Origin of the sequence: Tenacibaculum xiamenense (genome assembly GCF_964513065.1) — a bacterium.
GTDB lineage: Bacteria > Bacteroidota > Bacteroidia > Flavobacteriales > Flavobacteriaceae > Polaribacter > Polaribacter xiamenense.
This window is the reverse complement of record NZ_CAZEQU010000033.1, coordinates 173,015-403,700: the sequence shown is the minus strand read 5'-3', so window position 1 is coordinate 403,700 and position 230,686 is coordinate 173,015. Positions and strand designations below refer to the sequence as shown.

At 31.3% G+C, this 230,686-nt stretch carries 182 protein-coding genes and 2 tRNA genes (1 of these 184 only partly in view); 58 read left to right on the top strand and 126 right to left on the bottom strand.

The window, feature by feature from the left end; translation table 11 throughout:
- Positions 1-185: 185 nt before the first annotated feature.
- The 3 genes from ACKTTV_RS12780 to ACKTTV_RS12770 form a co-directional block, all read right to left on the bottom strand.
- Entirely contained in the window at positions 186-749 is a 564-nt protein-coding gene (locus tag ACKTTV_RS12780) for a hypothetical protein (RefSeq protein ID WP_408031232.1), read from the bottom strand.
- 142 nt (positions 750-891) lie between these two features.
- A complete protein-coding gene (locus tag ACKTTV_RS12775; RefSeq protein ID WP_408031231.1) occupies positions 892-1,362 on the bottom strand; it encodes a DUF6985 domain-containing protein in 471 nt (156 codons plus the stop codon).
- Positions 1,363-1,514: 152 nt separating this feature from the next.
- The gene (locus tag ACKTTV_RS12770) at positions 1,515-2,009 is read right to left on the bottom strand and encodes a lipocalin family protein (RefSeq protein WP_408031230.1); all 495 of its coding nucleotides are present in this window, start codon (positions 2,007-2,009) and stop codon (positions 1,515-1,517) included.
- A 307-nt stretch (positions 2,010-2,316) separates the two neighbouring features.
- Here ACKTTV_RS12770 and ACKTTV_RS12765 point away from each other — a divergent pair, with 307 nt between their 5' ends.
- The 6 genes from ACKTTV_RS12765 to ACKTTV_RS12740 all read left to right on the top strand — a co-directional run bounded on the left by ACKTTV_RS12765 (position 2,317) and on the right by ACKTTV_RS12740 (position 10,967).
- Positions 2,317-3,549, top strand: coding sequence for an alginate export family protein (locus ACKTTV_RS12765; protein ID WP_408031229.1), 1,233 nt, complete (start codon positions 2,317-2,319; stop codon positions 3,547-3,549).
- Between the two features lie 15 nt (positions 3,550-3,564).
- Positions 3,565-4,287, top strand: coding sequence for an iron-sulfur cluster repair di-iron protein (gene ric, locus ACKTTV_RS12760; RefSeq protein ID WP_408031228.1), 723 nt, complete (start codon positions 3,565-3,567; stop codon positions 4,285-4,287).
- 16 nt (positions 4,288-4,303) lie between these two features.
- On the top strand, positions 4,304-4,906 hold the full coding sequence (gene nrfH, locus ACKTTV_RS12755) for a cytochrome c nitrite reductase small subunit (protein ID WP_408031227.1): 603 nt from the start codon (positions 4,304-4,306) through the stop codon (positions 4,904-4,906).
- Between the two features lie 108 nt (positions 4,907-5,014).
- Positions 5,015-6,511, top strand: coding sequence for an ammonia-forming cytochrome c nitrite reductase (gene nrfA, locus ACKTTV_RS12750; protein ID WP_408031226.1), 1,497 nt, complete (start codon positions 5,015-5,017; stop codon positions 6,509-6,511).
- 83 nt (positions 6,512-6,594) lie between these two features.
- A complete protein-coding gene (gene ccsA / locus ACKTTV_RS12745) occupies positions 6,595-9,744 on the top strand; it encodes a cytochrome c biogenesis protein (protein ID WP_408031225.1) in 3,150 nt (1,049 codons plus the stop codon).
- The gene (locus ACKTTV_RS12740) at positions 9,741-10,967 is read left to right on the top strand and encodes a hypothetical protein (RefSeq protein ID WP_408031224.1); all 1,227 of its coding nucleotides are present in this window, start codon (positions 9,741-9,743) and stop codon (positions 10,965-10,967) included. Before ccsA ends, ACKTTV_RS12740 begins: the two co-directional genes overlap by 4 nt.
- 80 nt (positions 10,968-11,047) lie before the next feature.
- Here ACKTTV_RS12740 and nadB read toward each other — a convergent pair whose 3' ends face one another.
- From nadB to ACKTTV_RS12725, 3 genes are all read right to left on the bottom strand, one after another.
- Positions 11,048-12,631 carry an L-aspartate oxidase gene (gene nadB / locus ACKTTV_RS12735; protein ID WP_408031223.1) on the bottom strand — a complete coding sequence of 528 codons (1,584 nt, stop codon included), beginning with the start codon at positions 12,629-12,631 and terminating at the stop codon, positions 11,048-11,050.
- A 2-nt stretch (positions 12,632-12,633) separates the two neighbouring features.
- Positions 12,634-13,563, bottom strand: coding sequence for a quinolinate synthase NadA (gene nadA / locus ACKTTV_RS12730; protein WP_408031222.1), 930 nt, complete (start codon positions 13,561-13,563; stop codon positions 12,634-12,636).
- 215 nt (positions 13,564-13,778) lie between these two features.
- On the bottom strand, positions 13,779-15,581 hold the full coding sequence (locus tag ACKTTV_RS12725; RefSeq protein ID WP_408031221.1) for a hypothetical protein: 1,803 nt from the start codon (positions 15,579-15,581) through the stop codon (positions 13,779-13,781).
- 500 nt (positions 15,582-16,081) lie between these two features.
- Here ACKTTV_RS12725 and ACKTTV_RS12720 point away from each other — a divergent pair, with 500 nt between their 5' ends.
- The 6 genes from ACKTTV_RS12720 to dsrP are packed head-to-tail and all read left to right on the top strand — an operon-like array spanning position 16,082 to position 22,337.
- Positions 16,082-16,321, top strand: a complete 240-nt coding sequence (locus ACKTTV_RS12720; RefSeq protein ID WP_408031220.1) for a hypothetical protein — start codon at positions 16,082-16,084, stop codon at positions 16,319-16,321.
- A gap of 2 nt (positions 16,322-16,323) precedes the next feature.
- Positions 16,324-18,651 (top strand): molybdopterin-dependent oxidoreductase, encoded by a 2,328-nt coding sequence (locus ACKTTV_RS12715; protein WP_408031219.1) that lies wholly within the window; start codon positions 16,324-16,326, stop codon positions 18,649-18,651.
- Between the two features lie 4 nt (positions 18,652-18,655).
- A complete protein-coding gene (locus ACKTTV_RS12710) occupies positions 18,656-19,345 on the top strand; it encodes a nitrate reductase cytochrome c-type subunit (RefSeq protein ID WP_408031218.1) in 690 nt (229 codons plus the stop codon).
- Positions 19,345-19,974 carry a NapC/NirT family cytochrome c gene (locus tag ACKTTV_RS12705; protein WP_408031217.1) on the top strand — a complete coding sequence of 210 codons (630 nt, stop codon included), beginning with the start codon at positions 19,345-19,347 and terminating at the stop codon, positions 19,972-19,974. The genes ACKTTV_RS12710 and ACKTTV_RS12705 overlap by 1 nt, the downstream gene beginning before the upstream one ends.
- Before the next feature lie 7 nt (positions 19,975-19,981).
- A complete protein-coding gene (locus ACKTTV_RS12700; RefSeq protein ID WP_408031216.1) occupies positions 19,982-21,109 on the top strand; it encodes a 4Fe-4S dicluster domain-containing protein in 1,128 nt (375 codons plus the stop codon).
- Positions 21,110-21,119: 10 nt separating this feature from the next.
- Positions 21,120-22,337: a sulfate reduction electron transfer complex DsrMKJOP subunit DsrP gene (gene dsrP / locus ACKTTV_RS12695; protein WP_408031215.1), complete on the top strand. Its 1,218-nt coding sequence runs from the start codon at positions 21,120-21,122 to the stop codon at positions 22,335-22,337.
- Between the two features lie 9 nt (positions 22,338-22,346).
- On the opposite strand, the gene ACKTTV_RS12690 is transcribed toward dsrP, so the two are convergent.
- Positions 22,347-23,063: a LytR/AlgR family response regulator transcription factor gene (locus ACKTTV_RS12690; protein ID WP_408031214.1), complete on the bottom strand. Its 717-nt coding sequence runs from the start codon at positions 23,061-23,063 to the stop codon at positions 22,347-22,349.
- Positions 23,056-24,009: a sensor histidine kinase gene (locus ACKTTV_RS12685; protein ID WP_408031213.1), complete on the bottom strand. Its 954-nt coding sequence runs from the start codon at positions 24,007-24,009 to the stop codon at positions 23,056-23,058. The genes ACKTTV_RS12690 and ACKTTV_RS12685 overlap by 8 nt, the downstream gene beginning before the upstream one ends.
- A gap of 416 nt (positions 24,010-24,425) precedes the next feature.
- On the opposite strand from ACKTTV_RS12685, the gene ACKTTV_RS12680 reads away from it, so the two are divergent.
- Entirely contained in the window at positions 24,426-25,307 is an 882-nt protein-coding gene (locus tag ACKTTV_RS12680) for an ABC transporter ATP-binding protein (protein ID WP_408031212.1), read from the top strand.
- A 16-nt stretch (positions 25,308-25,323) separates the two neighbouring features.
- Positions 25,324-28,878, top strand: coding sequence for a M1 family aminopeptidase (locus tag ACKTTV_RS12675; RefSeq protein ID WP_408031211.1), 3,555 nt, complete (start codon positions 25,324-25,326; stop codon positions 28,876-28,878).
- Between the two features lie 53 nt (positions 28,879-28,931).
- Here the strand turns inward: ACKTTV_RS12675 and ACKTTV_RS12670 are convergent, their stop codons facing one another.
- From ACKTTV_RS12670 to ACKTTV_RS12655, 4 genes are all read right to left on the bottom strand, one after another.
- Positions 28,932-30,257: a phophatidylserine decarboxylase associated domain-containing protein gene (locus ACKTTV_RS12670; RefSeq protein ID WP_408031210.1), complete on the bottom strand. Its 1,326-nt coding sequence runs from the start codon at positions 30,255-30,257 to the stop codon at positions 28,932-28,934.
- A 247-nt stretch (positions 30,258-30,504) separates the two neighbouring features.
- Positions 30,505-32,502, bottom strand: coding sequence for a urocanate hydratase (locus tag ACKTTV_RS12665; protein WP_408031209.1), 1,998 nt, complete (start codon positions 32,500-32,502; stop codon positions 30,505-30,507).
- Positions 32,503-32,504: 2 nt separating this feature from the next.
- Complete coding sequence (gene hutH, locus ACKTTV_RS12660) at positions 32,505-33,995, bottom strand: histidine ammonia-lyase (RefSeq protein ID WP_408031208.1); 1,491 nt, start codon at positions 33,993-33,995, stop codon at positions 32,505-32,507.
- Positions 33,996-34,027: 32 nt separating this feature from the next.
- Entirely contained in the window at positions 34,028-34,555 is a 528-nt protein-coding gene (locus tag ACKTTV_RS12655; RefSeq protein WP_408031207.1) for a GNAT family N-acetyltransferase, read from the bottom strand.
- 96 nt (positions 34,556-34,651) lie between these two features.
- Between ACKTTV_RS12655 and ACKTTV_RS12650 the strand changes: the two genes are divergently transcribed.
- Positions 34,652-35,539, top strand: coding sequence for a LysR substrate-binding domain-containing protein (locus ACKTTV_RS12650; RefSeq protein ID WP_408031206.1), 888 nt, complete (start codon positions 34,652-34,654; stop codon positions 35,537-35,539).
- A 122-nt stretch (positions 35,540-35,661) separates the two neighbouring features.
- On the opposite strand, the gene ACKTTV_RS12645 is transcribed toward ACKTTV_RS12650, so the two are convergent.
- From ACKTTV_RS12645 to ACKTTV_RS12625, 5 genes are all read right to left on the bottom strand, one after another.
- Positions 35,662-35,997, bottom strand: coding sequence for a hypothetical protein (locus ACKTTV_RS12645; RefSeq protein WP_408031205.1), 336 nt, complete (start codon positions 35,995-35,997; stop codon positions 35,662-35,664).
- A 159-nt stretch (positions 35,998-36,156) separates the two neighbouring features.
- Positions 36,157-36,582 carry a tellurite resistance TerB family protein gene (locus tag ACKTTV_RS12640; protein ID WP_408031204.1) on the bottom strand — a complete coding sequence of 142 codons (426 nt, stop codon included), beginning with the start codon at positions 36,580-36,582 and terminating at the stop codon, positions 36,157-36,159.
- Between the two features lie 22 nt (positions 36,583-36,604).
- The gene (locus ACKTTV_RS12635) at positions 36,605-37,015 is read right to left on the bottom strand and encodes a VOC family protein (protein WP_408031203.1); all 411 of its coding nucleotides are present in this window, start codon (positions 37,013-37,015) and stop codon (positions 36,605-36,607) included.
- 3 nt (positions 37,016-37,018) lie between these two features.
- On the bottom strand, positions 37,019-37,273 hold the full coding sequence (locus ACKTTV_RS12630; RefSeq protein ID WP_408031202.1) for a hypothetical protein: 255 nt from the start codon (positions 37,271-37,273) through the stop codon (positions 37,019-37,021).
- Positions 37,274-37,275: 2 nt separating this feature from the next.
- Positions 37,276-37,545 carry a hypothetical protein gene (locus tag ACKTTV_RS12625; protein WP_408031201.1) on the bottom strand — a complete coding sequence of 90 codons (270 nt, stop codon included), beginning with the start codon at positions 37,543-37,545 and terminating at the stop codon, positions 37,276-37,278.
- Positions 37,546-38,917: 1,372 nt separating this feature from the next.
- Between ACKTTV_RS12625 and ACKTTV_RS12620 the strand changes: the two genes are divergently transcribed.
- Together ACKTTV_RS12620 and ACKTTV_RS12615 are read left to right on the top strand one after the other, a co-directional pair.
- On the top strand, positions 38,918-40,342 hold the full coding sequence (locus ACKTTV_RS12620) for an ATP-grasp domain-containing protein (RefSeq protein ID WP_408031200.1): 1,425 nt from the start codon (positions 38,918-38,920) through the stop codon (positions 40,340-40,342).
- Positions 40,342-41,313, top strand: a complete 972-nt coding sequence (locus ACKTTV_RS12615; RefSeq protein WP_408031199.1) for a succinylglutamate desuccinylase/aspartoacylase family protein — start codon at positions 40,342-40,344, stop codon at positions 41,311-41,313. The genes ACKTTV_RS12620 and ACKTTV_RS12615 overlap by 1 nt, the downstream gene beginning before the upstream one ends.
- 641 nt (positions 41,314-41,954) lie before the next feature.
- On the opposite strand, the gene ACKTTV_RS12610 is transcribed toward ACKTTV_RS12615, so the two are convergent.
- The 8 genes from ACKTTV_RS12610 to ACKTTV_RS12575 all read right to left on the bottom strand — a co-directional run bounded on the left by ACKTTV_RS12610 (position 41,955) and on the right by ACKTTV_RS12575 (position 52,899).
- The gene (locus tag ACKTTV_RS12610; RefSeq protein WP_408031198.1) at positions 41,955-43,907 is read right to left on the bottom strand and encodes a thiamine pyrophosphate-dependent enzyme; all 1,953 of its coding nucleotides are present in this window, start codon (positions 43,905-43,907) and stop codon (positions 41,955-41,957) included.
- Positions 43,908-44,276: 369 nt separating this feature from the next.
- On the bottom strand, positions 44,277-46,580 hold the full coding sequence (locus ACKTTV_RS12605; RefSeq protein WP_408031197.1) for a type IA DNA topoisomerase: 2,304 nt from the start codon (positions 46,578-46,580) through the stop codon (positions 44,277-44,279).
- A 100-nt stretch (positions 46,581-46,680) separates the two neighbouring features.
- Positions 46,681-48,909, bottom strand: coding sequence for a M1 family metallopeptidase (locus tag ACKTTV_RS12600; protein ID WP_408031196.1), 2,229 nt, complete (start codon positions 48,907-48,909; stop codon positions 46,681-46,683).
- 70 nt (positions 48,910-48,979) lie between these two features.
- Positions 48,980-49,474 carry a DUF6702 family protein gene (locus ACKTTV_RS12595; protein ID WP_408031195.1) on the bottom strand — a complete coding sequence of 165 codons (495 nt, stop codon included), beginning with the start codon at positions 49,472-49,474 and terminating at the stop codon, positions 48,980-48,982.
- A gap of 125 nt (positions 49,475-49,599) precedes the next feature.
- Entirely contained in the window at positions 49,600-50,436 is an 837-nt protein-coding gene (locus ACKTTV_RS12590) for a carboxypeptidase-like regulatory domain-containing protein (protein ID WP_408031194.1), read from the bottom strand.
- Positions 50,423-51,226: a carboxypeptidase-like regulatory domain-containing protein gene (locus tag ACKTTV_RS12585; protein WP_408031193.1), complete on the bottom strand. Its 804-nt coding sequence runs from the start codon at positions 51,224-51,226 to the stop codon at positions 50,423-50,425. The genes ACKTTV_RS12590 and ACKTTV_RS12585 overlap by 14 nt, the downstream gene beginning before the upstream one ends.
- Positions 51,227-51,452: 226 nt before the next feature.
- The gene (locus tag ACKTTV_RS12580) at positions 51,453-52,037 is read right to left on the bottom strand and encodes a hypothetical protein (RefSeq protein WP_408031192.1); all 585 of its coding nucleotides are present in this window, start codon (positions 52,035-52,037) and stop codon (positions 51,453-51,455) included.
- Between the two features lie 61 nt (positions 52,038-52,098).
- Positions 52,099-52,899: a carboxypeptidase-like regulatory domain-containing protein gene (locus ACKTTV_RS12575; protein ID WP_408031191.1), complete on the bottom strand. Its 801-nt coding sequence runs from the start codon at positions 52,897-52,899 to the stop codon at positions 52,099-52,101.
- 248 nt (positions 52,900-53,147) lie between these two features.
- Here ACKTTV_RS12575 and pepE point away from each other — a divergent pair, with 248 nt between their 5' ends.
- The 5 genes from pepE (at position 53,148) to ACKTTV_RS12550 (ending at position 59,719) form a co-directional block, all read left to right on the top strand.
- Complete coding sequence (pepE, locus tag ACKTTV_RS12570; RefSeq protein ID WP_408031190.1) at positions 53,148-53,849, top strand: dipeptidase PepE; 702 nt, start codon at positions 53,148-53,150, stop codon at positions 53,847-53,849.
- Positions 53,850-54,025: 176 nt separating this feature from the next.
- Entirely contained in the window at positions 54,026-54,655 is a 630-nt protein-coding gene (locus tag ACKTTV_RS12565) for a TetR/AcrR family transcriptional regulator (RefSeq protein WP_408031189.1), read from the top strand.
- 14 nt (positions 54,656-54,669) lie between these two features.
- Positions 54,670-55,146 (top strand): Mpo1 family 2-hydroxy fatty acid dioxygenase, encoded by a 477-nt coding sequence (locus tag ACKTTV_RS12560; RefSeq protein WP_408031188.1) that lies wholly within the window; start codon positions 54,670-54,672, stop codon positions 55,144-55,146.
- Between the two features lie 61 nt (positions 55,147-55,207).
- Complete coding sequence (locus ACKTTV_RS12555; protein WP_408031187.1) at positions 55,208-58,012, top strand: membrane dipeptidase; 2,805 nt, start codon at positions 55,208-55,210, stop codon at positions 58,010-58,012.
- Positions 58,013-59,107: 1,095 nt separating this feature from the next.
- Positions 59,108-59,719 carry a JAB domain-containing protein gene (locus ACKTTV_RS12550; RefSeq protein ID WP_408031186.1) on the top strand — a complete coding sequence of 204 codons (612 nt, stop codon included), beginning with the start codon at positions 59,108-59,110 and terminating at the stop codon, positions 59,717-59,719.
- Between the two features lie 136 nt (positions 59,720-59,855).
- Here ACKTTV_RS12550 and ACKTTV_RS12545 read toward each other — a convergent pair whose 3' ends face one another.
- The 9 genes from ACKTTV_RS12545 to ACKTTV_RS12505 all read right to left on the bottom strand — a co-directional run bounded on the left by ACKTTV_RS12545 (position 59,856) and on the right by ACKTTV_RS12505 (position 71,184).
- Positions 59,856-61,667: a DUF2326 domain-containing protein gene (locus tag ACKTTV_RS12545; RefSeq protein WP_408031185.1), complete on the bottom strand. Its 1,812-nt coding sequence runs from the start codon at positions 61,665-61,667 to the stop codon at positions 59,856-59,858.
- Positions 61,654-61,875, bottom strand: a complete 222-nt coding sequence (locus tag ACKTTV_RS12540; protein WP_408031184.1) for an ABC-three component system middle component 6 — start codon at positions 61,873-61,875, stop codon at positions 61,654-61,656. Before ACKTTV_RS12540 ends, ACKTTV_RS12545 begins: the two co-directional genes overlap by 14 nt.
- A 17-nt stretch (positions 61,876-61,892) precedes the next feature.
- Positions 61,893-62,834, bottom strand: a complete 942-nt coding sequence (locus ACKTTV_RS12535; RefSeq protein WP_408031183.1) for an ABC-three component system protein — start codon at positions 62,832-62,834, stop codon at positions 61,893-61,895.
- Between the two features lie 57 nt (positions 62,835-62,891).
- Positions 62,892-63,455, bottom strand: coding sequence for a hypothetical protein (locus ACKTTV_RS12530; RefSeq protein ID WP_408031182.1), 564 nt, complete (start codon positions 63,453-63,455; stop codon positions 62,892-62,894).
- Between the two features lie 34 nt (positions 63,456-63,489).
- The gene (locus ACKTTV_RS12525) at positions 63,490-63,612 is read right to left on the bottom strand and encodes a hypothetical protein (RefSeq protein WP_408031181.1); all 123 of its coding nucleotides are present in this window, start codon (positions 63,610-63,612) and stop codon (positions 63,490-63,492) included.
- Positions 63,613-64,040: 428 nt separating this feature from the next.
- Positions 64,041-65,222, bottom strand: coding sequence for an MvaI/BcnI restriction endonuclease family protein (locus ACKTTV_RS12520; protein WP_408031180.1), 1,182 nt, complete (start codon positions 65,220-65,222; stop codon positions 64,041-64,043).
- The gene (locus tag ACKTTV_RS12515) at positions 65,219-67,432 is read right to left on the bottom strand and encodes a DNA cytosine methyltransferase (protein ID WP_408031179.1); all 2,214 of its coding nucleotides are present in this window, start codon (positions 67,430-67,432) and stop codon (positions 65,219-65,221) included. Before ACKTTV_RS12515 ends, ACKTTV_RS12520 begins: the two co-directional genes overlap by 4 nt.
- A 294-nt stretch (positions 67,433-67,726) precedes the next feature.
- Positions 67,727-70,942 (bottom strand): AsmA-like C-terminal region-containing protein, encoded by a 3,216-nt coding sequence (locus tag ACKTTV_RS12510; protein WP_408031178.1) that lies wholly within the window; start codon positions 70,940-70,942, stop codon positions 67,727-67,729.
- A gap of 62 nt (positions 70,943-71,004) precedes the next feature.
- Positions 71,005-71,184, bottom strand: coding sequence for a hypothetical protein (locus tag ACKTTV_RS12505; RefSeq protein WP_408031177.1), 180 nt, complete (start codon positions 71,182-71,184; stop codon positions 71,005-71,007).
- Positions 71,185-71,380: 196 nt separating this feature from the next.
- Between ACKTTV_RS12505 and ACKTTV_RS12500 the strand changes: the two genes are divergently transcribed.
- Complete coding sequence (locus ACKTTV_RS12500) at positions 71,381-72,559, top strand: tetratricopeptide repeat protein (protein WP_408031176.1); 1,179 nt, start codon at positions 71,381-71,383, stop codon at positions 72,557-72,559.
- 440 nt (positions 72,560-72,999) lie between these two features.
- On the opposite strand, the gene ACKTTV_RS12495 is transcribed toward ACKTTV_RS12500, so the two are convergent.
- The 7 genes from ACKTTV_RS12495 to ACKTTV_RS12465 all read right to left on the bottom strand — a co-directional run bounded on the left by ACKTTV_RS12495 (position 73,000) and on the right by ACKTTV_RS12465 (position 81,423).
- Positions 73,000-73,203, bottom strand: coding sequence for a hypothetical protein (locus ACKTTV_RS12495; protein WP_408031175.1), 204 nt, complete (start codon positions 73,201-73,203; stop codon positions 73,000-73,002).
- 181 nt (positions 73,204-73,384) lie between these two features.
- Positions 73,385-73,852: a hypothetical protein gene (locus tag ACKTTV_RS12490; protein WP_408031174.1), complete on the bottom strand. Its 468-nt coding sequence runs from the start codon at positions 73,850-73,852 to the stop codon at positions 73,385-73,387.
- A 235-nt stretch (positions 73,853-74,087) separates the two neighbouring features.
- Entirely contained in the window at positions 74,088-75,551 is a 1,464-nt protein-coding gene (locus ACKTTV_RS12485) for an AAA family ATPase (protein WP_408031173.1), read from the bottom strand.
- 68 nt (positions 75,552-75,619) lie between these two features.
- The gene (locus tag ACKTTV_RS12480; protein WP_408031172.1) at positions 75,620-76,753 is read right to left on the bottom strand and encodes a vWA domain-containing protein; all 1,134 of its coding nucleotides are present in this window, start codon (positions 76,751-76,753) and stop codon (positions 75,620-75,622) included.
- A 564-nt stretch (positions 76,754-77,317) separates the two neighbouring features.
- Positions 77,318-77,626, bottom strand: coding sequence for a hypothetical protein (locus ACKTTV_RS12475; protein ID WP_408031171.1), 309 nt, complete (start codon positions 77,624-77,626; stop codon positions 77,318-77,320).
- Between the two features lie 1,211 nt (positions 77,627-78,837).
- Positions 78,838-79,536, bottom strand: a complete 699-nt coding sequence (locus tag ACKTTV_RS12470) for a hypothetical protein (RefSeq protein ID WP_408031170.1) — start codon at positions 79,534-79,536, stop codon at positions 78,838-78,840.
- Positions 79,537-81,423 carry a hypothetical protein gene (locus ACKTTV_RS12465; RefSeq protein WP_408031169.1) on the bottom strand — a complete coding sequence of 629 codons (1,887 nt, stop codon included), beginning with the start codon at positions 81,421-81,423 and terminating at the stop codon, positions 79,537-79,539.
- Between the two features lie 698 nt (positions 81,424-82,121).
- Here ACKTTV_RS12465 and ACKTTV_RS12460 point away from each other — a divergent pair.
- Complete coding sequence (locus ACKTTV_RS12460; RefSeq protein ID WP_408031168.1) at positions 82,122-82,292, top strand: hypothetical protein; 171 nt, start codon at positions 82,122-82,124, stop codon at positions 82,290-82,292.
- 109 nt (positions 82,293-82,401) lie between these two features.
- Here the strand turns inward: ACKTTV_RS12460 and ACKTTV_RS12455 are convergent, their stop codons facing one another.
- The 3 genes from ACKTTV_RS12455 to ACKTTV_RS12445 all read right to left on the bottom strand — a co-directional run bounded on the left by ACKTTV_RS12455 (position 82,402) and on the right by ACKTTV_RS12445 (position 85,432).
- Positions 82,402-83,025 carry a hypothetical protein gene (locus tag ACKTTV_RS12455; protein ID WP_408031167.1) on the bottom strand — a complete coding sequence of 208 codons (624 nt, stop codon included), beginning with the start codon at positions 83,023-83,025 and terminating at the stop codon, positions 82,402-82,404.
- A gap of 202 nt (positions 83,026-83,227) precedes the next feature.
- Positions 83,228-84,196 carry an alpha/beta hydrolase family protein gene (locus tag ACKTTV_RS12450; RefSeq protein WP_408031166.1) on the bottom strand — a complete coding sequence of 323 codons (969 nt, stop codon included), beginning with the start codon at positions 84,194-84,196 and terminating at the stop codon, positions 83,228-83,230.
- A gap of 222 nt (positions 84,197-84,418) precedes the next feature.
- Positions 84,419-85,432, bottom strand: coding sequence for a leucine-rich repeat domain-containing protein (locus ACKTTV_RS12445; protein ID WP_408031165.1), 1,014 nt, complete (start codon positions 85,430-85,432; stop codon positions 84,419-84,421).
- A 273-nt stretch (positions 85,433-85,705) separates the two neighbouring features.
- On the opposite strand from ACKTTV_RS12445, the gene ACKTTV_RS12440 reads away from it, so the two are divergent.
- Complete coding sequence (locus ACKTTV_RS12440) at positions 85,706-85,891, top strand: hypothetical protein (protein WP_408031164.1); 186 nt, start codon at positions 85,706-85,708, stop codon at positions 85,889-85,891.
- 525 nt (positions 85,892-86,416) lie between these two features.
- Here the strand turns inward: ACKTTV_RS12440 and ACKTTV_RS12435 are convergent.
- The 7 genes from ACKTTV_RS12435 to ACKTTV_RS12405 form a co-directional block, all read right to left on the bottom strand.
- Positions 86,417-87,106 carry a hypothetical protein gene (locus ACKTTV_RS12435; protein ID WP_408031163.1) on the bottom strand — a complete coding sequence of 230 codons (690 nt, stop codon included), beginning with the start codon at positions 87,104-87,106 and terminating at the stop codon, positions 86,417-86,419.
- A 772-nt stretch (positions 87,107-87,878) separates the two neighbouring features.
- Positions 87,879-88,229 carry a tetratricopeptide repeat protein gene (locus ACKTTV_RS12430; protein ID WP_408031162.1) on the bottom strand — a complete coding sequence of 117 codons (351 nt, stop codon included), beginning with the start codon at positions 88,227-88,229 and terminating at the stop codon, positions 87,879-87,881.
- Between the two features lie 523 nt (positions 88,230-88,752).
- Positions 88,753-88,878: a hypothetical protein gene (locus tag ACKTTV_RS12425; RefSeq protein WP_408031161.1), complete on the bottom strand. Its 126-nt coding sequence runs from the start codon at positions 88,876-88,878 to the stop codon at positions 88,753-88,755.
- 580 nt (positions 88,879-89,458) lie between these two features.
- Complete coding sequence (locus tag ACKTTV_RS12420; protein WP_408031160.1) at positions 89,459-90,217, bottom strand: hypothetical protein; 759 nt, start codon at positions 90,215-90,217, stop codon at positions 89,459-89,461.
- A 222-nt stretch (positions 90,218-90,439) separates the two neighbouring features.
- Positions 90,440-91,744, bottom strand: a complete 1,305-nt coding sequence (locus tag ACKTTV_RS12415) for a T9SS type A sorting domain-containing protein (RefSeq protein ID WP_408031159.1) — start codon at positions 91,742-91,744, stop codon at positions 90,440-90,442.
- A 386-nt stretch (positions 91,745-92,130) separates the two neighbouring features.
- On the bottom strand, positions 92,131-93,459 hold the full coding sequence (locus tag ACKTTV_RS12410; RefSeq protein ID WP_408031158.1) for a hypothetical protein: 1,329 nt from the start codon (positions 93,457-93,459) through the stop codon (positions 92,131-92,133).
- Between the two features lie 99 nt (positions 93,460-93,558).
- A complete protein-coding gene (locus ACKTTV_RS12405; protein ID WP_408031157.1) occupies positions 93,559-93,774 on the bottom strand; it encodes a hypothetical protein in 216 nt (71 codons plus the stop codon).
- A 345-nt stretch (positions 93,775-94,119) separates the two neighbouring features.
- Between ACKTTV_RS12405 and ACKTTV_RS12400 the strand changes: the two genes are divergently transcribed.
- Positions 94,120-94,323: a hypothetical protein gene (locus ACKTTV_RS12400; protein ID WP_408031156.1), complete on the top strand. Its 204-nt coding sequence runs from the start codon at positions 94,120-94,122 to the stop codon at positions 94,321-94,323.
- A 154-nt stretch (positions 94,324-94,477) separates the two neighbouring features.
- On the opposite strand, the gene ACKTTV_RS12395 is transcribed toward ACKTTV_RS12400, so the two are convergent.
- The 7 genes from ACKTTV_RS12395 to ACKTTV_RS12365 all read right to left on the bottom strand — a co-directional run bounded on the left by ACKTTV_RS12395 (position 94,478) and on the right by ACKTTV_RS12365 (position 105,213).
- On the bottom strand, positions 94,478-95,077 hold the full coding sequence (locus ACKTTV_RS12395) for a DUF6642 family protein (RefSeq protein ID WP_408031155.1): 600 nt from the start codon (positions 95,075-95,077) through the stop codon (positions 94,478-94,480).
- Positions 95,078-95,265: 188 nt separating this feature from the next.
- Positions 95,266-97,431: a flavin monoamine oxidase family protein gene (locus tag ACKTTV_RS12390; RefSeq protein WP_408031154.1), complete on the bottom strand. Its 2,166-nt coding sequence runs from the start codon at positions 97,429-97,431 to the stop codon at positions 95,266-95,268.
- Positions 97,432-97,443: 12 nt separating this feature from the next.
- On the bottom strand, positions 97,444-99,174 hold the full coding sequence (locus ACKTTV_RS12385) for an alpha-keto acid decarboxylase family protein (protein ID WP_408031153.1): 1,731 nt from the start codon (positions 99,172-99,174) through the stop codon (positions 97,444-97,446).
- A 402-nt stretch (positions 99,175-99,576) separates the two neighbouring features.
- Positions 99,577-100,821, bottom strand: coding sequence for a peroxidase, FMP-type (locus tag ACKTTV_RS12380; RefSeq protein WP_408031152.1), 1,245 nt, complete (start codon positions 100,819-100,821; stop codon positions 99,577-99,579).
- Positions 100,822-101,659: 838 nt separating this feature from the next.
- Positions 101,660-103,333, bottom strand: a complete 1,674-nt coding sequence (locus tag ACKTTV_RS12375; protein ID WP_408031151.1) for a TPR end-of-group domain-containing protein — start codon at positions 103,331-103,333, stop codon at positions 101,660-101,662.
- A gap of 91 nt (positions 103,334-103,424) precedes the next feature.
- On the bottom strand, positions 103,425-104,477 hold the full coding sequence (locus ACKTTV_RS12370) for a response regulator transcription factor (RefSeq protein WP_408031150.1): 1,053 nt from the start codon (positions 104,475-104,477) through the stop codon (positions 103,425-103,427).
- Positions 104,478-104,799: 322 nt separating this feature from the next.
- Positions 104,800-105,213: an SMI1/KNR4 family protein gene (locus ACKTTV_RS12365; RefSeq protein WP_408031149.1), complete on the bottom strand. Its 414-nt coding sequence runs from the start codon at positions 105,211-105,213 to the stop codon at positions 104,800-104,802.
- A 342-nt stretch (positions 105,214-105,555) separates the two neighbouring features.
- Between ACKTTV_RS12365 and ACKTTV_RS12360 the strand changes: the two genes are divergently transcribed.
- The gene (locus ACKTTV_RS12360) at positions 105,556-106,680 is read left to right on the top strand and encodes an MBL fold metallo-hydrolase (RefSeq protein ID WP_408031148.1); all 1,125 of its coding nucleotides are present in this window, start codon (positions 105,556-105,558) and stop codon (positions 106,678-106,680) included.
- A 123-nt stretch (positions 106,681-106,803) separates the two neighbouring features.
- Positions 106,804-107,733: a helix-turn-helix domain-containing protein gene (locus ACKTTV_RS12355; protein ID WP_408031147.1), complete on the top strand. Its 930-nt coding sequence runs from the start codon at positions 106,804-106,806 to the stop codon at positions 107,731-107,733.
- A 130-nt stretch (positions 107,734-107,863) separates the two neighbouring features.
- On the opposite strand, the gene ACKTTV_RS12350 is transcribed toward ACKTTV_RS12355, so the two are convergent.
- Positions 107,864-110,248, bottom strand: a complete 2,385-nt coding sequence (locus tag ACKTTV_RS12350; RefSeq protein ID WP_408031146.1) for a TonB-dependent receptor — start codon at positions 110,246-110,248, stop codon at positions 107,864-107,866.
- A 253-nt stretch (positions 110,249-110,501) separates the two neighbouring features.
- On the opposite strand from ACKTTV_RS12350, the gene ACKTTV_RS12345 reads away from it, so the two are divergent.
- Positions 110,502-111,563, top strand: coding sequence for a sensor histidine kinase (locus tag ACKTTV_RS12345; RefSeq protein WP_408031145.1), 1,062 nt, complete (start codon positions 110,502-110,504; stop codon positions 111,561-111,563).
- A 12-nt stretch (positions 111,564-111,575) separates the two neighbouring features.
- Positions 111,576-112,328, top strand: a complete 753-nt coding sequence (locus tag ACKTTV_RS12340) for a LytR/AlgR family response regulator transcription factor (RefSeq protein WP_408031144.1) — start codon at positions 111,576-111,578, stop codon at positions 112,326-112,328.
- Between the two features lie 145 nt (positions 112,329-112,473).
- Here ACKTTV_RS12340 and ACKTTV_RS12335 read toward each other — a convergent pair whose 3' ends face one another.
- From ACKTTV_RS12335 to ACKTTV_RS12325, 3 genes are all read right to left on the bottom strand, one after another.
- The gene (locus tag ACKTTV_RS12335; RefSeq protein ID WP_408031143.1) at positions 112,474-112,608 is read right to left on the bottom strand and encodes a hypothetical protein; all 135 of its coding nucleotides are present in this window, start codon (positions 112,606-112,608) and stop codon (positions 112,474-112,476) included.
- Positions 112,609-112,814: 206 nt separating this feature from the next.
- Entirely contained in the window at positions 112,815-116,105 is a 3,291-nt protein-coding gene (locus tag ACKTTV_RS12330) for a M1 family aminopeptidase (protein WP_408031142.1), read from the bottom strand.
- A gap of 147 nt (positions 116,106-116,252) precedes the next feature.
- The gene (locus ACKTTV_RS12325; protein ID WP_408031141.1) at positions 116,253-117,119 is read right to left on the bottom strand and encodes an ABC transporter ATP-binding protein; all 867 of its coding nucleotides are present in this window, start codon (positions 117,117-117,119) and stop codon (positions 116,253-116,255) included.
- 446 nt (positions 117,120-117,565) lie between these two features.
- Between ACKTTV_RS12325 and ACKTTV_RS12320 the strand changes: the two genes are divergently transcribed.
- Both ACKTTV_RS12320 and ACKTTV_RS12315 read left to right on the top strand, forming a co-directional pair.
- Positions 117,566-118,117: a sensor histidine kinase gene (locus tag ACKTTV_RS12320; protein ID WP_408031140.1), complete on the top strand. Its 552-nt coding sequence runs from the start codon at positions 117,566-117,568 to the stop codon at positions 118,115-118,117.
- Complete coding sequence (locus tag ACKTTV_RS12315) at positions 118,114-118,806, top strand: LytR/AlgR family response regulator transcription factor (protein ID WP_408031139.1); 693 nt, start codon at positions 118,114-118,116, stop codon at positions 118,804-118,806. Before ACKTTV_RS12320 ends, ACKTTV_RS12315 begins: the two co-directional genes overlap by 4 nt.
- A 7-nt stretch (positions 118,807-118,813) precedes the next feature.
- Here the strand turns inward: ACKTTV_RS12315 and ACKTTV_RS12310 are convergent, their stop codons facing one another.
- The 4 genes from ACKTTV_RS12310 to ACKTTV_RS12295 form a co-directional block, all read right to left on the bottom strand.
- Positions 118,814-122,554, bottom strand: a complete 3,741-nt coding sequence (locus ACKTTV_RS12310; protein WP_408031138.1) for a glycosyl hydrolase — start codon at positions 122,552-122,554, stop codon at positions 118,814-118,816.
- 112 nt (positions 122,555-122,666) lie between these two features.
- Complete coding sequence (locus ACKTTV_RS12305; protein ID WP_408031137.1) at positions 122,667-123,566, bottom strand: TolB-like translocation protein; 900 nt, start codon at positions 123,564-123,566, stop codon at positions 122,667-122,669.
- A 15-nt stretch (positions 123,567-123,581) separates the two neighbouring features.
- Positions 123,582-124,478: a TolB-like translocation protein gene (locus tag ACKTTV_RS12300; protein WP_408031136.1), complete on the bottom strand. Its 897-nt coding sequence runs from the start codon at positions 124,476-124,478 to the stop codon at positions 123,582-123,584.
- A 77-nt stretch (positions 124,479-124,555) separates the two neighbouring features.
- Complete coding sequence (locus tag ACKTTV_RS12295) at positions 124,556-125,401, bottom strand: alpha/beta hydrolase (RefSeq protein ID WP_408031135.1); 846 nt, start codon at positions 125,399-125,401, stop codon at positions 124,556-124,558.
- Positions 125,402-125,611: 210 nt separating this feature from the next.
- Here ACKTTV_RS12295 and ACKTTV_RS12290 point away from each other — a divergent pair, with 210 nt between their 5' ends.
- The gene (locus ACKTTV_RS12290; protein ID WP_408031134.1) at positions 125,612-127,288 is read left to right on the top strand and encodes a histidine kinase; all 1,677 of its coding nucleotides are present in this window, start codon (positions 125,612-125,614) and stop codon (positions 127,286-127,288) included.
- Between the two features lie 4 nt (positions 127,289-127,292).
- Positions 127,293-127,991 (top strand): LytR/AlgR family response regulator transcription factor, encoded by a 699-nt coding sequence (locus ACKTTV_RS12285; RefSeq protein ID WP_408031133.1) that lies wholly within the window; start codon positions 127,293-127,295, stop codon positions 127,989-127,991.
- An 8-nt stretch (positions 127,992-127,999) separates the two neighbouring features.
- Here the strand turns inward: ACKTTV_RS12285 and ACKTTV_RS12280 are convergent, their stop codons facing one another.
- A complete protein-coding gene (locus tag ACKTTV_RS12280; protein WP_408031132.1) occupies positions 128,000-128,701 on the bottom strand; it encodes a LytR/AlgR family response regulator transcription factor in 702 nt (233 codons plus the stop codon).
- Position 128,702: 1 nt separating this feature from the next.
- Positions 128,703-129,677, bottom strand: a complete 975-nt coding sequence (locus ACKTTV_RS12275; RefSeq protein ID WP_408031131.1) for a sensor histidine kinase — start codon at positions 129,675-129,677, stop codon at positions 128,703-128,705.
- A 211-nt stretch (positions 129,678-129,888) separates the two neighbouring features.
- Here ACKTTV_RS12275 and ACKTTV_RS12270 point away from each other — a divergent pair, with 211 nt between their 5' ends.
- From ACKTTV_RS12270 to ACKTTV_RS12260, 3 genes are read left to right on the top strand one after another with little or no spacing between them, the layout of a single operon-like run.
- Complete coding sequence (locus ACKTTV_RS12270; RefSeq protein ID WP_408031130.1) at positions 129,889-131,235, top strand: serine hydrolase domain-containing protein; 1,347 nt, start codon at positions 129,889-129,891, stop codon at positions 131,233-131,235.
- 5 nt (positions 131,236-131,240) lie between these two features.
- Entirely contained in the window at positions 131,241-132,104 is an 864-nt protein-coding gene (locus tag ACKTTV_RS12265; protein WP_408031129.1) for an ABC transporter ATP-binding protein, read from the top strand.
- A gap of 12 nt (positions 132,105-132,116) precedes the next feature.
- On the top strand, positions 132,117-133,664 hold the full coding sequence (locus ACKTTV_RS12260; RefSeq protein ID WP_408031128.1) for an ABC transporter permease: 1,548 nt from the start codon (positions 132,117-132,119) through the stop codon (positions 133,662-133,664).
- Between the two features lie 41 nt (positions 133,665-133,705).
- Here ACKTTV_RS12260 and ACKTTV_RS12255 read toward each other — a convergent pair whose 3' ends face one another.
- The 9 genes from ACKTTV_RS12255 to ACKTTV_RS12215 form a co-directional block, all read right to left on the bottom strand.
- Positions 133,706-134,479: a LytR/AlgR family response regulator transcription factor gene (locus ACKTTV_RS12255; RefSeq protein WP_408031127.1), complete on the bottom strand. Its 774-nt coding sequence runs from the start codon at positions 134,477-134,479 to the stop codon at positions 133,706-133,708.
- Position 134,480: 1 nt separating this feature from the next.
- Positions 134,481-135,521 carry a sensor histidine kinase gene (locus ACKTTV_RS12250; protein WP_408031126.1) on the bottom strand — a complete coding sequence of 347 codons (1,041 nt, stop codon included), beginning with the start codon at positions 135,519-135,521 and terminating at the stop codon, positions 134,481-134,483.
- Between the two features lie 38 nt (positions 135,522-135,559).
- Positions 135,560-136,474 carry a DUF6268 family outer membrane beta-barrel protein gene (locus ACKTTV_RS12245; RefSeq protein WP_408031125.1) on the bottom strand — a complete coding sequence of 305 codons (915 nt, stop codon included), beginning with the start codon at positions 136,472-136,474 and terminating at the stop codon, positions 135,560-135,562.
- A 2-nt stretch (positions 136,475-136,476) separates the two neighbouring features.
- Positions 136,477-136,842: a DUF2147 domain-containing protein gene (locus ACKTTV_RS12240; RefSeq protein WP_408031124.1), complete on the bottom strand. Its 366-nt coding sequence runs from the start codon at positions 136,840-136,842 to the stop codon at positions 136,477-136,479.
- A gap of 115 nt (positions 136,843-136,957) precedes the next feature.
- On the bottom strand, positions 136,958-137,632 hold the full coding sequence (locus ACKTTV_RS12235) for an ABC transporter ATP-binding protein (protein WP_408031123.1): 675 nt from the start codon (positions 137,630-137,632) through the stop codon (positions 136,958-136,960).
- A 12-nt stretch (positions 137,633-137,644) separates the two neighbouring features.
- Positions 137,645-138,883 (bottom strand): ABC transporter permease, encoded by a 1,239-nt coding sequence (locus tag ACKTTV_RS12230; RefSeq protein WP_408031122.1) that lies wholly within the window; start codon positions 138,881-138,883, stop codon positions 137,645-137,647.
- Positions 138,884-138,886: 3 nt separating this feature from the next.
- Positions 138,887-139,984 carry an efflux RND transporter periplasmic adaptor subunit gene (locus ACKTTV_RS12225; RefSeq protein WP_408031121.1) on the bottom strand — a complete coding sequence of 366 codons (1,098 nt, stop codon included), beginning with the start codon at positions 139,982-139,984 and terminating at the stop codon, positions 138,887-138,889.
- Positions 139,985-139,996: 12 nt separating this feature from the next.
- Positions 139,997-141,340: a TolC family protein gene (locus ACKTTV_RS12220; protein WP_408031120.1), complete on the bottom strand. Its 1,344-nt coding sequence runs from the start codon at positions 141,338-141,340 to the stop codon at positions 139,997-139,999.
- Between the two features lie 190 nt (positions 141,341-141,530).
- Positions 141,531-143,813, bottom strand: coding sequence for a S9 family peptidase (locus ACKTTV_RS12215; RefSeq protein WP_408031119.1), 2,283 nt, complete (start codon positions 143,811-143,813; stop codon positions 141,531-141,533).
- Between the two features lie 293 nt (positions 143,814-144,106).
- Here ACKTTV_RS12215 and ACKTTV_RS12210 point away from each other — a divergent pair, with 293 nt between their 5' ends.
- The 3 genes from ACKTTV_RS12210 to ACKTTV_RS12200 all read left to right on the top strand — a co-directional run bounded on the left by ACKTTV_RS12210 (position 144,107) and on the right by ACKTTV_RS12200 (position 147,050).
- Entirely contained in the window at positions 144,107-145,141 is a 1,035-nt protein-coding gene (locus ACKTTV_RS12210; protein ID WP_408031118.1) for a helix-turn-helix domain-containing protein, read from the top strand.
- 130 nt (positions 145,142-145,271) lie between these two features.
- The gene (locus ACKTTV_RS12205) at positions 145,272-146,057 is read left to right on the top strand and encodes an SDR family NAD(P)-dependent oxidoreductase (RefSeq protein WP_408031117.1); all 786 of its coding nucleotides are present in this window, start codon (positions 145,272-145,274) and stop codon (positions 146,055-146,057) included.
- A 12-nt stretch (positions 146,058-146,069) separates the two neighbouring features.
- On the top strand, positions 146,070-147,050 hold the full coding sequence (locus ACKTTV_RS12200; RefSeq protein WP_408031116.1) for an NAD-dependent epimerase/dehydratase family protein: 981 nt from the start codon (positions 146,070-146,072) through the stop codon (positions 147,048-147,050).
- A gap of 80 nt (positions 147,051-147,130) precedes the next feature.
- On the opposite strand, the gene ACKTTV_RS12195 is transcribed toward ACKTTV_RS12200, so the two are convergent.
- The 18 genes from ACKTTV_RS12195 to ACKTTV_RS12110 all read right to left on the bottom strand — a co-directional run bounded on the left by ACKTTV_RS12195 (position 147,131) and on the right by ACKTTV_RS12110 (position 170,281).
- Positions 147,131-147,706, bottom strand: a complete 576-nt coding sequence (locus ACKTTV_RS12195) for an antibiotic biosynthesis monooxygenase (protein ID WP_408031115.1) — start codon at positions 147,704-147,706, stop codon at positions 147,131-147,133.
- Between the two features lie 58 nt (positions 147,707-147,764).
- Complete coding sequence (locus ACKTTV_RS12190; RefSeq protein WP_408031616.1) at positions 147,765-148,481, bottom strand: pirin family protein; 717 nt, start codon at positions 148,479-148,481, stop codon at positions 147,765-147,767.
- Between the two features lie 167 nt (positions 148,482-148,648).
- Positions 148,649-149,572, bottom strand: a complete 924-nt coding sequence (locus tag ACKTTV_RS12185; RefSeq protein WP_408031114.1) for a hypothetical protein — start codon at positions 149,570-149,572, stop codon at positions 148,649-148,651.
- A gap of 166 nt (positions 149,573-149,738) precedes the next feature.
- The gene (locus ACKTTV_RS12180) at positions 149,739-151,031 is read right to left on the bottom strand and encodes a hypothetical protein (protein ID WP_408031113.1); all 1,293 of its coding nucleotides are present in this window, start codon (positions 151,029-151,031) and stop codon (positions 149,739-149,741) included.
- 21 nt (positions 151,032-151,052) lie between these two features.
- Complete coding sequence (locus ACKTTV_RS12175) at positions 151,053-152,465, bottom strand: alginate export family protein (RefSeq protein ID WP_408031112.1); 1,413 nt, start codon at positions 152,463-152,465, stop codon at positions 151,053-151,055.
- Between the two features lie 53 nt (positions 152,466-152,518).
- Positions 152,519-152,968: a MarR family winged helix-turn-helix transcriptional regulator gene (locus ACKTTV_RS12170; protein ID WP_408031111.1), complete on the bottom strand. Its 450-nt coding sequence runs from the start codon at positions 152,966-152,968 to the stop codon at positions 152,519-152,521.
- A gap of 142 nt (positions 152,969-153,110) precedes the next feature.
- Positions 153,111-153,569 (bottom strand): cold-shock protein, encoded by a 459-nt coding sequence (locus ACKTTV_RS12165; RefSeq protein ID WP_408031110.1) that lies wholly within the window; start codon positions 153,567-153,569, stop codon positions 153,111-153,113.
- 123 nt (positions 153,570-153,692) lie between these two features.
- The gene (locus tag ACKTTV_RS12160; RefSeq protein WP_408031109.1) at positions 153,693-154,820 is read right to left on the bottom strand and encodes a methionine aminotransferase; all 1,128 of its coding nucleotides are present in this window, start codon (positions 154,818-154,820) and stop codon (positions 153,693-153,695) included.
- Between the two features lie 17 nt (positions 154,821-154,837).
- Entirely contained in the window at positions 154,838-157,045 is a 2,208-nt protein-coding gene (locus ACKTTV_RS12155) for a DUF5916 domain-containing protein (RefSeq protein WP_408031108.1), read from the bottom strand.
- A 226-nt stretch (positions 157,046-157,271) separates the two neighbouring features.
- Positions 157,272-160,496, bottom strand: a complete 3,225-nt coding sequence (locus ACKTTV_RS12150; RefSeq protein WP_408031107.1) for a WD40/YVTN/BNR-like repeat-containing protein — start codon at positions 160,494-160,496, stop codon at positions 157,272-157,274.
- Between the two features lie 80 nt (positions 160,497-160,576).
- A complete protein-coding gene (argE, locus tag ACKTTV_RS12145) occupies positions 160,577-161,740 on the bottom strand; it encodes an acetylornithine deacetylase (protein WP_408031106.1) in 1,164 nt (387 codons plus the stop codon).
- 2 nt (positions 161,741-161,742) lie between these two features.
- Positions 161,743-163,143 carry a YfcC family protein gene (locus tag ACKTTV_RS12140; protein WP_408031105.1) on the bottom strand — a complete coding sequence of 467 codons (1,401 nt, stop codon included), beginning with the start codon at positions 163,141-163,143 and terminating at the stop codon, positions 161,743-161,745.
- An 18-nt stretch (positions 163,144-163,161) separates the two neighbouring features.
- Positions 163,162-164,859, bottom strand: a complete 1,698-nt coding sequence (ggt, locus tag ACKTTV_RS12135; RefSeq protein WP_408031104.1) for a gamma-glutamyltransferase — start codon at positions 164,857-164,859, stop codon at positions 163,162-163,164.
- Between the two features lie 80 nt (positions 164,860-164,939).
- The gene (locus ACKTTV_RS12130; protein WP_408031103.1) at positions 164,940-165,356 is read right to left on the bottom strand and encodes a Fur family transcriptional regulator; all 417 of its coding nucleotides are present in this window, start codon (positions 165,354-165,356) and stop codon (positions 164,940-164,942) included.
- Positions 165,357-165,358: 2 nt separating this feature from the next.
- Positions 165,359-167,542: a TonB-dependent receptor gene (locus tag ACKTTV_RS12125; protein WP_408031102.1), complete on the bottom strand. Its 2,184-nt coding sequence runs from the start codon at positions 167,540-167,542 to the stop codon at positions 165,359-165,361.
- A gap of 128 nt (positions 167,543-167,670) precedes the next feature.
- On the bottom strand, positions 167,671-167,988 hold the full coding sequence (locus ACKTTV_RS12120) for a DUF6660 family protein (protein ID WP_408031101.1): 318 nt from the start codon (positions 167,986-167,988) through the stop codon (positions 167,671-167,673).
- Between the two features lie 79 nt (positions 167,989-168,067).
- Entirely contained in the window at positions 168,068-169,117 is a 1,050-nt protein-coding gene (locus ACKTTV_RS12115) for a helix-turn-helix domain-containing protein (protein ID WP_408031100.1), read from the bottom strand.
- Positions 169,118-169,186: 69 nt separating this feature from the next.
- Positions 169,187-170,281: a type 1 glutamine amidotransferase domain-containing protein gene (locus ACKTTV_RS12110; protein WP_408031099.1), complete on the bottom strand. Its 1,095-nt coding sequence runs from the start codon at positions 170,279-170,281 to the stop codon at positions 169,187-169,189.
- Between the two features lie 223 nt (positions 170,282-170,504).
- On the opposite strand from ACKTTV_RS12110, the gene ACKTTV_RS12105 reads away from it, so the two are divergent.
- Entirely contained in the window at positions 170,505-171,068 is a 564-nt protein-coding gene (locus ACKTTV_RS12105) for a hypothetical protein (protein WP_408031098.1), read from the top strand.
- Between the two features lie 60 nt (positions 171,069-171,128).
- Here the strand turns inward: ACKTTV_RS12105 and ACKTTV_RS12100 are convergent, their stop codons facing one another.
- From ACKTTV_RS12100 to ACKTTV_RS12050, 11 genes are all read right to left on the bottom strand, one after another.
- Positions 171,129-171,548 (bottom strand): hypothetical protein, encoded by a 420-nt coding sequence (locus ACKTTV_RS12100; RefSeq protein ID WP_408031097.1) that lies wholly within the window; start codon positions 171,546-171,548, stop codon positions 171,129-171,131.
- A 69-nt stretch (positions 171,549-171,617) separates the two neighbouring features.
- Positions 171,618-172,505, bottom strand: coding sequence for a glycoside hydrolase family 18 protein (locus ACKTTV_RS12095; RefSeq protein ID WP_408031096.1), 888 nt, complete (start codon positions 172,503-172,505; stop codon positions 171,618-171,620).
- A gap of 184 nt (positions 172,506-172,689) precedes the next feature.
- Positions 172,690-174,882, bottom strand: a complete 2,193-nt coding sequence (locus ACKTTV_RS12090; protein WP_408031095.1) for a YcaO-like family protein — start codon at positions 174,880-174,882, stop codon at positions 172,690-172,692.
- 16 nt (positions 174,883-174,898) lie between these two features.
- The gene (locus tag ACKTTV_RS12085) at positions 174,899-176,044 is read right to left on the bottom strand and encodes an amidohydrolase family protein (RefSeq protein WP_408031094.1); all 1,146 of its coding nucleotides are present in this window, start codon (positions 176,042-176,044) and stop codon (positions 174,899-174,901) included.
- A gap of 26 nt (positions 176,045-176,070) precedes the next feature.
- On the bottom strand, positions 176,071-176,850 hold the full coding sequence (locus ACKTTV_RS12080; protein ID WP_408031093.1) for a phytanoyl-CoA dioxygenase family protein: 780 nt from the start codon (positions 176,848-176,850) through the stop codon (positions 176,071-176,073).
- A gap of 25 nt (positions 176,851-176,875) precedes the next feature.
- Positions 176,876-178,036: a hypothetical protein gene (locus ACKTTV_RS12075; protein ID WP_408031092.1), complete on the bottom strand. Its 1,161-nt coding sequence runs from the start codon at positions 178,034-178,036 to the stop codon at positions 176,876-176,878.
- A 27-nt stretch (positions 178,037-178,063) separates the two neighbouring features.
- Positions 178,064-182,158: a TOMM system kinase/cyclase fusion protein gene (locus tag ACKTTV_RS12070; protein WP_408031091.1), complete on the bottom strand. Its 4,095-nt coding sequence runs from the start codon at positions 182,156-182,158 to the stop codon at positions 178,064-178,066.
- 53 nt (positions 182,159-182,211) lie between these two features.
- Positions 182,212-183,147, bottom strand: coding sequence for an FHA domain-containing protein (locus ACKTTV_RS12065; protein ID WP_408031090.1), 936 nt, complete (start codon positions 183,145-183,147; stop codon positions 182,212-182,214).
- 440 nt (positions 183,148-183,587) lie between these two features.
- Positions 183,588-183,815 carry a hypothetical protein gene (locus ACKTTV_RS12060; protein ID WP_408031089.1) on the bottom strand — a complete coding sequence of 76 codons (228 nt, stop codon included), beginning with the start codon at positions 183,813-183,815 and terminating at the stop codon, positions 183,588-183,590.
- Between the two features lie 150 nt (positions 183,816-183,965).
- Positions 183,966-185,180, bottom strand: coding sequence for a DNA polymerase IV (gene dinB, locus ACKTTV_RS12055; RefSeq protein ID WP_408031088.1), 1,215 nt, complete (start codon positions 185,178-185,180; stop codon positions 183,966-183,968).
- On the bottom strand, positions 185,177-188,170 hold the full coding sequence (locus ACKTTV_RS12050; protein ID WP_408031087.1) for a DNA polymerase III subunit alpha: 2,994 nt from the start codon (positions 188,168-188,170) through the stop codon (positions 185,177-185,179). Before ACKTTV_RS12050 ends, dinB begins: the two co-directional genes overlap by 4 nt.
- Positions 188,171-188,222: 52 nt before the next feature.
- Here ACKTTV_RS12050 and ACKTTV_RS12045 point away from each other — a divergent pair, with 52 nt between their 5' ends.
- From ACKTTV_RS12045 to ACKTTV_RS12035, 3 genes are all read left to right on the top strand, one after another.
- Positions 188,223-189,002, top strand: a complete 780-nt coding sequence (locus tag ACKTTV_RS12045; RefSeq protein ID WP_408031086.1) for an XRE family transcriptional regulator — start codon at positions 188,223-188,225, stop codon at positions 189,000-189,002.
- 134 nt (positions 189,003-189,136) lie between these two features.
- Positions 189,137-190,510: an exonuclease domain-containing protein gene (locus ACKTTV_RS12040; RefSeq protein WP_408031085.1), complete on the top strand. Its 1,374-nt coding sequence runs from the start codon at positions 189,137-189,139 to the stop codon at positions 190,508-190,510.
- An 88-nt stretch (positions 190,511-190,598) separates the two neighbouring features.
- Positions 190,599-191,501: an EamA family transporter gene (locus ACKTTV_RS12035; protein WP_408031084.1), complete on the top strand. Its 903-nt coding sequence runs from the start codon at positions 190,599-190,601 to the stop codon at positions 191,499-191,501.
- 556 nt (positions 191,502-192,057) lie between these two features.
- Here ACKTTV_RS12035 and ACKTTV_RS12030 read toward each other — a convergent pair.
- Positions 192,058-192,924: a peptidylprolyl isomerase gene (locus ACKTTV_RS12030; protein ID WP_408031083.1), complete on the bottom strand. Its 867-nt coding sequence runs from the start codon at positions 192,922-192,924 to the stop codon at positions 192,058-192,060.
- 79 nt (positions 192,925-193,003) lie between these two features.
- On the opposite strand from ACKTTV_RS12030, the gene ACKTTV_RS12025 reads away from it, so the two are divergent.
- The gene (locus ACKTTV_RS12025; protein ID WP_408031082.1) at positions 193,004-193,378 is read left to right on the top strand and encodes an RNA-binding S4 domain-containing protein; all 375 of its coding nucleotides are present in this window, start codon (positions 193,004-193,006) and stop codon (positions 193,376-193,378) included.
- A gap of 37 nt (positions 193,379-193,415) precedes the next feature.
- Positions 193,416-193,919 (top strand): phosphoribosyltransferase family protein, encoded by a 504-nt coding sequence (locus ACKTTV_RS12020; protein ID WP_408031081.1) that lies wholly within the window; start codon positions 193,416-193,418, stop codon positions 193,917-193,919.
- On the opposite strand, the gene ACKTTV_RS12015 is transcribed toward ACKTTV_RS12020, so the two are convergent.
- Entirely contained in the window at positions 193,916-194,431 is a 516-nt protein-coding gene (locus ACKTTV_RS12015; RefSeq protein WP_408031080.1) for a shikimate kinase, read from the bottom strand. The two genes, ACKTTV_RS12020 and ACKTTV_RS12015, sit on opposite strands and share 4 nt — an antisense overlap.
- A gap of 118 nt (positions 194,432-194,549) precedes the next feature.
- Here ACKTTV_RS12015 and ACKTTV_RS12010 point away from each other — a divergent pair.
- The 7 genes from ACKTTV_RS12010 (at position 194,550) to ACKTTV_RS11980 (ending at position 203,452) form a co-directional block, all read left to right on the top strand.
- Positions 194,550-194,622, top strand: a tRNA-Lys gene (locus tag ACKTTV_RS12010).
- Positions 194,623-194,661: 39 nt separating this feature from the next.
- Positions 194,662-194,746 (top strand) — tRNA-Leu (locus ACKTTV_RS12005).
- 527 nt (positions 194,747-195,273) lie between these two features.
- Positions 195,274-195,528, top strand: a complete 255-nt coding sequence (locus ACKTTV_RS12000) for a hypothetical protein (RefSeq protein WP_408031079.1) — start codon at positions 195,274-195,276, stop codon at positions 195,526-195,528.
- 146 nt (positions 195,529-195,674) lie between these two features.
- Positions 195,675-196,475 carry a carboxypeptidase-like regulatory domain-containing protein gene (locus ACKTTV_RS11995; RefSeq protein ID WP_408031078.1) on the top strand — a complete coding sequence of 267 codons (801 nt, stop codon included), beginning with the start codon at positions 195,675-195,677 and terminating at the stop codon, positions 196,473-196,475.
- Between the two features lie 57 nt (positions 196,476-196,532).
- Complete coding sequence (locus ACKTTV_RS11990) at positions 196,533-198,017, top strand: S41 family peptidase (RefSeq protein ID WP_408031077.1); 1,485 nt, start codon at positions 196,533-196,535, stop codon at positions 198,015-198,017.
- Between the two features lie 122 nt (positions 198,018-198,139).
- Positions 198,140-201,808, top strand: coding sequence for a phosphoribosylformylglycinamidine synthase (gene purL / locus ACKTTV_RS11985; protein ID WP_408031076.1), 3,669 nt, complete (start codon positions 198,140-198,142; stop codon positions 201,806-201,808).
- 222 nt (positions 201,809-202,030) lie between these two features.
- The gene (locus ACKTTV_RS11980) at positions 202,031-203,452 is read left to right on the top strand and encodes a cytochrome P450 (protein ID WP_408031075.1); all 1,422 of its coding nucleotides are present in this window, start codon (positions 202,031-202,033) and stop codon (positions 203,450-203,452) included.
- Between the two features lie 25 nt (positions 203,453-203,477).
- Here the strand turns inward: ACKTTV_RS11980 and ACKTTV_RS11975 are convergent, their stop codons facing one another.
- The 8 genes from ACKTTV_RS11975 to ACKTTV_RS11940 all read right to left on the bottom strand — a co-directional run bounded on the left by ACKTTV_RS11975 (position 203,478) and on the right by ACKTTV_RS11940 (position 214,266).
- Positions 203,478-204,665, bottom strand: a complete 1,188-nt coding sequence (locus ACKTTV_RS11975; RefSeq protein WP_408031074.1) for a hypothetical protein — start codon at positions 204,663-204,665, stop codon at positions 203,478-203,480.
- Positions 204,666-204,823: 158 nt separating this feature from the next.
- Positions 204,824-205,570, bottom strand: a complete 747-nt coding sequence (locus tag ACKTTV_RS11970) for a head GIN domain-containing protein (protein ID WP_408031073.1) — start codon at positions 205,568-205,570, stop codon at positions 204,824-204,826.
- Between the two features lie 70 nt (positions 205,571-205,640).
- On the bottom strand, positions 205,641-208,061 hold the full coding sequence (locus tag ACKTTV_RS11965; protein ID WP_408031072.1) for an ABC transporter permease: 2,421 nt from the start codon (positions 208,059-208,061) through the stop codon (positions 205,641-205,643).
- 2 nt (positions 208,062-208,063) lie between these two features.
- A complete protein-coding gene (locus tag ACKTTV_RS11960) occupies positions 208,064-210,481 on the bottom strand; it encodes an ABC transporter permease (RefSeq protein ID WP_408031071.1) in 2,418 nt (805 codons plus the stop codon).
- A gap of 45 nt (positions 210,482-210,526) precedes the next feature.
- Positions 210,527-211,228: an ABC transporter ATP-binding protein gene (locus tag ACKTTV_RS11955; protein ID WP_408031070.1), complete on the bottom strand. Its 702-nt coding sequence runs from the start codon at positions 211,226-211,228 to the stop codon at positions 210,527-210,529.
- 27 nt (positions 211,229-211,255) lie between these two features.
- Entirely contained in the window at positions 211,256-211,648 is a 393-nt protein-coding gene (locus tag ACKTTV_RS11950) for a hypothetical protein (RefSeq protein WP_408031069.1), read from the bottom strand.
- Complete coding sequence (locus ACKTTV_RS11945) at positions 211,645-213,000, bottom strand: hypothetical protein (RefSeq protein ID WP_408031068.1); 1,356 nt, start codon at positions 212,998-213,000, stop codon at positions 211,645-211,647. The genes ACKTTV_RS11950 and ACKTTV_RS11945 overlap by 4 nt, the downstream gene beginning before the upstream one ends.
- A gap of 18 nt (positions 213,001-213,018) precedes the next feature.
- Positions 213,019-214,266 (bottom strand): efflux RND transporter periplasmic adaptor subunit, encoded by a 1,248-nt coding sequence (locus ACKTTV_RS11940; RefSeq protein ID WP_408031067.1) that lies wholly within the window; start codon positions 214,264-214,266, stop codon positions 213,019-213,021.
- A gap of 160 nt (positions 214,267-214,426) precedes the next feature.
- Between ACKTTV_RS11940 and ACKTTV_RS11935 the strand changes: the two genes are divergently transcribed.
- The 3 genes from ACKTTV_RS11935 (at position 214,427) to ACKTTV_RS11925 (ending at position 218,154) form a co-directional block, all read left to right on the top strand.
- Positions 214,427-215,797 carry a sigma-54-dependent transcriptional regulator gene (locus tag ACKTTV_RS11935; RefSeq protein ID WP_408031066.1) on the top strand — a complete coding sequence of 457 codons (1,371 nt, stop codon included), beginning with the start codon at positions 214,427-214,429 and terminating at the stop codon, positions 215,795-215,797.
- A complete protein-coding gene (locus tag ACKTTV_RS11930; protein ID WP_408031065.1) occupies positions 215,797-217,113 on the top strand; it encodes a sensor histidine kinase in 1,317 nt (438 codons plus the stop codon). Before ACKTTV_RS11935 ends, ACKTTV_RS11930 begins: the two co-directional genes overlap by 1 nt.
- 576 nt (positions 217,114-217,689) lie before the next feature.
- Positions 217,690-218,154 carry a helix-turn-helix domain-containing protein gene (locus ACKTTV_RS11925; RefSeq protein WP_408031064.1) on the top strand — a complete coding sequence of 155 codons (465 nt, stop codon included), beginning with the start codon at positions 217,690-217,692 and terminating at the stop codon, positions 218,152-218,154.
- Positions 218,155-218,810: 656 nt separating this feature from the next.
- Here the strand turns inward: ACKTTV_RS11925 and ACKTTV_RS11920 are convergent.
- On the bottom strand, positions 218,811-219,002 hold the full coding sequence (locus tag ACKTTV_RS11920; RefSeq protein ID WP_408031063.1) for a hypothetical protein: 192 nt from the start codon (positions 219,000-219,002) through the stop codon (positions 218,811-218,813).
- Positions 219,003-219,341: 339 nt separating this feature from the next.
- On the opposite strand from ACKTTV_RS11920, the gene ACKTTV_RS11915 reads away from it, so the two are divergent.
- On the top strand, positions 219,342-220,529 hold the full coding sequence (locus tag ACKTTV_RS11915; protein WP_408031062.1) for a THUMP-like domain-containing protein: 1,188 nt from the start codon (positions 219,342-219,344) through the stop codon (positions 220,527-220,529).
- Positions 220,530-220,667: 138 nt separating this feature from the next.
- On the opposite strand, the gene acs is transcribed toward ACKTTV_RS11915, so the two are convergent.
- The 9 genes from acs to ACKTTV_RS11870 form a co-directional block, all read right to left on the bottom strand.
- Positions 220,668-222,575, bottom strand: a complete 1,908-nt coding sequence (gene acs / locus ACKTTV_RS11910) for an acetate--CoA ligase (protein WP_408031061.1) — start codon at positions 222,573-222,575, stop codon at positions 220,668-220,670.
- 35 nt (positions 222,576-222,610) lie between these two features.
- Positions 222,611-222,988: a response regulator transcription factor gene (locus tag ACKTTV_RS11905; protein ID WP_408031060.1), complete on the bottom strand. Its 378-nt coding sequence runs from the start codon at positions 222,986-222,988 to the stop codon at positions 222,611-222,613.
- On the bottom strand, positions 222,967-225,669 hold the full coding sequence (locus tag ACKTTV_RS11900) for a sodium:solute symporter family transporter (RefSeq protein WP_408031059.1): 2,703 nt from the start codon (positions 225,667-225,669) through the stop codon (positions 222,967-222,969). The genes ACKTTV_RS11905 and ACKTTV_RS11900 overlap by 22 nt, the downstream gene beginning before the upstream one ends.
- Positions 225,662-225,856 carry a hypothetical protein gene (locus ACKTTV_RS11895; RefSeq protein ID WP_408031058.1) on the bottom strand — a complete coding sequence of 65 codons (195 nt, stop codon included), beginning with the start codon at positions 225,854-225,856 and terminating at the stop codon, positions 225,662-225,664. The genes ACKTTV_RS11900 and ACKTTV_RS11895 overlap by 8 nt, the downstream gene beginning before the upstream one ends.
- A gap of 93 nt (positions 225,857-225,949) precedes the next feature.
- Positions 225,950-227,656, bottom strand: a complete 1,707-nt coding sequence (locus ACKTTV_RS11890; protein ID WP_408031057.1) for a sodium:solute symporter family protein — start codon at positions 227,654-227,656, stop codon at positions 225,950-225,952.
- Positions 227,657-227,677: 21 nt separating this feature from the next.
- The gene (locus tag ACKTTV_RS11885) at positions 227,678-227,941 is read right to left on the bottom strand and encodes a DUF4212 domain-containing protein (protein WP_408031056.1); all 264 of its coding nucleotides are present in this window, start codon (positions 227,939-227,941) and stop codon (positions 227,678-227,680) included.
- Between the two features lie 10 nt (positions 227,942-227,951).
- A complete protein-coding gene (locus ACKTTV_RS11880) occupies positions 227,952-229,163 on the bottom strand; it encodes a hypothetical protein (RefSeq protein WP_408031055.1) in 1,212 nt (403 codons plus the stop codon).
- A gap of 95 nt (positions 229,164-229,258) precedes the next feature.
- Entirely contained in the window at positions 229,259-229,672 is a 414-nt protein-coding gene (locus ACKTTV_RS11875; protein ID WP_408031054.1) for an IS1/IS1595 family N-terminal zinc-binding domain-containing protein, read from the bottom strand.
- A 124-nt stretch (positions 229,673-229,796) separates the two neighbouring features.
- Positions 229,797-230,471, bottom strand: a complete 675-nt coding sequence (locus ACKTTV_RS11870; protein WP_408031053.1) for a TrmH family RNA methyltransferase — start codon at positions 230,469-230,471, stop codon at positions 229,797-229,799.
- A 135-nt stretch (positions 230,472-230,606) separates the two neighbouring features.
- Between ACKTTV_RS11870 and ACKTTV_RS11865 the strand changes: the two genes are divergently transcribed.
- Positions 230,607-230,686, top strand: the beginning of a protein-coding gene (locus tag ACKTTV_RS11865; protein WP_408031052.1) for an SIR2 family NAD-dependent protein deacylase. The gene runs 613 nt beyond the window's last position; 80 of the gene's 693 nt are visible here — the first part of the coding sequence; the start codon lies at positions 230,607-230,609; the stop codon falls past the right edge of the window.

Here is a 230,686-nt window from a genome sequence, read left to right as displayed (position 1 = left end):
TAAGTGCGGAAATTATCAAAATTAAAATGATGTTTTTTCTAATTGCTACTAACGGTCTAGTATAACGGTCAGTTACGGGTTAATATGCGTTAATTTTCGGTTAAACATAGACGTTAGCAATTCCGAATGGATTCGGACGCAGTCGAATCCGCCGTAATTGTGGTTATACATTGTCGACAAAGGTTTTATTTAAATTCATTATGTGTTTTTAGTACATCAGATTTTTGATATTCACCAATTTTTAGGAAATAATTGCCATTCGGTTTTATTATTACGAAACCACCGTTTAGCCCATCATATCTGAAAAACAATTCCCTAATTATGTTATTTTCATCAACAATCCAGTTAATTTTATTTCCGTGATAATAATACAAGTCTTTAACTCTTTTATTTATAACCCAAAAGTGATTGGATTGACCAAATCTAATTAAATCATTTTCCATATTTCCGTAAAAGATGTCCCAAGGAACTTGATAGTTTTTTTTGTATACTATTGGGTCATTGTCGATGAAGTTTATGATAATTTTTTTATCAAAATCTATTTGCTTGCCAGAAATATTATTTAGGTGATTTTTCAGGGTTTTGTAATCCTCATTAACTAGGCTATCTATCAAGTGACTTTTTACTTTTATTTGTGAGCCATCAAGGTTTTCTATTACGTATAAATATGGTTCTTTCTCAATCAAATTATTAGAAGAAGAACACCCCATCATTAGTATAATTAAGAAAATTTGTGGTAAGTTTTTCATAATGTTTGCAATTGTTTGGTGTATGATTAGATGCGATTTTTTTTACCAAATGTAAATAAAAATTATTGATATTTCATTTCAGTACGTAGTTTCTTAAATAGAGTGGAATTAGCAATTAATTATACATTTTGTTAGCAATAGTTTATCTGTGGTGATAGTCCCAAGACTGCATTGTTATAAATTCATCTTTTAACATAACAAGACAAACACCATGTTCCTCATCCCAGTTACATTCACCTTTGAACATAATAAACGAGGAATCATTTTTATGGTTATCTGAAATTATTATATTCTCTATTGATATAGCTTTTTTTAAATCACAGGTATCTGTTATTTTAGGCAAAAACTCTATGTGTTTTTCAAATCTCTTTAAGTAAATGGAATTATATGAGTTTACTGCTCCAATGATTAAAGAATTAAATATCTTTTCTTCATTTTCTAAGAGAAATTTATAAGCATTTAATTGTTCTTTGCTGGGTTCATCTCCAAAACCAAAAAAATCAATACATATAAAGTCGTTTAACGGTCGATTGCCTTTTTTAAATTGATTGAGTGATTTTAAGGTTATCAATGAATAATATTGATCTTCTTCTTCTGAGTATTCTATTTCCATATTCTTTTTCTAATTATTGCTAACGTATCGTATAAGTATAGTAGCGGATTTATAAACACTAAATTTCGGTTAAACACAGACTTTTTTATACTTACTTACTTCTATTTTAGTTATTAAACCGCTATTATTTTTATACAATGTTACAATAGTTTTTAATCTTTTGAATATTCTTGGATTAATATTGACCCGAACAATAGATTACCTGCACCATCAATACCTCGAGTTTCTTTTCGGACAGTCAAAAGCTTATTATTATTTGATAAAATCATTTCGTCATATTTTTGACTTAAATCAACAACTCCAAGCTCAAAAATTGCTATACCAGATATTTGATAACCGTTTGTTGAACTATAAGACCAAATTCCATTGGAAATCGATTCAACTGAGTCGTAACAACCTCCGTTTTGGGCTTCATTAAATTTTGAGAAAGTATAATCTTGATTAGAAGAAAATGTCATAACATTTCTTTCTTCACATTCAGAAAGTGATTCTTCCGATATTAGGACTTCATCTAAATCGAGTTTTTTTACGGATTTAAGATTCCAATTTCCAATTATTGGGTCTTGATTTCCAGATTCGTCCTCTTTCGAGCAAGATAAAATAATAAGCCCAATTAAAAATCCAATCAATAAATTCAGTTTTTTCATAGCATTAAATTTGATTCAAATTATTTGTAACTAGTTATATCCTCGCAAATATAACAGTTATCCCTATATATTTTCCGGATAACCGCATAAAACGGTTTTGTTTATCCGTAAAATATTCCTTCCTACAATTATGTCAAAAACCTTTTTAGTTTGGGTATCGTAGAATTACCTTTTTTAAAATAAAATTGCCAATAAATTTTTTAGGAAAAATACATGAATTAACCTCTGTTTTCTTCGTTTATGATTTTTGTCATGATTTAAAATGTTCTTTGTTTCGAAATTTGTTTTGTAACATAAATTGAGCAAAATGAAGACAAACAAATACTTAGTTCTGATATTGATCATAACTTCTTCAATTTCTTTTTCACAATTAAAAATTGATGCAGAAATTCGACCAAGATCAGAATACCGACATGGTTTTAAAACACTTATTGCAGATAATGAAAATGCTGCCTTATTTGTATCTCAGAGAACCAGATTAAATACAAAATACTCTATTGACAAACTAAATTTTTATATAAGTCTTCAAGATGTAAGAGTTTGGGGAGACGTTCCACAATTAAACACTTCAGATGCAAATGGATTGGCTATACAACAAGCTTGGGCCGAAATACTTCTAGATTCAGAATTCTCTTTAAAACTTGGACGTCAAGAAGTGGATTATGATGACAGTAGAATCTTTGGAAATGTGGCATGGGCACAACAAGCTAGAAGTCATGACATGGCAATGTTAAAGTATAAAAAAGGGCAACTAAAGTTTGATGTTGGGTTGGCATTTAACCAATCTAAAGAAAGATTGACTGGAACGAATTTAGAAACACCTAATACTTATAAGGCTATGCAATATCTGTGGTTACATAACAATTGGGATAATTTTTCGGGAAGTTTTTTATTTCTTAATAATGGTCTTCAAGGGGCAAATGGAATCAATTATAGTCAAACTATTGGTACTCACCTTAAATCAAAGTTTAATAATTTGAACCTTACGGCTAATTTATATTATCAAATGGGAGAAGATGTTAGCAACAACGATCTTAGTGCTTATTTAATTGGATTGGAAGCGGCTTATAAAACATCTGATAGGTTTACGGTAGTATTCGGAGGCGAATTACAGAGTGGAAATGATTATAACAATACATCGGGCACAAATAATGCTTTTAATCCATTTTATGGAACTAACCATAAGTTTAATGGTTTAATGGATTACTTCTATGTAGGAAACCATATAAATAGCGTTGGTTTACTGGATGTATATCTTAAAGGAAGTTATCTCTTAAATAAAAAATCAAAATTAGTCGCAGCTCTTCACAATTTTTCTGCAGCGGCAGATCTTAATAATACAGTGTCTAAACAATTGGGAACGGAGCTTGATTTAGTTTATAGTTACAAGTTTTCTAACGAAATTGGTTTAAAGGCTGGGTATTCTCAAATGTTTGCTTCTGAGGGAATGAAAGTACTAAAGTCAAATCATGACGATAATATTAACAACTGGGGATGGGTAATGGTAACAATCAAACCTACATTATTCTCTAGCAAATAAAACGATATACACATTATGATTATTTCTAAAAGTAAAACGGTAGCAAATTATGTTACCGAAAACATAAAAACTGCCCACATTTTTAAAAAACACGGTATAGATTTTTGCTGTGGAGGAAACATTTCTCTTGAAAAGGCTTGTGAAAAAAATGAAATTAATTTTAAGACACTTTTAAAAGAGCTTTCATGTGTTGATGTGGTTAATGATGTTAATGAAGATTATGATAATTGGGATCTTGATTTTTTAATGACACACATAGAAAATAAGCACCATACCTATGTAAGAGATAGCTTACCCATATTATCTGAGTATGCAAATAAAGTGGCCAAAGTGCATGGAACACACTATCCTGAAGTTTTAAAAATAAATAAACTTTTTCATGAGGTGGCCAATGAACTTATAAGCCATTTACAAAAGGAAGAACAAATACTTTTTCCTTTTATAAAACAACTTGTAGTGGCTAAAAAGGAAGGACGTAAAAGAGTAACACCTCCTTTTGGAACAATTAATAATCCTATAAATATGATGGAGCATGAACATGATAATGCAGGTGATGTGTTTAAAACAATAGCCAAGTTGACAAACCGTTATTCACCTCCACCACATGCATGCAATACTTTTAGGGCTTTGTATTCAAAATTACAGGAGTTTGAACAAGATTTACATAAACATATTCATCTAGAAAATAACATTCTACATCCCAAAGCGATTGCATTAGAAAACGAGCTAAGAACTTAACTTAAACATACAAATCTTGAATTTAAAAAGAGAAATACTTCCCAGTAAAAGGTCGCGATGGAGAAGAGTGGCCATAATACTAATAGGGATAGTAACAGGATTGGGCTTTTTTATGGCGAAAGAAGCCTCCTTAGTTTCTTATATGTCTGATGATCCATTGGCTTGTGTAAACTGCCATGTCATGACTCCAATGTATAACAGTTGGATGCATAGTTCTCATAGAGAGCAAGCTTCTTGTAATGATTGCCATGTACCTCATAATAATGTATTGAATAAGTATTATTTCAAAGCGAAAGATGGACTGTTTCATGCATCTGTTTTTACGGCAAGGGCAGAACCTGAAGTAATGTTTATGAGAGAAGAATCGCAAGAAGTAGTACAAGATAACTGTATAAGATGCCATTTACAACATGTAACTCAAGTAAAATATGATGGATGGATAAAAGATCACAAAGAAAATAGAACAGAAAGAAAATGCTGGTCTTGCCATCAAGAATTACCACATGGTACTGTACATGGAATATCGACAATACGAAACAACATAGCCCCTATACCAACTGATAACGTAGAAACAGTAATTCCTGATTGGTTAAATAAACAAATACAAAACAAAAACTAACATAAATGAAACCAAAATGTTTAGAAGAATTATAAATGTATGACAAAGTAATTGTTTTAAACATCTATGGTTACATCTGATCATTTAAAGACAATAAAAAATATACAGATGAAAAACAAAGTATTATTTATAGTAACTGTAGTCGTAGTTTTTCTGTTAGGGCTACTGGCGTCAAGCATAGTTAACAGAAAAAACGAAGCTAAATATAAATATGTTCCTCAAGTAGAAATTAATGAAAATGAACCAAGAAATTCTGAATGGGGGAAAAACTTTCCAGCCGAATATCAATCTTTCCTGAAAACTGAAAAAGGTGATTTCGAATCTTTTCAAGGTGGAAATAAAATGCGTGACATGCTTGAAGAAGATACACGGTTAGTCATTTTATGGGCTGGTTATGGTTTTTCCAAAGATTATAACCAAGGTCGTGGGCACCAACATGCTGTTACGGACATACAAAACACATTAAGAACTGGAGGTCCCAAAGGTGAAGGTGATGGTCCGATGCCAGCAACATGTTGGACATGTAAAAGTCCTGACGTACCAAGAATGATGAATGAAGTAGGAATTGAAGAATTTTATAAAGGTAAATGGGCAGATGATGGGGCTGAAGTGGTTAATCCAATAGGTTGTGCCGATTGTCATGATTCCAAAACAATGAAGTTGACTATAACCAGACCAGCCTTGGTAGAAGCTTTTGAGGCAATGGGAAAGGATATAAATAAAGCCTCTCACCAAGAAATGAGATCTTTAGTTTGTGCCCAATGTCATGTCGAATACTATTTTGATAAAAATAAAAAAGGGAAGGAAGGTGTCCCTTATTTAACATTTCCTTGGAAGAATGGTATGTCTGTTGAAGCAATGGAAAAATACTACGATGACATGAATTTTAAAGATTGGACGCATAAATTAAGTAAGGCTCCTATGTTGAAGGCTCAGCACCCTGGTTATGAAACGTACCTAACTGGCGTGCATGCTGATAGGGGAGTGTCTTGTGCAGATTGTCACATGCCGTATAAAAGTGAAGGAGGACAAAAGTTTACCGATCACCACATTCAATCTCCAATGAATAATGTAGCCAATTCTTGCCAAGTATGCCACCGTGAAGAAGCTGATAAACTTAAAGCGAATGTCTATGAACGTCAGCAAAAATCGACAGAAAGCAGGTTAAAACTTGAAGATGCTTTAGTTAAAATGCATATTGAAGCGAAAAAATGTTGGGATTTAGGGGCTACCGAAGAACAAATGAAGGATATTTTAATGGACATTCGTCATGCACAATGGCGTTGGGATTATGCAGCAGCGGCTCATGGAGCCTCTTTTCACGCTCCTGTTGAAATAGGTCGTGTAATAAGTAGTGGCTTAGATAAAGCAACAGAGGGACGAATAAAATTGGCACGATTACTTGCTGATTTAGGATATAATAAAGAAGTGGAGATTCCGGATATATCAACCAAAGAGAAAGCTCAAAAATACATTGGTTTAGATATAGAAAAGCTACACAAAGAAAAGGAAGAGTTTAAAAAGAATCTCTTACCAAAATGGCTTGAGAAAGCTGAAAAAAGAGAGGCAACGTATGGGGTACAAAAGGCATCAATTAGCCAATAATTAATTCCATTAATAAATAAAAGATAATTTTTTAATACGGTAAGTAAACAGTTTAAAAAATTATCTTTTTTAAATACTTACATATGCAGAAACTGTATAAATTTTTTTCTTCTTCATCATTAGCTTTATTTCTACTACTAGTCTTTGCTGTTGCTATGGGAAGCGCTACTTTTATTGAAAATGACTATGGAACCGCTGTTGCTTGGAATAGTATATACGATTCTTGGTGGTTTGAAATTGTTATGTTGGGATTAGCTATTAGCTTTTTCTTACACATTTTTAAATACAATTTACTTGATAAAAAAAAGTGGGCAATTTTACTCTTTCATTTAGCTTTTATAATCATTTTAATTGGGGCTGCTGTAACTCGTTATAGCTCTTACAGTGGTATTATGCGAATTAGAGAAGGTGCAACTTCTAATATTATTATTTCGGATACCAAGTTACTATCAACCACTATAATAAAAGGAGAAGACAAAAAAAACATACAAAGAAAGTTGAGTTTTTCTCCATTAGAAAACAACGATTTTAAAATAAGTGATAGGTTTGATAATACTCCTTTTTCTGTTTCCTTTAAGGAATATATTGCTGACGCAATCCCTGAAGTAATTACTGATAGTATCCATGGAGAGCCTTTATTGAAAATGGTTGTTACTGCGGGTGAAGGCAGAAATACTATATATTTAAAGAAAGGTGAAATTGAGAAATTAGGAAAACACCAACATGAAATAGGGTTTGAAGCTAGTAAAAAGGGAATCATAAATATCTATGAAGAAAATGGAGTTCTTAAAATAAAAACTCCGCATTCCATTGATTTTTTTATAATGTCAAGTCAGCAAGCAGGAAAGGTAAAAAAGGACAGTTTACAAGAAATTACCTTCCGGACTTTGTATAGATCAGGCGATTTTTCATTTGTTCCTATGGATTATAATCCAAAAGGAAAATTTAAATTAACTAGTAGTACAAAAGAGAAAACAGATAATGATGAGTCTTTAGATGACGCTTTAGTTGTTAATGTTAAATATGGCGATGAAAATAAAGAGGTGAATTTACTATGTAGAGAAGGCTTTTTACCAATTAAGCACCAGGTCGATTTTATGAATGGAGTAAAAATAGTTTTATCCTATGGAGCTGGGGCAATTCAAACACCATTTAAAATAAAGTTGAATGATTTCCAATTAGAACGTTATCCTGGATCATCAAGTCCTTCGGCTTACGCAAGCGAGGTTACTGTTATAGATAAAGGGCAAAATTTTGATTATAGAATTTTTATGAATAATGTACTTGACTATAAAGGGTTTCGTTTTTTTCAAGCTAGTTATGATACAGATGAAAAAGGAACAGTACTTTCAGTAAACCATGATTTTTGGGGAACATGGATTACATATTTTGGGTATTTATTAATGGGAATAGGTATGTTTTTTACTTTTTTTGGAAAAAGATCTCGTTTTCAAACCATAAATAAAAAACTAAAAAAGTTAAAACGAAATCTCGTCGTTTTATTGGTTTTGGCATCGGTGCCATCTTTTGCTTCTATAAAAAAAGATAGTATTTCTGAGAAAATACAAATTAGCCAAATTGTAGCTTCACAAGTAATAAACAAACAACAGGCAGATGTTTTTGGAAGAATATTAGTTCAAGATTTGGATGGAAGGATTAAGCCCATTAACACTTTGGCTTCTGAATGTCTCCGAAAAATTTCCAGAAAAACCTATTTTAAATATCCTCTCAAGGAAAAGGTAATAAAGTTAAATGCTAATCAGGTATTTTTAGGAATGCATATGATGCCACAGTTATGGCAAAGAATCCCCATAATAAAGGTTAGCACAAATAAAACAGGAGATTTACTAAAATCAATACCAAAAGGAAAAAATGGATTGTATTCTTTTATTAGTTTTTTAGATAAGAATGGAAATTATGTGTTGTCATCTGAGGTTGAAAACGCAAATAAAAAGAAACCCTCTGAACGCAATGAGTTTGATAAAGAGGTATTAAAAATAGATGAAAGATTTAATATTTTATATAATTTATTTACAGGTAACTACCTGAAAATATTTCCAAATAAAAACGATACCAATAATACCTGGTTTAGCTATAACCATCACTTTAATGATTTTACAGAGGAGGATGGGCGCTTTTCTAAAACTATTTTATCGAGCTACTTTAAAGATTTAAGTAATAATAAATACGAAGAAGCTTATAAAAAATTAAACTACATTAAGAAATATCAAGAAGTATTAAGTGCTGATATAATTCCAACATCTGGTCGTTTAGAAGCTGAAATTTGGTATAACAAAGCCAATATTAACTTTTGGTTGTTTCAAGTGTTTTTTATTGTTGGAGCGCTGTTATTGGTACTATCAATTGTTAAAATGTTTTACAAGCAAAGTTGGATAGGTTTTGTTTGGAATATAGGTATTCTAATTACACTTGTTTCATTTCTACTGTTTACTTTTAATATTATTTTACGATGGTATATTGCCCAACATGCACCATGGAGCAATGGATATGAAATGCTAATTTTTGTAGCTTGGTGTTTATTGTTAAGCGGGTTATTAACTTTTAGAAAATCCGATTTTGCTCTTCCTTTGGCAACACTTTTTACTGGAGCCTTATTATTTGTTAGTTATCTAGATTGGTTAAATCCAGAAATTACAAATTTGATGCCTGTATTAAAGTCCTATTGGTTAAAAATTCATGTAGCAACAATTGTAAGTAGCTACGCGCCCTTAGCTTTATCTGCTGTTTTAGGTATTATGTCGTTGTTTTTAATGCTATTTAAAACGTCTGAAACCAATGAAATTATTAACGTAAAAATTAAAGAGTTAAGTTATATTAATGAGTTATCAATGACTGTAGGAGTATTTACTCTTTCAATTGGAACATTTTTAGGTGGTATATGGGCTAATGAAAGTTGGGGTCGCTATTGGGCCTGGGATCCAAAAGAAACTTGGGCCTTGATTAGTATTATTGTTTACGCTGTTGTTTTGCATTTACGATTTGTACCAAAACTAAATAATTTCCTTACCATTAATATTGCGAGCATGTTTGCATTTTGGACAATAATAATGACTTCTTTTGGAGTAAATTACTATTTATCAGGATTACATAGTTATGCATCAGGAGATCCAGTTCCTATACCTAATTTCGTATATATTGTTTTCTTTGGAATGGTTTTACTAACTATTTTAGTGATTTATAAGCGAAATTTCACAAAAAAGAAGCAATCATGATCCATGTTAAGGTACAAAGTAAAATAGCTCTTGTATATTTTCTTTTAATTGCCATTTTGGGAGTATTATTACGTTTCTCTTCAGTGCTATATGTGAATTTTAACTATCGCCATATTGTTCATGCACATTCCCATGTGGCTTTGTTAGGTTGGGGATACACAGGAATCATGTTATTAGTTTATCATTTACTCTTGAAAAATGAAGTAATAAAAAAGAAATATCAGTTGGTTTTTGGAATAACACAAATATCAATTATAGGAATGCTAGTTACTTTTCCTATTACTGGATATGCTCCATATTCTATTCTGTTTTCAACCTTGTTTATAATCGCTTCATATTTTTTTAGCTATTTGGTATTTAAATACACGCCTATAGCGTTGAAAAAAACATATTATTATAAATGTATCAGGATAGCCTTATGGTACATGATAATTTCTAGTATTGGTCCATGGGCGCTAGGAATTATCATGAATACCTTGGGGGCAACTTCAAGTTGGTATCGTAATGCAATATATTTTTATTTACATTTTCAATACAATGGATGGTTTATTTTAGGACTGTTTGGGATATTGTTTTACATATTTGAACGATTAAATATTCGAATATCATCAAAAGTTTTTGAGTTATTTTTTAACCTTTTTAATTTAGGTGTACTATTCTCATTTGCGATTTCTATCTTATGGATGAAATTACACATAGCGGTGAATATAATTGGAGGGCTAGGAGCTATTCTACAAATAGTAGCTTTTGGTTTTTTAATAAAAGAGGCGAAAAGAGCTATAAAAGTAAAAAAGGTTTCTTTCTCAAATATTTTTTATCTCTTGTTAAAAATTCTAATTATCACTTTCGTTATTAAGTTGTTATTACAATTTATAGGAGTATTTCCATATTTTTCCAAAATCATATCGTCTAATATCGATTTTGTCATAGGCTATTTACATTGGGTGTTTTTAGGTGTGGTGAGTTTGGCTTTGTTAGGTTTTTTTCAATTTTTCAATATGATTAAACTCAATAGGTTCAGTGTTTTATTATATCTGTTAGCATTTGTCATTACGGAAGGTTTGATTTTTTATAAAGGAATCACAGTGTGGAAAAATTTATATTTAATTACCAACTTCAATTATTACTTACTAATAGGAAGTAGTATTTTCTTAGTTGCATTGGCATATATTTTTGTTCTTCAGTATAAAAAACAAATCAGTTCGTTGATAGGTAATTATTGAATTTAACTTAGATAATGTAGTTGTCAGGAAAGATCCTTACTTATATTTTAATCCATTTTTTGATTAATTTTTGAGAATAATCAAACGCATCTATCTTTCTTTAAAGTTTTTTTTGTTTCATAATCACTATTAAAATACCCTCCTTTATTTTCCGTTCGTTTTAATGATTGATTAATAATTAAATAAGCAGTATTAATCATATTTCTTAATTCACAAAGTGATGTAGTTATCTTTGAAGTTTTGTATAGTTCTTCTACTTTATTGTAAATAATATTAAGTTCTTTTAGCCCTCTGTTTAGCTGATCATTACTTCTTACAATACCAGCATGACTACGCATTATTGTTTGTAGTTCTTTGGTGATGTTTTTTATTAAAACACGCTCTTCTGTATGATGAGCAGGATTGTAATTCAAAGAAGGAACATTTACAGTAGAGTGAAGGTTGTTGTTTTCAGATAAAAACATGAAGATGTTGTGGGCATATACTAAGGCTTCCAATAAAGAATTGGAAGCTAACCTGTTTGCACCATGTAATCCAGTTCTTGAAACTTCTCCGCAAGAAAACAAATTAGTTATACTTGTTCTTCCATGCATATCTACTACAACTCCACCACATAAATAATGGGCGGCAGGTACCACTGGAATCCAGTCTTTACTTACATTTATTTCCTCGCTTAGACATTTATTGTAAATGGAAGGAAACTTTTCTTTAAATACATCTATCGGTAAATGAGTGCAATCTAAAAAAACACAATCATCTCCAGTTTTTTTTAACTCTTTATGAATTGACTGTGAAACAATATCTCGTGAGGCTAATTCTGCTCTGTTATCATATGAAACCATGAAACGATTGCCTTTGCTATTTCTCAAATATGCACCAAAACCTCTAACAGCTTCTGAGATTAAAAAAGAAGACCCTTTTTTTGAATTTAATAGAACAGTAGGGTGGAATTGAATAAATTCCATATCCTTGATCTTGGCTTTGGCTCTATTAGCCATTGCTATACCATCACCAGTAGCAATTAACGGGTTTGTTGTATGTCCGTAAATAGTACCTATACCTCCAGAAGCCAAAATCGTATTTTGTGCTTTTATAGTAAGTATTTCATTTGTTTTTTGATTCAATACATAAGCTCCATAGCAGGTTAAATCAGTAACTTTAGTAGAATTCAAACATTTATTTGTTATTAAGTCTATTGCAAAATGATATGATAAAACAATTATGTTTTTTAATTGATTTACTCTTTGGAACAGTGCTCTTTCTATTTCATAACCTGTAATGTCTTTATGATGTAACACTCTATGTTCGGAATGTCCTCCTTCTTTTCCCAAAGAAAAAGAACCATTTTTGTTTGTATCGAAATTTGCCCCCCAATCTATTAACTCTTTAAGGCGTTTAGGACCTTCTCTAACGACCATTTTCACTATAAAAGCATCGCATAAACCATCTCCTGCAATCAAAGTGTCATTGACATGTTTGTCAAAAGAATCTGCCTTATTATTCAAAACAACGGCAATTCCTCCTTGAGCATATTTAGTATTTGTTTCATCGTCATTACTTTTGGTAATGATCGTAACAGTTCTACCAGGGAATTTTTCTGCAATTTTAACCGCAAATGTTAAACCAGCAATACCAGATCCAATAATTAAGTAATTTGTTGTCATCTTTATTTTGAAAGTTCGAGCATACGTTCAATCGGGATCAAAGCTTTATCTCTGACATCGTTAGAAACTTCAATTTGAGGCGATTCAATTTTTAAGCAGTCATATAATTTTTGTAAGGTATTAACTTTCATATAACCACATTCACTGCAGGCACAAGTATTATCTTCTTTAGCAGGAGCGGGTATTAATTCTGTATTGGGTACTTCTTGTTGCATTTTATGTAATATTCCTGCCTCGGTAGCTACAATAAACTTTTGATGAGCATGTTGCTTTACATAATTTATCATTCCTGCAGTAGAGCCTATATAAGTCGCGGTTTTCAAAATATGTTCTTCAGATTCTGGATGTGCAATAATTTTATAGTCAGGATATTCTTGGTGCAGTTTTAGAAGTTTTTCAATAGAAAATGCTTCATGAACAATACAACTACCATCCCATAACAGCATATCTCTACCTGTTTTAGCCATAATGTATTTACCTAAATTCCTATCAGGGGCAAAAATGATGGGTTTATCTTTAGGAATAGAGGAAATTATTTGTAAAGCATTTGATGAAGTACAAACGATATCAGTAAGTGCTTTAACTTCTGCACTACAATTTATATAAGTTACTACCACATGATCAGGATGCCCTTTAATGTATTCGGAAAAATCGTTAGCTGAACATGATTCAGCTAATGAACAACCAGCTTCCAAATCAGGTAGCACAACTGTTTTGCTAGGGTTTAAAATTTTGGCGGTTTCAGCCATAAAATGCACTCCGGCAAAAACAATGATATCAGCATTGGTTTCTGCTGCTTTTTGTGATAATCCAAGGCTATCACCAACATAATCAGCTACATCTTGTATTTCAGGAGCTTGGTAATAATGTGCTAATATAATAGCATTTTTTTTCTCTTTTAACTGTTGTATTTTATCTTTTAAGAAAGCCATAATCAATAATATATTGGCGAAACTATGAAGCCGAATTCTTCTACAATATGATATAAATCATAAACAGAGTTGATTTCGTCATTATCTAGAACCTGACGATTTAATTTAGAAACACAAAACTTACCTACTATCCAGAAATAAAGTCTTTGGAATCATTTACGGAAGAAATAAAAAGGATAAAAGATATATCGCTTATTATTGGAATTCTGACCGCATTAAACGGTCAGTTTTTTTATTTCCAAACTAAAAAGATTAATTAGATTTTTGCTTTTATTTAAGCTCGATAATATTGTTTCTATCTCTTCAAAACTGGTGGTTTTTGTCTTTTTAAATAATTGAATATAATAGATTACGCCCTCTTCAAGATTTTTTATAAAAGTGGTGAGATATTTTATTTTTTTAGGAGAAAGATTTTCTATACAATTTTCTAGTTCTTTTTTGAAAAAAGCAGTGTATATATCTAATTCCTTAATAAACATATTAGGACGGTTATTACTCGTCATTTTTGATGATTTTCCATAAATACCTCTTATGATTTCATCTAACCTCATTTTTTTTGAGAAATAGGCAATATTAGGTCCTGGACAAACGGAAACACCTGTTCCTTCAGTTCTGGTATCTAAATTATTTGCAAGCAGTGCAGTGGTACCTAAACCAACGCATGTACAAGCTTTATCAATGATTTTTTCATACTTAATTTGATATTCTTCTTTGGATAAATTCTCATTATCAAGCGCTTTTATTTTTAAATGCTGATATTGTCTTGAGGCCGTACAAATTCCTTTTTCTGTGAACTCTTTATTTAAGGCAACAAATTTTTTGGGACAAGAACTTCCTGGTCTACCTTTCGCAATTAGTTTATTCTTTTCTAAATCTTTTGTATTCCCCTTCAAACTATTAAACGGTACACCTAAAGGAGATATGTCGCTCAGATAAATATCTTCTTCTCGAGCTTTAATCAACTTATTACGTGTTTCTATATCAACTGTAGTTGCTTCAGGAACTAATAAAAAAGGAGATCCCCAACCTACGGAGTTGACACCATAATAGTCTATTAAAAATTGATGCTCTTCTGCTGTACCGACTCCTCCTTGAGCAGAAATTTTGAATTCCAAATCAGACTTAGGAACGACGCAATTTTTGTGTACTAGAGTTTGAAACAAAATACCTTGAATAGTTTGTTGTAGTTCTTTCCTTTTTGTTTTAAACTCTTCTAAAACAGGTCCCATTAAATAGCCATCAGTAGCAAAGGCATGACCACCACAGTTGAGTCCTGATTCTATTCGATACTCCGAAACCCAAATACCCTTTTTAGCTAAGAATTTCCCTTGAATTAAGGCAGATCGGTAATCACTAACTTTTAATATAATTTTCTTTTTGATTGTTCCATTTTCACATGGATAAAAATCTTTAAATTGTTCTAAGTATGCATATAGCCTTGGATTCATACCGGCCGAAAGTACTATAGACGAATTTATAGTACTATTAGCAAAACCTCTTAGAGCTGCATGGGCATCATTATACTCTATAGGTAGTTTTTCACCTTTTAAATAATTGTCTTTATCAACTTTTGTCATAATGTTTACATCGATGGCTCCCATGCTTAGGTTGTCTTTAAGCCATAACTTTATTTCGTCAAGTGATATGTTATTTCTTGTATAAGCCAAAAATTGTTGCTTTAAAGTAGAAACGTCGGGAAGTTCGTTGAAATATTCATGAATACTTTCCCTTGTTTTCATCAGAACCTCTTTAAATTCTTCAAACTTTCTTTCGGATAAAGTATTCATTAAGTTTAAATACGAGGTAATTCTATGCGCTCTAAAATCTTCTGCTTTTTCAGTGATTTCCTGATAGGGAATTTTGAATTTTAGGCAATACATCTTTCTCATTTTTTCCATCAAAATATCATCAACTAATGATATAACTGAATCTATACCAAATCTGGAAACTTTTAAAGGAGAATCTATAGTGAAACCAATTCCCATAACAGGAATGTGGAATGAATGTGCTTTAAGCATAATTTATTTTAATGAGTTATAAAAGCGCAATCTATTATTACTTTGATTTATGTTATATGATAAATATCATTTTAAAAATATGTACTGGAGAAAGCGGTCATATTTAAAACTAGTTACTCAAGTATAATGTACTTAAATTCACAAGCTGTTTGGTTTTCAAAGTTGCAATTCTATAGTTTAAAATATTAGATAATATTCTTTTTGTGTTGAGTCAGCGTTTTTTTAATGAATACGACTCTACTATTCATAATTTTTTGAGCTAAATAAAAGTCCAGTTAGTTTTCTTAACAAAAGAAGGAAATGGCAATGTTACTCATATTTATTCTTGTAAACTCTTTATTTATAATCAAACTAAACTAGCAGTCCTGCAAGTGTTAACGTGTTGTTTGTTAGGTTTTTATGTGGTTTTGAAAGGGAGTGCTTAGTCATTATGATAAATGTCATGTTTAAAACCTTAAATAATTGACAACTTTGTGATTAACGTAACAAAAACTATTCTTATGCCAATAAAAAGTTATCTGGCCCATCCCCATGAAGGGAAAAAGATGGAGCTATTAAAAACCATTTCTGAAATTAAAGAATGTGATGTCATTCCTGCTCAAAATAAGGATGTACTTATAGTTGTAACGGAAACGAATAGCAGGGTAGAAGAAGATGTTTTAAAGGAGCAATTAGAAACTATTCCTAGCTTAAAGTTACTGGCTATGGTTTCGGGGTTTAACTCACCTAAATCAAACTAAATATGTACACATCAACAACAAATAGAAGAGGATTTATTAAGAAAATGGCAATGTTGTCCGCAATGACAGCCGCAGCCACAATGTTCCCAGGTATTTTATTTGCCAGTGAACAAGAGAAAGGATTACCAAAAGGAGGTAGTTTAGATTGGAAAAAAGCTCCATGTAGATTTTGTGGTGTTGGATGCGGAGTTTTAGTTGGAATAGAAAAAGGTAAAGCGGTTGCTGTAAAAGGAGATCCTAAATCACCTGTAAACAAAGGATTATGTTGTGTTAAAGGATATCATTCTGTCATGGCAATGTATGGAAAAGACCGTTTAACCAAACCTCTTATAAAGAAAAATGGTAAGTATGTAGAAAGTTCAATGAAGGAAGCTTTAGATTTAATAGCTTCTAAAATGAAGGAAACAATTAATGAACATGGTAAAGATGCTGTTTCTATTTACGGTTCTGGACAATGGACAATTCCTGATGGATATGTAGCTTCGAAGCTATTTAAGGGCTGTATTGGAACAAACAATGTCGAAGCCAATGCTCGTTTGTGTATGGCAAGTGCCGTAACAGGATTTTTAACTTCTTTTGGGATAGATGAACCTATGGGATGTTATGAGGATATAGATTATGCCGATGTGTTTGTCCTTTGGGGAAACAACATGGCTGAAATGCATCCAGTACTGTTTTCTAGATTACTTGATCAACGTTTAAAAAGAGGGGTTAAAATTATTGACTTTGCTACCCGTACTACTCGTACTAGTATGGCTTCTGATAAGTCGATTTTGTTTTTGCCACAAACCGATTTAGCCGTTGCAAACGCCATTTGTTATGAGATTATTAAGAATGGTTGGGTAAACACTTCGTTTGTTGAAAAACATTGTAATTTCAAGAAAGGACTTACCAATATGGGGTACGGACTTGAAGATAAGTATAAATTCAAAGACAAACCAGAAGGAATTAGTTTTGCTGAGTTTAAAACATTTCTAGAAGATTATACTCCTGAAAAAGTAGAAAAAATATCAGGAGTTTCAGCAAAAGACATTAAATATATGGCTGCCTATTATGGCGATCCGAATAAAAAAGTGATGTCGCTCTGGTGTATGGGACCGAACCAACACAGTAGAGGTACTTGGATGAATAATTTAATTTATAATATTCATTTATTAACTGGAAAAATTTCAACACCTGGGAATAGTCCTTTTTCTTTAACAGGACAACCGTCTGCTTGTGGTACAGTTAGGGAAGTAGGAACCTTAACACATAAATTGCCTCATGGTGTTGTTATGAACAAAAAGCATAGAGAGTTTGCCGCCAAGATATGGGACGTACCTGTTGAGAATATTGACCCTAAACCATCGTATCATACCGTAGAAATGTTTAGAGCTTTGGATAGAGGTGATATTCGCTTTATGTGGATCCAAGTTACAAATCCAATGGTAACAATGCCTAAGCTAAAACGTTATCGAGATGGAGCTAAAAAGGAAGGACGCTTTATTGTTGTTTCAGATATATATCCTACACCAACAACTGATATTGCAGATGTGATACTGCCTTCAGCTATGTGGGTAGAACGTGAAGGTATGTATGGAAACTCTGAACGTAGAACACAGTATTTTGAACAAATGGTGGAACCACCAGGAGAGGCTATGAGTGATACCTGGCAATTAGTGGAAGTTGCGAAAAGATTGGGGTATGAGAAACAGTTTTATTACGAAGAAAACTCTCATATTGAAGAAATATACACGGAATATCGTAAGCATCATGATAATAAAAAGCACAATATGGCTCCATTAAATGTGCTAAAAGAAAATCCGGGTATGCAATGGCCATATGTTGAGGGGAAGCCTACCAAATGGCGATTTAATGCTAAATACGATCCAGCTTGTACTAATGGTGAAGAATTTCATTTTTACGGTAAACCTGATGGTAAAGCTGTAATATGGCAACGACCTTATGAACCCGCGGCAGAAGAACCAGACAATGAATACCCATATTGGTTGAATACTGGGCGTGTGGTTGAACATTGGCACACAGGTTCAATGACTCGAAGAATACCTGTATTGCACAGAGCAATGCCCAAGGCTTATGTAGAATTAAACCCTGTTGATGCAAAATGTATGCAAATTAAAACAGGAGACAAGGTGAAATTAACAACTAGAAGAGGACAGATTATTCTTCCTGCTTCTGTTAACGAGCGAGGTGTACCAGCACCTATGCAAGTTTTTGTCCCTTTCTTTGATGAGAACATGTTAATTAATGAGATTACGCTAGATTCATTTTGTCCAATATCCAAAGAGCCAGATTATAAGAAGTGCGCGGTTAAAGTAGAAAAAGCTTAATGTTATGAAAAAACGTTTAGGAATTATTTCGCTTTTTATCGTCGTATTTATTGCTTTTATTGCAATTTGGAACTATAGCTATTATCAAGGTAAGGAAGAGGCTTATATTCCTGTAAATAGCAATAAATCAACACCTAGCATACCTTCTGAATCGGGTGTTTTTGAAAGATCTGAATACGCTATAGATTATGCTAAAATGCCAATCGATGAAAATCATCAACGCAGTATTCAGAATTATTATGACAATAGAGCCTTTTATGGAGCTCCTCCAAGTATTCCACATGAGGTAAATAGTGACAGAAATATGGGGGATAATAGTTGTCTTAAATGTCATGAAAATGGAGGTTATGTTGAAAAATATAAAGCATATACTCCAGTAACGCCACATCCTGAAAAGATTAATTGTCGTCAGTGTCACGTACCTCAAAAAACACAAACATTATTCAAAGCTACAAACTTTGAAAGAGGAACAACCCCAATGGTTGGTGCCAATAATGCTTTAGATGGCAGTCCTCCCGTAATTCCACATGATTTACAATTAAGAGAAAACTGTTTAGCATGTCATGCAGGTCCAAGTGCACCTAAAGAAATACGAGTAACGCACCCCGAAAGAATTAATTGTCGTCAATGTCATGTACCAAATAACAAGGTGACTGTCGATGTAGGTGACTTCATTAGAAAAACTGTAAAATAATGAAAAACGATACTTACTTAATATTAGTTTATAGTCTGATTTTATGCAGTGTTTTTATGTTTTCTTCATGCAAGCACAAAGAAGATGAATATCATAGTATTACGGATAAAATAGAAGCAAAAAGTAAGAACTATAAAGAAATAACAACAAGTTCTACCAAATTTTTGGAAGGTATGGAGTTATTCGAGATAACAGAAAATGAAATTACCTTTTTAATTCCAGAAAGAAAAAACAACATCAAATCTTATAAATGTACCGAGTGTCATACGGAACCTTTAGCAAAAATGCAGTCTAAGGATATTAAAAAGGCGCATTGGAACATTAAATTGAATCATGCAGCAAAAAATACAATGAACTGTGTTACTTGCCATAATAGTGAGCATATGGATGATTTGAGAAGTATAACTGGGCATAAAATAGATTTTAATAGGAGTTATAAACTATGCAGTCAGTGCCATCAAAAACAATATAAAGATTGGACAGGTGGTGCGCATGGAAAACGCATTAAAAGTTGGGCTTCTCCAAGAGCTTCTATGACTTGTGTTAACTGTCATAATCCGCATTCTCCAGGATTTGAAACGAAATGGCCAGCAAGGTTTAATACTCAAAAAATTAAAGAACGTAAATAATTTAGGCATGAGCAATAACAACAAAAAATGGTTTTCTCTAAACCTAAATACTAAACAGAAAAGAACGGAAAGTCCTTGCAGTTGTGGTAAAACAAATAGTAATTGTAGTTCAACTTCAAAGGAAGAAAAGTTGAGTAACCAGACTTTTTTTGAAGGAGCCATTAAAGCTTCTATTGGAGAAGAGGTGCATAAAGACGGATTTGAACAGGTTTTTGATTTGAAAATGGACCGAAGGTCTGCTTTTAAAAAATTAACAGCAAGTCTTTTAATTGGGGCAGGAGCAGTTTCTTCATGCACAAGTGTCGTTTCTAGTGATGAGTCGAAAGAAAAAGCACAGATAGACTGGGAAGAGCAATTTAAAGGGAACTACAAGTTGATGAGTGATAAGGAAAAAGAGGCTACTGTAAAGAGGCTTGTGCGTTCTTATCAGCTTAGAACAGGAAAAACTATTAACATGTCTTCTAAGAATGCAGAAGAAGATGTTTTATTTGGGTATGCCTTTAATATTTCTAAGTGCCAAGGGTACATGGATTGTGTAAATGCCTGTGTTGAAGAAAATAATCAAGACAGAAATTCTCAGATGCAGTACATCCGTATTCATGAAATGAAGGACGGTAAAGGTTTTAATTTTAATGAGGCAGATGATAACTATTATCATGAAGTACCTGCAGAAGGGCATTTCTATATGGGAACGCAGTGTTTTCACTGTGATAATCCTCCTTGTACGGAGGTTTGCCCAGTACAAGCGACCTGGAGAGAAAAAGATGGATTAGTTGTAGTGGATTACGATTGGTGTGTAGGTTGTAGATATTGTATGGCAGCTTGTCCATATGATGGTCGTAGGTTTAACTGGAGTAAACCAGAAGTTCCTGAGGAAGAAATTAACAAGAATCAACATTACTTAGGAAACCGCCTTAGAAAGAAGGGCGTTATGGAAAAGTGCACTTTTTGTGTACAACGCTCAAGAGAAGGTAAAAATCCTGCCTGTGTTGAAGCTTGCCCAACTGGAGCGAGAATTTTTGGAAATCTTTTGGATCCGAATAGTTCGATAAGATGGGTTTTGGAAAATAAGAAAGTGTTTAGATTAAAAGAAGATTTGGGTACAGAACCAAAGTTCTGGTACTTCATGGACTAAAAAATATACAATGAAACAACTTAAAGTTTTTGGAAGTTTAGTAAAAGACAGTTTTGATATTATAACTAAAGGAACCTTCAAATATCATGTATGGATGGGGTTTTTAACGCTTATAATGTTAATAGGGATGTACTGTTATTCTATTCAATTGGAATATGGCTTAAGTGTAACAGGAATGACAGACAGAGTAAGTTGGGGATTATATATATCTAATTTCACATTTTTGGTAGGAGTAGCCGCCGCCGCTGTGATGTTAGTAATGCCAACTTATGTTTTAAAGGATATCGATTTTAAACAAGCAGTACTAATAGGAGAAGGTTTAGCTGTAGCGGCTCTTATAATGTGTTTGGCTTTTGTAATTGCTGATATGGGAGGACCTTCCGTGTTATGGCATATGATACCAGGTATTGGCGTGTTTAACTTCCCTAATTCAATGCTAACTTGGGATGTTATTGTTTTAAATGGATATTTATTTCTTAATATTTCAATTCCTTTTTACATTTTATTTAGACATTATCAAGGAAAAGAATCTAAAAAAAGTGTGTATGTACCAGGAGCAATATTGTCCGTTTTCTGGGCAGTGGGAATCCACTTAGTTACGGCTTTTTTATATCAAGGACTACAAGCTCGTCCTTTTTGGAATAATGCCTTGTTAGGACCTCGTTTTTTGGCTTCTGCCTTTGCCGCTGGACCGGCTTTAATTATTTTGGTTTTAGCTATTATAAGATCTTTCACAGCCTTTAAGGTTGAGGACAAGACAATTAAAAAAATAGCGATGGTGGTTACCGTGGCGGCTCAAATAAACATTATTATGCTTATATCTGAGTTGTTCAAGGAGTTTTATGCGCCAACTCATCATAGTGAAAGTGCCTATTACTTGTTTTTTGGTTTGCACGGAAAAAAAGCTCTATTACCATGGATTTGGACAGCCATTTCCTTGAATGTTTTGGCTACTTTAATATTAACATTCCATAAGCTACGCAACAATTTAAAGGTATTGTATTTTGCCTGTTTTATTTTGTTTATTGCTATATGGATAGAAAAAGGATTCGGTTTAATAGTCCCAGGTTTTATTCCAGGACCTTATGGCAAAATTGCTGAATATACGCCAACAGGTATTGAAATAGGAGTAACGTTAGGAATTTGGGCTCTTGGAGCACTTATTTTTACAATATTAGCTAGGGTAGCCATTGGAATTGAAACCAACCAATTGCGCTATCGTAAATAAACGATTATGTTAGTGAGATTTGTTTATAAGCTTACTAACATAATTTTTATAGGTTTGACCAATAGGTACTATATGGTTTTGAACTAACTTTATTCTGTTTCCTTCAATAGTCTTTATTTTATTTATTGAAATTATAAAAGACTTGTGTATTCTGATAAAAATATTTTCAGGAAGAATTTCATCAAAAGATGATATTTTTTCATGACATACAATCATCTCTTCCGAAACCATGTAAATTTTGCAATAGTTACCATAGGCCTCCACGAATAGAATATCATTTGGGTTAATTCGATGGTGTTTTTTATCTCCTTTGATAAAAAAGTAAGAGTTTTCATTACTTTCAACTGGTATATTTTGAGGTGTTTGGTGTTTTGGAATATCATCTGAAACTTTATTTACGGCCTTTATAAAACGTTCAAAACTAAACGGTTTTAACAAGTAATCAAGTACACTTAATTCAAAGCCTTCTAATGCAAATTCACTATACGCAGTTGTTACAATTATTTGTGGAGGGTTAGCCAGTGTTTTTAAAAGATCAAACCCTTTTAGTTTTGGCATGTTCAAATCTAAAAAAATCAAGTCAACATGATTACTCTTTAAATATTCCATTGCCTCTAGTGCATTATAGCAATTTGCTTTTAAAGAAAAATTTGAAAGTGTACCAGCAAACTCCTCAATAATTTCATGCGCTAATGGTTCGTCATCAACAATAATATAATTAATCATTCATGTAAATATTTAATTGTACCTCAAACTCTTTGTCAGATTTTTTAATATGCAACTCATGATTATCCGGATAGGTTAATGCAAGTCTACGTTTCAGATTTTTCAATCCAATACCAGAGTCTTGATTCTTAGTTTCTTCATCGAAATTGTTCTTTATAGAAAAGAAAACTCCTTTCAAATTACTTTCAAGTTTTATATGAATAAAAGCATTGCTGGTTAAACGTTCCATACCATGTTTAAAAGCATTTTCAACTAAAATAATAAAAAGTAAAGGTGCTATTAAGTTATTTTTGGTATTCTCTATATGAAATTGAATATCGTTATTGTTTCTATGTCGAATTTTATGAAGCTCAATATAGTTTTTTAAATAGTTAATTTCTCTTTCTATTGAAACGTTTTCCTTTTCCCCTTCATAAATAGTGTAGCGCATCATATCTGACAATTTCAAAATAACTTCAGGAGCTTTAGTCGAGTTCTTTATAGTAAGTGAGTATAAATTGTTAAGTGTATTAAAGAAGAAATGTGGGTTTATCTGTGTTTTTAACAAACTTAATTCTGCTTGTGATTTTTCTTGTCGTAAAGTTTTTATCAATTTCGATTGCTCATAAACCCATAGTAATACTAGTAAAGGGAGAGAACCTATTAGTATGGGAAGAATCCATTCATCCTTAATTATTAAATAGTTTTCGTATTGATCTGTTTGGAATCTATAGTAATAGAAAACTAGTAATATTATTGAATAAAACGTTATTAATATTTTTTTATACTTCTGAATAAATTTTGGAGCAAACAAGTTGAAAATAGCGAACCAAAATAGAAGCATTATGGTCATGGTTAGTGGATTATCTGGTATGTCAATCCAACGATCTATAACAAGTGCTATAAAAAGTAGTACAATTGAAATAATAATCTTAATTCCTATTTTCTTCCTGTCAATTTTTGTCATTTTTAGCAAATTGTTCAACAAAAAAGAAAGTCCTACCCACCAAAAAACGGTAATAACCAATACTTCAATAGGTTGATTGCTAGGAATGTTGAGTATTCCTATAATGTGCAAAATATAAAGAAGTAAAATTAGAATAGGCAAAACAATAATGAATGCCTTGTATTTCTGTAAATAGTTTAAGATCATAAGGCAAAAATACTCATGTTAATGCCGAAGAACAATTAATTTGATGAACATTACTTTTTTTGGGTCGTACTCTATGAAAATTGCGATAAACCTAATTGAACTTGAAATTAGTGTTGAGCATAGCAAAAAACTCTTAGGATATCAATTTAATTATTAAGTATTTAAAGCCGAGTTTACATTCGTGTAATAAATGAAATGACTTCACTGAATGATTAAATAATAAATATTACATGAATACCTTATTAATAAAAAAAATTACCAAACAGTACGCAAATGGTGTAAGTGCGTTAAATGATGTTTCTCTCGAACTTAAAAATGGTTTATTTGGGTTGTTAGGACCTAATGGTGCAGGAAAATCATCTTTAATGAGAACAATTGCCACTTTGCAAGAGCCGACTTCTGGAACTATATCTTTTAATGGAGAGGATTGTATAGAAAACCCACAAAAACTAAGAAGTCAGTTAGGATATTTACCACAAGAATTTGGGGTGTATCCTAAAGTTAACGCGGAGGATTTATTACATCATTTGGCGGTTTTAAAAGGAGTAGTTTCCAAAGGAGAAAGAAAAGAGCAGGTAAATGCTCTTTTGGAACAAACCAATTTATACGGACATCGAAAAAAATCGGTCAATACCTTTTCAGGAGGAATGCGTCAAAGATTTGGAATAGCTCAGGCATTACTAGGAGACCCAAAATTGATTATAGTTGATGAACCTACGGCAGGTTTAGATCCAGAAGAGCGCAACCGTTTCTTGAATCTACTTAGCGAGATTGGTGAGAATGTGATTATTATTCTCTCAACTCATATTGTGGAAGATGTTAGAGATTTATGCAACAATATGGCCATTTTAAATAAAGGGAAAATTGCTGTTCAAGGAAATCCAATAGAGTTGACAGATAACTTATTAGATAAAACCTGGATAAAAACCATAAAAAAGAGTGAAATAAAATCTTACAAACAGAACTATCATGTTTTATCTACAAGACTTTTGGCAGGTAAAACACAAATACAAATTTTATCAGAAGAGAATCCTTCTAATGGTTTCAATTCTTATAAGCCAGATTTAGAAAGTGTTTACTTTTCTTATTTGAATCCAATACTAAAATCATAATTCTTAAAACACAAAAATGAAATTATTTAACTTAATATTATTTGAAACCAAATTTCAGCTCAAACAAAGAGCTTTTATAGGTTTTAGTATTGTTTTTTTATACTTCGGTTATCTTATATCGAGCCAAGGGGCTATTGCTTCAAATTTAGATTTTAACTCGGTCTATGAGATAACTAGTAAGGTAGCCTTGTTAAGTTTAGGCGTAGTTTTCGCAATTATGTTTTTTTCTGTAAGTGGTTTGTTAAGAGAAAAACAACATAAAATGGAAGCACTTATTTACTCAAGTCCGATTTCCAAAAAAGATTTTTTTATAAGTAGGTTTATAGGGGTATTTATTCCTTCAGTTATTGTTTTTAGCATGAGCTTGTTGGGGTTGTTTTTAGGGTATACTCTTTCTGGGCTTACACCGGACCGACTTCAAAGTTTTCAATTAACCAAATATGTGCTCAGTTGGGGTGTTTATGTTTTGCCTAATGTGTTTATATGTACGTCTATAATTGCTTCTATTAGCATGTTAACCAAAAATAGTCTGGCAACCTATGTGAGTGCGATAGTAATCTATATCAGTTACTTTTTGTGTGCTATGTTTTTTAATTCTCCAATTATGGCAAATGCGGTGTCTCCATCACCAGAAAATATGATGGTTGCATCTTTGCTAGATCCATTTGGTATCTCTTCTTTTTACGAACAAACCTTATATTGGACTCCAGCGGATAAGAATTCAAAAATAATAGCCGTTTCTGGCTTACTCTTAGGTAATCGTTTATTATGGATAGCAATGGCTTTTGTATTTATGTACTTAACGTATTGTTTCTTTTCATTTAAAGAAGGGAATAGAAAAATTAAAAAACAAAAAGTACAAAAGGAGCATACAAACTCTACATCATATAAAAATATTAGACCTCAGTTAGGTTTTTATTCATCCTTGAAAAGCTTCGGTTCAGTTTTAAAGCTTGAATTGAGTTCTATTTTTAAAAGCACTCCTTTTCTGGTTATAATTTTATTATGGATTGTTGTTTTTACAATGGAAGTTTACACAAGAATATATGAAAGTGGTCCTTATAATGAAAGTTTATATCCAACGACAAGTATACTTCTTGAAATTGTAGAGATTCCGCTACAATTGCTAAGTCTGATATTGATAGTTTTTTTTAGTGGGGAAGTAATTTGGAGAGAAAACTCTGAAAAAATCAACCAGTTGGTCTATGTAACACCAACGTCGAATTATGTGTTTTTTATTGCTAAGTTTTTAGCAGTATTTTTATTGCCTCTTGTCTTATTGATGATAAGTATTGTTGGTTCTATAGTTTTTCAACTGATGTTTAGCTATGGTACTGTGGAAATAAATTTATACATGAACAGGTTTTACTTTGTTGTAAATAGTTTCTCATTTTACTTATTTCTAGCATTTTTCATTCACAGTATTGCCTCTAATAAATATTTAGGAATGGCTATTTTAACTATGTGTATCGTTATTTTTGCGACTCCTTTGTCTGGAATGATCGGATTAGAATTACCTATTTTTAAATTAGGAAGGTTACCGAAAGTGGCTTATAGCGATTTGTATGGGTACGGGGATAATTTAAAGATGTTTAATTATTATGCTTTAGTATGGGGTACTTTGGGCGGATTATTGGCTGTTCTTTCATTTAAACTATGGAAAAGAGGAGTAGAGTTTGGTTTCAATCAAAGTAAAATCCTCCTAAGAAAGAAATGGAGTAGTTGGCATAAGTTTACGGTTGGTCTTTTAAGTGTACTTTTAATAATATCGATTGGACTCGTATACTATAACACTCATATTGCTTCAACTTATATAGATTCGGCACAAGAACTTGATTTAAGGGAAAATTATGAACGTAAGTATAAAAAATATGATGTAAAAAGACAATTAATTCCAAGAGACTTAAAATTTGACGTACAAATATATCCTGATGAACGAAAGTACAGTATTTCCGCAGCCTATGTTCTTGAAAACAAAGGGGAGCAACCATTAAAGGAGTTACTTGTTTCTGAGATCATTCCTACCCATAGAATGAAAATTGAAGGCGCAACCTTAAGAATATATGATAGTATTCATAATGTTAGAATATTCGAATTTAAGAAAGAACTAAAGCAAGGTGAAAGAATTAAGTATAGTTATTCTCTCGAGTATGAAAACAAAGGGTTTGAAACCAACAGAAGTATTGTGAAAAATGGTTCTTTTATAAAAAGGGATAATTTTGATCCAATTTTAGGTTATAGTTCTGGTTATGAGATCCAAAATGCTCAAGAAAGAAAAGAAAGAGGGCTTCCCCTTATAAAGGCGAATCATAATAAAACGCATATACATTTAGAAAATGAACATTATGAAAAACTGGTCTTTGAAACAGTGGTTTCGACTCAGAGTAATCAAATAGCCATTGCTCCTGGAGACTTAATTAAGAAATGGAAAGAAGGAGGAAGGAATTACTATCATTACAAAGTATCAGAAAAATCAGCACCTTTTATTGCATTTATATCAGGAGATTACGAATTAAAGAAGGATGACTTCCAAGGAATTCAGATAGAAAACTATTATCACTCTAATCATTCATCAAATATTTCGGATATAGAGCATTTTACTAAAGAGACAATTGGATATTGTCAGGACAATTTTGGTGAGTTTCCTAGTAATCATGTGCGAATCGCGGAAATACCTAATCATTTTAGGTTCGGAGGAATCGCTTTTCCTGGCACGATAGTAATGGTTGAAGATAAATTATATTTAATAGATAGCCATTCAACCAATTTTAACGTTGTTGCTAAACGAACGATACATGAAATAGCTCATCAATATTGGGGACATACATTAACGCCTAAAAGTGTTGATGGAGGAGGGCTCATAACGGAAGGGTTTTGTAAATACACGGAGGCCGTTATTATGGAAAAGTTATTCGGAAAACAAATATTATGGCAATTGAACGAACAAGCAAATAATAGATACTTTTCGGGAAGATCTTATGCTGAGGTAGAAGAAGTGCCTATATATCTAGAAAACGGACAAGGACATTTAATTTACGGAAAGGCTTGTATGGCATTTACTGCTCTTAAAGAACTTATTGGTACAGATACCTTAAATAGAGCAATAAAAACATTGTTAAACACGCATAAGAATGATGTTGAGCCAAAGGTTACCTCACTAGATCTTCTTGAAGCATTATATGAAGTTAGCCCAAAAGAATACCATAAATTAATTGATGATTGGTTTAAACGTATTATTACATATGATTTGACCATTGAAAACGTAGAAACTGTAAAACTAAACTCAATTGAGTTTAAAACAAAGTTAACTGTTAAGGCCAAGAGGTTTGAACAACAAATAGGAGGTAAGATGCTAGAAATAGCAATTGATGAGCCTATTCTAATAGCATTGTTTAATGACCATCCGAGTATGGCAAGACCAGAGGATACTCTTTATTTGAAACATCATTTAATAAATAAATCGAGCCAAGAAATAACAATAATAACTAAGAAGAAACCTTCTTTTGTTGCAATTGACCCTTATGGAACTCGTGTAGAAGAACGAAGAGTAGATAATTTGAAACAACTATAGTATAAAAATAAAGCCTGCAGTTCGCAGGCTTTATTTATTTCTATTTAGCAAGGTTATTTAATGTTGGCAATAGCCACTTGAGCACCTACACGTATAAAAGGACCGTTATCAGAATTGTTATCTGGCAATGGATTTACTACAGTAAATTGCTTAATAGCCTTTGGTTGAAATACCAAACACATACTTGAACCACCATAGCTAAACCAACCTAATTCATCTCCTTTTTTAACATAGTCACCTGGTTTTATTTGAATTTCTACAGAAGAAATTTCAGTGATTCCAATAGGAATTACTGCCACTTTCCCAATAGCTGGGTTTTCATGTTCAATAATTACCAAGCCTCTTGTATTTACATTGGCTTCGTAACCTTGAGAGTAGGTTCCTGCCGTTGGATCGAAACCATGATCTCCTTGGTTTAGCAACTCACTAAACATATATCCTGGAATTACTTCAGCCTTTATAACTCTCCCTGAAATTGGAGCTCTCCATCTGTGGTAATCATTACCACTTAGAAATGATTGAAATACAGTTCCTCCAACAAAATCATCTACGAAGTTATTATCTAATAAATGTACTAAGGAATAAGGCTGGTTTTTGGCATAAATATCATCTTCACGTTTTACATTTTCGGCAATTCTGTATACTGTACCATCATTCGCAGAAACAATTACATGATCATTTCCAACACCATCAATAGGTCTACATACAGGAATAATTTGTCTATGGAAAAAGTCGTTAAAACTTTTGAATGTCCAATGAATAGGATCTTCTAGCTTCATTTCTTCGGTAACGAACTGATCTAAATTATTCTTTTTTACGGATTCAGGTGATAACCAACCACCACTTTTAGTGGTTACTACATTTAGAGAAGCTGATGAATCGAGATAAGCACACCATTCCTTTAAAATAAGAGAAAGAGCTTGATTGAAAGTTTCATTTCTAAATAAGAGCCATCCATTTGGAGTAGCCATCATGTATACGAAAAGACCAGACATTGGAAAGGCTGAATGACTTACATTTGGGAGAAACTCAGGTGCTCTAGTAATGATATAGTTTAATGTATTTAATAAATCTTCTATATTTTCAATGAAATAAGGAGCTGTAGGTTCAAAATGCTTATGAACTTCTAAGCCTTCCGCAATTGTTTTATTTACAAGCTCTCTTAATTCTTGATTTTTTTCTAACAATACTTGTAAAGCTCTAACAGAAGGTTCGTATTCTTCAACCTTATTTTCTTTCGCTAGTTGGACAATATCACTAAGCCATTTTCCAATTTGAGAAAGATCTTTATCAATATAACCAGAGATCACACCATACCGATGCTCAAAGTTGTTTGAAAAACGTTCACGAGCGGTTAATTCTTTTTTTAGGGTTTCCATGTTGGTCAGTTTTTAATTATTCAATACTTAAATATAAAAGCAAGAAATGAGAATCTTACTAAGTAAAATTGCTGAAAATGAACTAGGTAGTTTCCCTGTAACCACAAAACCAAACCCCTTAAGCAATACAATAAATTACTGTTAGTATATCATTAAATATTTTTTAAGTTATTTATTATGAAAAAAGTATCGATAGTAGTATCCAAAAAAAAGCCTGCAACTGCAGGCTTTTTAACATATATAAGAATTAGAATAAATCTTCTAATAATGAATCCTCAACTAAATTAGGAACAGTAACTTTTAGATTAGGAGTACGTTTCATTTCACGTTTAATTGCAAATAAGGCCTCTTTGTTTCTTGCCCAGCTTCTTCTAGCAATTCCGTTATTAACATCGTAAAACAGCATCTTTTTTAAGCGAGCATCGGCTTCAGGGCTTCCGTCTAATAACATACCGAAACCTCCGTTCATTACTTCACCCCAACCAACACCACCACCATTGTGGATTGATACCCAAGTAGCACCTCTAAAACTATCTCCAATAACGTTATGAATAGCCATATCAGCAGTGAACTTACTTCCGTCATAAATATTAGAAGTTTCTCTATATGGTGAGTCTGTTCCACTAACATCATGATGATCTCTTCCTAAAACCACAGGTCCAATTTTACCCTCGGCAATAGCATTGTTAAATGCTTCCGCAATTTTAGCACGTCCTTCAGCATCTGCATATAAAATACGCGCTTGAGATCCTACAACCATTTTGTTTTTCTTGGCATCTTTAATCCAAGTGATATTATCTTGCATTTGCAGTTGAATTTCCTCAGGAGAATTCTCCATAATTTCCTGTAAAACGGAAGCTGCAATTTCATCGGTAGCGTCTAAATCTTCTGGTTTTCCAGAGGTACATACCCAACGGAAAGGACCAAAACCATAATCAAAACACATTGGTCCTAGAATATCTTGGACATAAGAAGGGTATTTAAAATCAATACCGTTTTCAGCCATTACTTCAGCACCAGCTCTAGAACTTTCAAGTAAGAAAGCATTTCCATAATCGAAGAAATAAGTTCCTCTTTCTGTATGTTTATTGATGGCAGCTGCATGACGGCGTAAGGTTTTTTGAACTTCTTCCTTAAAAACTTCAGGTTCTTCACGAATTAATCTGTTTGATTCTTCGTAAGAAATATCAGCAGGGTAGTAGCCTCCAGTCCAAGGAATGTGTAAAGAAGTTTGATCAGAACCTACATGAATGAAGATTTCTTCTTCATAAAAACGTTCCCATATGTCTACTACGTTCCCAATAAAGGCAATTGATACAACTTCTTCTTTTGATTGAGCTTCACGAACACGTGAAACTAATTCGTCCATATTATCAATTAAAATATCAACCCAACCTTGCTCATGACGTTTCGTTGCTGCTTTTGGATTTACTTCCGCTGCAATGGTAATACAACTAGCTATATTCCCTGCTTTCGGTTGAGCTCCACTCATTCCTCCAAGACCAGCAGTTAAGAAGATTTTTCCTTTTGGAGTATCTCCTTTTTGCAATATTTTACGGAAAGCATTCATTACAGTAATGGTTGTTCCATGCACAATTCCTTGAGGGCCTATGTACATGTAAGAACCCGCTGTCATTTGTCCATACTGAGTAACACCTAGAGCATTAAACTTTTCCCAATCGTCAGGTGAAGAGTAATTCGGAATCATCATTCCATTGGTAACAATTACCCTTGGGGATTCTTTAGAAGAAGGAAATAAGCCCATTGGGTGGCCTGAATACATATGAAGTGTCTGCTCATCTGACATAGTAGCCAAATACTGCATTGTTAACAAGTATTGTGCCCAGTTTTGAAAAACAGCTCCATTACCTCCATATGTAATTAATTCTTCAGGATGTTGTGCAACTGCAGGATCCAAGTTATTTTGAATCATAAGCATAATTGAAGCCGCTTGTAATGATTCTGCTGGATATTCTTTAATATCTCTTGCATAAATATCATAGTTTGGCTTAAAACGATACATGTAAATCCTTCCAAAGTCATTCAGTTCCTGAGCAAATTCAGTAGCTAGCTCCTGATGCCATTCTGCAGGGAAATAGCGCAGAGCATTTCTTATAGCCAATTGCTTTTCTTCTTTTGACAAAATATCTTTTCTCTTTGGAGCTCTATTTATTCCTTCAGGATAAACTCTTTTTTCTGGTAATTCCGAAGGAATTCCTTGTAATATTAACTCTTTGAATGTCATAATTAGGCTACTTTAAATGCTTGTTCTTTTATTAATTTAATTAAGGCGTAGATATCATCTTTTAATACTCGATCATCTTCTAATTTAGCTACTTTATTACGGATAATTGCAAAGTTCTCTTCAATGATATCAGAAAAGGTGTTAGGTCTTCTAAATTCCATAGCTTGAGCCGCATACATAAACTCAATAGCGAATATCTTTTCTAAATTTCCTAATATTTGATTGAATTTTCTTCCTGAAATACTTCCCATTGAAACATGATCTTCTTGTCCCATCGATGTTGGAACACTGTCTGCAGAAGGAGGGAAGCACAACGATTTATTTTCAGTTACTAGAGCTGCCGTGGTGTATTGAGGAATCATAAATCCTGAATTTAAACCACCTGCATTGGTTAATAAACGAGGCAATCCATACTTTCCTTCTAAAAGTAAATAACACCTTCTGTCAGAAATGTTTCCTAACTCAGACGCGGCAATAGATGCATAATCTAAAGCCATTGCTAATGGTTGTCCATGGAAGTTTCCTCCAGAAATAGCTTCTGTTTCACTTAATACAATAGGATTATCTGTTACTGAATTCATTTCAATTTCAGCCAATTCTTTTAAATGGGCATAGGCATTTCTTGAAGCCCCATGAACTTGAGGCATACAGCGAATTGAATACGGGTCTTGAACACGCTCACATTCGAAATGTGCTTCTAAATTCTGAGAACCATTTAAGAGCATACTAATTCGCTCAGCTACCTTTAAATTGCCTTTAAATGGTCTTATGGTGTGTAATTCCTTTCTAAAAGGTGAGCTACTTCCTTGAAAACCTTCTAAAGACATGGTTCCAGCAACATCAGCCAAATCCAATAAATATTCCATTTTCTTAAGACCTGCTATTGCATGCGAAAGAATAAATTGGGTTCCATTGATTAATCCTAAACCTTCTTTAGCACTTAGTTCAATAGGAGCTAAATTATGCTGTGCAAGTACTTCTTTAGCAGGTTCGATATCATTTCCTATCCAAAATTCACCTTCACCGAATAATGGTAAAAACAAATGCGATAAAGGTGCTAAATCACCAGATGCACCAACAGATCCTTGTTCAGGAACAATAGGAGATAAATCATTTTCAATGAAGTAAATAATGCGTTCAACAACTTCCAAACGTACACCTGAAAATCCTTGAGATAGGGCATGTACTTTGGTAATCATCATTAACTTCGATAAAAATGGGTCAATAGGGTTACCAACACCAACGGCATGAGTAATTAATAAGTTTTTTTGAAGTAAACTGGTTTCTTCTGGTGAAATTTGAGTATCACATAAAGGGCCAAAACCTGTATTTATTCCATATACCGCTTTATCTGACGCAGCCATAGTTTCTACCTTGGCACGGCAAGTATTTATTTTGTTGATAGCTTCTTCTGTAAGCCCAGCTTTTAAGTTATTTTTTGCTATTGCTATAACTTTATCAACTGTTAATGTATCAATTCCGTATTTAAACATTCTTCGTAACGTTTTTATTATTTAGTTGTGTTTTATTCTCTTAATTTTAAGATCATTCGATCCATTCCTCTTAGTTCTTCTTTAAAACCGGGCTCATCAATGTGAGTTTTACTATGAAACTCAAAGCCTAACTTTTTATAAAAAGCAATAGCATCGTCATTTGATTCTACCACAGATAAGAAGAAATGTCTTTTACCTAATTCTTTTACCAAACCTATAAGCTCCTTCATGGCTTCTTTACCAATGCCTTTACCACTATATTCAGGTAACATGTATATTTTCTCAAGTTCACTAATGTCTTGATCACTTGCTATTGGTGAATCCTGAACGGTATTATTCAGTTTAATAAAACCTACGTTTGTTTTATTATGTTGAATAAAATAAAACAAATGTTCTAAACTTTCAATATCAGACTTCAATCCCATATAGTCTGCTTCCTTGGCTAAGTATTGTTCCATACCATTTTCAACCCAATGATTGGAAAATACTGAAGAATAAGCTTTAATATATATTTTTTGTAATTCTAAAATATCACTCGTTGTTATACTTTTTAATATCATATTAAAACCACTTTTTTATATAGTTACAGGAAGTTTTACAAATTTATTATTATTTTTGATAGACAACAATATTAATTAATACTTGAATTAATAACTATGAGTTATCAATTAGAGCTACGACATTTAAAGTATTTTCTGGCGGTTGCAGAGGAGTTACACTATAGAAGAGCAGCTGAAAAGCTATTTATTTCACAACCTGGTTTAAGTAAACAAATAAAGCAGTTGGAAGAAAAACTAGATGTTCAATTGTTTGAGAGGCACAATAGAAAAGTAGTTTTAACGAAAGCAGGGGAGTATTTGAAGGTTGAAATAACTAAAAATTTAAAAAACCTAGATAATATTTTAAATCATGCAAAGCTAATTAACACAGGGAAGGATGGTAATTTAAAATTTGGTTATGTAGGATCTGCAATGCAAGATATTATTCCAAATCTCTTAGTAAGACTTAATCAACAATATCCAAATATATCCTTTGGATTAAAGGAAATGGATAATAAAAGTCAAATCGAGAGTTTGTTATCTAATGAAATAGACATAGGTTTTGTAAGGGTAGAGAAGGTACCAAAGAGTATCGAGAGAAAAACGGTTTTAAAAGAATCGTTTTGTTTAGTACTTCCAAAGAGCCATGAAATTAATGCGTATAACTTTAAATCGTTGAAAGATTTTCAAACAGAACCTTTTATTTTGTTTGATGCCAAGTATAGCGTTTCTTATTATGAAAAAGTAATGGAGATATTTGAGCAATTCCGATTTACCCCCATTGTTTCTCATAATACCATTCACGCGGAGTCTATTTACAAACTTGTAGAAAATGGATTTGGTATTTCAATTGTACCTAAATCATTGACTAAAACAAACTATACGGGTATTCAATTCATTGAATTAAACAAAATTCCTCAACGTACTACCTTATCGGCTGTTTGGAGTAAAGAGAATAGAAACCCAGTTATACAGAATGCTATTAACTTGTTGCATTCATTTTAGTTGTAAGAAGGCCGTAACCATTATTTTCATAAACTGCAATTATTAAGGAGTATATGAACCGAACCTGTTTAAAGAAAAAAGGCCTCTTAAAAAAGAGACCTAGCATTACTTGAATTGAATATTTACTTAATTAGTTTTAAAGAATTTAAAACAGGAACTTCTGATTCATATTCATCATCAGAAATTATTATTGAATAGATGATTTCAAACTTTTTTCCAATAAATTTCTCATCATCTAAATCGTATTTAGACAATAATTCTTGAGAAATATCATCGAATGTAAGCTCTATTTCTTCATCGTCATCGTCCAAGTAACCAAAGGTATATCCCGAAAAATCAGTTCCCTTATATGTTGCTTCTAATTTAATAGGATCATTATCTAATGGAGCCTTCTCTTTGAAAGAAAGTCCCATAATTACCACTAGAATAAAAAAAGAGTTTAATAATAATGCTTTCATTTTATATTATTTTATGTTATTATTTCTTAAAATCTTGGAATTTTGCCACAACAAGTCCAAGAAACTTTTAGCATTAACTCAAATAAATAATCATGCTCGTGGGGTGATTTTTTTTTAATTTTTCATAAAACTAAGTTTAACAGTTAAGAATCAATTATATTACAAAATGTCAAGTATTTGAGAATATTCATCAACATCTATATTTACCTCAAATAATTTTATAGATTTCCAGATGATTACTTTTGCTACCTCTGGATTAAATCCTAATGCTATTGCATATTTCATCAATAATTTTGATTCTTGATCATCTATTTTATGATCTGAATATGTTATTTTAAAGAGATCTAATAGTCTTTCCAATCTGTCTTCAATATTATTTTGAGGTATAATTGGATATTTAGAAGGATTCTTTAATATAGTCTTGTACTCTTCAGTATTTATATCTAGTTTTTTTACAAACTTTTTTATGATACTTTCTTCATTAAAATTAATGTGTCCATCTGCTAAAGCAATGTTTACAATAGCTGAAAAATGAGCCATATTATTTCTATGGTAACTTGACTCATATAAGTCGACAATACTCATATTGATATTAGTTTTATTGACCTTAAATGAAAAGGTCATTATGTTCTTTAAATGTTTTAAACTCTATATAATAATCATTAGGATCTTTCACAAAAAATGAACTTTGTTCACCATGTTTATCTTCGAAAAAAGTTGTTTTTACGATAGTATCTTCTGACCACTTAATGACTTGATCATAAACGTAATCCCAATGATCATTTTCTAATATCACGCCAAAATGAAAAGAAGGGAGTCTCTCTTTTTCGAGTATATAAAAAGGGAATTGAAAATTATAATTATCAATTAAAACAAACGTTAACTGGTTTCCAAATAAGTTAATATCAACCCATTTATCTGTTTTCCTTCCTTTGTCGAAACCTAGCTCGTACGTGTAAAACTTTAAAGTATTATCTAAGTCTTTACATGGTAAAGACATATGGAATAAGGCATTCATTAGTTACATTAGTTTTAATTTGTTAATTCTAAAAACAACATCATTCGCTTCTTCAGAAAGTACTATTTCTAAATATTCTATATAAAATTTTCTATTAGAATAATCTCCTGATTTTAAGTTGTACAACTCTAAAATTGATGGGTTAACTTCTTCAAAGTCCAGAATTTCATCATTTTCTAACTCAAACGAATAATATCCGTTATCGTAAGTCAACATCTTTCCTGTTGATATTATCAGTTGTTCAAAATTATTATCCATAATCAATAATTTATTTGATTATCATCGTGGTTATCATAAAAATCGAAACCACTAATATCATCGTTAGGAATAAAATCATCATTTACTCTTTTGTTTATTTTAATTAAGTAAATGTTACCTTCTAAATGCACTTGCACGGCTTGTTGAGTTTCACCTTTAGCATTGGAAAAAGTAATAATGCTCTTATCATCAAAACCATACGGGTACATTTCTTTTAAAAGAGTTAAAACTTCGTTTGACAACTTTTCATAACTAACAATTGTTCTTTTCATGTGTTTACATTATTCTTGATTATTAAATAGGATAGAGTATATCAATCCTATTCAAAAAAATTACGATTGTATTTTTTTGCGTAAAAGCAATAAATTCATTGACCACAACTAGTAATTAGTATAGTGGCTTATAAATAACAATAAGAATTCAAAATAAGTTAGACTCGTAAAGCCAAACAATCTCCACTCTGCATATAAAAGTTAAGAGGTAAAGAATAAATTAAAAGTAATGGAGATACCTTAATTTTTTCGCTGTGTTTCCAAAACACAAAGTAACTTTTCATCTCCTGAAAAAGGTTACTAACGAAATAAGCAAAACATAACATTTGACTTATAAATAAGATATAGTAAATATATATTTTTTTTTGACATAAAAAACTTTTTCGAAAAAAGATATATAAAAAAATAAAAACCTAGCAGTCAAGATTTAGATTTGTTTAAAATTTCAATAGTATTATAAAGAATAAAAATATTTTGTTTGTTTGTTTTAAACTTTTAAAAGATTGTAAAAGCTAGTAATTTGTTTTACTTTTCAAGTTAAATCAAACTCTTTATATAATATCTTAATAGTGTCACCAATGTGCATTAGATGGTGAAAAAATAGAATTACACTGGCGGTTAAATTTGATAAAATAGACCATTGTGCAAAGATACCTACTCCTAAAATAGCCAATATAGAAGAGGCAAATAGTCCAACTTGTTTGAAGTCAATTCCACTTATTATTAAAATAGAAAATGCAGAAGTTAATATATATACCAAATATCTTTATACGATTTATATTGATTGAACTGTTCAATTGTATCGATTTTTGTTTATAGAAAACTGTTGTCGTTATAAACAACTACATCCATTTCAACCTCAGGTTGTTTCTGAGTTCCTACAAAAAACAGGAGTTTCAGGAATGGTGAATCCTCTTATATTTTAACTTTATTCGTATTAATCATATTTAAAACTCCTGTTTCATATTCACTAATTTCAGGAAGAATAAGTAATGAAATAGCAGTATTAATGGTTACTTTTTCATAATATTTTCATCAATCAATTTGGTGAAAAAGTTGTGTTTATAATTATAAATAATAATAGTTCTCTTTGAATCATTAATGTACTTCTTAATAATATTTGTTTCTGAATTGTCCCAATCTGGTTTTTTAAAGCTTATATCAATATCTTGTAAAAGTTCTAGCAGTTTTAATTTGTGAATATTTTGTTTGTTAATGATGATTTCTCAGCCAAATTTAAAACTTCAATACTGCTTGAAGTTAATGTGATAGACTTTTCTTAAAACAAAAAAATATAAAAGTTATTTTTTACGGTTTTTCAAATCGATTTTTAGCGTATTATTGGAAGGTTAAAACAATAATAAAAAAAATAATGTTAAAAGATACCGAAATCATTTTCCCAAATACTTTAGAGCCTGAAAATCATTGGTATGAAAAATCTTTAAATGCAACCATTCACCCCATGGTAAGTTACTTTTTAAATTTAAAAACGGAACGAATTATTAAACGTTATTGTCATTTAAATCCCAAAGTAAGTTCTAAAGACCTGGAGAGCATTTTGGCATATAAACCAGAACACTATCATTTATCAGGAGCAGATTTGCTTCATGTGACCACCGAAAAAGGAAATAGACAAATGGTAGTAATAGAAAATAATTCTTGCCCTTCTGGTCAAAAATCAATGCCTCTGTTAAATGAATATGAAGAATCAGGTGGGTATGGTAAATTCATGGAATTAACGATAAAACCGATTCTAAAGAAAAGAGGAAACGACGCTGTGGCAGTTATTTATGATAAAAACTACATGGAGGCATCTGGCTATGCGCATGCGATGGCTGACATGCTTAATAAAAAAGTATATTTGGTACCATACTACCATGATGATAAAAACGAACATGTAGATGTTAGTGGTGATTCAATACAACTAAAAATTGATGGTGAATGGTTGAAATTAGGATTGGTTTTTAGATATCTTACCCAAAAACCATGGAATAGACTTCCTATATATTCCAAAACAAAAATTGTAAACCCTACTATTGTATGTTTAGCAGGAGGAAGGAACAAAATGATTGCATCCAAAGCATATTCTTTTTATAATGCTGAATTAATGGAACAAAACCTTAAAATTTTAACTCCACATACAATTTGGGATGTTAACAAGAATGAAATTCCATTATGGGTTAGTAAACTAGGAGGTAAGGCAGTTGTTAAAAATCCTTATAGCAATGCAGGACAAGGAGTGTATACTATTGTAAACCAGGAAGAATTGGATAGTTTTATGCAATTAGACTTCGATTATGATAAGTTTATAGTTCAAAGCTTGGTAGGAAATTATAACTGGAGTTCAACTACCAATGAAGGAAAGTTTTATCATGTAGGAACCGTTCCTAATCAAAAAGGACAATCCTATGTCTTAGATTTTAGGATGATGATACATGCAACACCAAATGGTTATAGACCGCTGTCAATATATTCAAGACGTGCCAAAGCTCCTTTAAAAGATGAATTAGAAAATGGTAAATCTTCATGGGATATTTTAGGTACCAATTTATCTTTCAAAAAAGAAAATGGCGATTGGGGGTCTGATACAAATAGGTTGTTAGTGATGGAAAGAAAAGAGTTTAATAACTTGGGTATTGGATTGGATGATTTAATAGAAGCCTACATCCAAACTGTTTTAACATCGATAGCAATAGATAAAATGGCGATACGCTTGTTGAATAAAAAAGGAGGATTTAGGCGAAAACTTTTTAAATCTCTCAATGATGATGAATTATTAATTAAGGAAATATTATAATGCCGAAGTTTCAAAAAATTCCTATCATCAAAAGAATTAAGCTAGACTCTTTTGATAAATGCACTTTGTCCTATCGATGGTTGCATATTGTATCAAACGGTATTGGTCAACCAATTTACATACCTGTTATCATAGCCAAAGGAGCTAAAGAAGGTCCCGTGTTAGGGTTAACTGCGGTAGTTCATGGAAATGAGCTAAATGGGATGCCTGTAATTCAGAAAGTTTTTAATTCTATTAAGTTAGAAGAGTTGTCTGGAACCATTGTAGGTGTTCCAGTTGTTAATATACCGTCAATTCTCGTGAATGAACGCAGGTTTGTAGACGGTGAGGATTTAAACCGAATTATGCCAGGTAACAAAGATGGTAACAGAAGTGAGGTTTATGCCAACAGAATAGTTGATCGAATTTTGAAGAATTTCGACTATTTAATTGATCTTCATACTGCAAGCTTTGGTAGAATAAACTCCTACTATATAAGGGCAGATTTATCTTCTAAGGTGGCGAAACAATTAGCCCTGATTCAGAATCCTGAAATAATTTTAAATGCTCCGCCAAAAGATGGAACACTTAGAGGAGCTGCCGCGGACTTAGGAATAGATGCTATTACTGTCGAAGTAGGAGATCCTGACAAATTTCAAAAAGGAATGATTTATTCGGGTTTATCGGGAGTGTTTAATACACTGGCATTTTTGAAAATGTATGGCCATACTATAGATGAACCGGAAGAAGAAGTAGTTATTTGTAAGAAATCTTATTGGATTTATGCGCATACAGGTGGTATTCTTCAAGTTCATTGCCAATTAAAACAGTTGCTAAAACAAGGAGAGTTAATTGCAACCGTTAGAGATGTATTTGGTAGAGTTCTTAAAGAGTATTTTGCCCCAGAAGACGGGGTGGTTATAGGTAAGAGCACTAATCCTGTGGGACAAACAGGTAGTAGAATTATTCATTTAGGTATCGTAAAGGAATAGTAAATCTTAAGCCTTTTAATGTAATCGCATTGAAGGCTTTTGACTTATCAATAATTTGTTTACACTTTGATGTCGGATACTTTTCCTAATCTTTGATATTAGAATACAATGTAAGTTTTCACATTAGACTTATAACTCATTTATTTTCTAATTGAATTCACTTAATAGCATAGTTAAAATGACATTTTGACACATGTTTCAAATAGCACGGCATTTGTTTAATAAGTAATAGATATTTTTTATGGTTTAGCTTTTAAAAATTTTAGATTATGAAGAAAAATCCGACAAAAGTGAAGCTACTCGGAAAAGTCAAGTCAAATCAAATTACAAAATCAAATTTCCTTATCTCAAAGTTCCCGTCATAGTGAACGAATATATGTTCCGGAAAATGAAGGGAGAAACAGACGAATATCAATTTGTAAACATCTAACATTACTTTAATTGTTTGTATTATGGAAAGAAGTGATTGTTGTAGTGTTTGTGGTGAGCCACATGATGTAGGCAATTATTCATTAATTGCAGGTATCTGTATCAGTTGTTATTATTTAATAGCTTATTAAATCTAACAGTTTATTAAGTTGTTGAAGGGATGTCCATAATAGACATCCCTATTTCATTTCTTTATTGACGTAAGAATCGTGCTATATCAAATTAACATCCGCTATTATTTCTAATACGCTTGGTTTTGATTGATCATAAAGTTCTTTCATTGCTTGTTCCAAATCTTCCTGATGTTCAACACGCTTTCCCCAAGCACCACAGGATTCGGCAAATTCAGCGAAATTAGGATTTGATAAAGCAGTTTTCCATACTTCAAATTCGCCTGCACGTTGTTCTTTCGATATTTTTCCCAATTCATTATTATTGATAATGATGAGTTTTACAGGCATATTATAATTCACCAACGTGGTGATTTCAGCTAAATATTGACAAACACCACCATCTCCGGCAACGGCGATTACAGGTCTGGAGTTACCTACAGCAGCCCATGCGCCAATAGCAGCTGGAAGTGCAAATCCTATCGAGCCTAGATAACCAGACATTAGGAAATCTTGATTTTTAGGTTCAAAATAACGACCAAAAGAATAGGCGTTGTTCCCAACATCAACACACATTACGGCATTTTCAGGAGTCACCTTATTCATGGCTTCAAAAATAGCGATAGAACTAATCCCTTTATCTGAAGTTTCGGATAAACGTTTTGTTTTTTCTTCTTTCCATATTTTCCAGCGAGCTGCTATTTCATTTCGTGGATTAATAGCGCTAGTTTCTCCTTTAATTTCTTCTTGAAAAATTTCTAATGTTCTTGAAATTTCTCCCCAAACAGCTACTTCCACTTGATGGAATTTACTCAAGGCTAAAGGATCGAAATCCACTTGAATAATAGGTTTTTTAGGTGTAATTCCAGTATGATTTGAAAACGAAGCTCCAAATACTATGAGTAAATCACATTCATTCATAAACCAAGAAGCTATTGGTGTACCACTACGACCTAAAACACCACCTCCTAAGGGATGATCATCGGAAATAAGTCCTTTGCCTTTAAATGTTGTTAAAACAGCCGCATTTAGCCTCTCAGCGAATTTTACAACCTCTTTCTTATGATTACGAGCTCCATGTCCCATTATAATTACTGGACGTTTTGCTTTTTTTATAAGTTTAACAGCTTCATCAACAGCCTCTTTTGGTGGAGCAATGGTTAATGGTGTTATTCGATTCTTAGACGTTTTTGCTTTCGCACGTGAAGATGCTTTTAACTCTTGAATTTCATCGGGAAGTGTTAGGTGAGAGACATCTCTTTTTAAGATTGCATGTTTGATAGCGAGTGACATAAGTTCTGCATGACGACTATCTCTTTGAATACGTTGATTGAATTCGGCGACGGTATTGAACCCTTGAACCAAATCTACTTCTTGGAAGTTTCCTGTACCTACTACTTGGGTTTTAACCTGCCCCGTAATGGCTAAAATAGGTGCACGGTCAACCTTTGCATCCCAAAGCCCTGTGTACAAATTGGTAGCACCAGGTCCTGCAATTGAAAAACAAGCAGCGGGTTTTCCTGTCAATTTTCCGTAGGCAGAAGCAGCAAAAGCCGCAGCTCCTTCATGACGAATTCCATAAAAATTAAGATTCCCTTTTTCTTCTTGCCTTCTCATGGCATCTGCAAATCCGAGGTTTGAGTGACCAACCATTCCAAATACTTTCGTTACATCCCAATTAATCATGGTTTCCACCATAATATCCGAAACGGTAGTTTCATGCGGTTTTTCGGGTTCTAAACCAACAAAAATAGCGTCATTTTCTTCTTTAATAGGAAACGTATCGATACCATCGTCATAGCCTCCAGGTGGATGACCAGTGCAAGGATCAAAATCCCAGCCATGCCAAGGACAACGTAGTAATCCATTTTCTATAGAACCTTCTCCTAAAGGTCCTCCTTGGTGCGGGCATCTGTTATCTAAAGCGGAGAATTTACCTTTGTAATGCGTTAAACAGATTCCTTTATGAGCAGCAGTTACGGTTTTTACACGTCCTTCAGGAAGTTCTTTTTTATCATCAAGAACCTTGTGCCAAATAATGTTTTTGTCAGTCATGTTTTCAGTTATGGGTTGTTTTTAATCAATGAACTCATTTAGCCTTTTTCAATTTGCTAAAAAATGGTTGTTTTCAGCCCTGTTTTTGCTTTTTTTTCCTTCCGTAGCCCTGCTATGGAACTCGAAAAACCCTTCAGCAGAACTAAAAACCTTTAATTTTCACTTAAACTTAAAAAGTTTAAATGAGTTCAATGTTTAGGTAAGTACTACTATCATATTCAAAATATTTCATTGAATATAATAGTTACATTACTAGCAAGTTAATGAATTATATGCTAATTGAAAACTTCACTTTTTAAGGAAGTATAAATGACTTATTATGTTGTAGGTTTTGTTAATTAAGTAGCTTTATTGGAGTACTTATTCATTTTAGCTCGAGATGATTTGATACACCAATTCTTTAGTCAATGGCTTTCCATTTGCCATTTTTTTGATGTTTTCAAAAGTAAAAACAAAATCGCAACCATTTTTATAATTTGAACAACCATAAGCTGTTTTTCCTTTCAGTAAATCTCCTGTTTTACATTTAGGACATTTTGGAGTAGGGGAGTTTGTAGCTGCTGTTTTTTCCGTTTTTTGTTTAGGTTCTAATTTTAATTCGAAATTTTCATCGAATCGAAGTAGTGCCTCAATTTTACCTTGATCGGTTTTCCAGCCTTTTAAATTTGTGGTACAACCTTTATCTATAAGTCGTATTAACTGACTTTCGGATAGCTTTTTTCCCATAAATTCAAAGGGTAACATCAATTTACAGCCGTTACTGTATTCCGAACACCCATAGGCTTTTTTTCCTTTGAGTAACTTCCCTTTTTTGCATTTAGGGCATTCTTTCCCTACAACTGTTTTCTTTTTAGAAGCTGATTTGGTCTTTGTTGGAGCTGCACTTTGTTGTGATTCATAGGAAATACGTTGGTTTTTCTTACTCGAACGTACCTCATATACCAAAGTATCAACCATCTTCTTCATTTGTTTGATAAAAGTACTCGCATGGTATTCACCACGTTCTATTTCCTTTAATCGTTTTTCCCAGAGTCCTGTCAATTCAGCAGATTTCAATAATTCATTGTCAATAATATTGATCAAATCGATTCCTGTTTGGGTAGGAATAATTAACTTTTTCTGACGTTCTATATATTTTCTTTTAAACAAAGTTTCAATAATACTTGCACGTGTAGAAGGTCTACCAATACCGTTTTCCTTCATTAATTCGCGCATTTCATCATCTTCCACTTGTTTTCCCGCGGTTTCCATAGCCCTTAGTAAGCTCGCTTCGGTATAATTTCTTGGAGGTTTGGTTTCTTTTTGCAAAAAAGAAGGTTCATGTGGTCCTTTTTCTCCTTTTTCAAACGTTGGCAATACACCAGATTCAGATGACTTTTTCGAAGAATTCTCTGTTTCAAATACAACGCGCCATCCTTTTGTTAATACTTCTTTTCCAGTAGTTTTGAAGGAAACATCATCAGCTTTTCCGGTAACAGCAGTATTTGCAATATCGCTATCAGGGTAAAAAACAGCAATAAAGCGACGGACAATGATGTCGTAGACTTGCTGCTGATTATACTGTAATTTTATTTGCACACCTGTTGGGATAATGGCATGGTGATCTGTTACCTTTTTGTCATTAAAGACCTTGGTCGATTTTCTGATTTTTTTCCCTAAAAGAGGCTGTGTTAAACTTGCATAAGCTGTCAAGTTTTTTAATATACCAGGTACTTTCGGATAGATATCATTTGGAAGAAAAGTAGTATCAACCCTTGGATAGGTGACTACTTTCATCTCGTAAAGTTTCTGAACTAATTTTAAGGTCTCATCTGCAGAAAAGCCAAACTTGTTATTGCAATACACCTGTAACCCAGTTAAATCGAATAATTTAGGTGCGTATTCTTTTCCTTTTTTCTTGGTAACTGAAGTAATTTCAAACTCAGCTTCCTTAACTTTATTAGCAAAGGTTTCACCTTCCTCTTTTTTTAGAAAACGACCTTCTTCACAATTGAAAAGCGTTTCACGATAGGTCGTTTGTAATTCCCAATAGGGTTGAGGCTTAAAGTTTTTGATTTCATTGTATCGCTCAACCAACATTGCTAAGGTAGGTGTTTGAACTCTACCAATAGAAAGAACCTGTCGATCTCTTCCGAATTTTACGGTGTATAAACGTGTGGCATTTAACCCCAACAACCAATCTCCAATGGCTCTTGAATATCCAGCATAAAACAGGTTGTTGTATTGTTCTTCTTCTTTTAAGTTATTAAAACCTTCTTTGATGGCTTCTTCTGTAAGCGAAGAAATCCACAAACGTTGAACTCTACCTTTATAATTGGCTTGGTTAATTACCCAACGTTGAATGAGCTCTCCTTCTTGTCCGGCATCCCCGCAGTTTATAACAATTTCTGCTTTATCGAATAAGGATTTAATAATGTTGAATTGTTTTTTAATTCCACTATCATCTGAAACTTTTGTATTAAACCGTTCCGGAAGCATGGGTAAATTGTTTAAATCCCAGCTTTTCCAGTAAGGTTTGTAGTCTTTCGGCTCCAAAAGTGTACATAAATGCCCGAAGGTATAGGTAACAGCATACCCATTTCCTTCGAAATATCCATCATGTTTGGTATTGGCTCCTAAAATATTAGCTATTTCACGAGCAACACTAGGCTTTTCGGCAATACAAACTTTCATTCAATCCTGTTTAGAAAGTCGAAAGTACTATTTTTTGTGGTATTTATACAAACAAAAAACGTGGCATATGCCACGTTTTTTCAACAATTAATGTGTTTAATTATTGTTTTATCTTGTTTTTGAACTTGTTAAACTTGTTAGCTTCTTCTTTTGGCCAACTATTGTTTGAAGTATCAATATCTGCAGTTTCTAAGTCTGGATCAATAACAAAGCTCTTAATTTCTTTGTCTGAAGAGAATACTCTCATAACTTTATTTTCGTCCTTTCTCCAAATTTGAGCTGGGAAAGTTTCACGTTTTTTAGAACCATCAGCATACGTCATTTCAACAATAATAGGCATTACTAAACCTCCTGGCTTTTCAAACTCTACTTGATACATATACTTAGGCACTTTTTTTAAGTTAGCCTTTTTGTCGGCTGGTAAATTACTAACATACTCTTCAAGGTCTTTAGCGTTTGCATTTGACTTTTCAGTAGTTAAATAAATTAACTTACCTAAGTTCTTGAAATAAGCAGGGTATTGCTCTTGTAACTTTTTAGTTTTGTCATTAGGCTTATCTGTTAAGTATAAAGGCTTTACTTCTTTAATACCAATATCAGAGTAATCAGTAGTATAGAACCATCCTCTCCAGAACCAGTCTAAGTCCATTCCTGAAGCATCTTCCATTGTTCTGAAGAAGTCAGCAGGAGTAGGGTGTTTGAACATCCAACGTTTTGAATACGTTCTAAATGCATAATCGAATAGCTCAGGTCCCATAATTGTTTGACGTAACATATATAGTCCAGCAGCAGGCTTTGTGTATGCGTTAGGTCCAAAATTATGTACATAATCTCCCTGAGACATGATTGGAGATAAACGTTCTTGATCTAAACTCATGTAACGAACGATATCCTTAGGTAAGTTATTCGTATTGAAGTTAGGATCGTAGTCAAGTTCAGCTAAGATTTCAACAAAAGAATTTAATCCTTCGTCCATCCAAGTCCATTGACGCTCATCTGAATTTACTATCATAGGGAAGAAGTTATGTCCTACCTCATGTGTAATTACACCGATCATACCATTTTTTACACGGTCAGAATATGTTCCGTCAGGATTTGGTCTACCATAGTTAAAACAAATCATAGGATATTCCATTCCTTGTCTTTTAGCATGAACAGAAATTGCCTTTGAATAAGGATAATCAAAAGTCATTTTAGAATACTCTTCTAAAGTATTTGCTACAACTCTAGTAGAATGCTCTTCCCATAATGGGTTTCCTTCTTTTGGATATAAAGAAACGGCCATAACAGAACGTCCGTTAATATTTACAGCCATCGCATCCCATATGTACTTTCTTGATGAAGCAAAAGCGAAATCACGAACGCTATTGGCTTTAAAGTGCCATGTTTTTGTTTTAGTAGTTCTGTTTTTCTCATTTTTCTCAGCTTCTTCTTGAGTTACAATGAAAACAGGATTCTTATAAGATTTTCTTGCCTTTTCCCAACGTTTACGTTGTTCTTTAGTCAAAACATTCTTTTCATTTTGTAATTCACCAGTTGCATCAACAATATGATCAGCAGGAACTGTAAGTTTTACATCATAGTCACCAAATTCTAAGGCCCACTCACTACGTCCCCAGAATTGCATGTTTTGCCATCCTTCAACATTGTTATAAACAGCTAAACGAGGGAAAAACTGAGCTACTGTGTAGTTTTTATTTCCATCAGGGAATGATTCAAAACCAGAACGACCACCATCATTTACATAGTCAGGAATTAAGAAATTCCATTTAATTCTAAATTTAAATACATCTCCTGGAGCTAAAGGCTTTGGAAGATTAATGCGCATCATTGTACGATTAATAGTGTGAGGCAAATCTCTTCCATCGGCATATTTTACAGCTTCAATATTATAACCATATGGTTTTGGTTGAGCCATATTGTCTTTTACAAAATTATCTGGAGTAGAGAAAGGACTAGCTCCTTTTGAATCAGCCAAAGGGCTTTTTGAATCAGGTGCACGCATGTTTTGATCAAGCTGAACCCATAAATATTCTAAGTGATCTTTAGAATTATTGTGATAAGTAATAGATTCATCACCATATAATTTATTAGTTGACTCGTCAACACGGATGTCCATCACATAATCTACTTTTTGTTGAGTATATGCATGTCCAGGAGCTCCCGAAGCTGTACGTTGATCATTTGGAGTTGCTAAAACGTCTTTTAACTGACGAAATTTGTTTTGGTCAGTATGACCTTTCTGCGGTGCTTTTTTTTCTACTTCCTGAGCAAATAAGGAAGCCGAAGCTAAAAAGACCGAAAATAGAAGCGATACGTTTTTTCTCATTTCTGCGTTTAAAAATTTGATTTAATTGAGTTGAAAATTAATATTAATAATTAGTAAGATTATGGTTTTATTAAAATTTTAACAAACCTTTATCATTTGTTTTAGATAAAAAGAGACTTTTACGCTCTTTTTTTACTGTTGCTTTTATTAAATTTTGCTGTTCTGGAAAATATTTCACCAGCATATCATTTGTGACATGGATAGAGTGCACATTGTTTATGTTTTCTACTTCAAGATAAAAATACAAGATATCACCATCATATTCTTTACCTACAAACTTAAAGGTTTTTGATTCTTCATTAATCTTGATCTTGAGATGCTTATTTAAATAATCGTAAAACAACTTGTCTGCATTTTCTGCTTCAAACTTAGTTGCTAGATTTAGGTTGGCATTATACTCTCTGTTTACAGCAAGTTCAATATCATCAATAAAAACATTCATAATCATTTCAACGCTTTTATTCTTTTCGTTATGTTCTATTTCTGTTAAAGCTATGTAATACTTATGCAAAGAAGTATATGAGAAACATATAAATGATATGAGTATAATTATTACTTTTTTCACTGTTTAGTTTTTATAAAGAACCAATTTGATAAAGAGAATGGAATATGTTATTACGATAATAATGAAATACTTCAACTCAGTAGATACTAAACTCTAAAAAACCTCTTTATGCAATTTAGTTGCAATTAGCCCCCTAAAGTAGTATTTTTATTGTAATCTTCGGGTTTTAATTTTTTAAATTCAACAGATTTTGATTTAATGAATTCAATTACAGCAAATTCTCCTTTCTGAAATTCCATTTGGAATCCGTTGTCTTCTGTTAAAAAATGGATGAATTGGTATACATGATCTTTTTTTATCTTTAATTCATCGGTAATATAATGAGTATAATTTAGTTTTAATTTTTTGACGTGGGTTTCTAAGGTTTCAATATCTTTTAACTTTCTCAACTTTTTTATTCTTCCAGAAATCAGGTTTATCATATAATCTGGAGACATGACAAACCCCAAGCCCGTAAACATTACGGCTGAAGGCATCCCATTTGTAGCAGTGTAAAGCCTTCTTTCGGCAACTGTTAATTTAGGTAAGCCAGCATTAGGAAGGTCTAAGGTCTCAGCATCAATGTGTTTTTCATGTTTTACCAATTTACTATCAGAAACTAAGCTTCCAATAAGCTCGGTTTCTTTTATTTCGACTTCATCAAGGTCAATGGATTTCTTTTCTAAGAAGATCAGGTTTCTCTTTATTCCGAAGTGCTCTTTTTTTACTACCCAGGTCATACTTTTATAGCCAACAATTGAAATTGATAAGGTATCATTTTCCTTTGCTTTTATTTTAAATTCACCATTAATATTGGTAAATGTACCACCCTTGGTTTCCTTATTTATAATGTGAACATCAGGCAAAAAATCAAACTTATCCCTAATCTCAGCAAAAAAGAAAGACCTTTTTTCCTGAGAACTAATTTTTACTATAACTAATAATAAAAGGAGGGAAGTAAGTATTTTTTTATTTATGTTCATTAATAACTTCGATATACGATTTGCTTTCGTTTTGTAATATTTTAATTACCTCTAATTTTTCACCTTTTCTATAAAGCTTTTCAATACCTAAAGGATTACAATATTCTAAAAAGTGATAATATCTCTCTGGTGGAATACCTAATTCAAGAAAGAAAAATTTAGCTCCCAATTCCTTCATAAGCTTTGCAGGCATCCCTTTTTTAAAGGCAAGTTCTTTTCTAAGATCCCATAGTTTTTTTGAATTTCCAAAGGGTCTAGTAGCTGTAGGTCCAAGTCCTTGAAATAGAGTAGTTGGATCAGATTTTACTACTTCTGGACGTACAGTTTTATCAATATAATCCTCCGTATTTAAAACTCTAATATCAATCTCTGATAAATCCATAGTTTCCAATAAAGCCTTGTTTTTATAATCTACAGGAGTTTCTTTAAGGTCAGTACTAATTGTTCCAATTAGATTGTGTCTTCTTAGTTTTATTTCATCAAGGGTATAGGTCGTTTTTTCAATAACAAATACATTTCTTTGGAAACCAAGATTCTTTTTTTCAACAATCACAAACTTCGTTTCATACCCAACATATGAAAATCGCAATAGGTCATTGGGAGTAGCTGGTATTTCAAAGTTTCCTTCTTCATTTGAAAAAGTAGCTTTATTATTTGTTGTATTCACAATATGTACATCAGCTAGTGCTCCAAGGTGGTTCATTACCTTTCCTTTAATTAATTTTTGATTAATCTGAGAAAATCCGAGTAGTGAATAGAATAATACTATGTAGGTAAGTAAGTTTTTCATTCGAGTGTTTTTTAAGGAAAAATGGGGTATTGAATAAAAATCAATATTATTTTAATTGTTAATTTTTAAAGTTTCAAGATACGAAATACTTTCCTTACGCAAAACATTTTTATAGTGCCTATATGGCATAATTAAAGAAACTTCGAACGAAAAGATAATGTAATGGAAGCTTTCATCGTTCGAAATTTCGTAATCAAATTAAAATCAAATAGTAAAGGTTAATAATTTATTTTATTGACTTGTGATATAATTCGCTTTCCTTTTTTAAAAGTTCCAATAATTCAAGTGTTCTGTTGGCGTCATATAATTCAGCAACATTACTGTGCGAACAGAAGGTAATAAAGTGATAAAACTTATCCTTTGGAATATTCAATTCTTGAAAGAAGAAATGATTTCCGAATTTTTTTAATAAGCTATCAGCAAAAGCTGAACTTTGAGCGTCAGAACTTTTAACTTTTTTATTATTCCCTGAGGTTCTCCAAAGAACTAAACCTTCGTCATTTCCATTGGTGATATCAAAAATTGGTTCTGGAGTTATAGGTAAACCGTTGCAATCTAACCTTACATTAGGAACAAGTGCACTTGGTTTTATTAAATGCAACTCGTCTTGTGATTTAGGAAAATATAAAATGTTCCTATGAAATTTATCTATCTGTCCTTTTAAATCATTATTGAAGGTATTAGCCTTATAGTTCAAAGGAGTTTGTAGTGTTTTTTGAGCAATAATGGTGTTAGCACCAAGTATAAAAAGAACGAAAAATGGTAGTGTTTTTAGCATAGATTTTTGAGTTTTATCAAATATACCATCCATATTTATTAAATTTAGTTAAGCCTTGGTTAATGTTTGTTAAAGTTGAAAAACCTAGGGTGTTTTAATCCTCAATTTCCTTTAAGTAAATCAAACTTTCTTCTTTTAAAACCTCAATCAATTTAAAGATTTGCTTTGAGCGAAATAGTTGTTCAACATTTTTCAACTCACAGAAAGAAATAAAATGGTAGTATTTATCTTTTGGAATGTTTAATTCATTCACAAAGAAATGTATTCCTAATTCTTGTAATAACTCATCTGGAAAGTCTTGTTTTTGTTGCAATCGTTTTTTTCGTTTTCTTTCTTTTTCTAGTTTTCTGCCTCCAATTGATGGTGCGAAACCGGCTCCTTGAAATTGATTGGGTAAACCAACTACAGGAGGTTTAGATCGATCAATTTCATCAATGGTTACTGGCATTCTAGATATTTCGGACATCATACCTTTAATACCAGTTACTAACTTTTCAACTCGTTCTTCTTTATAGTTTGTTGGAGTTTGTTTGGTATCGGATTCTAAATCACCAGATAATTGATGTTTTTTTACAATAACTTCATCTAACATATTGGTTTTTGTTTCGAGTTGAACGGTTATTTTTAGTTCTTTTATAATCACTTTAGCAATTGTAATTATTTTAGTTTTATGCTGAACAGAGGAAATCTGAAGCTCATCACCCAAAGAAGCCCTAATAGAAAAAGAACCTTCATCATTACTAAACGTACCTTGTTTTGTTGTTAGGTTTATAATGTGAGCATTTATAACAGGTCCTTTTTCATCCGTTACCACTCCTTTAATGATCTTGTTTTGTCTTTGAGAATAAATAAGATGGGAGGAAAGGAAAAATAGAAAAAGTACTTTTTTATGCATAGTCAGATGATTTCGAATAGTTTACTTACTTCACAAAGTAATGACCAATCTTTCTTAAATATGTTTTAAGGGCTTTGTAAACTTTTGTTAAATCAGCATACTATGGAGTATATTTTTCAAATTTTAATTGAATTTATTGGTGAGTTTTTACAGAATACCTAGTTTTGATTCCTATTTAAACGAGGGGTAAGTGTTTGAAGTTTAAACGACTTTTTCCTTAAAAATTAGTATCATAAAAAACTAAACAAATGAAAAAACTAATTGTCGCAAGTACTTCTACGGTTCATGGAAGTGGATATTTAGAATATATATTACCAACACTAGAACAACATTTTAAGGGAATTAGTGAAATATTGTTCATCCCATTTGCGAGGCCAGGAGGTATTAGCTACGATGGTTATACAGAAAAAGCAAAAGAGGCTTTCGAAAAAATAGGTATTGCGGTGAAAGGAATTCACGAGTTCGATTCTGCAAAAGATGCAGTTAAACAAGCACAAGGAATTTTTACAGGAGGTGGGAACACGTTTGAATTGGTAAATCAGTTATACAAGCATGATATTGTAGAGGTATTAAAAGAAGTTTTACAGAGTGGAACTCCTTATTTAGGAACGAGTGCCGGAAGTAATATCTGTGGAGTAACCATGATGAATACTAATGATATGCCAATTGTATATCCACCAAGTTTCGATACTTTGGGAATGATTGCTTTTAATATCAATGCACATTATTTAGATCCTGATCCGAGTTCAACGCATATGGGAGAAACCCGTGAAACTAGAATAAAAGAGTACCATGTATTTAATGAAACTGCTGTTTTAGGTTTACGTGAAGGAAGTTGGTTAGAAGTTTCTGGTGAGTCTATTGTTTTGAAAGGGGAGTTAACAGCAAGATTATTTAAACCTTCAACTGAACCAATAGAATTAGAATCTAATACTGAAGTGAGTATCTAATAGCAAGAATAGATTACTTTAGAATATAACTTAAAAAATCACCTTAGAATCATTGTATTTTAGGGTGATTTTTCTTTGTAGATATGTTGTAATTACTTGATAATTTGGTTTTTATTTTAAAATTAGTATATTTATCCTAATAATTAGTACTATTATACTAATTTGTGTATTTTAAAATGAAACTTAAAACCAAAATATTACTGAAAGCAATTGAATTATTCAATTCAGAAGGCATTGCGAATGTTTCTCCTAATAAAATCGCCAAGGCTCTTAATATTAGTGCAGGAAATCTAACCTATCATTATAAAACGAAATTAGATTTACTTACAGCTATCTTTGAGCGTATGGTGGCTGAATCCAAAGATTACTTAGGTTTTGGTGAGCAACCAGCTTCATTAATGGAATTAAAACAGATTCTTTCAAATTTCAGGAAGCTACAGATCGATTATAATTTCATTTTTATTGATAATGTATTCATTACCAGAAAATATCCTAAGATAGGGGAGCTGTTTAAACAGTTAAGTTTGAGCAGATTTGAAAATGGAAGGAAGCTAATCGATGCACTTATTGAATCTAAACGTGTAATTCCTGAGAATAAATACACAAACTACAATAATTTGGTCCATGTAATTTGGTTCATTAATATTTACTGGTCTTCCCAAGATGAACTGCTTCAAAATCATCTGAACAATAAAACCACTACTATTTCAACAGAAATCATCTGGAATTTGATTTACCCTTATTTAACCCCACTTGGAAAAAAAGAATATGAAGAGATAAACGCGTATAAAACGAGTATTAAATAACTAAAATAAAAAAAATGAAATCAGTAGAACAATGGTTCGATGAATACGAAGTTAGTCATCAAACACCTTTTAATAAAACGATTCATTATATTTGTGTACCACTTATATTTATAAGTACTATAGGGCTGTTTTCTTCGATTCCTGTAGGCGATCTTTCAAGTATATTCCCTTCGTCCATTGTTCCTTATATGCATTTTGGAACTCTATTAATATTCTTATCACTGATCTTTTACAGTACATTATCATTGCCAATACTTGTTGGAATGTATGCCTTTTCAATGGTGGCGTTGTACCTAAACCATTTAATGGCTTCGTATATAAACATTCCTTTCTGGATTTTATCATTGATTATTTTCGTGATTGCCTGGATATTTCAATTTATTGGTCATAAACATGAAGGTAAAAAGCCTTCCTTGTTTAAAGACATCCAGTTTTTACTTATTGGACCAGCGTGGATATTAAATAAGCTTTATACTTTTTTTAAAAAGTAGGTTTACATCTTTTATTAGTGAAAAATCACTAATCGACAACATTAAATTAAATCAACTTACTATGAAACAATTGTTTACACTTTTGGTTCTGATTTTGTACACCTCTGTGTTATCTGCAGAAGTGAATGACCCAATTTATGGTTTGGCTAATACCTGTCAAAACATAAGTTTATTAAATGCTAAAGGAAACATTATTTCAACCAATACTTACTTTTTAAAACCTTCTGCCTTAGGAGAGTTTATGTTGTATAAAAATGGTTCTGTGCTTGTTGATGACAATGGGAGCGTACTATTGAAAAACATTAGCACCACATACCATGGACATGATTATTTGGTTTGGACCATAGTTCAATATGGAGATACCTATGTTTTTAGGAATAAGAGTACTGGGAAGTACATTCAAAAGAATATAAGTTGGTGGACATGGCTTCCTTGGGTGAGTAATTGGATTTCTACAACCAATGTAAGCTCCGCATCTAAATTTCGCATGTCGGCCGCTGAAAACTGTGAATCTTTTCCTGAAATATCGTTAAATGCCACCATAACAAGAGATTTAGCCGGAAAAAATGCAGATGGAACACTCTATGGAATGGCAAATCTTCATGATCATTTTTTATCAGATAGAGCCATGGGGAATTTATTATTCACAGGAGGAACACATTCACCTTATGGCGTGTATGATGCGTTCAATTGTTATGAAAGTCACGGAAGTCGAGGTCTTGATTTAACAAGTTTAGTAGCGATTGTTCATGATACTACTGTGGATACGGGAATCCACAACATATTAAACCCAAATTTTAATTTGTTTGGTTTTGCTGAATCTCATAATCCTTATTCATATCCTGGATTAGAAGCGTATCCTTCAGTAAAAGATATCGGACATCAAAAAGTATATTATCAATGGCTAAATAGGGCTAGGCTAGGAGGTCTACGATTAATAACCATGTTATCGCAGTCGTCAAAATCGATTGTTCGAATAGCAAATCATGGTTTAGTAAAGAACTTGCTACCATTTTTTAGCCCAGGAATGCAAATTACTCCTGTAATTACTGGAATGGAAGAGCATGAAATAGCCATGAGTAAATTATTGAGCTTAATTGACTATGTAGACGCGCAGGAGGGAGGCCCAGGAAAAGGATGGCTGAAAATAGCTTATTCTCCCGCTCAAGCAAGAAAGATTATTAGTGAAGGAAATTTAGCAGTAATAATAGGTATGGAACATCCTGATTTTTTGAATTGTACAGAAAATAGTACGCCTTGTACGAGGTCTTATATTGCTTCAGAACTTGACAGATTATATGCTCAAGGAGTTCGTGTGGTTTTTCCAACACATCATTATGATAATCAATTTTCAGGGAGTAGTTTATTTGCAGAATCTGTTGAATTATTGGCGATGTTGGATATAAATAGACCTATAGAATACCAAGTATCTGATGAGAATTTACCCTTTAGCACTGAATATATTCCTTCGATAAGAAATGGTAACGTATCCATTGTTTTAAAGGGATTATTAGCAATTTTCGGATACAATTTGTTTAATGGTTTTTCAGATATTCCCAAGGATGCCAATGGAGAATTGTTTCATGGTTATGAAAATGCTAGAGGATTGACGCAAACGGGTGAAATTTTGGTAGAAGAACTCTTAAAACGAGGAATGATGATTGATATGTCACATATGAGTCCACAAGCTGTTCGCGATGTTATCGCCATTACCGATGAATATGACTATCCGCCATTATTTACGCATTTTTCGATTGAAGAAGGTTCACATCATGAAGGTGATGCGGGCTATATTTATACAAGAGGAGGAATTGCTTCTCCACAAATTGATAGGAGTCAAGATGGAAGGGATTGTGCTTATACATCAACGAATTTAATTACGGTTTTTAATGACACAGGAGATGTTTCTGAACAACATAAGGGACTAAGATCGGCAAGTATGTCTACCGACTTCTTTGGAACACTTACAGGGCCAGGACCAAGACTGAACAATACGTTTAATCATTGTGAAAATTCAACTTCATTTGGAGGAACCATGGAGTATCCTTTCACGTCAAGAGACGGAAAAGTGGTTTTTGAGAAACAAACCTCTGGAAATCAGACGTACGATTATAATTATGACGGTATGGCACATATAGGTTTATTACCTGATTTAATTGAAGATATGAGAATTCAGTCTGATTCGGAAGGAGCCATTGCTGCTTTATTTAATGGAGCTGAAGAATATGTGCGATTTTGGGAGGAATGTGAAAGAGCAGCATCGAGAGTAGAGGACAGGAGAGCTATTGTTTCAAATCCTGAAAAACCAAGAGATTTACGCGAAAAAAAGGATGAAAATAGTATCAATGGATTACCGATAGAATTATTGGATAATTCGGTCGTTAGTGAGAACCTCGCGGCTTTACAGTCAAATACCCAAGCTGTAGAAAGTATCAAAGACTTGTTTAATATTGATATAACGAATCTAACTTCAGATGAGATTATCCATACTTTAATTGATGAATATCAGATAACAGCAGAACAAATTGAGTTAGCAAATGATATCAACGGTACCGATTTAAACTTGAATGCTATTTCGAATTCACAAGAAGACACTACAAACGAACCGATTTTCTCGAAGAATAGAATTAGTGTATATCCAACGTATGTGGAGAATAAAGTTAATGTAGAAAGCATTGAGGATGTTCGTGATATAACTGTAACAATTACAAATATTTCGGGAAAAGTGATTTTCACTCAGGAATATAAAACTTTGAAAGCCGAAACCATGCAAGGATTTCAAAAGTTTTCACCAGGAGTTTATATTATAAATTTTAAAGACAAAGCAGGAAACATAAATCAATCATTTAAAGTAATAAAGAAATAAAACACATATTGGTTTTTATTGCTGGGTAGATTGGATTGTTGGCAAGATATAAGGGGATAATTGCTGATGATTCAATTTACCTTTTTTAAATGAATTATAAATTCAATACAGAGGAGAACTTGTATTACAAAATATTCTATTTAACATAACATTAATTATAGTACAAATGTATTGTTTTAGTAAAATGGCGAATACTGTGTATTTAACATAATTGTAGATATAACTAACACGCTAGTGTTTTATATCGTCAACAATTATGTTACAGCCATTTTACGACACGTTAAGTTTATTCGTAAGCTATAATTCTATATTATGTGTAAATAGCCCAAAATATTTACGTTTCTAAAGATTATCCCGTACTTGGGTCATTTAACATTGGTTTGGTTTTCTGCTAAACAATAAACATTTTGTTTGTTTGTACTATAATTGGTCGCTATGTTAAATTGCCTCTTGCCAGAATCGCTCTGATTGTTTTATAAAATCAAATTGTTATCACAATTTATTTTATACACAATTTTCCAACGCTTACAGCCGCTAAAAGCTTACATTAAGTTCTTATCTGAGATTCGTGTATTTAAGAAAATATCCGTTACAATTTTTTTTAGGATGTTCTCGTTAAGGTTTCCGCAAGAGTATAAAATTTTCCTTTGCTTAAATCCATTCTTTAAAATTTCTATACCCTTGCTAACATGGTAACTAAAAATTAACTTTTTTTCATTCTTGCGCTATCTTTTGTCTTGAAACAAAAGAAACAAAAATTCAAGGCTTCATAAACCTTTGGAAACAATAACGGTTCATTCGCTATATTTTAGAAAGCATTGAACTCGTTAAAATAACTTTGAAGTTAAATATAAAATACTCAATATTAAGAATATGTATTGCTAACCCTCTAAAATATGTACGCTCATTTCACCTATTGTTTTGCCCAAAGTTTTCTGAGGTCGTTTTTTTAATACTAACTCCTATTTAACATAATATTTAAAAATTAAAACACTTCATATCATTAAGTCATTGTAAAACAAGAGTTTTAAACTCATCAATAATATTCATAATTTACAAATGCAATTATAATCTCGATGTTTGTATATTTACGTTATGAATGTAAGACTATCCAAAGAACAAAAAATACAAATACTCAACTCCACTGATGTTTACAAAATAATGCAACAAGTATTGCTACGAGAAAATAAAATTAGACGCAATCAGGAGCATTTTTGGGTAGTTGGTTTGGATAATGCTAACAAGATTTTATTCATAGAGCTTATCGGTTTAGGAGCTGTTAATCGAGTAAATGCAAATCCTCCCGATGTTTTTAGAATGGGAATTTATAAGTTGGCAATTAAAATGATACTTGTACATAACCATCCTAGCGGAAATATTGAACCTTCAGAAGCGGATAAAACGTTTACAGACAAACTTTTAAAAGTTGGTAAACTAATTAACATAGAAGTTGTTGACCATTTAATAATTTCAGAAGAAAAATACACTAGTTTGGCAGACAATGGTGTTATAACAAAATTGCAAAACTCTGGTGCGTTTGAAATTGTGGATAAGGAAAAGAAAGATTTGGAGGAATGGCGTATAAAAACAGAGAAAGAATATTCCGTTAAAATTGATATTGCTAAGAAAATGGTTGAAGATGGTATTGATTTTGATACAATTAAAAAATATACTGGCTTGACCAAGTGGGATATTAAAAAGCTATAATGGTTGAAGATGGTATTGATTTTGATACAATTAAAAAATATACTGGCTTGACCAAGTGGGATATTAAAAAGCTATAATGGTTAAAAATTAGCCACTACTACCCAGTTGTTTATGAGGTGTTTACAAGTATAAGGTATTAGAACTTAAAGCCAAATAGAGTTTCTCTGGCATCTCTATCACTCAAATTTAAAACGATTTCAGAATCATCAAATCTTATAGGTAAGTCTTCGTCATCAGATGGTAAGTCGTCTTTTATTATAGAGAAAATATATTGAATATCATATTCAGAAATCAATCGTCTAACTAAGGTTAAAAGTCTATGCTTAACCCCATTATCTTCATTTGCTAAAACATCGTCGTGATAAACAAATTTATAATATGAATTTGTTGAATAAGAAGTTAAAATGGCTAAGTCAAAACAAACGCAAAATAACTTTGTATATGTGTAACCATCTCCTTGCGCTGTATCTATTCTTCTTTCTCCACTTGAAAGAACTTTAGGAGGTAAAAAATCTACGTTATTATTATTATTTATATTCCAAGAGATATAAGCGTCTTCATTTAAGATAACTTTATAGTATTGTGAGAATTTAGTCCTTATTTCTTTATAGACTTCATTCTTGTCAGTATGCTGAAATTCAGAACTAATTGACTTTGTAAGTAGTTCTAATTTTTTTTCTATGTTGTCAATTTGCTCCTCTTTTTCAATCAATAAATTTATAGTCTTTAATTTTTCACGCAATTGTATTAATTGACTTTCAACTTTTACTAAATCTTTTTGATAGCTTTTGAACTTATTAAATGTATCCGTATTTTGTAAAACGGACAATAACTCTTCTTTCTGAAGATTTAAGCTCTTTAGTTCTTCTCTTATTTTATTTAAACTATCATTTTTTCTCTTTAATGTTTTTCTAAGTAGTTTATTTCTTTCTTCTGTAATTTCTTTGTTAAAGTTTAAAAGGTCTTCATAGTCTTTTTTCAATTGTTCTGGAAAGTATAAATTTACTTCATTGAAGACCTTATCAATTTTATGTAAATCAAAACTAAATTGATTTTTTATAGAATTTCTTAATTTATTTATATCAAACTCTAAATTATACGAGGCTGTATTTAGTTCACTAATTTTAAGTTCAAAATCTTCAACTCCTTCTTTGATTAAATTTTTATCTTGTTCATAAAAATTAAATTTGTCAATTTCTTTTGACATCTCAATAGAATTAGCTTCTTTTATTTGTAATTGTGCAACTATTTCATCTCTATCATTTATATTAATAGAAAATTCATTTTTTAACTTATTAATATATTTTTGAATTTCTTCTTTAGTCTTATCATTTTCATATTTTTCAAGAAGTAAATTACCATCGAAACCCAAAAAATCAAACATAAATGGTTTCCAAAATATATCCCTTCCTTTAAATTTAGTTAATCTATAAATATCTGCATAATCTCCTTGTCTTCTGATACTATAATTAATAGACTTTCTATAATCATAATTCTTATTTTTGAAAAAATCAAAATTTAAATATTCAGCTAACATAACTTTAGCTTTTTCTATTGAAACTGACTCTTCATCCCATTTCTTTGGAGGACTGAAATCCCTGGTCTCTTGACTATTCAAGCTAAAGGAAATTTTAGAATGATTAAGAACCTCTCTTTTAATTGTTAAAAACCTACCGCTATTTAATAAGATTTCTAAATAAAAGATATAAGAAGAAAACACATTTTCTCCTAATTCGTTCTTAGTAGTAAATAAAAAATGATTTTTAGGCGTTATTCCTTTTAATAACAATATATCAATTAATTCTGAAAGTAAAGTTTTTCCTAAATTATGAGCATTTTTATTTGCTGATACTTTAGTTTTTACATCAGCGTATACTACATTAAGACCACTATTAAATTTAATGTTCTTAAAAGTATCCTTATTCGTGTATAATTTATTTAACTTCATTTAAGATAAAAGAATCTTTATTTTTTTCATAGTTAATTTTATTCAATAGATATAAAAAGTTTAAAGCATATGGGAGTATTTCTTCAGAATCTTTTTCAAGGTTATTTTTTACTCCATCTAAAAGCTCATCATATCTAATTATGTTCCGTCTTTTGAAACTAGAAAGTATATATGCACTTACATTTATAAGTGATATATCTAAATTCATATGTTTATCGGGTTTTATCATTTTACTCCAATCGAACAAGTATAATACATATAATGCAAAAATATACTAACAAATCGTTTTTTACCTTTTAATTTTAAGCTTCCTTCTGTAGTTAATTTTCTAATAAAAACTAAAATCTCTTCAAAAGCACCAAAATCATCTCTTTTAACAGTAATGATTTGTTTTAATTCATCAACACAATCATAATAATTTTCTTTTATAGATTCATTTCTCGGATTTTGAAGAAAAGAGTCTATTTTATTGAAATGCTCCAAAGATTCATTAACTATTATGTCTTCAAAATATATTTGTCCTAATCTGTTCTTTTTATTCTTTTCACTTATATCAAGTTTAGAATAATCAAATTTAACTTTTTCGATTCCTTTATTTATATCATTTTCGATAGAAGGTAGCTGATCTTTAAATGCTAAAATTAAATCTTTTAATTCTTCTTCTGAAAAAGTAAATGGAAGTATAAATTTGTCTAGATTAAATTGCTTAACAATATCTTTATTTATATTTAAGTATGAATCATTTAATGTTTCTTTACCAATTATTTCGACATTGCACACTCCAGTTTCATCTATTATTTTTTTTCTGAGAGCGGAGCCAACAATTCCTGTATATTTCCTGTTTGTAAAAAGTAAATAATTGTCAATTTCGTTAGATGTCTTTAGCTTTTTTATTTTAGCAATCTCCTTATCAATAATTGTTTTAAAATCAGACTCTGAACAACTTGAGATAGGACTACTTGAATGTTTAGCTTGAATTATAAAATTTCCTTTCCAATTTTCAGAAGAAGATGGGAAATTATTTGCTGTTCCTGTAAACCTACCATCTCGACCACCATCTTTACCTTTTGCGAATGAAATTACTCCTGTACCAAGAATCACTTGACATATTGTATTGACTAATTTTTCAAAGTCGTCTTCGGAAAGTTCTTCTAATCTGTAATCCATAATTATTCAAAAATACATTTTATTATCTCATCAATGATATAAATAAATGATAAATTATTATTCTGGTAAAGCATTAATCTCGTTTTCAAATCTTTGTTTAAATTTCTCCCTGAAACGAAACATTTCTTCTTTTGAATTTTGAATTTTTTGAACATATTCATAGAATCTTTCCCTAGTTTCATCTAATAAGATATTTGGATTTATCATTGTATTTTTATCTCCAATTACTATTAGTTGATTTACACCATAAAAAAATTGCCCCATATTTTTAATTCTCCCTTCGTGAATTAAACCATTTCTATAGTCATCATTAATTATTTTGGTTATTGAGATAATTTCATTTTTACTTAATTTTTTAATGCTTTTTAGACCAGAACAAAATTTCTTAATTCTATCAGAGTTCCCTGTTCTAATAAAATAATCTCCAATAAAATCAATAGCCGTTAGAATTAATACACCTTTTGAAAAGGCTTCAAATTCATTATTTAATTTCTGCGCTGGCTTGAAATAAAACTCTTCAACTCTTTCAACAAATGCTTTTAATAAAATTTCTCCATTTTCTAAATCTAAATATGGCGTTTTATAGTTTGGAGAAAAATAAAGTATGTCTTCGACTCTCATAATTTATGTTTGTAACTTAGAATCTTTAAATTAATCAATAATTATATTTTCTTTGCAATGGATAACCAGAAGTTATAACAAAGTTTTTAAATAAACATCCCATTCCATACACATTCCCCCACTCTCCTATCGTCATTTCGGGTAATAAGTATTCCATTACATTTTAAAATAACTTTTGGGTTAAAAAAATTGGAGAAAATTGTCTATTGCTAACGCTTTTTTCCAAAGCAAAGTAACATAACGCAGTACATTATAGTGCAAAAGGGTTTGTAAGCTATAATTCTATATTATGTGTAAATAGCCCAGAATATTCACGTTTATAAAGATTATTCATTGCTTGGGTCATTTAACATTGGTCTGGTTTTCTGCTAAACAATAAACATTTCGTTCGTTTGTACTATAATTAGTGCGCTATTAGATACTTTAAAAATTGATACTCAATCAATACTTATTAAATAATATAAACCTTTGGAAACAATTACGGTTCATTCACCATATTTTAGACTCCAGAGCGTTAAGAAAATGTACACCGCACATTTTCTGGGTAAAAAAGCAAGTCTATTTAACATAATATTTAATGCTTCATTAACTTAATAAGTTATAAATACTACTTGGAGGAAACAATAAATCTAAACTATTTGGTTTAATTTTAAACAATGGTCCTTTTTCAACTACTTTTCCTTTTGAATTTCTTTTTATTAAATGGTCTAAAGTGATAACTCCCTGCTCTAATAATAAATCAAATTGAGATACCATTGGTTTCTTAGTATGTTCAACTTGTTTATACAGGAAATACTCTTTTCCATCTTCTTTAATGACATCTGCAGAAACCCAAAAAGTCTCTCTATGTTTTTCTAATAATCTCTGATGTAATTTTTCAAGAGTCCAAACTACAAAGTCCCCTATTTCATTTCTGCTAGAAGTTTCTATCAAATGGTTAATATTAGAATCAACTTTTAAAGACAACCCTTGAGAATTAATAGTTTTAGCGGAAACAGTACAATATAGCTTAAAATCTTCTTCTCGCCAGTAGCCAAAAGCATCTAGTATTTCAGCTGAACTCTTAAAGTTACTTAACCTCCAATTAGGAACTTGAGCAAATAAATTTTTTCTATTTCCCTTATTAGCTCTAAAAGATTTTAATTCTATCCCTTTATAATCTGGCAGTTTTGAAGAGTTTATTTCAATTCCTAAAGCTGTTTCTAATGTTCTACCAACAGAAGTATCTGCATCTACTATAGATAAGATAGGTCCTCCTTTAGCTAGATTTGTTAATTTGTTCAATAGCTCCTTTGATACTGCATTCTCAGCTGTATTAATTTCACTTACAAGTTCTTGTATTGGATTAGCTATAGAGGAGTTAATCAATTCTTGAATTGATAATTGAGTTAGGTTTAAAATATGTAATCTGCCCTTAAAACCAATTATCGCTATAATATCATTAGGATTAGAATATTTTGTTAATCCACTAAACCAAATCCTCGGGTCACCTTTCTTTGTTTTAGGTCTATATAATGAAGTTTTAGATTTATTAACGCTATCAGACTCGTAAATAAATGCATCAATGATGACTTTGTTTTCTGGTCCCTGACTTTGAATATTATAATCATGAAAGTCGTTTTCCCTTAAATAATTTCTGACTGTACCTGTAGCATCCATAATAGATTTCTTCAAGCCAGTAGTAGTTGGTTCAATTAAAGTTAAAGAAATAGAGTTTTCAGTTAAAATTTTTAATTTCTCTTCTTCTTGATTAGTTAATAGTCTCATCTAATTTTTTTGAGTATTTCTATAGCAACAGCTCTAGCCATTAGCGGAGGTACTGCATTTCCAACTAAAGTATATTGCGGTAGTTCAGATTTTCTATTATTGCCTCCTGTAGAGCGTTTTCCTTGAAAAACAAAAGAATCATCAAACGATTGTAGTCTAGCCATTTCCCTAACAGTTAAAGCTCTTGGCGAGTTATAATGTATATAATCATCAGGAATTGTCATTACCGTTGGGCTTTGACTTTCTGGTTTGAGAACATTATAATTCCTTTTATTTGAAGATAAACCGCATTCATTCAACTTTTCTTTAGCTTTTTTATAATCCCCTTCTTTTAAAATTATATCAAGTCTTTTGATAACATCTTTTCCTTGATTACTAGTTTTATGATTATGAAGAATATCATATACTTTTTCTCCATTATTAAGAGCTTCTTCATTTCTTACATAAAATGGTTTGGTTGATTTTTCAAATCTCCCATTTAGTCTACCACTTCTACTCCATTCTGCAAAAGTTTTACCTTTAGTTTTTATTGGTTTACCATCAATAGAACGTTTTTTTAATAATTCTTTCATTTTATTAGCCGTACCATTATACTGCTTGGAAATATCAACCAGTTGATATTGATGTGCTTCTTGGTTATTTCCGATAAAATCTAAATCATATAAAGCCTCAAATACAGAAACTTTTTCTTCTTCCTTTACTGTTGCTGGAATTTCTGATATAAATTTTTGGTCTTTTCTACACCCAATAAATAATACTCGTTCCCTATTTTGAGGAACCCCGTAGTTAGATGAATTTGCTACAAATGGAGCTTCAATCTTATACAGTCTTATGTCACTAATTATTACATCTAATTCGTTATTTTGGTTTTCATTGCAATAATCACGTATTAATGAAAGACAATCGTCAATGCTCAATACATAAATTTTTAAAGCACTTATTATATCATCACAGGCTTTTTTATAGTCTTTAGCAATATTTAGTTTGCTAAAAGCAATTTCTATTTTATTTATAATTTCGTTTGAATCTATCTCAGTGAGAAATTGAGTAAAAGAATCTATAAAGTAATCATTATCGATGTTGCAAAAGTCTTTTTCTCTAATAATATCTCTTTTTAATTTTTCCCATTCTTTATTTCTAACTAAAAGATTAAACCCGTGTCTGATAGTACTTATTCTTTCATCAGTTTTACTAGTTTTATAGTCAGCAATATTCGGAGTTAGTTTCTTAAACTTTGAATCAATTGTCTTTATATATAGCTCTTTAACTTCTTCGGCTTTAGAGTCTGTATATTGCTCTATTTCAATTCTTTTAACTAGGCAATCAATTAAGAAACTATTATCAAGATTTGTCTTTTTTAAAGATCTTACAAAGGATGATAGACGAGGAATTTCATTAATATCAACAATAGAATTAATTTCTTTTATAATTAGTTCTTTTATTTTTCCTTTCTCTTTAGTCAATATTCCTTTCACATTTTCCATCACAAAATACTTAGGTTGAAGTACTTTGATTACCTCTAAATAGTGTGAAAATAAGTCATCCTTTTTGTCAAACTTTTTTCTCTTTCCTGCTAAACTAAAACTTTGACAAGGCGGTCCTCCACATACAACATCAACTTTCTTTCCATTTATTTTAGAAAGTAAATTATCTAAAAAATCAGGTTCGGTAATATCTTGGCATAAAAAATCGGCATCTAAACCTAATTGATGATTATATCTAACTACGTGAGTAAGCTCAGAATTGTCATTAATATCATTCGCAAGCAGAAAATCAAAAAACTTATTATTATGCTCGGCCTGTAAAAAACCTTCACTAAATCCTCCCGCGCCTGCAAATAAATCTACAAACGTGAAAGGTTTTCCGTATAAAGAAACTTGCTCTCGAACAATATTTACATTATGGTTTTCCTTATATGCCTTTACAAAACCAGTTAGTTTTGATTTTAATTCTTTATTCGTGTAACTTTTTTTGTATGAATTATTTAATAAATCATCCGCTCTATCTCTTAAATAGGCTAAGTAGTAATTTATTTCTGTTGCTCTTTCAGAATTCTCTTTTACGGATTGTGTTTCTTTATCAAAGTCTTCTTGTTTTACTTTTTCTCCTGTTGATAATTTTACTTGTTCAGAATTACAATTAATTCTTAAATGAATTGGAGAAAATCCTTTTTTATCAGATTTGTCAAGGTAGAAATTTATAGTAGCCATATATTAATTGCGGACGTTTTTACGGACACGGACAAATTTACGGACACTAAATTAATAAACCTACTAAAATTTGAAATATTTATATTTTACACTACTCCATACATATTTTGCCTCCACTCTTCTACCCTTTCAGTAATAAGCGTATTACATTTTCAAATAAACATTTGAAGTAAAAAAAAGGAAGAAAATTGGGGTTTATAACTTTTTTTCCAAACCAAAGTTACCTCTCAATTTTGTATAAGATAAACTCCAAGCATAACATATTAAAATACTTAAATTCAACTATGTGAAAATTTACTTCTTCTTCTTTTTAGCTTTCTTCATGGAAACTTTAAAATCATCTACAGTTCCATGTAATTTTAAATTTAAGTATTTTACTTTTTTAGTAGGATCAACTTCTATAATTTCATCCTCCTCTTCTTTAGTTCCACTATTTTTTTTGCTGCCAAATAATTTATATAGAACAGCTTTTTTAACGATTTTCCAGGGAATTCTTAAGTAATATTCAATATTATTATTTAAATCTTGTGTTCCAGATAACTCCATATGTCCTAAAGTTGATTCAATCGTCATGTTAGGGATATTTATACGACCATTAATGATATCTATATGGTTTTGAATGGTGTCAAATTTGATATTATTAAGATTTTTATCACCCATATAGCTAGATAACATTTTCATAGGTTCATAATTCTGTAATTTTCCGTTAAAAACTTTTACATCCATGTGAATTTCAGATTGATCTAAATCTGGCACTAAATCAGGATATACTCTAATTTTTCCGTCTATTGTAGTAGAAACATGTCCTTTTAAATTATCAGAAACCAAATGATCTTGTCCAAAATTTTCAAACTTAAATAAGAATTTATCGAGATCAACATTAGTAGCTTCTATAGTAGGTTTCAGGTAAATTTTCTTCGGATTACTACCGTTAAAGTAACCAGACATATTAAAATTACCTCCAGCTGCATTCATATGCAATGTATCTACATAAATGAAATGATTTTGAGTCGTGCGTAGTTTCGCTTTTATGTCTTGCAAATGAATTCGTTGATACATAAAATAATCTACATCTATATCAAATTTCATATCCGTAAATGGTAACTCATACAAATTAAAAGCATCTGCATGGGCAGCAACATCAGCAGTTTTCGATTTTACGGTTATTGTTGCCTTCTCTGTTGTTTCGTCAGGTGGAAATAGCTGATCATAATCAATATAGTTCGCTTTAAAACTAAGATTATTGTCTCTTTTTTTAATTGCTTCATTATCTCCTAAATAATAGTTCAAGCCTATATTAAAAGAAGTTCTCCCTATTTTACCTATAAAATCTTTCACTACAAGATGGTCATCTTCATAATGAAAATCACCTGTAAAGTCTTCAAATCGTAATGGATGTACATGCATTTTGGTGTTTAGCTTGTCCAATTCTAAATCTATAGAATGTAATTTAGATGCTTTATAATGCATACTAGAATTTACATGTAATTCTAGTTTTTCAAATTCTTCATGTCTATATTCTTCAGGAACATAATTTTCACCTTGATACGAGAAAAGGTTTTCCAAACGCAATAAATCCGAAGTTAAAGAAATATCTAAATCGACATCACCATTCAATTCTTTTTGCATCCAAAAACCATAATTATGTACAAGTCCGTTAAAGTGAAAATCAGAATCATCAATAAAACCCGTAAAATCTTTAATTTTAAGATCTTTATCATCGATTAATATATCTACGTGAAAATCATGGAATTTATGCGGATAATGCTTTAGTTTCGCGTTAAGACTATCTACAAAAAACTCTCCTTTAGGTAAATATTTACTTTCAGTAAAAGCCTTTGCTGAGGATTTAAATGAAAATCCAGCAGTTAAATCTCTAATTTGCTCATCGATACCTGTTTTTATACTATCAGTAGCAGAAAATTTTGTAAGTTCAGCAATATCTAATAGTTTCGACTTAATATCTAAATGAGTTACGGCTAGTGTATCTGTATGATGCACAATAGCTGGTAGATCCGATACATATCCAGTTATTGAAATATCAGATTTACCTAAAAGCATATCAAATTGATTAATTGTTGCTTTTTTTCCATTCATTACTACATGCGCATTGAGTTTTTCTAATGGTGCAGGAAGATCCTTGGAAGATAAACTTAGTTCATCAATTTTTAACTCACCATAATAAGCCTGATTCAATTTACTGAGTGCTTGTTCTGGATTATCAATATCTATAATATCATGAAAATTCATTTTTAATGAAACATTTCCTGATGCAATATCTACTTCACTTAAATTTAAAAAATCAGCTATAAATTCAAGATTAAAGTCTGCATTTAATCGCATATCTATTTCTGGTTCATCAAAATTATTGATCACAACATTTCCTAAAATCTTTCCTTTTCCTAATTTGGCAGTCATATCTTCTAGCGAAAATGTAGTGGTACGAGAACTTCGTTCACTACCATTCGTAAAATGCCCTTTAAAGCCAATGTTTTTGACTCGCTTACCTTTGTTGGTGTTTTCGAGAAAAGCTTCACTTACACCAAAATTTACATCGAAAAAAGGTACTTGTTGATTCAATGTAGGTCCTTTAACGATTGCGTTAAAATAGATTTTTCCTGCATTTTTATAGCGTTCTAGCACAGGTATAAGATCTTCTGGAGCAAAGGCGATAAGCATATCAAAATTTGGCTTCGCCCCTTTTATTATAAGATCAAGATCTACGTCGTTTTTTGTGTCTATTTTTCCTTCAAGATCAAAATCACCATGTTCCATAGTAACCCGAGAAGGTTCAATGGTAAGCAATCCAGTATCTTTATTAAGACTTACATCTGTATGAAGATCAAAGTGTTTGTGCTTTATATAAGTAGTATCTCCATTATATAGTACATTCATTTCAAATTTAGTATCAATATGTCCTGAAACAACTTCATTATCAATATTGAAACCACCATCAGCCTCATAAATAAATGTTTCAAAGTCTGTATTTTGACCTTCATCTTTTTTATGGATATCTAAATTGTGTAATTTAATTTTTTGAAGCTTAAAACCTATAGGCTCTTCACTTTCTGTTTCATCAAAGGATTTTAATGCATTCAAAAGATTTAGACTTCTATCTTCATGAATTACAATATCAAAAAAACCGTCTTCTACAATTAATGATTTAACGGTATAATTTCCTTGTAAAATATCCCACAAATTAAATCCTATGTAGATATCTTTAACGTCTAGAATAACTGGTGAATTATCCTTTTTAGTTTCATTTATTTTTAGATCGTCTACTTTAAAAGAGATGTTTGGAAAATTACTAAAGAGTGATAAATGTGTATCTCCTATAGTAATAAAACCTTTATGTGTTTTGTTTAGATCAGTTATATGATCTTTAATAATACTATTTTGTTTTGTATTTATGTAGAATACCGAAGCACCCAGAAAGAATAATGGTAAAAGTATTACACAAGCAATAAATCGTAACCAGAATTTTCTTTTTTTAAAGGTTTCAAATTTCATAATACTTATGATTATTATAGTAGTGTATGGTTAGTAATAAATGTTTAAACTAAAAAAAGCAGCTAAAATTTTATATGGTCATTTTTTTTACTTTTTGCTTGGTTGATACTTACATCATAACCCATGCCATTTTTATCTACGCAATAGTCTATTACCGCTACCCTATCAACATCATCAACAAAGGTTTGAGAGTAAGAACAAAAAGAAACAATCAAGTATCCAAAAAACAAAAGCTTTTTCATATAATTAGTTTATGGCTAAAGTACTTTATTTCTTTCTTCAACAAGAAAAAAAATCTATAATTCAGAAAACTTTATAGCCTTTTTTAAGGTTATTTAGCATAGTATCGGATATAACAGCTTTGAACTTATATCTATAGATATTTCGAAATAAATATTTATGCTATATTAACCATCTAAAAAATGAAAAAGATAGCATATGCTAGTTATTAGTTACTTTATTTTTTTGTTACTATTTGTGATGATATTAAGACCATTTTCAACTTTAGTACATGAATTAGGTCATGGTATTCCAGCTTTGTTACTTACAAACAAAAAAGTAACCTTATATTTAGGTTCTTATGGTAATCCAAAAGACAGTTTTAAATTTGTAATAGGCAGATTAGAACTTTTCTTACATAAAAAGCTTTTTCATTGGAAAATTGGTCTTTGTGTTTTTGAGCAAAATACACTTTCAATAAATAAATTACTATTTATTAATGTAATGGGGCCTTTGACCTCACTTGGACTGTCTATTATTTTAAGTTATATCGTCTTTTTTAGTGAATTAAATGAGAATGTGAAGTTTATCTTGTTCTTTTTTAATGTAACAACATATTACGAGTTCTACAGAGATATAGTTCCGCATAATGATCCAATAGAACTTCATAATGGAACAACAATCTTTAACGATGGTAAGCAAATATTGGAATTATTAAAGGCTAAAATGATTCCGAATGAATATTATATAGGTGTTGAATACTACAATACAGGAAATTATGAAGCGGCGTCCTTAGAAATCGAAAAGGCTCTTAATAAAGGCTATCAAGAAAATATAGTTTATCAGTTATTAATAAGTGCGTATTTGCAAGTAAAGGACTATACTAATTCAGAAAGAATAAATAACTTATACAGTAAAAAGGCGCAAAAAGAATTTAACTCAAATGATTATTCAAATTCGGGGTTAATAAAGTCCTTTTTCGGTAATTATGAGGAAGCTATTGAAGATTATGATAAAGCTATTGAAATGGATCCTAGTAATAGCTATGCCTTAAATAATCGTGGCTATACTTATAATATTATTGGAAATTATGAAAGTGCCATAAAAGACTTTGATAAGGCGATATTATTTGACGAAAATTTTGCTTATCCAATAAACAATAGAGGGTTTGCAAAGATTAAACTTGGTTTTAAAGAAGATGGACTGAAAGATCTTGAAAAGTCTATGAAAATGGATGGTGAAAATTCCTACTGCTATTTTAATTTCGGCGTGTATTATTACGAAGAATCTGATTATCAAAAGGCTTTAGAATACTTTAATAAGGCTAGAGAACTAGATTCAACAACGTATAAACTTGATAGTTATATAGAAAAAGTTATGAAGAAATTGGAAATATAGAAAATCAGGGTTCATACTTATATTCATTTAGAGAAATGCATGAAAAAGCGTTCGAAAACGCTTTTAAAGAAGAGTCAACTAGCTCGGCCGTTTTTCAATATCTATAAATACTAAATGACTTAATGAACCATTATCTGTATATATTTCTATTACTAACGTTTTTTCATGGTATTGGTTAAGCTACGGTATTTTACTATCGTTGCTCAGGGTTTCTATCTATTTGATTTATAGGGGTTTTGGGTATTTCATGTTCTTGTATTTTGTAATATATTTGAATATAAGTTTTTAGTTACTTACTAAAACTCTTGTATATCCCCCACAAAAAAACTCTTTTGTTACCCCCTAAAACGAAAGAGTTTTTTTATGTTAACTCCAAACGTCTTTTATTAATTCTCATTATCGATTTACTTGACTTATTAATTAGTGCTTCTTAACTATATTTAGATTATTCCTTCCTTAGTAAGTATTAACGCCAAATGAAAATTAGTCTTTGCTTTATACGTTGCTCTAATTTTCTTCAATGACTTCTCAATGGTCGATAAACTACAAGCTTCAAATCCTTCTGATCGAAGTATCTTAGGTAGATCAATATTTTTTAATCCTTCAGCCAATAGCTTAACAATTCTAAACTCAAGATTCGTCATTTTTTTGATTTATTATGATAAAATGTGTTTAACCCATGCAAATGTATTAATTCTCTTAACATTTTAGTATTAAATCTTAGACATAGAAAACACCTTAAATAAAGTGCTTGGTGGTAAGTTTATAATTTCATTTCAATCTTTATCGAATAAATATGCTATCAATTAATAACATGCCAACCTCTTATAAAGCTTTAATTAGATTTATTTTTCTTCCCTGTATGATAAGGTCTTTAAAGTGATTTACTTCACTAGGAGAAGAACTTTGCCTTACTAGTTCATGTCCTAATTTCCATCTCTCCTTTATTATCGATTTTGATTTCTTAGAAATTTGATAATTAGAATTAGTAATTTTTAATATGTGATCTTTTGGCCATATGAAATTATATTTCTCAAAGTAATGCTCTAAATCGCCACTCCATAGCCAATTACCATCTGTTTTTAAGGTTCCATAATGAGTAATCCATTCTTGAGAAAAAACACATTGAGTTCTGTCAAGGGTAATCGTTTCAAAATCACAGATTCTTAAATAATTCAAATAAAGATCTTTATTCATCATAACCTTATTAGATTTATTACATTCTGACAAATATTGATCTGTAATTTCATAGATTATTACTTCATCATCTTTAATATTTAGAATTTGTCTCATATTAAAATTGATTTTACCTTTTGGTTGTTATGAGTATTTAAGATACAAATATAACAGCCGTAATAAAATTTACTTAGATCAATCATCACATATAACTTTTCCTTTTTTTAAGACGTTTTGGCGAACTCATACTTGATTAAAAACAATCATACTTCTTTTCTGTGTTTCTATTATCGTAAAAAAGAACCCAGAAAAGAAGTATGAATTGATTAATGCTTCAATAAGTAAAGAAACCTTAAATACCTCTTATATAACTATCCAAAGGGTCATTAAATTGATAGCCAGTTGTAAAACGTTCCTTATTTAAAACTTTGTATTCTGACAAAGCCCAAAGCACAAATTCTTGTAGGAAAGGCGTGTCTTTCTCAGAAATTTGAGGTTGGTATTTATCAATTAATGCAGCTAAAGGTTTAATTGAATTTAATTGCTCTTTAAAATAAGTATCGTCCATATCATCGAGTAATTCAACAGCTTCTTTAGAAGAAAACCACTCGGAAATTGCGTCATAGGGTGATGATTCCCCTTCTCTTTTTAACTTCTTTATCTCAGGGAATAAAGTATTGAAAATCGTTTTAATTGCATTATTTAATAGCAGTTGTGCCACATTGTCGGCTCCCTCCTGCTCACCTTCATATACTAATTCCATTTTTCCAGTAATTGCAGGAATGGTTCCTAAGAAATCTAATACACGAATAGATGTATTGGTTTCTTCGTTTAATAAAGATCTTCGTTCTGCGGTACTTAAGAGATTTTCAAAGATAGAGATACTCATTCTAGCACTTACCCCACTTTTCAAGTCGATATATTCACTTTTTCTCGCTTCAAAAACTAATTGTTCTATTAGATCTCGAGCCAATTCAGGAACATGTATCGTATCTTTTTGTTCTTGAAGATAGGTCGCTTCTTGTGCAGTAATTTTCTTGGCTATTTCTATTGATTTCGGATAGTGTGTCAGAATCTGAGAACCAATACGATCTTTTAGAGGTGTTACAATACTACCTCTGTTTGTGTAGTCCTCCGGATTCGCTGTAAAAACGAACTGTAGATCTAATGGTAAACGTAATTTAAAACCTCTAATTTGAATATCTCCCTCTTGCAATATATTAAATAAGGATACCTGAATTCTAGCTTGCAAATCAGGAATTTCGTTAATAACAAAAATACAGCGATTCGCTCTTGGAATCATTCCGAAGTGAATTACTCGATCATCCGCATAATTTAATTTTAAATTCATGGCTTTTATAGGATCGACATCCCCAATTAAATCAGCAACAGTTACATCAGGAGTGGCTAATTTTTCAAAAAAGCGTTCGTCTCTATGTAACCAAGAGATAGGTGTATCATCTTGATGTGTCGCAATTAGTTCTTTTGCATATCTCGATAAGGGTTGTAAAGGATCATCATTAATTTCAGAACCTTCTACAACAGGAATGTATTCGTCTAGTAAAGAAACCATCAATCGTGCTAATCTTGTTTTTGCCTGTCCTCTTAATCCTAGAAGATTGATATTGTGTTTCGATAAAATTGCAGTTTCTAATTCGGGAATTACCGAATCTTCATAACCCCATACTCCAGTAAAAACTGTCTCTTGTTGTTTAAGTTTTTTTATAAGATTATTTCTTAATTCGTCTTTTATTGAAAGTGATTGATAGCCTGCCGCTTTTAATTCGCCTAATGTCTTTATTTCCTTATGATTCATGTTATATTTTTAGTAAATATTCCTTTAAAGAAGGATCGTATTTTTATTAATATGGTATGTTAATCCTTTTAAATTCTTCGGATTCTTTTTTTTCTATTTTGTTCGTAATCTTCGAAAATCATTTCTCCTAAACCTTTTAAACCTGTATAAAATGCTTTTCCTTGATTAGCCTTTGTAAAATGCTGAATGAATTGCATTAAATACGGATCTCTCGCAATCATAAAAGTGGTTATGGGAATATGTAATTTTCTTGCTTGAGATGCCATATTGTAACATTTTTCTACAATATGTTTATCCAAACCATTACTGTTTTTATAATAGGTGCCATCCGAAAGACGTAAACAACTCGGTTTACCATCTGTAACCATAAAAATTTGTTTGTTGGTATTACGTTTTCTTCTTAAAATATCCATAGCAAGTTGCAATCCAGCAACTGTGTTGGTATGATAAGGACCTACCTTTAAGTATGGTAAATCTTGAATTGAAATGGTCCAAGCATCATTACCAAAAACTAAAATATCGATGGTGTCTTTCGGATAACGTGTTCGAATCAATTCCGTTAAAGCCATCGCTACCTTTTTGGCGGGAGTAATTCTGTCTTCTCCATACAAAATCATGCTATGACTTATATCTATCATTAACACAGTGCTCATTTGTGCTTTGAAATTGGTCTCTTGCACAATTAAATCCTGTTCTGTTAATGAGAAATCACCAATACCATTATTTATCTGAGCATTTTTGATACTTTCGGTCATAGAAATTCGATCAAGAGAATCTCCAAAATGAAAATTTCTGAATTCTCCAGTATGTTCATCTCCCCTGCCAATTGCTTTTGTCTTATGATTTCCAGTACCACGTTTTTTTAGCTTTCCAAAAATTTGATTTAAGGCATTCTGTCGTAATGCTTGCTCGGTTTTTGAAGTGATTTTAAAATTTTGACCACCACTACCCTTTCCATCATCTATTTCCTCTCGGATATAGCCTTTATTCTTTAAATCCTCTAAAAAATCGTCTAATGTATATTCTGGAGTGGTTAATTTATATTCTTTATCCAGTTGTTTTAACCATTCAAAGGCTTCATCAAAATCTCCAGACGTATATGTTAGTAGTTCTTTGAAGATATCAAAAAGTTTGTCGAATGGAGGAAGTTTTTTTTCCTTGAATTTTTCAAAACGTAACCCTTTGTTAAACTGTCTATTCATACCTTAAAAATACGGCTATTTGTATTTTTAAACCAGTTAATTGATGGATTACTACAATTTTTAACGTTTATAAATACGAGGAAATTGGAATTTAGGGGGGATTAAGATTGTTTTGTACTTCTTTAGTTGCTTTGTTTTTACTATTTTTGATGTTATGAAAGATAGCTATGAACAACTTAATATAGAATTTGTAGAACCAAGAAAAGTTTCTCTAATGACTAAATTGGTTTCAATTGCATTGTCTTTAATTTTAGTTTCAATACCCTTGGTTGATCTAATTCCTGGGATAGAGTATCTTGGCAATATTTACTATTTCTGTGAGAATTATATGACTTGTTTTCCTCACACTCTTAAATGTTTTCCTTTTTTCTAAGGGCTATCGAATGAATCCGTCTCGATATATGAAAAGAATACAATTTATAGATTAGCTTGGTCTTGGTCGTTTCTGTTTTCTGAGTTGAACGGTTATCAATATTTTGAAATTACCCAGTTTTCTTACGACTACAAGCAGTTAAGGAAACCAAGAATAACATGATTAATATTTTTATTTTCACCATATAAATATCATACTCCTTTAAGCTCAAAATCATATAAGCCTGCATCTACTCTATGAATCTTAATTTTAAACTTTTGACCAATCTTAATTAACTTAGGGTTATATACTTGTTCCGTTCGCTTATATTTTATTCCATTATGATAATATTCAAAATAAAATATGTCTTTTCTAGAAGTAGTCCCTTTTGGTACATTAAGTTTAATCTTAGTTATTGTACCTTCAACCCAAATAAAATCTGATTCCAATTTCTTTTTTCTTTCATTAGCGCTAATAAAAATAAATGAGAATAGAAGAATGGAAAATATGAGTCCTATCAATCCACTTTTTTTAGCGTCAGATAGTTTATTGAAAGAATACATATATTTTTTTTCTGTCAAAAGTAACTTAAATCAAAATGTTTTATAGTTAAATAATTTATTTATTAGAATGATAATGTTAAGGAATTTACCTGTTATTAGGTTTGGGAGAGCTAATTTTATCTTATTTAACACCTACTCTTTTAATGGTTTTTACTTAGATGTTTTTCAGGGATTCTCCCTGTTTTATTAAATAAAATAACTATATATATTTATTTCGACTTACGACTTGTCTCAGGGGACTATGTAGATAAGTTAAAGGTTAAATAAAATGTTCTGCGTATTAACCAAACTTCTAACTATACTCTGAAACAGATTAATGCGCGGTTCTTTTATTTGTTTTTTGTTTGTTTTCTTTCATAGTATTTATTTTTTTACTTTTACGAGAAAAATAATTATAAAAAGGTACTATTCTATTTTACTGTTGTCTTTAATCTTTTTTACTTGCAATCCTGAAGGTTCTAAATACCCAGAATCTGAAAGTATTATTAAAATAGGCTTTAAAAGCTATTATTGTATTGTATTGTATTGTATTTTAGATCTATGAAGAAAAAAGTATCGGGTATTATTTTATTAACTCTGGGCTTATCTTTATTGATTATAGAGTTTCAAGACATTCCAAGAAGGGTCGAACATATTTTCAGGTTACTCTTTAGTAAAGAACCTCTAGAAAAATATGGTTATCACTATATAATTTTACAATTAGTGTTATACTCTATTATATTCATTTGTATTTACTACGGAATAAAATTTCTTAGGCTCAAAATAAAAGAGTCTTAACATTGTACTGTTCTTAAAGTTTATATTTTATCTATGTTTATTATTATTTATCTTTTCTGTGTTCCCTTTTCAATTTTTTTAATTGACAGATTGTATAGGCGAATAAAGCGAACTTACGGTAGCATGAAGTACTTTCACGGTATTTCGTTTTTTGCTCTTTCTTTATTACTTGTAATCTTTCTTTTCGGGTTTCCATATATAGTATCTATATCTATATTGAGCTTTTTATAGTTAATAAATAAATATTGTTTGAGAAGATTTTTAATCTACTGACTAGTTGGGTAAGGAGACAATTTTGAAATATACATTTACAATTTTTCTTTTATAAGATGATCAATCTGGACAGTTCTAAGTTTTTTCGTAATTAATTCTTTATAATTTTTAGGGTATTTTTAAAACGGAACAACCAAACCTATTCCTCCAGTAATACCAGACCATCCAGTAGTTAACCTACCTCCACTTGGAGTAGTTAAGTAAGCTCCTGAATCATCATTTTCTAAAGTTAACTTACCTCCTATGTATACATTTAAATCTAAATGCGCTCTGAGAACTATATAACCAACAGAATACTCATAATTTAGAGCTATTGCCCCTCCAAAATCTAATGAATTAAATTCTAATTTATCATTTTGATTTCCAATTCCTCCTCTACTTTCGGTTTCAAGAATTAATGTTGATGGAGTTACCAATCCTTTTATTCCTAAATTTAAATTGGCTTTCTCAAATTCTTTTATAGGGAATTCATATTCAAGCCCAAAAATAGAACCAGTTAATTCATTTGTTAATCTTATGAAACCTGAAAAATCAGCAATCGATGACTTCGCTCCAGAAACTCTTCTACCATAAAAAATAGAAGCTTTTTTGTTTATTCTTATCCCTACTCTAAATCCATAATTAAAAGCAAAGTTGTCTGAGGTCTTGAAATTCTCAAGAGGTATTTGATCAGCTAAGTCTTGATGAAAATTCTTTAACGAATTAGATATAGGAATACCTCCTTCAAAATCGACAAAAACCTCAAAGTTTTGAGCATTTACTCTTGAAGATACAATGAGTATGAAAACGATAAGTAGTGTTATGTTTTTTAGTTTCATTTAATTTAAGTCTATATAAATTCCTCGAGTATGTATTAATCTATCATTCCCTAATCTTACTAAATAATCTCGATCTTCCTGATTAAAAAGACCTCTAGCAGATTTGTTTGGTTCAAATTGAAATCTAACGATATCCTCTGTTAGGATATTATAGATTGCACTTCGATCACTCTGATAAACCAAAAGTTTATTTGATGAGCTATCAAACTGAAATTTTTGTTGAGTTGCTCCGAATGAGAATGATTTCCTGGTATTATTAATTAAATCCACGAAGAATACTTCATTACTTGATGCATAAAAGAGATTATCCCCATATATTTCCAATGAAAAATTAATATTTGAAAAGTCAAATACTTCTACCAATTGATTGTTATCTATTCTGTATAGTTTATTTTCTGAGTTGGTATAAATTAAAATGTACTTTCCATTATTAGAAAGATATCCAAATCTGGCAAAATTATATGGAGCTGAGTAGATTACCGTATTATTGGTTACGTTTGTTAATGTTACTTGATTATTAGAGTAATCAGTTCTAGCAAGTATATTTCCTCTGTATATAAACTTAGAATTTGATAGAGTATCAGTATATTGATCAATTATTTGTAGAGTTGAAATATCCATTTCATATGCATAGTTGTATGTGTCAATATGAATATTATTATCGTCTGGATTAATGGTTATATTTAAACTTTCATGAACTCGATAGCAGGATATCAAGTTACTTGTGCGTAGAAGATCCATTTCAAAAGAGTATTCGTATATTCTGAAGTGATATTCAGAAACAGATCGATCTTCAACTATTAGGGCATAAAAATTATTGGTACTCGGATGATAAACAATTTCTTTTAAAAATAGTGGATTTAGATTTGCCAAGCCAAATGAATTACTATTTGCTAGAGGAAAATCGTCGCTTATATAAAATTCAAACTGAATTTCAAAGTTATTAACTTTAGGGCGAATATTTGGACTTAGGATGCTTCCAATAATATAGGGTGAACTGATTGAATATTCACCTCCTGAACTTGATCCCAAAAAAAATTCACCTCCAAAGAAGAACTCAAAGTTTTCGAAGTTCGAATATAATGGATGTGCAGACCATGTTAGCTTATATGAATTAAAGTTTAAAAAACTTACTTCCAGGGTTATGGAGCTAGGGTCATAAGATAAAGATTGAGGGGATCCGTAACTTTGTCCGTAATCACTTTCAAATAATATGGAATAGGATACTGAAGAGTACTCATCAAAATTGGAATATCGTGAACTACCTTCAAATAAAACAGTCGATTGATCGTTGTACGTCCCTAAAGCTAATTGATCATTAGATAACGGTATTTTTATCTCTCTGGTTTTAAATTTAAGACTTAAATAGGCATTGGTGAAATCTCTTTCATAGTCTGTTGACCATTTAACATAAATTGTACCATCAGTTATTTCTACGTTTTCTATGGGAGGTGGAGAGGAAGGCAAACGTTTTACAAAAAATTGATATGACGCAATTTCTGTAAGGGTTTCCAGTCCTGCTTGATCGGCTATACTTCCAGAACCAGATGAAAACTTATGTTCAATACGAATATTATGGATTCCATCATCGTAAGTTTGAGGTCTAAGAATAAATGTTCCAGATTGCCCGCTAAAATATGCATTAATTTGCCTGTTATCCACGTATACTTTAGATTCTATTGTGCTTTGATTATTAGGAGATTGAAAATAGTATCTCATCACCTTCTGATTGTTAATAGTATCTAGGTTATTGAAATTGACTAAGTTTATATAATTGGTATCATTTATTGGTTGTTCTAGATCAATAAAGTTGTCAGGTGTAAAATCATAACTACATCTCATTAGAAAGAAGCTCATAACAACTATTAAGACAATTTTTTTTTTCATATTTATGGGCAAAATGTTTTACAACAGTTTTTGTATAACCATAGGTTTGGTTTAGTATTCGTTTTCTTTTAGGCTTATCACTCGCTTTAAGAAATTTAGTTTGACTTTAAATATCGACTCAATTATTTCCTGTTCTTTTAAATTAATTTTTACTAAGCATGATAGTACCTCAAAAATTGAGAAAATATTCATAAAAACATGAACATATATTGCAGAATTTGTGTTTTCAATCATTTTTATTTTCACTAAATATTCTCTTCAACCTAAATGATTCGTTGAAACCTTAAAATTCATAGATATATAATGATTATAACTAAATTGAAAGACTAATAAGATTGTTATTCGTAAATTAATTTTGCTTATCCAGTATTTACGAATTGTACCTAACTAGTACTTAGTATGCAATTTTTTATATTTGGGCGCAAATTTAAGTTATTTTCTAATTAAGAAAAAATATTGTTGTGATTTTTTTTAACTTGATAATTCTAAGCTTTCTAACTTTTCAAATTGCTTTTTTCAAATTTTGGTTTGAACAATATGTTTCATAACTCTTGTTACTTCCATTTTTTATTTTGGCATAATGTTGTGTTTTAAGTTAGTATTGGTTCAATAACTGTTTTTTATTAAATAAGGTTTCATCGTCACTGTTTTAATATATAGTTTGTCTATATTGCTTTCATTAACCAAAACTTAATACTATGTTAAAAAATATTTCTAAACTAGGAATCGAATTATCTAAAACTAAACAACGTACTATTTCTGGAGGTGACAGTCCTGAATGCTATTACTGTAAGTGCCTAACAGGTGACATTGTTATTGGATGTGGCCCAGATCGAGTGGAAGGATGTGGAGAAGCATGTGCACTCTAATTCCTTGCGACTTTCGGGTCGCTTTTTTCTTTTCTTTATTTTTAATTCGTTTACTAAATCTTGGACATAAAAAAACACCTTAATTAAGGTGTTTTACAATAGGTTAGTTTTACATTTTAAATTGACCTACTAATTTCTTTTTCCAATAAATTTCAAAATTAGTAGGGGATTTTTTTTCCTTAAGAGCGGGAAAGATAAAAATTAACTTTAACCCTTTTTTTCTTCTAAAATTCGCCGTTTCTAATCTATATCGATACTTTGGTTTTTTTTTGTTAATTCTTCCACCAAAAGAATGGTAAACATAAAAATCAAAGTTTTTTATTCCATCCAATGAATTATTTATGAAATTATCCTGAGATTTAAATTCTTTCAATTTTATTTTACTTGAGTACCAACTAGCAGACCAAAAGCTTTTATATATACCTCCTTCTTTAGGTCTATATCGAATTTTTCTATCAACATCAACAAGTGAAATATCATTGAAATCAAAGCTCTTCCTTTCTGAAAAATCAAAGAATTTTGCGGCAAAGAAAACTTTATATCTTTTTTCATCAACACCATTTATTTTCTCTGAACATATCATTGTATCATCACCGAATGCATTATTATCAATTAAACCATATTTCAATATCTCTATTTTAACATCCTCTATAAGTGGATATTTAGATTGAGACATACAATTATTTCCATAAAGAAGTCCAGTTAAGGCAAACAATATTATTATTTTTTTCATAAGCTAAATTTAAATATAAGGTAACTAGTTTTAAGTTCGCAAATATAAGGGTTATCCGTAACCTATTACCTAAAGTAATTAAATTAAAAAGCTTTTCGTTAACAAATACTTTTTTGTAAGAAGTTGTAAATTTTTAACATAAAAAAACACCTTAAAAAGGTGTTCGCATTGAATATTATCGATGTATAACGTGCAAAAAAAACTAGTAACCATGATATTCTACATTCGGGAGTTTTTCATTATTCTTTAAATATCTATTAAACCATTTTAGGACTTGTTCATTTACTTCATCATTATGTTTTGTTAGACCATGATCACCTCCTTCAAAAACAATTAATCTGTAAGGAATTTTGTGTTTTTCGAATTGTAAAGCCAAATTCAGACTATGCTCGGGCTTTGCTCTCCAGTCAGAACTTCCATGAAGCATCAATATGGGAACATTTTTAGGAAACTTATCTACCCATTTTATAGCAGATCTTTTCGCTAATTCTTCCTTTTTATTTTTCCAATAATTGGGTATTAATTCGGCATAAACGCCTTTTTCAAACTTCGGTCTATTCATGATTGTTAAGTCTGATGGACCTCCTCCTACTACTACAGCCTTTATTTTATTCGTCTTTGTTAAAGCTATGTATGTCATCATAGAACCTCGACTCCAGCCATACATTCCAATTCTATTCGTATCGGCACCCTGAACTTCCTCTAAAATCTTAGGTAGTATTACGACATCATTTACGTCCTTCCCACCGAATTCTTCTTTTCCTTCACCTCCTCCATTACCTCTATATTGACTGGCAATTACAATATATCCCTTACTTACAATGGATGCAAAAATATGCAAAAGTAACGGCCCCGATGCTTTTGAATATTCTCTATTCCCACCACGATTGAATATAATACAAGGATATTTCCCTTGTTTTTTCGGTTTCATCAAAAAACCATTAACTTTTAAACTGTCACTTAAATACTGTATGGCATAAAGTTCGACATCGTCAATACTTTTATAAATATCTTTCCAAATTCTTTTTCCATTAACTTCTTCGGTTAATTTTGAGTGTTTTGAAAACCTTTGCATATTGATTCTTTCTTTTTTCAAAAGAAGTTGGTTTTCTTGAGCGGTAGTATTACCTATTGTTAAAACCAGTAGTAATAAGAAATTGAAGTATTTCATAGTTGTTTCAATGTTTTGATAGTGTGTAATATACAATAAAATAAACCACACCTAATTAGTGAGATTAATTTATAATTCGTTTAACAAATCTTAGACATAAAAAAACACCTTTTTCAAGGTGTTTTTTGGTAAGTATTATTTGTGTGGACAAAGTTTTGTACTCTCTTTTTAAGAAGATAATGTCCTTATTATTTTATTAAGTTTATTTATAAACTTAAAGTATTAATTCTTTATCACTTTTTTCAAGGCTATTTTATTATCATTACTTTCTATTTTTACTAAATATACTCCTTTAGAGAAACCACTAAAATCAAAGGTACTTTCTTTTGTCTCTAAAATTTTATCTCCTAAAACAGAATACACTTCTACTCTTTTGATTTCGGCTAAAACTGAAAGAGAAACAGTTAATTGATTATTCACTGGATTAGGTGCTATAGATATGCTATTGTTAAATACTTCATCCATACTAGCTGTTTCACAATTTTCACTGTAACTAGCAGTATCGTCTTTACACCAGCCATAACGAGGAATATTACAGCTAGGACGTATCTCATCTTCATCATCAACTAAAATACAAGTAAGATTTTCATTATCGTGAGCCTCCATACTTCGTATAAAAGCATTATACCCGTTTTTTAAGTTTAAACTCGTAAGTTCATTATAATCACAACGTAAATGAGTTAGGACCTTGTTTTGTGATACATCCAAACTAGTAAGTTCATTATTACCAGTATATAAATACATTAGCTCCTTATTTTGTGATACATCTAAATTCGTAAGGTCATTATAACGACAATCTAAAAAATCTAGCACCGTATTTTGTGATACATCTATACTTGTAAGATTATTTGCTGCACAAATTAACCTATTTAGCTTTGTGTTTTGTGATACATTTAAACTCGTAAGGTTATTCCCTGTACAGTCTAAATACTCTAGCGATGTATTTTGTGATAAATCTAAACTTGTAAGTAAGTTACTCCTGCATACCAATCGAATTATGTTTTTAAATGCCTCAATGCCTGTTAAATCTGAAATGTTTCTAAAAAAAATAAAACTTATGCTACCGGTAAAAGCTTCTGCTTCGCTCACTTGTATCTCTGAATCTCCATTGGTATTAATACTGCCATTGCTAACTAAAAAGGACTTAAAATTAGTATCCGGAATGTGTACGTTTTGTGCTTTTATAACAGTTAATAAGCATAGGGAAAGAAATAAGGATAGGTATTTTTTTTTCATAATATTAATTTTTATAGTCCTCTATTTTGTTACTTGCTCTTTTGTTGAATAAAATTACTTTAACATATATTTTTAATAGAAATTTTATTACAACAAAAATGATACCATATTTAATACTTAATCTGCGTACAGCAACTGTATCTCGTTCTGTTCGTGCTATAAATAGTATTGAAACCTCCTTTTCTTGGAAGTGCGTTTTTTGCCCTTCCATATAAATCTTCATATCTCATATATTACTCTTTTAGTTTATTCTGTTTTTACTAATTTTGATTTATGAAAAGAATACAATTTATTGGTTTTACTTGGTTTGGTATTGTGTTATTACACCCTTTTGTGTATTTGTTTTTGTCTAAATTAACAGGGGCTTTTCCTCTATCTCTTGTATTAACTTCAATATCTATATTTATCGTTTTTATTATCATTCTTTCCTTTGGCTCAAAGTATGTGAAGAATGATTAACCTACAATTAGTTTATAATTCGTTTATTAAATATTAGACATAAAAAAACACCTTAATTAGGGTGCTTTGTGGTAAGTAATTTGTCTCTTCAAATTTGAATTCTCATGTTTCTCATAGTGAATCGCGGATGAAATCAACAACGCCTGAGAAAACAAGGAATAATAAATAAACAGCTAAAACTTGTAGAGCAATAATTAAAAGAAACTTGATTTTTTTTAACAAAACCCTAATTACGTCTTGATAGTTATAATCATTCTCTTGTTTCCAAAATATAAAAAGTAATACTGCTAGAGATGTAATACAGAATAAAACAACGCCAAGTAAAATATGATGTATCATACTTCAAAAGTAGTTTATTTACACTTACTACAATTATGTCAAAGAACTTTTCCGTTTTTAAGGTGTTGGAGATCCTACTCTTATTTTATAATTCGTTTATTAAATCTTGGACATAAAAAAACACCTCAAAAAAGGTGCTTTGTAGTAAGATGATATGTATATTAGAAACTCTTTATAAAATTTACACTATTTTCCATGAGGAGAATCAAAATAGAATCTCCAGCTACTGTTATAATTATCGTCAAAATTTTCTTTCGAATCCACTCTGATTTTAATATCATCTCTTTTCCAATAATTAAACTCGTCATATTCCCTAATTAGTTCAAAATACTTTTCTTCAATGAGTTTAAACTCCATTGAATTTTTTATTTCATCTATTTGGTAATCTTTATAAACAAACAAGACAATATATTCCACATAACTTAAGATTTTCCAAATTTCGAGAATTTCTAATTCTTTATATATTTTCTCAATTTTACTTTCAGGGATTAACCAGGTGACTTCATGTTTAGCAATTCGTTCAAAAGCAAAACAATAGGTGAAAATATTATCTATTTTTTGTGAAGAGCTAAAGTTATCTGAGGAATTTAGCTGAATATATTTTCCAACAATTTCTTTCCGTTTTTTAGTGCTAATATCATTGAAATAATATTCCTCACTCATTGTAAGTTTCAATTCTTCTTTAATAGTTTCCACATGTATTTCAATTTGTAATCTATTTGCACTTTCGTTAAAATTCTCTAGAATATTTAGAACTCTCACATTATATGTATCAGAAATCCAATTTGAAAGAGACTTGAATTTTTTAGCTATTTTACTTTTCCCTTGTTTTATAAGTTTAGTTTCTTTGTATTTGATATCTGATGGTAAAAACATTTTAGTATCGTTGATTTAGATTAGATATACGTCTATTTTACTTCGAATATAACTATTTTCTTATCAAAGAATTTTTCCGTTTTTAAGGTATCGGCGAATCTACAATTTGAATTCAATTTGTTTGTTTAATTTTGTCTACAATGGAAATACTTATAGGTTTACTTTTTGTAATTATTGTTGGGATAATTTCATTTATTAAATTTTTTATCTCAGTTTTAAGAGATCCAGAATATGTGAATAATTCGTTTGATGAGATTGGTATACCTATAAAGGATCGACTTATACTTAGAAAAAGTTTAATCTTCATTATTATATTTTTTGTTATATGTTTAATTGCTAAGCTCTTTATTTAACTACTGTTTTATTGGTTTGTTTATATTTGACTCATGAAAAAAAGAATTAAAATTGCTATCGTAGAAATCATTCTCTCTGTAATTTTAGCCCAGCTTTTGTTTCGTTTCAATATTAATTTGATTGATGAATTTTTAATCTTTTTTAATTTGGACAATAGTCTGATTAATACTGATAGATTTCTCTATATTTTGTTATTGACTGTTTGTATCCTAGATATTTTTGTTTGGAAAAAAATAAAATCATCAAAGAGCAGATCATTGTTTGAATCTTTCTTTCATGTATTAGTTTTCGCATTACTCTTCTACAACTTGTTTTCCACTTATCTTTAATTCTACACTTTTCTTAAATCTTGGACACAAAAAACACCTTAATTAAGGTGCATTGTGGTAAGCATATTTTAATAGCGATATTGACTTTATCAAATACATGCTTTATTAATTTTTTCTTCTAAAGAGATTATTTGGTTTAATAATTCAGGATACATTTTTAAACTTTTGGATTGATTAATGTATTTTATAGCTTCTTCACAATTGTTTCCATTATTAAAATACCCTAAGGCAAGGTATAATTTAGCATATGAAATCCAATATTTTGAATCACAAATACCTAACATTGTTTTTAATGTTGCTATTCCTTCATTGTAATTACTCAAAGAGTATTCTGTCCTAGCTTTGTTAATATAACTCGGCCAGTAGGTGTTATCTGCATCAATTCCTTTTTGAAAATAAATTAGCGCTTTTTTGTATTTCTTTTCAATTAGATCTAACATTCCTAACTCAACATATATGATAGAGCTAATCTCATAACCTAAAGCTGACCTAAGTTTATATCTGGCTTTATCTAACTCACCAGTATTAATTAAATAGTGAGCTTCATCAAATAATAAATTAGCCTTTACATGTTCTATTCTTTAGGTTGAATAATTCTCAATATTTTGAAATTTAATAGGGCTCTTGTATTTACAACCAGTCAATAAAATCAAGAACAATATTGTCAATATTTTAATTTTAAACATTATCAATAGATAAAATTTTAGATTCAAACTTACTACAATTATGTCAAAGAACTTTTCCGTTTTTTTTAGGTATCGGAGAATCTACTGTTTTTAGGTTTGATTATATTTGTGAATGTTTGATTATTTACTTTATATATTTCTTGGTCTCTTAATACTTAGTGGTATTGGAAAATTCCTTTACGTAATAATATATGGTAGTGAAGAAGATGTAAAAAAATATGTTGATGATTGGGATGATGATTCAGGCGTTATTTAACTACACTATTTTTAATTTTTGTTATTTTTGATTTATGTTAATATTTGCTGACTTAAAATCAGAAAAACACAAAGGCTTAGAGGCGGTAGGGAATACCCCTATACTAGGAGTGTTTTTCATTTTACTATTTAGTATTTCTCCTGGCATACTTTTATTTTTTTTTGATCTTCCTAAAGAGTTAGAAACACCTCTTTTTTATTTACTATCTTCTTTTTGGTGTTTTATACTTTATAAACTAGAAATTCACATTAGACTGTTTTTTATTCCTGCATGGATACTTCTAATTATTTTAGCGTTTTTTACTAGTATATAAATACTACTGTTTAATAAGAATTTTCATATATTGAGTGAATGGAAAAGAAAACAATTTTAATATTTACACTTTTAACTCTTCTTTCGTTACTCGTATCAATCTTACTTTTAAAAATTGATCAATTTGAAAACTCTAAAACTTACTTATATATATTTTTTTCTTTAGCTTTTATTTCTGGCTCTATTGAATCTTATCATCATAGATATTCGGTTAAGAAAGTTATCCGAGAGAAAAATATTTATTTCTTGTACTTTTTTGTTTTAACGTTATTGATATATATTTTTGGTTAAACCTAATCAAACAACCTATAATTAAAATGACATCTCTCGATGCCGCTAAACAAAATCTTTGACAATAAAAAAGAGCTTCAAATTGAAGCTCTCGTGGTAAGTTTATTTTGAAATAATTCTTTTTTTAATGATAACTAAAAACTGAAGAAAGGGATAAGGTATTATTTCTATACCAAAAGCTCTCACCCGGATAACCTAAGTCATTATACTCATATCTGATTGTATCTAAGTCCTCTGTACTGTTACCGTTACTGTGCAAAAAAGTATATTTATATGATTGATAGTTATTAGTATTTGTATTGATATATGATTCAAAAAACATTAGGAATTCTTTTAGGTTTCTGTCCCAATTTATATAAGGGCAAAATTTATTATCAAAATCAGAATACTCAAAGATTTGACTAGTTCGGAGATTACCGTTTAATAATTTAAAAAACTCAGTCCTCTTTTTTATGTTTTTACCTTCAGTATATTCAAATTCAATCACTTCTTTATTACTGAAGTCAAGATCTATATCATGCTCTATCTTTTTTACATAACCATCATCATTATAAAAATACGTGACATTATTTCCATCATCTCCTAATAATTTCTTTATTCTATTTCCTTCATATTCAAATGCATACACGACACTTGGACTAACAGAATACGATGAACGTAATTTATGTATTTTTCCATTTTTATATTCTAATACTCTTATAGAAGTCCCATCAGAAATAAAATTCCAATTACTATCGTATTCATAAATAGTTCTTCCTGATTGACCACTAGCCCCCCATGTATTAATAACTTCTTTAGGAATAACTTTATTAGGAATAATTTGTTCATTTTCTGTTGAGCATGAAGCTAATATCAAACATAGCATAAGACAAAAATTTTTCATAAAATTTATTTTTAATAATTTACAAAGCTAATTAAACTAAATTTAAAACTTACCACAATTATATCAAAGAACTTTTCCGTTTTTAAGGTATCGGAGAACCTACTCTTATTTTATAATTCGTTTACTAAATCTTGGACATAAAAAAACACCTTAAAAAAGGTGTTTTTGTGGTAAGTGTTATATGTTTAAACTAGGTTTTGTGCCTAAACTTAAAAATACTAATTAATTCTTTATCACTTTTTTTAAGGCTACTTTATTATCCTTACTTTCTATTTTTACTACATATACTCCTTTAGAAAAACCACTAAAATCAATGGTGCTTTCTTTTGTTTCCGAAATTTTATTTCCTAAAACAGAATATACCTCTACTCTTTTGATTTCAGCTAATTCTGGGAGTGAAATAAATAATTGGTTATTTACTGGATTAGGAGCTATAGAGACATTAGTATTAAATACTTTATCAATACTCGCTGTTTCACAATTTTCACTGTAACTTGCGGTATAATCCTTTCGCCATGAACCAGGTATATTATTGATGTCATCCACTTGAATACATGTAAGGTCTTCGTTACCATATGACCACGTTCGATACATATTATTGTTATTCCCGTTTTTTAAATTTAAACTTGTAAGGTTATTATTATAACAATATAAATTTTCTAGCTTTGTGTTTTGAGATACATCTAAACTTGAAAGATTATTATCATTACAATGTAATACATTTAACTCCGTGTTTTGAGATACATCTAAACTCATAAGTTCATTTTGTTTACAATATAATCCAGTTAACTTTGTATTTTGCGATACATCTAAACTTGTAAGGTTATTATCATTACAATGTAATACATTTAACTCCGTGTTTTGAGATACATCTAAACTCATAAGATTATTATCAGAACAATCTAATAAAGTTAACTCCGTATTTTGAGATACATCTAAACTCGTAAGTATATTATCATCACACCACAAATGAGTTAACTTCGTATTTTGAGACACATCTAAACTCGTAAGTTGATTATATAAACAATTTAAATAAGTCAATTCAGTAGCTCCTGACACATCCAAATTCGCTAGCTTATTATCATTACAACGTAATTTAGTTAACTCTGTATTTTTCGATACATCTAAACTCGTAAGGTTATTGCTATAACAAGACAAATCAATTAACTTCGTATTTTGAGATACATCTAAACTCGTAAGGTTATTATTAGAACACAACAAACCAGTTAACTTCGTATTTTTCGATACATCTAAACTCGTAAGGTTATTGCTATAACACCACAAATGAGTTAACTCCACAAAAGCTTCAATACCTGTCAAATCTGAAATATTACTATAATAAACATATATTCCACCAGTAAAAGCCTCGGCTTCGCTTACTTGTATTTCTGCATCGCCGTTGGTGTTAATAGCACTTTTACCGACTAAATAGGCTTTAAAATTAGCATCTGGGATGTGGACGATTTGTGCCTTTGTAATCGTGGATAAACAAAGAAGAAATAGTAATAGTAAGTAGTTTTTTTTCATAAGTATAATTTTAACGTTGTATTATTTGTTGTTGCAAAAAAAGATCCCGTAAACGACTATTTTTAGAATTGTTAAAGTCTTAACTTGAAAAAATATATTGATTTGAGGTCTTAGCTATTTTTAACAGGCATCTTTTTAAGAGTTAAGAATTTTTTGCGCGAAGATATTTTATTTTTTTAAATTCTCTTACAGCTTTACTTTTTTTTCTAGCATACAAAAAATAAAGCTGTAAGAGAATCTCACTTACCACAATTATGTCAAAGAACTTTTCCGTTTTTAAGGTGTCGGAGAACCTACTCTTAAATTATAATTCGTTTACTAAATCTTGAACATAAAAAAACACCTTGAAAAAGGTGTTTTGTGGTAGATGTTATTTCATTTTGAAACTACTCTTTGAGTGTAAACCCTTTAACTTCAAAATGCCTTTTAACACTTGTAGGATTTATTTCTCTAGTTCTTTTTGTATCCAAACTAATAGCAAAAAACTTATCGCTAGGTCCATCATTATGATATTCTCCATAATGTACAAATATTATTTCGTTAGTCGGAGGGTAATATATTGCAGTTCTTTGTATAAAGTTAGGAATAAATCCAAATTTTGAATTAAAATAATTCGAAAAGTCAGTTTCAATTTTAAAAGAAACGCCTGAACTCATATTCAACTCATAAAGATCTCCTTTGACACCAAAAAAGAACCTATTATTAACTTTATCTTCAATCAAAGCAGGAGCATTATCATGAAACTCTGGCAAACTTCCCTCAATATTAATCTCCTTTATGCTTGTTTCAAAAGTATTAGCATTAATCGTGAGTAATTTAACACCTTGATTAATTCTTGTATTAAGAGCTATATAGGAGTTTAATGATTTTGAATATTTAAAATTTTCGGCATAGAAGTCACCCCTATGTTCCGAATCTATATTTATAACATTTGATATATCTACTAATTGATTATTCTCATTCAACTCCTGAAATAATAATAACCCATTATAATAATTAATTTGGATAACAACTTTTTTATTTAGTGTTGAATTGTAGATGGGGTGAGCTTCGGTATATCCATTCTTGGGGCATAAACTCCTAAAATACCTTTGTTCGCTTTCTATATTTATAACGTTAAGTGTTTTGCAAGACTCATGATTTACACCAAAGAACTCTTTCTTTGAAGTATCGTATTGGATAAATCCGGTCAGATGCCCCAAATTTAAATTAGACTCTTGTCTTATTTGAAAATTTCCATCTTCTTTAAAATTAAGACTCTTCAAGGTATAACAAAAAGCACAACCAGGTGTATTTGTCTCTCCAAAAAAATAGATTGGCTGATGATCTATCCTTTTAATTACAAATTCGTTTTCTGAAACTGCAGTTTTGTCTCCAATTGTTAACTTCAATTGCCCTGACTCAGCCCCTACTGGTACAATAAAATTTAGGCTATTCACCTGAACATCTTCAATTTCCAGCTCAATCTCATTTAATAATAAAGTAATATTTTGTTCAACAAATTCTTCTCCTCTCCAATTTAGTTGTATCCTATTTCCGGCATATCCTTCACCGGGAGAAAATTCAACAATTCTAAAATCTTCTCCTAAGTTTTCATTACTGGAACAATTGTAGAACAAAAGTATAGATACTAGAAATAGAACAATTTTTTTAAAGTAGTTTTTCATAATGATTATATTCTTTTGCTCTAAGAAATAATTCATTTTGATATTCATAACAATTTCTTATAGCGATTTTTATAGCGCAAATATATTAAAAAACTCTACCACAATTATGTCAAAGAACGTTTTTCCGTTTTTATGGTATCGGAGAACCTACTGTTTTATAAATGGATGGTTGCATGAGATATATTCGTTCATATTCAAAAACTTAAAACTTACAAATGAAGTTTTACTATTGAAGTGTTTACCACATTTTTTAGCAGCTTTGAAAACGCATTTCGAATTTACTCCCATAATATGACCAGAAGGAAATCGTAGCCCTAAGTACTTCGTTTTTTTAGCTGCATTTATAAGTTGTGCTATAGTCATAATTTTACTGTTTTACTCTATTTTGTTTTACTATTTTTGATTTATGATTGAATATTTAATACCTATTTTTTTTATCATTATTTTTATTCTTCTAATTTGGTTATATACGATCCCAAGACAACTAGACATGTCTGGAGACATTACTAAAAAGGAAAAAGAATACAAAGAATCCTTTTCTGGGCTTATTGATGAAATAAAACAAGGCGCTAAAAACTTTTGGAAATAATTTTAACTACACATTTAATATTTTAACCAGCACTTATACATTTCTTCCTTACCTTTTTGAAGTCTAGATCATTTGTATCTCTTTTCTCGTTTCTTTTGAGTAAGTTAAAATTTATTAAGATGTTAAAGTCAATTTCGAAATTAGGTTCAGTATTAAATAAAGCTGAACAACAGTCTATTAGTGGAGGTCGTGTAAAATGTACGTATCCTGATGGAACAGGTTGGGATTTAGATTATAAATCTGAGCAATCCGAGTTTTTAGCAGGAGACCATTGTGTAAAAACGGGTGGAACGGTTGAATTTTATGAAGGTGTGATGCAATAAAATTTTTAGATGAAGGCGAACTCAGGTTCGCTTTTTCAATTCATAAAACATATCAAAATATCCCTATTATAATAGTTTATATTTTGATATTGTTTTTTGTAATTTGATTCAAAGTAATTTGTCAATTACCAGTATATTTAGTGTTTGATAGTTACTAATAATACAATCTAAAATCAAGAAGTTTGCAGAGTTTATAGTGTTTTTGATACAATTTTTCAACAACATCTAACATATTATCATCTTCTTTAAATAAATTAAAGAACACCTTATCAAGATTTGCGCTGGCAATGCCATTAAACACATTTCCATAGCCAGAAATAGCTTTTGCTCCCGTTATATCTAAAAAGTATTGGGCCTCTTCTTCGTCTAAATCCAAAACTTTGGCATTTGAAAAATGCAATACTTTATCATTCAACCGCCCTTCAAAAATCTCTGCAATTTCCTGTAAACTATAATAGTAATCATTCAAACAAATACTATTGGCTTCCCCTTCCATGACTAAATAGATAATTTCATAGTTCTTAAAATTATGATCATCTAGTACCAAAGTATTTAAACTAGCCTCTAAACCTTCAATAGAATCACATGTTTTATGAATACTAGCGATTCCAAATTGCATGGTTAGTTCCTCCAATTTATCCTGGGTTGAAGTAATTTCATCTGTTTCTACGTCATGAACACCTTCTAAACAGAAAATAAAATAGTCTGAGTTTATAAATTGTTTTTGGGGTAATTGCTGTCTTCTTTCTAACAAGTTTCAGGATTTAAGAAATATACATTGCAAAAATAAGACTTGTCTTTGATTTTTTTATGATTGATTTGTAACAAAAGAGCTGAATTGGAATAATACTTATTATATAAACACAAAAGACCCAATAACCACTATTAAGCAGTTATTGAGTCAATTTATCATTTTACTTTAGAATCAATACGTATACTCTATTATTGAGCTAGTTCAAGCGATGCCTCGTCTACTTTATTAGCTGTTTCCGAAGGTGTGTTACTCGCTGGACAAATAAATGGATACTCGGTATCATCTATTAGTTTTTCTATATTAAAGAAATCATTTAATACAGATTCTGCGGTACAGAAAGCTCCTTCTACCCAAGCTTGGTCATTGGAATAAGTAGATCCTATAATAAAAACATTACTGTCTTTACCTTTTACTAAAGAGGACGGCTTTCTTATTTTCTGCTGTACATCACCAATATTGTAATGCGAATAATAAGCATGATATCCTGCGTTAAATGGAGGTAGTGACCAATCCATATATTTGGTTTCCAAAGGTTCAGGAATGGCTGTATAACTAGCTTGTGATCCAAAATGCAAGGTAGCTAATTGCTGACGGAGCATTTTTACCATAATAGCTGGTGCTTTGCGTGGTCCTTCTAAAGGCTGAGTATCTTGTGACTCTGCAACTTTACGTTCTCTATTAGGTCCTATTTCCAAAGCTTTCCAGAAGGTTGTATAACGGATATCATCGTAGCTAGCCAAAATTCCATATACTTTTTTACCTTTTTCCTTACGAGCATTGTCTCCAAAATACACCACTTGTCTAATTGGCATGTCTGTTGCACTAGGGCCAATCGTATCTAAATGTGCTATACTCGTGATTTGTTGTTTCTCTTCATAGGTGAAACTGGCTTCAACTATACTTTCTGCAGCGCTTAAAAATGCACTTTCGGTGTCATAGCTAACATCAATAAGTGATGTTACCGAGTTATCATAAGCTTTATTTTGCGACTCTGCTTCTAATTTTGCTTTTGCGGCTTTAGAAGCTGCTTTTTCAATTGCCGCAATATATTTATTAGGAAACTTATCTTTTTTAAGCTCTTTAACTCCTTCCTGAGTTAAAAAATAACTATTTAGTTTTGCTGGATATTTTGAAGGCGATGGAATATCATCTCTCCACCAAGGAGAATCAAAGAACATTCCTATTTTGTAGGATGGTTGCATTAAAACAGATTCCAAATATAATTGTACTTTGTTATCATTTAAAACATCAAAATCGTCATCTGTTTTATTCATATAACGTGTTGCTTGTGCCACTAAATCAATAGCATACCTACCCATGGCTAAAAAGGCAGCGTCACAAGTTTTTGAATCCAATTCCTTCGTAGGTTCTGCCCTACTTGCGGTTGTATAATGAATTGTATTTTTGTTTTCTAAGATAGAACGTAATCTTGTATTTGGATAATACTCAAAATGAATACCTTTTTCTTTCGATAACTTTACAACTTCTTGGAAAAGTGTTGAAAAAATACCTGAATAACCAATAGTTAAGGTTTTGTATAAGGTACCTGGAGTAAACTCGTTGTTCACTTCAAAAGACTGTGCTGAATTTGTGTTAACTACATTGGAAGAATATCCATTTCCATCGGCTAGATAACTAAAACCTTCTTGACCTAAAACATCATAGGCTAAATTCCAATACCCAATATCTTTTAGCTTTTGTCCTTTTTCAAAGATGGATTCATCCCCTAAATCTTCGGTGATTTTTCCTTCTTCGTAAAATTTACACCATTCTTTTCTTGTAGGAGGTAAAGCATCATCAGAAACATCAATTCCAACACTTTCTATTTTGGTAAATCCGTCATCTGGTGCTCCATATTCTCCATAATTATTTACATTATAAGGGGCTGGATTATTCGCATTAATATCAGAAGTATACATACTTTTTGCACGTAATGATAATAATGGATCACTAGCTTCATTAAAAGGAACGGAATACTTTTCTAAACCAATTTCACTAATGGTTTTCGTAACCAAACGATGTCCTGGGTTATTACCATTATTCGGATCAGGATTGTTTTTTGTTTTCTTATAATCCCAAGCAGAATAGCGCATTCCTCCTAGTTCTAAATAAGAAGCATCTTCATCATCTTGATAATGCCAAGTACAAACTCTGGCACCTGGTGCACGAGTTCCCTTTTCTTTTTTCGAAAAATCATATTTCCCCCAATCGTATAGTTCTAAGGTATCTCCTTTTTGTAGGTTTTTCGATGTATCTTTTTTATTTGCTGGTTTCCCTTGAAGCAATCTCCATGCTGTGTATAAACCAGCAGCACCCGCTCCAAAAATTGAATACGTTTTGTTTTTATTTGTCATTATTATAGGATTTTAGTGATTACAATTCATTACTTGAGAGGTTAAGTTCTTCATTTGACCTGCTAAGTCTTTTTCCGGAATGATAATTTCTACTAACGTTGGTTTGTTTGTTTTTTGTGAGGTAATGGTTTCCAATACATCATTCAATTGTTCAATACTACTTGCTCGATGCCCATTGGCTCCATATGCTTTGGCTAGTGCCAAATAGTCCCATTTAGGTAAATTATCAAACTCATCGAAGGTACCCTTTGGGCAAAAAGCATCTATATCAACAAATACTTGTTCAATGGCATAAACTTGATTGCTCATCACAAAAATTACGCTATCCACATTGTATTTAGCTAAGGTTGAAAGAGATTGGCAAATCATCATAAAACCACCATCTCCCGCAATGGTCCATGATTGTTTTTTACTTCCCAATTGAGCACCAAGAGCGGCACCTGTTTCGTAACCAATACATTGCCATGCGGCTGAACTAATAAAACTATTTTGTTTCATTCCATAAATATTGGTGGCTACATACATGGCAGAACTCACACCAAATGTCAAATTAATGTCCTTCCACATATTTTTATCCTCAATATGTTTTACTGTATGTTGAAAAAATCGATTATAGGTTAGTACTTCTGGTGTACTATTGTATTTTGGATCAGATTCAGAAACCCAAGGTTCAGGATATTTTGGTTGTTTCGGAGCCTTATTTTTGAGTGGATAAGTTTTACTTTTTTCAAAACGCTCTAGTAGAGCTTCCATAAAGTCTTTCATGGTAACACCTTTATAAGTGAAATATCCAGCCCTAATTTCGGTAGTTGTAGCCAATATCATATCGGAAAACTTGTTTTCAACAAACCACAGATAATCATCTGTAATAAGAGTTCCTAAGGATAAAAAGCAATCGGAATCTTTAACATAATTGATAACATTGGTAATCGATGCCGCATCTGAATACGTGCCAATAAACTTGTCTCCCTCTTCGTCCAAAACCGTTTTTCCAAGAGATGTTGTAGTATAAACAAACCCACTAGCATCAATTATTTTTTGGAGTAGATCGGATAAGTCATGCCTTAAAACTTCAACGCCAGCAAATATCATGGGCTGTTTAGCAGCTTTTATTTGAGACCAAGCTTGGTCTACTGCATTGTTAAGCGCCTCTTTTTTACTCTTCTTTATTTTAGGTTGTAACTTCTTTTTTGAAGGTGGTTTGCAAGGTTCTCCCCAAACCTCACTGTAAGCGGCAATATAAACTGGCTTTTTATGTGTTATCGCGGCAGTTATTAGCTTGTCTATTTTTTTATCGGCACCAACGGAAGTGTTCAGAGTCTCTGATGCAACGGTTACATGATTATAGATTTCTTGGTCTGCTTTTAAATTACCTGTTGAATGATGGTATAAAACATTATACATGTTACCTATTTGTCGATCATTAGCCCCTGGTGTAGCGCTGATAACAACAATAGGACTCAATTCTACATAGGCACCAGCAACAGCATTTAAGGCACTAAATGTACTTACACCATATTGTAAGGAAACAGCAGATAATCCTCTTGTTCTACCATAAGCGTCTGCTGCATAAGAGGCATCTAATTCATTTGAAGTACCTATAGTTTCAATACCATCAAATTTTTCTAGGGCTTGTGTGAAGTTTTTTACATAATCGCCTGGAATTTGAAATACTTCCGTAACATCTAGTTGTTTAAGACGAGTTAATAAATAATCTGCCACTGTGAAGGTGTTTTTCTGCATGGGTTCAAGGTTTAAGTTATTTTGATTTACCTAACAAAAACAGTTACATGTATTACTCATTTTCCATCTGGCTTAAGCAATTGTATTTCTACGTTTGTTTTAAATTGATTTGAGTTCAATTTTCTTCCGATTTCAAGAGTCAAAAGTTATTGAGTTATTTCCGTGTAATTTGTATTGTTAGTTTGTTGTTCAATCAAACAATTAGTTAGATTGTGTTCTTAAAATTGGTGAAATATTAAAATCGATTTTGAAAAAAGGTCTTAAATGTCAGGTATTTGATCATAAAAGAGTTGAATGAAAGTATTAAGCATAAAAAAGACTCAATAACCTTGTAGAATGGTTGTTGAGTCAATTGTATCATGAAATTCTCTTTTTATTTTAGATTTTTTTAATATGTCAAGTTTAATGACGAGTATGTCGCATCATTGGACAAACAGAAGCTGGAGCTTCCTCTACTTCATGAGGAGCCTCAGTTGGTAGTTTAATTGATGGCAAACGCTTATTAGCTGGAATGTCCTTTTCTCGACGCAATGTATTTACTTGAATATGTGGCCATAGAGTGGTTCCTCCTGTAGATCCAAACATAAATTCGAAATCCACAATTTGTTCGTATTGAAGTTGCTCAATAAGACCTCCAAACTCTTCATCATAAACTTCTTCTATCCACATACGATAACGCATTCTTACGACTTTACAATAGCGATGAATCATAACATTGTTTATGGTAGCTCCTTGAACTCCTGTGTTATGAAATGAGTCTAATTCAATCAAATCATATCTCTTCACATCCATATTTTCGATAGCATCTGACAACTTCAAGTTTGGTTGAACCGTATATGGGAATTTAGCACCAAACTGATCATAATTAAAAATAGATTCAAAATAAGCACGTCCACTATTTACACCTCCATCTTTTTGATCTTCACGTGGAAGTTTTGTCCATTCGGGTTTTTTACGTGATCCAGGTATTAAATCTTCTTCTGGATGAATTCCCATACTTGGAGATACCGCTAAATATTGCTGTTCCCAAAGGTTGGCAATATGAGGAGCACCTTTTTCGGATTCTGTAATATTCCCTGTAATATGAATGGTTGTTCCATGAGGAATGACTCCTGAACGAGAGATTTGATAAGGTGGTACAAACTGAGGTCCAAGTTCTCCTGGTCCTATAACTGGCTCTCCTCCATCTGTTTTTACAGATTCCTCACTTGAAGTATGTTTAAACATATTTGGTGGATTCTGATATGGACTTTCGGGATCCCATGGCATTTGATGATCTCCTAACCATAAGTACATTCCGTTTTCAAAATGTTGAAGGTCATCATTGTTATCGATAATAGCTGTTTCATATTTCACAGCAGCATTGAATTGCTCGTTTGATCCTGCTCTATTTCGTACGGGAGCATTCACTTGAGTAAACTTTAATTGTTCTCTATATTCTTGAGATTTAAAATGGAAGACACCAAAAATAGTTTCAGAAGATGTTCCTGGTGATGGCATCGGAGTGGTATGTAACCCCGTAGGTCCGCCTTTCCAGTTCACCCATGTTCCATGGAGTTTCGATAAAATACCAAATTGTGGTCCTTTGGGTAAGCCTTCCTCCCACTCAATGTAGGGTTTTACTGAGGATTTTTGTGGTTGTTTCATATTATGTTAGTTTAATTGTTACGAGTTTGGTGATATCTACACCATTTTGAAAATAGAATTGATATCCTTGATTAACTTCAATAGGTTCCAAGTGATTTTCCTATCAACGTCAATAATTGTTGTAGGTTTAGAAATCTATAGATGTATTATGAATTGTTAGTTGTTTTCAAATCAAACAATAAGTTTGATCATACTCTTAAAATTGGTGAAATATTAGCATCGACTTTTAAAAAAAGTCTTGAATGTCAAGTTTTCGATCATAAGAGAGTTTATTGAAAGTATCAAGTTGAAAAGAAAATTAGGAGTTGCTTGTTTTTGAAGAGCGATTTTTTTTTGATTTTATAAATTGAATAGCTTCTCCTGTTTCGCAAAATGGAACCGAAAACTATCAAAATTTAGGTTCATTCATAGCTTAGTATTCCGGTCAAATGGTAAGAAAATTTTGAATGAGCCATTCTCAGCAATTGAAAAATGTAAGAGTTTATCATATATACAATGATGTAGATTATTTTAATATTGAAGCAACTAAACTCAGTAATCTTATAAAGAAAAAGTTACGACAACCATAAAGGTTACTTATTAGGTTGTTTTATTGAATTTTATTTAACATAATAACGAACTATTTGAAAACAGAATTGTTTTAGAATTTTATAAAATGAGATCTTTTTAACCGAAAATGTTCATATTGCTCTTTAATTTTGCCTAAATTTTCTTGCCCTGTGTATAAGAGCTATTCTACTCTTCTTTTATAATTCGTTTACTAAATTTTGGACATAAAAAAACACCTTAATTAAGGCGCTTTGTGGTAAGATATATGTTTATAAGGTGTTGTGTGTAGTTATTTCATTTTCCTGATTTCTAAACTGCCTTTATCATTTATTTTGACAATCTCCCAACCTTTATTAAATTCTAATTCGTAAAAATCTCCGATTATTTTATTTCCTTCAATTCTTTTTGGCAGGGGAAATGTGAATTTTAAAACATCTCCAATCCAGGTTCCCAAAATTCCTGTTTTACCAAGTTTACCATCTTTAATGTAGAAATTTCCAAAATCTTCTTTTGACTTTGCTGTCCCTTTTATACTTGAAAAGATGGTTCTGTCCTCATCAAGAGATATTGTTCCGTTCATATTATACGTTCTCCCATATTTTTCATCAATTGAAGTTACGGACAAAGTTGGGCTATCAATAAGCATTTTGGTGTAAAAGTTAATTAAATCTTCTTTTCTTGTTTTTTTTGATAACTCTTCTTGATGTATTCTTTCATAATTGTTTCTTTCTTTTGCTTGCAAAATATAAGTGTTGCTAAGAACTATTTCCTTTTTTACAATTTTAGCTTCATAAATTTCAAGAAAATTATAAATAACATCTAACCCTTTCTTCCAATCTATATTTAAGTAATCGAAAACCAATCCATAGGCAGGTCCAGTAGCATAAGGAAATGGTCGAGTATATGTTTCAGCAACTTCTCTTTCATTGATTTGATGAATAGCCTCTTCATATTTATTTTCAATAGCAGATAGTTTTATTCCTGTATAATTTGCAAGCCCTTCTAATGTCTCTAATTCAAGTTCGTTTTTAAGATGTTCTTTATACTTGATTTGTCTTAATTTTCTAAAAATGAGAGCATCATTAAGATGCAATTTTATTTTTTCTAAATCTTCGTTATTGCTAATAGATTGTAGAGTAAGTCTTAATGCTTGGTATTCTAAGCGTAACCATTGTCTTGCATCGTAATTATCTAAATATGATACAGGATTACCATTAAACTCTTTGTGTTTAAATTGTAGTGTGTGAAATAATTCGTGAATAAGAGTAGTACTTTTACCTTTAAGATAATTGTTCAAAATTGTAGCATATTTTTTCCCTTTATATTCTTGAACAGAATTTGTGAAACTCAATTCGTTGTTTTTTATTTTTGAATAAAATAGAATAGAATCTGTAGTTTTAAATCCTGTTATTGGTTTTAGAGAATAAATGTTACTGTCATAATCTATAATAAGAAAGTCTGTATGCCAAATGTTTTCTCCCCAAAGACTTCCATTATCATTGTCTAAGAGTTTTTTTGCCTCACTTAACCTATTTTTAATAGTTTTTCGATTTCTTTCAGGTAGAGTTATTAGATTGGTTTTTACTTTGTCGATTATTTCATCCCATTGACTAGAGGTGTGCAAACTATTTAAATCACCATCTCTTGAAATATGTTTATAGTTTGAGTACAATTTGTCATTGACTAAGTGATTTAATAGTTCAAGTGCTTTTTTTGGTTGGTTATTAAGAGCATAAATGCAAGCCCCGTTATAATAAACACCTGTATTTTGTATCTTAAATCCGACTTTATTTATAAGGATCGAAAATTGATTTGAAGCTTCATTATAATTTTTTGAATCGTATGCTTTTATCGCAGATTGATAAACAGCATTAATGTCTAGTTCTTGTGCGGAAACTGAAAATTGAATGAAAAAAAAGACAATAGTAATTCCAAAGATTCTATTAAAAACGGATAATTTCATTTTGTAGATAATTTTGTATTTAAATTATTTACAAATGAATAGTCTTAATTTCAAAATCAAATGAGAATAGGGGATGAAATAATGATTAGTCCTAGGGATGATTTTTCAATTTTTCAATTAATTGTTGTCTATTAGAAATCTCTAATTTTGAATAAAGGTTACGAATATGAGTTTTTACTGTGCTGGAAGAAATAAATAAAGTAGAAGCGATTTCTTTGTTTGATAGTCCTTCACAAATAAGTTTCGCTATTTTTTCTTCTTGATTGGTAAGTGTTGAGACTTCATTAATAATTACTTGCTTCCGTTGTTTCTTGTTTTTTAGAAATAACACGAATACTACTGTCAATAGCATTAAGGCAAGCACTCCCAATAGATAATTTATTTTTTTATGAAATTGATAACTCTTTTTAATAGATGAAATTGACAGATTAGAGAGCTCTTCTTGAAATTGCAAATAATAAGATGCGCCAAAATATTGTTGTTTTAATTCATTTTGCATTTTAGAATAAAATTCAGGACTTTTTTCATAATCTTTCTGTAAATCAGAAATATTATTTTTTAAGTGAGAAAAAGCGAGTAGTTTAACCAAAGGGTCTTTTAAAGAATCTGTACAATATAATTTGAGTTCTTTTGAATAACTTTTTTTTACTTGTTGTATAGCTTCCATATTTTTTGTTTCATTGTAGCTCTCTAGTAATTCTAATTCATATGCTAAAGATTTTCTCCATTCTCCGTCTGCTTTATTGGAATTTTGTGAATGACTAAACCATTCTTGATTTTGGTTTGGAAAAAAAATAGTATCAGAATTTGAAAAAATAAAATTATGATAGTTTTTGTTTTTACCATTATCAAACAATTGAAGACCTGAATTTTTCTCGTCTAAATTAGAGTGAATACGGTATAATTTATTTTTATCAGAAAGTAACTTTCCCTTCATCTCAAAGTATCCTGTACTATCTGTTTGTGTAGAAAATAAAATCTGGTTAGTAGAAATTAGATTTTCTTCATTATACTTAAGTAAACTCAAGTATACTGTTTTGTTTTTTTCTTTAGAATTTAGATAACCTGAGATACTATATTGACTGTAGCAGGATACGCTATAAAATAAAGAGAGAAATATTATTAAATAATATTCTTTTTTCATTTCAGATTTATGTCGTTTGTTTTAATTGCACACAACTAGTTATATCCATACAAATATACATGTTATCCGGTATATATTTCCTGATAACAGTACAATACAGTTACGTTTATCCGTAAATTATTTCTTACCACAATTATGTCAAAGAACGTTTTTCCGTTTTTAACGGTATCGGAGAACCTACAATTAGTTTATAATTCGTTAACTAAATCTTGGACATAAAAAAACACCTTAATTAAGGTGTCTTGTGGTAAGATGATATTTTTTACTAACGTTTTGGCTAAGCTGCGTTTTAATGCAGTTTAGGTTTTGTTGTAGCCAGTTTTTATTCAACTCTAATTTTTTCTCCAATATACTCTTTGAATGATTTTCCTGTTTCGTAAATTGTTCCGTCATCGTGCCAAAATTCAATCACTTCGTTAGGATTTTTTTTAAAGTCAAAACCCGCTAAATCTCCAGCAAAGTTATCTCCGAAGAATTTAATTTCATCTTTCAATTCGTAAATGTCCTCGATTCCCAATTCCGAAAGGTCAAATAAGTAGTCCTGAACTACAAATTGACATTCTTTAAAACTACCTGAACCTATTTCCTTAAGATAAGTCAGATATTCTTCAGAAATTCCATTATGATTTTGTCGTAATTGATTTAAGTCAGATTCAGATAACTTTTTTCTAAAATTTGATTTATCCGTTTTATCTTCAATTTGGTTTAAAATCTTAAATTCTAAATCATATTTCATAGGTTTCTATAAATTGGGTACAATTAGTTATATCTAGACAAATATAATTTTTATTCAGGTAATATCCCCTGATAACTGGAACTTTTAGGTCTTGTTATTGGGATTTAGCATTTCTTACCACTACCACAATTATGTCAAAAAACGTTTTTCCGTTTTTAACGGTATCGGAGAACCTACTCTTTTTATGATAAACGAATTAAGTATATAGGTCTAAACTTTTTATTGCGTTTCCGAAAAGTATAACTCTTTTACCAAAAAGTATAAGTTTTAAGCTGTCCTCTAGATATAACTTTGTGATTAGTAAAGTTTAACACAAAAAAAGAAGGTTCAAATCTCAAAAAAGTGAGAAAAATTATAAGAAAGATGTTGGAAACATTATTAGTATTGGTAGGTTTAAGTGTAATGGGGATTGCATTATTTATGAATTTAAGTCCTCAATTTGGAGGCAAAGCGACAGAAACTCAATTGCAAGAGTTTGGAAAGTCAAGAAATTACAAAGAAGGAAAGTTTATCAATTTAGGAAATGTGAAATTGGAAATGAGTGGTGGCGATATGCTAAAAGCGATTGGAGGTATGTTTAAAAGTATTCCAAATACAACACCAAAACAACCTGTAAGTATTCAAAAAATTGATTCTGTTGATATTGCAGATTACAACAGTGCTACACGTTTTATTTGGTTTGGTCATTCGGCTTTTTTAGTACAAGTGAATGGGAAAAATATTCTAATTGATCCAATGTTAGGAGATGTTCCTGCTCCTCACCCATGGTTGGGAGGAAAACGTTTTAGCAGAGAGATTCCTATTGCCATTGAAAAGCTACCTAAAATTGATGCAGTTTTAATCTCTCACGATCATTATGATCATCTGGATTATGGTTCTATTGAGAAAATTAAAAATAAAGTTGGTCATTTTTATACGCCTTTAGGACTTGGTAATCATTTAATGAAATGGGGAATTCCAAAAGAGAGAATTACGGAATTGGATTGGTGGCAAAATGCTGAATTAGATGATTTAACCTTTACGAGTACTCCTGCTCAGCATTTTTCTGGTAGAAGATTGTTTGATAGAGACAAAACGCTTTGGTGTTCTTGGGTAATCCAATCTCCAACTGAGAATGTATTCTTTAGTGGTGACAGTGGTTATGCCCCACATTTTAAGGAGATTGGTGAAAAGTTCGGATCCTTTGATTTTGCCATGATGGAATGCGGACAATACAACGAGTTATGGCCAGAAGTACATATGTTTCCTGAGCAAACAGCACAAGCTGGGCTGGATTTAAATGCAAAGAAAATAATGCCTATTCATTGGGGAGCCTTTAAATTAGCGCAACATACTTGGACGGATCCTGTGGAGCGTGTTTCAAAAAAAGCAAAGGAATTGAATATAGATTTAATTACACCGAAAATTGGGGAAGCTTTTACCGTTTCTGATACTGTAACTCAAAATACGGATTGGTGGGAAAAGTAAAATGGCGCATTAAAAAATGTCAGTTCTAGTGATTTTTTATGGAGTGATAACGAAATGAAAATTGTATCGAGAACTGATTAATGTAGAAATAATACTGTATTTTACCTTAATAAAAAGATAAACATGCCTAATATAACGTTTACAACTCTTAGTGAATTTCATGAACATTTTGATTTAGAAGTACCTGAAAACCCTCTTTTTAGTATTATTCATACCGATTATGACACTAATGATAACACTAGGTCAAAGAGTATATGCTTAGATGAACCATTAAGCATGACCACTGATTTTTATATTATCAGCTTTAAGAAAATTGTATCTGGAGAGTTTATCTATGGACGAACAAAATACGATTGTAGTAATGGTACATTGTTATTTACAGCCCCAAACCAAACACTTACTTTTAAAGATATTGTTGTGAGTTCAGAAAGTTATCATATTGCTTTTCACAAAGATTATATTCGAAATTTAGCCATTCATGAAAAGATAAAATCATACAATTTCTTTAATTATCATGTAAACGAAGCATTGCATGTATCACCAAAGGAAGAACAGATAATCAAAGATATTTTTAAGAATATTAAGGCAGAATATCATAATAATCAAGATGAATTTAGTAAGGAAATCATTATTTCTCAGCTGGAAACATTATTAAAGTATTCCGATCGATTTTATAAAAGGCAATTTTTAAACAGAACCGATGATAATAAAGTCTTAATTACAAAGTTTAAAGAGATTTTAAACACCTATTTCGAACAGAACTTATTTGCCGAAGAAGGCATTCCAACGGTTGACTGGATGGCAACACAATTAAATGTGAGTCATCGATATATGAGTGATACGATTAAGGCAGAAACAGGAAAAACTGCCATAGATCAGATTAATTTATTCTTGGTTGAAGAAGCTAAAAGCTTATTATTAAATCCGAATCTTTCCATATCAGAAACAGCATATCGATTGGGCTTTGAATATCCACAGTATTTTACCAGAGTATTCAAAAAGAAAGTAGGAATAAGCCCTAAAGAATACGTAAAAATGCATTCTTTGGGGTAAAAATTCAATTCATCTATTTGGATAATTATCTTTTAGTTCTGTTTAAAATGATGGGGCCCATATACCCGATTAAATTAACAAAATATACACAATATCTAAGTTATATAGGCAACACCATCAAAATAAATTATTAGAATTGAAATTTATAACCTACATCAGGGAAAAAACCTATTTGATCAACTTGATCTATATTATTTGTTAATCTATTATAGCGTTTAGTAAAGATATTTTTAGTGTCTAAGACATTCTGCAAATCCACATAAAACTGATGTGAACGTTTTTTTGTTTTACTATTTAATTTAATACCAAACTTAAAATCCCATCTTAAATAATCATCATATTGTTGACTATATGCTAGATCTTCTTGCAATACTTCATAACCAGCTGTTTTCGATGCTAAAAGGTCTATAGGTGTGTAATAACGACCACCTGCTAGTGTAATTCTAGTATCAACAAAAAATAGATTTGTTTTTTCTTTACCTATTTTAAATTCTTTACCAGTTAAAAGATTAAACACATAACCATTATTAAAAGGTGTATTCCTTTCAACGCCATCACTTCCTGTATACTTACTCTCAAAAATTGAAGTGGTTAAGAGTCCATAATAATTATTACTAAAGAATTTTTCTACGGTTAACTCTAAACCGTGATTAAACCCAGTTCCTTCATTTACTAAAGAAACACGATTGTTATTAAAACTAAAATCAGCACCTTCCGTTAAAGAAGAGTAACTAGATGGGAAGTTGTCAACTGCGGCTTTAGTAATATCTTGTCTATAAGCTTCAATTTTGGCTCTCCAATTCCTTCCAATATTTAAATCATATCCCAAAACATAATGCTCACTTCTTGTGAAATCTAGGTCCTTATTAGTTTGAACCAAAGATCCATTTACAGATTCGTTTAAAAATAATAAGGGCAACGCAACATTTTGATGATGTATTCCATAACCAAAGTTAATGGCATGTTTACGGGCAATTTTGTAATTAATAGAGGCACGAGGTTCTATAACAAATTGCTCATTTAAAGAACTATATTGAGAATGTAAACCAGCATTAAAAGTAATTTTATCTGTTAGTCTATATTGACCTTGCACATACGGCTGAAAAAGAATAAAGTTGTCGTCAATATCTCTAAAAGTAAAGAAATCTGGATCGCCATCATTGTCGTTGTCTGCCTGCTTATCTCTGTCTTTAAGAAATGATTTTACATTAAAAGACTCCACTAACATCCCTACTCTTATCGTTGCTTTTTTGCTTAACTTCGAATTGAATAAGGATGAGAAGGTAAATCGGTTTTCTGAATTATCTACTTCCGTAAATCTGATAATACGTTCTTGATCTGTCCCTTTATTAATATAACGATCCGCTTCATAAATATTTGAAGATGAAGAGAAAGTAAAAGTAGATTGTAAATAACTTTTATTTCCTGTAGTGATTTTATGCTTTAGTCCAATCACACTAAAGCCAGAGGTATTAAATGCATCTTCATCTTCTGCGGCAAACAGGTCAGTTGCGTCAATATCATCACCTAAAAAATCGATATCGGAATTTCCTATGATTCCAAATAAAGATAAGTTCCCAAATTTACCAGACCCAAAATCTACATTAAAAGAGACATCACTATAATTAGGAATTGCTGATGTTCCTCCTGTTCCTCCTACACCTAAAAGCCCTGTTAAAGAATATCTTGCAGCTACTAAAAAAGAACCTTGTTTTTTACCTAATGGACCTTCAGCCATGGCTTCAACACCCGTAAAAGCGCCTATTTGTGCTGTAAATTCATAAGTGTCAATATTTCCTTTTCTAAAGCCTAAATCTAAAACCCCTCCAATGGCATTCCCATATTCAGCGGGAAAAGCTGAAGTTATAAAATCAGAATTTTTTAACATGTTTGTATTTAATGCCGAGACTGGACTTCCTGTTGTACCAGCCGTAGAGAAATGATTTGGGCTGGGTATTGGTACTCCTTCAAGTCTCCATAATAAACCAGTTGGAGAGTTACCACGAATAACAATATCATTTCTACTGTCATCAGGAGCCGACACTCCTGCAAAATTTGCGGCTAGCCTTCCTACATCACTCCTACCTCCAGAGAATCTATTTACCTCTTCTAAACTAATTTGTCTTGCAGAAACAGTCGCCAACTTATTGACTGCTTGTTTTTTGTTTGGTTTAGATACTAGTACAACTTCATCTAATTGAGCAAATGATTCTAAAAGGCTTGCATTTATAAACGCATTTTTACCAGCTGTAACAACAATGTTAGGAATGGTAACGGTATCATATCCTAAATAACTAATTCGTACAGCTTGCCTACCTAAAGGAACATTTTCCAAAATAAAATAACCGTTTTCATCTGTCATAGTTCCAATTTTGGTTGACGTGTCAATGAGTTCTACTGCAACTCCTAATAACGAAATTTCAGATTGTTTATCTAAAACTCGCCCTTTAATAGTCCCAGTTTGAGCAAACGATATAGAGCATATCATAAATGTTAAAAACTTAATTACTTTCATATTTACTTTTATTTGTTGCTCAAATCTCTAAAGCTTCGATCGGATTATAAAAGTCATTATTGTGAACTGTGGATTTAATGTTTTAAACTGTAGAGTTACGATGTAAACAAAGAAAAAGAGCTCTTTTATGGCAGAATTGGATTGAACTAAAGATTTCGACAGTTGAAAGGAAATAATAACAACTGAAGGTTTATAGCTACATATTATTTACTATTTGATTTATATTTGACGCCAGCAAAAAAATGAAAGTACAATGTCTAAAGCTTATTTAAAGAAGTTAGGTTTACAGTTTCTAGTGATTAATATTGTATTTCTCGTTGTTTTACTATTTATTGATGACACTTTTACTGGAAATGATGGTATAGTCAATGGTACAAAGGGATTTTATTACTTATCTGCTTTTATATTGTTTATGGCTTCATGGGAAACAAACGACTACTTGATTCGGAAAGCGAAAAAGACAAAAAGTACCAATGAGATATTTATGCATCTTAAAATATTAACAAAAACTTCTTTAGTGGTCATTTGTTTGTCAGCTGCGATCTATTATTTAGGTGCTTTCGAATTAGAAACAACATGTAATATTGAAATAGAAGATCCATGGAGGGTTTTTAAAATTGATATGTTTAGAGCCTTTGGAATAACGCTTGTTTTTTCAATATTTAACCAGTTTTTTTGGATGTCCAGTGACAAAAAAAAACTAGAGATCTCTATGTTGGCTCTAAAAAAGGAGATGATGAACTCTAAATATACATCTCTTAAAAGTCAAATAAGCCCGCATTTTCTTTTTAACAGCTTAAATACATTGACTTCTTTAATTTATGAAGACAGAGATTTAGCTTCTGATTTTGTTAGTAGATTAGCTTCTTGCTATCGGTATATTCTAGATAATACAGAAAAAAGTTTAGTGACCTTAGATAAAGAGATTCAGTTTCTAGATTCTTTTATTTTCATGATGAAAGTACGACATAATGGAGCTATACTTATACACACGAATATCAGTAAAACATACTTTTCAAAGTTGATACCCACCTTGTCAATACAAATGTTGGTAGAAAATGCTTTAAAACATAATTACTATTCTAAAGAAAACCCTATTATTATTGATGTTTCCATTGATAATAATCGAATACTAATTACAAACAATATTAAAAGAAGAATAGATTCTCAGGAATCAACACAGCTTGGGCTTAAAAATATAAAAAAAAGATATGCTTTTTATACCCAAGAACAAGTTATTATAGAAAATAATACTCGTACTTTCAAAGTAAGTATGCCTTTACTTTCTGAAATGAATCTACAGAAACAACCTTAAAAAATTAATAATATGAAAGCTATCATTATAGAAGATGAGGATATTGCGTCGAGACGTTTAAGAAATCTAATAGAGGAATTAGCCCCTGAAAGCGAAATATTAGAACAAATTTCATCTGTAGAAAGTGGTCATCAGTGGTTTGAAAATAATGAATTACCAGATCTTATATTTTTAGATATTCAGTTAAATGATGGTTATGGTTTTGATATTATTGATAGATTAGAAAATCATCCACCAATAATTTTTACTACGGCCTATAATGAATATGCTATTAGAGGGTTTAAATACAATGGCCTTGATTATTTATTAAAGCCAATAGATAAAAATGAACTTCAAAAAGCACTAAATAAATACACAAAAACAATAGAAAAAAGAAATGACAGACCTACCGATATTGAAGCTATAAGACATTTGTTTAAAAAAGAGTACAAACGAAGGTTTATGGTTAAGGTTGGTAATCAGTTCAATACTTTTAATGTTGAAGATATTGCCTATTTTATGGCAGATGATGGAGTTATATTCTTACTAAATAAAAAAGGTAAAAGATTTCCTATTGAATATACTTTGGAGCAATTAGAAGCTATATTAAACCCTATCAATTTTTTTAGGATAAATAGAAAGTATATGATTTCTGTTTGTGCTGTAGAAGAAATTCATTCTTATTTTAATAGTAGACTATTAATAAAATTAAAACCGAATCAAGAAGAGCAAATAATTGTTTCGAGAGAACGAACTAGTAATTTTAAAAAATGGCTAGATACCTAAAAAATTGGTTGTTTTTACCATTTACCGAATTATTTAAAACAAATAGGGAAAACCCCAAAGAAGACATAAAAATGTATTCTTTGGGGTAATAAATGATAAGCTCAGTTATCTTTATTAATTATACTCCACACTATTTAAAAAACACTTACTTCTTTGTTGATTTACTTGGTTTTAAAGAAGGTTTATTTCCTGGAGTATTCTTATTATCTCTTCTTCTTTTGTCTAGAGTACCATCTTGCTTTTTAGGTTTTGGTCCTGGTTTAATAGCTTCAATTTTCATGATTTGTAGTTTTTTAGGTTCTTAAATCAAGCGCATAAATTTGATGAATTATGTGCTTTCTAGATTATTCTTAATATTGGAATCAAAATTAGTAGTCATTTAACAGAGAGCTTTCAGGTAAACCTTAAATTGGTGAAATTTTACAAGCAAATAAAAAAGCTCCATTCAAACTAAAATGGAGCAGTAATACATAATTTATTGAAAATTTATTCAATCATCTCCAATACATCCATATTTGTCGTTTCAAACAAATCATGAATAACATTGTGCAGATGATCAGGAGTAATTTCTTTGAAGTAGCCTAGTAAATCTTTGGAGGTTGCATACTTATCAGTTTGCATTTTAATGGTTCCTTTGTAACTATGCCAATCGTTAATAAATCGTTTTATAGCCAAATTTACCTGCTTCTCTCCTATCATTTTTTGTAGTTTATACATGGCGATAGCGCCTTTGTTATAATACACAAAATCTTGATTTTCTACTAAAGTCAAAGAAGGTTCAGAGATAGCCTTTTTTCTTTTTTTATCATAATCTTCCTTCTGTAAGGCTAAGAATTGTAAAACTTTGGCTTCGGAATAGTCCTCTTTTAGAGCCATAATAGCTCCGTATTGTGCCAAGGTTTCTAAAACAAAGTTTTTCCCTTGTACATTGGCGGCTTCAATTTGCATTCCAAACCATTGATGCGCTACTTCATGGGCGGTAATATAAAATGCCATATCAACGTCAGTTTCGTCATTAATATCCAATACAAAACCAAGAGCCTCTGAAAAAGGAATGGTATTAGGAAATGATTGCGCAAATTCCATATAACGTGGAAACTCCATTATTCGTAGCTGCTCATATTGATAAGGACTAAAATGTGTATTGAAATAGCTTAATGAAGCTTTCATACCCTTCATCATTCTGTTCAAATTATACTTATGTGCACGATGATAGTATATTTCTAGATCTACTGGTTTTGTGTCTTGATTTGTATGAATCCACTGTTCTTTCAATATATTGTATTCTGCTGAAACAATTCCATAGAAATTAATAATGCGTTGGTTGGTTTTATAATGAAAGTAATTACGATTATTTTTCGTCCATTTGTTAATTAATTTACCTGCTGTAACTGCTGTTTGATCTTTATCAGTGCCAATAACAACGTCTAAGTGAATTCCATCAGAGTCACCTCCAGAGCGCGCATTAATTAATTCCTTTGAGTTATCAATTTTAGCTTTATAATATCTTATAGGTAAATTTAAGTCTTTGCGATCTTCACCATTGCTTATCTCGTATTTCCTGTTATAACCAAGGCTTGGAAGGATTCCATTGTTGAAAAAAGTTCCATTATTTACAAATTGAACACTCGAATTATTATCTTCAAAACCTAAGGGTTTATATTCTTGTTTAAAATTCATTTTTAAAGTCTTTTCAGGCAATAAAGGCTTTGATAAAGTATAAACGGTATAATCGAATTCTTGGTATTTTGAGTTTGCAATTGAACCTCCTTCAAAAATCACTTCTTTTAAATAAACATGAGACGCAATTAACTTTTGAATGTGGATTTCGCTAATTGGTTTATCGGTGGTGTTTTCTAAAATATAAGTCCCTTGTATTTCATAACTCCTTGTTTCGGGATAGAGTTCAATATTCAAATTAACATCGGTTATTTTAGGTTGAGGAAAGTATTCCAAAGGTTTAAGCGTTCGTTCATAACTCGCTCGAAAGTTCAATTCTTGATCGTTGCTCCAGTTGACATTTAAAATATTGGTATTGTAGAATATATAAGCTCCAATGATTATAAAAAGTCCAATGGTAACCAAACTAAGTTGTCGCACTGGTTTGGTTATTTGGTCTTTTATAGTAGTTAATCGTTTCCAGAAGCTTCGCTCCTGTCCTCTTTGCATCATTAGAGCACTTATAATCAAAAGAAAAACTCCAAATACAAACCAATAGCTTTTAATCCATAAATAAGGCTTTAAAAAGTGTCCATAACCATTCATTTCAGAATAAATACCTAGAGGATTTCCTCCAAACTTATAAAGGCTATGATTCAATCCCAATACTTCTATAGCTCCAATGCCAATTAAAAAGAATAAGGTTAAAAAGATGCCTATAAACTTGTTTTTACTAAGACTCTGAAAGAAGAATGCCGCAAATGAATAAAGCGTTAGAAATGGAAGTATTTCTATGAAGAATCCTGTAAAATAGACATCCAACTCCAGTTTATAATAACCGCTAGATATTTGAAATATGATTCCGGTAACAATCAAACTTATCATAAGTACGATGTAAATAGCGTTCATAGCAATGAACTTACTGGCTAAATTGATCAAGTTATGAATAGGCGTAGCATCATTCAAGCCATATTGATTGATAACTCGTTCCTTCCACATAATCTCTCCAGAATAGAATAACAAAATAATAATGAAGAAATACATGGACATTTCTTGTAGTTCTGCAATAATAAAGTGAGTTGCAGGGTAGCTATCGACTCCGTAAACGGTTCCCAAATTCACCGAATTAATTACAATAATGATAATTCCGCAGATGATAATTCCCCAGAAAGAGGTTTCTTTTAGCAACGAAAATGTATAGAATTTCGAAAGTTCAAAAAGTTGATTCCACTTTGCTTTTAAGCTATTATTAATCGAGAGATTTGGAAGTACAAGGTTTTTTAAATCGTGGCTTATAATAGTTTCGGATGTTTTTGACTTTCTTTTTACTTTTTTAGTAAGCATACTTAAAGAAAATCTATAATAACCGAATAGAAGCACCAAGCATCCTAGTACCATCCAAAACAGTTTGTTATGTAAAAGAATACCGTTAAAAGCAATTCCTGTTGCGTTTAATTGGTTTACAGACCAATCTTTGGTGTACTGTGTTAAAGTAGTTAACGAAAATGGATCAAAAATTCCTTGCCAATATTCATTGGTAATGGCTTTGGTAAGTAAAAAAACAACAAATAATACAATTCCCTGCGTGTATACAACCAACAACTTTCTACTAAGCATTCCAGTAACAAAGAATACACAGGCTCCAAAAAATAATGAAGGCAATACTACGACTACAAACGACTGAATATAAGTAAAGGCATTAAAAACTAACATGTTGTCTTGAGTATGCCAAGGCATTTGAGAACCGATCATCATTCCTAGAAATAAACCACTAAAAATGAACAGTAGAATGCTAAAAGAACCTAAAAATCGTCCGAGAAGATAATCTCGTTTCGATATTGGATTAACAAACATGAGAGCCTCTGTTTGGTATTGATAATCTCTAAGTACAGGAACTCCCATAATCATGGATACCATAATCATAAAAATACCTGTAATTGCTCCCATAGTTTTGGCAATTACAAGTGGAGCATTCCATTTCATAAGTCCCATTTCAATTCCTTGAAAAATAAACACATCACCAACAATTGAAAATAACAGCAGAAAGATGAAAAATAAATAGGTCTCAGGACGTCTGATTCTATAGTTGAGTTCAAATTTGAATATTTCGTACCACATAATAAATAGATTAGGTTAACCTTCTCGATTTTAAGATCTTTGATTAAAGCTTATCAACAACATATCAATACTATTATGCTTCCTTTATGTTAGCATAATCACTCGATGTGACATCGGAAAAGGTTAAGGTTTTAATGTTAAGTTGTTTTAATGATTAATTTGAGAGAAGTACACATCTTCTAATCCTGCCTCAATGGGTGTAAATCCTTCGTTTAAGGGCACATCACTCAAAACATGGATAATGGGTTTCCCAAGGAAAAGTTTGTCGTTAATAACAGTGTATTGCTTTTTATAAGCATCCAAATCGCTTCTTTGAATGGCCTTTTGATAAATTTTACCATTCAATTGATCAATTAGTTTTAAAGGATTCCCTTTTAAAATCACTTCTCCCCGATTAATAATGGCCATGTTGTTGCATAGTTCCTTGATATCATCGACAATATGAGTTGAAAAAATAACAATGGTGTTTTCTGAAATTTCACTGAGCAAATTGTAAAAACGATTACGTTCTTTAGGATCTAAACCAGCAGTGGGTTCATCTACAATAAGTAACTTTGGATTGTTTAATAAAGCTTGTGCTATTCCAAAGCGTTGTTTCATTCCTCCTGAAAAACCACCCAAATTTTGTTTTCTAACGGCATATAAGTTGGTTTTATGCAAAAGATAATCTACCATTTCTTTACGTTCGTTTTTCTTTGTAATTCCTTTTAAAACACCAAAATGATGAAGTAAAACTTCCGCCGACATTTTAGGGTACACTCCAAATTGTTGTGGTAAATATCCTAGTAGTTGTCTGATGGCATTTTTATCAGTTTGCACATTTAAATCTCCAAGTGTTACGGCTCCGCTATCTGCTTCTTGTAGCGTAGCAATTGTGCGCATTAGAGTAGATTTTCCTGCTCCATTGGGACCTAATAGTCCGAACATGCCTTTTGGTATTTCTAAGGACACATTTTGAAGTGCTTTTACTCCGTTTTCATAGGTTTTACTCAAATTATCTATAACTAACTTCATATTAAGGTTCTTTGTGATTGTTATTGGCAAACCTATAATTGAACTTGTTTTTTATAAAGAATGTGGGATGTATTCGTTTGAAAACGTGATCTAAAGAGTTTTTAGAACAATGAAGTATGTTTATCACAGTTTTTGATAGGTTTATAACCACTTTAAAAGCGTTTGTCAATTGATTTGTTCACGCGTTTTTATTTAAGTAATATTGGCTTATGAATTTGAAATTTCTAAACAAAAATAGACTGTTTACTCTTCGGAATTTCCGAATCCTTTTAGGAGTTATGGGCGTGATTATTGTCCTTTTTAATGACTTTTTTGGAAAAGCAGAGGGATTTATAGAGTTTCTACTACTCTATTTTATAACAGTTTGTATTGTAGTATTTCATTGGCTGTTTGTGAATATCAGATTCCTAATTAATTTAAAAAATGAGAAAGCAAAAACAGAATTAATGCATTTACAATCGCAGGTAAATCCACATTTTTTCTTCAATATGCTCAATAACTTATATGGTTTGGTAGATAAAGATAGCGACAAGGCGAAGCAACTTATTTTAAAGTTGTCTGATATGATGCGCTATAGTATTTACGAGGGACAAAAAGAATACGTTACGCTACAACAAGAAATTGATTTTGTGCATAATTATATTGAACTTCATAAAATGCGCTATCACAAAAACATTTCTATAAACTTAGATGTTAACGTACAGGACGAAAACCTGAAAATTATTCCTTTACTTTTTATTATTTTAGTTGAAAATGCATTTAAACATGGTGTTGAAGTACTAAGAAACAATGCTTTTGTCAATATTTTTATTACTTCGGATGAAACTCAGGTGAGTTTAAAAATTGAAAACAATTTTGATGTTGATGAAAAGAAAGAAAAAGGAATTGGTTTAGATAATTTAACAAAACGATTGGCTTTGGCTTATCCTAATAGACATGAGTTTACCAATGCTATTCAAGAAGATATTTATACTGCAAAACTTACCCTAAACATATGATAAAATATATAATTGTTGATGATGAACACATTGCTCATGAAATTATAAAAGGGTATTGTGATGTATTACCAAATTTAACATTTGTACAGCATTGCTACGATGCCATTGAAGCAATGGAATGTTTGAAAACTAATGAAGTAGATTTAATCTTTTTGGATTTAAACATGCCTAAATTAAAGGGATTCGAGTTTTTAAAAACACTTCAAAAGGCACCGAAAGTAATTGTAACTACCGCCTATCAAGAATATGCTTTAGAAGGTTATGAATTAAATATTGTCGATTATCTATTAAAGCCTTTTAGTTTTGAGCGCTTTATCAAAGCAGTTAATAAAGTTGATGTTAGTGTTAAAGAAGTAAGTACGGTTTCTAATATTAAAAAGGAAGAAGAAAGCTTGTTTTTGCGTTCAAATAAAAAGCATGTTCAGGTAAAATACCAAGATATATTGTTTGTAGAAGCTACGGGCAATTATATAAAAGTAGTGACTTCAGACAAAGAGATTCAGGTAAGAGAGAAAATATCAGATATTATGAGTTTACTCCCTGAGGATGCCTTTTTTCAAGTCCATAAATCGTTTATTGTGGCAAAAAAGCATATCAATGAAATTGAAGGGAATCGAATCCTTATTCATGATTTTGTGATTCCCATTGGTAAGGTGTATAAAAATAATTTGAAACGATTGTTCGAATAGAAAATTCCTATTTTTTAATAATTTTTTTAGTCACACTTTTATTTCCATCATAAAGCTTAAGGATATACATTCCTGAAGACAATTCTTGGATATCTATTGAATTTGGAATATCAGATACTTCTAGGAGCTTTTTACCAAGGAGCGAATAGATTTCAATATTTGATAAAGTTATTGAAGAAGAATCTATATAAAGCCTATTATCAACTGGATTTGGAAAGATGCTTATTGGAGAGGTAATCACCTCTGAAGTTGATAAAGTTGCCGTTTGTTGAACATCATCAAAATAAAAGGTAGAATTCTCGGAACCATCACCCACAGATCCGAAATCAAACATAAAAACCAGTCTATCATAAGAACTCACTCCCAATGAACCAAAATCCCAACTTAGAGTTTCCCATTGTCCCGTCGAAGTAGTATTTGTAAGTAATTCAAAGGTAGATCCTCCGTTTTGCTGTTCAAGTTTAACTTGCATAGGAGTACCCACAGGAGCATCGGTCCAAACTTTTAAGGTAATAAAGCGGTTGCTGCTGAAATTCAAAAAATCGTTCAAGTTAACATAAGCGCCAGCCCATGTTTGGCCACCATCCCTCACTATTTTCGCTAAATTATTACTTGTATTTCCTTCACTCTGGGGAGAAACAACGGCTTCTACGGTTCCTGTTCCACCATCGAAATTAACAAAATCGCTCGTTACTGGACTTGTTTCAAAATCAAAAGGTAAACCTGTATTTACTCCAGGCTCTGCACATTCAGTATCATTATAACTAAATGATAATTTTCCCAAATTAATTTCCCCCTCAGTTGCCACTAATCTTAGGACATGTTCCCCTTGGGTTAAGTTGACATTACTGGTAGATTTTGTGTTCCAGTTTTCCCAAGTTCCTGTAGAGGGAAAAGAAATATCTTGACTAACTTTTTCACCATCTATTTCAAAGTAAATAGGACCTCCCCCATTATTATTTCCTGATGCATATCGAATATCTAAATCATAACAACCTGTGGTTTCTACATTCACAGTATACTCAAGCCATTCACCAGAAGAAATCCAGCCTACCGTTTTACCTTCTGCAGCAACCACTAAGGCATCCACATATTCATTAGGTCTAAAATCTCCTTGATTGTCTAACGACGAATCAAAATAAGCGATGTTCTGACCGTTTCCGCCTTCGAAATAATCATAATTACCTACTTCGATAACTCCAGGAATTTGGCTTGCAGCTCCCAAGTAAGGTAACTGATCACCTACTGTTACCGTAATAATATTTGTTACAACAGCGTCGTCTCCTACATAAACCTTTGCATAGAATTTATGGATTCCTAAGCTGATATTTTCAAGATTGTAATTGTATGGAACTGAACTGTCTTCACTCAATAAGGTGTCGTCATTATAAAAGGCTACTTTCGTTATTCCAGAACCTACAGTTGCCACACTGAGAAGTATGTCATCATTTTCATTAACCTCAGAAGAATCGATTGATAACTCTCCAGAAACGCTAATATCTTTGCTCGTAGCCAAAGTATTTGCGGGAACTGTAAGCACATAACCATCTGAAAAAGTGACTGTAGTATCGTTATTTGTATAGTTATGAGCTGTGTAAATAGTTTCTCCGTTATTATCAAAAGCCACCGCTAATGGATGGTTCGCGGTTATTGAGGTGTCAGGATTTCCTAAACTATTCATCGTATGTAACCAATGATAAGTGTGAGCATCAGAAATACCAAATTTCAACTCTCTATCTGGATAAGAATCATAAAGATCAATGGCAGCCTGAGCATCCGTTAGAGCAAGAAATTTCCAATAAGTATCATGCCATAAATTGGGATTCTCTTGATTGCTTAAAATACCCGTATTGGAAGCCATTTCTGTCCATAACGATTCAGCATATGTTTGATGATGCCCTAAATATAAAGAACCACCATGCATTGGATATAGTTCAATTCCATAACTCGCAGCTATATCTTGTGTCCAGAAAGTACCATTGTCATATGAATTTCCCCAAACACGAGATACCAAACTATAAGGATGCGTTGCTGAAAAGTTACGATTGTAAATATCTAACCAATATTCTTCAATAGCCGTTTGTTCCGTGGTATAAATATATATTCCTAAATCGCGAATAGCAGTATTATTGGTAACAGCTCCCCAATGAATTAAAGACGACGCAAATTGCATACTTTCAGAAGTAGATTCTTGATCATTTCCATGAGGGAACGAGGCAAAACCATTCGCCCAACTATGACCAGCATAAGGACTGAAGTTTCTTAAAAATGGAAAAAGAGGATCGTTACGATCCTGAGTTGCGGCATCTCGTACCAATAAATTGATCATTTCTCCCCATTGACTTGCCCAGCCTGGCTCAAACTGTTCGATAAATGCGGCAGCATGAATAAAATATCCCCAATGAAAATGATGATCATTGATATTGTTATCTTGCCCATGCCCAGCTGGATATCCTAGTAAGGCTGACCAATCATTGCTATAATAATACAAGAAAGCCACTTCACCAGATTCATAAGCTAACCAATCTTGAAGACGTTCTTTTACAGTTGCCAACATCGTGTCTCTTGCTGCTGTATTTCCCATTTGATCTGCAATTCTAGCCGTTTGAATTAAACGATTCATTACTTGCCCTTCATTATAAGAATCAGTCCATGTTGCCAATTGATCATTTTCAATTAATGATATTTTGGTGTCAAGAGAAGCAGGGTTAAAATCTGCGCTGTAATGAGCTAAATTGGGTAACGTAGGTAATATACCATTAAACGTATTTTCTACGATAAAACTATTGCCATTCAATGTTTTTAAGTCTCCTCTTACAGTTGTGTACGTATGCTCATTGGGTGCAGCAGAATTAGATGCTAAATTGTTCCATTGGTGTGGAAGTAATCCCATTAATACGTTGGTATGACTTCCTTCTTTAATATCAGTAGCTACAGTAAATGTAGTAGTCATTTTAGCATTAGACTCATCGTAGTTCCAAATTGTTGTTGTATTACTGGGAAATACATAAGCATATTTTTTGTACTCTTGGGCAATCGTACTAACATTACTTGTACTTTGAGGTAACATGGCTAAAGACCAATAATTTTTTCCATTTAAATTAGAAGTATAAACACCTCCTGATTGATTCCATATACTTCCTGTTGGACCATAAATCACAAAATCAGCGCCTGAAGCGGCATCTTTTACGGTTATCATTTCATTTGAAATTGTGATATCACCAGCATTAATTTTGATTTCTACAATATCGTCATTGCCTTTTTCAAAGTAGATGAAAGGCATTCCTATACCTGATGTTGCTTTCAGATCATGAGAAGTATCATTCCAATTCATGGTAACCGTCCAGTCTGAATAACCAGAAACTTTTGCCATGGAGGCATTCAATCCAGAAAGTCCAACTTCAATAGGTGACGAATCCCCTATTGGTCCCCATGGAATGTAGGTTACAATTAATCCTTGCTCCTTGGTTTTCATTGTCATCGGATAATTAAACAAATTATCGGCATGATTTTCTTTAATCAATCGAGACCACCAATCGTTTGTAGGAACTGGTTTACCCAATTCATCACTCGTTACCTGTGGCGTTCCTGAAGGAAAACCGTTTCTTCCAGCCGAATCAGCACCAGGAAAAGTAGTGGTGTAACTTCCACTCCCAACATTCACAGTTTGAGCATTGCTTGAAAAAATAGTACCTATCAAAAAAGAAATAAAGAATAACTTAAAAGTCTGTAAATGGATTGTTTGCATACATAAAGATTAAAGCTTCTCAAATGTATTTTAATTTTAGGGTGTATAAAATTATAGTACCCATACACCAACCATACAGTCTTGTTAATTTATAAAAAGAAAGGTTAGAATATTACTTCTTAGGTCTTAAGTTTTCAATGACCTTAGCATCTACCCAAAAAATATCAACATTTTTATAGTCATCATTTTCATAAGGAACGTCACCAACAATTCGATTGAAGAACAAATACTTTCCATCGGGAGTAATACTAGCTCCTGCCTCCCACGCTGCTGTGTTTATTTGATTTCCTAAGTTAATAGGATCACTCCAAGAATCATCTTGTTGACGAAAACTAATATAAATATCAGAATCTCCATGCCCTCCTTCTCTCTCACTATCAAAAAGTAAATAAGATTCATCAGGAGCAATAAAAGGGTGAAAACTTCTTCCTGTATTAATTTTAGCATTGAGTTTTTTAGATTTTTCGTGCTTTCCATTAACCAATCTAGAATAACGGATATCTCCCGTAAAATCACGTTTAAATTCATCATAGAAATAGGTTCCTTTATCCGAAACGGATAGTCGCATGATAGGTAAACTATCAAACGGAGTATCTAGTTTTTTGATTTCAGACCAATTACCATTTCCAGTTCGTTCTGAAAAACTATTTCCTAAATACATGATATTATTATTTGAAGAGAAAAAAGGGCTTCCTTTTCGTTTTGAAATTACTTTCTGAACCCATTGTTTATCCTTTTTGATATACGCTACATTTAGTTGTTTTTCTCTCTTCTCATCCAGCCTTATATAATAGAATTCATTTAAATCAGGAGAAAATACCCCGTTATATTCCCAATCCGTTGTTGTTACCAATTTTGGTGCAAAACGTTTAGGCACAAGTCCTGGAGGCTTTTGTCCTAGATAGGCATTTTCAGTCGTATTAGATATTATGTCTTTCTTTTGTTTCTTGCTTTCGCAAGCATGACAAAAAAAAATACCTATAATAAGTATTATAAAGTGTGTTACCTTCATGATATTTGAATTTAATTATTCCAGATTAGGTTTAAGATTTTCAATGATTTTAACATCAACCCAATATTGTTTTCCAATGTAAGTACGACTACCGTCTTTATTTAACTCCCAATCTCCTCTTATGAAAAAGAAATATTTACCATCAGGCGATATTTGTGGAGAGCTCTCCTGCTTATCAGTATTTATTATTGGCCCCATGTTCATGCTCTTTGACCAAGTCCCATCATTTTTCTTAAAACTAATATAAAGATCGCTTTGCCCATATCCATCTTCTCTTTCCACACTCCAGATTAAATAGGATTCATCTGGGGAAATTAGAGATCCTGCAATATATTTTCCTCTATTGATATCATCATTTAACTTGCTAGGCTCTTCATATTTACCATTAACAAGTCTTGAATAATAGATAGCACCAATTGGTCCCTGCTCTTTGTATGCAGTGAAATAGTAATTGCCCTTAGCTGAGACAGATCGACCATGATTCATATGCTTTAGAAAAGTACCCGGACTTTTAGGTTCGGACCAGCCATTACCCTTTCGTTCTCTATAGAGTTTTCCAATGAACATCTTATTACCATCAGCCGAAAATTGCGGCCATCTTATATCCGTTTCAGATTCTTGCCCCCAACTATTATTTTTATATTTGATAACGAAAAAAGTGCGCTTACCGTTATTTCGTACGAAGTAATACGATTTCATATCTGAAGTATATGTCCCCTCTTCAAAACTACCTTCAGGAGAAATAATATCGGGATCAAAAGGTTTTGGAGTTAAGCCAGGTGGCTTTTGTCCAAAATAGCGGTTCTCTAGGGCTGGAAAATCAGTGTTGTTTGCTTTTTGATTTTTGGTATCGCAAGCATACACAAATAGTATTGGTGTGAGCAATAATAAAATAAGTTTGTTATTTTTCATCGATTATAAATTGTAATATTTGGCAATGGCTTATGAAGAAGTATTAGTAGATTTCTTCTCGCAAACCTTTTTGTTTACTATTTTATGTCTTTTAACAAGTCTGATAGCCAATACATGCTACGTATTGATATCATTGGAAAAGCTGAACTATGATCAAAACCTTCAATCAACTCGAGTTTTGATGTTATATTTGGATAATCTTTACTCTTTAGAAAAGAATCAAGACCTTTGGCTTGTTGAATTGCCTTTTCATTATCTAATGTACCAATTGCTATGTAAACATTGGTATTTACTTCTTTTTGCTTCTGGGATATTATCGATTCATTTTCATAAATAAATGATTTATCCATCAAATATGTTGAGCTACCTAGAATGTAATTTTTAAATGTATTAGGTTTTGTCAACAACACATAGGCTCCAAAACACCCACTCATGGAATACCCAAAATAACTGCGGTTATCAGGGTCTGCTTGATAATTATTCTCTACATACTTAATTACATCATTACGAATAAAATCTAGATGATTTTCAGCTTGTCCATAATTATATTTAGCTTGACGTTCTTGGTTACTGGATTTCATAATTGAGTAATCACGAAACCTACTAGCATAAGCTTTAGTTGGATGCAAGTTTTTCTGCCAAGAAATACCAACAAGAATAAGGTTATCCATTAGATACTCACTGGATCCCGATAATATTTCTAAATGCCACATCGCATCTTCAATATAAAGAACAGGGTATTTAATGTCATTATCGTTTGAATATCCTTCTGGCAACTTTATGTAAAGTTCATATTGTCTATCAAACTGGCTATCCTTTATAGGAATCACTTGTATCTGTGGTAATTCTAATGATTTTTTAAGGGGGTGAATATTATTTTGAGCAAATACAGCATTAAAGGATATATATAATGTCAGTATCAATAATTTAGTTTTCATAGTTTAATATTTTCGAGTGTAGCTTGTCATATTCTATGTTAGTATTGATCTAGATCGATCATATTTTTACAAAGAAGGTCTTTAAATTCCATATTACATACCTATTTTTAATGAACCGCTCTATACATTAATGAACGGCTCAAATAAGCCGTTTTATAATGCTATCTTGCATAAATAATCACTTATTAAAACGGTTTGAGATACTTTTATGTTTTTCTTTTTTTAAGCTTCCTATTATCAACAGTTTCCTGTTCTGATAAACCGGTTTATAAGCAAGGTAAAACTGTTTTTAAACTTGGTGATGAACAAGAATGGGCTTCTAAGCATTTAAACACTGCTGAATGGAAAAGAAGATTGAAGTTTGTGCCCGACGGAAAAGTTTTTTGGTCTCGAACCAATGTGCAAATATTAGAAAGCCCTGAATCATTAAAATCTTACGGTGTCAGATTGGAAATTTATGGAGAGTATGAACTATTTTGGGATGGAGTATTAATTGGTAGAAACGGAAACCCAGGGCAAGAGGCTCTATTAGAGCCTGAAGGTGAATTATGGACTAGTTTTTATATTCCTAATTCTTTAACTGAAAAAGGAGAACATGTGATGGCGCTTAGGCTGAGCAATTATTATTATCCCGACCATATAGGAGTTTATGATTTAGAAGTAGATTATTATCAGGAATTACTCACTGATCGTTTGATTCAAAACTCTTATATGCATGTATTTGCAGGTGTTTTTTTAATAGCATCTATCTACTTTCTATTTCTATTCATGGGAAATAAAAAGGAACACTCGATGCTTATTTTTAGTATCTGCTGTTTTCTCTTTTTCGGTTTAACTATGACCCATTTTGTTAGAACAACATTACCAATTCACTATAGCTTGCATGTAATTCGACTTGAAGTGATAACTGGATTAATGTTCGGGATTTCTTTTTTAATTCCGCTCTATTTTTCAATACAGTTCCCTTTTCCAAGGAGAAAGCTCTTTTTCGGTGTCTATGCAGCTATACTTCTGTATATATTTGTTATAAAACATCATCATTTCAACTTTACAATGCTTGTAATGTCTATTGGATTATGGTTGTTTTCTTCATGTATTGCTATTTTTGGAATATATAAGAAAGTAAAAGGAGCCCTGTTATTGTTTTTAACTCTATTTCTTTGTTTAATAATTGGGTACATAGTTTCTTTTAACATAGGTCTTTTCACCTGTTTTAGCCTTATTTTACTGAACATGTTATATTTACTTTCCATTCGTATAAAAGAGCAAAGATTGGCTTATGAAGAATCTTTAATACAATCCACTCGCCTACGTTTGGAATTACTAAAAAAGAACATTCAACCTCATTTTTTAATGAATACGCTAACTTCACTAATTGACTGGATCGAAGAAAGTCCGAAAAAAGGTGTTCAGTTTATAGAGGCGTTGGCAAAGGAATTTGATCTTTTTAATCAAATAGAAAACAAAAAACTGATTCCAATTACACAGGAAATAGCACTTTGTCGTTCTCACATTGAAATAATGAAATATCGAAAGGAGATCGATTATTTATGGCTAGAAGAAGGAATACAACCTGATGAAATGATTCCTCCGGGTATTTTTCATACATTATTAGAAAATGGTATTACACATAGCTTACCTATGGAAGGGAATATAATTGAGTTTAAATTGATTTTTGAGCTCAGACAGGACTACAAATACTATACTTTTTTAACTTTTGCCAAGTTAGTAAAAGAAGGTGTTAATAAGAAAGAAGGAACGGGTTCGAAATATGTAAAAGCACGATTAATGGAGAGTTATAGTAATAAATGGGAGTTTACTTCAGAACCTACAAATAATGGTTGGAAAAACACGATAAAAATATATTCTTAAGCATATGAATGTTCTAATTGTCGAAGATGAATTGAGAATTGCCAAAAGAATCGAACGAATGGTTCGTGGAATTTTGAGTGATAGTTTAAAATCCATAAAGGTCTTAAACACGCTTCAGAATGCCATTGAATATATTGAGGGTACTACGTTAGATCTGGTTTTTTTAGATTTAAATTTAAATGGTGAAAGTGGTTTTGATTTATTAACTATAGTAGTTTCTAAATCGTTTCATACGATTATTGTTTCTGCCTATAAAGATCAGGCGATTAAAGCTTTCGAATATGGTGTTTTGGATTTTGTTCCTAAACCTTTTAATAAGGATCGGTTGGAACAGGCAATCAATAGGATAAATGCCGAGGAGAAAATAGTTAAGAATTCAGTAAAGTTTTTAGCTGTTAAAAAGAGATACAAAATACAGTTAATTCCTTTAGACGATGTTGTTTATATCAAAGGTGCTGGCGTGTATTCTGAGTTATTTCTTGAGGATGGCGACATAGTACTCCATGACAAATCACTTGAAAAATTAGAGCGATTGTTATCTCCGTCTTTTGAACGTATTCATAAGTCGTATTTAGTAAAAATGACTGAAATAAAAGAGATTATTGTAGCTTCAGGAAGTAAATACATGGCAGAATTAACCGATGGAACACAAATTCCTATAGGAAGAACAAAGTATAAAGACTTAAAGGCGAAATGGATTTAAAGCCTTTGTTATATTTTATCTAATATACTTTTTCTGTACGACTTCCCTATTGGCAATTTTGCATCGTTTTGTAGTATTATTTGATTCCCATCGATTATTTTCAGCTTATCGAAATTAATGACAAAAGATTTGTGTATCCGCGTGAAGAAGTCAGGTAGTTTAGCTAAGAAGTCGGATAAAGTTTGTTGTGTTAGCAACATGGAATCAGTATATATTTTTATATAGTTTCCATAAGCTTCTATATAGTTAATATCATCAAAAAAGAGCTTGATGATTTTCTTATCACTTTTCACAAAGATAAAATTAGGTTCTTCTTCTTTTTCTATTGAAACTGTTGTTTGTATGGATGCCGCTTCTTGGATATTAATTTTATTCACTGCCTGCAAGAAACGTTCTAAGGAAAAGGGTTTTAACAGATAATCTGTTACAGCGAGTTCAAAACCTTCTAAGGCATATTCAGGATAAGCAGTGGTAATAATTACATTTGGTTTTTGTTGCATGGTTTTCAATAAACTCAAACCTGATAATTTTGGCATGTTTATATCTAGAAATAAGATGTCTACAGATCTTTCTTTTAGCACTTCAAGAACTTCAAAAGCATTTTTACATGCAGCAACAATCTCTAAATGAGGCATAGAGTCAATATAGTTCTCTAAAATTTGACGAGCAATAGGCTCATCATCTGCAATAATACATTGTAATACCTTCATTTTACAAGTTTATAATTAGTTGTACTGAGTAATTGTTATTGATCTTGTTTATATGCAATTCGTGCTGATCTGGATACATAAGATTTAAACGTTTTCTGACATTGTTTAATCCAATTCCACTTTTACCTTTTTCCATATTATTCACTGTTTTTTCTTTTTCAATGGTATTACTACATTCAAAAATAATACTATCATTTGATTCTTTTAAAGAAATAGAAACTTCACTTTTACCATCGGGTTGTTCTCCTAAATGCTTAAAACAGTTTTCAATAAACACAATCAACAACATAGGAGCTATTTTCTTTCCACTAAAATCACCAGATTTACTAAATTTAATATCAGCTTTGTCTTCTAATCGTATCCTTTCTAAGGAAATATAATTTTCTAAATAACTCATCTCTTTTTCAAGTGAAACAAAGCTTTCTCGTGTGTCATATAAACTGTAGCGTAACAGATCTGATAACTGAAGCATTAAACTAGGAAGTTTGTCTGATTTAATTACAGAAAGTCCATATAAGTTATTCAATGTATTGAACAAAAAATGTGGATTTAACTGGGCTTTCAAGAGCTGTAATTCAGCCTCTTTTTCCTTTTGACGACGGATAAAGCTATCTCTTGATAATTTTAAAGCGGTTCCAAAAATTATGATGAGTAAAAAGGCTCCGAAAACATTGATAAGCATTCTGAATTCGAAATTCTTGAAGAAATCACTCAACACAGCAACTCCTATAAAAGTGAAAAAGAAAATATTCAGAATATAAAAAAGAGCCCCAAGTTTCCCTTTCTTTTTAAAGAAAAGAGGGAGTATTTTAAGATTACTAATGTATACTGGTGGTATAATAAAGGCAATGAAAATTAACGCAGTAAGGAAGGTGTTTTCAGCCGTGATAATCATGGTAAAAATGATTAATAGTAACAGCCATGCAAATACATTCTGAAAAATTTTGTTATCAATTAGCTTATCAAGTGCAGTCATTTTATCCTTTTAAAATCCCTTCAAAAATAAAGGTTCGTATATGAAAAAGCTTCTTTTAATGATGAAAGTTCTCTTTTTAAGTGTAAACGTTTCTTTTACGATGATAATGGTAAATCTGTAGGGATATCATTAAAGTAAACACCTTCATCATTCTTTTTTTTAAAAGGCCTGATTACTTCTGATTTTTGACCTGACAATTAAAACAAATATCATGAAAATACTATTGAACATCTTAATTTTTATAGTAATACTAATTCAAAGTACATTATTTGCACAAGAAGCTACCTTAAGCTTATTAAATGATAAATACTCATCGATATTAAAAGAACAAAACAAAGGTGTAGCTATACTCGTAAAAAAGAACAATGAGATTAGTACATCGAGTATTGGAAACTTCAGTTTAAATGAAAACAGTGTTTTTAATATTGGAAGCGCTACCAAAACATTTACTTCAATTTTAGTATTACAGGAAGTAGAAAAAGGAACTATAAAATTATCAGATACGATTGGTAAGTTTTTAAAACCAGTTAAAAACATTGATAGTTCGATTACTTTAAAGCAATTGCTAACGCATGAAACGGGCTTGGATGAGATTATAGGAAAAAATATTTTAGATATATTCTTTTCGAAAGCAGATTCATTATACACTCAAAATTTATTTAAGCTAGTTGAAAAGCGAAATATAGAAAAGATTGGATCTTTTGATTATTGTAATACCAACTACTTTCTTTTGGGAAGAATACTTGAAAAAATAACTGATGAAAGTTACTTTGATTTACTTAGAAAACGAATTATAGAGCCATTAGGGTTAAAAAATACACATCCTTATTTACATAAAAATTTACCAAAGTTAGCAGCTCCTTATCATGACGGAGAAGATGTTAGTAAATATTTAGATTATAAGTTTTTTGCCAACATTGCTTACTCTGCTGGTAGCATGGCTTCTACTCTATCGGATATGGAAATCTTTTATAGCTCACTTTTTCAAACAGAAAAATTATTAAAAAAAGAAACTATTCAGCTAATGATTGAAGATGGAAATGATACTTACGGATTGGGAGTGTTTAAAAAAGACTATAAGGGAAAGAAGTATGTGAATCATGGAGGGAATAATATTGGTTATGCTTTTCGAAATGCATACGATATTGAAACGGGGAATCTATTTTTAATATTCTCAAATACGATGAGAATGCCTTCAGGTAAAGCCATAACGAACGATTTGTATGCTTATTTACATGATGAAAAGATTCAAGCTTTCGAAGCTGTAAATTTGTCTGATTTTAAAGATACAACAGGTAAGTATTTATTAAAGGAAGCCAATTTAGTTTTAGAAATAAAAGAAGAAAACAAGAAGTTATATCTAATTGTCGAAGCACAAGGAGCGAAAAGTGAATTAGCTCAAAAATCTGAAGATACCTTATATGATACAACTGTAGGAGCCTCTTTAACTAAAATCACTGGGAGTCAAAATAGTTTAACCTTCAAGCAAAATGGTTTTACCACTACAATTACCAGGATCGATTCAGAAAACAGTACTAGTTTAACATCTAAAAAATAAAAGTTATGCAATTAGAAATTCAAAATGTATCAAAGAAATATAATAAGAATAAATATGGGTTGAAAGATTTTTCAATCCATATTGAAAAAGGAATCTTAGGTTTATTAGGTCCTAATGGCGCAGGAAAATCTACATTATTGAAAATGATTGCTACCGTGAATAAACCAACGGGTGGAATTATCTGTTTAAACAAAAACAATATTCTAAAGGATGCAAATTATATGCGAAAGCAACTAGGCTTTTTACCACAAGACTTCGGTGTATATCCTAACTTAAATGCATACGAGTTCTTAGAATACATGGCTGCTATAAAAGGTATTGGTGGAAAGAACTTAAAGGATAAAATTGAATTGCTATTGGAAGGCCTAAACTTAATTGAGGTTGCAAATAAGTCTATTGGAAGTTACTCGGGAGGAATGAAACAACGTATAGGTATTGCTCAAGCCTTATTAAATGATCCTAAAATTGTGATTTTCGATGAACCTACTGTTGGTTTAGATCCAGAAGAACGTGTTCGTTTTAGAAACTTAATTTCTGATTTAGCCAATGATTGTATTGTTATTTTATCATCTCATATCGTTTCTGATATTGATACAATTGCAGATACAATTGCCGTGATGAAAAATGGTGAATTACTCTTTCATGGAAATCAAAAAAGTATCATAAAGCAATTGGAAAATAAAGTTTTCGAAAAAGCTATTAAAAAAGAAGAGTTGATAGACTTTAAGTCAAAATACAAAGTAGTAAGTACATCTCGTCAAGATAATCAGTTACTTGTTCGTTATATATCAGATATTCCTTTAGAAAATTCGACAATGAAAACGGCAAACTTGGAAGATGCGTATTTAAACCTTACCAAAGCCAATTAAAATAAATTAGAAATGAAACAACTTTATCATATTATAAAATTAGATTACTTACAGAGAACTAGAAGTTATTCCTTTTTGATTACACTTTGTTTAACATTGGCAATAGCATACACGTTTATTCCTGAACCGAATGCAAGTTATTCCACTATTAGAATAGCTGATTATGTGGGATTTTACAATTCTGCTTGGATTGGGAATGTAACAGCGGTGATGACGAGTGTGTTTTTATCTTTGATAGGCTTTTATCTGGTGAATACAGGTATTAAAAAAGATAGGGAAACTAAAGTTGGGCAAATTATAGCTTCAACTCAAATTAAAAACAGTGTATACTTGTTAACAAAAGCTATAAGTAATTTTTTGGTGCTATCCACAATTGTAGTTATAGTATTCATAATGAGCCTAATTCTTTTTGCTTTGTACAATGATGGTTATTCATTTGAATTGTTTCATTTTATAGAGCCTTATTTATTGATCACCTTTCCTGCTATTTTTTTAGTATCAGTAATCGCAGTAGTTTTTGAAATACTTTTTGGAAAGTATACCGTCATTCAAAATGTAGGCTTTTTCTTTTTATTTACGGCTGTTATGAGCTTTAATACACAAAATGAAAATTACTTTTCCTTTGATCCTTTCGGAAATCAGATAGTCGTTCACCAGATAGAACAAGGTGTAAAAACTATAATTAATCAAGATGAAAATGTAAACTTATCTGTAGGCTATATCATTGGTGATAAAACCAAAATTCAAAAATTTCAATTTAATGGTGTCGATTTTCCAATAGCTTTTATCATGAGTCGATTCATTTGGATAAGTTTTGTCACCCTTTTATTATTCATAGTTTCTCCATTTTTCCATCGTTTTGATAACAAAAGAATCTCTTCCAGTAAAAGAATTACTAACCCAACTCTTTCGTCAAAAGGAAATAATAGTATTAGTTTGCTAACATTACCTTCAATGTCTTTTAGCAGCAGTATATTTCCCATTATAAAAACCGAGTTATTATTGTTGTTTAGGAAAGGAAAAAGATGGTTATGGATATTGAATGTTATTGGCATGATTCTCTTAGCAGTGTTACCACTAAAAATAGCACATCAAATAGTACTACCAATACTTTGGTTTTTACAAGTATCGAGACTATCCGATCTTACAATTAAAGAAACAGTAAACAATGTACATTATTTCACATTCACAAGTTACAACCCAATTAAAAGGTTGTTGTTAGCACAGCTATTTTCAGGGTTTATATTAATGCTGGCTTTAGCATTGCCTTTAGTAATTCGACTCGGAGTTGAAGGAAACTTTATGGCTGTATGTGCTGTCTTTCTGGGAAGTCTTCTTTTGGTTTTATTCTCAAGTATACTTGGATTGCTATCTAAAGGAAAGAAACTATTCGAAGTATTGTTCTTTTTTATTACCTATTTAGTGGTAAATGGAATGACATTCTTAGATTATTACGGCGGTTTTCAACATGATAAAATGTATATACTCTGGATAACTTTATTAGTATTGCTTTTAAGCTTGGTAAATGTGTTAAAGCGAAAGCAGGAGTTAAATCGATAACAGCTTATCATTGGAGTATTTAATGATGTTGAATACTCCAATTATCTATCTAACCAACGTTTAAATAAGGCTGCTTTATCTTTACCAATAATCATATCTTCGTTGTGTACGGGGTCCGTTTCCAGCTTTAATTTTCCATTAAAATAAGAATGTACACGCTTAATACTGTTAATATTGATAATGATTTGACGATTTAGTTTAAAAAAGTAATCAGGATCTAACTGCTCTTTTAAATTTTCTAAGGAAAAGTTAACTGGATATTCTCGTTTTTCGAAGGTTACCGCAAATGTTACCCCTTGCATACTATAGAAATATGCTATTTCATTTACTGATACTTTTAAAAATGAGTCATTCGATTGAATTAAAAAGCGTTTACGGTACTCCTTTTGCTTATTACCTATAATGGAGGCTAGTTTCTCATAATCTACAATTGCAGTTCTTTCTTGAACACTATTACTTTGATGCTTTTGAAATTTATTGAGCGCCATTTCTAATTCTTCTTCTTCAATAGGTTTTAATAGGTAATCTAAACTATTTACCTTGAAGGCTTGTATGGCATATTCATCATATGCTGTAGTAAATATAATTTGACTATTGACCTCTACTTGTTTGAAAATTTCAAAACTAAGTCCATCTGATAACTGTATGTCCAATAAAATAATCTCTGGATGCTTATTGTTTTGTAACCAATTAACCGCTGATTTAATACTGTTCAAACAAGTAATAACCTCGGTATTAATGGAGATTTCTTTTAAAGTTTCCTTTAACAAACGTTGTGCAGGTATTTCGTCTTCTATTATTAATATTTCTATCATATTATTGATCAATTAATGGAATGGTTACCTTGAATTTCCCGTTATTTTCTCCGAAATTAAAACCTTTTTTCTTCAAAAGTTCAAAGCGTTTACTTAAATTGATTAACCCAGTATATGTTGATTCCACTTCACCATGAATAGGTTGAATATTATTACTAATTATTAATGTGTTTTCGCCAGTTTCATTAATTCGAATATGTAATATATTTTCTTCATTAGCAACATTATGTTTTATAGCATTTTCAATAAGGATTTGTAATGTTAATGGAGGCATTTTTAAGTACTTGGTGCCATCTGAAATTGTCACTTCATAATTAAGGGCCTCTCCTAACCTAACCTTATGCAAAAAAATAAATGAATCTATAAAAGCGAGTTCTTCTTTTAACGAAATTAAATCGTAATTTTTACTTTGTAAAACATATCTATATACTTTAGATAATTTACGTGTAAATTCAACCGCCGTCTTTGGATTGTGTTTTATTTCAGCTATTAAAACATTTAGACTATTGAATAGAAAATGTGGGTTTACTTGATTTTGTAGAACTCTATATTCCGCTTTAAGTTTTTCTTGTTTATAATATTCTGCCTCTAGCAATGACTTTTGAGATTGCTTGAAAAAATTTATTGTTACAGAAATTCCTATAAAAACTAATAGAAAGATAATAGATCCTACAAATATAATTACTGGAGCTCTTGGATAAATAAAAGACTCATCATTTACATAATACCAAGCTGTGAAAGGAATTATAATGGAAACGATTGCCCAAGAAAAAATTAGAGAAACTTGCGTTAATAATCGTTTTTTAGGAAAGTAAAACCAAGGAAGTTTCTTATTTAAATAGCGATCAAAAAATAAACTACCTTCAACATTCATATTAAAAAAAAAGAGATATAGTAACGCGAAAAATTCTTTTGGAATTCCCGATTTGGGTTCAAATTTTATGTTAGAAGGCATTACGTAGGTAACTAATTTCATAACACATATTGCATATATTGAAACCAATACGATGCGAACAATACCTCTTTTTATATTTTTACTCATTTCAATTTATAACAAAATGTCTTTAGAAAGATATTGAATTATTTTCTTTTACTAGGAATGTAAACAATGCCTATATTGAAAAATGAAGCTCCTTTAGAATCTACTTCGAGCGTATTACCAGCAATATCCACAAAATTATACTTTCTATTCGTACTAATGCCTCCATAAGCTTCTGCTCGAAACCCTTTTGCAAAATTATACTGCGTTAAAATACCAAGATTGGTACGAGAATAATTGATCTTATTTACATTATTTAAGTTATTATCTGATACGTTAAAATTCGCACCATCACTATTGTATTTTACCCCAAGAGCTAATTTATTATTAGCTAATAGTGAATATGTATATTTCAAATTTACAGGTAATAATGCATTTACTTGATGTTTATTCTTTTTATAGTTTAAACTTACTAAAGGAATTACTCTCGATTCTCCAAAGCGTGAACTTTGAGCAATACCCGCTCCAATTTTTAACCTTTCATGAATTGTCCTAGTTGCTAAAATTGCTCCTTGAAAAAGAAAATCATCTGAACTCAATTGTTGTTCAAAATCTGAAGCTAATGAAGGCCTTAGATTAACTGTTAACCCCCATTTGTCATTAAATTGATGCATCACAACAAGTTGATAATAAACTTCCTGTAGCTTTTTGGTATAAGAATCAAGGGAAGTTAAAGGTAAATTGTACATATTCGCTTCTACAAACGCATACCCTACTCCATTTACTAAAGAGGTCTTTTTATTCTTCAATAAAGTTGGAATATTCAAATAAACTCCAAATTCGTGAAATGCTATTTCCTGACCATCTGTAACGTCGTTAATAGCTGCTCTTTGATAATTATTGTATTGAAGTCCTGCCAGTGTAAATTCCTGAGCCTCTGTATTAAGGACAAAAGAAAAGTAAGCAAAACTAAAGGCAATTAACTTTGTAATTGCCATTTTCCCTAATCCCTTCATTATTATTTTTTTATAGTCCATTCTATTGTCTTTGAGAAGAATCCAGCCTTTACCTTAACTTCTAGTACATTTTCCTTTGGCGTGAACTCTGCATCATACCATTCTTTCTTTTTTGGTGAAAATAATTTACCTTTCCATTTTCCATTTTTGTTTTTTAATTCTTTCACCATCAGTTTTCCTATAATGGCCTTTGGGTTATCAGAAGCTATAATCTTTCCTTCATAATTATTATCGTTTTGTTTCTCAATTTTTACAATGGTATTTTTCTTTCCAAGAACCCATTCTTTTGCTATATCAGTTTGTCCATAGCTAGTAATGCTTGTTATACTAATGAATAATATAGTGATAACTGTTTTTAAATATTTCATGTTTACTATTGTTTTAATATGCTTACAATTTTAGTTATAATTCAATTTTATCTAATATTTAAATAGATGAACTCGAATATGTTGGGTTAAAATCGAAATAGATTGCTTTAAGTATTTATTGACGAATCAATTGTCCATCAGAAAGTTCGATAATACGATCGCATTTATCAGCGAATTCATCATCGTGAGTTACGGCAATAATAGTTTGTCCTCTTTCTTTGGCTAATTCACGAAATACATCAAATACGATATCTGTGTTTTTGGAATCGAGATTACCCGTAGGTTCATCTCCCATAATAATGGATGGTGAATTAATTAAAGCTCTTGCAATCGCTACACGTTGTTGTTGTCCTCCAGATATTTTCGAAGCTTTTTTAAGCTCATTACCTTTTAAGCCTAATAGATGTAAAGACTCAATGGCTTCCGCTTCAATTTCTTCCTTACTCTTTTTGTTAAGTTTTAGTGCTGGTAACATTACGTTATCGAGAACCGTGAATTCAGGAAGTAAGAAATGAAACTGAAACACAAAACCTATATGCTCATTTCTGAATTTAGCTAATTGATTTTGAGATAAACCAGTAACTTCTGTATTATTTATTGATATATTACCGTTATACTGGGTATCCATTGTAGATAACAGATATAGTAAAGTGGATTTACCAGAACCCGATTTACCAACGATAGATACAAATTCTCCTTTATGCACGTCAAATGAGATATCTTTTAAAACTTGGAATTCTACTGGATCGTAGAAGTGTTTGTTGATATTATTTACTGAAATCATATTCATAATTATCTGTTTTTATCCTCTTAATATTTGAACTGGATCTACTTTTGATGCTTTACGAGAAGGCAGATATCCCGCTATTAAAGTGATAATGACACCAAAACAAAAAGACAGAACATAATCCTTTGGATTATAAACTACTGGTAAGGTATTATGTGTCGCTATTTTAAACGGAACAACATCTAATGTTTGAACAATAATATTGCCTAAAAACACACCTATGAAGCCACCAATTAGCCCAATCACTATGGATTGTGTTAAGAAGATTTCAATAACATCTTTTCCGTTGAACCCCATGGCTTTAAGAATAGCAATTTCCTTTATTTTTTCGTTCACAGTCATGTTCATAATATTATAAATACCAAATCCAGCTACGATTAGAATGGTTAAAGAAACCGATATTGCAAGAATATCTCTTAAAATGCTGGAAGAAACTAATTGACTGTTTCCCTCCTGCCAGGATTCTACTTTATAATCTGTAATTTCACGAACTTTTTTAGCCACTTCGTTGGCATTATTGTAATTATTAGTGTTAACTAAAATGTCCGTGGCATAGCTCTTGTTTTTTGAAAACAACTGCCTTGCAGTTTGAATAGAAACTAATGCACGTGTCATATCCGCTCCTTTAGAACCAGTTTCTATGATTCCAATAATCTTAAAAGTTTTAGAGATACCATGAGATGTAGATACAGATACAGTATTTCCCGTTTTTACTCCTATTTTTCTTGCTAAGTTGACACCAAGTATAATTCCATCGGAACGTTTATCTAAGTCGCTCAAACTTCCCTCAATCATATAGCTAGCTGTTTCGAAAAGTTCATTTTCGTTAACCGTATCAATACCTGAAAGAGACGCATTTGCTTTAGCAACTCCATTTCTAATAAAAATAGTCTCATTTAACTGAACCGTTACACTGTTCACTTCAGGGATTTCGAATATCTTCTTTTTAATCTCATCCACATTTTTAATACCTTCTGTGTATTGAATGTTTTTATTGTTATGAATCATCAATACAGTGTTGTTCTCTTTTGGTCTAGGCAATATTGAAGAAGTATCATCCGTTAAATCGTTAAATACTTTTATATGCGCCATGGAAGCAAAAGTGATTTCAGTTTGTATATTGTTTACTCCGGCCATAAAGCTATTCATAGCGATATACATAGATGTACCGAAAGCGACGCTTAATATAGCAACGAGTAACTGCCTAAATCTTGAGGTTAACTGAACTTTTGCTATTTTTTGATTGGTATTCATGTTTTACTTTTTAGGTTTTACAATTTTGGTGTTTTCAGATACACCTGATTTCACCACTGTCCAATCAATATTTTTATGTCCTATTTCTATTGCTTTTTCTTCTCCGTTATCTAGCAATACGTGATTTCCTTTAATTAAATATTCTGTAGGAATCACTAAAACATCTGTTACATTATCAGTTTTTATATTTGCTTGAAGCTGTGAGCCTGAGAAAATCTTTCTAGGTGCTTGCTTAAATTTTGCTTCAACGATATAAGATTGCTCTTGAATATTAAAACCAGGATATATTTTAGATATTTCTGCAGAAAATGTTTCCTCTGTGTTGGTATTCACATGAACAGCCACCAATTGTCCCAAATTTATCTTGCGTATATCATCTTCAGCAACAAATAGTTTAATAATGAATTCCCCACTACCTATTTCAGCAACGGCCTCACCCCTTCTAATGAGTTCACCTTGCTTTTTGAAAACATTAATTACAGTTCCAGAAATTGAGGATTTAAGTTGATAGTCTTCAAGTAGCTCTTTTTGAGTATTTACTTGAACCAAACTACGTGTTTCACTAACTTTTAGATCCTTTACAGCCTGTTTATAATTATCCTTTAAACCTGAAAGATTATTCTTAGATGCTTGATATTGTAAATATGCCTTTTCATATTCCAGTTGTGAAACAGAATTCTTTTCCAACAAATTCTTATATCTTTCATAATTAGACTCATCCAATACTAATTGTGTCTTTGCCTGATCAATTTTTACTTCAATTTGTTGTAAAGTGGAAGAATTACTTGCTGTATTATTTACTGCGTTATTATAAACTACAAGGGCATCTTTTACTTGATTCTTTTGAACATCACTTTTGATGTTGGCTACGTTGGTGTTCTTTGTAATGGAATCACCTTCACTTACAGGTATGGAAATTAAAATTCCATCAACACTTGCTGAAACTGTATATTGATTTTCTTGTTCGATATGACCACTTGCAAACACTGCATTCTCAATGTTTTTTCTTGTTGGTTTGGTTGTTTCTTTATTGTTACAAGAAATAAATAGGCATAGTGTTAATATGGTTACAACTAAATATAGTTTGTTATTATCTTTCATCTTTGTGACTTTTTAGTTCTGAGATTCTAAATCTATTTGCCTGATATAGAGTTTGTATTTTGATAAGGTATAAGAAGCAAGGCTTTGCAAATATGCGTTTTGAGCATTCAACAAGTCATCGTAACTTTTTAATCGTTCATCCAGACTAATAATACCTGAGTTGTATTTATTTTCAGCATGTTTATCGTTTTTCTCAGTAAGTTTTAGGATTTTAGAATTTTCGGATAACTCCTTTTGAAAATGTTCTACATCATCCACTAAAAGTTTATCTTCATTTTGAGCAATTAGTTTTGTGTTTTCTAATTGTAATTGTTGTTGCTGTAGAAGTAATTTGGATTGTTTGATTTTTTTACGATTAGAAAAACCATTAAAAATTGGGATATTAAGTTTTACCCCTAAGGTTTGTTGTGGTAATTCACTCACATTGGAAAAATCGTTAAAAGTGTCCGTAGCCCAACTTTTATTATACTGATAATTAACACTTAAATTTGGTAGCAAAGAAGATTTAGATTCTTTAAGAATTGATTTTTGTTTCTCAACTTCCATTTTTTGCCAAATAACATCAGGATGTGTGCTTGATATATCGGTACTCGATAAATTGAAATTATCGGGTGTGTCTTCAATACTTATTTCTCGATTACAATTTAACTGATTTTGCAACTGTTTGTAATAACGATTTATATTGGTTTTTGCCTGTTGAAGATTTTTTCTGTTTTGAATGTGTTTAATTTCAGCAGTATTCAAGGTTTTTTCATCTACAATTCCTCTCTCATACTTATCTTTTGTATGGTTGTAAAAAGTCTCTGAAACTTTAAGGTTTTCATTATATATTTTAGTAGCTTCTTGTGTTAGAATTACGGAATAGTAATTGGAAGCTAATCCATTGTAAGTGGACAGCTTACTCTTTTGAGTAGTGATTTCACTTTGTTTTGCTGATATATTAGCCGTTTCTGAAGCAAATATTTTTTGAAAGTTCAAAATATTCCAATTTACTTGTAATCCTGCCGAATAGATATGCTGTCTACCGAAAGTTAATTCTTCAAAAGTTCCTGATGGAGCATTCGGGTTGAATATCTGTGCAGGAATAAGCGTTGGTTGCAAGGTGAGGTTATTATTATAACCACTCGAAGCATTTATGGTTGGATAAAGGTAAGCTTTGGATGCCTTTTTTCTTTCTTTTGAAACTTCTTCATTGATACCTGAATTAAGGATAGATATGGCATGTTCATCGGCATAAGAAAGAACTTCTTCAAAAGAGCTAAACTCTAATGGAGTATAATTTGTACTAGTTTGAGCAAAAAACGATAAAGCGTTAAGCCAAGCACAAAGAATAGTTAATACTATGTTGGTTCTCACTAATAATACATTTAAAATTCATGGTAAAGATGAAGTTTCAATGATCGTTCTAGAGAAAATTTTTAATGAAGTCGAATTTTAAGAATTAAAATCGAAATTAAGAGTATGAAATTTACTGATGTTCGAATTTATGGATAATAAAAAAAGCCGCTTAAGAATTAAGCGGCTTATAACTATAGAAAGAATTTTATTAGTTTTTCAAGTGTTTTGCATAGAACCCCATCATAGCTTTGTATAATTCTATGCTATTTTCTTCTTTAGCAAATCCATGACCTTCATCGTATTTCACCATATATGGAACGTCAAAACCTTTTCCTCTTAAAGCGCTAACGATTTGATCTGATTCATCAATGTTTACTCTTGGGTCATTCGCTCCCTGAACTACAAAAAGAGGCTTCTTTATCTTATCAATTTGGAATACAGGAGATACTTCATTCATAATTGCTTTTTCAGCAGGTACATCAGGATCGTACCAAATTTCTTTTAAGATTTTTAAATATGGTTTCCAATATGCAGGAATACTATTCATAAAGGTGAACAGGTTAGAAACACCGACATAATCAACCCCACAAGTATATAAATCAGGAGTTTTAGTTAATCCTCTTAATACTGCATAACCACCATGACTACCACCGTAAATAGCTACTTTACTTTTATCAACCCAGCCTTGATCAATAACATATTGAAGTCCATCTTCTACATCATCCATGGCCTTTCTTCCAATTTGTTTAAAACCAGATTTCAAGAATTTCTTTCCATAACCTCCAGAGATTCTAAAATTAACTTGAAGTGTAGCGTATCCTCTACTTGCAAATAACTGTGCTTCAGGATTGAATCCCCAAGAGTCTCTAATTCCCTGCGGTCCTCCATGAGGATTCACAATTACTGGAACTTTCTTTCCTTGTTGAGCTTCTTTTGGTAATGTTATATATCCATGAATTGTCAATCCATCTCTACTTTTAAAAGTAATAGGACGCATTTCAGCCATATCCTTTTCATTAAGATTAGGCATTAAATTATAAAGTAATTTAAATGTCTTCTTCTTTGCATCATATGAATAGTAAGTTCCATATAATTTATCGCTTTGAAGAAAAATTAAATACTTGCTTTCATCATCGGTAACATCTGTTATTGAATAACTATACTCTGGAAACTTAGAAGTAATTCGTTTGTGTAATTTTTTATAATAATTACTTACAGGAATAATATGAGATTTCTCTCCTTCATATGAAAAATAATCTAATTCATAGTTTCTCTTTCTTGATAACGACAAACCTGAAACATCATAATTATCGTTTGAATACAACTTCTTTAGAACTTTATCTTCCTTTAAATCGTATAAATATAATTGGGTCTTATCGCTATCTAAATTCGAAGAAACATAGGCTTCGTGTTTATTATCAGAGGCGTAATTAAAACTTATGATTGCGAACTGATCTTTCCAGCTCAGTTTTTTCTTAATTTCATAATTTTTACCATCTACAGTATAATACATATCCACAAAAACACCATCTCTTAGTTTTGAAAAACCTCTTAAATTCCCATCCTTATCGAATTGATATCCATTAATAGGATTAGCAGCGTCTTCATTTTTATAAAGTTGCTCTAACTCACCGCTGATAATATTGATTTTATAAGGTTCAAAAATAGAAGGATTGTTCTTGTTCATTGAGATAATCATATGGTTTTTATCCTCTTTTAAACCATTAAGAATTCTAACTTTAACACCATCATAAGGAGTTAATTCTTTCTGATTTTTTCCATCTACATCAACAGCAAATAAATGATAATCTTCATTACCACCTTTATCCATAACATAGATTAATCTACCATCATTTGCCCAACCAAAACCTCTAATAAGTTCTTCTTTTTCTTCAATAACTCTAGTTATATCACCTGTCTCAGTATTTTTTACATAAACGTGATTCTTTTTATTAGCATCTTTTTCTTGGTAAGACATATAGTTTCCATTAGGTGAAAAGCTGAAGCTTCTTGCCTTTGGTCTTGCAAAGTAATCCTCTACAGAATATTTATAATTGCCAGTATCGGCTTTTGCTAATTTTTCTAACTCTGTCTCTGATGTTGGTAAAGCTGTATTACCTGGTAATGTTTTAACTGTTTTACTCAATATTAAAGGGATTTCAGTAGGACCTTGAAAAAAAGTTCCTTCAAATTTATTTTCTTTTAAATTCCCAACATATTTTATTCCAGCTTGATTAAATTTAATGGTTAAAACATTGTTTTCAAAAACTGTTTTATCCATTGGAATTCCTGTAGCTCCTTGAGATGGACTATCCATTGTTGACGAATACGCTCCTCCTTCTAACTTTACGTTAAAAAGTATAGGTATGCTATTCCCTTGAATGCTAAGTTTACCTTCCCATGCTCCTGAAATATCTTGGGCATTTATTTGTGCTAACATACTAGAAAAAAAGAGTAATGCAATTAAACATTTCGAAATTAAAGTTTTCATTGTTTAGTAAATTAAGTATTGTAAGCTGCCGTTGAGAATAATATGTTGTTCATAAATTGATTAATATAATATTGGCAGCAAACAAAATATTATACCTAGTATGAAGTTCTAAAACTTCTTTTGTTACGTCTGATAAATTAATTAACAAAATTTTAAGGATTTTAAAAAACATTTATTAGTCTGATAAAAATAGTAAAAGTATCAATCATGTATATTTGTATAAAACCAACTTAGTGCTTATTCATTTCATTCAAATACTCGTTTTTTCTTCGTTTTTGATGCTTTCGTTCATTATGCTATCAAATTCACTAAAAGTAAATAGAAAAGCTAATTTTATATTTGGATTGTTCCTTTTTTTATGGGCTACATTCTTTTTAGATGAAATTTTGGTTTTAATAAAAGCTCCTCCGTTAAAAGCGATACCAGCTTTAATTTTTGCTTTTTTTCAGTTTTTAACACCAATTTTATTTTACATCAGCGTTGTTTTTTTCACAAATCCCAATTATAAATTAAAAAAACAAGACCTGATTTGTTTCCTGTTACCTACTATTTATCTGGTGATTCTAATTGTTGATTTTGAAAATAAAAGTTCTTTAAGTTTTCTTTTAGTTCCATTACTTATTAGTCATGCACTCATATATACTACCTTGTCATATTTAAAAATACGTAAGCACCAACGTCAAATAAACTTGTTTTCATCAAATACTTCAGAAATTGATTTAGGATGGTTAAAATCTATTATTTGGGCTGTTATTTTTACTTCTATTACAATTGCAGTTTTTAATTCGGTTTACTTTGGTCTTCCATTGAACTTATACCTTAACATAATAATGCTAAGTATTGCCTTTTTTATAGCCTATCATGCGTTAAGACAAAAAGAAATATTTCCTAAAAATAAGAAGCATCGTGAGGAAGTAATTTTAATTGAAAAGGAAGAAAAGAAACTTGATATTATTAAACGAAAGCTGATTGGAGATGAAGATTTGGTATTGTTAAAATCAAAACTTAATTCTCTAATGAAAGAAAAGGAATTGTATTTGAATCATGAAGTGAATTTAGCCTCTTTATCTGAAGAAATGGAGCTGTCTACACATCAACTTTCTTATATAATAAATAAAGGCTTTAATCAGAATTTTTTTCAATTCATTAATACATATCGTGTTCAGAAAGCAAAGGAATTATTAGCTGATACTTCCTCTGATAAATTGTCCATTTTGGGGATTGCTTATGAATCTGGGTTTAGTTCTAAAACTACTTTTAACACCACTTTTAAAAAACTAACCAATCAAACACCTTCGGAATTTAAAAAACTACGTTCGAACTTATAAACAAGAACTAGTTGTGTTTGTAATATTTTGTTTGACAAGGGGTTGTTGAGATGTTCTAGTTTGTAAACTGGAACATAAATAGCCTATTCGATCTTTAATTTTGCCACGTATTGTTAAAAATATAGAGAGTATGAACACGCAGAAAGATCAGAAATATGCACTTATAACAGGGGCCAGTCAAGGTTTGGGAAAAGAGTTCGCGATTTCATTAGCCAAGAGAAAACATAATGTCATATTGGTAAGTTTACCAAATCAAAATTTAAAAGAATTAGCCAATTATATTCAATCATCATTTGGAGTAAAAGTGTCATATTTTGAAGCCGATTTTTCTTCAGATGAAAGTGTCATATTATTGACAAATGAATTGAATAAGAACTTTGAAATAAATATATTAATTAATAACGCAGGTACCGGAGGAACAAAAAAAATAGAAGATGTTTCGTTGAATTATGTAACCACAATAATTCAAGTAAATGTAAAAGCTACCGCTGTTTTTACCCATCAATTACTTTCAAATTTAAAAAGACAATCACGTTCTTATATCTTGAATGTGTCGAGCATAGCTGCCTTTGCTCCTGTTGGCTATAAAACAGTTTACCCGGCTTCAAAAGCTTTTGTTCATTCTTTTTCACTAGGTCTTTCAGAAGAGCTAAAAGACAGTAATATTTCAGTAAGTGTTATAAACCCAGGAGCTATGAAAACCAATCCAGAAATTACTGCCCGAATAGAAAAGCAAGGGTTTCTCGGAAAATTAACTTTATTACACCCTAAGAAAGTTGCTGAGTATTCTTTAACAAAAATGTTTAAAGGCACTACTTTTATATTAATTAACCCTATGAGTTGGTTTTTATCCGTTCTCTTACCCAATTGGATAAAAGTACCAATGATGACAAATATAGTTAAACGAGAAGCTTAAGATTGATATTAAATGAAGCATGTTTTTATTACAGGCATTAACGGATTATTAGGTACGAATTTATGTCATGAGTTGTTAGCAAAAGGATATTATGTTACGGGTTTAGTTAGAAACAAGAATAGTTATAAAGGAAATACACATGAAAATTTAAGTTTGATTGAAGGGCAATTATTTGATGATTTTTCTTCATTATTTAAAAAAATCGATGTTGTTATTCATGTGGCGGCTGTCACAGATCAAGGGTTATTAAATTATTATGATTATTGGTCTATTAATTGTAATGCGACTAAGCAATTGTTTAATACCGCGATAATTTGCAGTGTAAAACAATTCATTTTTGTGAGTACTGCAAATACTTTGGGTTATGGCTCTTTAAAAGAATTGGGTAATGAAAAAAGTGAAGTAAGTAGTTTGTTCAGACAATCATATTATGCGAAAAGTAAAATAGAAGCTGAAAAGTACTTAATAAGAAATAAGCATAAGATAAAAACAATTATTGTAAACCCAACGTTTATGCTTGGTGCATACGATAGTAAACCTAGTTCAGGAAAAATTATACTAATGGGCTGGAATAAAAAGGTGATTTTTTATCCTCCCGGGGGGAAGAATTTTGTACATGTAAAAGACGTTGCAACTGGAATCATTAATGCTATAAACAAAGGCGTTTCTGGAGAAAAATATTTACTAGCAAATAAAAACTTAAGTTATAAAGAGTTTTATGAAGAGTTGAATTATGTAGCCAATCAAAATCCAATAATGATTGAAATACCAAAAAAAATCTTAGTGCTACTCGGTTTTTTAGGAAACTTGTTAAGAAAATTACGTGTAAAATCGGATTTAAGTTTAACCAATATGAAAATTCTATGTATTGAAAATTACTTCTCTAACAAGAAATCTATACAGCATTTAGATATGAAGTATCAACCTATTGAAAGTGCAGTAAATGATGCTATAGACTATTTTCAAAACGAAAGAAACAACAAAAAACATTAAGCCTATCAAGTCCCCCCTTACTCTTTCTTAGTCCCAGATTTTTGGTAAATAATATTTTATCTGGGACTTTAAAGAGATATTTAGTGTTTATTATCAAAAAGCCAAAATTTAAAAAGTTTAACCAAATTAGGCATTAATACCCAGGTAAGTAAAGGTACTAAGGCAAGAGTAACGAAAAGAGTTATAATGGTTGAGTTTATATCTGGAAATATTCCCTTAAAAAGCAAAGAAAGAATGACAACACCTGGAAATACAGCACACCAAGTTAAAGTTGCCATTTTCCACTTCGGAGGTACGTTTTGCTTCGTTTCTGGAAGTGTAAACCAAAAATCGATACCTTCGTGATGCTTAAGTTGCATTTTCTCTAAAGAAAATGAGTCCAATTTTTCAATGGCTTCCTTTCTTTCTTCTGAATTCATCCACAGGGATAATGTTTCTAAATTCTCAAATTGAAAAGCAACTGTGTATTCGTTTTTAGTTTTGTTTTTGTCTGGACGAATTACATATTTCCCTTTAAAGCCGTTGAATTTACTCACTTTTTTTCCGATGCTTTTCAACCACTTTTCGAAATCTTCTTCTAAACCTGGTCTTATCGTATGCTTTACAACGGTCGTAAGTGGCATATTTTGTGGTAATTTTTTAAAAGTATCATTCATTATTAGAAAATTGTTTTTAACCTGAAAATTTAGCTATTCGATAAATGAGAGTTTTAGCTTAATCAACATTCATTGGAACTTCAATAAGTAATACTTTACTTGAGGTATTGGATTTAAATTGAATCGTCTCTGTATCCCAAATACCAAAACCATCTCGTTTTTCCAGAGTTTGTCCTTCAATTTCTACATTTCCTTCGATAACAAAACAGTAAACGCCATTTCCTTTTTTATTAATAGTATAACTGTCAGTTGCATTTGCATTAAACTTTCCTATATGAAACCATGAATCCTGAATTATAGTGACACCTTGATCATTTTTATAAGGAGATAGAATCTGATAAAATTTATTTTTCTTCTCTAATTCGCGAATCGAAATTTGATCATATTGAGGTGCAATATTCTGTTTTTTAGTATGAATCCATATTTGAAGTAATTTTACTTCTTTATCCGAGTTCTTGTTATATTCACTATGATAAATCCCTTTTCCGGCACTCATAGCTTGAATATCTCCCTCATTAATTACTCCGACATTTCCCATACTATCTTTATGTTCTAAATCACCTTCAAGTGGAATAGAAACTATTTCCATATTTTGATGTGGATGCATTCCAAACCCCTTTCCTCCTGCAATAGTATCATCATTCAATACACGAAGTGCTCCAAAATTCATACGATCAGGATTATAGTAATTTGCAAAGCTAAATGAGTGATTTGCTTTTAGCCATCCTAAATCTACTTTTCCTCTTGTATTTGCTTTATGTAAAACTGTTTTCATAGTTGTTATTTCGTTATTAGGAATATGATTAAATCCTACCTGGTTATTGTGTTTTTTTAAATCTTTATTGTCGTTTTCTCCCTTTAATAGACTTGGAGTTAAGAGAGCAACAGCACTTCCTATTAAAGATTTTTTTATAAACTTCTTTCTGTCCATTTTTTCTCTATTTATTTTATATAAAAGGGTATTGTCACAATATTACCTTCTTTTTTATTTTTTAGACTTCCAATTTTATGATCAAATAAACCATTTAAATTATTTCCCGATGGATCCGATAACCTCGAATTTATACGTATAAAATACTGATGTTTCTTCCAAGGCTTTTCTGGGAAAAATGACCAAGTTTTTTCTCCATCTCCTATTTTTAAATTTCCTAAAACAAGGTTATTGTTCTTATCATAAACAGATATTCTGTGATAGAGAGACATTATGTCTATAGATTCATAAAAATCTATTTTCAACGCATTCTTAGTGTTTTTTTTCGGAAAATCTATTTTCCAATTACTAATGTCAGGAAAATTGAAATCAGCTTTAGATACTTTAAATCTCTTATAAGTTGCTTGCGCCATCATCTTTCCAGAAACACTTTTTAACGGATTAATTTTTAAATAATACGTTTTATAGCCCTCAAGGGCTCTTCCTAAACTTTTATGCGCTATTAATCCCGTTTTTACTCTTGAAGGATCAAAAATTAGTGTTAATTGTTTCTGAGATGTATCCCATAATTCTTGAACATTATTAAAAATAGCTCCTTTTATTTCTTGGTGATTCTCATCGTATAATTTAATTGACTTTAAGTTATTATCGGTTCTCATTGGTTCCGAAAACTGTATGTATATTCTAAGTAAGTTTTCTGGAAGAATATCAGAAGTTGGATATATCTTAGAAACACTAGGTAATCTCTTGTTTTTTGGTTCTAACGAAAATAGATATTCACTTTTATTTGAAACTAACACGTATTTTGCGCTTGGAATAAATGGTAAATCAGGTGTAAAATACAGTCTATTCTTTTTTAATACTGAATTCCCATTGATTGGAATCTTATTGTCTTCGTCCAAAAGAAAAACATGTATATTTTTAACAGTATTCATTTGAGAAAATACCACTTTTGATTTTGAAATAAATGATAATTTTCCTTGGGAGTAACTAATACAGCATACAAAAAATAAAATTCCAGATAATAAACGCATCATTAATATTTTTACTGTCAATTAAATTAAACCACTCCTAAAAATTATTAAGAGTGGTTCCAATTCCTTATTTCTGCTTAATTAATTCAGGAAAACCTTCCATAGGTTTCATCATATTATGATAGTTAATCCATGGTTCTCCATCTCTATAGGTGTGATCTGGGAATTCATATTCACTGTCAAAATCACTAAGTCTAAAATAAGCTCCTTTCACTTTAGATAGTAAATCAATTTGTCCATTTTCAATATTTCTTCTTAAAACGGTTAGCATCATTTGATTTTGCTCTGAAACTTGCATTACCCCAGCCATAGGAACTGGAAAAATAGCAACTCCATTAGGTCCCATAGAAAAACTCGATAAACCTTTACCCTTTTCTGCATTTGCAAAATCTTTCAATGAAATTAAGCTTGCACTACGCTCTTTATTAATAATTAGTAATTTCTTATCAAAAGAACCATCTTGCTCTTGAGCCATGAAAGTGATCATATCAATAGGTGTATTACCATAACCAAGTTCTGCAATTGTTTTTGCTTTTATATGATTATCTTTTTTAATATCAGAAACAGGAATACTTACCAAGGGTGTACAGGTATAAGAAGCAATAAGCGTTGACTTTCCATTAATGTTCTCAATAGCCATGGTTCTGATTGGAGCCCTGGTTTCGTTTTGATCATGAACAGCATGATACATTTCAATACCAGATACTGCTTCTTGCTTATTTGTAAAAGGATAGGCAATCTTGCGCAATGTTGAGGCAAATTCGCCATTGGTTAACCCTGCAACATAGATATAACCTTCGTGATAATCAATATCTGTGATATTCAAAGTATTTGCGGGTCTATCTCTATAAAAGTTAAATGACTCAGTTCTTATATTATTTATCTTTATCTGTGTTCTATTTGAAACATCAACGAATCGTATATCTTTGGACTCCGGACTAATAGCTAAAATATAACTCTTGGCCTCTAAAGAATTTCCTCTTTTTACGGCAATATATGCTTCCTGACTAGTTGGATGTATTTGCATATCTGCTATAATTACTTCCGATCTTGGTACTCCTAAGACTTTCGCTATTTGTTTGTCAATTCCTTTTTCATTGAAAGGAATTGGTTTTTCAAGTGTTTTTGCTGCAGTTGATATAGCATAAATAGTTCCAGACTTACTATCTCCCACAAATAAAATATCGTTTGGTCCAAAAGCTAGTACCGAAGCACCGTCAAGCTGACTCCTTTTACTGTCATTATTGGCTATGGATTTATTAGTCTTTATGATCGAATTTGTTGCTTGCTGTGCTTTACAGCTCGAGTTAATAAGTGTTATACCTAGTAAAACACTAATGATTAAAGTTCTATTTTTCATTTTTGATTAATTATAGTTGTATTAAAATTTATAGCTAAATGTTGGAGCCAAATGAAAGATATTGGCTGATTCTCCACTGCTTTTTTGAAAGTCTCCAGCAATAAAGTAGCTCATATCCAAATCAAAAGATAGATGCCTGTTGATCTCGTAGGTTGCTTTAAATCCTAGTTGATTTCCTAAGCCTTTATCGGATAGACCGTTCATTTGTCTACTTATAAACCTCGGAGGACTGTACAAACCATCGTTTTTAGAGGCTCTCCAGAAAATTCCCCATTCAAAATATAGTTTCAGTTTCTCCGTCGGAGTCATGGTAACTGACGGATGTATAGAAACCATATTTACTGGTGTAATAGTAGCAGCTAAGCTGTAATAAGCAGGATTAACGAAAAGAGGATTAAAAGTGTTAATTTTTCCATCTCCAATTTCATTGTCACCACTTGTATATTCTAATTTCAAACCAGGTTTGATTTTCCAAGAGGTATTTATTAGTTGATAATACCAGTCAGTTTCAATATTAAAAGCACTAATGTTTGATTGGTCAATTTTTCCAAATTGATAAATAAGCTCTGTGTTATAAGAAAATCGCTTTCCAAGTTTTCCATACCTGCGTACACCAATACTATGCCTTGTTTCTTCTCCAAAAACATCGTTAAATCGTGATTGATTCGATTGAAAACCTAAGTAATAGATCTCATTTCTTCCAGTAAAATTTTTAATTTTAAATTGCGTATATAGTCCCCATAATTGAGGATTGTTAACGTCTGAATTAAAAAAGGTAAATTCATTGTCAAAACTTCCGAATGCAGGACGAACTTCTTTACCGTAAAAAGCTTGAATATTCGCAGATCCGACTTTATATATAACCCTAGATGCATCGAAGCTTCTTCTTATGTTTGGACCTTCTCGGAAACCAATTAATCGCGCGGCTCCATATGCTAATTCTTGCCTTCCTAAACGAAAAGTTATTTTTGAATTTTCACCCGTAGAAAACTTGATATCTAAGAATGCCTGATGAAAATCTAGATTATCTGATTGAGCAAATTCTTTTTCATGACTGGTATACCCATGATATAACTCTCCAAATAGACGGACATGTTTCCCTAGAACAATATCTGTATGAAAAGCGATGCGCTGTGAATAGAAATTTTCATCAGAATCCGATATCCAATTTCTGTTAGAAAAATACTCGAAACGAGGTCTTAATTGACCTCCAAGTGATATATATATTGTTTCCTTTTTGTTTATGGGTATGAATTTTATGGGGTCAAATAAATCTTTTTTATAGGAAGTGTTTGAACCAGATTGTAAATATTCATAGTTTTCATTTTGTCGAAACAGGCTATACTTCGGTACGTCACTTTTCTCCTGAGAATAAATAGGAATAAAAGCTATGAGTAAGCTAAAGATTGTAATTGTTTTGATTCTTCGATTCATTTGTTTTGTTTTAAACATTTGTTGTTGTAAACAACTTTTAGTGTAAATTTTTTTTACTTTATCTTAGCTAAGATTCTATATAATTCCTTGGCATCATCTTCTGACAAATTATCTTCAAAATAATTATTAACAGCAGCTTTAGCTATACAATGAATATCATAAAAAGTTTGTATTCCCTCTTCTGTCACTGTTATATCAATTTTACGTCTATTTTCAGGACAGGTTCTACGATCTATTAATCCTTTTTTTACCAATCGATCCAATAATCTAGTTAAGTCAGGGCTTTTAACAACCAATTTTTCCTTTATCGATTTAGCATCCATTGGTTCTGGATGATTCTTAGCTAATAAACTTAATATATTTAACTGTACATGTGTTATTCCAAAAGGTTTTAATGCTTCTTTTAGTTTAATATCAACCCAGCCAGCTGTTCTAACTAAGCTAAAATAGCCTTTGGCATACCAGCTTTGAGTATCATCTACAAAAACCTTTTCATTTGACATATAACAATAGTTGTTTACAACAACAAAAGTAAAAAATAAATTATAATTATCAAAAAGAAGTTATTTCGTGTTACTTATATTCATAAAAAAAGCCTTGTAATTTTATACAAGGCATATTTTTGTGATAAGTTTTATTATTAGATTATTTCTTCAGGCTTACACGAACGGCATTCATTCCTCGAGGTCCTTTTTCTAACTCAAAAGTCACCTTATCATTTTGAGTAATTTCATCATTTAAATTGCTAACATGTGTAAAGTACTTTTCTTGGTTTTCATTATCAATAATAAAACCAAATCCTTTTGAAGAATCAAAAAACGAAACTACTCCGTTGCGAATAGGATCTACTTTATCTTCTCTATCTTCTAGCTTAGGGATACTAATTTCTATGTTTTTAGCTTTAACCTTTACTTTTTCTGAAGGATCAGGAGGCGTATCGGTTAATTGTCCATTATGATCTACATATGCAAATTCAATGCCTTTTGACCCATGTTCTTCTTTTTCAAGCTTACGCGCTTCCATTTTTTTTTGCTTTTCTTCACGCTTCTTTAAACGCTTTTTTTCTCTTTCACTTTTTCCAAACGATTGTGTTGATCTACCCATAAATTAATTTAAGGGCGTAAATTAACCTTTTTTAAATTAACAAATAGCCGATAAGAAAAATAAAAGTAAAATTTTATACAAAAACTACTTCTGTTGAAGCTTATATCAAAAAATTACACTTTATTAAATCGTAATTAGCTTTTCTGCCGCAGCGATTAATGTTTCATCGGTTTTAGCAAAACAGAATCGAAGCATTTTTTTATCCGTTCCATCTTCGTAAAAAACAGAAATAGGTATTGCAGCAACGCCATATTTTGTAATAAGTTCTGTGGCAAAATCCATGTCATTTTTATTACTAACTTCACTGTAATTTACAACCTGAAAATACGTTCCTTCCGATGGTAGTATCTCAAATTTACTTCCCTTTAATAAATCTTGAAATAATAGACGTTTTTTCTGATACATTTGTGAAACTTCACTAAAATCTACTATGTCTAAATATTCAGAAATAACATGTTGTGAAATACTATTGACACTGAATACTAGAAATTGATGAATCTTTTTTATTTCACTCATTAAGTGCTCGGGCGCAATTAAATAGCCTACCTTCCACCCAGTAACATGTAAAGATTTTCCAAAAGAAGATGCTATAATGGCTCGATCTCTCAGCTTAGGACGTGTATTGACTGAAATATGAGGATGTTTAAATGAGATGTACTCGTAAACTTCATCACTTAATATTAAAATCTGTGGATACTTTTCTAAAAGAGTTTCAAAATCTTCAAAATCTTGTTCTGTCCATATTTTACCTGTAGGATTATGAGGATTGTTCACAATAATCATTTTTGTATTCACCGTTATTGCAGACGCTATACGATTAAAATTAGGAGAATAATCTTCATTAAGTGAAATACGTATAGGCTTCCCTCCTGCTACCATCACTGACGGTTCATAACTATCATAACTAGGATCCAATATAATTACTTCATCACCAGAATTGATAAATGCAGTTATAACTGTGTAAATACCTTGGGTAGCTCCCGTGGTTATTAGTACTTCAGAAGAAGTATCAATTTTTCGTTGGTAACCTTTCTCTGTTAATAATGCTATTTTATTTAATAAGGAAGGCACTCCAGCCATAGGAGTATATTGATGAACATTTTCATTCAATAAACGTGTTGAAATTTCAAGCAAACGGCTATCGACATCAAAATTAGGAAACCCTTGTGATAAATTGATTGCTTTATGTTGATTTGCCAATTTAGACATTACAGAAAAAATACTGGCAGGAGTGTTTGGTAGTTTTGACATAAAAATTAATTTCAGACTTATAAATTAAGCCAATAGGTCATTTTTAAATTTACAGAACGAAAACGTGGTCCAAAATTATCAATAGCATAATTATCGTTATATACTAGAAATAAATCTGATAAAGGAGCAAATCGCCATTGCAAACGTGCATTAATACCTAAGTTATCCCTTTGGTTACTATATTGAGCTAATGCCGTAAAAAATATAGATTTGTTAAAGGTTACATCTACTCTTGGTGTAACTAGCCAATAATCAGCACTTTCATAAGGATCTGGTAATTTTATACCATCATAATTCATATCTAAACTAAATTGAGCCCATGGCTGCAATCGGTAGCCTAATCTTGCCCCAAAAGAATATCGGTTTCCGTTAAAAAATTGTCCTAAAGTAGTATTTAAAGAGTAAGTGAACAAATTTGTATTATTGGAAGTAAATCTCATTTCTGCCTGACTAAATGTATAGCCTTGGTCTCCTGGTAAAGGATTTCCACCATCTTTTCTGGTAGGATCAAATTCATCAGTTAAAAAAATGTACGAATTTGTATAGCTAACATTAATTTCGGAATTATTTGTAAATCGAGTTGACCAACTGGCTCTTAAAAAATAATCCGCTAATTTAAAATCTAAATTTGGTCTAAAGTAATTAATGAAAAGAACAGAAGCTGCATTTCGATTTACTGATGTACTATGTTTAGGAATAAAAAAGCGCTGGACAAAATTTCCCATTTTAAAAATATCTGTTCTAGGAACAAAACCTAAATCCGCGGTAAAATCTTCATCTACATAAGCCCAGTCATTGGTAAAAATCCAATTATTCTTATTGTATGTTGTCATTGCTTGGGCTGACAAGTTTCCTGAAGAATCATCTGGGTTTACAGATTTGTGTAAATAATAGCGTCCAGACCAAGTATTATCAGCAGAAGCAAGGTTGTAATCTACACCGAAAACACGGTTGTATTTGTCATTTACATCTGAGAAACTGTAATCTTTGAAGCGTTCTCTATTTACAATAAAAGCACCAATATTTGAACGTTGCCCAACTTTTCTTTGTATTGCAACCATTGAATTGTTGTTAGATGCAATTTCATTTGTTTCATCGGCAGCTGTTTGAATGCTCATAACTCCTAGCCTCCAATCTTTGTTTAGTTTACCACTTAATCGAGCACCCGCTATGATATCATTTTGAATTAAATCATCATCAGCATCCCTAGCAAGACCTATTCTTCTTGAAAAAAATGGGCGTGCTTCTCCAAAGAAATTCCCAAAAGAGCTAAATAGATCACTATTATCAATGAAAAACTGTCTACGTTCAGGTAATCTTAGTTCAAATCGAGTTAGATTGGTAAAAATGTTATCCACTTCAACATTGGAAAAATCTGGATTTAAAGTCAAATCTAAATTTAATCCATCTCCAATAGCAATTTTGGCATCTCCTCCTACTAAAAACTTAGTTTCACTGGTATTGTTTTCAAAATCTTTCTGAGTTAAACCGTTTATATAGGGTATTAAGGCAAAAGGAGTTCTGGATTTTCCTAGTGGTTTTTCAAATTCCACTTCATTCATAAAAGCCAAATTGGCCAATATTTGAGCTTGTGGTACCTGAAAAGAAGTACTAGTTTCGTTTGTTTGTAAATTAAAGCGATATGGACGAAACCTCCACTTAGTTGCACCTTCTTCAAATTTTAAAGAGGTAAACGGAATGGCAATTTCGGCAGTATAATAATCTTCATAAATTTTACTTTCACCTTTCCACTTTACATCCCAAGTAAAGTTAAAATTGTCAAAATTGGCTCCACCTGAAGCAATTAAAAATTCACGTCTAACACCGTAAGGAGTAATCCCAAACCCAAAAGCATTGGCACCGTCATTAAACGTATCAAAAATAATAGTGACATTATCATTACGAGATCCCCTAAAATCACGTCTTAGTGAAGTTACTACATAATTTTTATTAGGGGCTTCAGCACGAATACCTATGAATAAAGTAGTTTCATTATATGCTATTTGTACACTTGTTTGATGTTTAGCAGCGATTGTATCGGATGGGAAATACTGCCAAAAGTCACTAATTTTATCAGCTTTTGACCATATATTTTCGTTAAGTTCTCCGTCAAGTTGTATGTCTTCTGTAATATACGTAGCCTTTAAAGGTGTATTTTTTCTAGATTGGCCATAAGAGCAGTACCCAAAAAAAATGGCTAGAATTAATAGTAATCGTGTTTGCATATGATAAGTGTCTACTCAAAAATAAATGATTTTTTTCATTTTAAATTCGATTGAAAGTTCACATATTGCAGAATAGAAGCTTTTTTTTAAAAAAAAGGAACTGGTTTTCAGTTATAATACGTTGCTTTAAAGCGAATACGTTAAAATAAGGTTAATATCCTTATTAAGCTTTAATATAATTAACAAAAGGAATGGCTTTTTATAACCATTCCTTCTATTTAGATAATTAATTTTTAATCAATCCTTGTCCTTCAATCCACGGAGCTCCAGCTTCTCTTAATCTTCGTTCTATTCCTGGAATAGTTGAATCGATAATAAGATTTAATTTAGATTTTACTTGTTGTAACTGAGTTTTTGCTCTGTTTACGGCCGCCTTTTGATTTCCAGTTGGTCCATAGGTGTTTGAAAGTGCACTCCAAGCAACCCAATTAGCATCGTTAGGTGTTGGGTTTGAGCGTTCTCCAATTTCACTCTTAACTGAATTACCTTGTAGCTCTTTTTGAACCGCTAATAATGAAAGTCTCAATTCATTAATATCTTTTAACAATTGATCGTTGTTTCCAATCGTTTTATTAGCAGCTCTTTTCATTGCAGCAACTTTCTTCGTTTGATGGCTCATCATTAAGTTTGTAGCGGTCAGATCTTGTTGAAATGCAAATAATTCCTTTCTAAATTGATTCATTTCATTAAATGATTTTCTTGGCAATGCTCCTTCATACATTGGAATAACATTAAATTCCTTAGGTCCCTGAAGCGTTGTAGTAACACCATCCACTCGTTTTACTAAAGTAACTGTATATTTTCCAGGAGTAACAAAGATACCTCCTCCTCCAAAGCCATCTCCTTTTTGATTTAAACGTTCTCCTCTTTTATTAGGATAATTTAATCCCCAACTTACACGATTAAACCCTTTTTTGTTAGTTCCTTTAACCGTATTTACAATATTTCCATTTGTATCTTTTATGATTAATAAAACTTTCGGTTTATCTTGGTTTTTCTCTTTTTCAAGAGCCTCCCAACCGGGAAAATCAGTATTCTTTTTTTCTCTCTTTTTACGAGCGTCTATTAGAGATTTTATATTTTCTGATAAGAAATAAGTAAAGCGAGCACCAAAAGGAGCATTAGGCGCTTTATATTCCGCATCTCCCTGACTTCCAACTCTACTTGATTGACGATACCAGTAAGTATCTTTTACTGGAAATAAAGTAGCTTCATCAGATACCATTGAAGGCTTGAAGTTTCTAATGGGAGTGATATCATCTAAAATAAAGAAACCTCTACCAAAAGAAGCAGCGACTAAATCATTTTCTCTTCTTTGAATGGTAATATCTCTGAAAGAAATGGTAGGAACTCCTCCTTTTAATTGCATCCAATTTTCACCTCCATTGTACGTAAAATAAATCCCATATTCAGTTGCAGCGAATATTACATTCTTGTTAACATGATCCTGCACCAATCGCCATATAAGAAGTCTCTCAGGAAGATCTCCGTTAATCAATTTCCAGCTTCTACCTTTATCGGTACTTTTTATAATATAAGGCTTATAATCTCCGTATTTATGATTATCAACAGCTGCATAAACCACATTGGCATCAAATAAGTCGGCACGAACATCATTTACAAAAGGAACATGGTCTAATCCTTTAATATCAGTTAAAGAAAACTTACGCCAATTGGCGCCACCATCCTCTGTAACCTGAATTAATCCATCGTCGGTTCCAGCGTATAACAAACCTTCTTGTTTTGGTGATTCAGCTAGTGATGTTATGGTATTATAATTAGACATGGCATATACATCCCAAGCATTATCCCAGCTTTGTTGCTTTCCATAATACGGAATGGTCATTCTATCTTGATTTAAAGTTAAATCTGTTGAAATAGGGTTCCAATCATCTCCTCTGTTGTCGGAACGCCAAACACGCTGTGAAGCAAAATACAAACGTTTAGGATTATGAGGACTTACTAAAATTGGGGCATCCCAATTGAAACGTTCATAAGGTTCATCCAACCTTGGTTGTGGTTGAATAAAAACGGTCTCTTTAGTAGTTTGGTCAATTCGCCAAAGCGCTCCTTGTTGGAACTCTCCATAGGTAATATTAGGATTTCCAGGTTCGATTGCAGATTGATGTCCATCGGCTCCTAATGTTTTCCACCAGTCAGAATTTGTAATACCATCTGAATACATGGTTTGCGATGGTCCACCATGTGAACCATTATCTTGGGTTCCTCCATAAATTTTATAAAATGGTTTAGAATCGTCAACTGCTAATTTAAAATACTGGGTTATTGGTAAATTTCTAATGTATTTCCAGCTTTTTGTTAGATCAAATGTTTCATATAAACCTCCATCAGTACCAAAAAGAATGTAATTAGGATCGGAAGCCTTAAATGCAACGGCATGACTATCAACATGCTTATTTTTCTCATTCATAGTATAAAAAGTCTTTCCGTGATTATCCGATACTTGAACGTAGTTACTCATAAGAAATATCTTTCCTTCGTGATGAGGAGAAGCATATAATTCTTGATAATAGTGTGGTCCTGTTCCTCCTGAAATTGCATCAGACTGCTTTTTCCATGATTCGCCTCTATTTGTTGACATAAACACCCCTCCTTTTCTGCGATCTAACTCTATAGCAGCATAAATAACATCTGAATTAAATGGGGAAATGGCTAATCCAATTTTTCCTAGGTTCGAACCTGGAATACCTTTAGTAAGTTTTGTCCAAGTTTCACCTCCATCAACACTTTTGTGAAGACCAGAACCAGGACCTCCACCTAAATATCCAGCTACGGTACGATGACGTTGCCAAGTTGCCGCGTATAATACATCTGGGTTTCTTGGATCAATTTCTAAATCAGTAGCTCCTACCCATTTATCATCTCCAAGGGTTCTTTTCCATGTTTTTCCTCCATCTATTGATTTGTAAACTCCTCGTTCTCCACCAGAAGTCCATAATGGTCCTTGAGAAACGACCCAAAGGATATTGGAATCTGTAGGGTGCACAACGATTTTAGAGATGTGTTCTGATTTTTTTAATCCCATATTTTTCCAAGAAGCACCATCATCATGACTTACATACAGACCATCTCCAATAGAAACATGTCGTCCTCCAACATTTTCTCCTGTACCAACCCAAATAGTATGCGGATTGTTAGGATCAATAGCAATTGCTCCAATAGAGAATGATGTTTGACTATCAAAAATAGGCTTCCATGTGGTCCCTGAATTTGTTGTTTTCCAAACACCTCCCGATCCGACAGCAACATACCAAACATTTTCATTTTCAGGATGAATGGCTATATCAGCAATTCTACCAGAAGTAAAGGCTGGACCAATGTTTCTTAATTTAAGACCTTGAAAGGTAGTATTCGTTATTTCTTGAGCTCGGAGTGGTATTAATAGCAGCATCAATCCCAATGCCAGCAATAATTTCGAAAGTGTTTTCATTTTTAGTTCATTATTTTTGGTTAATTTGATCTTCACTTTGTCATAACAAAATTTTCATAATTCAAAGCTTTAGTTTTTATTTAAAATTCATCAGATAACGATTTTTGGATCAGTTTTTGAATCATTTCTACACCTTTTTCCAACTGTTCTTTTGCAATAAATTCATTTGCTCGATGCGCTTGAGCTATAGATCCAGGTCCACAAATAATTGATTGAAATCCCTCATCTGCAAATTGACCAGCTTCAGAAGCATAGGAAACTGTATTCAGTTTCGATTTACCTGATATGCTTTTGATTAAATCTACAACATCAGCATCATCCTTTGTGTCAAGATGAGGAACCACTGGATGATTCTCTATTGTTTTAATAGAGAAGTCGGGAAAAATCTTTTTTAACTCCTTTTCTCTTTCTTTACAATGTGCCTCAAACTCAGCAACTATAGCATATACGTCATCCATTGGAATTGTACGTAAATCCCAGAAAAAATGGGCTTTATCAGCAATTATATTAGGAGCAATACCTCCATTTACTAATCCTATATGTATAGTTGAATGTGGAGGATGGAAACGATTATCAAATTGTTTTTCTGCAATTAATTGATTCATTTTGTTTTCTAGCCATAGAATCAGGCGCATTGATTCATGTATAGCACTTACCTCTTGTTTTATACGACTACTGTGCCCTTCTGAGCCTTGAACATAGGTTTCTAGTATATAAATTCCCTTTTGACCAACAATAGGCTCCATCAAAGAAGGTTCTCCAATTATGGCATATTTAGGAGTTTCTGTATAAAAATTTTTAATAGCGGCTGCTAATTCAGATCCAGCCAAGCAACCTATTTCCTCATCATAAGAAAAAGCAAAGTAAATAGGCTTTTTCAAATCGGATTTTACCATTTGTGGTAATGCTGCCAAACAACAAGCTAAAAAACCTTTCATATCACAAGATCCTCTGGCATATAAATTACCATCACCTTTATCAGTTAGTTGAAACGGATCCGTTTCCCATTTTTGACCTGTAACTGGCACTACATCGGTATGTCCTGAAAGTATGACACCTCCATCAACTTCAGGACCAATTCTACAATGTAGTGAAGCCTTTTTTTCTTCTTCGTTAGATACTAAATTTACTTTTACATCATAGGACTCAATATATTCTTTAATCCATTGAATAATACTTAAATTACTTTCTCCTCCAAGTACGGGAAACGATACAAGTTTTGCTAGAATGTTTTCTACGGTCATAGTTAGCTATAATTTATTGCTACTGCTATAATTAGCGTTATAAAGGCGATGCCTGTTAATATTAATAATACTGGAAATATAAAACGAATCCACCTGTCAATGGGCACTCTGCACATACTTAACATGGCTATGAGTCCGCCCAAAGTGGGGTTAATTAAATTCGATAGTCCGTCACCTATTTGAAAGGCCAAAATGCTCACTTGTCTTGTAAGTCCAAGTGATTCTCCCAAAGGAAGCATCACAGGTAATGTTGCCAACGCTTGCCCACTTCCAGAAGGAATGAAAAAGTTAATTACAGATTGTGAAACAGACATGCAAACTGCTGATGCATGCAAGGGTAAACCTTCTAATAAAGTTGAAAGCTGATAAGAAATGGTATCACCGATGTTTCCCATTTCCATTAATACTTTAATAGACGTTGCAAATCCCACAAGGAAAGCTCCTGGAGCAACAATGCTTACAGATTTTAATACTGTTTCACTCATTTTGGTAGCACCCATATTAGAAACTAATCCACAAAGAAGTGCAATCATTAAAAAGATAGCTGATAATTCGTTGATATACCAGTTAAGATTAAATACTCCGTATAAAATGACTAAGAGACCAGTGATGAATATCAAAATAACTAACCAGTTTTTCTTTGATATGGTATATTCATCAATGGGTTTCGATAAAGAAAGCTCAGTTGTATCCAAGTTTTGCCCCAAACCTTTAGAAGGATCTGAGTTTATCCTCTTGAAATATCGTACATTATAATATGCCATAACAGACAATGCTGTAAAGCAAAGGAAGCTACGAAGTAATGCTCCAGAAAACATTGGGAGTTCTGCTATTTTATGTCCTGTTCCTACAGTATAAGCATTGATTGGAGATAATCCGAAACCAACAGTCATTGCTCCAACAGAAATACCCGCAGCCAAAATCAAATCTCCACCCAATGCGAGACTTAAAACAGCAGCTATGGGAACCATTGCTATGTTATTTTCATACCCTATAGCTACACCAAGTAAACCGTAAACAAAGGTCATTATTACAATAATCAAATGTTTGTTTTTAGAACCTAGCTTTTTTACTAGTGTACCAACGGCATTTTCAACCGCTTTTGTTTTATCCATAAATCCAAACATGATTCCACTGGCAATTACAATAAATATAATCTCTACGGCTGCTTTAAAGCCTAAAGGAATGGCTTTAAACATATCGAGTAATCCAACGGGAGTTGAAGTAATTACTTTATATGAGTTTGGAACTACAGTACTTCTACCATTTACGGTAACACGTTCATACATTCCCGCAGGAATCATATAAGATAAAAAGGTTATAAAAATAATAATACCAAACAACATGGTAATTGCATGGGGTATCTTCTTAAAAAAGGATAACTTAAAAGATTTACTACTCATTAGTTTATGATAATAACATTAATACCCAGCTGCGTTTCCATCTTTTCGACTTTCAGAAGCACCATGGTACACTTTATTTTTGTCATCCCACATAATAGCTTGATAACCTCCGTAAACACCTCTTGCTGTTCCCATTCGATGACCTTTTCCCATTAGCACTCTTATGGTTGAATATGGAATACCTGATTCTGTTCGTATCATACCTGTATTTGTAGTTTTTTCACCAGTTGGGCTAGCACCTCCGGTATGATCCCATCTTGGAGCATCACCAGCTTCTTGTAGGTTCATACCGAAATCAATAAGATTCATAACTATTTGTGTATGACCTTGAGGTTGAAAATCTCCTCCCATTACACCAAAACTAACGTAAGGTTTCCCATCTTTAGTAATAAAGGCCGGGATTATTGTATGAAAAGGTCTTTTACCAGGTTCATAAGTATTTGCCTGTCCTTTTTCTAGACTGAAAAGCTCTCCTCTATCCTGAAGCATAAAACCTAATTTAGGTGGTACCATTCCTGATCCCATTCCTCGGTAGTTACTTTGAATTAAGGAAATCATTGTTCCCTCTTTGTCTGCAACAGTCATATAAATTGTTTCACCTGCCGAAATTTTACCAGCACTGTACTTTCCAGCTCTTTCACCAATTAGTTTTCTTCTTTCCTCACCATATTCATCCGAAAGTAATTGTTTTAGAGGAACATCAAAAAAGTCCATGTCTGCATAGTATTTAGCACGATCTTCAAAAGCTAGTTTTTTGGCTTCAGTAAATAAATGAAGGTGTTCAGCACTACCAAATTCTATATTAGAGAAATCATAACCTTTCAATATTTGTAGCATTTGAAGGGCTGCGATACCTTGCCCATTCGGTGGTAACTCCCATACATCATACCCTCTATAGTTCACAGATACTGGTTCTACCCATTCTGATTTATGGGAAGCAAGATCTTTCGTAGATAAAAAACCACCTTGCGCTTTAATAAAGCTAGCAATGGTTTTAGCAATGCTTCCTCTATAGAATTCTTCTCTACCTCCTTTTGCTATTTTTCTGTATGTATTTGCTAAATATGGATTTTTATAGATTTCTCCTTCCTTAGGCAGTTTTCCTTCATTTTGATTGATATACGTTTCTGCAATATTCGGGAAGCCTTTAGATTTAAAAAAAGGAACACTTCTATTCATATACCAAGAGATTAGCTGAGTGAGTGGAAACCCTTTTTCGGCATAATCAATTGCAGGAGCTAAAATTTCAGTCATGGGTTTTGAACCGAATTTTTTATGAAGTTCAAACCATCCATCAACAGTGCCTGGAACACTTACTGGAAGTGGTCCAAAAGCTGGGATTTTTTTTAATTTTTGCTTCTCAAAATAAGCTAAGGAGAGTTCTTTAGGAGAACGACCACTAGCATTTAATCCGTATAGTTTTTTTGTCTTTCCATCCCAAACGATAGCAAATAGATCTCCTCCAATTCCACAACCTGTAGGTTCCATTAAACCCAATGCTGCATTGGCTGCAATAGCCGCATCAATAGCATTACCGCCATTTTTTAAAATGTCCAGTCCAATTTGCGTTGCTAAAGGATGGCTTGTAGCAACCATTCCGTTTTGACCTAGTACTACTGATCGAGTAGCAAAGGATTTACCTGTAATTCTATCTTGGGCGTTTGAATATTGAATGAAAAGAAATACGCTTAATAGGTAATAAAAGTATTTTCTCATGATTAGTTTTATTCACCTAAAATACAAAATATTATATTTCAAAAAGCGAGAACTATTTTACTTTTAGTTCTCGCTTTGTATTAATCAATATTGCATTTGTCGCAAATTCCCTTTACGACTAAGTTTACATTTTCGGCTATAAAACCATCGGGTATTTTTATTTGTGGAATTTTATGATCTGTTAAACAAATGGTCTGTTCGCAAACATTACAGCGAAAATGCAAGTGTAAATCAGTTTCTATTTCGCAATTACAATCTTTTTGACACAAAGCATATTTAATTACTCCTGTGCCATCATCAATTTGATGTACAATGTCATTTTCTTCAAAAGTTTTGATTGTTCTGTATAAAGTGGTTCTATCAGACTTTTCAAAAGCTTTTTCAATATCACTCAATGCAACCGCAACATTCTTTTCTGCAAGAAGTTGGAATATTAGCAATCGCATGGCAGTAACACGAATATTTTTTGATTTTAATAATTGTTCTACTTTTTCCATAGTTAATCATGATCATTATTTCCAAAAGGTTTAATAATTACCCCTAAACTAAAGATAAAACCATCTGTTGGAGCGTAAATCTCAGGAAATGTTGGATTTTCATGTGGAGGCAATACTAAAGGTGAAAATTTACTTTGTCTTTGATCAGTAAAGTTCTCGAAATTAACAAATATGCTTCCGAGTTTAAAATTACGCATTAATAAAAGACCCATAGTGACAAAATCAGTAGTTTTTGTTCCATTTGATAAAAATTGCTTTCCTGTGTAATAAGTTTCATAACCAATTCGCCATTTATCAGTCTCATACATTAGTACACTTCCAGCATTATGTTTAGCGGTTAGTGGTTTTTGAGGATTACCGGTAAGATAATTTAATTGAGCATCAATAAGAGCGTAATTAAGGAACCATCTAAAATCTTTATAAGTAAACTTTATATTAGTTTCAGCTCCTTTACTTAAAATACTACCTCGAGCGTTTTCAAATTTAAAAAAGCCGTTATTCGTATTGTTTAGTAAGAGTCCATTACTAATGGATGATAAGTAAAACAATTGATTTATAGAGAAAGTTAAATCATCCGTTAGTTTACGGCGATAGTTGAAATCCAAATTAACTCCATATGAATGCTCTGCTTTTATTGTAGACTTGTCTATTCCTAAAATATTTTGAAAGTTAATATATTCAGCCTCTTCGGTAAATATATCAGGGATTTTATAACCTAAACCACCTCCTATTCTTGAGGAAAACCCATTTTTTTTATAAAGCAAAGAAATTTTGGGTAAAGGAAATAACCCAAAGTCATTATTATAATCAATTCTTAATCCAGATTCTAAGATCCAATTGTCGGAAAGATCTAAAACATTATTAACAAATGCACCATAGGTAATATCATTTTGATTTCTTTGTAATTGAGATTTATCATCTTCATTAAAATTAGTAGTATATAAATTGGCTCCAAAGGTCCAATAAATTTTTTCTAAGTCTTTATAATAGCTTATTTCAGTAAAAGTATTGGTTTGTTTGCCCTTAAATTGAAAATCAGGAATAATTAAATTCCTATCAAAGAAAGAAATACTATTCTTAATTTGAAAAGAACTTATAGAGTCTAAATTAGTTTCATAGACAAATTGACTACTTAATCTTTTCGATATGTTCTTTTCAGTATATTGATGAATTCCATTTTCTCCGTTCTCCATTTTATCCATATCACCACCTTCGCGTTCGTCATAGGTTCCATTAAGTCCAAACCAAATAGTTGTTTTCTCTGAAGGATAGTAAAACAGTTTAGGGTTAAAGGAAATAGATTTTGTTTCTGGAAGGTTACTAAAATGATCGTTTTCTGGATCAAAGGTATTTTGATAGTGCCCAGAACCATATAGTGTTACTCCAAATTTTTCGTTTCTTTTGCTATAAAACACATTAGCAGTACTTCCAAGGGCTTGTGTTTGAGTTAACATAATATCTAAAGATGGTGTTTCCTCAGGTGTTTTAGAAACCATATTAACTAAACCGGCTATAGCTCCTCCTCCATATAAAGTTGACGAACTTCCTTTAATAATTTCGAATTGTTTTAAATCTAATGGAGGTATTTGAAGAATGCTTAACCCACTTGAAAATCCGCTATACAGAGGAAATCCATCTCTTAACAACTGTGTATAACGACCATCTAATCCTTGAATTCGAATATTCGTATTACCACTGCTTAACGAAGTTTGTTGCATTTGGATTCCTGTACTTTCTCTGAGTACCATAGAAACATTTGCTGGATTCATAATGGCTTTTTCTCCTAGTTCCTCTGTTCCTATGAACTCTATTCTTGTAGGAATTCTTTTAATTGTTCTGGTACTTCTGGTTGTTTGTAAAACAACTGTTTCAAGTTGATTATTAGCTTCACTTAGTTCAATCGTTAAAGGTTGGTTTGTTGGGGCTATTATATTGGTATTGATACTTTCAAAACCAATAAATGAAATTGTGACAGTATATTTTCCGTTTGGTATATTATTTAGTTTGGCAATACCATCAAAATTAGTGGTAGCCCCTTTTTGAAGCTCTTGAACATAGATAGTTGCCCCCATTAAAGGTTCATTTTCATGGCTACTAATCACTTTGACGGTAATACTAGATGTTTGCGCATTTATAGAAAGGCACATGATTGCTGTGAGCACAAAGCTCAATATATGTTTGTACATTGAATTACATTAATAATAAGTTAAACATTGTGATTCACTAAATGATACTTTGTGATTCAAATAGTGATACAGAATTTTCAAGGAATCATCAGAAAATTAACTGATGTATACCTCACTTAGTTCTATATTTAACTTATAAATTTGGGAGGCTGCCAAATATTAAAAAGGCTTTCAAACCTATAAGTAGATTGATAAGATGTTACTAACAAAGAAAGTTCTTCTGAAGTTACAGGAAGATTGAAAACTAACATCTCCTGGAAAGCAATTGTCATACCACAGCAATTACATAAACAAGTAACTGGGCAAGTATCATGATTCCCTTCTTCATGCTCATGGCTTATATCCATTTTTGATTGTTGAATATTCTCAAAGAATGCCGTATCAGAGCATTCCATCGTTGATAAAACGAGAATTAAAAGAGATAATATGATACTTAATGTTTTCACTGAAACAAAGATATCAATTAATTAAGTGCACACCTTGTGCAAAGTATACTTCATAATATAATCTTTGAAATAAAAACTCTTAATTATTATTGGATTTTCGGTAGGTAGAAGGAGTTACTCCTGTGTTTTTTTTAAAAGCGGCATTAAAAGATGAAAGACTGTTAAACCCAGAATCGAATGCAATACTTGAAATAGTAAGCTCATTATGTTTTATTAGTAAGTCTTTTGCTTTTGATATTCTAAAACCATTGATAAAATCATTAAAGTTCTGTTTGGCATTTTGGTTAATAATTTCTGAGGTTTTTTGAGGTGTTTTTTTAATTAACAATCCTAAATCAGCCAATGAAAGGTTTGGATTCAAAAAAAGCTCGTTAATAGCAATGTTTTCAGATAATTGTTGGAACAAAGTCGCATTTTCGTTCTTTTTAAAGACGTTTCCATCAATTTCTGTGGTTTTTAATTGATATGCTTTGAAACTTAAAAAATAAACCACAATTGAATACATAATAGGACCAACTAAATAAGGAACAGTATTATCAATAATGTTTAAAAAATAAGAGATCCAAATAATAACGAACCCAATGATTAGCATGTGTAACCAAGAAATAATTCTACTTTGAGATTTTGTGATCTCTGTATCTTGTAATGAAAGTTTAGTTTTTTTTAGATCACGATATGCAAGAAATATATAAAAAGCGAAATGTAAATACACAAAAAAAAGAACGCTGGCAAAGACGATAATAACTTCTTTGCTATGTGTGTTAAACCAGTTTTTAGTTACAAACAAACTAGAAGAAAAAAGTAATATGAAAGGTACTAATTCAAAATAATATCGAGGTTTTAATTTAAAATTAACCACAGTCATCCCTGAGATATACCATTTCAATAAAGGTCCAATGAGTAACATAAATGTAAGTCCTATAAATATAAAGAGAGGCTCTAAATCATTACTAAAGTGCAAGACAACAGATTTACCAATTCTAAAAGCCATAAAAGCTAAAATCAAAGCCAAGAGGTAATTGGTTAAACTCGGCTTCTTTTTAACGAATACAAGATAAATGGCAAATGCAGAACCATGTAAAAGTCCTGCAGTGCTTATAACAATTAGAAGTATATCTAAAAAATTCAAAGGTCAATTATTTTCTTCAAAAGTAAATGAAATATCACATTTAAAGATGATCATACCGTAATATTTGCTTTATTCAGATTCACAGCTTTTTACAAAAGAAACTAGATTCATCAGATTGGTAAAATCGCCAAGCTTCCAATCCATAGCCCCAATAATAGCATGTTTAGCTATTAACATTCTATTAATAGGTTTATGCTCTGAAAGTATTAGCTTTTTAATGATTTCCTTAGCTTTAGTTTTTCCCTCTGTTTTGTAGGTAATTAAAACATCTACTGCATTTTCTTCATCGGTTCTATTTCTAAATTTAGGAGTGTATCCAAGTTGTTCGATCATTTTTTCAGCTAAATCCCAGGTAGACCAAGGGTTTTGACCCGTTATTATATTATTATCATGACTCACTTTATTCAAATACATGAGACCTTTGTTGAATGTAGCTCCTTGCTCAGTTAGTTTGTCTTGAAGAAGAAAGGGAAATATTTCTTTAGCGTCTGGTATTAGAAATAACTCTTCTTCATTGGTAAAACCACTTACTTTTTTATTTTCAAGTAAAGACTTTCCATTATCAAGCGTTACATTCACTAAAGCCGAAGGGCCATGACAAACGGCCCCAATTACCTTATTTGATTGATAGTAGTTTTTAACAATCAATTGAATGGCTTTGTTGTCTGGAAAATCAAACATAGTTCCCTTTCCACCGACAAAATATACTGCTTGATAATCTTCGGGGTTTATATTTTCTATAGCGATGGTATTCGATGCTTTTTGTTGTGCTTCTTTGTCATTTAAAAAAGCATAATCGAACTTCCCCATATCTTCATCATCAATTACTACTGGAGCCTTCCCTCCTTTTGTACTTGCTATATCTACTTCAAATCCGTTTGCTTTAAAAACATAATAAGGACGAGACAATTCCGTAAGTTCATATCCAGTGCTTTTTCCAGTTTCTCCCATAGTGTTAATGCTTGTTACAACAGCTAATATTTTCCCTTTATTAGGAGTGTTATTTTCTGATAAATAAGGAATATCTTTAACCATTGTTGCTTCTAAACTATGGTCTATAGGAGGTAAAACACTTCTCAGCCAAAAAACAAATGATACTGTTACAGCTAATAGAAAAAGGACAAATAATGAAATCCATTTAAGTAATCGGTATTTTTTAAACATAATAAGATATTTTTAATTTTAAGGCTAAATACCAACATAAAAGCTACTTAAAGTGAGTAAATGATAATTTCGTCAGAGTAAAATATGATCTTATAACTAAATTTTGAGTTTAAAATAGTAGATTTTTCTTGTCGATTTTCTTTTTACAAGTATTTACAGTTTTTTGACATTCTTTTATACTTACACTACTTCATTGAGGCCTAATTTCGTTAAAACTTAATTTATGAAATATTTATTATTTGTTCTGTTTCTTATAATTAATCCATTGATAACATTAAGCCAAGAGGATGAAAATCTATCCATACTTTCAACAAATAATTGGGGAAAAGAAATTATAAAGTTTCCTATTGATTGGGCTCCAAAAGTGGAATTAACAGGATTTGAAGAACTCCGTTTTTCACCATTTTGGTCAGATCCTAATAACGATCAGTTTTGGTCTTTAATAATGGCTTGGAAGATTAATACCAATTCTCGTTTAACATTAATTGAAATTGAGAAGAACTTTGAAGGATATTTTGAAGGGTTAATGATCCCTAATCATTGGAAAACTACTTTTCCTAGACCTAATGCTCTTTTTCTGTTAAGAGAAAATAGTTCTGAAAAAATTATTGGTAAAATGAGGCTTTTTGATGGATTTCATACTGGTAAAATGATTGATTTGAATATTACTGTCAATCAGTATTTTCTTCAAGAAGATGGGAAAAGTATTTTAGTATTTAGAATTTCCCCAAAAAACTTTAAACATCCTATTTGGGAATTATTGAGAAGTATTAAAAGGAAGCCCTAAGGCTTCCTGTATCTTAATATTGTTTTAAGGCAAGATCAATCGGGTCTATATATAATTAAGTTAGTCTATTATCCAGTATAACTCTGAATCGGTAGAATTAAAGTCTCGAAGACCTATTCCTGATTGATTTTTAGAGTTACCGTATACATACTTTTCTCCTCTGTTTTTAGTATTACAAAAAATGAAAAACACATTATCTGCTTCATTTTCTACAGGCCTGAATTGAAATTTTTGATCTTTATTACCTGAATGGTTGTTAGAAGTTTCTAAACGATTAGAATTAGGATAACATTCAGCAACTTTTTCCCCTTCATTTTTCGTAAGAATTGTTATTTTATCTTCTCTAATGGTCCATTTTTGATCCTGATTACCATTGCTTATATCATTTAGTTCAATTTCATGATTTTTACTTCTAGGAAATGCTTCCCAGCACTTACTTTTATTATTAAATAATTTTATGTGAATATCTTTTGTTTTCATCTTATTTGATTTTGTTAAGAATGCTTTGATAAAAGTATTCTTAAGTAATTAAAAAAATATATTATATCATTAAGCATTTTGAGGAACTAAACTTAGTGCACTTCCAATTCTTTTGGCCCAATCACCGCCAACATCACTAGAAAACTGCCAATTCATCATACCTCCAAGTGTACCATTATTTTGAATAGGTTCTATAATTTCGGTAATAATTGTGTTGATAGGGATATAACTTTCTGGAGAAGCATCATTTTTAGTGACTGGAAGACCTATGAGTAGTTTTTCTGCAGTAATTCCTGGTAATTTAGAAAACTGCTCGTATGAAGATACAATTTGTGGAGGGTTTCCACTCCATGGAGGGTTGTTGTAAAATTGTACATTAAGCCAATCAATTAAATTTCCTACTTCTTCCATTATTTTGGCGTAGGCACCTGTAGTATATCCATATTTCTCAGGTTCAAAATAAGGAGGTTGTGGAGCATGAGTAATGATATAGTCAGAGTTTGGTAATTCTTCTCTTAAAGCTTTGGTAAGATCAATTAAGAATTGAGCTCCGTTATACCCAGCTGTTCCGTTAAACCCAGCTGTGTCCTCATAATCAATATCAATACCATTTAGATTATTATCTTTAATAAACGATGCTATTGCTGTGCCCAATTCTTTTTCTTTTCCAACAAGTTGAGCATAAGCTTCATACCCCATATCACCTCCTCCAAAGGAGATTAATACCTTTTTTCCAGCATTTTGAATTTTTGACACAGCGTTTTTTGTTGTTTCTGTTAATACTGGAGGAGTATCTCTTGCGGCAATTGCCCCACCTAGTTTCAATGTTAGTGGAGCATCATAACTTGTATATAAAAAAGCTAAATTTACGGTAGTATAAGGTAGTTCTGCCGCCTTTTCTAAAGGGACTCCACTCGCATTATAATAAGTAACTAGTTTTGATTCAACATTTGACATAATAGTTTGGTTTTATTTACACTCCTACTCTTTTCTGGCTTTTCGGAATACGCCTAAGCAATTATTTTAATATTAAATAATTGAGGTCTCTGTACTTCAATTATTACTTAGACAAAGCTCTTGAAAACTGGTGTAAAAAAATATATCAGGTTATATCACTTTATTATTTAATAAAACTCTATCATTAAACATACAACCCTTGAGAATTAAGTTCTTCCTCTGTCTTTTGCTGTGATAACCATCCTAATGTTTTAGGAACCTTATAAAGCCTATTATTAGCTAGTTGAGGCCAAATATGACATAACCCAGGAACAAACACTTTTACGGTGGAAAGAGGAATGGAGTTTCTGCTATAATTTAACACTAATACTTCTAAATCTAGTTTTTGAAAGTGCGTTAGAATAGTTTTTATATTCGTTTTTAAATCATTTTTATATTCTAAACTATACTCTTTCTTCGAATTAGTATTTACTCCATAAAGAAAAGCTCCATCTTCAATAGCATTAAAGTCAAAAGGAGCTGTTTGTGTATTTCTAATAGGAATCAACTGGCAGAGTTCTGTTAAGGCACGTTGAGCAGCCAATTCTGGAATTAAATGACAACCGAACCCTAAAGTAAATTTGCCAGAAGTTTTATCTTTTGCTATACCAACCATTGTTGGAATCCCTAAATCATTAGTAATATCTAAAATCCAAAAATTATAGTTTTTCATGCTCTTTTTAAACTTTTCAAGTGCAGAAGCGTCTATGCTAGTTAATTTAAAAATAGGACAAGTTACTTTATTATACCACCAAATTGCAGTAGCATCGCGTTCTATTAATTCAAATAGACCTTGTAAAACAGCTTCTTCGAGTACATTACCTGCTGCACAACCGTTAGAGTTCCATTTTCCGAATCGAGAATCCTGAAAAGGAATATTGCTAAAACAATGCACTAACGGAAAATACACGTGTTCCTTTTTAGTCAATGACCAAACAGGTAACCAATGAATTTTTTCATTATTGTACCGAAATACAGCTTGTTTTAACTTTGAGTTTTGATGATTACTTTCGAATTCTATATACTGTTGCTCAGAAAATGGTGCTATTTCATGAAAATTATAGGTGCGATACCCTAAAGCTTTTATTTCGGATAGTGCTTTTCGATATAGAGGAATATCTTGCTGATAAAGTGCATTGTAGCGTTCAATAGACTCTGATAAAGCACTAACTTTTGATTGTAGTACGCTCACTCCTTTTCCTAAGCTTGTTTGAACAAAATCAGCGATATTAAATTGAAAATCTGTATTGGTAAAAAATTTATAATGTCCTGTTCTAAAAATTTGAATTTGCGTGTTTATTTCTGAAGGAATTTTTTCGATACGATTAATTATACCTGTTTCAGCGCTTATTAGTGGAAGTAGTTTTTCTAATGTCTCTTGCGGGGTACATATTCTTGAGCCTCCGTCTTCTGTATAAAAAACTTTTCGATTTCTCAATAACAAAGGACTATGTAATTGATTCGCAATATCATCATTATTCGTTAAGGTCTTATCTATGGGATGCTTTTCGGTTTTATTTGTAATTAAATTATAAGTAATCAGTGAGGTACTAGCAAGGCTGTTCAGTTGTTCTAAAATAATTGATCTTAGGATTTCAATTTGATCTTTATTGAAGTTTCTGTTTTTTCTAAACTTATAAGACGATTTTTGTTTTGGAAACTTCTTCTTCAGAGCCTCTTTAATAGGTTGATTCTTTGATATTCTTCGTTGAACCTTAGTAAAAAGAGAAAATGATTCTTTCGAAAAAACGGGAAGTATCTTAACGATGTCTCCACTAATTTTAACAACCATAAATTTTTCCTTAAAAGGAAGATTAGTTATTCGTCCATCTAAAAAATCATCTACAAATACAATGTCAATAAATGAAGGGGAAAAATAAGGCATTTCACCAAATACCTTATTTTTAATTTCTTGGCGATCTTTAATTGAAAGTAACGACAGCCAATACATACGCATTGTTTGATTTATAGAAATAATTTCTGTTTCTATCGGATAAATAGGTAACTCAAAAATCTTATCAGATGGTTGTACATATTTCCCTTTGATACTATTTATAGTATTTGAACAACCTTTAATTAACAACTTTGAAGTTGTTAATTGTGCTACCTGATAGATAAATAAGTTTTTTTCAGCAGGTTCCATTGCCTGAAGAATACTTGATACACTTGTTTTATCTTTTTGTTCATTTATTAAATGAAACCCTGGGAAATCATTGGCTTTCAATAAAAACTGTTCAACTTCCCCAAATAACAAAAGGTCCTTATTCTCTAAAATGTACAAATTGAAACGTGGATGCCATTGTATATACTCGGTTCTCTCTTCAAGAAAGCTTTGCATTATAAGAATCTAATAGTTAATTATAATTAGCATGCTCATGTTCTTCTTCATAATTAAAAAACTCCCGAGCATTTAACTCGAATATCTCTTTTAGTTCTGAATCAGTTAATTCAGGTAATTTACTTGGCACATCGTCAGAATTGAGGTGTTCATGATCAGGATGAGGGAAATCACTTGCAAACAATAGTCTATTACTACCTATAATATTTATTACCTCCCTTAAGCAAGGTTCCCCTGGTTCTATTGCTATCCAACATTGCCTCTTAAAATACTCAGATGGAAGCATTTTAATATTTTCTTTGGTTTGATTCGGGAAATCTGGATAGCAGATAGTGTCCAAACGCCATAACCAATAGGGAAGCCATGAAGAACCAGCTTCTAAAAAAGCAAATTTTAAGGTTGGGTATCGTTCTAACACCCCCGAGGTAAGTAACGATATAAAAGCACTAATAATTTCAAACGGATGTGTTGTTGCTAATAACGAAAAGCGATCATTAAATCGATCTGTTCCTACTGATTTCCCATGAAAATGTGCGCCACCATGAAATGCTATTGAAATGTTATTTTCAGTGCAGATTTTCCAAAACCCTTCGTAATCCTTATGACCTAAAGTACGTCCATTAATCTCTTCAGGACGTAAGATTATAGTTTTCCATCCATAAGAAATTACTTCTTTTACTTGAACAATCATTTCATAAGGATCATGTCTATTAATGATACCGACAGCTTTTAATCTCTTTGGATTAACATTACAATAATCATTCAACCATTTATTGTATGCTTTTGCATAAGCCACGGCTACATATGAAGGTATTTCGCTATGGTAAATAACGCCTAAGGCAAAGGTTGGAAAAATATTAGCGATGGCTATATTGGTTAAATCCATACTTTGTAACTGTCCAACCCCTGTTTTAGCTTGATGTCTTTGCAACAGGGTTTCTTTATTGATTAAGTTTGACTCTTCTTGTAAAGACTTTGTCCAGTACTTTACAATCGGATATGAACCTATCATATATTCCGCAGGAAGTTCTTCTCCTTTGGCATTTTTATTCGTTTTAAGATATACAGGGTGTTTTTCAAAAATCTCTTTTTCGACATATTGCTCCCATATTTCTATAGGTTCAATAACATGTCTATCAGAATCATGGATTTTATAAGTCATTTTATTCGTAGTAGTTATAGTTTTTATTAGAGTTCTGGCGAATATTCAGGATTATTTATAATTTTCCGGATACCATAATCTTCCTGGTTATCGACAAACTTTGTTTTTTCGGTCATTATACCAAAACTAATTGCAATTCTTGGAGCATTACTCAAATTTTGAGTACTGCAATGTAAAACGTCTTTGTGGTGGAAAGAGATGTCTCCTACTTCTAAAAGAGCTTTAGTTTCAACCCATTCAACACCAGGGTGTTGTTCTTGCATTAATTTAGTTTGTTTAGTTAAATTTTGCTTTTCTCCACCAGAATATTTAAAATTAACTTGCCATTTATGAGATTCATTTACATAAACCAAAGGTCCTGAGTTGTCCGATATAGAGGTTAAAGGAATCCATCCTGTAATCATATCTCCAGTCAAAAATGGAAGATGTTCAGCATCACAATGGAACCCCACCTGCCCAGTAATACCACTTCTTGGAGGTTTGTAGTATAACTGTGACCCCCAAATTTTTATATTTTTAGCACCCGTTATTGTTCGGACCATTTTTCCAATGCCACTTTGACTGAGCATTTCGAATACTGCTTTATTAGCATGGTGTATTTGAGTAATTCTTTGTATTTGATTAGGATTATTAATCGAAATAAGCGAACTAGGTCGGTATTTGTTGAAAAAACCTTTTCTAACGGCTAAAACTCCTTGTAACGCTTTATTTAAAACATCTTTACATAGGCAGTTTTTGTAAAAAACAAAACCATTAGTTTCGTAGTTTATTCTTGATTCGAACTCAGTCTTTATACCTTTTGCCATATAATTTGACTTTTCTTCTATTAGATTAAAGTGTCGTAAAAGGTTCATTAATTCTCATAGCCAATAAATCAGATAAAGCAATAGGTTGAACATAAGATTCTGGTGGTGCAGGAATATCTATTTGAAGTGTACTGAAATATTGATTTAGATCTATGTTAATTTCGATATATTTTTCCTTTCTATTGATCTCTAAAATTTGGGTAGTTGGTTTTACTTTAATTTCTAAACCTGATGGTATTTGATATCCTAATTTTGCTAATAATTCTTTTTGATCATTTAATATAAAGATATGATCTTTATTACCTATTTGGGGATGATCCCATATATAGGATATCATTCTAGGAATAAATTGTAAATATTCAAAATCATCTTGAAACCCAGTTATTCCTCCTCGGTCGTTTACTTGACTATTATTTGTTGTTGAATACTTAAATTTTAATGAATCAGTTTCTTGATTTATTAGGTTCTTGTAATAGTCGTCGATATCACCATTATATGTTATTTTCTTTTTGAAGTTATAAGATTTATTCATTGTTGATCCGAATATCTGCTTACCGAAAGGAAATGCTGCTTCGGATAAAGTAAAGAGAGATAGTATGTTTAAACAAACTTCTTGTAATGCCTTATGAGGCACAGAATCATGATTACTAATAAGCTCTTCTATATTTTTTTTATAGACCTTATCAATACTTATTTCTTTTTCTAAATCTTTAAACTTTAAATATGTAGGAATTTGCAATAATAAATCCCCCTTCAAATTACTCCAGCCATTGGTAGTAGTATAAGAGAGGTCTTTATTAAATTTTGGCGATATTTTATTTGTTCCTTTAGATTCATTGATTTCATAGAAATTTGATTGAAGTTCGAGTAAAATATTATATCCATTTTTATATGCCCATTCGCTAATTGATTTATAAGATTCACCTTTACTTTTATCTCCTATCTCTATTTTACCACCTTTATATTCTTTATTTACAAAGTAAATGGTATTATTAAATTCTTTTTCTTGAACTTCAGCGACAAAATTGTTAACATTTAATTTCTTGAGAATTTCATATAATATATTTTCTGTACTTATTTTGTCTTTTAATATTTCATAATTACTCCAGTAATAGGTTATTATTTGATTCGATATGTTGTCCCAATCATCTCGATTTAAAATTGATATTTCTTTTGATTCATCCATAATAATTAGATTATAGTAGTTATTAATTTATTTTTTATTCATGTTTACATTCTTTCCCTTAATTAATAGTAACGTATCGGTATAAACCTTCGACCGAGGCATATTTTCTGGGCTGTCAAATAACTTAATAAGCTCTTTTAACCTATGAATTATTTTATTATTCGCTCTATGATCCTTAATTAATTTGTAGTAATATGTAAGTATTTGAGCCTCAAAAAACACATCATTACCTGTTCTTGCATGAAAGATGGCTTCATCGAGTTCATCTTTAACCTCTTTACTTAAATAATTGCTTTTGTTATAATAACATTTTCCTAAAGCATGAAGAATAAAAGAGTAAGCTCCGCGCATTTTTTTTTCAAAAACAATTCTTTTAGTCCTTTCTATTAATTCAATGGCTAAATCAGGTTTGTTTTCATCTAAATATAAATCAGCTATATAAGGGGCATACCAAGCTAATACTATATCTTGACCTGAGTCCAAAATTTCTTGTAAGTAATTCTCCGCCATCTCTAATTTTTTATGACTACAGGCGTGAAGTAAATCTATAAAAATAGTATGCCATACTTCTTCTCTGGTTTTATTGTGTTTACGTTTATACTTTGCTGTTTCAGCTTTTACCAAGTCGTAGTTACCACTGAAATAACCATATAATCCTAAAAAAACATAAGCAAAAGCTATAGAACTATCATGATTAATTTTTTCGGAATAAGTAATAGCTTCTTTAATTTTTAAAAGAGCTTTATTCGGATTACCTAAATATAAATAACTAAAAGAGGACATTGATAAACCTTGAGCCTTAACATGTATTCCATATTCATTGGCCAAATTTGAATCACATCTTTCGTCATAAAGCGAAATAACTCTTTCAAATTGAATTTTGGCTTTTTCCCATTCACCATCAATCTGATAAGCATGTGCTAAATGAATTAATACGAGCATTTCATGCTGTCTATTTTTGCTTGTAATAGCTCTTTCCAAAATTTGATTTCCTAATTTTTCAGCTTTAATTCTTTGGGATGTATAATGGAAACATAAAAACTCAATCAAGTCAGCTTTATCAAGGCATTCGTTCCTAAATTTTAAATCAATATTAGGAGCAATGTTATTTAACAATTCTACAGATTTTTTAATTTCATTGCTGAGTTGAAAAAGCTCTTCACTACCATATCCACTGGTTGTCATTACAGCGGGAAGAATAATGGCGTCTCTTTTTAATTTTAATTCTTCCTTAATAAATTTGTCAGAAATATTGTTAATCCATTTTGCTACTATTTTTCCAATAGCAATGGCTTCATAATTAGCAGAACTTTTTAACTGTTTTTCAATATCTTTAATTCCATAATCAGTAGCTTTTTCAAAAAGTCTTGCTTGAGCTAAATGTTGCGCTATATTCATCGGGGATTCTTCCACAGCTTCTGGAAAATATGTTTCCAAACTATTTGCTATTCGTAGATGCACTTCTTTTTGATGTGATGTAAGCATACTTTCATAGGCCGCATCTCTAATTAATGCATGGCGAAAAATATAAGTAGCACCTTCTACTCTTCGCTGTTCGTAAATTAAATTAGCATCTATAAGAAGATGTAAATCGTTTTGTATTGCTCCTTCATCTTTTATTGAAGATTTGACTAAAAGTTCATAACTAAATTCTCGACCAATAGCAGCAGCTTGCTGTGCCGTTTCCTTTACAATTCCTAAACCATCTAATCGCGCATTCAATAAGTCTTGTAAAGTTGTTGGAATTAACTCGTCAATATCAGGTTTGATATTATAAATATCATTTTTTAGCTCGAGATAACCTTGTTCAATAAGCATAGTTATTAACTCTTCAGTATAAAGAGGAATTCCATCAGCCTTTTTTACAACATATTTTAATGCTTTATCTGTAACAGGTTTATTGTTCAACATTTCTTGTAAAATTAGTTGTACAGCCTGTTGCGGTAAAACCGGAATATCAATTTGAACAAGATGTTTATTCTTCCAGATGTTATTAAATGAAGGCCTCGTAGTCATTAATAACATATAATTATTATTATGAATATCAGATAAAAGGTATTCTACGAACTCCAAACTTGTCAAATCTAACCAGTGTAAATCTTCTAAGACAAATAGAAACTGTTCTTCTTTCTCAATTTGAAATAAACATTGTTTTAATGTAGCGAATAGTATTTTCTTTTGCTCTAATGGAGATATTAGATGTATGGTTCGGTCGGACGGCAATGGTATGGATAGCCAGGAACAAAGTAATGGTAAACTATCTTTTTCTTGACAATTAGCTACTTTCAAAACTTCTCCAATTTTAGTAATAATATCGTTGTTGTTTTTTAAGTTATTGATACCTAATGTGTTTCGTAGTAGCTCTAAAAAAGGATATAAAGCATTATTTTGTTGCTCTGGAAGACATCTGCATTCTTTGACTTTTATTCCTTGTAATTGTACCTCTTTTTTTATTTCATAGGTTAGTTTTGATTTTCCAATACCAGCTTGACCGTTTAGTATGATGGCGCGACCTTCATCAGTACTATTATTCCATAATTTTAATATTTCTTTCTTTTCTCGCTCTCTACCTACCAGTTTTCTGGAACCACTCCATGGTTTTAATGATGATAAGGCTTCAATACTTCTTTCTCCTATTAATTGATAAATTGTATTTACTTGAGACTTAGATATATTATTTTTAACTTCTTTAAAATCTAAGTAAGGAGCCAGTATTTTTTGAGAAGTGCTACTTACAAAAACATTTCCTGGAGTAGCTGTATGTGCCAAATCAAAAGCTTTATTAGCTGTACTCCCTTCTGGTAGCTGATTTCGTTGTATTAGGCTAGTTCCTGTGTGCATGCCTAATTGTATACTTAACGATACACCATATTGTTGTAATAATAAAGTGCTTCGTTTTTTAATATCATTTATTAGCTCTAAAGCCGTTCTTCCAGCTCTTCTAGCATCTGTATCATTTGACTCAGGATAACCAAAATAGATGGCAAGATTGTTTAAAAATGATTCAGATACGTATCCTCCATAGCGAATCGCAGTATCTTTGCACAAGTTTAATTGGTCTTTCTGAATAGCATCAAGTACTTCAAGATCAATTGATGTATTGTCAGTAATATTCAAATTTAGTTTTAAACAAATGATGGTTAACTGTTTTCGTGATTGAAAACTATAATGATAAAAAGAATTGTTTTTAACAGTAATTTGTTCAGAATCTACGATATTATTGTCATCTACAAGTTTTCCTGTTAATGTATTAAAGTTGATGAGATGAAACTCTTTTAAGATAGTTTCAACGCTTTCAATTCTATTTTTTGGTTTTTTATCTAAAACTCTTCGAAGTAGGTTAGCAAATTCATGTCCTAATATTGAGGACGGAATAGGTACACTCGACGGCATTAATTGCTGCTGAAATATTTCAGCTATAGATCCTCCATTCATTACTGGTTTTCCCGTTAAACACTCAAGAGCAATAAGTCCCCAGGCATATATATCTGACTTTACAGTTGGTGGCTCTCCTCTTAATTGCTCTGGAGAACTGTACATTGGAGTCCCTAGTATGTCTTGAGTAACAGTGAGGTTTTTGTAATCAGCTGATCGAAAGTCTCTAGTAAAAGCTCCAATACCAAAGTCTAAGATCTTTATATGTTTTTTGGAACTTAATTCAGAAACCATTATGTTGCTTGGTTTTAAATCTCGGTGTACGATCCCTTTACCATGAGCATAAGCGAGAGCGTCTAGTATTTGTTCCATTAAATGGGCCATTTCAATGGTATCTAGCCCTTTCTTTTTTAATATGTAATCTTTTAGAGTTTCTCCTTCTACGTATTCAAAAGCAATAAAAGGTGCTCCATTTTGTACATGTCCTTTATCTAGTATTTTTACAATATGAGGGTGATTAATTTCTGCACATAATTTCGTTTCTCGTTCGAAGCGTTCTAATTGTCTTGTTTTGGTTTCTTCATCTATGTTATTTGTAAATTTTATAGTTTTAATGGCTACTAATTGGTTTGTACTTAGTTGCTTTGCTTTGAAAACTAATCCATAACCTCCTTCTCCAATTTTTTCAAAAAGAGTGTAGTTATCTATACAAATGTTCTCTGAAAGTAGTGTTTGGGGGACTTCCATATGTTAATATTATATAAAGACTATTGACTAAAAAAGGGTTTATTTAGTTGGTTTTAGGCAAACGCATGCTCTTTGTTTATTTCAAATTTTGGTAACCCAAACCTTAATTTTCCCTTTTTCCTTTCAATAATATTTGCGAAAAGAAAACCATATGGTTGAAGTTTCATAAGGTTTTTTCGTAAACGATAAATCAACGTGTTAACATAATATGCATCAACCTCTTTTAATAATTCTTTACCTAAAGAGGTATATAAATCATCCATGTTTACCCATCCGCATAAATCGACATTTACACCATAATTCAAATCTTTTTGTTTTTTTCTTACCAAATACAACAAGAGATGGTTAAAAACACGATTCCCTAAATCGAGCTCCAAATCATTAATCTCAATTTTTGATATAATGTTTTCTTCATCAATGCTAATAAACAACTTAAAACATGCATTTTTCGTAATATCAGCGTTTAATAATGTTTTGGATAGACTTTCATTGTCAATAAATCTATATTGAACGTTGTTGATAAGGTATATTTTTCCATTGACAAGCTCTATTTCTTGAGTTTCATTATCAAGAATCCATTTATTTTCATTGTTTTGGAAAACATAAGAATTGGTTGTTTGACTTTCCATGATTATTCCTTCTTTATTTAAAAGAATTATCTCATTGTTTTCTGCTACTGGATCTAGAAAGCTTCTTGGCTCATCTATATTTATTATTTTCCAATTGTCTTTTTGAGAACTTGAAAACTGAATTAAGTCATTCATCTTTAAAGTAACAGTTTGATGGTGTATAAGCTTAGAGTTAACTTTGGTTCCATTACTACTAAAATCGGTTAGTTTCCAACAGTTACTTTCCCAATAAATGACTGCATGTTTTCGGGAAGCATCGTTATAGTTAATTACACTTGTATTATTGGGATCTCTGCCTACAGTATGTTGCGTATGAATAACATAAAGTTTATTATTCATCATGTTTTGAGCTATTGCCATATGAGGGATGTTTAAATTATTATATTTTCTTCAGAAAAACATCTAAGTATAGCAGTTTGTGGCTGTTTTAAGATATTGGCATATACAGTAAAATTTAGTCAAAAAAAGACTGCAGAGGAATTTGTTTTACAACAATAGAATATGTAAAACATGTTTTCTGAAAAAAAGAAAAATATGTTATGAAAATAAATAGAGTGTCTTAAGTAAAAAAACTCATTTTTAGAGTATAATATTGGTTAATGGAGACTCTAGAGTTTGGGGATAAAGAATTCATTTGATTTTATAATAGTTTGGTTATTATCAAATATAAGAAAAAATAGTTTTTATGACACTAATTTTAGGAAATTATGAAATAAATATGTAAATATTTGAAGGTATAAAAAAACACCGATTTAAACTTTCATTTAAATCGGTGTTCAATTATTTCATTGTGCTACTTCCTAACAGATATAAGTTCCTTGACCAATTACATCAGGACAATAGTGTCCAGGCTTAGGAGTACAGTTATCTACTGGTGGAACATAACAGCATACTTTTGCTCCGTTTTGATAGATGTAAGATCCATCTCCTCCACATACTGGCTCGAAGAAAAATCCTCCTTTAATTTCTTTTAATGTTTCAGTAGTTAATTTCTTAGTTCCGCTTAAATTTAAAATTGATTTTTTCATTCTAGTAGTTTTTATTTTTTGGTTAAATAAATGTGATCCGAATATAGTTATTATTTTAAAGAAGACTTGATAAATTTTAAATTTTAACTTATTTTTTTTGAATAATTCTCATTATTTATTTTAATACTTTAAGTATCAGTAAATAATATTTTATCGTCTTCGATTAGGCAATAAAGGTGGTGGCTCGCCAGTAAACGGATTCCATCTTGAAATACTTTTAGCTTCCATTCCAGTTGCACGTATAACAGCACGGTCTCCATAACGTTCGCGCATTTTATCCATGGCCTGGTAAAGATTAATTATCTTATCATTATCATCGAATAAATCAATTTGATAGCCTCCTTCTACTAAATGACTAAACTTTACTCCTATCAAACGTACTAATAAGCGTCGTTTGTATAAACTTTTATACAACTCCTTTACCAGAGGAATGATTTTATGATCCGCCGAACTATAAGGGATTCTACGCTGTAATGTATAGGTTTGAAAATCGGAGTAGCGAATTTTAAAGGTTACGCAAGCGGTTAGTTTATTCCCTCTGCGTAATTGATAAATCAAGTTTTCAGTCATTGCTACAATAATGCTTTCCAATTTACGAACATCTGTGGTGTCTTTATCAAAAGTACGTTCTGTAGAAATAGATTTACGCTCATGATATTGTACTACAGGACTATGATCAATACCATTTGCTTTTTTCCATATAGAAATTCCATTTTTTCCAAATACCCGGGACATCATTTCTATTGGCATTTCTTGTACTGTTTTAATCTTTTTTATACCCAAATCGCATAACGACTTGTAAGTTACCTCGCCAACCATGGGGATTTTCTTAACGGATAAAGGCGATAGAAATGGTTTTTCAGTTCCTTTATCTATTTTTATTTGATTGTTAGGTTTGGCTTCTCCTGTAGCGATTTTAGATACAGTTTTATTAATTGATAAGCCAAAAGATATAGGTAAACCTGTTTCTTTGATAATCCGTTGTCTTAATTCTGTAGCTAGTTGATGACAACCGAAAAAGCGATCCATTCCTGTTAAATCAATATAAAACTCGTCAATCGATGTTTTTTCATATAAAGGAACCATTTCTTTAATGACTTCAGTGACTGACTCAGAGAATTTTGTGTAAATACCAGCATTTCCACGTAATACAATAGCTTCAGGACATAATTGTTTTGCCATGCGCATAGGCATAGCGGAATGAATACCAAATGCACGTGCTTCGTAACTACAAGAGGCTACCACTCCTCTATCAGATGTTCCTCCAATGAGTACAGGTTTTCCTACTAAACGACTATCTTTTAATCGTTCACAAGACACAAAAAAGGTATCTAAATCCATATGTATTATGGAACGTTCACTCATGATGCATTTCTTTTAGGACGTGGGCGTTGTGCTTTTCTACTGTCAGCATATCTAGGGTCTTCAATAATTGCTAAACGTTCCATACTACTCACCTCAATAGTTATACATTCAAACTCTTCAATTACTTTTCCATATAAGCGATATACTCCCTTTCCTCTGAAAGGATATTTTTTTGCTATGGGAGGAAAATGAACTGAATCTATAAAATAACCATCTCTATCTAAAAAAGTTCCGAAAAACATGGGCTTACCACCTGAAGTACTTGTTTTTTTAGTGGTAACCAAATAGCCTTCAATCGTCACAAATTGGTTCTTATATAGGTGTAAATCATTTGCTTTTAAGAGAAAAGAACTCTCTTTTATTAATAAATCAAAAGGACTACATAGTGGGTAGCCTAATAGTTCCATTTGATCAAAGGCATCTTCTAAAGCGGAAGAAAACAATTCTGGGGTTTTGTGTGTGATTCGTTTAGACCTGAATAAGGTAGGACGATATTCTTCAAAAGTAACTTTGCTAATTTTCATATGTGCTTCCCATAAAAGAGCTCGCTTGTTTCTTTTGGTAAAATCAAATGCTCTTATTTTTATAAGAATTGTTATTTGTTCAATAGAGATAGATACGCGATCAATAAAATCATCCAAACTCTCAAAAGGACCATTTTTAGAGCGTTCTTCTAATATTTTTTTAATGGTTCTACTTTCTAAAGATTGCAAAAACATAAAACCAATGTATATTTCTTTTCCATAGATAACTGTTTCATTATAACTTTTATTAATACATGGGTTCTTGATAATTCCGCCATGCATTCTGGCTTCATGTATATATAACTCTGTGCGATAAAAACCTCCAAAGTTATTCATGGTAGCTACCATATATTCTAATGGGTAATAAGCTTTTAAAAACAAACTTTGGTAGCTTTCTACTGCATAAGAAGCCGAATGCCCTTTAGCAAAAGCATACCCTGCAAAGCTTTCTATTTGCATCCATATTTCTTGTGTTAATTGTAGCGTTTCTCCTTTGTTTTTACAATTTAAGAAAAACTGATCTTTTACCTTTAAAAACTCTTCTCTAGACCTGAATTTCCCAGACATCCCTCTACGTAACATATCCGCTTGTCCTAAATCTAAACCTCCGAAATGGTGAGCCACTTTTATAACATCTTCCTGGTATACCATGACACCATAAGTTTCAGGCATGATATCTAACATTGTTGGATGTGCGTCTTTTCTCCTTTCAGGGTTTCTAAATCGTAGAATATACTCGCGCATCATACCCGATTTAGCTACCCCTGGTCTAATAACAGAACTAGCGGCAACAAGTCCTAAATAATCATCAACCCGTAGTTTTTTTAGTAGCATTCGCATGGCTGGTGACTCTACATAAAAGCAACCAATGGCCTTGGCATTTCTGAGTAAATATTTGATTTGCTCATCTTCCTTGAACCGCTGAATATCGTGTATGTCTATTGGTTCTTTATCAGGGTTGTTATACCGTACTATTTCAACTGCATCTTTAATCTTTCCTAGGCCACGTTGACTCAAAATATCGAACTTGTAAAGACCAATATCTTCTGCTATTACCATATCAAATTGTGTGGTAGCATAGCCTTTTGGAGGCATAAAAGTAGCCGTGTAATAATGAATTGGTTTGTCAGAGATTAAAATACCTCCTGCGTGAATTCCTAGGTAGTTAGGAAAACCTTCAATATAGGTGCTATAAATAACCACTAACTGCGATAATTTATCTAAGCCATTATAGTTATAGTTACCTGAGGATAGTACATCAATTTCAGATTTTGGAAGCCCAAATACCTTTCCTAACTCTCTAACAGCAGCTCTGTATTTAAAAGTATTGTAAACCGTTAGTAAAGCTGTGTTTTTAAAGTTTTCAAAGATAAAGCGGGTAATATCGTCTCTGTCGGTCCAAGAAAAATCAATATCAAAATCTGGTGGGTTCTTTCTATATAAATTGATAAAACGTTCGAAATACAAATCTAACTCCACAGGATCAACATCAGTAATACGTAATAGATAAGCAATAATACTATTAGCTCCACTCCCTCTGCCTACATAAAAATAACCTTTAGATCGTGCGTATTCTAATATTTTCCAATTGATTAAGAAATAAGAGACAAAGCCTTTATCTTTGATAACCTCCAACTCTTTCTCTATGCGTTTATATATTTCTTTGTTAGGATTCTCATAGCGATACGAAATTCCATCATAACTTAGTTTTTTAAGTAAATCATAATCGCTTTTTTCACTTTCTCCAAATACCTTTTGATTTTTAGGAGTTTCTCCAGAGAAATCAAAATCAATACTACATTTATCCAGTATGTCTTGTGTATTCTTAATAATTTGAGGAAATTCAACAAAGGCATTTTTAAGTTCTTCTATAGAAAGAATACCTTCACTTTCAGAAACTTGTTCGGATACAGGAAGCATACTTAACAAGGTGTTATTATCTATAGCACGAAGTAATCGATGTGTATTAAATCCCTTTTTATGTTCAAAAGTTACTGTTTGTAAAACCACAATTTTATTCAAGCTATTTTTCCATTTTGAAAACTTTAACCTATTCAATTCTTCCTTTCGTATTCCTATATATTCATTAGATTTTAGAGTAAAATCAATCGTATTTTGAAAAGGGTAAATGACAAAAGTATCTGGTAACTCCTTTGCTTTTCTAGGGATTTCATAAGAGTTTTGATGTAGAAAGCTGGATAAATATTCATTTATTTTTTCAAAGCCATTATTATTTTGAGCCAACATAACAAATTGTTGTTGCGCTCCGTTTCTAAAATCAACCCCAAGTATTGGTTTTACCTTATAATTAGGAGATAACCGAACCATATCTAAATAAGCCGAAGTATTATTAATATCAGTAACTACAAGCTCTTTAAACTTTTGTTTTTCAGCCAATTCTAACAATCGCTTTGGAGGAATTGTTCCGTATCGTAAACTGTAATATGTGTGATTGTTTAAAAACATTTTTCAAAATTAACTACAAAAAATAGTTTTTCTTGCTTATATTTGTAGTATTATGAATCATATTGCAAAAAACATTCGTCATTTACGAAAACTAAAAGGCTACACTCAAGAACAATTAGCAGATGAAGTTGAAATGACTCGCTCTAAAATAGGCTCTTATGAAGAAGGTCGATCTGACCCTCCTATTGATATGCTTATTCAGTTTTCAGAGTATTTTTCTCTTCCTATAGATGTGTTAATCAAAAACGATTTAACATATGCAACTGATACTTCTTTTATAGAAATCGGAAACCAACGCGTTTTATTTCCTATTTCAGTGGATATGGATAATGAAGATTTGATAGAAGTTGTTCCTGTAAAATCATCGGCAGGTTATTTATTAGGCTATGATGATCCAGAGTATATTGAACAGTTAGAAAAAATAAAGCTTCCATTTTTGCCTACAGGTAAGCACAGAGCGTTTCCTATAAAAGGAGACTCTATGTTACCGATGAAAGATGGTTCATATGTAGTGGCTAAGTATTTAGATGATATTCGTGATATAAAAAGCGGAACTTCATACATTATTGTTACTGCAAATGATGGAATGACCTATAAGCGAGTGTATGATAAAATAGAAGAAAGAAACGCTTTGTTATTAGTCCCAGACAATAAAAACTATCAATCATATCATGTGCCTGTTACTGAGGTGCTGGAACTATGGGAATTTACATGTAGTATTAATACCCAGGAATATGACGAGCGCGATTTAAAAATTAGCAGTATTGCTTCTATGTTAAATCAATTAGGTGTAGAATTAAAGGCTTTAGAAAAAATGGTCAGAGCATCGTAATTATTATGAGTTATAAGTTGTGAATTTTAAGTAAAGAAATAAAACTAAAAACGGCAGATATAAACAATTATACCACGAAAGAAATTAAAAACTCATAATTCATCACTTAAAACTCAAAATTAAAACATAGGAGTATGAAATATTCAATTGTCGATATAGAAACAAATGGCGGTGATAAAATAACCGAGATTAGCATTCTTGTTTTTGATGGAGAAAAGGTTATTGACGAGTTTACTTCATTGGTTAACCCCGAAAGTAATATCCCTTCGTTTATTACCAACTTAACGGGAATTACACAGCCCATGGTGGTCAATGCTCCTAAGTTTTATGAAATAGCTAAAAAAGTATATGAAATTACAAAAGATACCGTTTTTGTCGCGCACAACGTCAATTTCGATTATGGAATTATAGGAAAAGAGTTTAAATCATTAGGGTTTAGTTTTAAACGTAAAAAGCTATGTACTGTACGACTTTCAAGAAAATTACTTCCCAATAAAAAATCATATAGTTTAGGTAATTTATGTGCTTCAGAAGGTATTAAAATTAATGATAGGCATAGAGCCAAAGGAGATGCTGATGCCACAGTAATCTTATTTAAAAAACTATTAGTACTAGATAAAGAACAAGAGAAAAGTGTTATTTCTACGTTTTTGAACCCTCGCTCAAGGCAAGCCACCCTTCCTCCACTCCTTTCTAAAACCGTATTTGACAACCTTTCTGAAAAAACAGGAGTGTATTATTTCAAAAATGAAACTAAGGATATCATCTATGTCGGAAAAGCTAATAATATAAAACAAAGAGTACTCAGTCATTTTTATGATAAAAAGAAAAAAGAAGTGGCTATGTGCATGGCAACTACCGATATTACTTATACTGAAACTGGTAGCGAGTTATTGGCATTATTATTAGAATCTTCAGAAATCAAAAAACATTATCCTAAATACAATAGAGCTCAAAGAAGAACTGCCGAAAGTATCGGTTTGTTTTCGTATGAAGATAGATCAGGCATAATACATCTTGCTTGGAATAAACTAAAATTAGCTCCAAACCCTATCACTAAATTTTATACTGCTGCTGAAGCCAGAAATTTTGTAGAAAAGTTATGCGAAAAATTTGAATTATGTCCTAAATATTGTCATTTACAAACAAATGTAAGCAGTTGTTTCCATTATCAACTAAAAAAATGTCGAGGCGTATGCAGAAAAGAAGAAACGATAAAATCTTATAATTCTAGAGTGCAAGAAGCCCTAGACTCCATAAAATATAAGGAAGATAACTTCATTATTAAACAATCTGGTTTAAAAGAAGATGAATACGGATATGTACTTGTGTTAAATGGTTTTTATAAAGGTTTTGGCTATCTGGATAATAAAAAAGAAGCTTCTTTAGAAGAGTATTTAAATAATATAGAGTCGTTAAAAGACACAAAAGATGTACAACGTATATTAAACACTCATTTAAAAAACTACCCAGAAACCCTTATGTTGCTTGAGGAAGCAGCTTATTGATACAGTCAATAAAGCTTAAAAATACCTCAGGATTTTATTTTTTATAAAAGAGGTTGTTTATTTCCAAGAATGGGTATCTTCGCGCCCCATGTGGATGTACTTAGGATTATTAGCAGCACTGTTTTTAGGATTACATAACTTATGTAAAAAACATGCTGTAAAAGGAAATGAAGTTTTTCCAGTGCTATTGGGAACAATTACAGCTGGTTTTTTATTATTGACTCCTTTATACATAGGATCAAAATACAGTCCAGACACACTAAAAGATATAAACCTTTATATAAATGATATTTCATGGCAAAATCATGGTTTTATCTTTATTAAGTCTTTAATAATGGCTTCTTCTTGGATATTGGCATATCAAGCTCTAAAGCATTTACCAATCACTATTGTTACACCAATCCGATCTGCTGGTCCATTTTTCACCTTCTTAGGAGCTATTCTTATCTACAATGAACAACCAAATGGCTTTCAATGGGTAGGTTTCTTTTTAATCATACTATCAGTGCTATTATATTCTCGTATTGGCAAAAAAGAAGGAATTGACTTTAAATCAAATAAATGGATTTTTGCCATTATTGGTGCTACTTTCTTAGGGGCATCAAGTGGATTGTATGATAAGTTTCTAATCCAGAAAATAAGTCTTACACCACAAACTCTACAGTTTTGGTTCTGCTGGTATACAACAATTATACTGTGCATTATTGTTGCCATAACCTGGCTTCCTTATAAAGAAAAAAGACAAGCCTTTACCTTTCGATGGTCAATGCCAGCAGTAGGGATATTACTACAAACCGCGGATTATTTTTACTTTAAAGCACTACAAGATCCTGAAGCAATGATAATGCTTTTATCTGCTATAAAACGAAGTCAAATTGTGATTGCCGTAGTTATTGGTGGAATCCTTTTTAAGGAAAAGAATAAAAGAAAAAAACTGATACCATTAGCCGGAATTATTATAGGTGTTTTTCTAATATTATATTCAAAATAAAAAAATCCTGTCTCTTTTTAATAAAACAGGAATTTTCACATAAAGTTTAATGTTTCTCTTTCTTCATCGTTAGAATTTCTCCCAACAACAAAATAAAATCTAATGATTTATTTCTATGCAATATTATCATTAATTTAACCGCTGTACAATTGGTAGAATCCCTAATCCGTTCTTAGGGTTTTTCCCTAGTGTTTACGCTGAAAACCCTAGAATTTTATGAGGAAAAAGTTAAGATTACTTTTAACTTGATTTTAATGTGTTTATAATGAGTAAAGTAGATTATTCAATATGTTAAACATTATTTTTTAGAATTTCGGGGGGCTTAAGCTAAAAAAAAGGCTTTTTCAATTCTCACGAACGGAAAAAACCTTTAAATCGCTAATCAAAAAATTAACTTACTACTACGCTGTAAACATACAACCTAATTGTATTTATGTTTCTGAAAAAGAGATAATTGGTAGTAGTACATCGTTAATTGGTTTGATTTCAGAGATAAGTGGTATAAATAGAAAAGCTCATTAAAATTTAATGAGCTTTTCTATATTTTTTTAGGTTTTTAATTCCTAATATTTCTATTCCTATAATCAGGCAATGTAGGGTTATCTGGGTCACTGAAGTCATTTCTAGGATCTCCATCTCCATTTGCATCTTCATCTTTTGTAAGAACTGTGTCATTGTCATCATCAATATCTAGAAAATCTACTGTTCTATCTCCATCTGTGTCATCATTCCATGGTTTACCATCACCATCAATATCTTCATAAATAGAAGGAACATTATCTCTATCATGGTCTGTATCCTTAATAAAATCATACAATTCAACATAGTATAATAATATTTTGTTAGGTAATGCACCTCCATTTCTATATGATATACCAGAAGGTAATATGAAAAAGCCTTTACCCCCATCCTCATATCGTATAGGTCCATTACTTGTAACATTATTTCCATTTCTGAAATGTACCCAAGGATATCTCCATCCTGGTACAACATTTACTTGATTAAACCATTGTGGGTTGATTAAATCCTGCTCCTTTTTAACTTTCGTAGCGGTAGTTAATGTTCTTAATCTATAAACAGGTAATATAGAATCTATAACTGTTGGAAAACCTTTGTCTTCATCAGGAGTTCCTTCTTCTTGAACAAAAACATAATACGTATAATCTATATCAAATTCATTTATCGTTTTTGTAATCAACCTATTATCATCAAACAAAGCAGTTTCCCCACCTTCTATTGGCATAATAGAGTCACGCTCTTCATTGAAGTAGTTGTTCTTTAAAAATTTAACAATAGAATCGTTATCTTTTTTAGCCTGAGCTTCATGATCAAAGTTATCAACTGTTGTATTGTTACTATTGCTACATGCGTACAAAGTCACTCCAGTAACCAAAATGTATAAGAAATGCTTAATTTTTATCATTTAGTTCTAATAATTTTAATGCGCAATTTAGCATTTTTATACCTTTGTAAAAAAAAATTAATAAATTTTAAGATTTTATATGAGAATTGACAAATATTTGTGGTGTATTAGATTGTTTAAAACGAGAAGTATTGCTACAGATGCTTGTAAAAAAGGGCATGTAAAAATTGATGGCAATCCCATTAAACCTTCAAGAGAGATTTATGGTAATGAAGAAGTTTTAATTCGAAAAAACCAAATCAATTACAAAATAAAAGTGTTAGACATCCCAGCAAATAGAGTTGGAGCAAAGTTAGTAGACTTATATAGAAAAGATTTAACACCTAAAGAAGAATTTGAACGAACTGAACTTTTGAAGTATTCAAAAGACTATTATAGAAAAAAGGGAACAGGGAGACCAACGAAAAAAGATAGAAGAGATATTGAAGATTACCATACTGATAATGAAGATTAGTAGCGGTACATTATATATATAAATTTTCATAGATTATATGATTGCACAAAACAATATAATATTAGACAACACACAGGTTGAGCAAAAAATAAAAAGAATCGCTTATCAGGTGTATGAAACCAATAGTACAGAAAATCAAATTGTAATTGCTGGGATTTCAAAGAATGGATACATCTTAGCGGAGAAGTTAGCAAAAGTAATTACTGATATTTCTCCTATCCAAACAATACTTTGTGAGGTGTTTATTGATAAAAAGAATCCAATCAATTCAGTTTCAACTTCAATAGAAAAAGATGAATATAAAAATAAGGCTCTTGTCTTAGTTGATGATGTCCTTAATTCAGGAACAACGCTTATATATGCTGTAAAACATTTTTTGGACGTTCCTTTGAAAAAATTTAAAACGGCTGTTTTAGTAGATAGAAATCATAAAAAATACCCTGTTAAGGCCGATTTTAAAGGAATATCACTTTCAACTTCGATAAAAGAACACGTTAGTGTAGAATTTGATAACGAAAAAACAATAGCTTACTTAATTTAAAGTAAGCTATTTATTTCTTCGGAAATCACATTTCCTTCTTTATTATCTATAGGTATAGTATAAGTAGCCTTACTATAATAATTATTTCTTTCAAAAAGATGTTTGGCTACAAACTCCAATAAATCTTCATCTTTTAAACTAGCTACCAAAGGTCTCTGATCTTTTTCACCTCTCAATCTATTTACAATGGTATTAATAGAAGCTTTAAGATAGAATGATGTAGTATCTTTTGCTTTACCAATAACTTCCATATTATTTCCATAGCAAGGAGTTCCTCCTCCTAACGACAATACATAATTATCGTTGTTCATTAGAAGCTCATTCAAGTATTTATTTTCGATAGTTCGAAAATAAATTTCTCCTTTCCTTTCAAAAATTTGAGGAATAGTTAATTTTTCTTTTTCCTCTATATAATTATCCAAATCTATAAAAGGTAGTTGCATGTTTTTGGCTAAAATTTTGCCAATGAATGACTTCCCACTTGCCATGTACCCTAAAAGAATTACTTTCATATTTATTGAAAATTAAACGCTTACAAATATCTACAAAAAAAACTTAAAAAAAGTTTTTGCCAATTAAAAAACCATTGTATATTTGCACCCGCAATCGCAGATATGCAAAAGCAAAAATGACCGGGTAGCTCAGTTGGTAGAGCATCTCCCTTTTAAGGAGAGGGTCCTGGGTTCGAGCCCCAGCCCGGTCACAAAAAGTTAAGCAACTATGCTTAACTTTTTTCTTTTAGGCGCATATGGCGGAATTGGTAGACGCGCTGCCTTGAGGGGGCAGTATTCATTATGAATGTGGAAGTTCGAATCTTCTTATGCGCACAAACCGAGAGTTTTTGACTCTCGGTTTTTTTGTATCAGTAGTTTTACTAGTCATCTAAGGGTTTTCCCTGATTAAATGTTTAGGGGTTTTAGGTATTTGACACTATCTTCTTTTGCTCTATATTTGAATCAAATTATTCTCATAAAGCTATTTATGAAAAACTAAAACCATAAAGCATACTACCTTAAAACCAAAACTCTTACGTAACAACCTGTTTGTTTGTAAGAGTTTTTTAATGCAACAATGTTTCATAATTTCATATACATTTAATTAAAAAATAATTCTAACAACTCTTCTTATTCTATTTTAACTTCGGAACAGAATAAACTAACAATTCAAAACACAAAATATCTTAGTTTACTAGCAATCAATCACTTCAGGGAAAACCCTTAGATACATAAGTACTGACCCTAGGTTTTAAACTAGTAGTAATGAGTATTTTATTTAACTAATCCACATTATATATTTGTAATATAGATACCCCCTACTGTTCTTTTTATTTTTAATTTTTAATATTTCCAGCTATATGACATTTAATAGTTATTTAAAGAAGAAGGAGTTTGATAGTAAAATAAATTTACTGGAAAATAATATCAAGAATTACCTATACGATAATGAGTATGAAGTTGATTCGAAAGATGTGAGAAATTTTGTTCAATGGAATCACACAGTGAAAGACCAAAAAATTGTGAGAATGATTTACCCTAATGAACATTGTAGTAATGATTTAAAAAAAATAGTAAGAAATTTTATACAAACTGAATTCAACGGGTTTGAATAAAGAAGAGATTCTACTTACTTTCTATTTGAATTATATTAACGAAAAAAACCATCAAACTTTTGTTTTGGTGGTTTTTTTATTCATTTAATCTGTAATATTCACAGATAATTAACTATATAAATTGGTTTAATTGCTATTTTCGCAGTATGCAAAATAAATACATACTTCTAATAACTATGTTGTTCATTGGCTTCATAGTATCAGCTCAAGATAATAAAGAGAAAAAGTTGAAGGGACAGATTGTTGATACTGAAACTAAAAAACCATTAAGTGCTGCTCATATTTTAAACTTGAATACAGTTAATGGAACTATTACCAATGAAAATGGGTTGTTTGAGTTAGTAGCGAAGGCAAATGACACGGTATTGGTTTCTTTTTTAGGATATTCTTCTATTAAAGTAAAAGTAACAAATGACCTTTTGAAAGGGAACGAGGTAGAAATTTCTTTATCTGAAAAGCCTGAAGAAATTAAAGAGATCGTAATTAAGTCAACAAAACTTATAGGTGTTTTAGAAGTAGATGTAAAACAAGTTCCAAAGGATAGATTTACCAGAATACATATTAATGGATTACCTCAAACTTATGAAGTAGGACGACCTCAAAAAATTAGTTCTCCTATAGCTAAGCTTTTAAATCCAGTAGATTTAGTCTATAATTTATTCGGAAAAAAACCAAAACAATTGAAAAAACTTCAAAAACTTAAAAAAGAAGATGATTTAAGGAAAATGTTGGCTGGTAAGTTTGACAGAGAGGTTATGATGGAATATTTACAAATGGATAGAGCTGAATTGCATAAATTATTAGCAGACTGCGATTATTCTGAGTATTTTATAAAGAAAGCGAGTGATTTACAATTAATTGAAGCTGTTTTAAATTGTTACGAAAATTATAAAGCAATCAAGAAAGGTAAAATTGAAAGAAATAGAATAAATATAGACAATAAGTAGGGAATTCTTATTGAGGGTTGTTTTATTATAACGTAAAACAATCTTTAAATAATGAATATGAAAAAAATTAAAAGCCTACTACTCTTATGTTCTGTTTCTCTAATGTTTTTTGGATGTGGTGGAGATGATGGTGTTTCGGACAATCCAACTCAAAATGTAGAATTACGTAACCCTATAAATAATTTTACTTGGAAAGCTATGAATTCTTGGTATAATTGGCAGGACAAAGTAGCAAACCTAGATGATACTAAAGATGATAATATAGATACTTATTACAGTTACTTAAACTCTTTTGCTACTCCAAATGATCTTTTCGAATCTCTTATTTACCAAAAAGGTGAAGTAGATCGATTTTCATGGTTTATTGAAGATTATATCGAACAAGAACAACAATTTCAAGGAACTTCAACTAGTTTTGGTTTTAGCCCTAGAGGTGTTAGAACCAGTACCAACAGTATAATCATGGTAGTTACCCATGTATCTAAAAATTCACCCGCATCAGAGAAAGGAATTAAGCGAGGCGATATCATTCTTGGAATTAATGGACAAACCTTTAATGATAGTAATTATCAAACTGTTGCTCAAGGATTATATAATGATAATGCCGAATTTATTTTTGGAGAACAAGATGGTGTTACTGAAAAATCTAGAATAAGCTTAACTAAAAGACAAGTTAGTGATAATCCAGTTCACGTAACTAAAGTTTTCAACGATGTAAATGGCAAAAAAGTTGGATACCTTGTTTATAGCGGATTTAGATCATCCTATGACGAAGATTTAAACAATGCTTTTGCCACTTTCAAATCAGAAGGGATTCAGGAGTTAATATTAGACTTTAGATATAATGGCGGAGGATCAGTATTAAGCTGTGGATACTTAGCAAGTATGATTTATGGAGAAGGAACTGGACAAGATGTTTTTGCGAAAACAGTCTATAATAGCAAACACCAAGATCGTGGTTATACATTACCTTTCTTAAACGGTATTTTTCAATATGATGCTCAAGGAAACTATTTACAAGGGCAAGATATTCCTTTAAATCGTTTAACAGGTATTTCAAAAATTTATGTAATTACTTCATCTAGAACAGCTTCTGCAAGTGAAATGATTATTAATGGTTTACGTCCATACATAGAAGTAGTAACTGTAGGTAAAAAGACGTATGGTAAAAATGTAGGATCAATTACTTTATATGATGCTCCTGCTTCAGATTACACGGATAAAAGTGCAGCAAATAGTTCACATAAAATGGCAATGCAACCTATCACCTTTCAAATTTTTAATAAACTCGATCAAAGTGATTATACGCAAGGCTTCGAACCAACAATTGATCTAAATGAATTTGCTAGCTGGAATAATTTCTTAGCATTTGGAGACGAAAACGAAGTGCTATTAAAAGCAGTATTAGATAATATTAGCGGGCGTTCTTCAAGAGTACAGCTTTCTAATGACTTCGTTGAAGTTCTTCCAATGAAATCGGAAAATAGATTTGAAAACGAAATGTATTTCGAAAGTAATTTTGTTAAAAATAATTTCAAATAATACTTACCACTACATATTGAAAGCGAAAAGAGCAGTAAAATTTACTGCTCTTTTTGTGCTTCTATTTCGAGGAAAAGAACTAAATTTACACCTTTTTAAAACACACACAAACACAACTAATAATGATTCATTTCTTTGGAAACGTAAATAGCAAAGTTTTTGCTGTGCAAACAACAGAAGAATTAACTGCTGAAACTATTTCGAAGCTTACTTGGTTATTTGGAAACCAATCTAAAATAAACTTGGCGTCACTTGACGCCTTTTTTGTTGGGCCAAGAGCAGCGATGATTACTCCTTGGAGTACTAATGCCGTAGAAATTACCCAAAACATGGGGATTTCTGGAATTGTAAGAATTGAAGAATTTGAAACAGTTTCTGAAGATTATTCAGATTTTGATCCTATGATTTCTCAAAAATTCAACGGATTAAACCAGGAAACTTTTACTATTAATATTGAACCTGAAGCAATTTTAGAAATTGAAGATATTGCTGCTTATAATGAGCAAGAAGGTTTAGCATTAAGTGAAGAAGAAATTTCTTATTTAGAAGGAGTATCTCAAAAAATCGGAAGAAAGTTAACAGATTCTGAAGTGTTTGGGTTCTCTCAAGTCAATTCAGAGCATTGTCGCCATAAGATTTTTAATGGAACTTTTGTTATTGATGGAGAAGAGCAACCTACTTCCCTATTCAAATTAATTAAAGAAACTTCAAAGCAAAACCCTAACGATATTGTCTCGGCTTATAAAGATAATGTAGCTTTTATAGAAGGTCCAAAAGTTGAGCAATTTGCTCCAAAAAGTGCTGATGTTCCTGAATATTACGAAACAAAGGATTTCGAATCAGTAATTTCGTTAAAGGCTGAAACTCATAACTTCCCTACTACTGTAGAACCTTTTAACGGTGCTGCAACGGGATCAGGAGGAGAAATTAGAGATAGATTGGCTGGCGGTAAAGGATCTATTCCTTTAGCAGGTACAGCTGTATATATGACTTCTTACTCACGTTTAGAGGAAAGCCGTCCATGGGAGCAAGCAATGGATGAGCGTAAATGGTTATATCAAACTCCAATGGATATCTTAATCAAAGCATCAAATGGTGCCTCTGATTTTGGAAACAAATTTGGTCAGCCATTGATTTGTGGATCTGTATTAACTTTCGAACATGAAGAAGATGCTAGAAAGCTTGGATTCGATAAAGTAATTATGCAGGCAGGTGGTATCGGATATGGTAAGAAGGACCAAGCAATAAAAGATACGCCGAAGGAAGGTGATAAAATAGTAATTCTTGGTGGTGAAAACTATCGAATTGGTATGGGAGGAGCTGCGGTTTCTTCAGCAGATACTGGTGAGTTTTCTACCGGAATTGAATTAAATGCAGTTCAAAGATCGAATCCAGAAATGCAAAAGCGTGCTGCTAATGCTGTAAGAGGAATGGTAGAAAGCGAGGAAAACTTTATCGTTTCTATCCATGATCATGGTGCTGGAGGACACTTAAACTGTTTATCAGAATTAGTAGAAGAAACAGGTGGAAATATTGATTTAGATCAACTTCCTGTAGGTGACCCTACTCTATCTAATAAAGAAATTATTGGTAATGAGTCTCAGGAAAGAATGGGATTAGTTATTGCCGATGAACATATTGATACTTTAAATAAAATTGCAGAACGTGAACGTTCTCCAATGTATACAGTAGGAGATGTAACTGGTGATCATAGATTTACTTTTGAATCTAAAACTAATGGTAATAAACCAATGGATTTAGCATTGGAAGATATGTTTGGAAGCTCTCCTAAAACTATTATGACAGATAATTCTGTTGATAGAAAGTATGTTGAGTTAAACTACACTACTGAAAAGTTTAATGAATATTTATCTCAAGTTCTTCAATTAGAAGCTGTAGCATGTAAGGATTGGTTGACAAATAAGGTTGACCGTTGTGTTGGAGGAAAAGTAGCAAAACAACAATGTGTTGGAAGTCTTCAAATTCCTTTGAACAATGTTGGTGTTATGGCTTTAGATTATAAAGGAAAGGAAGGAATAGCAACTACTATTGGGCACTCTCCTATTTCTGGATTAATTGATCCTGAAGCGGGAAGTAAAAACTCTATCGCTGAAGCATTAACAAACATTGTTTGGGCTCCTTTGAAAGATGGTTTAAAATCGGTTTCTCTTTCTGCAAACTGGATGTGGCCATGTAGAAATGAAGGTGAAGATGCGCGTTTATATAAAGCTGTAAAAGCAGTTTCTGAGTTTTCTATTGATTTAGGAATCAACGTTCCAACAGGAAAAGATTCTTTATCAATGAAACAAAAGTATCCAAATGAAGAAGTTATTTCTCCAGGTACTGTAGTAATTTCAGCAGCTGCAAATTGTAATGATATTACTAAAGTAGTTGAACCTGTATTAAAAGCTAATCAAGGAGATATTTACTATATCAACCTTTCTCAAGATGAATTTAAATTAGGAGGAAGTTCATTTGCTCAGGTAATTAATAAAATAGGGAATCATGCTCCTACCATTAAAGATGCTGCTAAGTTTAAAACAACATTTAATGTTTTACAACAGTTAATCAGAGATGAAAAAGTAGTTGCTGGTCATGATGTTGCTTCTGGAGGTTTAATCACTACTTTATTAGAACTTTGTTTCGCTGATGTAAATGTTGGAGCTAATATCGATTTAACTTCTTTAAGTGAATCAGACAGTATAAAAGTATTGTTTGCTGAAAATTCAGGAATCGTTTTCCAAGCTGCTGATAATTCTGTAGAAGCTATTTTATCAGAAAATGACATTGAATTCTTTAAAATAGGATCAGTTACTGAGTCAGATCGTTTAAATATTAAAAACAATGCGGATGTATTTGCGTTATCAGTTTCTGAATTAAGAGATACTTGGTACAAAACTTCGTATTTATTAGATAGCAAACAAACGGCTAACGATTTAGCCAAGGATCGTTATGATAACTATAAGAATCAACCTTTAAAATATACCTTCCCTACCAATTTTACTGGAAAATTGGAAGATATTGTAGGCAATGTTTCTAACAGACCAAAAGCCGCAATTATCCGTGAAAAAGGATCGAACTCTGAAAGAGAAATGGCTAATGCAATGTATTTGGCTGGTTTTGATGTTAAAGATGTTCATATGACAGATTTAATTTCAGGACGTGAAACTCTTGAGGATATTCAGTTTATAGGTGCTGTTGGAGGTTTCTCTAACTCAGATGTTCTTGGTTCTGCTAAGGGTTGGGCTGGTGCATTCTTATACAATGAAAAGGCTAATGCTGCTCTTAAAAAATTCTTCGAAAGAGAAGACACTTTATCTGTAGGTATTTGTAATGGATGTCAGTTATGGATGGAGTTAGAATTAATTAACCCAGAACATAAAGTTCATGGTAAAATGGTTCACAACGATTCTAAAAAACACGAAAGTTCATTTACTTCTGTTAAGGTTCAAGAGAATAACTCCGTAATGTTATCGAGTTTAGCTGGAACGGAATTAGGTGTATGGATTTCTCATGGAGAAGGTAAATTTAATTTACCAGAATCAGAAGATCAATACAATATTGTAGCGAAATATGGTTACGAAGGTTATCCTAACAATCCTAACGGATCAGATTATAACACAGCAATGATGTGTGATAAAACTGGACGCCATCTTGTAACAATGCCACATATTGAGCGTTCTACTTTCCAATGGAACTGGGCAAACTATCCAGAAGGAAGAAAAGATGAAGTATCTCCTTGGTTAGAGGCTTTTGTAAATGCTAGAAAGTGGATTGAAAGTTTAAAATAATTTTATGAAAAATTATTAGGTTATTTGATATAAAAAACTCTATATTTGTAGATTGATAATATTAGTCTATTTTAGAAGGGTTTTAGATTAATAATATTTTCAAATAAGGCGCGGTTTCGCGCCTTATTTATTTTTTAAGCCTTTTTTCAAGTGTTTTTTTTCTCTTTACCTACATATAAAACACCTATATTTTACTTATATTCACTACTTTAACTTTAAGTAATGAATACCTCCAACCAAACCACGCTACGAACATTAAAAAATTTAAAAAGTCCTAAAGGCACAATACTTCTTGGACATATAAGAGAATTTAAAAAAAAGAATATCCACCTTACTTTAGAAAAATGGGCAAAAGAACTTGGTAAACTCTACACACTAAAATTCGGACCTTCAAGATTGTTAGTTTCTGCTGATGATCAATTTAATAATCAAATACTGAAACAACGTCCTGAAAATTTTAGACGTCTTTCGACAATCAATGAAGTTTTTGTTGAAATGGGACTTCATACTGTTTTTAATGCAGAAGGGGAATTTTGGAAAAAGCAAAGAAAGGTTGTCAACGAATCTTTAAATGTAAAAAGAGTCAGAAGCTACTACCCTATTATTAAAGAAAGAAATCAAAATTTAATCCATAAAATATCTTCATACGCTGAAGATAATCAACCTGTTGAAATACTCAATGAATTCGTGGCATTTACAATTGACGTAACTACTGAAATAGCCTTTGGCTATAAATTAAATACAATTAACAATCAGAAAGATCGCTTCCAAGATGAGCTTGAACTACTCTTTCCAAAAATTAATGAACGAATGTCATCTGCGTTTCCTGTATGGCGCTATTTTCCTTCCAAAGAAGATAAAATGCTAGTTCATTCATTGAATAAAATTAAAGAAATTGTTAATGGTTTTATTCAAGAAGCCAAAACAACACTTGAAAACGACACTTCTTTAGAAAACAATCCAACTAATTTTTTACAAGCAATGCTAATTGAAAGTAAAAAGGAAGGAAGTGTTTTTGATGACAATGTTTTATATGGAAATGTCGTCGCAATGTTACTTGCTGGCGAAGACACTACTTCAAACACCTTAGCTTGGACTCTTTTTTATCTATCGCAAGAACCTCTATTTATAGAAAAAATACGCGAGGAGGCTCAGAATACCTATTCTTCAGATGTTCCAGAAAATTATGAGCAAGTTTCATCACTGAATTATGCTAAAGCGGCTGTACAAGAAGCCATAAGAATGAATCCAACTACACCAATATTAATTTTTCAAGCGAATAAAGATGTTACTATAGACAACCTTTTTATTCCGAAAAATAAAACGATTATCTTACAAAATAGTTACACCCCAAAAACTGAAGAATACTTTTCTGAACCAGAAAAATTTGATCCTAATCGATGGATTTCTTCTTCATGTCCATACCAAAATCACTCCCCAAAGTCCATTAAAGCATTTGGCGGAGGAGCAAGATTATGTCCAGGTATGCATTTATCTGTTATAGAAATGACGTCAGTAATATCAGGGATTTGCAAGAATTTTGAAGTAAAATTAGAAGGAGATCCAAAAGATATAAAAGGAAATTTTGCCTTTACCGTAAGCCCGGAGAATTTAAAATTGACGTTTAAAAAAAATGGTAGTTAGCGCACTAACTACCATTATATATTGATTAATTTCGAATTCTATTTCGTGATATAATCGATTTTAATTTTTGTTTAACATCTTTTCCAACATCATAAATCATCTGCTCATTACTAGGGAAAGGAACCGCTCTCAATGCTAATAAATTTATAAAGCTATCTTCAAGGGCTCTTCTATCTCCATCGGAAGTAGCATATGTGTGTTCAAAAATGAACTCACTCTGCAATGGAAAAGACTCCAATAACTGCTTGCTGGCGTTATCAAAATATCTTACTTGGCCCACAACCTGAACAGATTTAGATTGAGTAAATCGATAAAAATTACATCTAGCAGTAATAAATTTATCCACTTTAATTTTATTTCCTAAACTATCCTTCTTTACATTACCATTGGCATCAACCGCATATTTAAATCCATCTTTTATTTGTCTTTCTTTCACAAATTCCTTTTCATAAATATGTTCTGGAGAAATAATAATATCTCTAAACAATAATTCGAGTGTATAATCATACTTTAGCCTTGGTTGCATTTCATTATGATATACTGTCCAAAAATCGTTTAAATGATAGGCTTCAAAATTTAACAAGTCGTCCTCTAATCTTGTTGGAATTACCTTATCTGTTTTATTTTCAAGAGAAACAAAAACAAAGTCAGTTCCAATTTGATGGCACTCGTTCATCAAATTTCTAACATCTTTATAATTAGGATTAATTTTATCAATGTATTCAAATTCCTTATAGGCAGCCCTGTAATCCTGCTTATTTCTCGAATCAAAAACAGATTTTGCCCTTACATATAAGTATTCTGATAGATCATTTTTTGCTGCTATAATATCTTCGTCATAATTATTAAAATTAAAAACAGCATTTCTTCCAGTAGAAATAATTTTCAAGGGTAACAATGGTCTAATCTTTTCCTGTCTTCTCTTTAAACCATTATAAACATTAAAGATTTCTTCTAAATTTTCGGGATTGCTATCTCTTCTTAAAAAGTCAATTTTAGAAAGATCTCTTGAAGTTGCTTTAATAAAAGCATCCTGTAGCATAACCACATAAGGTTGATTTTTTTCCTTAAACTTATTACTTACCAACTTTTTAACCGATAACTTTATCGCTTCATCATAGTTTCCTTTATTAATAGCCTCTTGAGTTGATTTTACACTACTACATGCGTAAATCCACAAGCAAACCGCCATCAACAGCATTGTTTTTCTCATAAAATAGTATAGTTTCGTTTATCTGGTGTTTCAAAAAAGATACCAAACTTTTATCATTTGACAAAACTATACTATTTTAAATTTACTTACTAGACCAGATCTAAATAATTGTTTATTTATCTCGATAAAGAATTGTACTATCATTTTTATGATAAGTACTACATTACTTTACTTATTGTAGATTCTCCAATAACAATCCCTTTTTTTAAACTAGCTTCTCCTTTGTACAATATTTTAGCCTCTCCATAAGAAGTTACTTTTACTCTTTCAGAAGCATTTACTTGATAAGTTCCATCTCCGTAAGCGGTTACTTTAGTTTCTTTAGAAGCAATATCATAAGCCATAACTTTACTAGCTCCATAAGCAGTTATTTTTTGTTTGTTTACACTCCCTTTTTCTAACTTCAGATAACTTTCTCCATAAATTGTGGCACTTAATCTATCAACATCTATTTCGTTTATTGTTACTTCGGAATCTCCATAAATGCGAAGCTTGCATTCCTCTTGTTTTACAGGTGTTTCAAAAGTGATTTTTTCTTCTCCTCTTACAGAAAACACTTCAACTTCGGAATACGTTATTGTTAGCACTACTACTCTATTTTTATACAACGGAACTTTTCTTTTATACCCGTCATGATATACTTTCTTATTTTTAGTGTATGTTTTAGCTCCTTCTAAGTATACTTGAAGTGTTCCATTCTTTACTTCATATTTAAACTTATCTCTTGCTACACTAATATCTTCAATTACGATACTAGGAGTGTTTCCTTGTTTAAAAACAGCTTCAATATGTGGACTTACAATAATTTTATTAAAATTCTTATTAAGTTCAATACTTTCTTGAGCGGATGCTATGATACTCATCAAGAATAATAGCACAAAAACAGAGGTGAATTTAAGCTTCATACATTTAGATTTTAATGATTGATATAAAAAAGACAATTCTTTTTTTCATTTGTGACACTTTAACTAACGTTTACTCAAACTTTAAGTATTTGATTAAATTTACTTTAGTAGCTAAATAAGCTTTTACCCCTACAACCATAAATACTAATAGCGTTAGTACAACTGGCGTAATTATATAAGGTGAAAACGGCATATCAATTCGGTATACAAAATTTTCCAACCAGTTTTGCATAAAATAGAAGCTCAATGGAATAAGAACAACAGTAGCATAAATGGCTATTTTTAAAAACACTTTTATTAACTGGAACATAATTTCCTGTACCGAAGCTCCTAATGTTTTACGAATTGCAACCTCCTTTAAACGTTGTTGAATGGTTAAAGTTGCTAAAGCAAATAACCCTAATAAAGATATTAAAATAACGATAGTAGTTAAGATAGTTAACATCGTTTTTTGCTTTTGATATTTTGTAAATGTCCTTTGAAAATTTTTATCCAAAAATTCATGAGTAAAAGGGTAATCTTGTTCAATATTTTGTTTCCAATACTTTTGAACGAACTTAATAGTTTCCTGAATGTTTTCAGGTTTAATTTTAAGCTGGATATTATAAAAATTATACTGTTTCATCCATCCAAAAGTATTCCAGTGAAAAAAGAATGTTGGAGGAATTTCTCTTTGGAGTCCAAATACATGGTAATCTTTTACCATTCCTACAACATTGTACTTATTATCATCTTCAGGAGATAGGTATCCAACTTCTATCTTCTTCCCTATTGGATCATTATAAATTCCTAACCCTTTTGCCATTGCTTCGTTGATCAGAATATTTTTAATAGTGTCTGATGCAAATTTCTCCTGCAAACCTCTCCCTTTTACAATATCTATCTTAACCATATCTAGGTAATTAAAATCAATAGCATTTCCGTTAGAATTCACTACTTTTTCTTTGTAGTTTGTGTTCGTAGAATTTGAACGACCTCCATTTGGAACGAAAAAATTACTGGTAGCCTCTATGATATTTGGGTGCTTTACTAATTCTTCTTTAGCCACTAAATATTTATCATATCTTTCTGAACGATTGTCATTCATTTGTACTAAAAGAACTTGTTTTCCAGAAAAACCTAAGTCTTTCTCCATCATATAATTTACCTGTTTATAGATAATGATAGAAGCTGTAAGGAAAAAGCCTGAAATTAAAAATTGAAGTCCTAACATAATATTTCTTATTATGATTCCTCTTCTACTTCTTGTAATATTTCCTTTTAACACTTCAGAAGATTTGAATCTTGATAGCTTAAAGGCAGGTATATATCCAATGATTAATGATAACACAATGGTGGTTAAAAATATATTAAAGATTACTCCTACTTCATCAACTAACGTAATGTCTTTTATCATAAATTCATTGAAAGAAGGTAATACCAACTCAACTAAAATTAAAGAAAACACGAAAGCAATTGTACCTTGAAGTAAAATTTCGGCAGTGTATTGGGTTATGAGAGAAGACTTTGATATTCCTAATGTTTTTTTCACTCCTACTTCCTTAGCACGTTGCTCTGCAGAAGCAATAGAAAGGTTGATAAAGTTTACACATGAAATGATTAGAAGTAATACTCCAAGTGAAAGTAATATAATAATAAGTTGGTAGTTTCCTTTTCCTTCTGGTCCTGCATCCCCTGTATAGGCTTTTAAACGAATGTCTTCAAAGCTTTCTAAGAGAATTTTTGTTCCAAATTTTTCAGCCCATTCTTCGGGAGTAATACCATCTTCCTCCGCTTCTGGTAGCACTTGATTTTTATACCAAACTTGATTCATTTTATTTTGAATCTCCTCAACTTTACTGTTTTTTGTTGTTTTTACTAAGAGCCCATATGAATAACTCCCCCAGTTCCCTTCTGGATATTCATTAAATTGAATAACCAAATCTGGTTCCATATAGTGCTTTCCTTCTATATTGAAAACAGTAGTAATTGTAAAAATTCTTTCATCAAAACTTAAGGTTTTTCCTATTACGGACGTAGTACCAAAATATTGTTTAGCTAAAGTTTCTGAAATAGCAACGTTGTTCTTTACCTCCTTAAACTTTGCTATTGAGCCTTTTGTGATTTTAAATGGAAAAAAGTCAAAGAAAGAAGCTTGACCTTCCATAATCTTATTTGTATAGTGTTTTTTCTTTCCAGTATCTATAAGTTTTGAGCTATACCACGATCTACTCATATAAATATCTACAACTTCCGGTATGTCATTTTTATAGGCTGGTCCTTCCATTGTGGTACTGGTTGCCCATATATCTCCGTGAGACATATCATGAACTACACGATAAATTTCACTCCTTTCTGAATTTTCTTTGTTATATGATTTTTCATCATTAAAGTAAAGAAGTACAAGAACTAATACTCCTAAACTTAATGTTAATCCTGATATATTTACAATTCCATTTAACCAATTTTTCTTTTGGTTTCTGAAAAATATTTTAAACCATGTTTGGAACATAATTATTCGAATTTTAAATGCTTAATTAAATCTATTTTGGTTGCTTTAAATGCTTTGAATCCTACTACGAGAAATACTAAAGTCAAAAGAATAGAAGGTGTAATTAAATAAGGCCATAAAGGCATGTTGATTCTATAAACAAAATTATTTAACCAACTTTGCATAAAATAATATGCTATTGGAATTAATAAAGCTGAAGCCAACAGCGTTATTTTAAAGAATACTTTAACTAAATGAAACATGATATCATTGACTGAAGCACCTAAAGTTTTTCTTATAGCCACTTCTTTTAATCGTTGTTGTATTGTTAAGGTTGCCAAGGCAAATAATCCTAATAGAGCAATTGTTATTACAATGATAGAAAGGATAAAAAACATCGTTTGTTCTTTTCTATACTTTTTATAGGTCTCGGCAAACTTCTTATCTAAAAATTGATATGTAAAAGGATACTTTGCGTCAATATTGGTTTTCCAAAATGTTTCAATTTCGCTAATTGTTTGATCTATATTATTTGGTTTTACTTTGAACTGAATTGCCGAAATCCATCCTTTTGCATGGTTAAAATCTTCCCAAAGCACCAAAAACATAGGGCTAATTTTAGTATCAAAACCATCAAAGTGATAATCTTTTATCATTCCAATTACCTCTAAAGAAGGCTCTTCATCTTCCTGCCAACCTAATCTTACCTTTTCACCAATTGGTTTTTTATAGATTCCTAATTGCTTTGCAGCTGTTTCGTTTATAATAATTTTATTAATACTGTCCGAGGCTATTTCTTTTGAAAACTTTCTCCCTTTTAATATGGTAAGTTTAGCAAAATCTATATAATCATAATCGATCAGATTAGATGCACAATTGAATTGCTTTTCATTAATTAAATGCCTTAATGAAGTTCCATTGACAAAACCTTCGCCCGGAACGAACATACTTGCTGTTATGGTAGAAATATTTGGGCTTTTTATTAACTCTTTTTTGGTTAACCTATATTTGTCATATTTATTTCCTATGCTGTAAAGGTCTAAGGTAATTACTTGATCTTTATCAAAACCTAAATCCTTTTTCATCATATAATTAACCTGAGAGCTAACAATAAAAATGCTAATTATAAAGAACCCTGAAATTAAAAATTGTAGCCCTAACATAGCATTTCTAACAAAATTTCCTTTTTTACTTTTAGAAACATTTCCTTTTAATACCTCTATTGATTTAAAGTTAGATAAGTACAACGCAGGAGTTAATCCTATTAATAATGACGTTATTACAACTACAATGAATAGTAATGAAATAGACTTTGGCTGTAAAATTGAAATTTTAGTCTGCATGAATTCATTAAAGAAAGGAAGTGCTAGCTCAACAATGATCATTGCAAATAAAAACGAAATTACCCCTTGTATTACAATTTCAGACATATACTGAAACAATAAACTTTTTCTTGTGAACCCAAGAGTTTTTTTCACACCTACTTCCTTAGCTCTTTGATTACCAGATGCAACGGATAAATTAATAAAATTAACGCAAGAAATAATTATTAACAAAGTAGATAACCCAAGAAGAATCATAATTAGTTGATAATTTCCTGTTCCACTTGGTCCAGCTCTTCTAGCAGTAGGATGCAAGTATATAGTATCCAATTTATCTAATAGAATAGTAGGTATTCCAAATTTTTCATTAAACTCTTCAACACTCACCCCTTCTTCTTCAGCAAATCTTCTGTAAACATCAACAAGTATTTGCTCCATTTTTTTCTTTACATGCCCTAAATCACTTCCCTGAGGTATTTTACAAAACAATTCGTGATTGTGATTTCCCCAATGAACTTCAAACGGAGCTTCGAATTGCATTAATAAGTCAGGTTCATAATGAGAGTTCTTAGGAATCTTATATACACAGGTAACAAAGTAATTATCTCCGTTAATCTTTACTGAATTCCCAATCGCATTTTCTCCTTTAAAAATGCGCTCTGCGTAGGCAGTTGACAATGCTATATTGTTTCTTGTTTCCGCGAATTTTTGAGCTGATCCTTGTACAATTTCAAATGGGAAAAAATCAAAAAAATGTGGTTCTGTACTTATTGTCTTATCGTTAAATTCTGAAACATCATTATACTGAACAACTCTACTTTTATAAAACGGCCTTATCATAATGGCCTCTCTAACCTCAGGTATCTCTTTTGGATATGTAAGATACATTCCTGGGTTGACTGTATACCATACTTCTCCTGATTTTGCTTGTTTAATATTTACTCTGTAAGTAATATCCTTATTAGGATTCCATTGATTATAGCTCTTTTCTTCATTCAAGTAAAGGATTACTAAAAGCAAAGCTGAAAATCCTAAAGTTAGCCCAGAGATATTTACAATTCCGTTTAACCAGTTTTTCTTTTGATTTCTAAAAAATATTTTAAACCATGTTTGAAACATATGACCTTATTTGGTTGTTATTCTTTTATTGACTTTTAATACTGATTACTTTACGAGTACATCAATTTTTTGTTCATTCTCTTTTTGCGAAACAATTTCACCGTCCTTTAACGTAACAATTCGTGAAGAAAACTTTGCGTCGTATGAAGAGTGTGTTACCATTATTATTGTTGCACCTGCCGAATGCAATTCAGTAAGTAGTTCCATTACATCATTACCACTCTTACTATCTAAGTTTCCAGTAGGCTCATCTGCCAAAATAATTTTTGGGTTTGTAACTAAAGCTCTAGCAACGGCAACACGCTGTTGTTGTCCTCCTGATAATTGTAAAGGAAAATGTTTTGCACGATGAGAGATTCCCATTCTATCAAGCATTTTGTTAACTCTTTCCTTTCTTTCAGAAGATTTTACTTTATTGTAAATTAAAGGGAGTTCTACATTTTCAAAAACGGTTAACTCATCGATTAAATTAAAGTTTTGAAATATAAAACCGACATTGGCTTTTCTCAAACCTGCTCTTTCTTTTTCACTATATTTTGATACTTCTTCTCCGTCAAAAAGATAGCTGCCATCTTCAGGAGTATCTAATAAACCTATTATATTTAACAGTGTTGATTTCCCACAACCAGAAGCTCCCATTATAGATACAAACTCCCCTTTTTCAACCTTTAACGACAGTCTATTTAAAGCTGTTGTTTCAATTTCTTCTGTTCTATATACTTTTACTAAATCTGTTATTTTTATCATAATTAATATTGTGTTTCGTTTGTTAATTTAATCCCATGTTGAAGAAAAATTACCTGTGGCATTTTCTCCATATAGTTTAATTCGATATGTTTTATTTGAGTTTATTAAAATTGTTTTTTCTATTGATTTAATAGTGTTTATTTCTTCTTTCCAAATACTTTTTTCTTCATGATCAACCAATTGAAAATAAACTTTACCTTTTTCAATTTTAGAATTTATCACGATAGTTAAACTTTCTATATTTTTTATTGGTAATTCTTGTTGTGTGCTGCCATTAAAATCGGTAAAACTAACTTTATATTCATGCTGATCCATTTTCATTTTCCAATTTTTTACTCGAATTCCATTATAACTCGTTTTTGAGCAACTTAAAAAGCTCAACACCAACATAATGATCGATAGTACTTTTAGCGTTTTCATAATGTTTTATTAGTTTTAAAATCTATAAGAAAAGGTTTAAGAGGAACTCCTTTTTCTGTTCTGAAGTTGTTTGAAATTAATATTTGATAGTGTTTTCCAGGTTCTAACTTTACAGGAATCGTCCAAGATTTATTTTGACTCCCCCATTTTCTACCTTTAAGTGTTCCTCCCGGAAAAGCTTCTTTTCCCAATTCCCCAAAATCTACTCCAGTATTATATCCATTTAATGGTTCCGAAAACTCAACAGTGATTTCAGTTATATTAGGACTAACGTTTATATCTTTATTTTGAAATTGTTTTAAAGAAGTTACAACTGGTCTTTTACTTTCAAAGCTATTATATAATTCCTCGAGAGTCCTAGTAAAAACGCCTGTAGAATTAACAAAATTCTCTATTTCAGTTTCATTATTGTAATCCAGTTCAATTAAAGTTTTAATTGCCGTCTTTTTATTTTTGGAACTATTATAGAAGTTTTCACACATCTGAAAACCAATATAATACCCTAAATCTCTTACTTTGAACTCATTTAAATGAGGTTCACCCCATAACCATTTATCTTTGTTCACTGGATAAAACATTTCTTCTTCAAACCTCTTTATTACCTTTTCTTTATTTTTTCTTCCATATTCAATAGCTGGAGCAGCGGAAGGTACGTTCATTACTTTTGTAGAAACAAATTCTGCAACACCCTCATACATAGCTAGTGATAATATATTGTGAACCATCGCTTTCTGTTGCGTATGAACGTATTCATGTACATTCAAGAGAACTATGTCATTAATAGGATTGGAGTCAAAATAGGTTCTTCTTCCCTTCTGAATTTCTTTTGGAAATTCAGAAGTTATTGTAGTTTTATCAGCCATAGCAAACTCACTTCCTATAAGTACTAAGCTATCTAAAGTTGTTCCTGGTGTTCTAAATGCTCCTACTGTAAAATATATTTTCGCAGGTTTCAGTTCTGGATAAATATCTCTTAATTTTTCAATCCCTTTATCTAAATCTTTACTAAACTGATTAGCTTTCAACGTATTCTTTCTAATCGATGACCAAAACAATGGATATTTATTGATAGCATTGATATAATCTGTTGCTGTATAGTTCCTAACAAGCCTAATTGTCTTTAAGCCTTCGGTTCCTTTTTTGAAATACAAACTATCTAGATATTTGTATTGAAGAGTAGAATCTTTAGTTGCCCTTATCTTATCGTAAGCATTCCAAAAATTATCTATATCTGAAGTTATAATATTACTTGTTTTTTGACAGCTTGAGAACATAATAGTTAATATGGTCAATAATAGTTTAATCATGAATATATAGGTTGTTTTCAAATCGTAAATTTTGGCAGTATTCATAGTTGTTTTTAGTATAAATTATCCTTTAATATTAACTTCTTCCACATCTTTAAAATCTTCATAGCCAGAAGTTATCACTCGGTCTCCTTGCTTAAGACCACTTATAATTTCGTAGTAAAAAGGATTCTCTCTTCCTAACTTTATAGTTCTTTTAACAGCCCTGTTATCAGAGTTCAAGACAAAGACCCATTGTCCGTTTGTTTCATGGAAAAACTGGCCTTTTGGTAGTAAAATAGCTTCTCTATTGTTTGACAAGAACACCTTGCTTTTTAAGGTCATTCCTCTCTTTATATCAGCAGATAAGGAATCATTTTGAAATAATAATTCAATCATAAACCTACCATTAACAACTTCTGGGTGTATTTTATGAAGTTTGATATTATAATTTTGGTTATTTGTAGAAACAGTTCCCTTAATATCTTTTTGAAGTTTAGAAATATAGTACTCGTCTACATTAGCAACAAGCTTATATCCATCTAGTACATCAATTTTTCCAACAGATTCGCCTTGATTGTAGTTTTGACCCAAAACTGGATTGAAAGAAGATAATAATCCATTTACTGGAGCCTTTACCACAAAGTTTTCCTTGTTTTTCCTCAACAAATCCAAGCTTTTTTGCATATTGGCAATAGATGTATTTATTCTAGACAGTTGAGTTACTCGGTTTTTCTTTTCTTCATTAACACTCTTCTTAATTACATTGCTCCTCTTTTTCTGAAAAGTAAACTCTTGTTCCGATTTTTCGAAATCATTTTTCGCAACTACTCCTTTATTATATAAGGTAGTGTCAAGTGTGTACTGTCTTTTTGCATTTCTATAATCATTATCAATACCTATTAACTGTTGGTCTAAATTTAATTGTTGGTTAGTGATACTTACTCTTATATTTCGTAAGTTATTTATTTGTTCAACAATTGCCGTTTCTTGAGTTAGGTAGTTTAACTCTGCATTGGGATTGTAAACTTTTAATAAAGGAGTCCCTTTTTTAACTTGCTGTCCACTTTCAACAAATATTTCTGAAACAGATCCTCCTTGAATAACATTGACTAAAACTGATGTTTTTGGCTCAACCGTACTACTAAATAAAATTACATCTTCAAACTCTCCTTCTTTTACTTCGCCAATTATTAACGAGTCTCTGTCAATATTGACTTGTTTCTTTCTTGTTAGATTCATTAAAGTTAGCCCGATGATTAAAATAATAGGAATACTAATAAGTAGCATTTTTTTAACTTTTTTATTTTTTGGTTGAATTAGTTTATCCATTTTTTTCTTGTTTGACCATAGTAAAGCGACAAACATGCCAAGAAAAAAACAAAGTAACAAAACACTGTAAATCAACAACTTAAGCGTTGTAAAGAGAAATCAAGTGTTCATTTATGAACATTTTTTTGTCCGTATTCAAACAAAATATTATTTATGTACTATGAGAAAAAAAGAAGCTACCATATTAATTGTAGATGATGACGATGATATTTTGTTTTCGGCTAGAATTAGTTTGAAGAAATATTTTACTGAAATTATTACTAGTAACAATCCGAAAAAAATAGGAAACCACCTAAATAGCTCTGTTATTGATGTTGTTCTACTTGACATGAACTACCGTGTTGGTTTTGAAGATGGTAAAGAAGGTTTGTACTGGTTAAAGTACATAAAGGAACTCAGTCCTGAAACTACTGTGATATTAATGACGGCATTCGGTTCTGTAAATTTAGCTGTTGACGCCATTAAACAAGGTGCTTCCGATTTTATTTTGAAACCTTGGAATACTGAGAAACTTTACGGTGTAGTAAATGTTGGTGTTGAATTGGCACGCTCGAAAAGAAAAACAGTTCAATTAGAAACCGTTCAGAACCAAGATAATTTAGATTTTCATAAAAAAGCTGGACATATTATTGGTAATTCAGAAGCAATGCAATCTGCCATCCGTTTGGTAAAAAAGGTGGCCCCTACTGATGCCAATATTTTAATTTTAGGCGAAAATGGAACAGGTAAATATGTGTTTGCTAAAGAAATTCATTTGGAATCCGATAGAAAAAATGCCCCCTTTATTCATGTCGATTTAGGAGCATTAAATGAAAATTTGTTCGAAAGCGAACTATTCGGATATGTAAAAGGAGCATTTACAGATGCTCATAAAGACACTATTGGTAGGTTTGAATTGGCCAAAGGAGGTACCATATTTCTAGATGAAATTGGAAACCTCCCTCTTCACTTACAATCCAAGTTATTAACGGTAATTCAGAATAGAAAAATTACTCGTTTAGGAGAAGGAAAAGAAAGGGAAATAGATGTTAGAATTATTTGTGCAACCAATGCTCCTATCCATGAAATGGTTGATGAGCAAACTTTTAGGCAGGATTTACTTTTTAGAATCAATACGATCGAATTAAACCTTCCACCTCTAAGAGAACGACAAGATGACACCTTGTTATTAGCTAATTACTTTTTGAAAAAGTTAAATAATAAATATAGAAAAAGCATCGAAGGCTTTTCAAATGAGGCCATTAATGGATTAAAAAATTACTCTTGGCCTGGAAATATTCGAGAAGTTGAACATATTGTTGAACGAGCTGTAATTATTACCGACGATACTATTATTCAAATCCATGATTTGCATTTTTCCGGAAAAAAAATAGACACTTCGTTAGGTGATAATTTAAATCTTGAAGAAACCGAGAAGTTATTGATACAAAAGGCTCTACAAAAGCATCAAGGGAATATTTCTAGAGCAGCGAAGGATCTAGGTTTAACAAGAGCTGCGTTATATAGACGTTTAGAAAAACATGAGTTATAATGGGAAGACCTCAATATATACAAATACTTATAAGAATTTTACTTCTTACTATTAATGGAGTTGTTCTGGTTAATTTTTTTAGAAACAATTATGTTATCAATGGTATTGGATTTTCCTTAATACTCATTTTTCAAATATTCTTATTTCTAGATTATTTGAAAAAAATTCTTGGCGATATTGAAAAATCAATAGATTGTTTACTTTATGAAGATTATACCAATACAATATCGACTACTAAAAGAAAAAATGTTTTGTATCATAAAACGGCCTTGCTTTTAGAAAAAAATAGAAAGAAAAGTTTACAGAATACTTCGGAAAAGTTAGTATTTACTAATATTATTGAGAGTTTACCCTTTGGTATGTTAATCTTGAGAAAGGATTTTAATGATTCCGTAGAAGTATTTCAGCTAAATCACGCTTTTGTCGATTTTTTGAATATTCCAAAATACTATAAATGGCAGTTGCTTAAGGAAAAAATAGGGCCTCTTAAAGAATTTTTGGTGGATTGGAGAGAAATAAAGCACACGGTTACCATTAGCGTAAATGAAAAGAAAGAAACTTTTTTTCTGAAAACGTCATTGTCACAAACCAATGAACATGAATATTTAATTGTATCTCTGGAAACCATTCAACAGTTAATAGATAAAAAAGAAAAAGAATCTTGGTATAAATTAATGAATGTGATGTCACATGAAATAATTAATACTATTACTCCAATAAGTAGCTTGGCTCAAAACTTAGATTCACTTATTCATGTAGATAATTCGGATGAAACCTTTGAAGAATTATCACAAGGATTAAGAATTATAAAGCGTAGGTCTCAAGATTTAACAACTTTTGTAGATAACTATCGTAAGTTAGCGGAATTACCAATTCCCAAAAAGACAAAATTGAATCTCTCAGAATTGATTAGAGGAGTATTGATTTTATTTAACTCTGAATTTGAGCAAAAGAAGATAAAGGTTTCATTTGATGATATTAGTGATTATTATATTCAAGGAGATAAACATCAAATCGAACAGGTAATCATAAACTTGATTTCCAACGCTATTTATGCTGTTTACAATTGTAAACAATGTGTAATAGAGATTCGACTTGTCCAAAATGAAAAAAGAACACACCTTTTTATTAAGGATAGCGGCGTTGGAATATCTGAAGATATTAAGGAAAATGTTTTTGTACCGTATTATACTACTAGAAAGAATGGTGCGGGAATAGGACTAACTCTAAGTAAAAGTATAATAGAAGCACATAATGGTACTATAAGCTTTGTATCTAATAAAGAATATACTGAGTTTCAAGTTACCTTTTTATAGTTTATATATGTAATTTACATTTGTAAACAGACTTATACTGTACATCATTATGTTTTTATGGCGTATTCTATTAATATTTATAGCTTATAACATTCAATAAGGAGCAATTATTTAATATATAGCCACTATGCACCGTGTTATGTGTATATATACTCACCTTTGTTACTCTTATTTGGTAATATAAGTCTATATAAAGCTGTTTAATATCGTTTTCCCTCCTATATTCTATATAAAAAAGTTCTTACAAGTTAAGAGAGCTTTTTATATAACGATATAATCTATTTTCAATTTTTTAAAGACCATACTAGAGGTTTAATACAATTGTAAACTCTATAAAACATATCTACTCCTCGTTAAGTGATAGTTACAATTGTAAAACAAGTAAAAATAGGAATTACTCCCTACTGTATAGTTTTTTCTTATACAAAACATGTAACTTGCTGTTTTTAAGGTTATTATATATCATTACATCAAGTTTTTGTTTAATATAATAAGTTCATTTATAAGAATTTAGAATTATTTGCGGTTATAATAAGTTTTATTTACATTTGTATACTAAATAAAGTTGTTACAATTGTGAATAGATTAGGATTTATAGAAAGAATAAAAGAAGTTATCAGGTATTATGGTTTAACATCGTCAACTTTTGCTGATAGTATTAGTGTTCCAAAATCAAGTATTTCACATTTAATGTCTGGTAGAAATAAACCTAGCTTGGATTTTGTTTTAAAAATTATTGACAAATTTCCAGAAGTTGACCTCTACTGGTTACTAAATGGTGAAGGCGATTTTCCAAAATCAAAACAAAAATTTGAAAAACCAACACACGAAATAAAACAAGAAATAGCCACGGAACCACCAATCACAGAAACAGTAAATACTGAAAACACACAAGATGTCCCTACTCTTTTTTCCGATAATAAGCTGGATAATAACACGAAGAACATTGAGCAAAAAGCTATAGAAGTTAATACTGGAAAAAAGTTAATTAAAGTGATATTACTATATAACGATGGTAGTTTTGATGAGTTCAATAAATAAAATAAACTTTCATAGTTATGTTAACTATTTTTCAATCTTAATTAGTTTCGTTTTCTCGTAGTAATTACTCTCTTTGGTATTATATGATTCTTTATGACTCAAACATAATAATTGAACCCATAGTTTTAGTTTTAGACAAATTATTCCATTTTTCTGTTATCCGAGGACTAAAATTGGTTGATTTTAAAAATTCGACGTAAAAAAACGAACTCTATAAATTATACATACATCAACTAAAACTCCATTAAAACTAAAAAAAACCAACTGAAACTTTACTAAACCTAAAGAATAATAATTTATTAGCAATTCTATTATAAATAACCCATTCATTAAAAAACTCAAAATTGAATATACTGGACAATGATCCATATTGTATTCAAATACGCCATTCTCAGAGCCCCTAAAATCTTTTATTTCTAACTTAATCACTGTCTAATTTTTACATTAGAAATATTTAACTCTTAGTTTATTCATTTTAATGGTGGGCAAAATAAAACAATCGCCCAAATATTATTTTGAACGATTGTTAATAATTACATTATATAGCTTAGTCTTTTTATGATTTCATTTATTGTTCTCTATATGCTGAGAAACCACTATGAAACTTTAACAAATTTATTTTAAGAAAAGACTCTTATATAAACTTATCCAATGAATTACATATCTAAATCTGGATATGGATTCGCTATGGCTAAACAGTGACAATATACAGTTTTAAGAACTCCATTAATTAATCGAGTGTAGCAGGTGTATCTTGTTCCCTCTGGACAATTTATTGCACCACCGTTAATTTTTTTTTGATCTGCTTTATTTAAAACAGCACCTAAATTTGAAATAGATTTTAACATAATAATTAATTTTAAATTACCCTACTCTTTTTAAGGCTTTTCGGTAACGCCTATGTCATACTATATCTACACGAAAAAGGTCTATATAGTTTTTCATAACCTCATAATTTTGAGTTTGTTATAAAATTATTTCAAATTGTTTACTAAAAAATAGCGAGTTTATTTTTGGCAGATTCAAATCAATATGTGAAATAGATGATTAAATATATGCCAAATAGAGTGTTCTATAAAAAGCTTGTTTGGTACGTTCTAACTATTTATTAAAAACGACAACAATTTGTGATGTCTTGAATAATTTAGTTTTATATTATATGTATTTTTGTTTTTTTACTTATTTTAATGAATAAACTACTCCTATCTTCTGAAGTTCAGAGTTTCATAAAAAACAATATAAATACTGATATCAATAAGTTACTTTTAAAGGGTTCTTCTTTTGAAGGTATCTCTGCTCAGGAATTAGTAACTCAAATTATATCGAAGAAAAAGTCAGAAAAAAAATTACCCACATGGTTTGAGACAGAAGGAATATTTTATCCACCAAAGTTAAATATTGAGCAAACGTCATCAGAAATTACAGCAGCTTATAAATCGAATTTACTAAAAGGGAATTCTCTTATAGATATTACAGGTGGTCTTGGAATAGATTGTTTTTATTTTTCTAAAAAGTTCAGAAAAATAATTCATTGTGAAATGAATACTGACTTATCTGAAATTGCTAATTATAACTTTAAACAATTACAAGTAAATAATATAGAAACTATAGCTAAGAATGGTTTATCTTATTTAGAAAATAATAATGAAAAGTTTGATTGTATTTATATTGACCCTTCTAGAAGAAGTGATATAAAAGGTAAAGTTTTCCTATTAAAGGATTGTGTACCTAATGTTCCTGAAAATTTAGAATTTTTATTTTCTAAATCAAATACCATTTTAATTAAAAACTCTCCAATTCTTGATATTAGTTCAACTCTTGAAGAATTAAAATTTGTTAAAGAAATTCATGTAGTAGCAGTAAAAAATGAAGTAAAAGAGCTTTTGTTTTTACTAAAGAAAGATTTTAAAGGAGAAATAATTATAAAGACTATTAATCATTTAACTACTAAAAATCAGAGCTTTAATTTCACAAGAGGATGTGAGATAGATACTGAATATGGTGAGCCACTAACCTACTTATATGAACCAAATTCTGCTATTCTAAAAGCAGGTGCCTTTGATGAAATTGCAAAAGAATATTCGTTGTTTAAACTTCATAAACATTCTCACCTTTATACATCTGAGAAAAAAATACTTGACTTTCCAGGGCGAATTTTTAACATAGTGAAAACTTTTGATTACAACAAAAAGCGCTTAAAGAGAGAAATAAAAGAAGACAAAGCCAATGTTACAACTAGAAACTTCCCAAAATCCGTAGAGCAATTAAGAAAAGAAACCAAGTTAAAAGATGGCGGAGATCATTACATTTTTTTCACCACAAATATTAACAATAAATTAATAGTTATTGAGTGTAAAAAACCTGAAAACGCATAATAATAACAAGCATATCACGTTATAATATTGATAAGTGTCTATATCATGATATGTTATTATATAGGGGAAATAAAAATAACAACATATCGAGAAAACGCCTTGATTTCAAGGCGTTTTTTGCATGCTGTCAAACATTTATTAAAGAGCATCTTTCATGATTAACTCCACAACTTCAGGATTTAATAAAGTAGAAGTATCTCCTAAATTACTAGTATCCTTTGAAGCTATTTTTCTCAGTATTCTTCTCATGATTTTACCACTTCTAGTTTTAGGCAAACCAGGAACAAACTGTATTTTATTAAGTTTTGCTATTGGACCGATATGATCAGTTATAAGTTGGTTAATTTCCGTTCTTAAATTATCACGGTCTCTCACCTCACCTGTTTCTTTCAAAATTACATAACCATATAATGCATTCCCTTTTATATCATGAGGAAATCCAACAATTGCAGATTCAGCAACAGCTGGGTGTTCATTAATTGAATCTTCAATAGGCGCTGTTCCTAAATTATGACCGGAAACAATAATAACATCATCCACTCTACCTGTAATTCTGTAATATCCTACTTCATCACGTAAAGCGCCATCACCTGTAAAGTACTTATTCTCAAATGCTGAGAAGTAGGTATTTTTATAACGCTCATGATCTCCCCAAATCGTTCTGGCAATCGATGGCCAAGGGAATTTTATGCATAGCCTCCCTTCTACAGAATTTCCTTTAATTTCATTTCCGTTCTCATCCATCAATGCAGGCTGAATTCCTGGCATGGGTAAAGTAGCATAAGTTGGCTTTGTTGGTGTAGAAAATGGGATCGGTGAAATTAAAACTCCACCCGTTTCAGTTTGCCACCAGGTATCTACAATCGGACATTTTTTATCTCCAATATTATCATTATACCAGTGCCAAGCTTCCTCATTAATTGGTTCACCTACAGTCCCTAATATTCTTAAACTACTTAAATCGTACTTATTAACGAAATCTAAATTTTCTTTGGCCAATGCACGAATCGCAGTTGGAGCTGTATAAAATTGAGTTATTTTGTGTTTTTGAACAATTTCCCAAAAACGTCCATAATCTGGATATGAAGGAACTCCTTCAAACATTACTGTAGTTGCTCCATTTGCTAAAGGACCATAAACTATATAAGAATGCCCCGTAATCCAACCAATATCGGCAGTACACCAGTAAATATCGTTTTCTTTATACTGAAAAACATTCTTAAAAGTATAGGCTGTATAGACCATGTAACCTCCAGTGGTATGTAGCATTCCTTTAGGTCTACCTGTTGATCCTGAAGTATATAAAATAAACAAAGGGTCTTCAGCGTCCATTATTTCTGCATCACATTCACTAGATGCTTCATCTAAAAGAGGTTGTAACCAGTGATCTCTGCCACTTTTCATTTCAATATCAGAATTTATTCTTTTAGCAACAAGAACATTTTCAACTGTAGTACATTCTTCCAATCCTTCATCAACAATTCCTTTTAAGTCAATAGTTTTACCTCCTCTATACGATCCATCTGAGGTGATTACCATTTTTGCCTGGCAATCATTAATTCTCGTTGACAACGCCGTTGATGAAAATCCAGCAAACACCACCGAATGTATAGCTCCGATTCTAGCGCAAGCCAAAACTGACACAGCCAATTCAGGAATCATTGGTAAATAAATTACAACACGATCTCCCTTTTGTATTCCTTTAGATTTTAATACATTAGCAAACCTACATACTTTTTCATGAAGTTGTTTATAGGTAATATGTTGTGCTTCTTCTTTTGGATCATTGGGTTCAAATAAAATGGCTGTTTTGTCTCCTCGAATGTATAAATGCTTATCTAAACAGTTTTCAGTAATGTTTAATTTTGCTCCCTGAAACCATTTAATTTCAGGCTTACTAAAATCCCATTCTAATACCTTGTCCCATTTTTTTCTCCATAGAAAATGTTCTTCTGCTACCTCTTCCCAAAAAACTTCTGGGTATCGAACAGATTTTCTATACACTTGAAAGTATTCTTCTAAGTGTTTTATATGATAATTACTCATATCAAATTATTTTTCAGGTTAGTAATATTTTTTAATTAGTCCGTTTCTATAATCATTGTTTCTACTTTTTCTATCAATTTTTTCACTGAAAAAGGCTTAGTCACATAATCATCTGCTCCTAACTTCATTCCTTTTTCAATATCATTTGTTTTACTTTTTGCCGATAAGAAAATGACTTTAGCATTCTTTAAATGCTCCACCTCTTTTATTTTTTTTAGAGTTTCATAACCGTCCATTTTAGGCATCATAATATCTAGCAATATTATTTGAGGAGATTGCTCTTTTGCAATCTCAAATGCCTCAGTACCATCTCTTGCTATAAATACATCGTACGATTTCTTCTTAAAAGCATATTCTAATGACATAACAATATTTGGCTCATCATCAACTATTAAAATTCTTTTTGTTCCCATATGTTTTTTGGTAATGTAAATACTAATCTTGCCCCTTTTTTAATGGTTTGATCTACCCAAATATTTCCTTGATGACTTTCTATAATTTTTCTACAAATAGCTAATCCAAATCCACTACCCTGTGGTTTTTGAATATTTTGATTTTTAGATTGATAAAATTTATCAAATATATACTGATCATCTTCTTTAGGTATCCCCTTACCATTATCTTCTACAATAATATGAATTAGTTTTTCATTATTTTCCAAAAGTATTTTTATCTTTCCCTTAATATTTTCAACAAATTTCAATGAATTTGACAAAAGATTTATCAATACCTGTAAAATTCGGTCTTCATCATAAAAAGCATAACCATCTTGATTTCTTTTAAATTGAATATCAACCTGCTTTTTATCTGCTAAATGCTGAATACTATCGATAGATTTTTGAATTGTTTGATTCATATCTCTTTTGGCAATATTAAGCTCCGTTCTATTAGAAGAAAGCTTTTCTAAATCCAAAATATTATGAATTAGTGTTGCCAATCTATCGGTATCTTCAATAATATTTTTTAAGAATTTTTGCCTCATTTCAGGAGGCATATCATCATCACTAAGAATTTCTGATGCTGCTTTAATTGAGGTGATAGGAGTTTTAAGCTCATGAGCTACAGTATCTAAAAACTCATCCTTTATTTTATCCTGTTCTCTTAACTCTTCATTTGCTTCTTGCAATTGATTTGTCATTATAGATAATTCCTCTGACTTTTCAATAAGCAGTTTATTATTCGCTTTTGTTTCTTTACTTTCTTCTAAAATTTCTAAAACTTGAAGTAAACTAATAGGTTTCTCTTTAGTAACATGGGTAAGTAAAATTTTAGCAGAAACACTCCCTAATGAACCAGTAAGTAATTTTTCCGAAAAATTAATCAACCTTGAATCAGCCTTTTGTTCTTGTTCAGAAATGCCATATTTTTTATTAAAAATAGATAACGCTCTCTTGGTTCTAGTTTCTCCTAAAAATCGTATCAATAAACGTCGAATATCACTTACATATGCCTCTCCTTTCCATATAAAAGCTTCTTCCTGCAAATTTTCATAATTTTCGTTATTTACAAACATTTCCGCATAATTACGCTCCCTGTAATTCCCTTTAACTAATAGAGAGCCAACAACAAAAACCAGTGTATTAAAACTCATACTCCATAAAAAAGCATTGCTTTCTGGAGTTAAATATTTAATTCCTAATAACTGTGAAGGCTTTAAATACTCAATGCCAAATAAACCTTTATGAATAAATGAGATATTTAAGCCTAAAGAGTGGTTTACAATTGGAATTAACAAAGTATATATTACCACTAATAAACCAACTATGATTCCCATGTTAGCCGCTTTTGAGGCTCCTCTTTTCCAAAAAAGACCTAAGAAAAAAGAAGGAGCTAATTGTGCGATGATCACAAAAGAGATTAACCCTATAGAAAATAAAGATAGTTGCTTAGAAAACTGGATGTAAAATAGATAAGCAAAAATGATAATTATAAAAATAGATAAGCGTCTAATGTTTTTGATGTTTTTAGCATTCTCAACAGAGTTACTTTCAACTAATTTTTTCAAAAAACCGTATGGAATAATAATACTATTACTCACCATCGTAGAAAGCGCAAGAGTTGATACTACAATCATTGATATAACCGCCGAAAATCCTCCCATAAAAACTAATAAAGCAAGAAAAGTGTTTTCGGTATGTAAAGGAAGTAACAACGAATAATAATCGCTATTTACACTTGATGGAAGTCTTAAATTACCTGCCCAAGCAATGAATATGACAAAAACATTGAAAAGCAACAAATAGAGAGGAAACATCCAAATTGCCTTTTTGATGTCTTTTACATTCTGGTTTTCAATAACAGCAACATGAAACTGACGAGGTAATAAGAAAATGGCAAAAAAGGATAAACATATGGTAAACATCCAATTAAAGCCATTATCTAAACCACCAAAAGAGCTTAATTCTTTAAAACCTTCTAATAATGAAGCTTGGTTATAAATATCTTGAGTACCATCAAAAAGATAAAATACTACATAGAAACCAATAACAAGAAAGAAAACAAGTTTAAGAATCGATTCCACGGCAATGGTTACCATAATTCCACGCTTTCCTTTTGAAGCATCCGTTAATTGAGTACCAAAAAAGACTACAAATACGGCAATAATTAAGGCTATATATAAAGTAGAATCATCTAGAATTCCTGTAGCAATGTATCTCTTGGAAGACATGATTGAAAATGTTTCTGAAACTGCCTTAAGTTGCAAAGCAATGTATGGAATTATAGCTAGTAAACAAGTGACTGTTACCAAAGCACCTAAAAACCTGTTGTTTCCATAACGAAGAGAAATAAAATCTGCAATACTTGATATTTTATGTTGCTTAGATATTTTTATGATTTTCTGCATAATTACCAACCATAGTGGCATGGCAATAACTGGCCCTAGATAAATGGTTAAAAAGCTTATTCCTGATTCCGCAGCAATTCCTACGCTTCCATAAAATGTCCATGCTGTGCAATATACAGCTAGAGAGAGAACATATATGTATGGATTATTAACCCATTTTTTACGCTGTTTTTTTTCAGCAGTATAGGCTAGTAAAAACAGAAAGCCCAAGTAGCAAATTATGATAAAAATTAGTAGATAATTACTCATAAAACCTCTTCAATACAATATGGGTTAAAACAATGGTTAATAACCAATTCACAAATATGTATACATATATTGATGGGAAGCCCAGAACGTTGGATGATGAATCAAAAATAGTAATGAAAGGCACATTCCAAGCCAAAAAAAGAAAGATAGAAATTACCACTAGTTTTTGTTGATGGCGCTTTTTCATTGTGAATAGTTTAGTCGTTTGCTCAATTTACAAAAACGGTATGGCAAATTAAAATTTACCATTCCGTTTTATAGATACCAATAATATTTAGGGTTAGTGGGAAACAGCTTCTCCTGCTCCACTTGGTATTCTTATATTTTCTACAATTTCTTGAACCTCATGTGGTGGTTCCTCGGTAAACTTATTCACCACAATAGCTACAACAAAGTTGACAACCATAGCTATAGACCCAAATCCTTCTGGCGATATGCCAAACCACCAGCTCGATTTCAATCCTGCAACAGCGGCTTTTCCTCCATCAAAAATTCCAAACTTGAATTTAAGCATATAGAAAATCATCAATGAAATACCGACAATCATTCCTGCAACAGCGCCTTTACTGTTCATTTTTTTATAGAATATTCCTAAAATAATAGCAGGGAAAAATGAAGCAGCAGCCAATCCAAAGGCTAAGGCAACCACGGCGGCGACAAATCCTGGCGGGTTAATACCAAAATACCCTGCAACAATAACAGCTCCTACAGCTGAAAGACGTGCAGCCCATAATTCTCCTTTTTCAGAAAGATCAGGGTTGAATACATTCTTTATTAAATCATGCGAAACAGATGAAGATATTACAAGAAGTAATCCAGCCGCAGTTGATAAAGCTGCAGCAAGTCCACCAGCTGCTACTAGAGCAATAACCCAAGCAGGTAAATCTGCTATCTCTGGATTAGCTAATACCATAATATCTCTATTAACGGTTAACTCATTGGTTGCAGCTTCGGCCACATATTGAATTTTACCATCTCCATTTTTATCTTCAAAAGTTAATAAGCCTGTAGTTTCCCATTTTTTAAACCATTCTGGCATATCAGCATATTCCTTGTTACTTACTGTTTCAATTAAGTTGGTCCTAGCAAAAACTGCTACTGCTGGCGCTGTTGTATACAAAATAGCAATAAAAAGTAAGGCTAAACCAGCAGATTTTCTTGCATCACGAACTCGTTTTACAGTAAAAAACCTAACAATTACATGAGGAAGTCCCGCAGTACCCACCATTAAAGCTAATGTAATTGCAAATACATCAACTAAACTTTTTGAACCATTCGTATATTCTGCGAAACCTAATTCAGTAGAAAGTCCATCTAATTTATCAAGAAGATAAGTTCCATCTTCTAAAGTACCTCCCATTCCTAATTGCGGGATTGGGTTTCCCGTCATTTGAATAGAAATAAAAATCGCAGGAACCATAAATGCGAAAATCAAAACACAATATTGAGCAACCTGCGTGTAAGTAATACCCTTCATACCACCTAACACAGCATAGAATAATACAATGATCATTCCTATAATTACTCCAGTATTAATATCTACCTCAAGGAATCTCGAAAAAACGATACCAACACCACGCATTTGTCCTGCGACATATGTAAATGATACTATTAAAGCACAAATTACAGCTACCACCCTAGCGGTTTTTGAATAATAACGTTCTCCAATAAAATCGGGAACCGTAAATTTTCCAAATTTCCTGAGATAGGGCGCCAATAACAAAGCCAAAAGCACATATCCTCCTGTCCAGCCCATTAAATAAACCGCTCCATCATATCCAGCGAAAGAAATTATTCCCGCCATTGAAATAAAGGAAGCCGCTGACATCCAGTCGGCTGCGGTAGCCATACCATTGGCCAAAGGAGATACTCCTCCTCCAGCAACATAAAATTCTTTTGTTGATCCTGCTCTCGACCAAATGGCAATAGCTATATATATACCAAAGGTGATGAACACTAATATATAAGTCCAAGTTTGAACACTCATTGTTTTTTTAATTTAAGTTAGTTAATCTTCGTCGTATCCGTATTTCTTATCTAGTTTATTCATGAGTCTTACATAAACGAATATTAAAACAACGAATACATAAATTGACCCTTGTTGAGCAAACCAAAATCCAAGCTTAAAACCGCCTAATTTGATTGAGTTTAAGGTGTCTTTTAATAAGATTCCTGCCCCATAGGACACAATGAACCAAATACTTAACAATATGGTTAAATACTTAAGATTTTCCTTCCAATAGGAAGTTGCTTTTTGTTGATTTTCTGACATGATGTAGTTTTTAAAGATATATCATTGCTTGTAGTGTAATTACTCCTGCGCTATCGGCATTCCCTACCTTAGAATTTGCATATTCAAGTGTTAGTTTTGAATGGTGTCCAGTCATAAATACATTTGCCCCAATTCCAAACCTGTTATAATTATCATTAATTGCATCAATTGAACGATTTTGATATGATACGTATGGCTGAAAGCGGGTTTTATCTTTTTGGCCAGGAATTAAATATCCAACATGACTATAAATCATATTTCCTGTGGCGTATGGTCCGAAATTATAATTTTCTCCATAATCATTACTTTGAAACACTCCATAAGCAGTTATTGCCGAACCATTGCTTCCTATTGGAGCATCATAAAATGCGTCAAAAGCAAATATACTTACATCATCACCTTGCCCATCGGCTTGGACCACACCATTAGGATGATTAAAGAATCCAGCTCCTATATTAAATACTTTTTTACTACCAATATATGTTCCTACTTTATAAGGTAAAAAATTTGACTCTTGATCCAAAAAGTTATAGTCTACATACCCTTGAAAAACTTTACCGGCATCAGCAGAACCTAAAATTCTTCTTCCACCATAAACAGTAGTGTTATCTACTCCTGGATCTCTATTATCAAGCGTACTTGAGCCTGCCTCATTTACTGCAAATCGATATTGTAATTTACCCAGTTTACCTTTAACATAAACACCAATATGCCTTGCAAATTGATCAGATAAACCAATCGTTGCCCATGATTCTCTATTGTTATCAAGCGTTAGCATGTTTAATGTGCTTTGATTGTTTAAGCGAGAAATTCCATTCCAATAATGTAAACCAGCACCTGCTGAAATTTGATCTGAGAGCTTCCACTCACCCCAAAAACCATGAAAAAATAACTGAGAACGATCACCAGCACCAATGGGATGTTGATTTCCACCGCTTAAGCTATTCAAACCAAAATGAGTTAAGATTAAAAATTTTTTATTTAGCTGGGTGAAGGTTAGTATTCTTGCTCTTCTCACACCAAAGTTTAACTTAGCGGTATTATCCGATACGTTATCATTGTACTGTGCCCAAAATTGACCCCAAGCAATAATGCGAAGATATTTAGAGCCGTCTTCATTGAACTTTATTTTATAGCCTCCGGTATATTCTGTATTCCCCTGTGAATAAACTGAAAAGGAAACTATGAAAAAGAACAATTTTAATATTAATACTCTTTTCATAATTAAATTGTTAGTTAACATTTAGTTGATTACTAACATCTTAAAAAAAGAGAATAAAATGAAAAGTGATATACTTATTTGTAAAATTAATATACTTAATCTTTAAATCTTTCCCATTTTATAAGCATAAACTTATCTCCCAACTCAGTAATTACTACTCCTGCTCCTTTAATATTATCGATACTCGAAAAATACTTTTGGAGTTCATCATGGTTTAATATTTTGTAAGAAGGATGGTAATTCCCTTTGTAAGGACGCTTAATTCCATATTTCTTTACCCAATTCATTATAGACACATGCGAAACACCAAGAATTCGTTCTATTTCTCTATAAGTTAATCCCTCTAAGTATAGCTGTAAAGCCTTATTTACATAGTAGTCATCAATCTTCTTTCCTAATTTATTAACCGTAAAATAATAATTACAAGATTTGCATTTATATCGCTGTCTTTGTTTAATAACACCAGCTTTTATAACATTATCCGAAGAACAATTGGGGCAGATATTCATTATATATATTTATTTAGCATAAATATATCAAATTAGCATATATTTTAACAATTATTTCAAATTTATATTGAAATAACTAATTATGCATGTTCCTTTTAAGTAGAAAATTAGTGGGGTTATGAAACTACTTATTCATATTTGAATGGTAGTAATCAATTATCTTATCGATATTTTTAATAGATTTTTGAATCCAATCTTTATAGGTGTCAAGTTTTTCCTGATCCGTAAGCTGCCAATTAATGCCTGAATTTCGTACTCTACTAGTAACATCTTGTAAAATAATAGCTGCAGCTACAGAAATATTAAGACTCTCTGTAAAACCAACCATTGGAATTTTTAAAAAACCATCTGCGTGTTCTTTTACATAATCAGAAATTCCTTCTTTTTCTACTCCAAATACAAAAGCTGACTTTTTAGAAATATCAAAATCAGGCAAATAACAGGAATCATTATGAGGTGTTGTTCCAATTATTTGGTACCCTTTACTTTTCAAGTCTTCTAAACATTGCTTGGTATTATCTCCATCACTCTTATAACGATGAATATCGAGCCATTTTTGACTTCCCTTAGCAACATGTCGTGAAACTTTATTTGTGTAGCGGTTTTCTATTGCATATACGTCTTGAATACCAAAAATATCACATGATCTAACTACCGCACTAGCATTATGAGGTTGGTATATATCTTCCAACACTACGGTAAAATGCTTTGTTCGCTCTCCTAATACTTTCTGAAACAAGGCCTTTCTTTTTTCGGTAACATAGCCTTCTAAATATGTCAATAAATCATGATCTATCATGCTACAAACATAGTAAATTTTCCTATTTTTAAACTCTTAGTCAATCTAACTTAGCAAGCATCCATTTAGTATGTAGGTTTAAGTTATTTTTACACACCGATATTTAATAGTATTAACTCTTAATAAAATAAATTTATGAAAAAGCAATTAGTAGTCCTTACAGGTGCTGGAATGAGTGCTGAAAGCGGAATAAACACTTTTAGAGATGCAGATGG

Coding starts and splice junctions, on each gene's coding strand:
- ACKTTV_RS12780 (WP_408031232.1), bottom strand. CDS start 749: ATGAAAAACTTACCACAAATTTTCTTAATTATACTAATGATGGGGTGT.
- ACKTTV_RS12775 (WP_408031231.1), bottom strand. CDS start 1,362: ATGGAAATAGAATACTCAGAAGAAGAAGATCAATATTATTCATTGATA.
- ACKTTV_RS12770 (WP_408031230.1), bottom strand. CDS start 2,009: ATGAAAAAACTGAATTTATTGATTGGATTTTTAATTGGGCTTATTATT.
- ACKTTV_RS12765 (WP_408031229.1), top strand. CDS start 2,317: ATGAAGACAAACAAATACTTAGTTCTGATATTGATCATAACTTCTTCA.
- ric (WP_408031228.1), top strand. CDS start 3,565: ATGATTATTTCTAAAAGTAAAACGGTAGCAAATTATGTTACCGAAAAC.
- nrfA (WP_408031226.1), top strand. CDS start 5,015: ATGAAAAACAAAGTATTATTTATAGTAACTGTAGTCGTAGTTTTTCTG.
- ccsA (WP_408031225.1), top strand. CDS start 6,595: ATGCAGAAACTGTATAAATTTTTTTCTTCTTCATCATTAGCTTTATTT.
- ACKTTV_RS12740 (WP_408031224.1), top strand. CDS start 9,741: ATGATCCATGTTAAGGTACAAAGTAAAATAGCTCTTGTATATTTTCTT.
- nadB (WP_408031223.1), bottom strand. CDS start 12,631: ATGACAACAAATTACTTAATTATTGGATCTGGTATTGCTGGTTTAACA.
- nadA (WP_408031222.1), bottom strand. CDS start 13,563: ATGGCTTTCTTAAAAGATAAAATACAACAGTTAAAAGAGAAAAAAAAT.
- ACKTTV_RS12725 (WP_408031221.1), bottom strand. CDS start 15,581: ATGCTTAAAGCACATTCATTCCACATTCCTGTTATGGGAATTGGTTTC.
- ACKTTV_RS12720 (WP_408031220.1), top strand. CDS start 16,082: ATGCCAATAAAAAGTTATCTGGCCCATCCCCATGAAGGGAAAAAGATG.
- ACKTTV_RS12715 (WP_408031219.1), top strand. CDS start 16,324: ATGTACACATCAACAACAAATAGAAGAGGATTTATTAAGAAAATGGCA.
- ACKTTV_RS12710 (WP_408031218.1), top strand. CDS start 18,656: ATGAAAAAACGTTTAGGAATTATTTCGCTTTTTATCGTCGTATTTATT.
- ACKTTV_RS12705 (WP_408031217.1), top strand. CDS start 19,345: ATGAAAAACGATACTTACTTAATATTAGTTTATAGTCTGATTTTATGC.
- ACKTTV_RS12700 (WP_408031216.1), top strand. CDS start 19,982: ATGAGCAATAACAACAAAAAATGGTTTTCTCTAAACCTAAATACTAAA.
- dsrP (WP_408031215.1), top strand. CDS start 21,120: ATGAAACAACTTAAAGTTTTTGGAAGTTTAGTAAAAGACAGTTTTGAT.
- ACKTTV_RS12690 (WP_408031214.1), bottom strand. CDS start 23,063: ATGATTAATTATATTATTGTTGATGACGAACCATTAGCGCATGAAATT.
- ACKTTV_RS12685 (WP_408031213.1), bottom strand. CDS start 24,009: ATGACAAAAATTGACAGGAAGAAAATAGGAATTAAGATTATTATTTCA.
- ACKTTV_RS12680 (WP_408031212.1), top strand. CDS start 24,426: ATGAATACCTTATTAATAAAAAAAATTACCAAACAGTACGCAAATGGT.
- ACKTTV_RS12675 (WP_408031211.1), top strand. CDS start 25,324: ATGAAATTATTTAACTTAATATTATTTGAAACCAAATTTCAGCTCAAA.
- ACKTTV_RS12670 (WP_408031210.1), bottom strand. CDS start 30,257: ATGGAAACCCTAAAAAAAGAATTAACCGCTCGTGAACGTTTTTCAAAC.
- ACKTTV_RS12665 (WP_408031209.1), bottom strand. CDS start 32,502: ATGACATTCAAAGAGTTAATATTACAAGGAATTCCTTCGGAATTACCA.
- hutH (WP_408031208.1), bottom strand. CDS start 33,995: ATGTTTAAATACGGAATTGATACATTAACAGTTGATAAAGTTATAGCA.
- ACKTTV_RS12655 (WP_408031207.1), bottom strand. CDS start 34,555: ATGATATTAAAAAGTATAACAACGAGTGATATTTTAGAATTACAAAAA.
- ACKTTV_RS12650 (WP_408031206.1), top strand. CDS start 34,652: ATGAGTTATCAATTAGAGCTACGACATTTAAAGTATTTTCTGGCGGTT.
- ACKTTV_RS12645 (WP_408031205.1), bottom strand. CDS start 35,997: ATGAAAGCATTATTATTAAACTCTTTTTTTATTCTAGTGGTAATTATG.
- ACKTTV_RS12640 (WP_408031204.1), bottom strand. CDS start 36,582: ATGAGTATTGTCGACTTATATGAGTCAAGTTACCATAGAAATAATATG.
- ACKTTV_RS12635 (WP_408031203.1), bottom strand. CDS start 37,015: ATGAATGCCTTATTCCATATGTCTTTACCATGTAAAGACTTAGATAAT.
- ACKTTV_RS12630 (WP_408031202.1), bottom strand. CDS start 37,273: ATGGATAATAATTTTGAACAACTGATAATATCAACAGGAAAGATGTTG.
- ACKTTV_RS12625 (WP_408031201.1), bottom strand. CDS start 37,545: ATGAAAAGAACAATTGTTAGTTATGAAAAGTTGTCAAACGAAGTTTTA.
- ACKTTV_RS12620 (WP_408031200.1), top strand. CDS start 38,918: ATGTTAAAAGATACCGAAATCATTTTCCCAAATACTTTAGAGCCTGAA.
- ACKTTV_RS12615 (WP_408031199.1), top strand. CDS start 40,342: ATGCCGAAGTTTCAAAAAATTCCTATCATCAAAAGAATTAAGCTAGAC.
- ACKTTV_RS12610 (WP_408031198.1), bottom strand. CDS start 43,907: ATGACTGACAAAAACATTATTTGGCACAAGGTTCTTGATGATAAAAAA.
- ACKTTV_RS12605 (WP_408031197.1), bottom strand. CDS start 46,580: ATGAAAGTTTGTATTGCCGAAAAGCCTAGTGTTGCTCGTGAAATAGCT.
- ACKTTV_RS12600 (WP_408031196.1), bottom strand. CDS start 48,909: ATGAGAAAAAACGTATCGCTTCTATTTTCGGTCTTTTTAGCTTCGGCT.
- ACKTTV_RS12590 (WP_408031194.1), bottom strand. CDS start 50,436: ATGAACATAAATAAAAAAATACTTACTTCCCTCCTTTTATTATTAGTT.
- ACKTTV_RS12585 (WP_408031193.1), bottom strand. CDS start 51,226: ATGAAAAACTTACTTACCTACATAGTATTATTCTATTCACTACTCGGA.
- ACKTTV_RS12580 (WP_408031192.1), bottom strand. CDS start 52,037: ATGGATGGTATATTTGATAAAACTCAAAAATCTATGCTAAAAACACTA.
- ACKTTV_RS12575 (WP_408031191.1), bottom strand. CDS start 52,899: ATGCATAAAAAAGTACTTTTTCTATTTTTCCTTTCCTCCCATCTTATT.
- pepE (WP_408031190.1), top strand. CDS start 53,148: ATGAAAAAACTAATTGTCGCAAGTACTTCTACGGTTCATGGAAGTGGA.
- ACKTTV_RS12565 (WP_408031189.1), top strand. CDS start 54,026: ATGAAACTTAAAACCAAAATATTACTGAAAGCAATTGAATTATTCAAT.
- ACKTTV_RS12560 (WP_408031188.1), top strand. CDS start 54,670: ATGAAATCAGTAGAACAATGGTTCGATGAATACGAAGTTAGTCATCAA.
- ACKTTV_RS12555 (WP_408031187.1), top strand. CDS start 55,208: ATGAAACAATTGTTTACACTTTTGGTTCTGATTTTGTACACCTCTGTG.
- ACKTTV_RS12550 (WP_408031186.1), top strand. CDS start 59,108: ATGAATGTAAGACTATCCAAAGAACAAAAAATACAAATACTCAACTCC.
- ACKTTV_RS12545 (WP_408031185.1), bottom strand. CDS start 61,667: ATGAAGTTAAATAAATTATACACGAATAAGGATACTTTTAAGAACATT.
- ACKTTV_RS12540 (WP_408031184.1), bottom strand. CDS start 61,875: ATGAATTTAGATATATCACTTATAAATGTAAGTGCATATATACTTTCT.
- ACKTTV_RS12535 (WP_408031183.1), bottom strand. CDS start 62,834: ATGGATTACAGATTAGAAGAACTTTCCGAAGACGACTTTGAAAAATTA.
- ACKTTV_RS12530 (WP_408031182.1), bottom strand. CDS start 63,455: ATGAGAGTCGAAGACATACTTTATTTTTCTCCAAACTATAAAACGCCA.
- ACKTTV_RS12525 (WP_408031181.1), bottom strand. CDS start 63,612: ATGGAATACTTATTACCCGAAATGACGATAGGAGAGTGGGGGAATGTG.
- ACKTTV_RS12520 (WP_408031180.1), bottom strand. CDS start 65,222: ATGAGACTATTAACTAATCAAGAAGAAGAGAAATTAAAAATTTTAACT.
- ACKTTV_RS12515 (WP_408031179.1), bottom strand. CDS start 67,432: ATGGCTACTATAAATTTCTACCTTGACAAATCTGATAAAAAAGGATTT.
- ACKTTV_RS12510 (WP_408031178.1), bottom strand. CDS start 70,942: ATGAAATTTGAAACCTTTAAAAAAAGAAAATTCTGGTTACGATTTATT.
- ACKTTV_RS12505 (WP_408031177.1), bottom strand. CDS start 71,184: ATGAAAAAGCTTTTGTTTTTTGGATACTTGATTGTTTCTTTTTGTTCT.
- ACKTTV_RS12500 (WP_408031176.1), top strand. CDS start 71,381: ATGCTAGTTATTAGTTACTTTATTTTTTTGTTACTATTTGTGATGATA.
- ACKTTV_RS12495 (WP_408031175.1), bottom strand. CDS start 73,203: ATGACGAATCTTGAGTTTAGAATTGTTAAGCTATTGGCTGAAGGATTA.
- ACKTTV_RS12490 (WP_408031174.1), bottom strand. CDS start 73,852: ATGAGACAAATTCTAAATATTAAAGATGATGAAGTAATAATCTATGAA.
- ACKTTV_RS12485 (WP_408031173.1), bottom strand. CDS start 75,551: ATGAATCATAAGGAAATAAAGACATTAGGCGAATTAAAAGCGGCAGGC.
- ACKTTV_RS12480 (WP_408031172.1), bottom strand. CDS start 76,753: ATGAATAGACAGTTTAACAAAGGGTTACGTTTTGAAAAATTCAAGGAA.
- ACKTTV_RS12470 (WP_408031170.1), bottom strand. CDS start 79,536: ATGAAACTAAAAAACATAACACTACTTATCGTTTTCATACTCATTGTA.
- ACKTTV_RS12465 (WP_408031169.1), bottom strand. CDS start 81,423: ATGAAAAAAAAAATTGTCTTAATAGTTGTTATGAGCTTCTTTCTAATG.
- ACKTTV_RS12460 (WP_408031168.1), top strand. CDS start 82,122: ATGTTAAAAAATATTTCTAAACTAGGAATCGAATTATCTAAAACTAAA.
- ACKTTV_RS12455 (WP_408031167.1), bottom strand. CDS start 83,025: ATGAAAAAAATAATAATATTGTTTGCCTTAACTGGACTTCTTTATGGA.
- ACKTTV_RS12450 (WP_408031166.1), bottom strand. CDS start 84,196: ATGAAATACTTCAATTTCTTATTACTACTGGTTTTAACAATAGGTAAT.
- ACKTTV_RS12445 (WP_408031165.1), bottom strand. CDS start 85,432: ATGAAAAAAAAATACCTATCCTTATTTCTTTCCCTATGCTTATTAACT.
- ACKTTV_RS12440 (WP_408031164.1), top strand. CDS start 85,706: ATGAAAAGAATACAATTTATTGGTTTTACTTGGTTTGGTATTGTGTTA.
- ACKTTV_RS12435 (WP_408031163.1), bottom strand. CDS start 87,106: ATGTTTTTACCATCAGATATCAAATACAAAGAAACTAAACTTATAAAA.
- ACKTTV_RS12430 (WP_408031162.1), bottom strand. CDS start 88,229: ATGTTAGATCTAATTGAAAAGAAATACAAAAAAGCGCTAATTTATTTT.
- ACKTTV_RS12425 (WP_408031161.1), bottom strand. CDS start 88,878: ATGCCAGGAGAAATACTAAATAGTAAAATGAAAAACACTCCTAGTATA.
- ACKTTV_RS12420 (WP_408031160.1), bottom strand. CDS start 90,217: ATGAAAAATTTTTGTCTTATGCTATGTTTGATATTAGCTTCATGCTCA.
- ACKTTV_RS12415 (WP_408031159.1), bottom strand. CDS start 91,744: ATGAAAAAAAACTACTTACTATTACTATTTCTTCTTTGTTTATCCACG.
- ACKTTV_RS12410 (WP_408031158.1), bottom strand. CDS start 93,459: ATGAATATCAAAATGAATTATTTCTTAGAGCAAAAGAATATAATCATT.
- ACKTTV_RS12405 (WP_408031157.1), bottom strand. CDS start 93,774: ATGACTATAGCACAACTTATAAATGCAGCTAAAAAAACGAAGTACTTA.
- ACKTTV_RS12400 (WP_408031156.1), top strand. CDS start 94,120: ATGTTAAAGTCAATTTCGAAATTAGGTTCAGTATTAAATAAAGCTGAA.
- ACKTTV_RS12390 (WP_408031154.1), bottom strand. CDS start 97,431: ATGACAAATAAAAACAAAACGTATTCAATTTTTGGAGCGGGTGCTGCT.
- ACKTTV_RS12385 (WP_408031153.1), bottom strand. CDS start 99,174: ATGCAGAAAAACACCTTCACAGTGGCAGATTATTTATTAACTCGTCTT.
- ACKTTV_RS12380 (WP_408031152.1), bottom strand. CDS start 100,821: ATGAAACAACCACAAAAATCCTCAGTAAAACCCTACATTGAGTGGGAG.
- ACKTTV_RS12375 (WP_408031151.1), bottom strand. CDS start 103,333: ATGAAATTATCCGTTTTTAATAGAATCTTTGGAATTACTATTGTCTTT.
- ACKTTV_RS12370 (WP_408031150.1), bottom strand. CDS start 104,477: ATGAAAAAAGAATATTATTTAATAATATTTCTCTCTTTATTTTATAGC.
- ACKTTV_RS12365 (WP_408031149.1), bottom strand. CDS start 105,213: ATGAAATATGATTTAGAATTTAAGATTTTAAACCAAATTGAAGATAAA.
- ACKTTV_RS12355 (WP_408031147.1), top strand. CDS start 106,804: ATGCCTAATATAACGTTTACAACTCTTAGTGAATTTCATGAACATTTT.
- ACKTTV_RS12350 (WP_408031146.1), bottom strand. CDS start 110,248: ATGAAAGTAATTAAGTTTTTAACATTTATGATATGCTCTATATCGTTT.
- ACKTTV_RS12345 (WP_408031145.1), top strand. CDS start 110,502: ATGTCTAAAGCTTATTTAAAGAAGTTAGGTTTACAGTTTCTAGTGATT.
- ACKTTV_RS12340 (WP_408031144.1), top strand. CDS start 111,576: ATGAAAGCTATCATTATAGAAGATGAGGATATTGCGTCGAGACGTTTA.
- ACKTTV_RS12335 (WP_408031143.1), bottom strand. CDS start 112,608: ATGAAAATTGAAGCTATTAAACCAGGACCAAAACCTAAAAAGCAAGAT.
- ACKTTV_RS12330 (WP_408031142.1), bottom strand. CDS start 116,105: ATGTGGTACGAAATATTCAAATTTGAACTCAACTATAGAATCAGACGT.
- ACKTTV_RS12325 (WP_408031141.1), bottom strand. CDS start 117,119: ATGAAGTTAGTTATAGATAATTTGAGTAAAACCTATGAAAACGGAGTA.
- ACKTTV_RS12320 (WP_408031140.1), top strand. CDS start 117,566: ATGCATTTACAATCGCAGGTAAATCCACATTTTTTCTTCAATATGCTC.
- ACKTTV_RS12315 (WP_408031139.1), top strand. CDS start 118,114: ATGATAAAATATATAATTGTTGATGATGAACACATTGCTCATGAAATT.
- ACKTTV_RS12310 (WP_408031138.1), bottom strand. CDS start 122,554: ATGCAAACAATCCATTTACAGACTTTTAAGTTATTCTTTATTTCTTTT.
- ACKTTV_RS12305 (WP_408031137.1), bottom strand. CDS start 123,566: ATGAAGGTAACACACTTTATAATACTTATTATAGGTATTTTTTTTTGT.
- ACKTTV_RS12300 (WP_408031136.1), bottom strand. CDS start 124,478: ATGAAAAATAACAAACTTATTTTATTATTGCTCACACCAATACTATTT.
- ACKTTV_RS12285 (WP_408031133.1), top strand. CDS start 127,293: ATGAATGTTCTAATTGTCGAAGATGAATTGAGAATTGCCAAAAGAATC.
- ACKTTV_RS12280 (WP_408031132.1), bottom strand. CDS start 128,701: ATGAAGGTATTACAATGTATTATTGCAGATGATGAGCCTATTGCTCGT.
- ACKTTV_RS12275 (WP_408031131.1), bottom strand. CDS start 129,677: ATGACTGCACTTGATAAGCTAATTGATAACAAAATTTTTCAGAATGTA.
- ACKTTV_RS12270 (WP_408031130.1), top strand. CDS start 129,889: ATGAAAATACTATTGAACATCTTAATTTTTATAGTAATACTAATTCAA.
- ACKTTV_RS12265 (WP_408031129.1), top strand. CDS start 131,241: ATGCAATTAGAAATTCAAAATGTATCAAAGAAATATAATAAGAATAAA.
- ACKTTV_RS12260 (WP_408031128.1), top strand. CDS start 132,117: ATGAAACAACTTTATCATATTATAAAATTAGATTACTTACAGAGAACT.
- ACKTTV_RS12255 (WP_408031127.1), bottom strand. CDS start 134,479: ATGATAGAAATATTAATAATAGAAGACGAAATACCTGCACAACGTTTG.
- ACKTTV_RS12250 (WP_408031126.1), bottom strand. CDS start 135,521: ATGAGTAAAAATATAAAAAGAGGTATTGTTCGCATCGTATTGGTTTCA.
- ACKTTV_RS12245 (WP_408031125.1), bottom strand. CDS start 136,474: ATGAAGGGATTAGGGAAAATGGCAATTACAAAGTTAATTGCCTTTAGT.
- ACKTTV_RS12240 (WP_408031124.1), bottom strand. CDS start 136,842: ATGAAATATTTAAAAACAGTTATCACTATATTATTCATTAGTATAACA.
- ACKTTV_RS12235 (WP_408031123.1), bottom strand. CDS start 137,632: ATGAATATGATTTCAGTAAATAATATCAACAAACACTTCTACGATCCA.
- ACKTTV_RS12230 (WP_408031122.1), bottom strand. CDS start 138,883: ATGAATACCAATCAAAAAATAGCAAAAGTTCAGTTAACCTCAAGATTT.
- ACKTTV_RS12225 (WP_408031121.1), bottom strand. CDS start 139,984: ATGAAAGATAATAACAAACTATATTTAGTTGTAACCATATTAACACTA.
- ACKTTV_RS12215 (WP_408031119.1), bottom strand. CDS start 143,813: ATGAAAACTTTAATTTCGAAATGTTTAATTGCATTACTCTTTTTTTCT.
- ACKTTV_RS12210 (WP_408031118.1), top strand. CDS start 144,107: ATGCTATCAAATTCACTAAAAGTAAATAGAAAAGCTAATTTTATATTT.
- ACKTTV_RS12205 (WP_408031117.1), top strand. CDS start 145,272: ATGAACACGCAGAAAGATCAGAAATATGCACTTATAACAGGGGCCAGT.
- ACKTTV_RS12200 (WP_408031116.1), top strand. CDS start 146,070: ATGAAGCATGTTTTTATTACAGGCATTAACGGATTATTAGGTACGAAT.
- ACKTTV_RS12195 (WP_408031115.1), bottom strand. CDS start 147,706: ATGAATGATACTTTTAAAAAATTACCACAAAATATGCCACTTACGACC.
- ACKTTV_RS12190 (WP_408031616.1), bottom strand. CDS start 148,481: ATGAAAACAGTTTTACATAAAGCAAATACAAGAGGAAAAGTAGATTTA.
- ACKTTV_RS12185 (WP_408031114.1), bottom strand. CDS start 149,572: ATGAATACTGTTAAAAATATACATGTTTTTCTTTTGGACGAAGACAAT.
- ACKTTV_RS12180 (WP_408031113.1), bottom strand. CDS start 151,031: ATGAAAAATAGAACTTTAATCATTAGTGTTTTACTAGGTATAACACTT.
- ACKTTV_RS12175 (WP_408031112.1), bottom strand. CDS start 152,465: ATGAATCGAAGAATCAAAACAATTACAATCTTTAGCTTACTCATAGCT.
- ACKTTV_RS12170 (WP_408031111.1), bottom strand. CDS start 152,968: ATGTCAAATGAAAAGGTTTTTGTAGATGATACTCAAAGCTGGTATGCC.
- ACKTTV_RS12165 (WP_408031110.1), bottom strand. CDS start 153,569: ATGGGTAGATCAACACAATCGTTTGGAAAAAGTGAAAGAGAAAAAAAG.
- ACKTTV_RS12160 (WP_408031109.1), bottom strand. CDS start 154,820: ATGTCAAAACTACCAAACACTCCTGCCAGTATTTTTTCTGTAATGTCT.
- ACKTTV_RS12155 (WP_408031108.1), bottom strand. CDS start 157,045: ATGCAAACACGATTACTATTAATTCTAGCCATTTTTTTTGGGTACTGC.
- ACKTTV_RS12150 (WP_408031107.1), bottom strand. CDS start 160,496: ATGAAAACACTTTCGAAATTATTGCTGGCATTGGGATTGATGCTGCTA.
- argE (WP_408031106.1), bottom strand. CDS start 161,740: ATGACCGTAGAAAACATTCTAGCAAAACTTGTATCGTTTCCCGTACTT.
- ACKTTV_RS12140 (WP_408031105.1), bottom strand. CDS start 163,143: ATGAGTAGTAAATCTTTTAAGTTATCCTTTTTTAAGAAGATACCCCAT.
- ggt (WP_408031104.1), bottom strand. CDS start 164,859: ATGAGAAAATACTTTTATTACCTATTAAGCGTATTTCTTTTCATTCAA.
- ACKTTV_RS12130 (WP_408031103.1), bottom strand. CDS start 165,356: ATGGAAAAAGTAGAACAATTATTAAAATCAAAAAATATTCGTGTTACT.
- ACKTTV_RS12125 (WP_408031102.1), bottom strand. CDS start 167,542: ATGTACAAACATATATTGAGCTTTGTGCTCACAGCAATCATGTGCCTT.
- ACKTTV_RS12110 (WP_408031099.1), bottom strand. CDS start 170,281: ATGTTTAAAAAATACCGATTACTTAAATGGATTTCATTATTTGTCCTT.
- ACKTTV_RS12105 (WP_408031098.1), top strand. CDS start 170,505: ATGAAATATTTATTATTTGTTCTGTTTCTTATAATTAATCCATTGATA.
- ACKTTV_RS12100 (WP_408031097.1), bottom strand. CDS start 171,548: ATGAAAACAAAAGATATTCACATAAAATTATTTAATAATAAAAGTAAG.
- ACKTTV_RS12095 (WP_408031096.1), bottom strand. CDS start 172,505: ATGTCAAATGTTGAATCAAAACTAGTTACTTATTATAATGCGAGTGGA.
- ACKTTV_RS12090 (WP_408031095.1), bottom strand. CDS start 174,882: ATGCAAAGCTTTCTTGAAGAGAGAACCGAGTATATACAATGGCATCCA.
- ACKTTV_RS12085 (WP_408031094.1), bottom strand. CDS start 176,044: ATGACTTATAAAATCCATGATTCTGATAGACATGTTATTGAACCTATA.
- ACKTTV_RS12080 (WP_408031093.1), bottom strand. CDS start 176,850: ATGGCAAAAGGTATAAAGACTGAGTTCGAATCAAGAATAAACTACGAA.
- ACKTTV_RS12075 (WP_408031092.1), bottom strand. CDS start 178,036: ATGGATGAATCAAAAGAAATATCAATTTTAAATCGAGATGATTGGGAC.
- ACKTTV_RS12070 (WP_408031091.1), bottom strand. CDS start 182,158: ATGGAAGTCCCCCAAACACTACTTTCAGAGAACATTTGTATAGATAAC.
- ACKTTV_RS12065 (WP_408031090.1), bottom strand. CDS start 183,147: ATGGCAATAGCTCAAAACATGATGAATAATAAACTTTATGTTATTCAT.
- ACKTTV_RS12060 (WP_408031089.1), bottom strand. CDS start 183,815: ATGAAAAAATCAATTTTAAATTTAAGCGGAACTAAGAAATTAACTACT.
- dinB (WP_408031088.1), bottom strand. CDS start 185,180: ATGAGTGAACGTTCCATAATACATATGGATTTAGATACCTTTTTTGTG.
- ACKTTV_RS12050 (WP_408031087.1), bottom strand. CDS start 188,170: ATGTTTTTAAACAATCACACATATTACAGTTTACGATACGGAACAATT.
- ACKTTV_RS12045 (WP_408031086.1), top strand. CDS start 188,223: ATGAATCATATTGCAAAAAACATTCGTCATTTACGAAAACTAAAAGGC.
- ACKTTV_RS12040 (WP_408031085.1), top strand. CDS start 189,137: ATGAAATATTCAATTGTCGATATAGAAACAAATGGCGGTGATAAAATA.
- ACKTTV_RS12035 (WP_408031084.1), top strand. CDS start 190,599: ATGTGGATGTACTTAGGATTATTAGCAGCACTGTTTTTAGGATTACAT.
- ACKTTV_RS12030 (WP_408031083.1), bottom strand. CDS start 192,924: ATGATAAAAATTAAGCATTTCTTATACATTTTGGTTACTGGAGTGACT.
- ACKTTV_RS12025 (WP_408031082.1), top strand. CDS start 193,004: ATGAGAATTGACAAATATTTGTGGTGTATTAGATTGTTTAAAACGAGA.
- ACKTTV_RS12020 (WP_408031081.1), top strand. CDS start 193,416: ATGATTGCACAAAACAATATAATATTAGACAACACACAGGTTGAGCAA.
- ACKTTV_RS12015 (WP_408031080.1), bottom strand. CDS start 194,431: ATGAAAGTAATTCTTTTAGGGTACATGGCAAGTGGGAAGTCATTCATT.
- ACKTTV_RS12000 (WP_408031079.1), top strand. CDS start 195,274: ATGACATTTAATAGTTATTTAAAGAAGAAGGAGTTTGATAGTAAAATA.
- ACKTTV_RS11995 (WP_408031078.1), top strand. CDS start 195,675: ATGCAAAATAAATACATACTTCTAATAACTATGTTGTTCATTGGCTTC.
- ACKTTV_RS11990 (WP_408031077.1), top strand. CDS start 196,533: ATGAAAAAAATTAAAAGCCTACTACTCTTATGTTCTGTTTCTCTAATG.
- purL (WP_408031076.1), top strand. CDS start 198,140: ATGATTCATTTCTTTGGAAACGTAAATAGCAAAGTTTTTGCTGTGCAA.
- ACKTTV_RS11980 (WP_408031075.1), top strand. CDS start 202,031: ATGAATACCTCCAACCAAACCACGCTACGAACATTAAAAAATTTAAAA.
- ACKTTV_RS11975 (WP_408031074.1), bottom strand. CDS start 204,665: ATGAGAAAAACAATGCTGTTGATGGCGGTTTGCTTGTGGATTTACGCA.
- ACKTTV_RS11970 (WP_408031073.1), bottom strand. CDS start 205,570: ATGAAGCTTAAATTCACCTCTGTTTTTGTGCTATTATTCTTGATGAGT.
- ACKTTV_RS11965 (WP_408031072.1), bottom strand. CDS start 208,061: ATGTTCCAAACATGGTTTAAAATATTTTTCAGAAACCAAAAGAAAAAT.
- ACKTTV_RS11960 (WP_408031071.1), bottom strand. CDS start 210,481: ATGTTTCAAACATGGTTTAAAATATTTTTTAGAAATCAAAAGAAAAAC.
- ACKTTV_RS11955 (WP_408031070.1), bottom strand. CDS start 211,228: ATGATAAAAATAACAGATTTAGTAAAAGTATATAGAACAGAAGAAATT.
- ACKTTV_RS11950 (WP_408031069.1), bottom strand. CDS start 211,648: ATGAAAACGCTAAAAGTACTATCGATCATTATGTTGGTGTTGAGCTTT.
- ACKTTV_RS11945 (WP_408031068.1), bottom strand. CDS start 213,000: ATGAATACTGCCAAAATTTACGATTTGAAAACAACCTATATATTCATG.
- ACKTTV_RS11940 (WP_408031067.1), bottom strand. CDS start 214,266: ATGGATAAACTAATTCAACCAAAAAATAAAAAAGTTAAAAAAATGCTA.
- ACKTTV_RS11935 (WP_408031066.1), top strand. CDS start 214,427: ATGAGAAAAAAAGAAGCTACCATATTAATTGTAGATGATGACGATGAT.
- ACKTTV_RS11930 (WP_408031065.1), top strand. CDS start 215,797: ATGGGAAGACCTCAATATATACAAATACTTATAAGAATTTTACTTCTT.
- ACKTTV_RS11920 (WP_408031063.1), bottom strand. CDS start 219,002: ATGTTAAAATCTATTTCAAATTTAGGTGCTGTTTTAAATAAAGCAGAT.
- ACKTTV_RS11915 (WP_408031062.1), top strand. CDS start 219,342: ATGAATAAACTACTCCTATCTTCTGAAGTTCAGAGTTTCATAAAAAAC.
- acs (WP_408031061.1), bottom strand. CDS start 222,575: ATGAGTAATTATCATATAAAACACTTAGAAGAATACTTTCAAGTGTAT.
- ACKTTV_RS11905 (WP_408031060.1), bottom strand. CDS start 222,988: ATGGGAACAAAAAGAATTTTAATAGTTGATGATGAGCCAAATATTGTT.
- ACKTTV_RS11900 (WP_408031059.1), bottom strand. CDS start 225,669: ATGAGTAATTATCTACTAATTTTTATCATAATTTGCTACTTGGGCTTT.
- ACKTTV_RS11895 (WP_408031058.1), bottom strand. CDS start 225,856: ATGAAAAAGCGCCATCAACAAAAACTAGTGGTAATTTCTATCTTTCTT.
- ACKTTV_RS11890 (WP_408031057.1), bottom strand. CDS start 227,656: ATGAGTGTTCAAACTTGGACTTATATATTAGTGTTCATCACCTTTGGT.
- ACKTTV_RS11885 (WP_408031056.1), bottom strand. CDS start 227,941: ATGTCAGAAAATCAACAAAAAGCAACTTCCTATTGGAAGGAAAATCTT.
- ACKTTV_RS11880 (WP_408031055.1), bottom strand. CDS start 229,163: ATGAAAAGAGTATTAATATTAAAATTGTTCTTTTTCATAGTTTCCTTT.
- ACKTTV_RS11875 (WP_408031054.1), bottom strand. CDS start 229,672: ATGAATATCTGCCCCAATTGTTCTTCGGATAATGTTATAAAAGCTGGT.
- ACKTTV_RS11870 (WP_408031053.1), bottom strand. CDS start 230,471: ATGATAGATCATGATTTATTGACATATTTAGAAGGCTATGTTACCGAA.